Here is a 230686-nt window from a genome sequence, read left to right as displayed (position 1 = left end):
TCCCCTGGATGCCCCTGTTACTAAGATTATTTTTCCTGTGAGCGTTTTCATATTTCCTTTGTTTTATGTTGATAAAGCAAAGGTCATACTTACGCACATAGAAAAATTGCAAATATTAAAGGAAGGGATGTAAAATTCTAAGAATGCCTATTTCAGAACTCCCTGCTCCGTCACCATCTCAAATACCTCATCCAGCTTATCATTAAACCACTCCTGCTCATCCTCCGTAAATGCCCTGCAATACAGCATCTCTTCCTGCAGCGCCTGCAACTTCTCATCTACCTGTCTATGCCCGAAATAAGCCGATTTTCCTAACTTCAGTTTATCCAGCCACTGCTTAACAGTGCTTGTCTTATTGACCGTTTTCATCACCGACTCTTCAAATTCAAACCTCAGCATCTCACAGACACCGGGCTGCATGACCAGGGCATACTCGTCAGTATTCAGCTGCAAAATATCATAGCCCCCCGGTTGCAGCAATAATGGCTTCTGTCCCTTGAACAGCAGCTCCATCTGCCCGCTCAGGATCTCCTGGATGACCGTCCTGGGAGAATCCTCTGTCACTATTACCAATACAGGCTGTTTTATAAAGAATAACACTCTCAACATGGCGAATCCATCCATGTTCCGCTCCTGGTAGAGCATATTCACATAATTGGACTTATGTAAATAGGGCTTGGCAAACCGTTTTACAAACGGGCAATATTTAATAGGGATTACCTCTCTGATTCTGAAATTTTCGACCGGGGTTACGGCTAGTCTATAATGCATGGGGTAAGGTTTAACTGATCTGTTATAAAGTTCTCCTTATTTGCTGAATTGATACGACAGTATGATAAAATCGCTATTTTCCGATACCTTTGCAGTATGGAACACGTGGAAGTATTCAAAGCATTATCCAACAAAGCAAGGCTTCAGATATTACAATGGCTGAAAGACCCGACTAAGAATTTTCCGGCAGAGGGTTGCTGCGAAAATGGCGTATGTGTAGGACAAATCCAACTTAAAATGGGGGTTACGCAATCGACTGCCTCTGAGTATTTGTCGCTTTTACAACGAACAGGACTGCTGACGGTGACCAGACAGGGACAGTGGACATATTACAAAAGAAATGAAGATGCTATCAGGGAATTGGGAAAACTGATCCTGGAGGACCTGTAATGATATTAAAAAGGCCATCCCTGGGGGATGGCCTTTTTAAAACAGCTATTCTGCTGATTTATAATTAATTGAAGAAGGCGGCGCTGCCTGCTCACCACTTCCCCACTGCTTATTCGGTGCCGCTCCCAGATCCAGCTCCAATACGCCCCCTTTCAACAACTCCTGATGCGTAAACCAGGGCTTATTCAACACCTTCCCATCCAACTTCGCCCCCTGAATATACTTATTCTCCCCTGAACTCTTAGGCGCATTCACCGTAAATACCTTTCCATTCTCCAGCTGAATGGTCACCTGCGTAAATACCGGGCTACCAATATTATACTGAGGAATACCCGGCGTAACAGGACAGAATCCCATCATGGAAAACACCACAAACGCCGTCATACCACCCCCGTCTTCATCGCCCGGAATCCCAAACAGGTTATCCGTATACCAGGTATCCAGCAGCATCCGGATGCGCTTCTGCGTCTTCCAGGGTGCCCCCAGGTAATTGTACAGGTAAGGAATATGGAAACTAGGCTCATTGCCCATCACAAACTGTCCTACCAGGCCCGTAGCATCCGGGAAAGTATACCAGAGCTGGTATTTACTCCTGCCGAGCCCTTCACGGAACAGCTCATCCAGCTTCGCCTCTGCTGCCGCAGGACCGCCCATCAGACCGAATAAGCCTGACAGGTCATGCTTTACATCCCAGTTATAGGTATAAGCATTGTTCTCTGTGAAATAATCACGACCGCCCTGACCACCGGAAAATTTAGGATCAAATGGCTCGATCCAGTTACCCGCAGAATCCTTTGGCCACATAAAGCCCTTGTCTGCACGGAATACGTTCTTATAGTTAGCCGCACGCTTCAGGAACAGGGGTACGTCCTCTTTTTTACCTGCCGGTACTGCCAATTGTGCAATACACCAGTCGTCAAAGCTATTCTCCAGGGTTACCGCTACGGATTGCCTGCGCTCAAAATCATGCACTTCATTTACCCACTCTTTCTCTCCAGGTCTCAGGGCCGGCATATATCCATGGGTATTATAAAATGCGTCCAGCACGGTAGCAGGACCATTCCTCCAGGGTAGCAGGGTTGCTTCCAGGGCATTCTTTTTCAAGCCCTCATAAGCCTTGGCTACATCGAAATTATGTACCCCTTTGAACCAGGCATCCGCCATCCATGCCGCCGCATGATTGCCCGTCATACATGGCATATCGCCGGTTACAACTGCAAATGAAGGTATCCAGCCTCCCTGCTCATACATCTGGATATAAGAACTGATCTTATCTGCCTCCACCGAAGGGTGTAAGAGGGTCTGTAATGGCTCCAGGGCTATGTAGGTATCCCAGAGCCAGTTATCCGCATAAAAAGGCTTATCAGAATTATGTACCTGGTGATCGTAAGCACTGTAATACTTACCGTACTCGTTGATATTGATCATACGCTCATAAGTCCGGTACAGGGAAGTATAAAATACTCTCTTCTGTGCAGGCGTACCACCTTTTACATTGATCTGGCCCAGGACCTTATCCCATGCCTTAAAAGCCTTGTCCTTCAGGGCATCAAAGTTCCAGTCAGGGATTTCTTTTTGCAGGTTGATTTTCGCCTGCTCAATACTTACAAAAGACACTCCATACTTCACCGCTGTTTCTGCCGGCACTTCTGCCAGTAATATCTTTTGACCTTCTTTATCTAAAGTTTGCACACCCACTATTGGTGTGCTCAGCTCTGCATAAAAGTAAGCTGCCATGCCGTGGAATTGCTCGGTACCGGTGATCACCTGTTTGCCGGTAGCTTCGATAGTGCCTTTACCATTCAAAGGCTGGAAACGGAGGTAATGCTTCTCCTTTCCCTGAAAATGAAATTTGAAATAACCGCTGCGTGCTGCAGGTGTAAATTCTACCTGGTCTGCATCGTCCAGGAAAGTGCTGTAGTAGTAAGGCGTAGTACGCTCCCGGTCCCATACACGGGGTGCAAAATAATCGTTGCCGGAAACCGGCATCATGCCAAAGAGACTTTCCTGCCTGTGCGAAGCAATCGTGAGCGGGAAGTTATGAATGCGGTCATCCAGCTGATCCTTGCGGATGGGGAATACCCTTACCATACTGTTAGGCAGATGAACGGTAGGGCGGGTGGGCTCCAGTATGATGCCCACACTGCCGATGGTGGGATCTACATAGTTGACATTGCTGTTTGTACTTTGTCCTCGTGCAAATGGGGAGGCGAATAGCGCCATACCCAGTAGCAGCCTGTTTAGTTGCATATCGTTCTATTTTTGAGAGGACTAAAAATATAAAAAATATCCGGTCACCCTCATTAAATGAGGATGACCGGGAAAAGGGAAACCGGCAGGCATTATTCGTAGTCTTTGGGAGGCGGATTAGTCGTTCGGATGAAGATTTTTTTTGAAGGTTAATCTTTGGAGTGAAGGCTGCCGGACTGGTAAAAGTAGCCATGCAGACCGGATTGGTCCGATCCTCAGAAAATTATCGTAGTATCGTAGTATGAGATTGCTACCGATATTACTGCTTATTAATCTGCCTGTGATGGCCCAGACACCTGAGGTGTTAGGAAAAGTGAAATCAGACAAAGTAGATGAAGCCTCTGGGCTGGCAGCCAGCGCAACCTTGCCTGGCTACTACTGGACGCACAATGACAGTGGAGGAAAGAATGAAGTATACCTGTTGGATAGCAAGGGGAAACTGGTAAGCAGTGTGAAACTGAAAGGTGCTGTAAACAGGGACTGGGAGGACATTGCGGAGAACATCGGCCCAGGAGCTAAGCATTATGTATATGTGGGGGATATTGGGAATAACCTGAAATTGAAAATAGCCATGCAAATTTACCGGTTTGCTGCCCCATTGAAAGTGCCCGATGAAAAAGCGACCGTGCATGCTGATGCGCTATTTATCAAATTCCCTGATGGACCGAGAGATGCAGAGTCGCTCATGGTTGATCCGATTGGCAAGTGTTTTTATGTGGTAAGTAAAAGAGAGAAACAGGTGAGCCTGTATAAGGTGCCTGCGCAATATTTCAACTTTACGGACCAGCAGCAGGTGACGATGGAAAAGGTACTGACTTTGCCCTATACCTGGATCACTGCAGGAGATATTTCACAGAATGGAGAGCACATTGTGATTAAAGACAAAACACATATTTACTACTGGCGGCGGAAAGGGAATGAGGCGATTGAGGTGACGATGGCAAGGCCGGCAACCTTGTTGCCATATGTACCGGAGAAACAGGGAGAAGGATTGACGATCAGTGTGGATAATAAGGGGTATCTGACGATTAGTGAGGGGAAGAAGCCTGATTTATTTTTCTATCCGCATATATTTAAATAAACGTCATTTTGTGCTGATGCCGTAAGCATCAGCACAAAATGTTCTGCTCTTTTTAGATCGTCAATTTATGTTTGCCAGCTTGTAAGAGTTGGTCTTCCTTACCTTGTAAGCGTAAGGTGGCTGTTGTATTAGCAGGTACTTCCACTTCGAGAACGACCTGTTTTCCTACACGCTTCCAGGCAGAAACAATCTTGCCATACCTGCACTGGTAGTCGGCTTTCGCAAATGTAAGCTGAGATACAAATAAAGGTTGTATAAAGAAATGCTTAAACCCGGGTGCTGCTTCGTCCGGGCGGATGCCTGCCAATGTTTTATAGAACCATGCACAATAATCACCAAAGAAGATATGATTGTGGGTGTATTGCCCCGGCCAGTCTTCAAAGAGCGTAGTGGCCCCATGTGCGATCCAATGTGCCCAGCCTGCATATCCTGTATCTGTCAGCATTTTCATGGCCAGTTCTACATGCCCGTTGTCACTCAGTGAAGGCAATACGTATTTGGTTCCTAATACACCGAAATCAGCATGATAATGATTGTCGCTAATCTTCTTTGCCAGTTGCGCTACAGTCTTATTCAGTGCGGGTTCCGGCACCAGCTTGTGGTAGATGGTTGTACTGAGTGCTGTAGCTGTTGTGACGTTGTACTGCATGGTTTGCGGATCATAATACTCCTTGTTAAAGGCAGTACTGATCTTTTCGGCTAATGCAGCATAAGCAACAGCATCTTCGTTTTTACCTAATATACGCGCCATTTTTGATACCAGTACCGCATCTGTATAGTAACAAGCGGTAGATGTAAATGGTACGGGAGTTTCTACGATTGACATCCAGTCGCCCAGCCCCTTTTTGAAGATGTAATTCTCTGCTCCGCTGGTGAGCAAATCCGTATATTTTTTTATAGCATCATAGTTCTCCCTCATCGTGGCAGTGTCACCTTCATAGAGGTACAAATACCAGGTGATGATAGGCAGTGCACTTCCCCATGCAGGTCCAAAGGTGTAATCCCTGCTATCGGAGCCCCAGCCATTGGATGGCACGATACCCGGTATAGCACCATTGGGGGCCTGTGCATCGCGGATGTCATTCAGCCATTTGCGATAGCCTGATGCAGATTTGTAATTCCACAGGCCGATCTCTGCAGAGATATGTGCATCTGCCGTCCAGCCGTTCTTTTCACGCTGCGGACAGTCGGTAGGTATGCTGAGGAAATTGCTCCTGTAAGACTGGCGTGCAGCTTCATACAGTTTATTGATCATCGGGTCGGAGCTGGTGAAATGACCGGCTTCTTCAAAGCCGGTGCTGTAAAATAAGCCTTCCAGTGAGGTTTTATCCAGCTTCACATCGGCAGTAGTTTTTACTGACACATACTGGAATCCGTGGTAGGTAAACTGTGGTGTGAATGTTTCGGTTCCTGCACCGCCTTTCAGGATATAAATATCCGTCTGGAAAGGTAGTTCACCCGGCCAGCTTCGCATGTGCTCTGTATTATGCGCGAGGTCGATCTTACCGTCTTTCAGCACTTCCCTGTAGGAAAGAGTCACTTTCGTACCTGCGGCTCCTTTTACTTTTAAGGTGACTACGCCGGCAAAGTTCTGCCCCATATCAAAGAGATATTCATCTTTACTCACCTGTTTTACACTGACTGGTTTGATGCGGCGGATAATCTTAATAGAAGGCATTTCCTGTGGTACCAGGATGCCTCCGGGAGAATTGGTTTCAAGGGCTGGCTGCCAGCTGGCATCATTATAAGCCAGCTTATTCCAACCCGGCAGTTCTGCCCGTGCATCATAGATCTCGCCGGTATACAGGTTATTGTATTGGCTGGGACCTGTCGTACATTTCCAGCTGCGATCAGTGACGATTGTTTCCTTGCTGCCATCTTTGTAAGTCAACAGGATGTTGATGAGCATGCGGGGTGTATTGCGCCAGGGTGCTTTGTGAAATTCCCATACCGCATGGGATTGAACATTATACCAACCATTGCCCAGTTCGGCCGCCACTACGTTGTCACCACTGGCCAGCAGGGCGGTAATGTCGTAGGTGTTGTACAGTAGTCTTTTGTCATAGCGGGTATAGCCCTGTTCCAACACCGCATCGGTAACAGGCTTTCCGTTTACATACAATATGTGATACCCTACGCCCGAAACGTAAGCCACTGCTCTTTGCAATGGCTTACCCGTGTGAAACACTTTCCTGAAGAAAGGTGCTTTTGTGGCAGTGGTATCTGTGGTATTCGTGATCCAGCTACCTGACCAGTTGACCTGAGCATACAGGAAACCGGGCAGACAGCAGAGCAGGCAAAATAAAATACGTTGCAAGGTGTCTATTTTAAGGTGAATTTATGGTACTACAGGAAAAGCTACGATGCGCACTTTCGTGCAACCATAGGGCACGAGCGTGATTTCCTGTATAGTGTTGTCTACTTTTCCTTTGTAAATTCCTTCCCTGTCCGTAGGCGGCTGGTATGCCACACCATTCAGTTCTTTCCAGGAAGGAATTGATTTGGCCGGTACGGTGATGGTTACAGGAGCATGGGCCAGGTTCCACACGAACTGGTCATCCACCTGTTTTACCACTGCAGCTTTGAAATGAGCGGCAGGCTTTTCCACATTATCCCGGATCAGTGCATAGTTCCATTTACCTTCAGGATATACGCTGAAGTATTCGCCTTCTACTTCGTCTGTCGCTTTCTCCCATTTCTCATTCAGCTTCAGGGCGTAGACCAGCGGGCCTCTTTCCACTGCACGGGAATGTCTGCCCCATACGGTGGTGGTGATGTCCATTGGTAACTTCAGTACCAGTTTATCATTGTTTTTCCAGCTACGGTCGATGGTGATCACCTGGTTGCCGGTATCCTTGCGGAGTGGCTGTCCGTTCAGGAGAATGGTAGCTTCCTTACACCAGGCAGGGATGCGTAATTGTAATGGGAAGCTGGCTGCTTTTTTTGAAGATAACGTGAATGTGATCTCATCATTGAAAGGGTAGGTAGTGGCTTCATGAATGCTTACTTCTGTCTGGTCTTTGCCGACTTTTGCAGTCAGGTCATTTGGTGCGTAAGACAAGGCAGCCAGGCCTTTGCCAGGCGTGGCATACCAGAGTTGGGACGTGAATTTCGTCCAGCCCTGGTGCATGTTTGCCAGGCAACAGGTATAGCCGCTTCTGGCTCCCAGCACATTACACATTTCCCTGTTAAAAGGCAGGGAGAAGTCGAATACGCCTTTGCTGATCTGGATCTGGTTGGCTACCTGGAAATATTGTTTGTTGTTATAATCATCCGTTGTCTGTGTAGGCAGGGCGTTGAAAGTCATTTTTTCCAGCGCATCCATGTAGTGTACATCGCCGGTGATGGCAATGATGTTTTCCAGTGAATACATGGCTTCTACGATGCCGCAAAGTTCAATACCCTGGGTAGGTTCATTGCCATTCAGGTCTTCGTCGCCGCTGAAGATGCCCATAGGCAGACCATGAACGGTCATAAGGTCATGCCAGCCGCTTTGTAATGCCTTCAGGTCCTGCGGATCGCCGGTACGCTGGTAGTTGATAGCGGGCGATTTCAGGGCCATGGCTACATTTACACCGTGGCGGTTCATCCAGTTGCCCATGTGGGCGTAGGTAGTGGTGCTGATGACCCATTCATGGCCACCCATCCAGCGGGTCCAGGGGAAGGATTGCTGTTCGATCTTGTCTGCCAGCTGTAAGAGGGAAGGATCTTTCGTAATGCTGTAGAGCCATTGGGCCATCATTACATTGTCCGCCCCCCGGGAGGCTGCCCAGTCCGTCCACTTGCCGATAGGAGCAATATCGAGCGCTTTCTGCTGGTATTGGAAGTATTTAGTCATGAAGGTGATGACACGCTGATCACCGGTGGCGGAATAGTATTGCTGCAGTACTTTGAGCATGACCATCTTAGGCCACCAGTCATCGCCATCGGCAGCGGTGGAGACTTCTACGCTGCTGTGCTTCTCTCTTTCAGCACCGGTAATGGGGCCGAAGTAGCCGCTGGGACGCTGGTGGTCCAGGGTCCAGTTCACATAGCGGAGAACCTTTTCTTTCAGGGCTTTGTCATCGAGCAGGTAAGCGAGCGGGAGGGCACCATCCAGCCAGTAGGGCGTTTCTTCCCAGCCGTCGCCTTTGCCACCCAGCCAGCCGTTATCGTTCTTTATTTTAGCATAGTATTCGTCGAGGTGACCTGTGGAGCCGTCCCGCATGATGAGGAGCTGGTGCCTGAGCCAGCCGGCAGGCTTAATGCTACCGAGGGGCAGGTTGGTGTAGACGGGGGCCTGATAGGAAACCTGTTGTGGAGCGGAGTGACCGGATGCCGGGAGTAATGATAATACGGCAAGGGTACAACCCGCGAGCAAATTGATTTTCATTCGTTGAGACTTGAGTATATACAATAATAACGTGAGGGAGTAAGGTAGAAAAAATAAGCGAAAAAAATGCTGACACCTTCGGCATCAGCATTTTTTTCGTGGGAGTTCGGTTCGCAACCGGCTTTGAAATCCAGATGTTTGCTGATGCCTAGTAATCGGGATTTTGCGAGATATTTGGATTACCATTTATCACTGATTGGGGAATAGGGAATACGATCCTGTAGGCACCATTTGGTTTGTGAGAGAGCCAGCTTCTGGTAGTATAGGTGCCAAAGCGGATCATATCCCTCCTTCTGCATCCTTCCCAGGCAAATTCCCATCCCAGTTCATCATACATTCCACCGTATTGCAAGGTGCTAACATCTCCCTGGTCTACGATTGTATACTTTTCCACATATCCCCATTGATATTTTGTATTTCCATTCAGGCGCTCAGCAGTGACTGTGGCCAATGAAGGGTTGGATATGAATGCGCGGGTTCTGACCTGGGTGACCAGTGCTGCCGCAGCGTCACCATCACCGGTACGCAGCAAACATTCTGCTTTCATCAGCAATACCTGTGCATAGCGAAAGAATGGGAAATCATTATCCAGGTCACGCTTTGCATTCAGCTTCACTTCGAATTTATTCATGCGGTAACCCTCTGCTTCACCTGTGTATAAGCCATCAGGCAATTCCTTTGTAAATATGAGGGGCTGACCGCTCAGTTCATAGGAGCCCATCAATGCTGTTACGCCGTCAGATGCATACTGCGGTCCCATGAGCCAGCTGCCTGATAAACGGCTGTCATTGCTATCGTAGGTATCTATAAACTGTGGTACAGCCTTGCTACAACCGGCCCCATATGGCGTAGTCTGCATTTCATATTTTGCTTTCAGGGCTGCATGCCATGAATACATATGTACATAGAAGTTAGTACCCAGGTTTTCATCGAAAGGGATTGAAAATATGATCTCTGGAGAGTTTTCATTTTCTGTTTTGAAGATATCTTTCGAATTTGCTTCCAGTGTATATTTTCCACTATTGATGATATCATTGCACTGCGCCAGGCAATCCATCCAGTGGTCCTCACCTACATAGACCTTTGCATTCAGGTAGATATTGGCCAGCAGCGCTTTTGCAGCCCATTTGTTGAAGCGGCCATAATACAATTTGCCTTTTTCTTCACTGAGCAAAGGAATAGATTCAGTCAGTTCTGTAACGAGGAATTCGTAGATCTCTTTCCTTGGATGCCTGGATGGTAATGAAGTCTCTGCCCAATCGGTCACCAGGGGGGCATCTCCAAAATTATCCATGATCAGCCAGTAATACAGGGCACGCGCCACACGCATCTCGGCAATAGCAGCCTCCGCTCCAACCTCCGCAGGTACTGGTGCTATGCTATCCTGTAACTGGTAGATGATACGATTGGTGTTGATAACACCTGCGTATAGTTTGTTCCATGTATTGTTAATATGACTCTGGTCGGCATTCCAGTTGTGCAAATGGAGTTTCTTATAAATGCCGCCATCATCCCAGCCAGATGCATTGGCCGGCATCACAATTTCATCAGTACTCGCTTCCTGCAGCATATAATAATCCTGCTCTCCCCAGAGGGTACGCAGGTTAGCGTAAGCCTTTCCGATTACACTATAAAAATCTTTTTCTGTATACTGGTAGTTTTCAGACGTGGTTGTACTATATGCTTTTTCTTCCAGTTGCTTGCTACATGCGGTGAGCAGGCAAGCGCTCAGTAGCAGGTATGTAATCCATCTCATAAAGTCCTGTTTCAAAATGTAAAGAATGCACCAAAGGTGTATGTACGGGTAGCAGGATAGCGGTTGCGATCATCTACACCCGGAGCCAGGCCACCGATGCTGACTTCCGGATCTATGCCTGCATATCCCGTAATGGTAGCCAGGTTGGATACCGCGGCATAAATACGCATGTTTTGAAAATTCTTATACGGTAAGGCGAGGTTATAGCCTACTGTTACATTGTCTATCTTCCAGTAATTTCCTTTCTGGACATAATAACTTACATACTGCAGGGATTGATCGTCTGCCAGTGGTCGCTTACCATACAGGTTATCATAAGTAGACTGCATCACATTGCCCCTGGCCAGCATGACCGGTGCGCTGTAAAACATTTGCGCCATGTTCAGGATCTGAAATCCAAAGGCTCCGCGCATGGTCATACTCAGATCGAATTTCTTATAGCTGATAGTATTGTTAAAGTTCAGGTAATGCCGGGGCAATCCGTTTCCAATCACCCGCTTATCAGTAGGCTGTTGTTGTGCTATGGGTTTGGCATTCCCATCACTCCCCCTGATCATCCAGTGTCCATTGTCGTCAATACCTACAGATTGATAGCCGTAGAAGTTGCCTACCGGCTGACCTACCTGTATACGATGGGTCGTGCTCTGGATAGGCTCCCCGGTAGATCCCTGATCACTATAGCCACTGGCCAGCTGAAAGGCATCGTTAGAAAGTGAAACAATCCTGTTGGTATTATGTGAATAGTTTACAGAGCTGACCCACTGAAACTTATTATTGCGGATAGGTGAAGCAGAAAGAGCAGCTTCTATACCGCTGTTCTCCATCGTAGCACCGTTGGCGGTAATGGTAGAAAAGAGGTAGGGAGGAGAAGGAACAGGATAGTCAAAGATGAGATCTCTGGTAGTACGTTTATAGATGTCCACTGAACCGGATACACGGTCATTCAAAAAGCCGAAATCTATGCCGGCATTAAATTCACGCTTCGTTTCCCAGCGCAGATCAGGATTAGGATTATTACCGGGGCTGATGACCTGGATCCATTCTCCATTGATGTAGGTGTAACTATCGAAGTTGATTTTATTTAAAGAGATATAGGAGGAGCCTGGCTCTGTACCTGTGATACCGTAGCCGGCCCTTACTTTCAGGGTACTGAGTAATTTACTGTCTGTCAGGAATTCTTCATTTTTGATATTCCAGCCGACGGAGATAGCGGGAAAACTACCCCATTTATGATCGGCACCAAAGCGGGTACTGCCCTCCCTGCGCATACTTGCCATGAGCAGGTACTTTTCCCTGAAATTATAATTGACACGGGCAAAGAAACCAATGAGCCGGGATTCCGAGGCATTACTGCCTTCGGTGGCTTCACCCCTGCTCAGTGCCTTGCCAGTGCTCATGTTATTGTAAGAGAAGAAGTCTGTAGGAAAGTCCCAGTTATTCATATAATAACTTTCGCTGAATGCTTTCCGCCAGCTAAAACCACCCAGTACGGTAAAATGATGATCTTTCAGGTCTTTATTATACTGGCTGGTGAAGTCCACCTGGTCTTCCCGGGTTTGCAATGTACCACGGGAAGCATAGCCATTTTTACCATCGCGGATAGTGGAAATATGATGTTTGGTTTCGTAATAGCCCCTTAAGCTGTTGTACACATCATGACTACCCAGCAGCTTAAATTCCAGGCCGGACAAGGGAGTGAATGTGATGGTACCATAAGTACGGAAATCACTGTTTTTGTTCAGGCCCACAGTTTCATACAGCAGGGAGAGCGGGTTTACATAATCCGTCTTATCTGTATGCTGTGTCCAGCTACCATCTGCCGCCTTTACGGGATCGGTAGGATTGTAGGTGAGGGCATTGCGGTATACATCGCCCCGGTAGCTGTTAGGTATGAGGGAAGCATTATCTTCGGTGCCTGCAAAGTATTTCTGCTGGTAGCCGAGTATACTGGCATCGATCTTCAGCATCCCGTTGAACATGGTATGATTGACAGCCAGGCGGGGATAAAAGGTCTTGTTATTGCTGTTCTGCACTATCCCGTTCATATCCCTGTATTCCATACTGGCAATGTAGCCGGTGTTCTTACTTCCGCCTCTCAGGGTCACGCTATGCACCTGGGAGAGTGGTGTTTGGGTGATTTCGTTCAGCCAGTTAGTGCTGGCACCGAAGTCCTGTGCGCCGGGTTTGCCGGCGGCCACCAGTTCCCGGTATTGAGATGGTGTCATGAACTTCAGTCTGCGTGAGATAGACTGGGTGGTGACATAAGTGTTGATGTCAATGGTAGGCGGCAGATCTTTGACCGCTTTTTTGGTAGTGATCAGGATGACACCATTGGTGCCGCGGGTACCATAGATAGCAGCGGCGGAACCGTCTTTGAGCACGTCTATCTGCTCAATGTCTTCGGGGGCTACCATTGTCAGATTGCCGGGGATCCCATCGATCAGGATGAGGGGATTGCTACCAGAGTTGATGGTGTTCACTCCTCTGAGTGACAACTGTGAGGTAGTGGTTGGGTTGCCATCCGGCGTGATGACACTGAGGCCTGCTACTTTGCCCCGTATCAGCTGGGCGGCATCAGTTACGGCACCTTTTACGAAGTCTTTGGCTTTGACAGAGCCGATGGCACTGGTGAGTAATTCCCTTTTTTGCGAGCCATAACCTATTACCACCACTTCGTCCATAGTTTTGGTATCGGTTTTCATTTTCACCACCAGGGTGAAGGCGGCATCGGGCTTCAGGGTGTAGCCGCTCAGTGTTTGTGTCTCAAAACCAACATATGAAAAGGTAAAGCTGTAATTGGTGCCGGCGGGTAGCTGGGCGAAGCGGAATACGCCGGTGCTGTCCGTCTGGGTACCGGCGGTAAAGCCGGTAGCATTGTTTTTTGCAGCTACATTTACATAACCCAGGGCGAGTCCTTTTTCATCACGAACGATACCCCGTACAGTGGCCCGCTGTTCCTGTGCCAGTAAAGCATAGGGACAACACAGGACAAAGAGGAGCAACCAGATCATGGTCATTCGGCTTTGCTTGGTCATAAGGTTTTCGAAGTGTTTATGAAAATGGGCTGATCACAGGTTCCCTCCCTCCTACGTCGCCGTAGCTTGCGCTACAGCGATATAGGAGGATAAATAGGATAACCTTATTTGGATTGACTCATTCTCGGTTTTAATTGGATTTGCGCACGGTGTATTTTCCCTCTTTGTGTAGGATTGTCAGGTTGTTTAAGAGTGCAATATCCTCCATGATCTTATCCAATGCATCGTTTTTGTCAAATTTTGCCGCAAAGTACATATTCTGGAGGTCTGCTGGTTTATAATCGATTTCGACGTGGTAATATTCACTTAACTGATCGAATACCTGGCAAAGGGACTGGCCGCTGAAGAGGTACCAATCCGGCCGGGTATCGGCTGCTGTATGTTTTTTAGAAGGGAGGGTAATCAGGTCAACACTCCCTCCCTCTTTATAATACGTTAATTCCTGTCCGGGCTGCAGGGTGAATCGTTGCTTTCCTGCCGTGACAGCAACTTTTCCTGTGTAGAGCCTTACCCGGATGGTTGTGCTGCTATCGAAAGCGCTCACATTAAAGGATGTCCCCAATACGGTGGTGTATATGCCACCGCTATATACCATAAATGGCCGTTGTTCATTTTTGGCTACCTTGAACAGGCCCTGGCCTGTGAGGTAGATTTTCCCATCGAAGGGTTCCTGGTAGCGGATACCGCTTTGTGGTTGTAACTCCACCACCGAAGCATCCGGCAAACTCAGCGCTAACACTCCTTTTGCGGAATTAAAGCGCTGTTGCCATGATGGGGTTTGATGCATTACAGTAATAATATCTTTATTAAGGACCGGAGGGGTATGTTGTACCCAGCTCCGGCCGGTTATTAACAACAATGTGATGGCGGCCGCTATGCTTCCCCATATGATCATGCGTTTTCTAACCGGTGTCTTACCCTTCTGCACGTTCTGCCACATTCTGTCAGATACGGCAGGGTGCAGGCGAAAGGCATCTGGCTCTTCTACTTCTGTTTCCGGCATGAGCTCATCCAGCTTTTCGGGATGTTCCTGCAGGTAGTCATTCACCAGTCTTCTCTCCCGGGCTGAACAATCGTTCCTAAGATACCGGTCAAATAACTCTTTTGTGATCATGGTTGCTATAGTATACGTTTGAAAAAAGGCAAACCCTTGGTTCCGGGAAAGAATTTTTAAAATAAATGCAGGATCAGGAAAACGATCAGCACCTCACGGAGTTGTTTCAATGCCTGGGTGATGTGGCCTTCTACCGTTTTGACAGATAAACCGAGTGTATCAGCAATCTCTTTGGTGCTCATGTGCTGCATTCGACTCATGGTAAAGACTTGTTTCCTGACAGGGGGCATGGTATCAATGGCATGATTTAGCTTTTTCTGCAATTCCTCGGCAGCCATTTTGTCCAGCACGGAGGCATGCTCCATCAATGTAGTCTTGTCCGGGGATTTGGTTTGCAGAGACTGGCGCTTATCCTGCTTTCGTAACAGGTCGATCAGGGTGGTCCGCGCCATGCGGAAAATCTGGGTAAAGAGGGTATAATCTTCTGTGAGGGAACTACGGTATTGCCACAACTTGATAAAAGTGAGCTGGGTGGTTTCTTCTGCCAGGTAAGGGGACTGTGTCTTGTTGAGTATATATAAATAGATCTTCTCGTGGTATTCATGAAATACCGACTCAAATACGGATTCGTCCCCCTCTTTTAAAGCAGCGATCATTATATATTTCTAAAGGTTTGAACGTGGTGGGGGTAAAAATAAAGTTTTTACTGAAAGTATTAAATTTTGACAGGCAATAATAGGGGTATTCACCTCCTTCCCATTGGAGGGGGAGCGCAATTCAAAAAGGCATCTCAGCCTTGTTTGCCGTAATCGCTATCAGGAAATTTCGCTGGATGGTGAAATAAACAATGGCAATACATCCATGATCTGTTCCACCTGCCTGAAGTTGGGATTGTCAATATGCACATCTACATGTTCATGCGCCCAGGTGGTATGAAAAGGGATGTGGATAGCATGGCCGCCCAGGTCCAGCACCGGCAGTACATCCGACTTAAGGCTATTCCCAATCATGAGGAATTGTTCCGGCTGGATGTCGAGGTGCTTTAAGAGCTTCTTATAATCTTTCGGCTGCTTGTCGGACATAACTTCTACATGGTGGAAATAATGATCCAGGCCGGAATTACGCAATTTCCGCTCCTGGTCCAGCAGGTCCCCTTTGGTAGCTACGACCAGCCTGTAGTGTCCTTTCAGTGATTGCAATACTTCCTCTACCCCTTCCAGTACGACAATGGGCCGGGCCAGCAGTGCCTTGCCATAGGTAATAATTTTGTCTACGGCCGAGATGTCGATGGTATTATTGCTGACGGTGAGCGCAGTCTCTATCATAGAGAGCATAAATCCTTTGATACCATAGCCATAAAGGGTAAGGTTTTTGATCTCTGTGTGTAACAGTTCCCTTGCAACGGTATGTTGGGGCAGGTAGGCTTCCATTAGCTGGCAGAACTCGTTTTCTGTTTCACGGAAATAGGGTTCATTGACCCAGAGTGTATCGTCTGCATCGAACGCAATTACTTTTATACTCATATATTAAATTAACGACGGGTTACGATACTAAAGTTATTCTTTTTGCCGGAGAACCGGGTGCAGTGAATAGAATCTTCGATGCAGCTGTGTGTGCAGCGGTATCGTAGATTGAGAATTCTGGCATATCTTGCCACCGCGAACTAAACAAAACCTATTGTCATGGAAAATCTATTTACTGTTGATGCTCTTATCAGCCTGTTGACCCTAAGTGTATTGGAAATTGTACTGGGTATAGACAACATCGTATTTGTCTCTATCCTCGCCGGTAAACTGCCGGCGGATAAACAAAAGAAAGCCCGCAGACTGGGGATGACCCTGGCCATGTTTATCAGGATTGGCTTACTGATGTCTATCAGCTGGATCATGTCACTGACTACACCGCTCTTCAACCCGGGTAGCTGGATTGGCATGCAAAACCCGAAATGGCTACAAATGGCGGAAATCTCCGGCAGGGATCTGATCCTTTTGATTGGAGGTCTCTTTTTGATTTATAAAAGCACCTCAGAAATTCACGAAAAACTGGAAGGTGGTGAGCATACTACAGACACGCCTAAAGTAGCCGGGTTTGCCCACACTATTATCCAGATCCTGCTGCTGGATATCGTCTTTTCCCTGGATTCTGTGATTACTGCCGTGGGCATGGCCGATCATATAGAAATTATGATTGCTGCTGTGATCATTGCTGTGGGTATTATGCTACTGGCCTCAGAAGGGATCAGTAAGTTTGTGGACACACATCCTACTGTGAAAATGCTGGCGCTATCCTTCCTCTTACTCATTGGAGTGTCATTACTGGCAGAAGCATTTGATCAGCACATTCCAAAGGGGTATATTTACTTTGCGATGGCGTTCTCCGTATTTATAGAATTATTAAATCTGAAAATGCGTGCAAAGAGCGCTCATCCGGTAAAGCTCAAACAGACGAAAGTATAATAGAACAGTGCATCCGAAATCATTTATTAAAATGGCAGCATTGCTGCCATTTTTGCCTTACTCTTCACAGTTAGAAAAGGCGCTGAACCTGCCAGGGATCTTCCAGCCCACGGAGAAAATGCCTGTGCTTTTTGTAGGACATGGCGATCCGGAAAATGCTTTCCGGGATAATCCATTTACCCAGGCCCTTGCCAAAATGGGCAGGGAACTACCCCGCAAACCCACAGCCATCATGGTCATTTCGGCACATTACCTTACTGCCGAAGCATCTTACCTGAAAGTACCCGGGCATTTCAATTGCCCTTATTATAGCGTATACGGCGCTACCGCCTTTAAAGACAAGGTGCCGCAGGTGACCGTAGATGAAAGCACGGATATGGACCACGGAGCATTTTCCGTATTAAGACACCTGGCTCCCGATATGGATGTGCCGGTGATGGAGCTCAGTATTCCCATGTCACAGCGGCTGGATTACCACTGGAAACTGGCGCAATACCTAAAGCCACTACGAGAAAAAGGTGTGCTGATCATTGGGAGTGGCAATATTGTGCATAACCTGGAAAAAGGCTTCTTTAAAGGGGCATTTTCGACCAATAAGCCTTATTCATGGGCCGTCGAGTTCGACGAGTGGGTAAAGGCAAGGATTGATGAACGGGATTTTGGCAGCCTGTTTTACTACAATAACCTGGGTAAGATTGCTTTGAAAGCGGTACCCACCACAGATCACTATATTCCTATGCTATATGCCATTGCGATGGCAGATAAACATGAGCCTATTAAGTATACTTATGAAGAAGTGTTTTCGGCGTTTAGCATGCGCTGTTTCAGAGTAGGATAAGCAGCAGGCTCCTCCATCCTGCAGAGGTACAGGATACTACAGACCATGGAATTGTAAATGCTCAGATAACTACTCGCGCAGCCGCTCGTCAGTATAAGTGATCTCTGTCTTACCGTGTGCCCATGGTTTACCATTTTCATCCACACTTACAAATACCATCTTATCGATGGTGAGGATGCTCTTTTTGGTAATCTTGTTACGTGCTTCGCAGGTAAGGGTGAGCGAGGTAGTACCAAAGTGAATAGCCTTGATACCTAATTCCAGGATGTCTCCCTGCTTTGCAGAGCTGATGAAATTGATCTCGGACATGTACTTGGTCACACAACGGTTGGTACCTAACTGGATGATGGCATATATGGCGGCTTCTTCATCGATCCAGGATAATAAACTTCCGCCGAACAAGGAACCGTGAGCATTTAAATCCTCCGGTTTTACCCATTTTCTAGTATAAAAATTCATTGCACATTCTATTGCCACGCAAAATTAAAACTTTCACAGGATAAAACCCTGTATGATTAATTCCTCTTTCCGCTTGCTGAAAAGGCCGGCACTCTGAGCAGACATTGCCTTGCTTCCATTGAAAAAGGAAAGCAATGAGGTTGTAAATGCAACCTCATTGCTATTCAAATTAATACACGTGACGTTTCTCATCCAGTCGTTTGGCCAGGTCTTCTTTGGTGATATCTACCTGAGCGCCTACCGGCTTGCCATTGCGATAAGTAATCACTTTCAATATATTAGCACCGACAGGCCACTGGAGTGGCTGGCCAGTATATTTTGGATAATGTGCATCAGGGTTGGTATTATCGAAGCTGTAATACAAATCCAGTCCTTTGATCTCTGTGGTCAGGTTGATCTCATAATCGTAACGATTAATTCTGACCGGCTTGAAAATCACATTGTATACGCTACGGGCATACTTGATATCCGCAGCATCCAGTCTTTTGAAGTTCTCTTCCAGCCTTGGGATAAAGTCATCCCAGTTTCTCTTTGCCCTGGGACTCCAATATACTTCAGAAAGCGCAATAGAACGTGGCCATACCATGTATTCTACGTGACGGAATACAGGTACTGACTCAGTCCAGAGGTTGCCCTGACCACCGAGAATGTATTTTTCATCTACGCTATCAGGTACCGGATCGTAGTTGTAGGAATCAGACAGGCGGCACATACCATAGGTAGGAGGTTCAGCAGTCTGCTCTCCCTGATAAAGATCCAGGTATACAAAGTCCCATGGTGTCATTACAACGTGATGATTCATTCTGGCAGCAGTGATACCACCAATCATACCTCTCCAGCTCATTACTGTTGCTTCAGGAGCAAGACCACCTTCCAGGATTTCATCCCAGCCGATCATCTTTTTACCTTTTGCTTTGAGCATAGTTTCTATTCTCTTTACAAAGTAACTCTGCAACTCGTCTACATCTTTCAGGTGCTCATGTTCCATTCTCGCCTGGCATTTAGGACATTTCTTCCAGAAGCCTTTGTAAGCTTCATCTCCGCCTACGTGGATGTATTTGGACGGGAATAATGCAGCGATTTCGGTGAACACTTTGTCGAGTACCATGAAGATGCTATCGTTGCCCACACAGAGAACGTTGTCTTCGCGGGTATAGAAATCACGGCCTGCATTGACCCTGTAAGGCAGTTGAGTGCAGGAGAGATTAGGATAAGAAGCAATCATGGCAAGGCTATGCGCCGGTACATCTATTTCAGGTAAGATAGTAACACCTCTGGCAGCTGCATATTTCAGCAGTTCCTTAATGTCCTCCTGCGTGTAAAAACCGCCATCGGTTGTTTTCTCATTTGCCAGGTCTGCTGGTAACTTACCCCAGCGACCCGTGCGTGGTACTCTCCAGGCACCTACCTTCGTCAGTTCAGGCAGGCTCTTGATTTCAATACGCCATCCTTCATCGTCAGCGAGGTGCAGATGCAGGGTATTGTATTTATAGCGGATCATTTCATCGATGAACTGCTTTACTTCTTCTTTGGTAAAAAAGTGACGGGATACGTCGAGCATTAAACCTCGCCATCCGAAACGGGGATAGTCCATGATCTCTGCGCAGGGCATGGTCCAGGCTACATGCTTTACGGACTGGCTTTCGATATCCGGCGGCAACAGTTGCAGTATAGTCTGTAAACCGTAGAAGATACCTGAAGTGGTATTGGCTTTCAGCACTACTCCGCCAGGTGTTACCTTCAGGGTATAACCTTCCTCTCCTATCGAAGCATCTGCCTTTGTATTCAGTTCAAGACTAATGCGTTTTTTACCACTATTGCTGCGTTTCAGATCATAGCCGGTACTGGATTTCAGTTTGGTGGTAAACCAGTCTGCTGTTTCCTTTAATTTGTTATCAGAAAGAGATAAGACAGTCGTATTATCCAGCGTAAATTCTCCGCTTTGCTCTGTCACCTTTACAGGCTCCGGAATGATTTTGATTCTGCCATCATTGGCATAGCTGCGAACCACCATCAAAATAAAGAAAAGAATTAGTCCGCTCCCTGACAAGAGCAATCTTAACCTAAAATCTAACAATCGTGCTGTAGTCATAATTTAAATTGAATTGCTTAACAAATTAACGATAGGCTATAAGTATAATACTTTTTCTCTACTATTCGTAATCTGTATGATGTGTGGTAAAATGGCTTACAGTACTGCATCCCGGCACATTCCGCGGGGTCATATCGCTTAATTAATACAAAAAAAAGGTCTGCCTTACGGCAGACCTTTTTTATCATTTTATATACGGACTCTCGAAGCCCAATTTCTTTAACCCTGCCTGCACTTCCGGACAACTCATGAACAACTTCCACAACAAGGCACTTCTATAATTCTCCATCATCACTACCTCCGGTCCCTGATCTATAGCAAGGTATTTTTGCGGATACCAGTTATCTGTCTCGCTGAATGCATCATAAAAACCATACTTACCAAACAGCTTCCCCTCATAGTGCTTATACCAATGTACCATCGCCTGTTTTGAATACTCCGGTGTATAGGGCATAGAGGACAATGCCGCCGTAGGTGATATTACTCCCAGATCAGTTTCCTTACCCGGTGCATGCGCTGCATAACCACCCACAGAATAGCTGGCAGTCAACCCCCAGCTATCAGCACCATAGCCCTTGAAGTGTTTAGGGTTTTCTATACACCAGGCCCTGTCTATCAATACGTGGTTCACATTGTGCTCCCAGTAATCAGCATACTTATCTTTCAGACCATGCGGATCCAGACCCAGGTATGAATAATGTGACCAGAACAATGGCCCACCTAATTCACGTGCAAAGTTATGATGCAGTTTCAACGTATAGCCATATGCATTTACACTATCCCTGATCTTTCCTCCCTTTGCCCAACCTTCGTGATATACTTCAGCAGGAATACCATAGGTAGGTGAAGACGCTGCCAGTACATACATGATCAGGCACTCATTATACCCTGTTACCGCAAAGTTCATCTGCCACTCATAGGTGGGTGACCAGTGCCAGTATAATACATTCTTACCATTGCGATACCAGCTCCATTCTACTTCTTCCCACATCTTATTAATCCTGGCAGCCAGTGCTTTTTCCTGCTCATTGCCGTTCGCAAAATACTGCCTTACACACAACAGCCCCTGCATCATAAATGCTGTTTCTACCAGGTCGCCACCATTATCTTTCTGTCCGAAAGGTTTTACCTTACCGGTTTCGCCATAGATCCAGTGAGGCCATGCACCATGAAAACGGTCGGCCTTTTCCAGGAAATCAGCGATGTGCACCAAACGTTCGAAACCCTGCTGGCGGGTGATATACCCTCTTTCGATACCTACCAGGATAGACATGATACCAAACCCTGAACCACCTGTGGTCACCACGTTCTGATCATGTTCCGGATAATCGCCATCTACATGATAGCGTTCTCTGGCCAGTCCGCTATGCGGCTCTGCACCATCCCAAAAGTACTCGAATGTTTGCTTCTGTACTAAGTTGAAAATAGAATCGGTAGTCAATGTTGTATCTACCAATGTGTCTTTTGAAGCGGATTTGTTTGCCTGATGACAGCCTGTATTTGCCATTATGGCCAGCAATCCTCCAAATAATAATGTTCTCATGTTAGTGAAGTTGAACTACCTGTGTTATATTATCTGAACTACCTTTTAACCGTGCTGTATATTTTCCCACGGAAGTATTGAATGTCACCTGCGTACTACCTGCATTTACCGATGTGGTGCTCACTATGGTACCATCTGTTTTCTCGAGCGTAAAGGTCCCGGCAGTGCTCATATATACATCCAGCTGATAAGTATCGGCATCCGGATGCCTGATCAAATCTACCACTTTGTTCTCAACCTCGGGAACAGACAGGTAAAACCCAGTACTGCGCACCGGTGCATGAAATCCTAATTGTGTCAGCGCGGTCTTCACACCGGAAATATTCATGAACAGGTTCCACAACAGACCACTGCGATAGTTTTCTATCATGGCTACTATCGGTCCCTGATCGATGGCGAGGTATTCATTGTCCATCCAGTTTCTGCTTACATTCAGCGCATCGTAAAAACCATACTTCCCGTATAGAGCTTTTTTGTTTTCATACAGATTACGCATCACCTGCATTGAATAATACGGTGTGTAAGCAATGGAAGATAATGCCGCTGTAGGCGCTATTGTACCATTGTCGCTGGTGGGCTGAAACGCATTGTAGCCATCAGGACCATCACTGGCTGTCAATCCCCAGAGAGAAGCGCTATAACCATAATTAGAAGGCGCACCGTATAAGCAATAAGACCTGTTAATCAGTACATGCTTTACAGCCTGCTGCCAGTAATTGGTGTAGTTATCTTCCAGCTGACGGGGATCTAAACCGATGAAGGAATAATGAGAGAAAAACAATGGCCCTATATAATTATTACTTGAAATTGAGACGGTGTAACCCTGATAAGTATTTTGTACTCCAAAGCCGGCAGTAATCCAGGTGTTATTATAAACGCTTACATCAATTGGGTGGGTGGGAGATGCGGCGGCCAGCACATAAGTGATGAGTGCTTCATTCCAACCTGAGATCGGCAGGTTCATTGTCCAGTCGTAATCTGGGCTCCAGTGCCAGTAAAGTTTATTATCTCCTTTGCTGGCATACCAGTCCCACTCCACTCCTTCATAAAGCGTCGTGATTTTGTTCCGGAGATTGGTTTCTGCCGTATCCGAACCGGTGAAGTAAGCGCGGGCAATGAGGAGCCCGTTTATCAGGAATGCTGTTTCTACCAGGTCGCCTCCGTTATCATACGTACTAAAGGGCACCACTTTCCCGGTAGCACCATTGAGCCAGTGTGGCCATGCGCCGTGGAAACGGTTGGCATCCTGCAGGAAGTAACAGATGGTACGTAAGCGGTTGACTGCATCCGTGCGGGAGATCCATCCCCTGGAAGTAGCTGCTACGATACCTGCGATTCCGAAACCGGTACCCCCGGTAGTGACAACATCTCCGCTGCTGCTGCGCTCTAAAGCCATTCCGGAGCTGGCATGGGCTCCGTTCCAAAAGTATCCAAAGCTGGCCTTCTGTACATCATTGATGATGGTGAGGTCTGGTATAGAAGTAGTTACGGAGTCCTGGGGGGACTCCGTAACGTTTTGCTCTTTTTTACAACCAGCAGCCGTCCAGAGCAGGAATAAGCTGTAGGTGACCACTAATAAATTCTTCATTAGTATCCTGGATTCTGTTTCAATGCATTACCACTGGCATTAATTTCACCCTGAGGAATCGGGAAGACCTCGTTCTTACCGTCTACAAAGTTCTTACCCAGTGCACGGAGTACCGTACCTGCACGGCCTTGTCTGATCAGATCGAAGAAGCGGTCATGTTCCATAGCCAGTTCCCATCTTCTTTCATTCCAGATGGCAGTACGCAGATCGGTTTGTGTAGATGCAGTGGTGTTGCCCAGACCTGCACGGTTACGGATCTTATTCACATCGGTAATTGCAGTAGCGGTATTACCCAGTTCATTGGCAGCTTCTGCATTGATCAGGTAAATTTCACCCATACGCAGGATACGTACGTTTTTGTTAGTCAGATCCGCATCGCCGCTATATGTTTCCTGTGTAGCGCTTACATAAGCTTTATAGTTATAACGCTGGTTTACTGCGCTTTTCAGAATTACGCCATCAAACAGGGTATCACCTACGTGGATGATGGTTGCTTTTTTGCGCAGGTCACCTGCTTCGTAGCTATTATCCAGGTCTTCGCTAGGCGTATTGAAACCCCAGCCTGTTACAGCGGTAGTCACCCCGGCAAAAGTAGCACCACGGATAGCCTGTGTTACAGAATATTGCTGTACGCCTGAGGTAGGGCTACCGGATTTAGCCTGTACTTCGAACAGTGACTCAGAACTGTTTTCGCCTACTTCGCGCCAGATTTTGCTATAGTCGCTTACCAGTGCATAAGAACCTACAGCACCGTTGATAATCTGGGTAGTGAGGTCATATGCCTGTTGGTATTTCTTTTCATACAGGCTCACTTTGGCCAGCAGTGCAGTAGCAGCACCTTTGTTTGCACGGCCTATATCTTTTGAAGCCTGGTTATCAACTGTAGGCAGCACACTGATAGCATAGTTCAGGTCAGCTTCAATAAATGCGTAAACTTCTGCAGAAGATACCTGTGTATTACCTTTTGCCAGAGATGCTGCATCATCCGCATTCAGGACAGTATCTACCAATGGAATGTTACCAAACATTCTCACCAGGTTGAAATAATAGTAAGCTCTCAGGAAACGTGCTTCACCCTTCAATTGGGTAGCAGTACTGGCATCCAGTGTGGTGAACAGCGGAATTTGCTGCAGTGCTACGTTACAGTTGGATACACCCTGGTAGTTACCTTTCCATCCATCGCTCACACTACCTGAAGTAGCAGTGTAAGTGATCGCATCCATCTGGTCCTTGTCGGAACCATTATCACCTGAAGAGCTACCTTTATCCGCATCATCAGAGGTAATGCTGCTGGTACCTAACCATGCAAAGCTGGTTTCGGCCCAGGTAAGCAGGTTAGTATAACATGCATTTGTGAATTTAGTAGCGTTGCTATTATCGTTATAAATAGAATCACTGGTAGCTAACTGGTTTTCAGCATCAACATTTAACCAGTCTTTTTTACAGGCACTCAGAGAGATCGCCGCAGCCCCTACCGTTATGATGAATAAACTAAACTTTTTCATATATCACACATTTAGACGATTAGAAAGTAAGATTAAAACCTGCCATGTAAGTAGAGCTCACCGGATAGATGTCCAGTTCTATACCGGAAGCGATTGCTGTACCAGGCAACTCAGGCGTATAACCGCTATACTTTTTGAAGATGATAGGGTTTTGTGCAGTAGCAAATACGCGCAGTTTGCTGATACCAGCCCAGCTGTTTACAGGCACACTATAACCGAGGGTGATATTGTTAATACGGAAGAATGAACCTGATTCTACAAAGTAATCAGATGGAGTTGGAATCGCGTTGGAAGCTCTTGGCACATTTGTGTTTGTGTTGGTAGCGGTCCAGCGGTTTGCAGCTACGCTCGCTTCTACGTTATCGTTACCCAGGCGAACTGCTTTCTTACCGTTGAATACCTTGTTACCTGCATTACCATACATATCCACGGAGAAATCAAACGCTTTGTAGTTGAAACCTGCGTTGATACCATAGAATACTTTTGGCTGGTAAGAACCTTTGAACACACGGTCATTATCATCGATAGTACCGTCTTTGTTATTGTCTTTGTATTTGAAGTCACCAACAGTAGCACCGGTGATGTGTGCGGAGTTGTCAATTTCGGACTGTGTCTGGTAGATACCATCTGTTTCATATACCCAGAAGCTACCGATTTCTTTACCTACTACTGTATATGTTACGATATTACCATTGTTAAGGCTACCACCTTTCAGCTGCAGGTTACCTTTTACTTTTTCAACATTGTTTTTGTTGAAAGTAATGTTACCACCAATGAAGTAGGAGAAGTCTTTATTCACTTCCTTGTTCCAGTTCAGGGTTACTTCCACACCTTTGTTTCTTACATCAGCAGCTCTGGAATAAACAGTCTGGTCAGCATCACCCAAAGTAGCAGGAACAGTAACATTGATGTAAGCATTGGTCAGCTTGTTGTAGTAGCTCACACTACCGCTCAGTTGTTTTTTCAGCACTGCGAACTCAAGACCCGCATCCACACCAGTGGTTGGTTCCCAGGTAGCACGCGCATCCCTGATTTGGTTGATAGTGATGGCTTGTTGTGGGGAATAAGCATTACCGCCAAAGTTGTAGTAATAGTTATCGACAGTTACGCTATTCAGGGTAGCCAGACCGCTCACGTTATCATTACCTACACGACCATAACCAACACGCAGTTTCAGGTCGTCGAAGATAGTCTGATCCTTCATGAAGCCTTCCTGTGTCACGATCCAGGAAGCACCTGCAGAGTAGAAGGTACCCCATTTCTGACCGGTTGGGAAGTTGCTGGAACCATCTCTTCTGATGCTACCGCTCAGGTTATACTTACGTTTGTAGGTGTAAGTCAGACGGCCATAAGCAGAAGCTCTTTGTACCAGTATACCATCGTTGTAGATGGTTACGTTTGTCAGGTCGCCCTGGCCCAGGTACCACAGGTTTTTCCTGTTAGGCACACCTTTTACAGAACCGTTCAGGGTATCACCTTTGGTACGTTCTGCAGAGTAACCTACGGTTGCAGTAATTTCATGCTCATTGTTGAACACCTTGTTATATGTCAGGTTGTTATCAATGATGTAATAGAAGTTCTTAGCACGACCTATTTTCAGAATAGAAGTATCATTCTTCTGACCACTCCATACCTGGTAAGCTGGTGTATAATTAGTGGCATTATTGTTACGGTTATCAAAGTTGAAGCTGCTATGCAGGTTCAGGCCTCTGATTGGAGAGATGTCCAGGTAAGCATTACCCTGCATTCTCAGTGTATTCAGGTAATCGTTGGTATAAGCGAGATCAGCTACAGGGTTAGCTACGCTCAGGTTCTTTTCAAAACCCCATGAGCCGTCAGCATACTTAACCGGTGTAGATGGTGCCATGCGGTAAGCATTAGCAAACTCGTTGTTTTTGAAATCGGTATGGGCAATGCTCAGGTTCAGGTTGTGACCGAATTTCAACCAGGCTGCTGGTCTGTATTCGTTATTGATCCTGATTACACCACGTTTGTAACCCGTACCTTTCTGAATACCGTTATCATTGAAATAACCGGCACTGAAGAAGTATGTGGTTTTTTCAGAGCCACCGCTGATGTTGATATTATAGTTCTGTACGATACCGTTGCGGGTAATCTGGTCAAACCAGTCAGTGCTGGTATTGATAGTGTCCAGGTCATAAATTGCACTGGCACCACCACGAATATTTGCCTCGTTGGAGTACTGTGCGTATGCTTTACCACTTGCCATCTTCACCTTGGAAGTAGGTGTTCTGAAACCGGAATAAGCATCCAGGCTGATTTTCATTCCACCTAATTTACCTTTCTTGGTAGTTACCAGTACCACCCCATTACCGGCGCGGCTACCGTAGATAGCTTGAGAAGAAGCGTCTTTCAGTACAGAGATAGATTCGATATCGGAGTTGTTGATGTTTGTGATATCAGTAGTGATTACACCGTCTACCACGTAGATAGGGTTAGCATCACCAGATACGGAGCTTACACCACGGATACGCAGCTGAGGTTGTGCACCTGGCGTACCGGAAGCTGTTACCTGCACACCTGGAGTTTTAGCCTGAAGACCCTGTGCAGCTGTCAATACAGGTTGTTTGGTTACTTCAGCACCTTTTACAGCACTTACAGAACCAACTACCTGGCTTTTACGCTGGGTACCATAACCTACTACAACCACCTGGTCGAGTTGGCTGGCGTTCTTTTTCAAGGTAATATTCAGGGTAGCCTGTCCGCCTACAGGAACTTCCTGATTGGCATAACCAATAAAGGAGAAAACCAGTGTAGCATTTTCATCTGCTGTGATGGTGAAAGAACCATCCTGTTGTGTAGTTGTACCTCTTGATGTCCCTTTAATTGCGACTGAAACAGCCTGCATAGGTTCGCCTGTTTCGTCGATTACTTTCCCTTTAATAACGATATCAGCATAGGTAGCAGCAAACATTGTTGCTGGAAATAAGAGAGTTAGGAAAAGCGCTACAAACAACCATCCAGCCGTCCACTTTTTGTGAACAGCCATAACTGTAGAATTCATAATTTTATGTATTGAGATGATGAATCCAGCCCGCCAAGACTGGGTTTATTTCGATTTAAACAGGGGGGAATGCGCCAACATTCTCCCTATTTATTTAAAGGAAATTAAGGTGATAGTTCTGTGTTAATACTACTCATGAGTGGAATTTTACAGTCAAAAAATCAAATATCCTGTCTATAGATGATGGCCCACCTAAGGTCAAAATCAATGGAACACACGTCCCCGTTTATTTTTTCATTACGTTCATGGATTTCACTGTTGTTTTAAAGTATCAGTTCAAATAGTTTACTTCGCTCTATAATGGTTTCCGAATTTTAACATTTACATAACAATACGGCCGTAAGATATGAAGATTATTGTATTTAGCAAAAGTATTAGTTGATTGATGGTAAGGGAAAATGTATTTCGATGATAATGAATGTTTATTTATCGATATATAGGGGAAATACATAGATAAATGTTGTGACATATAAGTCGATAAGGGGAAAAATAAAGGGGAAAAGGGTTGTGTTAAGAAAAAGAATAATTGAAAAGGCTTGTAGTACACTACAAGCCTTTTCAATTATTCTTTTTTAATAGCAACGCAAAAGCACAGCGTTTGCCAAACTATTCTTTATCTAAACTATTGAAATTATAAACAGGTACATAGTTCACCGACTTTTTAGCCGTAACGGTGCTATTTAATATATGAAAGTTCGCCGCGCTATGAGTTTTTTCTGAACGGAATACACCTGTACTACCGGAAATTGGTAAGAAGCCATTAGTTTTACCAACATTTGCTGTTTCACCCTTTGCCACATTTTCTCCTACAGAAAAAGTTCCAACGTGACCATGCTTACCAGCCCCTGCATCATAGCTATAAAGTGCCAACCTATCCTTTGATCCTGCCTCAACAGCCCCTGCCTCGTCTGTTGATGTCAATAACGAAGAATTGGCAAATTTTTGTGTCATATCATTTGCCATTCCCGTCATCAGTAATCCATCCGAATTGTCAGTTGCAGATTCAACGGCCTTTAGAACATTTTGGGTTGCATAATTACAATAGGTATTTCCGTCCCGGGGAACCAGTGACGGATTATCAAGGTTAAGCTTCTGTGTTTCCTGGATAACTGTTGTTAAATTGACAACATTGTTCCCTTTCTGGCTTTCATCAAACCCTACAAAAACATAAGTTTTTCCCTCTTTTGCGCCTGTTTGTTGATACATAGCATTAGAACCATCTTCCACGTGTTTGGTAAACAAACCCGCCTTATCATAGAAATCTGATGCCGGACCTGCCGCCCTTCCATCAGGGTCGATAAATCTTACCGGGTTGTCCAATGCGTAATTATACGGGGAAAATCTTCTTAAGGAATCACTTAAGGGATCCATCTCAAACCACCGTCCAACCTGCTGATCATACATCCTCGCCCCATAATCATACCACTCCAACCCACTCGCATCTCCAAACTCCTTATTCTGCTTCTCCTTCCCGTTATACCCAAACTTATTCTCCAGGCTATTCACCGCCTTCGCAGATATCCCCTCCATCGTCAACCCATACGGATAATAATGGGTCTCCTCCAACAATGCCCCCTTCGTATGCAACACCGTCAAATTGTCAAAATATACCGGCTCATTACTCTCATTCAATGTATAAATATAAATAAACCCTGTCTTCTCTACCCGCATAGCCGCCACATTCAACTTATTAATCACTCCCGGTCCATCCTGCGGCTGGCGAATACCACTATTCCCACTCACCATATTAAACTGATCATCAAACATCACATAGTTAAGATATGCTTTGGGTTTACCTGACGCATTATTACCTGCATCACTATTCTTCAATGTATTATAAGTCGCATCCGTAAATTGAGTCTGAATAGGTGAACCTGCCCCAATACCAGCATGTATCCCATCACTTACCGCATTCCCGGTAAACGCCTGTAATACGGCTGCCGCTATCTGTTGCGCAGTTGAATTACTCGTATTAGCCGCTGTACTATTATAAGCAGCTGTAGTATAAATTTGAATAGTATCACCAGCCATTACGCGCAATACAAGTGACGGGCCTATTTTTTGACCAGTAGCACTCAGTTTCGCTACATAGTTATTCGGACTGGTCGTAGCATCAGCAGGATAACCACTTGTAATACCTGAAATTGCAGTACGGGTATTATCAATATTACTGAATAATGCATTCTCCTTTGCACTCACCGCAGTTTCCATCGTTGCAGTGTAAACAGCAGTATCACGTTGTGTGCCCAATACGACCCTTATATTTCCCAAATGATCTTTTTCAAAGTAATCATAGGTATATGTAGTCGCTTTCCCTGAATCATAAACAGGACGAATCCGCCCCTCTTCATGTGCTATATACTGCAAAGTATCCTGTTGGTATAAAAACCCGCCAATGTAATCATTAACTGTAGTTTTAACCGGTGAAACTGTACTATCAACAACGGTCTTTTTTAACTTTGTACCAACTGCATCATATTGATAAGTAATTGTTCCTTTGGTTTTAATGGAGATCTTCTCAGGACGTGCCAGGAAATTATAACTAATCGAAGTTATGCCCTTATTCAAGTCACTGGTCAGGTTACCATTAGCATCATAAGCATAATCGTTTACCATAGCTGCATTTGCCCCATCATTGAAATCGCCCAGTTTAGCAGAAACGGTATTGCTACTATCCGTAACTGACAACAGCTTATTACTTCCTGACTGATAAGTATACTTCAATCTATCTATAGCACTAATCGTAGTTCCTACCAGTCCCTGCTGCTTCATGGACCCAATATTTCCATTCGCATCATACGTAAGGTTAGCAACAGAAAAATCAACTGTACTATTAGCCCATGCACCTGCGCTATTCTGAGTAAAGTCAGCACCTGTCAAACGATTATTCAAATCATAAGAATACCCGAAGGCCCTGGCAATACCATCATTAGCACCCTTCCATTTTGCGCCAGCTATATTACCGTTGTATTGATTACGGGTAAATCCATAGTCATAACTCAGTTCCTCTCCAAAATAGTTAGTCGTACCTGTAGCATTTACATATGCTTTATTGATACCTTGTAACCATCCACGGATATTATAAGTATAGGTTATCGTATCCAATTGTGTTGATGTTCCTGTCACATTGAGCCTTTTTCGCTGCAATTGTCCAAGTTCATCATATGTACTGGCCGCAAGAGTTTGATCCTGTGTAGTATTGTCATTCAAACGCTTGGTTATGCTTAACAACCTTCCCGCTGCATCATATGTATTCATCGTCAGCAATGTAGTTTGGGGTGTCAATGAACTCCTGGAATTTGAATGACGAAGATAAGTGCTGAGAACTTTCCCGTTAAAATCATAAAGGCTTGTACTGACATCCTTTCCCCCGGAATGATTATCTCCTATTGTTTGAATAGTTCTACCCTTATCATCATAATAAGTAGTTGCTGTAAGCCACTGATCAGTGCCCAGTACCCTCACCTTCGCTCCTGTTGCCATCCCCTGCGTCAACGAGCTTGCAACGGAAGGCAATGCTTCGGAATATGAATTAGATCCGGCCTGAGGCTTTGCAATATCCGCTGCCACGTAACCGAATGCACCAGTATAACTATAATTATCATAATAAGCGTATGTCAGTGGAGTCAGACTACTGCCACTTATAGACGGCAAAGCATTAGCAGCGGTAACAGTAGTCGTACCGGTATTACCCGTCGTGATTTCTGCTGTAATTGTCATGCCATTTGTAGACTCAAACTCTGGCAGTATTGTTATACTATTACTGGCAATATAAGATGTCGTTGTTCCATCATAACTGTTCAATACCAGGTCAGCCTGAACGGGGAAACTATAGGTAATACTCTGTGATCCTGAGGTTGCTGCATTCATACCTGCCTGCAAGGCCTGCCTCGTAGTATTAGCCTTATAAATAGCCGTCATCGAAACACGGTTCAGATTATCATAAAAATTCGCCAGCCATTCCTGAGGCGATGCCGCCCTTTGCACTGAATCCTGTGTAAAGGCCACCCTGTCTCGTACGTCATATACCACATATACCGCTCCCGCACCTGGCATTTTTTTAACTACTACCCGGTCACGTTCATCAAACTGGTATTGAAAACATAACTCATTTGCAATACTGCTACTGATAGTCCAGCTATTGGCTATAACAGCATTGGTAGCAAGCGGAGGCATTACAAATGCAAGGTGCCCCAGATCATCATACATGTAATATGTACACAACCAGCCATCGTGGGAACCATATACGGATGAAATCAACTTTTTGACAAGAATCACACGATTATTTTTATCTGTAAATTCAACTGTCTGCTGTCCGTTTTCATCAATACTAATATTCTTACGTAAGGAACCATGTGGATAAACTCCTCCACTAACAGGCAGCCCGGTAGTTAAATTCCAAATCCTCACTTCATCACTGGCACTATTAACCAGGTATTGCTTCTGAGCAGGATTTGCAGCCCAACTATTTCCGGGAGCCGCCACCTTCAATATCCTGTTTAATGGAGATGCCTCATAAGTATTCTGACTATAATAAATACTCTCTCCTGCAACGCCAGGGTTCAGAGTACTACTCTGATAAAACGTCTTCTGACTATTGAATGGATCTGCCTTAAAACTACCATCGCTTGTATTCCCACTTTGCTGTGTATAAGGAAGATACTGGTACTGTTCCCTTCCATATGGATCATAAAGCACTGGCTGTACCAGATCATTCCCGGCAGGACTGATTCCTTTTGATACAGTCTGGATAGTTCTGCCCAATCCGTCAGCATATTCTGTATTCATCTTAACTTCTGCTACGGTACGGGAAGTTGAACTAACAGCAGCTGTATCGGAAGTAGGCATTGAGGGTGACCAGGTACGTACATAGTTAATCACACCTGATGAATAGGCGGCCGGAACTGCGACGGGTGTGGCCGTCGGCCGTGTAGAAGTGGCCAGGGGTATATTCTGGGCATACAATGCATTACCTATCAGCAATGATGCCCCAATGAATATTTTTTTCATAAGTAACCGGGTTATTGGGTGATAGGTTGTGCATATTGATAACTCATCTGCTTGAGGATCTTACCATTCTGATCCTTAATCACTTTCAACCTTCCAAACAGATCATATTCATAATAAGTTGTTCTGCCAGCAGGGTCAGTTTCACTGGTCACACCTATTATTGGTTTAAACGTATAACTACTAACAAGGACATTTGTCAAGCCAGTTCTGAGCTTATTTAATTCTGTTCTCAACACATCATCACCTGACGGGTTCCTGATTACACTGGTATTTACCTGCGCAATCGCATTTGCATAAGTAGTACCCGTTATCTTCGCCACAGGGTAACAATTATTATATCCCCATATATACGCCTCAGTTACATCATTTACCTTATTCTGCTCGATAATATTTCCTACACTGTCATACCTGCTAAAGCTGATCTTCGCTTCATAATTGGCATTCTTCACCAGATCACCGCCACTAATAGCCGCCGCTGAAAAAGATGTGAGAGACACACTTCTTTTTATTGCAAACGCCGTATCCATCTGTACCTGGATTCCTGATACCGCAGGTACAGTCTTATATTTAATGTATTTCGCGCCCAATGTCGTCGTCACCCCACTCTTCACCTGCTGCATATACTGCTCTATCACCAGGTTATGAATACTGCTATCCTGCATCGTCTTAATCGCCGCCAATCCCGCACTCAATGACCCGGAAGGAATCGTATAATCTGTCGGATACTTCGTATACGTCCACACATCATCCCCTTTCGAATTCGTTGTATGCAACCTTGTAGGCTGAATATGATCCATATTGTCATAATAAGTATCCACCACTGTGACCATTGAATCAGTTCCTGCGTACTCAGTTGTCGTTGTCTTTGTAAGCAATGCCCCATCACTACGATAATTATAATAATTAGAGGTGAAATGCTCCCATGGATAACCGATATAGTAGTACCTCTTCACTCTATAGGCAGGTTTCCAGCCGGTAATATATCTCTTCAGGAAATCAGTATACACATTCTCCTGCTTAACCAGTAATTTCCCCGTATTATCATAAGTATATTGGGCTTTCAGCATCCCCTTCTCAGGATCTACATTTGTTGAGGGGCCAAAAGGATAAATATTCAGACCTGATGAATTATCAGTTAACGCATAAAAATACCTGATACTTCCATTCTGGTTATCTGTCTCCAATACCTCCTTATAAACAACACCACCGCCCCCAGCTTCTATTTCATTATTAGCGGCAGAAGTCCTATAAGTCATATCACATGCTAACTCCTGTAAGGAACCGTCATAGGTATTGGCACCCGGAGCAGGTTTCCAAACCGTCATCTTATACTTATACACCGGTTTATTTGTCAGGTATCCTGAAGACAACCCAGTCTGGCCTGCCAGATTATAAGTATAAGTTTTAATGATATCGTTACTATGATTAATGCCATCATAAGTCGTCATAGACTTTAACCGAAGGCCACCACCCGTTGCAATAGCCGTAACACCTGTGATGGCCCTGTAAGTAAGATCAAGTGTTGCCTTTTCATAAGACACCGTCGGCTCAGAATGTTCTGCATGTAATACAAAATGATACTCGCCAGAATCAAGAGGAATATAACTGGTACCGTTGGCTACTGGTGAAACCGCCCCGGTTTGCATATTCCGTAATTTAAGATTGGCAATATTCCCATTGCCTGCCTGCGCGGAGGCTATAGATTTAACATACTGGAAGTAAGGTATATTTACTATAACGCTATCTTCCTTATAATCAGGGTAAGTTGTATTACCATTCACGCCTGTTGTCACTGACTTTGATGCATTAAGTGTCTGATAAACAGCATCATTCACTGCTATCGAATTGCTATAGTGGCTATAAGTATTGCTTTCATAGGTAAAAGTGGTACTTCCTCCTGTCGGATAGGTAATACTCTCTAAGATGTCTGCCTTTGTATAGGTAAAATAAGGTTCCCGGTCACCACCAGAAGTAACACTATCCGAAGGTAAAAGGGAATAATTTCTCACACCGTTATAATATCCCCAGTGATCCTGTGAAAAGGAGTTGATAGCCGGCAAATGAGTGCTATTATAGCTAAGGGAATAAGCGCCTATCACATTATTACTGGCATCCGCCTGACTCACCTTTGCCAACAGCAGTCTTGAAGGAGTCGTATAAGAGAACAGGTACTTATTCAGGTCAGTATATACACCATTAAATCCGGAAGAGAATGTAATATCACTCAGGGCATAAAACGGATCGTTGCTGGAGTTAGCAATATCTGTTCTTACTGTATTATAGTTAAAAGTGACTTTGCCCCCGGGGAAAGTAATACTCTTTAAAATCTGCTGCTGGCTCACGCGGTTGTTATAGCAGGTAGAAACAGTCGGGGTAGCACCTGGACAACCCTGAATGGAAATACCCGAAACCAGCACTGATGGGGAACTGGTTTCTGTTTGTGTAACAGATGGTGCAGGCAGTCCCTTCTCTAAATCATAGGTAAAGTCTATCGTACGTTTACTTTTTGGCAAAATGATCTGGGTAAGATACCAGGAAGAAGGATAAGTTTCATCGGAACCACCACATGAAGAAGTTGATATTGTCCAATCCTTGTTTCCAAAGATATACTGCGTGCCATCAGGTGTAACCATTTTAAAATACATGTCAGTTCCGGTCTGGTTCACCCATGTAATCTTTATATCTCTGTAAGGCAGTAATACGATCTGTTGATTTGTATCAACGACAAATTTACCACTGATGCCCCCTACATTATAGCTAAACTCATCAGGTTGGGTATCCAGCTGATTTGTAGCTGCTTTGCTGAAAATCTGGTAGTCATCAGCACTGGTTATATCTCCGGCTCCCGTCATTAAAATGCTTTTTCCACCACTACCACCCACATAGCCTACTCCTGATGTCTCATCAGGCAACCCTCTCATTGTCCGGGTAATAACTCCTCCCGCAATCAAAGACCATCCCAATCCCACATTGGAAGCAATATCATTCACCCTGTTACCACCCGCATGATAAGACAAACTCAAATCCGTACTAAACTCACTACCCACAGTAATCTTCCCCAAAGGAATGGATACTGAAGGCAACCCATTGAACAAATTCACAGGGACATCCCCGTATTTTCCCAAAGCAGCGGCATTAGGGGCCGGAGGAGATACACTAAAAATGGTCGGGTTAAGGTCGCTCTGCTCCTGGGCCCAAAGCTTACCTGTAAGCAGCAACAATAGGGTAGTACATAGAAACCGCCATTGCTTAAAGGAATTGTATTTCATTGTTTAGATTATATGTATAGGAACTAATAAAGCCTTATCCAGGCTATTGCATTCTTTAGATCACTGCATTCTTACGAACAATATACCGGATTACAAACCGAATATTTCATAGCATATGACTTCAATTTGAAAGATTTGGGCTATTATGCTCTCCCCTCCGATTAGGTAAATTTTACACCAAAGTAGTAAAGTGTTGCAGTATTTCAAATTCTATTCTTAATGGTTAACTAACACCCCCTATAACGATATGTAACACTATGCATACAACCACTTCTTAAACCGCTTTGCCAGCAATCCTGTAGCCAGCGATGTATCTATCTCTGCTACCACCACCCCAGGCTTTCCATATTCCCCATGCACCACACACCTGCCATCCGGCGCTATCAACGAAGACGCTGCCTCCGGATACCTGGATGCATAATTAGAACTCCCTACATAGATGGTATTCTCCATTGCTCTCATCATCACTGCTTTCTCATAATAAGGGCTCTGCGGACTCCCCCACTCCACCGGCAACACGCCTTCCGTATTACTCCCTACAAAGTGTGGGAAGAATACAATCTTCGCATCCTGCTGCGCAGCCCATCTCACAGATTCCGGATACCTGAATCCTTCATGACAGATTGTAATACCAATCTTCACCCCATCTACCTCAAAAATACTACGCGTAGTACCCGGTACCCACAACACATCTTCCGTAGGATCCAGCTGGTTTTTAGTCTGGTACCCCAATACTTTTCCTCCAGCATCTATTACAAACGCTACATTCAATAATTCCTGTGATGCACCATACCAATCCATAGGCATTACTATCGCCATCTTATTTTCTGCAGCAATTGCACATACCTGGTTTAAAGCATTTTGTAAATTCTCAGGATTACGTTCTTCAGGAGCATATCCCATACCCGGATAACCAGGAATAAAAGACTCAGGGAAACAAATAATGGCAGCCTGCTTGTCAGCAGCTTCTTTTACTAACTTTTCGGTCCAGGTTAATCCGTCTTGTATGGACGATGGAAAGGGCGGGGAGGCTAAGGCGATTTTCATGGATCAAATTTACTAAACCCAATAGAAAAAGCCCGCTCAATGAGCGGGCTTCAACTTCTTTGTTGTCCTACCAGGATTCGAACCTAGACAAACTGAACCAAAATCAGTTGTACTACCATTATACTATAGGACAATACCTCCCTTATTTCAACAACTCGCTGTCGTTATTTGGGATGGCGAAATTAGTAAAATTTTCTATTCCGCAAAAAAAACTTTTAAATCTTCTCAATTATTTCTGAAACCGGTAGCTGCTCCATACACGCATGATCCCCCCTGAAACACGGCTTGTTCCCAAAGATACTACAAGGCCTGCAATATAAATCTATCTGCGCCGCCTGCTCCATTTTCTGGCCATATCCCATAAATCCTGCGTAAGGATGCGTGGCTCCCCACACCGATACCACCGGAACACCAAAGAGTGAAGCCAGGTGCATATTTGCCGAATCCATGCTGATCATTAGATCCATCTGGCTAATAATAGCCAGCTCTTCCGGCAACTTAAATCTTCCCGCCACCACTATCGCCTGTGGATAACGCTCAGCCAGCTCCTGCAATTTAGCTACCTCAGCTGCACCACCCCCCATCAATAATACTTTCGTATTCGCATGCTGCACCAACTGCCCCAACAGGGTCGCTATTTTATCAAAAGGGTATGTCTTTTCTTTATAAGTTGCAAACGGTGCCAGTCCAATCCATTTATTTCCACCTTTCGCCTCCATCCCTGCCGGTAACTCACGGCGACCAAATACCGGAGCCGTACTACTCATATCTACCTCATATCCTAATGAACGGAACACATCCGCATACCGCTCTATCGTACTTCTCAAAGGCCGTAAAACCTTGTTTTCTTTAGCCGCCAATGCCTTTTTTTCAGCCCTCCCCTTATCAATCACCGCCACTTTACGCCCCGTGAGCCTGAAAAAAGTCCTTACGATCTGTGAACGCAATACCTGGTGTAAATCTGCTACCGCAGCTATGCGATATTGAGACCTTAGCGCTTTAAAGAGCCGGTACAGGCCTCTCACGCCTTTATGGGCCCCTTTCAGGTCAGCAGGAAAAAAATGTAATCCTGGAATACCTTCACACAAAGCACCCCAGTTCTTGTTTGACACAAAAACGATTTCCACTTCCGGATGGGTCTGCAATACCCGCTGCATAACAGGAATCGTCATTGCCACATCTCCCATGGCCGAAAAACGGATGGCCAGTAATGTCCTCATATCTTAATTGGAAGCGCTCTTGTAGAGAACAGGGTTCAGAGAAGGATCGTTGTACATCTTCATCTGCTTGTACACTTTCATATACTTATTGCCGGCAGCGATATCTTCCAGCAGCTGGTTGATCGCAGTACCCAGATCTTTCCTTTGCTCCAGCAATACATCCAGCTTACGCTGACATGCTTCGCGGTGCGCCGGAGTCGCATCAGTACGGGTAGCCTCTTCCCGCATATGGTAAATCTTCAGCGCCAGGATAGACAAACGGTCTACTGCCCAGGCCGGACTTTCTGTGTTGATGGATGCACCCGCACCTGGGGTTACATCATTATATTTTTCGAGGAAATAACTATCGATATATTCTACTACATCTGTGCGCTCCTGGTTTGACTTATCAATCCAACGCTTAATCTCTAAAGCTTTCACCGGATCGATCAATGGATCACGGATGATGTCTTCCAAATGCCATTGTACTGTGTCAATCCAGTTTTTGAGGTATAACAGGTGCTCTATCGCGGTTTTCTCATAAGGATTCTGGATAGGTTGATACACGCTGTTATGTACATGATAATCAGCGATGCTCTGATCAAATATTTGATTGCAAAGTTCTGTAAACATGAAGCAAATGTATACAAAATGGTTAAATAGGAAGAAGGAGATTTTAATCCTCTGAACTTTAACATTCAAGTAACAAATGCTGCTTACATTTATTTCGCATTTTAGCCTTATATCAACACTATATGTCTGATAACCCATCCAGAATTCTCTTTGGTCAGCTGTTTGAAGCTAACAGGGAAAAAGTGTACAGGTTTGCATACAAGCTTACTGACGACCGGCTGCGGGCGCAGGAAGTAACACAACAATGTTTTATTAAGTTATGGGAAAACATACATAAAGTACAGGTAGGACAGGACGTATTTCCGCTCCTCTTCGTATTTGTCAAACACATCGTCATCGATGAAACCCGGAAGCTCTACCGGGAACGGAAATCGCTTGCCCAGCTGTCTTCCGGCCAGGGCCCGGTCGCCGACCACAGAGATGACCAGACTTTATTGCACAAAGAATTCCGCGAACAGATCCAGAAAGTAATTGAAAGAATGCCGGCACAACGCCGGAATATCTACCTGCTCAGCAGGGACAAAGGCAAGAGCTACAAAGAAATAGCCGATCAGCTCAGCCTCTCTCCTGCCACTGTAAGAAACCACCTGAATCTCGCCCTGCAATATATCAGGCGCGAAATGATGGCCCACTATGACATGTGATCTCACCCAATGAACCTTTTTTTTTATGCTCCGCACAACGACCATTGCCCTGGTGGCATTACTGTTTTTTGCTGCCTGCCACAAAGATGATGCACCCGATGTGACACCCACCGGTCCTGTCACTCAGCAGGAAACCAACAAGTGGATATTGGATAGCATGCGCTACTTCTATCTCTGGAATAGTACACTGCCTTCCACCGTAGATACGACCCTGAGCGCCACTGATTACTTTGCCAGTCTGAAAAACGCCGAAGACCGTTTTTCTTTCCTGTACAAACCCAGTGATAACTCCACGTATCCTAAATATATGCTGTCCCGGTACGGCATCTTATTTTCAGTTATTGAGCAGGATGGCCCCAAAGGTGTTATCCAACTCGTTATTCCCGGTTCTGTTGCAGCCCTGAACGGCATCAAAAGAGGCGACTATTTCACTGCCATCAATGGTACCCCACTTACCAGCAGCAATGCCGGTGAGTTGACCGCCGCCATGCTGGCCGGTAGTTTTTCTACCCTCACCATCAACGATGCTGTCATTACCCTGCCCGCCCAAAGCCTGGGGGAAAATCCCATTTACCAGCAGGACACTTTTATGGTGAAAGATAAAATAGTTGCCTACCTGTTTTACAATTACTTCAACGATACTTTTAACACTGCTTTGCAACAAATCTTTCAGTCCTTCAAAACCGCTGGTGCATCAGAATTAATTCTTGACCTGCGCTATAATCCCGGAGGCAGTGTTGCTGCTGCTGCTTTGGTGAATGCCATGATCGCCCCGGGCATTACAGAGCAAAGTGTCTTCGCTAAATATTCAGGGAACAATCACCTGGGCAACAGAGACGTTACCTACAAATCTGCACTCTCCGTGCCCGAAAGCGGCAACCCCATTTCTTTTTCCGCACTGGCCGATAAACGCCTCTCCCTCTCCCGGGTATTCATAATTACCGGCGAAGCAACTGCCTCCGCAGCGGAGCTCACCATCAACTCGCTGAAACCTTATATGCAGGTAATTCAGATCGGCGAAAAAACGTTTGGAAAGGATAAAGGAGCTGTCATCATCAGTGACACCCGGATTCCCTGGACACTTATGCCCATTACTTACAATCTGTTCAATGCTAAAGGTACCGGCGGATACACCAATGGTATTTCTCCCGATTATACCATCGATGAAATGTCTGCACTTCCATTGAAAACGGTCGGCGATCACACTGATCCCCTCATCGCTAAGGCCATCTCCATTATCGATGGCAATGCAAAAATCAGTACCCATTCAGGCATGGTCAAACATTATTATAATTCACAAATACCGGCTGCGCAAAAGGAGATAATCATATGCAGGTAATAAAAGTCTGCTGTAGATACAGCGGACTTTTTTGTTCCTAAATGGGGATTGTTTTAATGCTAACTTCAAATATTATATTGAGAGACATAAAGTGTATACTGTAGAAACAGTATACCAGCATCAAACATTTATCAAAGATCATTATAACCTTCAGTATTGATAGAAACTCCTGTATCCATGGTAACATGGTCAATGCAGGTTTTGCTACCCACCCCCAGGAATAAAATACCTGGTGAGATCATGTGATGAAATTTCAGCTCCACATAATCAATGACCCCTGAACTATCTTCAGGCAAATCGCCACCGTAAGACAGCTCTTTACCCTCCGGCAATACAAATGATTTCCGCTGAAATGCGTTTCCCATTAGCATCACCCCGTTCAATCTGGCATGAACAGTGTCTGTAAACTGAAATCTGATTGGTAAACCGGCAGTACCCTGTGCCACCAGTTTTGAGTCACGAACAATGATAATCCCGCCGCCGCTTTTGGCAGCAGGATCTGGTAATACCTTAATTTTCGTTCCGGGTTCTATGCGCAGTGAAGACCTATTGATTATATATACCCAACCCTTCACACACCAATTGCGGTCATTCGTCAATAGTGTATTGGCACTAAATACGCCCCGCAATGTATCATCGACGGGCACGATTTCCTCCTTCGTGTGCTGAAGAGGTACATCCTCCTTATCGCAGGATGCCAGCAGGAGCAGGATAGCGATATATAAAACCAGGGTTTTCATAATAGTAACTGCTGTAACAGCTCGCTAATAACTAATAGATAGCGTAATCAGGTAAGTACATATACAAACCTCCCAAATCAAGCGCGTTCAAGGTGATAATCTCACGCTTACCGGCCTCAAAATAGGGGGACAGATACTCTGAGCCAATACCATCCATGATAAATTCTCCGGTAGTTTGACTCTTTATTTTAATAGCATATGAGATAGATGAACCATCATCGTCGGTCACCCTGATTGTTGTCAGATTTGGATGAAGTTTTCCTCTTTCTACATCTTTCCACACGATATCCGTTGCTTCATAATTTCCATCTGTTTTATTGAATTTAAACAGATAAGCATCTACCTTTTCATCGGCCACAGCACCTTCAGGCAGGCCATTGAAAAGGAAAAATGCAGTAGAATCAGCACCTACAACCGCATCACTTGCGTTGGTAAATGCGTTAATTCCCAATGCCTGGCTATATGCGATTTTTAAACCCACCCTTTCTCCTGCACCAACAGATATGATGGTATCAAGTACCAACGAATCCTTATCCGCTGTCTTAAATGAAATAGTTGTTGATTTTCCGGCTGTCAGCATCAGCGGAGAAGCAATTCCGATAGCAGTTCCGCCAGATAAGGAACCTACTTTACCATCCCCGATATAAACATCTAATGTACCTGAACTCGGCAATGCCAGCATTTCAGCTGAAAAAGAACCAAAAGCATATTCTTTAACAGGATCCCCCTTTTTACAAGACGTCATCAATGTCAGTGCGGCCAATGAAAAAAACAAAGTAAACTTGAGCATTTGTTGATTATTTTTTAAAAGCAAGTGTGGAGAAAAAACTCTCCACACTTGAATGATAGAAACAGAAAGATATTAGTACCTGGACCAACCGGCAGTCCAGTCTGTACCACCGAAACTGAATGCACCTGAACCCTTCACCTGTGCAGGGCTCGAAGTAGAAGCAGGGAACCAGTTAGCAGCAGAAGAAGTAGTAGGTCTTGAGAACGGAGCTACCAGCTGAATAGCTGCGTTAGCATTGGTTGCATTGGTAATAGCTACGTTGCCGCTGGTCAGGGTTACAGAGCAAGGGCTAGAACCTTCTGTACCGAATGGAGTAACATATGCATGCACAATGTTGTTAGTCAGAGCAGACAAACCTCTGAAGTAAGCACATGGTGTATTACCCAGTGTACCATCCAGAGAGAATCCTTTGTTGAAGCCCATGAATACTGAGTTCTGGATGTTGAAACGAGAACTTCTTCTCAGGTGAGCAGCACGACCATAGCTACCGGTACCAGATGGCTGACCATTGGTGATAGAAGCACGGGTTGGAGTTACACCTACGATAGTCATGTGGTTAACTACTGGCAGGGTTACAGGAGATGCAGTAGAATCACCAGTGGCATTGTTATCGCTTTCGATACCGTTAGACTGGCTCTTATCTGCACGGGTAGTATCAGACAGACCTAAAGCATAGCTAATTGAACCAGAGAAACCATTGTCGAAATCGAACATATCGTCCAGCGCATCAACAGAAATCAGATAAGAAGGGCTAACGCAACCACCGAAGAATTCGAATGCGTCATCTTTAGATTTGTAAACCTCTACGTGGTTAATGGTAGTACCGGAACCAACACCAGCTAATGTCAGACCGTTAATTTCGTTATCAGTTGACAGTTCATAACCAGCATACTCGATACGAACATAAGTCAGAATACCAGAGTTGTCAGAACAGCTTGTACCAACATTACCACCGAAAGTAGCATTAGCTGGAGGATTTGTTGGGATACCTTCTACCTGTACACGGCCACTGTGGTTAGTTGGCGCATTACCTAAGATAACAACACCAGACCAGTCACCTGAAACAGGAGTAGTAGCTGCAGATGTGAATACGATTGGGCTTGCAGCTGTACCCTGAGCAAGCAGCTTTGCACCACGGGTGATAACCAGACCACCACCAGGTACTGAAGAACTTGTGCTCAGATCACCTCTGATAGTAGTACCAGCATCAATGATCAGCACGTCTGCTGAATCTACGTATACCAGACCACTGAGGTGCCAGGCTACGCTGCTGGTCAGGTGAATGCTATCAACTACAGTATGACCGGTACCTAAAACACCGGACAGTGTGGAACTGGTAGGAACTACCTGGGTTGCGGACAATGCACGATCACCTGCTACACTTGCATCCTTCTTACAAGAGCTTACCAGAGCTGCGCTGATTATTGCAGCTGAGGCCAGAGCGGCGAAAATTACGGGTTTTCTTTTCATCTTGTTGATGTTTTCTTAAAGGTTAAAAATTGCATACCTGATCAGGATATATATGTGTGAAACGCGTTTACTAGAACTTGTAACTGATTGTAATACTATAAGTACGGCCTGGCTTTGCTTCATAATTGATCAGATCTTTCCCGTTCTGATACAGCAATTCTTTGGTAGATGGAGTCTTTTTCCCGTTGGTAATGTCAGCATCACTATAACTGTTACGATATACAAGCGATGAACTGTTCAGCAGGTTGGCAATATTCAGTTTTACCTCTCCCTTCTGCTTCATAAACCTTACTGCCAGCTGTGCATCCAGCGATTCCAGCGGACGCTCATACAGTGAATAGATAAAAGCTACATCCGGACGGAACATGCGGTTTGATATATAATTGTACACCAGGCTGAATGAAGCAGGTTTTACATCGTAGAAGATACCTGCATTCAACATGTAATTACTGGCACCAGTCTGGGGTCTCTTTTCTTCTTTTCCTATCGTTTCGAGCGGAGTTACTTTCAATGGGTTATTTGGGTCTACAGCATTGTAATTCACAGTCATCGGTGTTACGTATGCCCTCAGTGCCGTGAAGTTTCCATACAAAATAATGTTACGCAATACAGGTACTTTCGTGAAGCCGAGCGACTTGCGCACCTCCAGTTCCAATCCGTAATTCTTTGCATTTTTATTATTCTTAAGGTTATAGATACCACCACTCTGCTCGTCGTTGTAAATCTCCATAGAGTAACCAAAATTCTTGTAGAACAGGGACATAGACAGCACCTCTCCTGCTCCAGGATACCATTCATAACGGAAATCATAGTGGTGAGCAATCGTTGACCTCACCAGTTCACTCTGGTAAATACCACCTAATTCAAAATCGTATTCCCTGAAGAACGACATCTCACGCAGGTCAGGCCGAATAATACTCTTGGAGTATGCAAGACGCAGGTTCATCATGGGAGTCAGACTATAAGTCAGGTTTACGGAAGGGAAGAAATTCCAGTTAGGCTCCCTGTTGAGTAACTCACTATAATCAAACTGCTCATCAGTGCCACGGGTACTGTTGATATAATGGAATAATGAATCCAGCGCATCATTCGCTTTGTTCAGGTTGTAGTATTCGGCTCTTACACCCCATACCAGGCGCCACTTGTCGCCGATTTTATCATCCAGCATCAGGTACATACCGTGCAATGCTGCAGTTTTATGAAAATCGTCAGAGAAATCACTGATGTAAATACTGCCTCCTCTTTCGGGTGTGAATGCGTGCGCCAATGCGGGATAGTCAGCCGTATTGTAGTTTTTAGAACCGGTATTCAGTACATAGAATAGTCTGTCTTTTCTCCAGCCGGCATAACCTGCTTTGAATATATTCTGAGAAATAAAATTGCCCGGACTAAAATTAAACGGTACTGTCACACCTGCATCCCAATTGTAGTTCTTCTCATAAGCACGGCTCCACCAGCGTAAAACCCCTTCACTGATACCACTGCTAAATGGGTTGCTGATATTGAATTCATTGGATTCCAGTTTGCCATCAGTAATCACATCTGCCAGCATCTGGTGATTGTCCGGCTTCTGTTTGTCCATGACTAAATAACTCCCCATCCACTTGAATTTCACACCCTTGGTACCTATGGAATGTTCACCTTTTAACTGATGTTGCCAAAGGTCTGTTTGTGTAGTCAGGTCATAAAAACCCAGCAGCATACCACTTGGATCAGAGTGCTGTCCTTTACCAACAATCAGCTGCTGATCGTAGGTTCGCAGGAACAAGGCCTGGTATCCTATACGTGTATGAGGTGTTCTTAACCCGATACCTGCCAGTCCGCCCAGATTAGTAGTGAGCCCAAAACGCTGCCCGCTGAAACCTGCACGATCAGGATCATCAGCATTCACTTTACCATCAAAGTTGTCACGACTCATCCTGATATCCTGTGTCTGAAAAGTATTGCGATAACTGGCAGATACTACTATCCCAACCTGGTCCTTTGCCGATACATTGAATACCTTACCGGCAGAGAGCTGATAGTTCTGAGACACTGGTGCTTTCATTTCATATACACCCCAGTTATTACTAAATGCAGTGGCTGCATTGTCTTTTGCAGCATAAGCCGCTTTAATTTCTGTTGTATTATTCCAATCCAGCTTCCCCAGCAGATTGCGATGCGGTGCCGCTTTGCCCCAGTATTCACTACCATCTAATTTGAGAGAACGAAAATTCTTGCCGGTAGTCATTGAATTATAACTACCGCCTGCTGCTACATTCAAAAAATTCTGAGTAGGAATATCCAGTGTATTTACTTCTACCAGGCCACCACCAAATTCAGCGCTGCGGTCAGGTGTCAGCGTCTTTACCACAGTTACGTTTTCTACAATATTGGAAGGGATAATGTCGAAGCTGAAATTCTTTCTGTTCAGTTCTGTACTGGGCATCACCTGTCCATTCAATACAGCCTGGTTGTATCGCTCACTCAGACCACGTACTACTACATATTTATTTTCCATCGTAGACAATCCACTTACACGTTTCAATACTTCACCAATATTTTTATCAGGTGTACGGCTGATCTGTTCAGCACTGATGCCATCCGTAATACCTGCGTTATTCTTTTGAATAGCATACAATCCTTCAACAGATGCACGCTTGTAATTACCGGTTACTGTCACCTCTTTCAAACGGGAACCACTGCTTTTCATCACTACGTTCAGTGGTGTTACGCCTTTCGCTGTCACATTTACATCAGTCACCTGGCGTGTATCAAAAGATACATAGCTGAATGTAAGAGTATACACACCCGGATTCAATGCCAGCTCATAGGTACCATCTACACTGGTGACCGCGCCCTGTCCGTTGTTGACCTGAATAGTCACACCAGGTAAAGCTTCGTTTTTAGCATCCACGATCTTACCACTTACACGACCTTTTTCAAGCGAAGCATTGCGGAGCTGTTTTCCTTGTTTCAACGCCACCGTATTGTTTGCGTACGTAATGTCAATCGGCGCATACTCATCCAGGTAATGTAATACGGAGGATAAGGCCTGTGCCTTGAATTTCACTTCTTCAAGTGCACAATGTTGCAGGTACTCGGGATCGTAAGCGAAAGTGTACTTCGTTTGTTGTTCAAGCGATTTTACAACAGCTGCTGCATTCGTGTTCGCAAGGTTTACAGATACCTTGTCGTTCAGAGATTGGTAGGATTGCGCTGACAGCGCCACGGTAGTTCCTGTGAGTAAAAAACACAACAGGAAAGCCTTCCAGGAGTGCATAAGTTCCCCATTACAAAATCTCTTTGTAGATTTTTGCATACTTCAGAATTGCGTTTATGTTAAAAATGATAGGTGCGGGTTGTCCCCTTCATGGCACAATCAGGTGCCAGTACAGTTAATATTGTCGTGTCTTCTTAAATTAATTATTTTAAGGTGTTACGATCGCATACGTATTTGTTCCGCTTTTCTCAATCCTAAACCCATGAACATATTGCATTGCTTCCAGTATATTCTCAACCGGCGTGGAGGCCGGGAATGTCCCTGAGACCTTTCTCTTTCCTTTAAATGCAGGATCTACGATTATCTTACAACCTTTGCGCGCCTGAATCCTTGCAAATGCATCTTCCAGTGGTGTCTGATCAAAGACCATTTTTCCCTGTCTCCAATCGCTTACTTCCTGCCTGTTCAATGCCGCCGGTACAAAGGCGCCTGTATCATCATTGAATGCCACCTGCTGGCCGGGATGCAGGATGCACGAGAACGTGGAGGTAGCTACTGATACTTTTCCTTCCAGTAAACTAACTTCTATTGTGCCATCAGCTTTGTTATTTGTCGCAATATTAAATGCAGTACCAAGTGCGGTGGTCTTCAGCTGCCGGGTGTGTACACTGAACGGACGGGCAGGATCATGTTTTACATTGAAGTAACCTTCACCTTCCAGCCACAACTCACGACTTGTATCATTATATTGCTGGTTGTAAACCAGGGATGAATGGGGTGATAACCATACGGCTGATCCGTCTGTCATAGTCATGAGTTTGATATCATTGCCAGCGTTTGCAATGGTATCCCACTTTATGGCCGTGATGTGTCTGCCCGGGCGCTGCTGCTGCCATTGCAACATCCAGGTGCCGAAGCTGATCAATACCGCTACTGTAGCAGCTACGCCATACCAGCGACGATATGGTGTCTGCTTTATACTTACAATCGGGGTGGCTGCACTCTCTTCATACATCTGTTCAAACCACACATCTGCTTCCGGTGTTGCAGGCTGACCGAGATAAGCTTCTACCAGCTTCACCTCCTCATCCGTGCAGTTTCCCTTAAAATATTTTTCCAGTAGAGAATTATCAATCTTCATTTCCTTTTTTGGTAAATCAACATAGAGAGTACGTTGTAAAAGTGAGGGAGTACTAATCAATAAATGGAGTTAATAATTGCTTAACATTGAGGCGCAAACAGCAGGAATGCCCAATCAGGTTTTGTTGCCGGCTGCAGGCAACTCCCCCATTTTCAGGAAAGAATAAATACACTCACTGTCAGGCAAAAAAAAAGCGTAGGGTAGATACCTTACGCTTGTTGTTAAGATTGTCATGTGAATGTTCGAGAATGCAAATCGTGTAGGCTTTTAATGGTTTACCATGGGGCTTAAGATCTTAACATATCTATAAGCCCCCACCCAATGAGAAAAATATCTTGAATGATTTATAAAATCAGTAAATGTTTTTTTTGAATTTAAGTACAGTTTGCTGAGTCTTCCGGTTAATTCGTTACACCTAATCAGGAAACAACGTTCCTCCTGATCCGGCTACAAGGCTACACCCAGCCGGGAAACAATAACAAGGTTATCCTATGCAACAATACTTGTTTACACACAATCCTAAAGTCGTTGACACTCATCCATCCTTATCGATCAGTAATACCGCGGGCCTTCGCGTCTGTAGTTGTGATGACTATGATAAGATACCCCACAAGGTACACACAGTGTTGACAAAGGGTTTTCTATTCATACGTGTTCGTCAAGGGTTACACACAAACCAATTCGTCGGGTCCGTCCGGAAGTCTCTATGCAAATTACATTAATTCACTGAAATTTCCACAACAGTCACATAAATTTCCAACCATTTTACATACAACTTTTGTGTCACATTATATTTTTTCTTGTCTTCTTTAGTTATTTTGACCGCGCCATAGCTATATAGTAAACCGGGATGCCTAACAGGATAATACCCAATCCGGATATAGCATAGTTGAACTCAAATTTCAGTAATAACAACGCTAATGATGCCGCAACTATTATATACAACAAAGGTAATACAGGATAACCAAATGCTTTATATGGACGAGGCATATCCGGCTGCTTGCGGCGAAGGATAAAAATACCAAGGATAGTGATCACATAAAAGATCAGTACGCCAAATATTACCATGGTCAACAAATCTCCATATTTCCCCGTCAAACATAATAAAGAAGCCCACAGGCATTGAATCCATAATCCGTTGGCGGGAACATTATACTTGTTAAGTTCTCCTGCCTTTTTGAAGAACAATTTGTCCTGCGCCATGGTGTAGTAGATACGGGCGCCGGCCAGGGTTAATCCATTATTACAACCAAAGGTCGATACCATGATCATTATAGCGATCACTATCGCACCTCCGTTACCAAAGATATGTGTCGCCGCTGCAACAGCGACGCGGTCCTTTGGTACAAATGCAATTTCCTGTAAAGGTAATACTGCTATGTACATCAGGTTCGCACTTACATACACTATCGTCACCAGGAAAGTGCCCAAAAACAAAGCCCGGCCTATATTCCGCTGCGGATTTTTGATCTCCGCCGCAATAAATGTAATGTTGTTCCAGGCATCACTGCTGAACAAGGATCCCTTCATAGATATGGCCACTGCACCAAACAATGCCAGTCCGGATAAAGCAGTCGTCACAATCTGCCCGTTGGCATCCTTTGTCACACTCATCGCATCCCAGGCATGCTCCCAGTTAGCCGACCACACTTCCGCCTTCGCCCCCAGGAAAAACCCGAATACAATCAGACCAAACAGCGATACCAGCTTGGCCAGCGTAAACACCGTCTGAATAATCTTTCCGTTCCTGATCCCCCTGGTATTGATCCAGGTAAGTACAACTATAGAAATGATCGCCAGGACCTGCGCAGCAGACACTGTGAACAAGCCCAGGTCCAACAGAATATGATCCTCACTGAAGAATGGAATGATAAACGCTGAGTATTTTGCAAATGCTACTGCTACTGCCGCTATTGTACCGGCCTGGATCACACCAAACTGTGTCCAGCCAAATAAAAACGCTATAAAGGGATTATAAGCCTCTCTGAGGTACACATACTGACCGCCGGCACGAGGGTACATACCTGACAGTTCACCGTAACTAACAGCGGCTATAATGGTCACAATACCACCTAATACCCACATCAGGGTAAGCCATCCGGCACTTCCGATAGACCTGGTGATCTCCGCTGATACGAGAAATACCCCTGATCCGATCATCGATCCGGCTACGATCATAGTTGCATCCAGCAAACTAAGGCTGGGACGGAATGCCGTCTGATGGTTATTTGTGTCCAGGTTACTCATAAAAGATTTTAGTTGATTCGTTGTACTACAGCCAGCAGCCAGGTGGAATTACTCAATATTATGCTGACTTGTAACTACCAAAAATCCCGTTCCGTAAATGCTTCAGCCTCTCTGAAACTTCACGGAACGGGATTCCAAGTTAAAAACTTTTTTATATGTTTTTGCTATAGCAACTATTTATTTTTTCTCTTCGGTTGCATTTGCCTCATTCAGCCCCTTAATCACCTCTGGAGTAATGTCATACTTTTTGTCTTTATACAGGATATTGCTTGCACCTGTACGGTAAGACATAATGTATGCATAACGCTTGTCGCTGTTGAATTTCTCCAGGAAATCATTCAGACGCTTCTGCAGTTCTTCGTTAAACTTGTTCTCCTGTTCAGCATACTTGGCACGCATGTTCTGCGCTTTGCCTTCCAGCTGTTGCTGTTTCTGATACAGGGTACGCTGCGCAGCTTCACCTTCCGACTGGGTCATCGTATTCGCTTTACGCTGGAAATCAGCAGCTTCGTTCTGCAATGCACGTACGTTTGCCTGCAGTTCGTTTTCTATAGCCTGTTGATTCGTCTCCAGCTCAGTTTTCTTTTGCTTGAAGTAGTTGTAATAGGCTTCTACAGTATCAATATCCACATAAGCAATAACGAGACCGTTTGATGCGGCCGACGCGCTGGTACCTGCTGCAGGTGCTGATGATTCGGTATTCTGTTTAGCAGGTTGTTGACAAGCCATAAAAGTCCCGGCTGCAAATGCTGCCAATAATCCGCTTTTCACAATTTGTTTAGTGCGCATGTTGTTAGGTGGATTTTTTAATCTCCTTAAATACATTTTAAAAATTAAACGGCTAAAATAAGGTTTTTACGTTATAATACTAATGTCTATAGTTTCTTAACAACTCTTTCACATTTTAATTATGTTGAAAGGTCGCAATGGTGAAACTATCCGGCTTTAGCGCATTCCCATATGCAATGAAACTATAAGTCTTTCCTGCCTCTATCACAAAATCTTCCGGGTTCGTATACAGGCGGCTCACTGAATCAGACACACTCCGTATATCCAGTTTATGCGCACCCGGTGTGAGCTCCCTGAATACACTTACACCCAGGTAACCAATGTTCGTATACGTTCTTGTACTATCCACATCAAAATCCAGGACCATAGCCGCTCCTGTAGAAAGATATGTATCGCTCAGGTTCACTACACGCAGGTAACCCGACGTTTTGCTGTCCGCCCCGATCTTATCATCTGTAGCCAGCAACTGCAACACACCATTGTGGTTCTTCTCGAAGAAAACTGTATAATGATGATTATTGCGCAGGCTGATCTGCCCCTGAATCAGCGTGTCTGTCCTGTTTCCCGTAGCAAAGATGTATAAATTATAACGCTTCGCAGTAAATGATTTATAACCACTATATTCTCCCAGGCTCAGGCCAGTGCCCAAAGTAGCTGTATCCAACACCGCATCGTAGCTGGCCTCCGGATTGGCGATATACACATTTATATAAGAAGCAGTATCCGGGATAGAACTATCACTATCCTTGTTGCAAGCCCAGATCCCCGCTATTACGACCAGTAATACAATGAGTTTTTTCACAGTCAAACTTGTTTATAAAATCGGTATCCACAATAAGTCAATACCTGAAATTTGCCCGAAAGTTACACGTAAAAAAAATGTCCCGGCACTACGCACGGGACATTTTTTTATAGTTTGAGCGTTTCGCTTATTCTTCTTCGTCGAACTGGAACACTTCTTTGGAAGATGCCAGGATATCGTATTCTTCTTTGGAACCTACGATCATGTTTTCGAACTCGCGTAAACCTGTACCTGCAGGGATCAGGTGACCTGTGATCACATTCTCCTTCAGACCCAGCATGTCATCTATCTTACCGTTGATGGCAGCAGAAGACAGTACCTTGGTGGTTTCCTGGAAGGACGCAGCAGAGATCCAGCTATGTGTACCCAGAGACGCTTTGGTAATACCTTGCAGCAGCGGGCTGGAAGTAGCTGGTTTCGCATCGCGGAACTCAACCAGTTTCCTGTCCGAACGGCGCAGCAGAGAGTTTTCTTCTCTTACCTGGCGCAGGGTAACAATCTGACCAGCTTTCAGAATACTTGATTCACCAGCTTCTGTTACTACCTTCTTATCGAATATATGGTCGTTTTCTTCAAAGAATTCAAACTTATCTACGGTATCTCCTTCGAGGAAGCGGGTATCACCCGGATCTTCGATGTTCACCTTACGCATCATCTGGCGCACGATCACCTCAATATGCTTGTCGTTGATCTTCACACCCTGTAAGCGGTAAACCTCCTGAATCTCATTTACCAGGTATTCCTGTACGGCAAACGGACCCTTGATTGAGAGGATATCTGCAGGCGTGATTGAACCATCAGACAGCGCAGTACCTGCTTTCACGAAGTCACCATCCTGTACCAGGATATGACGGGTCAATGGCACCAGGTATTTCTTGATCTGACCTTCACGGCTTTCGATGATGATCTCACGGTTACCACGTTTGATGTTACCGAAGGCAACTACACCATCGATCTCAGATACGATAGCAGGGTTGCTTGGGTTACGTGCTTCAAACAGTTCAGTTACACGTGGCAGACCACCCGTGATATCTCTCAGTTTACCGAGGATACGTGGGATCTTCACGATTACCTGACCAGCTCTTACGCTTTCACCTTCTTCGATTACGATGTGGGAACCTACTGGTAAGTTGTATGATTTCACTTCCTTGTTACCATCTACGAACAGGGAAGGGATCTTGTTCTTATCCTTGGTTTCAATAACCACTTTCTCACGGTGACCAGTCTGCTCATCAGCCTCTTCACGGAAGGTGATACCTTCAATGATGCTATCAAAACGGATGTTACCAGCGATTTCAGATACGATAACGGCGTTGTATGGATCCCATGTACAGATCATATCACCTTTCGCTACCTTCTGGCCATCTTTCACCAGCAGTGTAGAACCGTAAGGGATGTTGTTGGTGATCAGCAGACGATCGTTTTTCACGTCTACGATACGTAATTCACCTGTACGGCCAATTACCACCTGTACTTTGTCTCCTTCGTTGTTTTCGTATGTAGTGGTACGCAGACCATCGAACTGTACGGTACCTTCGAACTTAGCTTGTAAGCCGGTATCCACAGATGTAGAACCAGCCACACCACCCACGTGGAAGGTACGCAGTGTCAGCTGAGTACCAGGCTCACCGATGGACTGTGCTGCGATGATACCTACTGCATCACCACGCTGAGTCATATAACCGGTTGCCAGGTTCTTACCATAACACTTCACACACACACCTCTGCGGCTTTCGCAAGTCAGTACAGAGCGGATCTCAACAGTGTCAATTGCACTTGCTTCGATACGGTGAGCGATATCTTCGTCGATCAGGCCACCTGATTCAACGATGAGCTCTTCAGTGTGCGGATCAAATACATCCTGCAGGGATGTACGACCCAGGATACGATCGTATAATGGTTCTACGATTTCTTCATTGTCCTTCAGCGCCGAAGTAGCGATACCACGCAGTGTACCACAGTCTTCTTCGTTGATTACCACGTCCTGTGCAACGTCTACGAGACGACGGGTCAGATAACCAGCATCCGCTGTTTTCAACGCCGTATCCGCAAGACCTTTACGCGCACCGTGCGTAGAGATGAAGTACTCCAATACGTTCAGACCATCCTTGAAGTTGGACAGGATCGGGTTTTCGATGATCTCTGAACCAGTAGAACCACTCTTACGTGGCTTGGCCATCAATCCTCTCAGACCTGCCAGCTGCTTGATCTGCTGTTTGGAACCACGCGCACCGGAATCAAGCATCATGTACACAGAGTTGAAGCCCTGCTTGTCATTTGCCAGCTCACGGATCAGCGTTTCAGTTACTTTGGTATCTGCACGGGACCAGATATCGATAATCTGGTTATAACGCTCGTTATTCGTGATCAGACCCATGTTATAGTTATCCCATACTTCGTCTACCTCGCTGGTTGCACTATCAATCATCACTTGCTTCACCTCAGGGATGATCAGGTCATTGATGTTGAAGGACAGACCACCACGGAACGCCGTACGGAAACCTAATTGCTTGATATCATCCAGGAACTTCGCAGTTTTCGGGATGTCGGTGTATTTGATAATGTCACCGATGATCTCACGCAGTGATTTCTTGGTCAGCAGTGCGTTTACATACCCAGCTTCTTTTGGAACGTGCTGGTTGAAAATCACACGACCTACAGTAGTTTCGATCAGCTTGTTTACGATCTCACCCTTATCGTTACGAACGTTTGCCTTTACGCGGATATTCGCATGCAGGTTCACTTTCTGTTCGTTGTAAGCGATGATCACCTCTTCTGCAGAATAGAAGGCCATACCTTCACCCTCTACTTTTTCAGTAGGAGTAGATTTCTTGCCTTTACTGATATAATACAGACCCAAGACCATGTCCTGTGAAGGCAGGGTGATTGGTGTACCATTCTGTGGGTTGAGGATGTTGTGTGAAGACAGCATCAGCAGCTGTGCTTCCAGGATCGCAGCATTGCTCAACGGTACGTGTACCGCCATCTGGTCACCATCGAAATCCGCGTTGAACGCAGAACACACGAGCGGGTGCAACTGGATCGCTTTACCTTCTACCAGTTTAGGCTGGAATGCCTGGATGGAGAGACGGTGCAGCGTAGGAGCACGGTTCAGCATTACCGGGTGTCCTTTCAGTACGTTCTCAAGGATATCCCAAACTACTGCTTCCTTCCTGTCTACCAGTTTCTTCGCAGATTTAACTGTCTTAACGATACCTCTTTCGATCAGCTTACGAATGATAAATGGTTTGAACAGCTCTGCCGCCATATCTTTTGGCAGACCACATTCATGCAGTTTCAGTTCAGGACCTACCACGATTACGGAACGACCGGAATAGTCAACACGTTTACCGAGGAGGTTCTGACGGAAACGACCTTGTTTACCTTTCAGTACATCGGAGAGGGATTTCAGTGCACGACCACCTTCCGCTTTCACCGCATTTGATTTACGGCTGTTATCGAAGAGGGAGTCAACCGCTTCCTGCAGCATACGTTTTTCGTTACGCAGGATCACCTCTGGTGCCTTGATTTCAATCAGGCGTTTCAGACGGTTGTTACGGATAATTACCCTGCGGTACAGATCGTTCAGGTCAGAAGACGCGAAACGACCACCATCCAATGGAACTAACGGACGCAGTTCTGGCGGAACAACAGGGATATATTGCATCACCATCCATTCAGGACGGTTTTCAACACGACCATTTGCTTCACGGAAAGCTTCTACTACGCTCAGGCGTTTCAGGGCTTCCGCTTTACGTTGCTGGCTGGTTTCAGTAGCAGCCTGGTTACGCAGCTGGTAAGAAAGGCTATCCAGATCGATTCTGGCCAGCATCATTTCTACCGCTTCAGCACCCATCTTAGCGATGAACTTGTTAGGATCATCATCACTCAGCAGCTGGTTATCCTTTGGCAGGGTATCCAGGATGTCGAGATATTCTTCTTCGGTCAGGAGATCGCCATAGTTCAGGCCTTTCTCCTGCTTAGCACCAGCCTGGATAATCACGTATCTTTCATAATACACGATAGTCTCCAGTTTCTTGGAGCTCATACCCAGCAGGTAACCGATCTTATTTGGAAGAGATTTAAAATACCAGATATGAACAACAGGTACAACCAGGCGGATGTGGCCCATTCTTTCGCGACGTACTTTCTTTTCAGTCACTTCCACACCACAACGGTCACACACGATACCCTTATAACGGATACGTTTGTATTTACCGCAGTAGCACTCATAGTCCTTTACAGGGCCGAATATCCTTTCGCAGAACAAACCATCACGCTCCGGCTTATAAGTACGGTAGTTGATGGTTTCCGGCTTCAGCACTTCGCCATAGGAACGCTCCAGGATGCTATCCGGAGACGCCAGACTGATGGTAATGCTATTAAAGTTTGATTTAGGACGATTTTCTTTCTTGATGGCCATTGTATGTTGTTTAAAGAAAATTCACATGGAAAAAGAGTTCCGGCTTTATAAGCTGCAAGCCACAGGCCGCCCGCCCCTTTTTCGGGACTGCTTCCTGCAGCTTGTAGCTATTTATAGCTTAAACTACTATTCAAATTTCAGATCCAGACCCAGACCGCGTAACTCATGAATCAATACGTTGAATGATTCCGGTACGCCGGCTTTAGGAATGTTATCGCCTTTCACGATAGACTCATAAGCTTTGGCACGGCCTACAATGTCATCAGATTTAATGGTTAACAGCTCCTGCAGAATGTTGGATGCACCATATGCTTCCAGTGCCCACACCTCCATTTCACCAAAACGCTGACCACCGAACTGCGCCTTACCACCCAACGGTTGCTGGGTAATGAGAGAGTATGGTCCGATAGAACGGGCGTGCATCTTATCATCCACCATGTGGCTCAGCTTAAGCATGTAGATAACACCCACGGTAGCTTTCTGGTGGAAACGCTCACCGGTTTCGCCATCATACAGGTAAGTATGGCCAAAGCTTGGCAGACCTGCATTATTGATATAATCTGCGATCTCCTCTGTAGTAGCACCATCAAAGATTGGTGTAGCGAACTTAACACCCATCTTCAGACCAGCCCAACCAAGTACAGTTTCGTAAATCTGACCCAGGTTCATACGGGAAGGTACCCCGAGTGGGTTCAGTACGATATCTACCGGTGTACCGTCTTCCAGGAATGGCATGTCTTCATCACGTACAATCTTGGCAACGATACCCTTGTTACCGTGACGACCCGCCATCTTATCACCCACTTTCAGCTTACGTTTGCTAGCCAGGTAAACCTTAGCCAGTTTCAGTACGCCGGCTGGCAACTCATCACCAATGCTGATGTTGAACTTCTCACGTTTGTAACGTCCCAGTTCTTCATTGTACTTGATGTTATAGTTGTGCAGCAGTGTGTTGATCTGATCATTGGTTACATCGTCTGTAGTCCAGCCCAGTGGGTTCACGTTCTGGAAGTCGATGTTAGCCAGGTTCTTGGAAGAGAACTTAGAGCCTTTGGAAATCAATACTTCACCGTAAGTGTTGGTAATACCCTGGGAAGTTTTATCCTTCAGCAGTGTCAACAGCTTACTCATCAGCACTTCCAGCAGGTCTTCTTCATTCTTCTGGTGTACTTTTTCCAGTTTCTCCAATGCCGCTTTTTCACGGGTCTTGGAGTTCTTATCTTTCTTAGCGCGGCTGAACAATTTCTTGTCGATTACCACACCTTCTGTGCTTGGAGGTGCCTTCAGGGAAGCATCTTTCGCATCGGAAGCCTTGTCACCGAAGATCGCACGGAGCAGTTTTTCTTCAGGAGAAGGATCAGATTCACCACGGGGAGTGATCTTACCGATCAGGATGTCACCTTCCTTGATGTGCGCACCTACACGGATAATACCGTTCTGATCCAGATCTTTGGTTGCTTCCTCACTTACGTTTGGAATATCTGGTGTCAGTTCTTCTTCACCCAGTTTGGTGTCACGTACTTCCAGCTCATATTCATCGATGTGTATGGAAGTGAAGAGGTCTTCACGGCCTACACGCTCAGAGATTACAATCGCATCCTCAAAGTTGTAACCTTTCCATGGCATGAACGCCACTTTCATGTTACGACCCAGGGCCAACTCACCACCGCGGGTTGCATAACCCTCAGTCAGGAAGTCACCGAATTCCAGCTGTTGTCCTTTCTTAACGGCAGGACGCAGGTTGATACAGGTGCTCTGGTTGGTTTTTACGAATTTAGTCAGGTGGTAGATCTTCAGATCATCTTCGAAGGATACCAGTTTCTGCATTTCGTCACGCTCGTAACGAACATGAATTTCATTGGCATCTACGAATTCTACCACACCACGACCTTCAGCAGTGATCTGCAGACGGGAGTCGCGGGCTGCCTTTCCTTCCAGACCGGTACCTACGATAGGCACCTGTGGATTGATCAGCGGTACTGCCTGACGTTGCATGTTTGATCCCATCAACGCACGGTTGGCATCATCATGCTCGAGGAACGGAATCAGGGAAGCACTCAGACCCACGATCTGGTTCGGAGCCACGTCCATGTATTCTACCTCACTTCTATCCAGGATTGGGAAGTCACCGGTTTCACGGGATTTCACCTTATCATTTACGAAGTTACCCACTTCATCCAGCGGAGCGTTTGCCTGCGCGATCTTCACACTATCCTCTTCTTCAGCGCTCAGGAACTTCACAGCCTCCATATCAACTTTACCATCCTGTACCTTACGGTATGGCGTTTCGATAAAGCCCATATCATTCACCTTAGCGTGTACGCAAAGGGTGGAGATCAGACCGATGTTTGGACCTTCCGGGGTTTCAATGGTACAGAGACGGCCGTAGTGGCTATAGTGTACGTCACGTACCTCGAAACCTGCTCTTTCACGACTCAGACCACCGGGGCCCAGCGCGGAGATACGACGCTTGTGCGTGATCTCAGACAGCGGGTTGGTTTGATCCAGGAACTGGCTCAACTGGCTGGTACCGAAGAAAGAATTGATTACGGAAGACAGTGTCCTCGCATTGATCAGGTCTACTGGTGTAAATACTTCATTATCACGAACGTTCATTCTTTCACGGATGGTACGTGCCATACGCGCCAGACCAACACCAAATTGAGCATATAACTGCTCTCCTACGGTACGTACACGACGGTTAGACAGGTGATCGATATCATCGATTTCCGCCTTGCTGTTTGTCAGCTGAACCAGGTACTTGATGATCGCAATAATGTCTTCTTTGGTCAGCACCTTCATGTCCAGTGGTGTAGGCAGACCCAGTTTCCTGTTGATCTTATAACGGCCTACATCTCCGAGATCATAACGCTTGTCAGAGAAGAATAATTTATCAATGATACCCCTTGCTGTTTCATCATCCGGCGCATCGGCACCGCGCAATTGACGGTAGATGTGCTGAACGGCTTCCAGCTCGGAGTTGGATGTATCTTTATTTAAAGTATTGTAGATGATGGAGAAGTCGCCGCTCACCTCTTCTTTCTGCACAAATACGCTCTTCACACCCATGTCAACGATAGTCTCAATGTTTGCTTCATCGAGGATGCTATCACGCTCCAGAACGATTTCGTTACGTTCGATGCTCACTACCTCACCGGTATCTTCATCTACGAAATCTTCTACCCAGCTTCTCAGTACACGGGCACCCAGTTTCTTACCTGCGTATTTATCAAGGCTCTTCTTGTCTGCTTTTACTTCATCAGCCATCCCGAACAGCTGCAGGATGTCCTTATCTGTTTCGTACCCGATAGCACGTAACAGCGTAGTTACGGGGAATTTCTTCTTACGGTCGATGTATGCATACATCACATTGTTGATGTCAGTTGCAAACTCCATCCACGCGCCCTTGAACGGAATCACCCTTGCAGAGTAGATTTTAGTACCGTTCGGGTGGATAGACTGACCAAAGAATACACCAGGAGAACGATGCAGCTGAGATACAACTACACGTTCGGCTCCGTTGATCACGAAAGTACCTCTCGGAGTCATGTAGGGTATGTTCCCAAGGAACACGTCCTGCACAATCGTCTGGAAGTCTACGTGCTCCTCATCGTTACAGCTCAGGCGCAGTTTAGCCTTCAGCGGTACAGAATAGGTAAGCCCACGCTCAATACATTCCTCTATGGTATAACGCGGAGGGTCTACAAAGTAGTCCAGAAACTCCAGATTGAAGATATTGCGGGTATCTGTGATCGGGAAGTTCTCCTTGAATACTTTAAAAAGGCCTTCATTGTTACGCTTGTCTGGTGTGGTTTCTAACTGGAAGAAATCCTTGAAAGATTGAATTTGGATAGCCAACAGATCCGGTGTCTCAGTTACTTGTTTGATCTTTCCAAAGTTTATTCTTTCACTTGTTTGGGCTTTTTTTAGAGACATATTCGAAGTTAGCAGTTATATTAACTTATATAATATTGTGAGGTGTAGATCACAACATGAATCGGGGAAATTAAGGATTCTTTGCCAATTACCCTCAAAAATTTCTGTCTTCTCCTAATTGTCAAATCCACCGACCCGGTGATTTTCCCCTTTTGACGCTCCGAAAAAGACACTTTCCCAAAGGGAAGAAGGCCAAAAGTGCCAAAAAGCACTTTTGACCTTTATAAAGAGGTATTCTTAAGCAAAGAATTACTGAATTTCAACTTCAGCGCCAGCTTCAGTCAGCTTAGCTTTCAGGTCTTCTGCTTCAGCCTTGCTAACACCAGCTTTCAGTTCCTTTGGAGCACCGTCTACCAGTTCCTTAGCTTCTTTCAGACCAAGACCAGTCAGATCCTTAACGATCTTAACTACGTTCAGTTTGCTAGCACCTGCAGATTTCAGGATAACGTTGAAGGCAGTTTTTTCTTCTGCAGCAGCAGCTCCACCGCCGTCAGCAGCTACAACAACTGCAGCAGCAGCTGGTTCGATACCATATTCGCTCTTCAGAACGTCTGCCAGTTCTTGTACTTCCTTAACAGTTAAACCTACTAATTGTTCGGCTAATGCTTTAACGTCTGCCATTGTATAATGTTTTTAAGAATTTGAATGTTAAATTGATAATTTATATTGTGACTTGGAAGCCATAATTTATTGGTCGTGAGCTTGTTACACTCACTATCAGCTTATTCAGCTGCTGGAGCAACAGCTTCACCTGCGCCCTCTTTCTTTGCTTTCTCAAGCAAACCAGCGATAACACGCTTAGCAGGAGATTGCAACAGACCGATAACGTCTCCAATGAGTTCGTTCTTGGTCTTGATCTTAACCAGGTTAGCCAGTTGCGCATCACCAGTGTAGATTTCATCACCTACAAAAGCAGCTTTCAGCTCAGGCTTTTCAGTTTTCTTGTTGTCCTTACGGAAAGAAGAGATGATTACAGCTGGTTCCTTTGGAGAATCAGAGAACATCAGGGCAGTTACACCATTCAGTGCATCAAATACACCTGCATATTTCTCAGCATCCAGAGATTCCAGTGCTTTCCTGATGAGGGTGTTCTTAGCCACCTTCATTTCCACGTTCTTGTCAAAACAAACACGACGCAGATTGTTAACCTGCTCAACAGTCAGAGACTCAGTATTTGTGATGTAGAAGTTGTTATATTGAGAGAACTTACCTTTCAGCAGTTCAATCACTTCATTTTTTTGATCTTTGTTCATAGCTTTTCTCAGTTTGTCGATCTGCCAGCCGGCGAATCAGTTAGTTTTGAACAGATTTAGTGTCAACCGTGATGGCAGGGCTCATTGTGCTCGCCATAGCCAGGCCTTTCAGGTAAGTACCCTTAGCAGTAGCTGGTTTCAGCTTGATAATAGCGTTGATCAGTTCCTGGGAGTTCTGCTCGATCTTTTCAGGTGCAAATGATACACGACCAATAGAAGCGTGAATGATACCAGCCTTATCTACCTTGAAGGTAATCTTACCACCTTTCACCTCGTTTACTGCAGCCGCTACATCGTTTGTAACAGTACCAGTCTTAGGGTTAGGCATCAGGTTACGGGGACCCAGGATCTTACCCAGCTTACCAATCTTAGGCATCACAGCAGGAGTTGCTACGATTACATCGATATCGGTCCAGCCAGCTTCAATCTTCTGGATATACTCGTCCAAACCAACGTGATCAGCTCCGGCTTCTTTCGCAGCAGCCTCTTTGTCAGGCGTGCAAAGTACCAGAACGCGTTTAGTTTTACCAGTACCGTGGGGAAGCGTTACGGAACCACGGATAGCCTGGTCTGCTTTCTTGGGATCAACGCCCAGACGGATATGTAAATCGACAGAGCTGTCGAACTTAGTGCAGTTAATGTCTTTTACAATTGTGGACGCCTCTTTCAGAGAGTAGATCTTGTTCTTGTCCACTTTTGTATCAGCTACTTTTCTTTTCTTAGTTGCCATTGCAAAATGTTTTAAAAAGTTAACCCGTTATACACAGGTGAAACAATTAGTTGCTCCACGGAGCGTTACCATCCACAGTAATACCCATAGAACGGGCAGTACCAGCTACCATCTTCATGGCGCTTTCCTTTGTGAAACAGTTCAGGTCAGCCATCTTATCAGTCGCGATAGCTTCTACCTGAGCCCAGGTAACTTTACCAACCTTGTTACGGTTTGGCTCTTTGGAACCACTCTGCAATTTGGCTGCTTCCAGCAACTGTACAGCTGCAGGAGGAGTCTTAATTACGAAATCAAAAGACTTGTCTGTGTAAACTGTCAGCAATACAGGCAATACCTTACCAGCCTTATCCTGGGTACGGGCATTGAACTGCTTACAGAACTCCATGATGTTCACACCCTTGGAACCCAAGGCAGGACCAATCGGAGGTGCAGGGTTGGCCGCGCCGCCTTTAACCTGCAATTTCACGTACGTAGCGATCTCTTTTGCCATGTTTAAATAATTTATTTGGTGAAACGTCTCGTCTCTTGCGAGACTCCCAAAGCTAAAAGGAGAAAAAAAATTTACCTTTTGAAGGGGATGCAAAGGTATATAATAATATAATAAATCACAAAAAGAATTTGCTTTCGGGCATCCTTTTTGCTATTATCATCTATTTGGGGTTAAAATTTTACAATTCTATTGCAAAACTATACCGGTATATATTTTATATAGGGAAGGTTAACAATGAGTTCCGGCACCCTCTATGGCAAATCTAATGGAATTTACCGGAATTCCTAGCCCTCCCCACATAAATTTATTGTTGCCCCCGCCTTCAACCTTCTCCTTCCCTACCTTGTTATTTATATACTTAAACTCCACCAAATCATGAAACGTCTCTTGCTACTATGCATCCCCATCCTCGCCGCTATCCCCATCTTCGCACAAGATCAGGAAGCACAGAAAGCCTGGATGGACTATATGACCCCAGGAAAAATCCACCAGATGCTTGCCCACTCCAACGGTACCTGGACTTACGAATCCACCTTCTGGATGGCCCCCGGCGCTCCCCCCTCCAAATCCACCGGCATCACCGAAAATAAAATGATCCTCGGCGGCCGATACCAGGAATCCATTCACAAAGGCAAAATGGAAGGCATGGATTTCGAAGGCCATAGCCTCCTCGCCTACGACAACGCCAAGAAAATCTTCCAAAATGCATGGGTAGACAACATGGGCACCGGCATCATGATGCTCGAAGGCACCTGGGACGATGCCTCCCACTCCCTCACCCTCACCGGCAAAACCTATGACCCCATGGCAGGAAAAGATATAGAAATGAAAGAAGTCATCACCATCCAGGACGACGACCACCACCTGATGGAAATGTACTACACCGGCAAAGACGGAAAAGAAGTCAAAAGCATGGAAATTCACCTCACAAGGAAAAAATAACTGCATTTTGCCGGCCACACGCCAGCCCCAAAGGGAAAAACACTTTTGCCGGAGCCAAAAGTGTTTTTCCCTTTCCTGTTTTTCCTACTTCTTCCTGTACGCCCAATAAAAAAACTGCGGCAATACCATCAGACTCAATAACATACATACTACCAATCCCCCCACAATCATGATCGCCAAGGGCTTCTGGATTTCCGACCCCATACCATGACTCAACGCCGCCGGCAACAAACCCAAAGACCCCATCACCGCAATCATAAACACTGGCCTGATCCTATCCCTCACCCCACTCTCTATCGCCTCCTTCAATGGCATCCCCTTCTCCCAATAACTCTTCATCACCGAAATCAATATGATCCCGTCTATCGTTCCTACCCCAAACAAAATGATAAATCCTATCCCCGCCGATATACCGAATATCGTATTCGTCACCCACAAGGAAAAAAATCCCCCCATAAAGGCAAAAGGCACCGTGATCAGCGACAACAACGTATCCTTCAGGTTATTGAAATTGATATACAACAGGAACCCTATCAGCAACAACGAAATCGGTACTATATATGCCAGCCTGCCCGTAGCCCGCTGCTGACTCTCAAACTCCCCTGCCCATTCCAGCTTATATGCCTCCGGCAACTTCACCCTTTTCCCCACCTTCTCCTGCGCCTCCGCTATCGTACTTCCCAGATCCCTGCCCCTCACTGAAAAACCAACCGCTATATACCGGCTGCTCCCCTGCCTGTAGATAAATGCAGGCCCCGTAAAAAACCCAATATCCGCTATCTCCGACAATGGCACCTTCGCATCGCCCGCCGCCGGTACCAATATATTCCTGATCTCCTGCTCCGATTGCCTGAAATGCTCATCGTACCGCACCCTGATCTCAAACATCCTTTCTCCCTCATAAAAGGTAGATGCCGCCTTCCCGCCTATCGCCATCTCTACCACCGCCTGCGCATCTTCCATACTTATTCCATATCTCGCCATCCTCGCCTCACTCAACTTAATCCTTAACTCCGGTGCACCTATATTCCTGAACACATTCACATCCTCTATCCCCCTGATCCCCTTAATCACAGCCGCTATACTATCCGCCGCACGCTCCAGCGAGGGCAGATCATTGCCATAGACCTTCGCCACCAATGCACTCTTTACACCCGCTACATATTCTTCCACATTATCCATGATCGGTTGACTAAACCCAAACACTATCCCGGGATATACCCCCAGTTTCGCCTCCATCTGATCCAACAACTGCTCCTTCGTGATATGATGCTTCCACTGCCCCTCGTCCTTCAGCTGCACATGGAACTCGATGTTGAAAAAACCCGTAGGATCCGTTCCATCATTCGGTCTCCCCGTTTGTGTCAGCACAAACTGTACCTCGTCAAAACTTCGCAACTGTGCCTTCATCTCCTTCGTCAATCTCACAGATTCATCCAGGTTCACGCTACTCGGCAATGTCGCCCTGATATAAATTGCCCCCTCATTCAACTTGGGAATAAACTCCGTACCCATACTGCCAAAACCAAGGATACAAGCACCCAGCAGTACAAAGAACCCAATGATCGTCCCCCTCCTGTACCTCGTAGCAAACCGGAACAAACGGAAGATAATCTTCCTGAAAAACTCCGTTACCGCACTATGCCTGTCTACCACATTCCTGCTCAATAGCAGCTTACACATCACCGGCACATAAGTCAGACTCAGTAAAAGAGACCCCAACAGGGCATAACCCAATGTAAATGCCAGGGGAGAAAACATCTTTCCCTCCACTTTCTGAAAAGTAAAAATAGGCATCAACGCTACGATCAGGATCACCTGTGCAAACAGGATCGACTTTCCCACACTTCTCGCTTTATCCCGAATGAAACCATCCTTCGGCATAGCGTTGAATGCCTCCATGCCCATCTCACGGGCACGCCTGTCCATACTGGCAAATACATGCTCCACTATCACCATCGTTCCCTCCAGCAATAAACCAAAATCCACTGCACCAATGGAGATCAGGTTTGCCGACAAGCCCTGGATCCGCAACATCAGCAAGGCAAATAAAAATGCCAGCGGGATCACAGATGCCACAATCACTGTAGTTCGCCAGTTATACAGAAACACAAACACAACAATGGAGACCAGCAAAATCCCTTCTATGAGATTATGTGTAACAGTTGTAATGGTCTTATCTACCAGCTCCGTCCTGTCAAGGAAGGGCTCTATCTTAACATCTTTCGGCAGGATCCGGTTGTTCAGATCTGCAATCCGCTCCCGCAGCTTCTCAATCACCTTACCAGGATTCTCCCCTCTCAGCATGATCACAATCCCTTCTACCAGGTCATCATCTCCATTCAAACCCACTCTGCCCAATCTTGGTTTGCCCGTCACAACTACACTCGCCACATTCTTCACCAACACCGGGGTACCCTTCACATTTGTGATGAGAATATTCTCAATATCAGCCGTCTTCTCCAGCAAACCCACACCACGCACTACATAGGCCTGGCTCCCCTTCTGAATCACATCGCCACCCACGTTGATATTACTTTTACTGATGGCCTGAAATACATCCAGTGCCGTCAATCCATAATTCGATAATTCTGTAGGATTCACCCTGATTTCATAACTCTTTTCCTCCCCGCCAAAACTATTCACATCTGCCACCCCAGGTACCGACAAAAGCTCCCTGCTGATCACCCATTCCTGCAAGGCACTCAATTCACGGATAGGCCTGTCCTTACTCCTGATCACATACCGGAAGATCTCTCCCGTTGCTCCATAAGGTGGCTCTATTTCTGCATCTGCACCCGCAGGTAAATCCACATTCCGCATCCGGTTACTGGCATACTGCTGTGCATAAAAATCTTCTACATGATCTTCAAAATTCACAGTGACGACCGATAATCCAAAGAGTGATATAGAACGCACATCCGTCTTACCCGGAATAGTGCTCATCTCTTTGGTAATTGGCAAAGTCACAAACTTCTCTATCTCTTCCGCACTCCTGCCCGGCCATTGTGTTATAATTCGTGCACGGGTATTCGTTACATCCGGATAGGCTTCTATCAATGTATTCTTAATGGCGACTATACCAGCTACAATCAGGAGGAATGTAAAGAACAATACCAGGGTATGGTTCTTCAGTGCGAAGCCAACTATCTTTTCTACTAGCTTATTCATACTATCTTCCTTTCAGCTGGTTATAGATCAGTAACTGGTTGCGGCTGATGATCGTATCACCTTTGTGCAATACATCTTCATTCACATAATAAAACTGCTTATCGTGCGATAAGGGTGATATAGTTAATTCACGTACATCACAATCACCATGATAAGCCACTACATGGTAGGTATCATCATCAAAGATCACGGCATTCAGTGGTACCGCCAGTGCCTTTTCCTCCATGTTCATATGCACATTCACACTCACCATCATGTCCGGTTTTAATTCAAGGCCTGCGTTGTCTATTTCCACAACTGCCTTCATCACTTTTTCCTCCGGATCAAAAATGTTGGAGAGCCGTGCAATCTTACCTGCAAATACTTTCCCCGGGTAAGCAGTCGTACTGATCGCCACTTCCTGCCCCACCTTCACCATACCTAACTGTGCCGCATACACATTTGCCATCACCCACACCTTCTTCAGATCAGAAATGATAAACAGATCATCATCGCCTGCATTCACCTGGTAACCCGTTGTCATTTTCTTCCCCACGATATAACCACTCATCGGCGCATGGATCAGTAATACCCCTTTATCCACACTACCTCCCTGAATAGTGAGCGTCTCTTTAATCCTGTTTATTTCCAGTTTATCGGCTGCCACTTCATTCTGTGCTTCCAGCAATTCTTTGTCAGATGCGATCCCGTCATCGTGCAGACTGCCAGTCGCTCTCAATTGTCTTTCTGACAATGTCAGTGCTGCTTCTGCTTTCCGTAGTCCGGCTGACTGGTCACTCAGTTCCGTTGTCCTTATTTCTGCCAATACCTGTCCTTTGATCACATAATCCCCCAGGTTAAAACGCACATCTTTCACTACACCACTGGCAAGTGATTGATAGCGGTACAGGTGGTCCTGGTCATAACTTACACTCCCCGTCAGTTCCAGCTCCCCATGTACAGGAGCTTCTGACAATGGTGTCAGCTGAATCAGCGGTTTCAGACCGGTAGAAATAATGCAGGTACTGGTATCCTGGCTGTTAGTGGTTGTGGCAGTAGAATTATGGCAGGCAGATAGCAGGATTATTGCCAGCCCTATGTAAAATATACGGTACATCATGCGTTGTTTAGAGCTCTGTTCCGGTTAAGTAATTAAGCGTAGCTTTTTTCATACTGATATTCTTAATAGCAGCATAGTATTGCTGCTTGCTGTCACGGAAAGAGCTGAAGAAATCTAAGAATTCCAGCAGACTGATATTCCGGTTCACGAAGTTGCGGCTGATGCCTTCTACCATCGTATCGAGTTTGTCCAGGTAGTCGGTATCAATGCTTTCATACAATCCAATGGCCTTGTGCAGATCCGTCCATTCTTTTACCACCGCATTATTCACCTCGTTGATCTTATTTTTTTCCAGCAGATCACTTTGTTGTACGGCCAACTGTGCAGCCCTGATATTGCCCTTATTCCTGTTGAAAAATGGCAGGTCCATGCTTACCCCTACTCCCATAAAGTTGTTCTGCACATTTCCTGCCCTTTCATAATTAGCATTCAGGGTCACATCAGGTACGGCATTCGCTTTTTCAACACTCAATGCTGCCACACTCACATCTTTTTGCCGCTGTGCAGCCATAATACCCGCATTATGTTGTGCAGCCTGTGTAAGCAATTCCTGCAAAGGATGTTGTTGCAGTTCACTAACCATATCGGCAGTAGCTGTCGGATCTTCCAGTACCAGGTAGACATTCGCATTCAATGCCAGCAAATTTTTCAGGTGCTCCTGCTGAGCAGTCAGGTCTTCGTGAGTTGCATTGATATCAGATTGGAGGGAGATCTGTAATGCTTTGATGCGGTACATTTCTGTCTGTGAAATATTCCCCTGCTTTAGCATCGCCTGTTGTGCTTTCAGCAAAGTATTCACTACGCCCAGTTGAAATAACTGATCACCCCGGATCTGCTGTAGATATAATAAAGATGCTTCCGTTTGCCTGAAATCGGCTTTGAGGGCCTGTAATACATCCAGGAAATTGCTGGCAGCGAGGTCTTTATTGCTTGTTTCCAGGTCAATGTTTTTCTTTCGCTTCCGGGCCGTATAAATCAGCTGTTCCAGTTGTGCACTAAAAGTTCTGTCTCTCCAGAAATTACCAAATAATGGGGGTGTAGCTTCAGTAGTTCTATTGGTATACAGCTGTATGTTATCAACCGTGAGCGTAGGATTTGGCCATGCCTTCGCCTGCAGGATCTTTGCGGCTGCAATGGGGATGTCCAGTTTCCCTGCCAGCAATGACAAATTATTTTCAAGAAAAACCTTTTCAGCATCCGGCAATGCATAACGTACAGTATCAGTCTGTGCTGCTGCTACAGGTCTTATAACCGCGAGATATAGGAAAAGGAATAATATACGTTTCAGATACATGATCGTTTCGGATATTTTAACGCATGTAAAATTGCAACGCTGGTATTAGGGCCTTGTTAGAGGTAAATTAAAACCCGGTTAGATTTAATCTTTTGTCGTGAAGGAAACGTTAAATGTGCTGTGGAGCAGGAAATGAAATGCTGAACGTACTGCCCTGACCGGGTTCACTGCTCACAGCAATCTGTCCCTTGTGTGCCTGAACGATCTTTTGAGCCATAGATAAACCAATACCAAATCCGGGATAAATTCGTGCATTATTGGCACGGAACAATGGCAGGAAAATGCGCGCCGCATCTTCAGGAGAAATACCAATGCCATGGTCTGTAATAGTAATTAACAATTGCTCCTGCTGGCAATCCAGCGCCACGTCCACAGCCTGATTATTGGAGAACTTAAACGCGTTCTTGATGATATTTTTAATCGCCAGGATCAGCAATTCCCGGTGACCTGTTATTTCAAGCCGGGTAGCATCTTCGGGCAATTGCAGCATCTGTACATTCAGTAATTGCTCCGGATGTTTATTCGCCCATTCTTCCCGCAGATCCCAGAGTAGTTCATCCAGCCTGATATGTTCTTTGCCTGCTTGAGTATCGGTATCTGCCTGTGTGAGTTCCAGCAGCCCATTGGTAATGGTTTTCAGCTTGGCCGATTCATCCAGTACAGAGCGAAGCGTTTTGATATAATCTTCCTGGTTGCGTTGTTTTTGAAGAATGACTTCCAGTTCGGTGATGATAGCTGTCAGGGGTGTACGCAGTTCATGCGATGCATTGGAGACAAAGGATTGCTGCATGTGAAATGCTTTCTCCAGGTGTTCCAGCAGGTCGTTGAAATTGCTGGCCAGTTCATCGATTTCATCATCGTTCCGGCTCTTTTTCACACGGGCGTGCAGGTTAGAGGCACGAATATTTTTCACCTGACTGTTAATGTAATTAATGGGGCGCAGTGCTCGGAAAGAGAACCATTGTCCCAGCAGGAATACCATGAGCATCCCAAGTGCAAAGGTGCCTCCCAGGATCCAGAGATTATGCATCAATTGTGCTTGCCCGGCTTCATTACCAGCGGTAACGAAGATGACGAAGTTCCCCTGGTTGTCAGTATAATACAGGCCTACAGCAGGATTGCCTTTATAATGAAAGCGGTATTTTTTATGGTAGCGTACTGCCTGGATAATGGCGGGTGCTATGTTTACGGCGCCGGGTTCAATAAAAACGGGCTGGTTAGCTTCATCGTAAATCATGCCATCTTCGCCGGGAATGGCCTGGATGTATTTCTTTTCAACATCTTTCCATTTCTTCCTGGCCAGTTCATCTTTCTCGAGAAATACCTGGGCGGTAATGAGTGCACGGTCTTCCAGCTGGCTAAAGAAGGTATTGTTCACATAGCTCTGCAGCAGCAGGTATACGAGAATAAAGATGACCAACAGGATGCACCCTGATAGGACGGTAAACTGCAATGCCAGGCGGTGACGGATCTTCATAACCTGTTATTTCGTCTTCATTACATATCCCATGCCGACTACCGTATGTATGAGGCGGTCGCCAGAGAATCCTTTTTCAATCTTATTACGGAGGTAGTTGATGTATACATCGATGGTGTTGGTACCGCTGTCGAAGTCCAGTCCCCATACGGTTTGGGCGATATATGCACGGGAGAGGACTTTATTACAGTTTTTCATGAACAGTTCGAGCAGGGCATATTCCTTGGCGGTGAGAATGATTTCTCTGTTTTCCCGGGAGGCTGTTTTGGTATCCAGGTCCAGGGTGAGGTCCATGAAGTTAAGTTTGGAGGCGGAGGCTTTAAATTCGGCAGTGCGGCGGTGCAGGGCGTTTGTTCTGGCCAGGAGTTCACTGAAGTGAAATGGTTTGGCGAGGTAGTCGTCTGCGCCGGCATTGAGGCCGTCTACGATGTCGGGAGTGGTATTGAGGGCGGTGAGCATGAGGACGGGGGTACGGATCCCCTGGTCGCGGATGCTTTTGCTTAGTTGCAGGCCGTTCATGTATGGGAGCATCACATCCATGATGATCACATCGTAATCGTGCTGCATGATTGCTTTATGCCCGATTTCACCGTCGTAAGCTACTTCCACCTGGTGTTGTTCTTCTTCCAGTCCTTTTTTGATGAAAGCGGCGACTTTGGGCTCGTCTTCTATCAGTAGTATCTTCACCTTGCAAAGGTATCGATAAGAGGAAGGATCTGGAATTAGAATACTATTAAAAGATGGTGGTCTGGCGGATGGCAGTAAGGGCAGCCGGGGAGCGTTTTCTATGGCGGGCCACAACTTTAAGAATTATAGGGCACAAAAAAAGCCGCCCCTTTCGGAACGGCTCCTATTAAAAAACCTAAAATCTTTAGCTTATTTTTTCTACCTGCATGAAGTTCAGTTCTACCGGAGTAGCGCGACCGAAGATCTTCACAGTTACTTTCAGCTTCTTCTTGTCTTCAATTACTTCTTCGATAATACCGTTAAAGTCATTGAATGGACCATCGATGATCTTGATAGTTTCTCCGACGATGAAAGGTTCGCTCATGGTCAGTCCTGAATCGGACAGTTCATCAACTTTACCTAACATTTTATTTACTTCAGCTTTACGCAGGGCGATTGGCTTTTCCTTACCGAGGAAGTGAATAACACCGGAAACGTTGCGGATGGATTGGATAACCTCGTCGGTCATTTTACCATCGATCGCTTCGATCATTACATAACCAGGATAAAAGTTCTTTTCGCGCATCACTTTCTTACCGGCCTGAACTTTGTATACTTTTTCAACGGGTAAGAAGATCTGTGTGATTACATTTCCCCAATCGGAACGACGCACCTCAATATCCAGGTATTCTTTTACCTTCTTTTCTTTTCCACTTACCACTCTCAGTACATACCATTTGGTATCCTGAGTCGGAACATTTGTTTCTTCTGCAGGGTTATTGGATGCTTCAATCATTATTAGAACATTTTATAGTACTGTGTTAACACCACGTTTGACAGGGCATCCATACCCCAAACAATGAGGGTAATCACCACAGTAGCGATCAGAACAATCATTGTTGAGGATTGCAGTTCCTGCCAGGTAGGCCAGGATACTTTATGCACCAGTTCATGATAGGATTCCCGGAAGTAATTTCTGAGCTTGTTCATTGGTTTAAAATTAACCGTTTGAAAACATGAAAGGTGAAAAGTGAATGGCGAATGAAATTCACAATTCACCTTTCACTTTTCACCAATTTTACACTGCACGGGCACAAGGATTCGAACCCTGATCAAAGGTTTTGGAGACCTCTATTCTACCATTGAACTATGCCCGTGTATAAAGCCATTAGCAGTTTGCTTATTTCAGACCGAAACCGAATTTACTAAAAAATCTGATTAGCGGCTAGCAATTTGCGAATTGCTAATGGCTTTTATGCTGAAAAAAGTGATTACTTAACGATTTCAGTAACCTGACCAGCACCTACGGTACGTCCACCTTCGCGGATAGCGAATTTCAGACCTTTTTCCATAGCGATTGGAGCGATCAGTTTAACAGTCAGACCGATGTTATCACCAGGCATAACCATTTCAACACCAGCTGGCAGTTCAACCTCACCAGTTACGTCCGTAGTACGGAAGTAGAACTGAGGGCGATACTTCTGGAAGAATGGAGTGTGACGACCACCTTCTTCTTTGCTCAGTACGTATACTTCACATTTGAATTCGGTGTGCGGAGTGATAGTACCTGGTTTAGTGATAACCATACCACGACGGATATCTTTCTTTTCAATACCACGCAGCAGCAGACCAGCGTTGTCACCAGCTTCACCTTCGTCGAGCAGTTTCTTGAACATTTCAACACCGGTACAAGTAGAAGTCAGTGGCTTTTCGATCAGACCAACGATTTCAACTGGTTCACCAACTTTGATTTTACCACGTTCGATACGACCGGTAGCAACGGTACCACGACCTGTGATAGAGAATACGTCTTCTACAGACATCAGGAACGGCAGATCAACCGGACGAGGAGGCAGAGGAATGTATTCATCTACAGCAGCCATCAGCTCATCTACAGCAGCAACCCATTTCTCTTCACCAGCCAGAGCGCCTGTAGCGGAACCCTTGATGATTGGAGTGTTGTCACCATCGTAGTTATATTTGCTCAGCAGCTCGCGGATTTCCAGTTCTACCAGTTCCAGCAGTTCAGGATCGTCTACCAGGTCAACTTTGTTCATGAAAACAACGATACGAGGTACACCTACCTGACGAGCGAGCAGGATGTGTTCTTTAGTTTGTGGCATCGGACCATCTGTAGCAGCAACCACCAGGATAGCACCGTCCATCTGCGCAGCACCAGTGATCATGTTCTTCACATAGTCAGCGTGACCTGGACAGTCAACGTGAGCATAGTGACGATTAGCAGTCTGGTATTCTACGTGTGCAGTGTTGATGGTAATACCTCTTTCTTTTTCTTCAGGTGCAGCATCAATCTCATCATATCCTTTCTTCTCAGCCAGACCCTTGCTTGCCAAAATATTTGTAATGGCAGCAGTTAAGGTAGTTTTACCGTGGTCAACGTGGCCGATGGTACCAATGTTTACGTGGGGTTTATCCCGCTTAAAGGTTTCTTTTGCCATTGTATTTTTTTTAGATGGTTTGTAAAGATTGTATTGATTGTGTTTTGTTAAAACGGTTTTACAAACTTGTACCGTTGATGAGAATTGAACTCATGACCATTACCGGCACAGTTACCGGAAACCGCTCTTCCACTGAGCTACAACGAAATGTTGGATTCCGGACTTTCGAATGAATCCGTTTGAGCTGTTGAAGAGAATTGAACTCTCGACCTCTTCCTTACCAAGGAAGTGCTCTACCCCTGAGCTACAACAGCATACTAATTACTTTTAAAGAACTTATATCGCCCACCAATCCTCCGGTTCCCTGCGAAACCAGTTTGAACGACGAACAATATTCATAAAGCTTTGGAGATTTTTCACCTGAACGGAACCAGTGTAATACTTCTGCAAAACTTTCCGCCCAAGGTTATCACGAAGCAAATCGTAATTAACTATGAGCGGGAGACGAGGTTCGAACCCGCGACCTACAGCTTGGAAGGCTGTCGCTCTACCAACTGAGCTACTCCCGCATTTGTTAAAATAATATCAGAAAGAACTCTTTAATTGTTATGGCGCTCTCACACTTCAGCTCTTCTTCTTAACAAAACTGTTCCGCCATTGCTATTAGGCAAAGGCGGAACATTTGCACTTTGTGGGCAGGACAGGATTCGAACCTGTGAAGACGTAGTCAGCGGATTTACAGTCCGCCCCATTTGGCCGCTCTGGAACCTGCCCATTCTTTACTCCTGAAAAACTTCCACAAACCTCTTCATCCGTTGCGGGACTTACTTTGTTTTTGTTTGCTTCGGATTTCCTCCGGAGCCAGCAGAGGGATTCGAACCCCCGACCCACTGATTACAAATCAGTAGCTCTGGCCAACTGAGCTATGCTGGCATACCAAGTATTATATCTGGTGTACTTATCTTAAGTGCTTCTTTCGTTGCTTTGTGAGCTGCTTAGTCGCTGTCTTAAGAGGGTGCAAAAATAATAGTATTTTGTAACTTTCAAAATCTTTTTTTTCAGCACTCGTACTTTTTTTAGTACCTGATCGTTTAGGCTTAAATGCCCTACAGTAAAGAACTTTACTACCTTTGCCCGATCCCTTTTTTGTTTCGGGATGGCAAAGGTAGTAAACAGATTATTAATTCCAAAATATTTTTAAGGTTTTACTGAAATTTTTTCTCCTTAGTACGTTTGATCTGGTTAACGACGGAGTCAAAGGCGAGGTCAAAGGATTCTTCGAAGGATTTGCTTTCGTGCTTTACAAATAAGTCCTGGCGCGGAATGTGCACTTTTATTTCGGCTACTTTATCCTTGATTTGATGGGCTATTCCATCCAACTTTAAGAAAACTTCCACACTGATGATCCGATCGTAAAAAGTGTTGAGCTTTGCGATTTTTTTGCTCACATGATCAATCAATTTGGAATCCGCATCAAAATGCACAGTTTGAATTTGAACGTTCATAGCACTAAATTTTTTTTAGTTATAACAATCTTGTACATGCTCGTAACATTACGTCATAGGCTTTCAATCAATTTTTTTTAATGGCATGAGAGTGTACTGACTAATGAAAAACAACATACAAAGAACTCATTACTAATTTAGTGAATTAAGTGGTTATTATCATAACCATTTAGTAATATTTTGTTAATATATAAATGCAGGAAAATTTCTTATAAAAAGAAATGAATTTGCCTTTGCCCAAAGATGCAGGCCCGCATAAGATCCGGAAAGCGACAAACAACCTACCCCTTCGGGTGCGCCTTCTTGTACGCTTCCTTCAATTTCTCTATCGTATTATGCGTATACACCTGCGTAGAAGCCAGGCTTGCATGGCCCAGCAACTCCTTCACCGCATTCAGGTCCGCCCCGTTATTCATTAAATGTGTTGCAAACGTGTGCCGCAGCGTATGCGGACTTTTCTGACTGATCGTGGTAATCTGGTGAGCTGAGAGATAATGCCGCACCACATTGTATACATACTTTGGATATAATTTACGACCGGATTCCGGATTTACGAGTAACACTTCCATATCAAATTCCGCCAGCTCCCGCCTCTTATATTCCCTGTATTCCCTGATTTGAGCCGCCAAAAGCGGACTTATCGGTATAACACGCTCCTTATTACCCTTCCCCAATACTTTGATGCTCAATCGCCCTAAATCAACATAGGTCTCCTTCAATGTTATCAGTTCCGACAAACGAATGCCTGTATGATACAACAACTCAAAAATCATCCTGTGCGTAAACCCCTTCAGCGTATCCGAAAATATAGGTACCCCACCGGCCCGCAAACTCCTGTTGTCCTCCACCGCCTGCATTCCCTTTTCATCTATAAAACCAGGTAAGCGGCTACCCACCTTAGGCGCCGTCACTTTTGTCATAGGGGTATGTGTCACTTCCCCCTGCCGCAATGCATATTTGAAAAACGATTTGAGCGTGGAAACTTTCCGGTTAACAGTCTTCGCTATCATCCCCTCCTCCATAAGGCCTGCCAGCCAGGTACGGACATGCGAATGCGATATGCCTGATAAGGACACATCGCCATATTGTGTATATAAAAAGGTGAAAAACTGGATAAGATCCTGCTGGTAAGCAGCAAATGTATGCGCTGAATAGCGCTTTTCAAGCTGTATATAAGCCAGGAAACGGTCTACTACCGGGGGTAATACTTCGCTCAACACAAAAAAATTGATGATTGTAAAGTTACGAAAACCTTACAATCATCACATATTTTGCGTTGGAATTATCCGTAAATCAGATATTAAGCATCCAGCTTACCAGAAGCCAACTGCTGTTTGTAAACAGCTTTCAGTACTTCAGTACGACGCTTAACAGAAGGTTTTGTGAAAGATTGACGACTTCTCAGCTGTAACAGGATACGCGCTTTCTCAAATTTCTTTTTGTACTTCTTGAGCGCCTTGTCAATATTTTCGCAATCTTTAGAATCGATAATTAACATAATAAATACCTCTTTTTTTCAGGAAGGCAAAGATAAACCATTTAATTCAAAAAAAACAAACTAAACTTTGAATTTTATGAGTGCCCTGCGTCAGCTCCCACCTCCCTTTTTTTCCATAATTTCGTTCCATGTTTACAGGAATAATAGAATCACTAGGCGAAGTTATTACTACCAGGCAGGAAGGCAGCAACATGGTTATCACCGTTCGCTCCTCCCTCACTCCGGAATTGAAAGTAGACCAAAGCATCGCCCACAATGGGGTTTGCCTCACAGTTACCCACATTGACAACGATCAATACCAGATCGTAGCCGTTGCAGAAACCCTCCAAAAGAGCAATATCGGCCTCCTGACCCCTGGTCAGCTGGTAAACCTGGAAAGAGCCATGCTCTTCAATGGCCGCATTGACGGACACATCGTACAGGGACACGTAGACGCTACCGGCGAATGCCTTTCCTGCACCCCGCAAAATGGTAGCTGGGAATACCGCTTCCGCTTCCCTGAACAGTTCGCCGGCCTCATCGTGGAAAAAGGGTCCATCTGCCTCAATGGTATCAGCCTCACTGTTTTCAACGTGACCAACACCGAATTCAGCATCGCTGTCATTCCATATACCTACGAACATACCAATATATCAGCTGTCCATGCCGGCAGTATCATCAACCTGGAATTCGATATCCTGGGTAAATACGTCGCACGGCAGAAAACAGTCGGTTAAGCCAATAAAATCGCACGTATGAAATTAACCTCAACCCTGGCCATCCGATACCCGGTGATCATGGCCCCCATGTTTCTGGTAAGTAACGAAGCTATGGTCAGATCCGCTATGCAGCAGGGTATCGCCGGCACCTTTCCCTCCCTCAATTACCGCCGCGAAGGTGAACTGAAAGACGTGCTCGACCGCCTGAACCTGCACCGCCAGCAATGCCCCCAGGGTACCTATGGCGTGAACCTCATCGTTCAAAAGACAAACCCACTATACTCCAAACACCTCCAGGTCTGCGCCGATGCCAAAGTGCCCCTCTACATTACCTCCCTGGGCAGCCCTAAAGAAGTCATTGCCGCCGCCCACAGCTACGGCGCTACTGTACTCTGCGATGTGACCAACCTGGCCCATGCCGAAAAAGCCGCCCAGGCAGGCTGCGATGGCTTTATCGCCGTTACCGCCGGTGCCGGTGGCCATGCAGGCCCCTATCCCATGCACGTACTCGTACCCTCCCTGCAGGAACACTTCCCCGGCAAAATTCTCGTAGCCGCCGGTGGCATCGCCCACGGTAAGCAGATAGCCAGCGCCCTCCTGCTCGGTGCCGACGGCGTATCCATCGGTACCCGCTTCATCGCCAGCCAGGAAGCCTCCGTGAGCGATGAATACAAAAACGCCATCCTCCAATATGGCATGGACGATATCGTCCTCACCGAACGCCTCTCCGGTACCCCCTGCAATATCATCAATACCCCTACCGCCCGGAAAATCGGTTACAAACAAAACTGGTTCGAGAAACTCCTCAACAACAACACCCGTACCCGCAAATACTTCAAAATGCTCGTGCAGCTCAGAGGCATGAAAAAACTGGAACAAGCCGTAAAACCCGGTAACTATCAACAATTATGGTCCGCCGGCCAAAGCGTAGAACTCGTAAAAGAAATCAGCCCTATTGAAGAAATTATACATAAATTGATCACCGAAACCCAACTCACCCTGGATGCCGGAAAAGCGATTCGGGCAAACCTCTGATAATCAATTCATTTATTTCCTGAGCCTAGCTTAAGTCCACCTCAAGTCCACCTTGACAAGGAAGCTTATTCAATTAAGCTTCGGTACTTCTTCGTATCTAATAGATCACTATAAGGTCACTATAAGGTCACTTCATTATCCCTGGGATATTGAGGTGACCTTATAGTAACCTTTTGATGTTAGGTTGGTATACAAGATTCACCATCGAAAGACTATCGCCCCCCAGCGATTTGGAACGATTTTTTATACCTTTCTCCCATGAAATCACTCCTCAGCATCTTATTTACCTGTATCAGCACCCTGGCCGCCGGCCAGCAAAAGGAAGTCAAATCCATCAAAGCCGTTTACGACTCCAATGCCCTGCCCGAACTCTATAACAAAATTCCCATCGGCATCCAGTTCGCCTACGCCAACGGCGAAGTAAGAAGTACCTCCGGTTTCCTCCGTGGCAATTACAACTGGAACCGCATCAAAGTAGTACCCAGTAGCGGCAGCTTCCAGAATGGATACCTCTTACTGGACAGGAAAGCCCTGATCAGCCAGCACTACACCGTCCAGCTGACCATCACCACCGCCGACATCCCCCAGTCTATGACTGCAGACATATCGCTCCCAAAACTGGACAGCATTAGATTTCATCATTATGCCGACAGCCTGAAACGGGGTTTCCACTATTATCTGAATGTAGAAGGAATCTATAGCTCAGGGAAGATCTTCCCGCTGGACACCAGCACCGTGAGCTTCGAAGTAAGTGAGGGTAAATTATTAGGGCAGGACCTGCTGATTAACAACAACGAAACCAACATACAATCCATCAATGCAACTGCTACATACAAAAATGATGAGCGCCTGAAGGCACTCACCACCATTCCGGTAAAAAAATTAAATGAGTGAGCGTGATTTCAGCTCCAGGTATTTGTTGATCAGGTGCAGACTTAACTGCTGCGGCGTAGTCAACAGGGATAGGATCCCAAACTGCGCCAGTTCACGCACCATCTGCTTCTTCTCATATGCAAATTTCTGTGCAATCACCTGCCTGTAAATGTCTTCGACTGTGGTAGCCGTATCCTGGGTAATCTTCTTTAATTCCGTATTCTCAAAAAACACCACCAGCAGCAAATGATACTTTGAGAGGCGGCGTAAGTAAGGCAGCTGTCTATGCAGGGCCGACAATGACTCAAAATTTGTAAACAACACGAGCAGGGAACGCTGGTTGAAATGACTGCGCAGGGTAATGACCAGTTTCTCATAATCACTCTCCTGCCACTGCGTTTCCTGGGCATACAGGGTATCAAGAATTTTATTCAGCTGCACTTTCTTACTGCTGGCAGGCAATACATCCACCTGCTGTTCCATCAACGTCACCAGGCCGGCCTTATCACCTTTCTGCAAGGCAATATTGCTGAACACCAATGAGGAATTCACCGCGTAATCCAGCAATGTCATGCCATCAAAAGGCATCTTCATCGCCCTGCCCTTATCAATCACACAATAAATCTGCTGCGATTTCTCTTCCACATAATTATTCGTCATTAGTGCACCCCTGCGGGCAGTGGCCTTCCAGTTTACCCTTCTCACATCATCCCCGCGCACATATTCCTTGATATGATCAAACTCCATACTCTGGCCGATCATCTTCTTCCTATGTACCCCCATTTCACCCGCACGGTCTTCGAATGTATACAACTCATAATTGCGTAACTGCAAAAAGGAAGGATATACTTTTACGGCTTCTTCATTCTCTTTCACTATACGCCGCTGTACCAAACCAATGGGACTCTTAACAAAGACATTGGTATAACCAAACTGGTACTCCCCCCGTTCTACCGGGCGTAGTGTATATTCCACCACCTTCGCTTCTCCCGGTTTCACGACCGTTTTCAACCTGAAATCTCTCAGCTGAAACTGAAAAGGTAACTCATCCAGCAGGGTCACGAATACGGGAAAACGAAAATTGTTCTTCACGTGCAGACTCACCGTATTATCATCTCCATTACTGAAACGCTGCGACATGACCCTCGTGACAGGAAAAGGATCTTTGCCTGCTGTAAACAGGAAAAACAGATCCACGAGCAACAATAATCCCAGCCCCGCTACGAGGAACAAGGCGATCGGATAGAGCAGCGGGAAAAAATAAGCCAGTATAAAAAACAGTGCCAGTGCACCGATCATCGTATACAGGCGGGTAGTAAAGAATAATGCCAGATATGTTTTCTTCATATTACCTCGGTACTTCTACAGCTTTGATGATCTGGGCGATCACTTCATCGGTAGTGATGCCTTCCATTTCCCGCTCAGGAGTCAGCATGATACGGTGACGCAATACATGTGGCAGCATGTTCACAATATCATCCGGCGTCACAAAATCACGGTTGTTGATGGCCGCAGTAGCTTTTGCACAATTCATGACTGCAATAGAAGCACGTGGAGATGCACCCAGGTAGAGAGAAGCATTCACACGGGTTTCCTGTGTCAGGGCAGCAATGTAATGCAAGAGCTTATCTTCGATATGTACTCTTCTTACCAGTGCCTGGAATTCGATGATCTGGCTCGCAGTCACCACCTTATCCACCATCTTTGTAAGATCAGTCAGCCCGTTGAACTGGTGCATGGCATGCAGCATGGTGATCTCCTCATTCAATGAAGGATACTTCACTTCGATCTTAAAGAGGAAACGGTCCAGCTGTGCTTCCGGCAGGCGATAAGTACCTTCCTGCTCAATCGGGTTCTGGGTAGCGACTACCATGAATGGTGCCGGCAGGGGATGCGTGATGCCATCGTTGGTAATCTGCCTTTCTTCCATCACTTCGAACAGGCCTGCCTGCGTCTTTGCAGGGGCACGGTTGATTTCATCAATCAGTACCAGGTTGCTGAAAACCGGGCCACGCTTATATTCAAAATTTCTTGTTTCCGGGTTGAATACGGAGGTACCCAACACGTCTGCAGGCATAATATCGGGCGTAAACTGTAACCTGGAAAAATCCGCATCGATACACCTGGCCAGCAGCTTTGCTGTCAGTGTCTTTGCTACACCCGGTACACCTTCGATCAATACATGTCCCTGTGTCAACAAACCAGTGATGAGCAGGTCCACCATTTCATGCTGACCGATAATTACTTTTGCTATCTGTTCCCGTATAGCAGCTACACCCTGGTGCAATGCAAAAAAATCTGTACGGGGATGAAATGTAGTTTCCTCCATTATTTAGTATTTAAATAAAACGCCTGTATTTTACTGTAAAAATCCTTCAGGGATGCATCTGAAATTTTATCCGCCACCAGTATAAAGTGTATACTGTCAATAATCGCTTCTACATCTTTCAGCGGCACCCCTGCCTTATGTGATAAACGATGTATAAACTCATCGTCCATGTTATTTGTATTCAGGTAATATTTTGTGCGGATAAACTCCTGCCATTGCAGCGTGATCTTCCTGGCCAGGTTAACGTTGTCATGCTGCTGATAATACAACTGCCCCAACGCTTCTACGAACTCCAGTGAGTTATTCGTCAACACTACTTTGTCAGGAACAATCCTTTGTCTTCTTTTACTTTCGAACAGCGCATAGAGCAACAATAACAAGACCATCAGCCACAATGCCCAGCGCAATGCAGGATAGCGCATCAGCACACTCCATTCACTGAATTCCCCCTTCCGCGGACGCTGGTTATACTTATAAAATTCATCCCAGTATACAGAAGAATATCCGTAGGTATAACCCGCTGCTTTCTCCAGGAAGCTGAGGTTTTTTTTATACATCAGGAAGTAGTTCGTCAACACGGAAGGTTGCAGTAACAAAAAGACCTGTCCCTTACCTACATTGATTCTTATAAAGTTTGCCCTGTGCCTGCTGTCTGTACCCAGGATCGTTGTTCTTACCGTATCGAGGAGTGTGAAGTAACGACCGTCTGCTATTGAGTCTCTTGCATACACGGTATCAGGTGCCAGTGCAGGGTTTACAAAATGTTCTTCCGCGCGTGTCTTTGCAAAGATGTTGGAAGAATATTCATCAGACACCTTTGTATATAAACGGCTGATGAGAATACTGTCCATGTCAACCGCTGCGACAAATAACTGGTTGCCCCTGTTTACAAATTCGATCATAGCATCCACATCTTCCACAGTAGTAAACAACCTTCTTGTGATCAGGTAATAAATAATACCCTCACCACTACGCAGGTTCACATCTTTTTTTGTACTGGCAGCAAATGGTTTGGATACAACACTGGGATGACCGCCATCATACAAGGATGGCAGTGACTCGAACATAACATAACATCCGCCCGGATCTTTATCCTTATAAGAGAATGTTTGTATATCCAGACGCAGGTCTTCAGACATTGAAAGCGACTGCAAATTGGTAGCTATTATTATTGTGAGAAATAATAGTATGAACACTGCAGCGATGATTATTCCAATCGTTCTTTTCACCGGATATAGCCTAATTCGTTCAGAAATTGTTTGAACTGCCCCTGAATTGTACTGAATTGTTCACCATTCACGGGCACTTCACCGTACCATATATATTCGTAATCTACAGTCAGCCTTGCAAAGGGTTTATGCCATTGGGTCTGCGACAAACTGCGCAGGTAAGCAGCATTTGTTTTCTCTTTACTGTATTCAATGATTTCCTTATCAGCCAGTACCCTTATCACCTGCAGGTACATGAGGCGCACAGCCAGCCTGAGCTTACCTTCTGCAATAGCCTGCTGGATCGCGGATTCATATGCAATGGCATCATGATCCACATCTGCCAGCTGCACCTCTTCTTTTACAGTCTCTGATGTACCTCTCTTAAACACATAACCGTTTCTGCGGAGGTACACAAAAACAGCCACTCCCATCACTGCCAGGATCAGGAGCACAATCAACCACCAGAAGAATTTGAAGAAATACATAATCCCCACAATAATCAGATTTAACCATTTATAATCGATTTCTTCAGTTTTTTTATGAGGACGCTGGTGATATACCAGCTTTTTGTCTTTACTGAACTTATCTCTTACATCCGCAGGTACTTTCCTGATCAGTAATGCAGAAGCCTCGTCATAGTCATCTACAGTATCTGCATCCATTGGAACCGCCTCGTCGTAGAGGTAAGGTGCTGCGGAGAGTTCTACCGCGGTATCAATATCCGCTGTTACAGTTGGAATAACGGCTTCTTCCAGACTTGTTGAATCCAGGTCTATTTCCTGTGCATACAAGCTACAGGGCAAGAGCAGGAGTACGATTAATAATGCTTTCAATCCTTCCCTCATTTCACGGGTTTTATAACTTTGCCGGCTTCATCCAGTCTGAATCCACTGCGGTATACAATGATAGGGTATACCACGAAATAACCTACTATAAATGCCAATGACAATGCCAGGATACTGATGCTCGCAGCCATGGGCATTTTGGTATGTCTTGTTACAAACCCTTCCAGGAATGCGGCAGTGAGAAATACCGGGATCAGGCAGATTAACATTTTGACTGCATCTCTGGCTGTTTTTTTCAGTGCATCCAGGCGCTTCCGGGTACCCGGAAAGATCAGGCCACTGATCATTACAAGGCCAGCAGTACCAGCAATGACAATCGCAGAAATTTCCAGTGTACCGTGAATCCAGATCACCAGCACTGATTTTAGTCCCAACCCTTTGGCAAAAAAGTAATATTGAAAAGCACCCAGCATCACCCCATTTTTCATCAGGAGATATAAGGTACCGATCCCCATAAAGGCACCGCCCACAAAACACAGAAAGGCAACATAAATATTGTTGTAAGCAATCTCAAGGAACATAACCAACTCATTCCCATTACCATACACACCAAAGGGGTCGCCGTTACTGATATTTCTTTCTGTCATGCTCACATATTCATCGCCCAGTACGCCTCTTACAAAAGTTTCGTCACGGGCAGCTGAAAATGCACTCATGATACAGAATAACAGAAAAAATATAGCGGTGAATAATAATAATCGATGATATTTACGAAAGATCAGGGGCAACTCATAAGCAAAGAATTTCAGGAAACGGGCATCTTTTTCCTGGCGGTTCCCATAGATCCGCTGGTAAATGTCCGCCGCCATACTATTGATATACCCTGTGACCTTGCTGAAACTGTAGAATGTTTTGGCATATGCCAGGTCATCCAGCAAACTGGTAAACCTTGCAGCCATTTCATCCGGATCCTCGGTTGGTTCCTCCTGGTATTGTTTCCAGCGGGGTAAATTTTTCTTTATAAAAGTAGTTTCACGCATGGGTTATCCATTATAACAAACATATACATTAATTAGTAAATTTGTACATGGCTAATGTAAAAATACCTACATCCTTCAATATAGAGCTGGAATTTGAAACTGCCAACATCCTGGTGCGGTTTCTCGCCTGGATCATTGATCTCCTGATCAGGATAGCATTCGGCATTGCCATCTATGTGACGTTCAGCAGGATGCATCTTGCCGGCAATACAGCAACTGTGATGTACATTCTCTTTTGTGCCCTCCCCATTTCTTTGTATTATTTATTGTTCGAAATTACGATGAATGGGCAATCTCCCGGCAAAATGATGCTCGGCATCAAAGTCAGGAGTCTGAATGGTAGTAAGCCAAGCATCAGTCAGCACCTGATCCGCTGGTTGTTTCGATTGCTGGAAGCACCATGGGGAATATTCTTTCTGAATGGTGCTGTGCCTATCATTACCATGATCCGTTCCCGTTATGACCAGCGCCTGGGCGATGTGGTGGCCGGCACTATTGTAGTCAATACCAAAAACAAAACCAGTATCCAGGATACCATTTACAGGGATATGTCTTCCCTGAATTACGAACCTCATTTCCCCCAGATCCTTCGCCTCTCTGACAGAGATATGAACAAGATCAAAACCTTAATGGACCAGGCCATCAAATCCGGCAACCAGGACCTGATAGCCCGGGTTGCTGAAAGGGTGAAAGAAGTATTGGGAATCGAGACAGAAATGGGCCACTTCCAGTTCCTGGAGACCGTACTCAACGATTACAATTACTATACTACCCGGTAAAATTACAAAGTCATTAAATCAGCCTTATAAACAACAGTGGTATTTGACCACTGATCATGCCATGGTGCCTGGCCCAAACCAGAAAATGTTTCAAAAGGTACGATGCGGGAATAGGCTCTGGCAAAAACATTTCCCCATTCCAGCGGCTTCCCGTCAGTACGGATCGCCACTGTAGCGGTGACCAGTTTTCCGACAGTACGTCCCTTGGTCAAACCCTCCAGCAATACATAATAAAGCGGTCTGATGCCTAAAAAGAACAGGTAGCCCAGGAGATTCAGCGTCCCTTCATCGTCCAGCAACCTGGTACCGAAGTATGGATTAATAGCAGAGACAGACAGCACCAGGCAAAGGGCTACGAGGAACCCGAAAAGATAGGAGAGAATATAGTCAATTAAATAATTTGCAAGTCTGACCCCCTTGTCTACGGATGGAGGAACAACCACTTCATCGAACTCTTTCAGAAAATCCCCCTTAGTCGTATTATACATAACAATGTTGATTTAAAAAGAAACTGCCGGTCCTGTGAGCAACCGGCAGCAGATCAATATGGCAAAAAAACAACAAAAAACGATTAGAATGCAGGCTTACCGATGCTTTCAATCTGGGTGTCCAGCGTTTGATCATCGCCGTTAGGTCCCCTGTAACGGATGGTTTTGTCAAATGCAATGATCGCATAGAAAATGATCGGGAGGAACATGAGGCCGACTGCAAAACCGGAACTCTTTCCAAAATTCCGGGCCAGTGCCAGAGAGCCACTGATCCAGACAATGAAAATACCAACGATAGCAGCTGGTGTATAAACAAGGAATATCCAGGTCCATGGTTTACCCATGATTTTGAAGAGCACCAGTAAGTTATAAATAGGTACGAGTACTGCCCAACCTGGTTGTCCTGCTTTTTCATAGACTTTCCATTGGCAAATGATTGCAAAAACGCCAAATGCTAACATGGTTATGAAAAAACCAATGCCAAACATAGCAAATATGGCACCTGGGCCATCGCTGTAAACTGGATCCATGAGGTTAAATTAATTTTTAGGTGAAAGGTTAATTTTTAACAAAATAAATATTCTTTTTAAAAAATATATAAATATGTGTAATATTTTTTTAAAAAATACCGGATAGGGATACTCATAAACGTTTACTGGATTCAAATGCTGAATAGGTGAGTCTCAAACATAATGCTACATCGACAATTTCGTCCCGAACCTTAATTTTATATTCTCCAAAATACTGCATTTTTTAAGATTTTCATAGAAACTTTTAAAATATGTTTGGAAGTTCATGCAATTGTCCTACATTTGCAGCCGGCAAGGCTTATACGACCAGCTCCTGCTGAACTCCCCCAGGACAGGAATGTAGCAAGGGTAGGCGGTTGTAGCGGTGCGATGTAAGTACCTTGCCTTTTTTTTTTATCTTTTATTCCAGGTCATCAGGCGCTCGTCAATAGCTGATTGCACTATTCTCTTCATACGAATGGCCTGTGTGGTATGACCCAATTAATCTTCAGCTTTTTATTTATTGATTTCAAATTTCAGATTCATATATACCTGTATGGGTCTATATTTGCAATACTTTATGCTTGACAATGTGTTAATTGTTGCATAACTTACTTCGTTGAATTAATTACAAAATCATACTAAATACATTTCACCATGAAATTCTTCATAGATACAGCGAATCTGGCACAGATCAAAGAAGCGCACGACCTGGGTGTACTCGACGGCGTAACCACCAACCCTTCCCTGATGGCAAAAGAAGGTATCAAAGGTGAAGCTAATATCCTGAAACATTACGCAGACATCTGCGAACTCGTAGACGGCCCTATCAGTGCGGAAGTACTTTCCACTGATTTCAAATCCATTATCGAAGAAGGTAAGAAACTGGCCGCTATCCACCCCAACATCGTGGTGAAAGTGCCAATGATCAAAGACGGTGTGAAAGCACTGAAATATTTTACTGACAACGGTATTAAAACTAACTGTACACTGGTATTCTCCGCAGGTCAGGCTATCCTGGCAGCTAAAGCCGGTGCTACTTTCGTATCCCCATTCATCGGTCGTATCGATGATTCCGCATGGGATGGTGTAGAACTGATCGCTCAGATCGCTCAGATCTATAGCATTCAGGGTTTCAAAACCGAAATCCTCGCTGCAAGTATCCGCAACGCCCTCCACATCGTAAAATGTGCTGAAGCCGGTGCTGATATCTGTACCTGCCCGCTCGATTCAATCCTGGGCCTGCTGAAGCACCCACTCACTGACATCGGCCTGGCTAAGTTCCTGGAGGACGCTAAGAAAATGTAGTATACTTTTAGATGGTATATATTCCCCGGTGTAGCAATACATCGGGGATTTTTTTTGCAACCAGCTGTAAGGCCTTTTGCCAATAATAAATCCCTTTTCCCGCCCGCTTAAGTGTGCTGCCAGGCCCACAAATCAATTTTATAATCTATCTCCAAATTCCTCTCCTAAACTTTCATTTTTTTCTGAAAGTTTTATAACTTTGATATGCATTTATAAACTCCGGCGTTTAAAAACACTTGCCAACCCAATTGGCATGCTATTTCTCTTCTATAATTCATTGATCGCTAAATGATGTTTTTATGATTCAGCCGAATGTTCCGGAAATAGGATTACCCCGTGTTGTGATTGTTGGAGGAGGTTTTGGAGGTATTAATCTAGCTAAACAGTTGAAAGGAGCCCCTGTACAGGTAGTGCTACTCGACAGAAACAATTATCACTTATTTCAGCCTTTACTATACCAGGTATCTACTGCCGGCCTGGAAACTGATAGCATTGCCTTCCCACTACGCGGCATCTTCAAGCACCAGAAAAACTTCTACTTCCGGATGGCGGAAGTAACAGGCGTACGCCCCGCCGAAAATATCCTGGAAACCGGTATTGGCGAACTGCACTACGATTACCTGATCTTCGCTACCGGAAGTACCACCAATTACTTTGGCAACAAAGCCGTTGAGGAACATGCTATTGGCATGAAATCCCTCATCGAAGCAGTACAGATCCGTAATTATGTTATCAAACAATTTGAGGAAAGTCTGCTGCTGAATGATGCTGAAGAAATTCAGGCTAAACTGAACTTCGTAATGGTAGGCGGAGGTCCTACAGGCGTAGAACTGGCTGGCGCTTTCGCGGAATTGCGCAAGTACATTATGCCGAAAGATTACCCCGAACTGCCGGTATCACTGATGAAAATATACCTGATAGAAGGTAGCCCACGCGTGCTGAACGGCTTTAGTGAACAGTCTTCTCAAAAAGCGTTGGACGGATTACACAAACTGGGTGTGAATGTCATCCTCAATACCTTCGTAAAAGAGTATGACGGTGAAACCCTCACCCTCAGCAATGGAGAAAAATTAAAGAGTAAATCACTGCTCTGGGCAGCAGGTGTAAAAGGTGTGCCTGTGAACGGTATTCCAACAGATATCATTGCTCCCGGAAGCCGTATCATAGTGAATGAATACAACCAGGTGAAAGGTTATGAAAATATCTATGCCGTAGGTGATATCGCTCAGATGATAAACGATCCGGAACGCTTTCCTAAAGGCTATCCAATGGTAGCACAGGTAGCGATTCAGCAGGGTGTGAATGTGGCACACAATATCCGTTTAATTGCGAAAGGACAACCATCTGCGATCAAGCCGTTTAAGTATAAGGACCTCGGCAGTATGGCGACCATTGGCCGGAACAAAGCGATTGCAGAATTCTTCGGAATGAAGATCAGCGGATACTTTGCATGGATCGTATGGATGCTGGTGCACCTGATGAGCTTATTGGGATTCAGGAACAAGCTGGTGGTATTTACAAACTGGTTTTACCGGTATTTTACTTATGATAGAGGTACGAGAATTATTATAAAGAGAGGGGCCGCGAATATTGTGAAACTAAGACAGACCGTGCAGTAAACGCCCTAAACAAAAACGCTTACACCTTAGGTGTAAGCGTTTTTGTTTATCTGTTAAGCTTCGAATTCAATGTAACAGTAGACACCAGCTCATCATACCTCCCTCCCAGATCTCTATAATACAACAGGATCGTATAACTATTTTCCGTTTCCCACCAATCCCCTTCTGTCTCCGTCGTAACCGGCACCGCATCCGGATCCCTCGTATCTAACAACGCATATTCATAATTATAAAATCCCTGCTTCAAAAACATCGTCCCTTCATAAGCCCTCGTCTGCGGATTATACACCATCTTACTCCCATCATTATACTCATAATTCGTCATCTCTCCTATCAGGTACAAATCATACCCCGCATACGGCTCCGGTGCAGGATAATTAAAATGCACCGTGGCATAATCCCCCTCATAAAATGGATCATAATTATCAATCGTTGCTAAAAAGTACATCCCGTTATAATCCTTCACATAAGAATACATCGTATTACCCCTCGGATAATCAGGCAGCACATATACATCCGTTCCATCCTTATGATATTCTGAACGCTTTACCCGCTCCGTCTGCAGGCGGAAACTCCTCAGATCAATCCATCTCCACTCCTTCCCTGCCGGAAACTGGCAATCCATTTCTGCATTATATTCAATCGTATTTCCCTTTATAAACATCGGCTTAGGATTGATGATAGGGAAATCCCACCTGTAGTTCTGCAGGATCACCACCTTCAGCTGATCAAAAGGATTTACCACATTTAGCCCACCAGTACTTACTACAAAATTTACCTTCTGATTTGTCTTGAACACCTTCGGCGATACCGGTTGCTGGATCACCCCACTCAATCCCCCCTTATTACTCACCACCAGCAATCGCTTTGTAAATGCCAGCTGCGAGGTATCGCTGTCCAGGTACACCTTCAACAGGTAATTACCTGCCTTGATCGGCATACAGTTGGCATTGGGAAAAGAAGCCGTATAATGTGTATATCTCACCAGTGCTACACTGGAAAATTTATAACTCGTAATCCTGTTCTCGGAAAATCCTCTCAGGTACTCCAGCTGATTGATATTCACCGGTGTCCAGTCATAATTACACAATTGCAATGTATAATAGTAGTCTTTTACATCCGCATCCAGGTCATCAAATGACAGATCCACAGCATCACCTCCATTCAGGGAGATAACAGGAAAGGCTGTCTGGTCTCCGGACTGATTCAGCTTTACAGATCTGATATTGTTGTAGTAAATGTGACCAGGTCCGTAGGTGTTGTCCTGTGCTACTGCCGGTAAAAAGAATAACAGCAGCCCGATTACAGGTATACAGAAGTAGGGCTTTATCATCATAACTTATCTAATATGGTATTGTTAAGGTACGACCTTTTCCCCGGCTAGCGGCAAATCCCCCTTTCCCCCATCCAAAAAATTGATACATTTGTCTCATGCGTTTATCTTCATTCATTGCGAAAAGGATCGCTTTCAACCGGTCCGGCTCTTTTTCCAGGTTCATCATCAACATTGCCGTGGTAGCTACCGCTATCAGCGTAGCTGTTATGATCCTGGCCATCGCATTGGTAAACGGTTTTCAACAGACTATCCAGCAGAAGATCTTTAGTTTCTGGGGACATATGCACATCAACCAATACCAGCCGAATGCTGGTCCCCTCACGGAACAAATTCCTTTCGATTCAGACTCCAACATCGTCAAATACCTGAAACATGTAGAAGGCATCAATACCGTCAATGCCTACGCTACTAAATCAGCAATTATCAAGGGCGAGAAAGATCTCTCAGGCGTGATCTTCAAGGGAGTAGACAGGCATTATAACTGGTCGCACCTGCAGCAATTCATGCAATCCGGCAATATCATTCACTTCAACGACAGCAGTTATGCGCCGGAAATCATTATTTCCACTACCATGGCAAAGGAATTGCAACTGAAAGTGAATGATCCCCTGATCATCTATTTTATCCAGGGCGCTGGTCTCCCTCCCAGGGCCAGGAAACTCAAGGTGACGGGGATCTATAAAACTGCGGTGGAGGAATATGATAAAACTTATGTGATTGGTGACCTGGAACTGATCCGCAAACTGAATAACTGGCCTGCCGGCAGTATTGGCGGTTATGAAGTATTTATTGACGACTACCACAAGATGGACAGGATTGCAGAGGCATCGCTGAACGGTATTCCTGACAAGCTCTTTCTGCGCACGATCAAGGACATCTATCCCAATATCTTCGACTGGCTGGCATTGCAAAATCAGAGTGAAGCCATCATCCTCATCATCATGACCATAGTGGCAGTTATCAACATGATCACGGCCATCCTGATCCTCATTCTCGAACGTACGAATATGGTGGGCGTGCTCAAAGCCCTGGGGATGCGCAATAGCAGGATCCAAAACATCTTTATCTACCAGGCAGCTTATATCGTGCTCGCCGGATTGATCATCGGTGATATACTGGGGGTAGGTGTCGCGATACTACAAAAAACAACAGGCTTTATAAAGCTGGACGAAGAGAGTTATTATATGTCCGCTGCCGCCATCGACCTGCATTGGTGGCAGGTACTCCTCATCAATATGGGTACATTTGCGGTGTGCCTCCTGATCCTTTCTATACCGGCGATGGTTACACGGAAGATCACACCAGTCAAGGCATTACAATTTAAATAAGCAATCTCCCACAGATTATTCCTGCTGCCACACCGGCATTCAGCGATTCAGCGCCGCCCAGCCTTGGAATAGTGAGCTTGTGCGTGGAAGCAGCAATCACTGCATCACTCAGTCCCTTCGACTCATTGCCAATCAAAATAATACCTTCTGCCAGTTTGGAAAATGTGGTAATATCCGTTCCTTGCAGGGTAGCAGCATAAGAAGGCACTTCTTCTTTTTGCAATAAGGATAAGAGATCCGTTTCAATGATATTGACCCGGGCTATGCTACCCATGGTGGCCTGGATGGTTTTAGGGTTATACACATCTACACAATCAGGTGTGCAGATCAGCTGTTTGATGCCGAACCAGTCGGCTATACGGATCAGGGTACCCATATTGCCAGGGTCCTGAATGGTTTCCAGTGCAAGAGATACCCTGCCTTTCAGTACCAGGGGTGCTGCCGGCGGAATATCCACCAGGGCCAGGGCCTGATTGGGAGTAGTGAGTGCAGAAAGCTGTTTTAAAACATGGGCCTCTACCCCGATGACAGGTACCCTGCCGCTCAAAACCTGTTCATGCCCGCTGATCCACTCCTTCGTAGCATATACTTCTCTCACCACCATGCCCCCTGATATCAGTTCAGGAACGATCTTATCACCTTCAGCAATGAACTGGCCAGATTTTTGACGGTATTTTTTATGCTGTAATGATTGAATATACTTAATTTGCGCCTTTGACAACATAGGGCCAAACCTACATGAATTCTTTTAATCGGCAAAGCCACACAGGTAAAGGTTCTATGTACGTCATGGAATTCTTGCTATAAACAATAAACATTGTATTGACTTGATGCAGCGGCCACCCTTTCTGAATCTTCTTCTTTCAACGATAACCATACTGGTGCTGGCTGCCTGTTCCAATACTAAATACCTGCAAAAAAACCAGCAACTCTACATCCAGAGCAATGTAAATGTAAAAGGAGATGCAACATCCATGGAAAAACAGGATCTCCGCGTCTCCCTTACTTCCAAACAGCTCATGATGCAGCAGGCCAATACTTCCTTCCTCGGTACCCGCATCAAAGTATGGCTCTACAACCAGAAAAATAAAGAGAAAAAATCCAACTGGTTCTGGAACCTCATGCTCTCCAAGCGCAACCTGGAGGAACCTGTCGTTTACGATTCTGTAAAAACCAGGGAATCGGTAAAAAGGATGTTGAGCTACCTGAATAACCAGGGTTACTTCTACGCCACCGTTGACTACAAAGAAACTACCAAACGCCAGAAGACTAGCGTAACCTACGATGTCAATACCGGCAAGAACTTCGTGATCAACCGCATTACCTACGAGGTACCGGATACCAATATCCTGAAAGTGGTCATGGACAACGAAAAGCTCTCCCTCATCAAAACCGGCATGTCTTACAAACAGGAGCTGCTGGGCAGTGAAAGGGAAAGACTTATGCGCATTGTGCGAAATGCCGGTTACTACAAATTTGACAGGGATGCGATCGAATTTGAGATTGATACCCTGCACAAGACCCTCTTCCGCAACCTCATGAACCCTTTTGAAGGGATCATCAATGTATACAACGAAAAGAAAGGACAGGATAACCCGAAAATGGATATCGCTGTGAAAATCAGGAACCCGGACGATTCCAGTTCTCACTACCAGCAATATCACCTGGATAGCGTGTATGTATATCCTGATTATCCAAGTTACGGTAACACTAACGATACTTTGTTCAAGCGCCTGGTACGCAATGACCTCATCATCCGCTACCGCCAGAATATGTTCAAACCCAGTGTGATCCAGCGCTCCATCAGCCTGCACAATGGAGAACTCTACTCCCAGCAGAAAACCAATGATGCCATCAGCCACCTTTATGACCTGGGTGCATGGCAGTTCGTAACCCTGCAGTTCAGGGAAAGCAAGACGAAACCTAATACACTGGAGACCTACCTCTTCCTGGCACCTAAGCGCAGACAGGAGTTGGGAGCCAACTTTGAGGTGAGTACATCGTCTGACTACCTGCTGGGTAGCGGTATCAGCCTGAACTATAAACACCTGAACGTAGGCCGCTCTGCCACTCAGCTGAACGTCAGCCTCAATGGCGGTCTGGAACTGATTCGTAATCTGGGGAGCTGGGTACTGCAATCGCAGGAAATCGGTGGACAGGTGAGCTTGATCTTCCCCCGCTTTATCACGCCTTTCCACATCGCTTCGAACCGTACAGGGGTTAAAACCCGCCTCACCGCGGGTATCGACTACCTGACACGTACTGATAAATTCTATATTTCCAATATCAATGCATCTTTCGGTTATGAGTGGAAAGAGTCCGCTTACAAGGCCTGGAAAGTGAATCCTATAGCCCTGAACTATGTAGGGGTAAACCTGAATCCTACCTTCAGGGCAACGACCGTGGAAAACAACCCGTACCTGAAAAGAAGCTTTGAGCCGGCATTCATAGGCGGGGAAAACGTGACTTACATTTATAGCAACAATGACCTGCTGCACAAACGGCATAACTCTTATTTCAGGGCGAACATCGAAGAATCCGGTGCATGGCTGAATGGCATCAATAGTTTGATGAGCACAGCATTTGGGACTAAAAATGACCTGGAATCGCTGACAAATATGGAGATTGCCAACTTCATAAAAATCGAAGCCGACTACCGTCATTACTGGAACCTGACTCCGCATACCACGCTGGCAACACGTATTTATGGCGGGGTGGGTATTCCTTACAGTAAGTCAGATGTAATGCCTTATATCCGCCAGTTTACAGCAGGTGGCCCTAACAGTATCCGTGCATGGAGACTGCGTACATTAGGCCCCGGTACATTTAAAGATACTTCCGCAACTGCAAATACCTTCCCGGATCAAACGGGGGATATGAAGCTGGAAGGGAACATTGAATATCGTTTTGACTTATTACGTCTTTTCAACGGAAGTGTGAATCTGAAAGGCGCGACTTTCCTGGATATGGGGAATATCTGGATGATGAAAAAAGATACCCTGAGAGCTGGTTCTGAATTCAGGCTGAGTAAGCTTTATCATGACCTGGCGATTGGTACGGGAGCTGGTTTGCGCTTAGATTTTTCATTCTTCCTGATTCGTCTGGATTGGGGTGTGCCGGTGAAAGTGCCTTATTTTACAGGGAATAAGGATGGATGGTATTTGAGCGAGTGGGATCTGGGAAGTTCATCCTGGAGAAGGAATAATATTATCTGGAATGTGGCGATCGGGTATCCGTTCTAAAGCAATAAAACAGCAGGAAAAAAACGCTTACACCTCAGGTGCAAGCGTTTTTTTCCTGTTTTATAATGTCTCATTCTTTACTTTCTCAATAAAATCCTCCATTATATAAGCATCTTCCAGCTTAAACTCCCCTATCCTCGTTCTGCACAGGCTACTCATATACCCACCTACGCCTAAGGCCGCGCCAAAATCGTTCGCCAGTGAACGGATATAGGTCCCTGTACTACATTCTACCCTGAAATGCACCACCGGCAACTCTATCGAAGTAATCTCAAAAGTTTTGATAAAGATTTTTCTAGGTTCCACCTTTACTTCCACCCCTTTGCGAGCCAGCTCATAAATAGGTTTGCCATTCTGCTTAATGGCTGAGTGAATAGGCGGCAACTGCTGCAATTCCCCGACGAACTGCCGGGTAGCTGCATGAATAATTTCCGGAGTCAGTGCATCCAGTGGTTTAAAATCTGTCGGCTCCGATTCCAGGTCATAGGTAGGTGTCACAGCACCCAGGGTAAATGTACCTGTATATTCTTTTTCCTGTGCCTGCACCTCATTGATCTTCTTTGTCATCTTGCCGGTACAGCAAATGAGCAGACCGGTAGCGAGCGGATCCAGCGTGCCGGCATGACCAGTTTTAGCTTTCGTTGTATTCCTGATTTTACGCACCACATCAAAAGAAGTCCAGGTCAAAGGCTTGTTGATCAGTATAACCTGTCCTTCTTCATATTTATTTTTTACTTGTTGGTTCATGCCGCAAAGATATTTTACTATTTTCACACAATTTTCAAAACATATGTCGTTAATACAACACGGTAATGCAGACGTTAGGTATCAGCAGCAAGTTGATAACTCCGTAAACTACGTACTGCCTTTCATAGAGACTGCGATGCCCATCACGCCGGATCTCCGGATCATGGAAATCGGCTGTGGTGAAGGCGGCGTACTAATTCCTTTCCTGGAAAGAGGATGTCATTGTGTGGGTGTAGACCTCTCCGACGACAAAATTGCGCTGGGACATCAATACCTGAAGCAATATGTAGATGCAGGTCAAATGCAGCTGATCAACAAGAATATTTATGACGTTGATTTCCTGGGAGAGTTTAAACACTCTTTCGACCTCATCATCCTCAAAGATGCCATAGAGCACATTCCGGATCAGTCGAAAATCATCGGCTACCTGAAGAACCTGCTCACCCCACGGGGACAGGTATACTTTGGCTTTCCACCCTGGTACATGCCGCATGGCGGCCACCAGCAGACCTGCCAAAACAAGGTGCTGAATATGATGCCATATATTCACCTGCTGCCAAACTTCCTCTACAAAGGTTTGCTGCGTGCTTTTGGTGAGCCTCAGGGTATCATTGATGAACTGATGGAAATAAAGGATACAGGGATCTCGATCGAAAGATTTGAGAAGATTGTGAAGAAACAGGGCTACCAGATTTCTAAGAAGCAGTTTTACCTGATCAATCCAATTTACAAATACAAATTCGGGCTTAAGCCCAGGAAACAATTTGGCGCTGTTGCGGCAGTGCCTTTTGTGCGCAATTTCTTTACGACCTGCGTATACTACACCATTAAGGCTGCATAATTCCAATATGCATAAAAAAAGCCGGCAATCAGATGATTGCCGGCTTTTTTCTTTTAAAGAAGTATCTAAATTTTTTCATTCCAGATTTCCCAACTAGCCTCTGCCTGTAAAATCAGCATTTCATGTCCGTTTTTGATAGTAGCCCCACGGTCGGCACCTTTCTGTAGGAAGGCGGTGATGGCAGGGTTATAAATCAGGTCGTACAACAGGTGTTGCTCATTCAACCCTTCATACGGCAATGCCGGTGCTGCATCTACATTGGGATACATGCCCAGCGGCGTTGTATTGATGATCAGGGTATGTGTCGCGATTATACCGGCAGTAACAGCTTCGTAAGGAATAGTGCCTGCGCCTGCCTGCCGGCTTACTAACTGATAAGGGATGTGCAGCGCTTCCAGCACGAATTGTACAGCTTTGGCCGCGCCACCGGTACCCAATACCAGTGCTTTGTTGTGATGTGGTTGCAGCAAGGGTTCCAGGGAGCGCCTGAAGCCGATGGCATCGGTATTATGACCAATCTTACGGCCATTGATGAAACGGATACAATTGACCGCTTTCATTTTGGCTGCAGCAGGACTCAGCTCATCCAGGTAGGGAATCACTGCTTCCTTATAAGGAATGGTGACATTCAGGCCCTGCAGCTCTTCGCCATACTGTGCCATCAGTGGCTCCAGTTCAGTAATCGCCGGCAGGGAAAAACTGTCATACACACATCCCTGGATACCTTCTCTGGCAAACTTTTCCGCAAAGAAACCTTTTGAAAAAGAATGACTCAGGGGATATCCTATCAGACCATATACCTTCATCACTAATTATGCTTTATCTAAGTACAGGTGGAAAGTATCACCTCTCAGACCTACTCTCATTGCTTCGAGTGCAATTACTTCGGAAGGAGCCAGGTTACCCAGGTTCACGTTGCAACCGATCAGTTCCAGGAAGTACAGCTGTTGCGCTTTCTGAGGAGCTTCCCAGATGATTTTTTCAGATGGTACCTGGGTCAGGATTTCCTGTACCAGACCTTCTCTTACTTCGCCGGATCCGCGGTAGATGCCCACGTTGCCGCTTTCTCTTGCTTCAGCAATCACGTAGCTGGCACCAGCGCCCAGCTCAGCGTTCATGAGCTCGATCCATTTATAAGGAGGAATAATGTGCTCAGCGTCTTTGGAACCAACTTCGCTCAGTACAGTTGCGATTTTGGACAGCTTTTCAATATAACCACACTTTTCAGCATGAGGAATAGTGATAGAACCGTCGGATACCTCAACATGCTTGATACCATAATCCTTGATCACGCTGATAAAATCGTCGATCTGGTTACGGATAAGGAATGCTTCAAATAAAGTACCCCCGAAATAAACCGGGATACCAGCTGCCTGGTACACCTCAATTTTTTCACGCAGGTTCGGTGTCACGAATGATGTACCAAATCCCAGCTTTAAGATATCAACGTGCGGAGCCGAAATTGATAAGAAATTCTTCGCTTCCTGCACGCTCAGACCTTTGTCCATTACCATGGTCAGGCCATAATTACGCGGTTTCGCCGTACGCTCTGGAATTTGTGTCAGATTAAAATTCATTTGAAACATTTTTATCGTCTTCTTGGTTGGCATTCCAGCATACAGTCTTGCCCGACAGCCGGAACGCACGTTGGTCAGTTTTTGTTGCGGTATGGAATAGTAACTTACCCAAGATAAATATTATCTATATATAAAACCGGCGCGAAATTAACACATTCCCGGCAAACAGGCCCCAAATAAGTAATTTCTATTGAAAAACGCAAGCCCTTATCTGCTAAGTGGTTAATTATGAGTACAATTTACGTATAAAAAAAGCGCTTATACCAGCTGGTATAAGCGCTTTTTGTCCTATTTGAGAAGATTATTTATTTCTTTTCCGCACGGGTTTGTACCGGGTCACCAGTTCGAGCACACCTGGGTGTTGCAACAGGGTCGGATCGATTTCCAGCATCTTTTTCAGGTGCTTGGGTGAGTCCTGCAGGGCGTTTTCGAGCAGTAACAGGCCCTCTTTATACTGACCGGTAGCGATGCTGATGGCGGCCTTGCAATATAAGAACGCCGGCTTCTGCCCTACCTTACGGGTAGCAGCTTCGAGCTGGGAAAGGGCTTCTTCATAAAAACCTGAACGGTACAGACCGGCTATGAACTCCAGCCAGGTATTGACACTGGATGGGCGAAGGCGTACGGCTGCCAGCAGGTGTATCAGGCCCTCTTTGTTACGGTCCAGTTCCATGTAGCAGTTACCCAGCGCCATCAGGTACTCGGCATTGTTCTTATTGATTTTGATAGCACTCAGGATGGATTTAATGGCGTTTTCCCAGTTATTCTCCATCATGTAGGCCGCCCCGATCTTAAAGTACAGCTTATCGTTGCCGGGGCTCAGGTGCGATGCCTTGCGGTAGTAATACCTGGCCTGTGTATACTTCTTCTGGCGATCGTAGCAGTGACCAATGGCTTCATAGATCACATCCTCAGGCTTGGCGATCTCCAGGTGCTTTTTCAGCACATCGATGGCATCGGCATACTTGCGCAGGCGGATGTAGGCATCGCCCATATTGCGGTAAGCATAGTCGAATTTCTCATCAATGACGATGGCGTACTGATAGGCATCGATGGCCTTTTCGTATAATTTGAGACCCTGGAAAGCGGTACCCAGGTTGAACCAGGCCAGCTGATTGTAGGGGTGCTCATTGATAATGGCGGTATGCAGCCGGATACTTTCTTCGTTGCGACCGGTGAACTCTGTCCAGAAGCAGATCTTGTGAAGCGCTTCTTCGTTGTTTGGCGCATGCTCCAGCGTCATTTTCAGGCATTCGAACACTTTGTCAAACTCCTCACAGTCATCATACACATCAGCCAGTTCCAGTAGAAGTTCCGTTTTATCATCGCCGTCAAACACGCTGATCTGTTCTTCCAGGAGGGCAGCAGCCTTTTGGTGCTGGTTCATGGCCAGGTAAACGTCGGTCTGAAGGATGTAAAGATTGATATCAGTACTGTCGAGGATGGCTGCTTTTTCCAGCAAGTCCATGGCATCCTGGTATTTCTTGGACTCTATGAGTAGGTTGGCTTTTTTGAGTAGTAATGTCGAAGAGTAGGGGAACTGTTCAATAGCGATTTCGGCCGCTTGCATGGCATTGGGGAGTTCATCATGCTCATCATAGTAATCTATGATCAGTTCGAAGGAATCCTCATCAAGGAAACTGTGAGACTGTCCGGATTTCAGGTTTTCAAACTGCTGTAACAAGTCTCTTATCTCCTCAAAATCATCGTTTAAAAATGGGAAGTCTTGATTCATTAATGTAAATATAAGTATTTTTTGGTTCCTCAGGTTCGCGCCTGACAAGCATTCGCTATCCCTGAATTTTTTCCTTTGTCAGCATTAATCTTTTAACAAAATGTACAGTCAAAAGAATGTTAAAACTATCCCTACCGATGTCAGCTATTGCTACCTTTAAACGGTCAAAAATCTTGCCGTAGAATTAAGCTACAGGAATAAAGGTAAGTCTTACCTGATTATCAGCATATTTAACATAGTTTAACATAACTTTAAGAAATTTTTACTAACTTCGTTAAGGAAGTGTTATAAAATATATAAAAAAGTTTGTACATTTGTGATACAATGAAACAGATTACTACCATATTTAAGACCTTTTCATTGTCTTTTTTGTTGGCCGGTGTTATGGCTCTCGCAGCCCTAAGCGCACAAGCCAGTGATAACCTTACAAACGACAATAATAAAGACAAAGGAAAGAAGGCTGAAGAAAAGCTTTCCCTTAGCGCTATGCCTAAGGCGAACCTGAGCCTGGATGCGGGGTATCGCTTCAACGCGATCAACGCAGGCTTTAAATTGTCTGACGATAATAGTTCATGGAATTTTAAATCTACTATGACTATTAAGCAGGGTAATGTGACTTATGTATTACCTTATGCGGCTCAGATACAACAACCCTCCAACATGGGCTTCCATCATTTGCAGATTATTCTGCCGCTCCGAAAGAACTAATCACACTTGCATATAGCGCATGAAGAGCTCCGGTAGTAACCGGGGCTTTTTTATTTTAGGGCAGTTCCGGCATTGAGGCATAGGGCATCCTTTATGCCAGCCATCCCTTCCCCCCCTCTCCACCTGTGAGTTCATTAAAAAAGGCCGCGGGTGAACCACGGCCTTTTCAAATATTTCAGATATGATCAACTTCCCATCTTCGCCAGTTCTTCCCTGCTTATCTCCTTATACCCCGCCTTTGGTACATCAAAATAAGACCCGGGCACCGCATTCAAATCCACTGACACCGCCACCATCGTCATTTTTCCACCATTCTTATTCAAAATTTCAAACTGTAAGGGAATTCCCTTCAGATTCACAAACCGCCTGTTATACTGTTTATTCTCCGGAATCAGGTCCGTCGTATAGTACACCTCGAAAGTAGTACCGTCTGACAACTTAGCCGTCGCCTTCCGGCAATTATACCCTGCAATCTTCTTCGTTTCATTCCCGTCTTTGAACTGGGCGGTGGCGTACAATTTTAATTCCTTCTCATATTCTTCTTTACCCGCCCGCGTCAGGTACTTATCCCCGTGACTATTAATCAACGTCACCACCGATTCATCCTTGCTGTTAATCAGGTAGCTGATATGTACTTCTGTGAAATCTATATCAACACGGCTCTGATGGCCTTTCATGTACTGGGTAAGGGTGCCGGCTGGTATACCGGATTCTGTGCCCGTTTGACCGGCGGACTGCATGTTGTAAACGATTTTTGCATCGGACACCAGTCGCTGAGCATACGACTGGCTGGTGATGACCACCACGAATAACAAAAACGTGAAAAGAGCTTTTTGCATGACAGTAAAGTGTTTCGTATAAAAAGTTTTATCGGTTTCATACCGGAGGCCTGCACGCATTTGTCCTATTGGGATAGGGATCATTTCCATGCTCGGATTCATAGGTAATATTGAAAAAATCATACCGGATTACCATGTCAATTTCTGCCTGTCCAGGAAAGCCTGTATACCTCTCTGACAATCAGCATGTTCGCGGGTTACAGCGTTTTCTGCGGCGGCATGTTCCAGTGCTTCATCCAGTGGCAGGTCGTACACCCGGGTGATTAAGCGTTTCGTTACTTTTAACGAATTGCCCGAAGCATTGTTACAAAGATCCTCCGCTACCCTGGCAACATGGGCATCAATCTCCCCCGCAGGCACCGCCTGGGTAATTAACCCATATGTAGCAGCTTCGCCCGCGGTGATCAACCTGCCTGTTAAAAGCAGTTCCCGGGCCCTTCCCTCCCCTATCTTCCTGACAAGGAACACTGATACCAATGCAGGGATAAAGCCGATTTTAACCTCTGTATAGCCTAATTTTGCTTCAGGTACGGCATAACTCAGGTCGCAGAGTGTAACTAAGCCACAACCACCCGCAATCGCATGCCCTTCTACCTGGGCTATAATGATTTTATCATGGTAATAGATCTTTTTCATCAGCGCCATCAAAGCACGGGAATCGGCCAGATTTTCTTCTCTTGTATTCTTCTGTAATTGTTGCAGGGATTCCAGGTCCGCACCAGCGCAAAACGCCTCTCCGGAACCTTTTAATACGATCACTTTTACAGCAGGATCTTTCGCTGCTGCATCCAATGCTGCCTGCAATTCTGTTACCATTGCGGCGTTCAACGCATTGCGCTTTTCCGGACGGTGAAGTGTGAGTATCGCCACCCGGCCAGATACATCATATAGGATATGTTCGTAAGTCATTTCGATGTGATTCGCGAAGCTGGTTTCGCTGAATGAATATACTACTTTCTGCAAACTTACTTCAATCTATACCCCACACCCGCATATATACCTGTTGAACGAGGTAATCATGCACATAATCAGTGGTATTAACCCCCTTGTCAATTTTTAAAATTAGCTGCGAAAAAACGGTGTGGGTTAGCAGGCACAAAATCAGGTTAACAATTAACGTCTTCATAAGTAGAAATGGTATGTGCCTGTTTCAAATTTAAAAGAAAAACCGCTGCTGCTTTTCCGGCAGCAACGGTTTTAACATTTTCAATGGAGTTGTAACATTTAATGCACTATTGCATCTATGGCAAGGCCCACATTGCCACTCGGCATTTGTATTCTCAACAGGGCAGCAATGGTAGGTGCAATATCCGTCATGCCAGTCAGTTGATTACTTTTTCCGGGATGAATACCCCATCCCATCCAAACTAATGGAATATGTGCATCGTAAGGATACCATAAACCATGGGTTGTGCCGGTTTTTCCACCTTCTATATAACCGGGGCGAACAATGTATTGGATATCACCGCTTCTTTTGGCATTGTACCCGTTTATGAGCATATTTCTCAATGGTGCAGGAATAATAGTGGTCATCAGGTCAGACAATGGAAATGCATTTGCAATTGCGGTATCTTTCAATAATTCCTTTGCTGCTGCTTCGGCAATTTCCTTTACAGATTTACCTGCTTTTTCAATGCCTTCATGATCGAGGTAGAGCTGATAGTTGCTGGCACCAATCACTGCTTTTGCCACACCGAAACGTTCTTTTACCAAAGCATTGATTTGTTTGATAGCTGGCCCTAAGCTCCAGCTGCCACCAGGTAATTTATTTTCTCTTGAAAACCCTGGTACATGTGCTACACCATGATCTGCAGTCAGGAACACCAGGTACTGGCCTTTGCCCACAGTTGCATCCAGGAATTTGAAAAAGGCAGCGAGGTCCTTATCCAGTCGAAGGTAGGTATCTTCTGCCTCAACAGAATTAGGGCCATACTGGTGACCTACATAATCAGTGGAGGAAAGGCTCACCGTAAGCATATCGGTGACCCCGTTATTTCCTAAACGGTAAGCATTCACCGCTTTCTGGGCAAAAGCCAGGGTCATGGTATTGCCATAGGGCGTACCGGCGATTCCCTTGTTGGCATTTGCGCTCAAATCATGCGGGAATACAGGATTTGCACCTTCATAAGCTTTATCATCCCCGGCACTCTGTGCATAAGTTTCGATGGGGAACAAGGTATTCCATGGCTGCGCCAGATATTGTGCCGGCCATTTTTCTCTGTTATAATTTTCTACCCAGTCAGGCAGGCGGTTCATGTAGTAAGAACTGGTGATCCAGTTGCCGGTACCCCCATCATACCAATAAGCGGCAGTAGCGCTATGCCCTGCAGGCAGAATGGAGCCCCTGTCTTTGATGGCCACCCCTACCACTTTACTTTTGAAATTGGTAGCGAGTTGCAGTTCATCGCCGATGGTCGTCACCTGCATATTCTCCGGACTCATTTTTCCGGCGCTGGAAGTACTGCCTACTGTGTTCACCGTGCTATCTTCCGCACAATAAACATCCCTGTTCAGGGCCGGGCTAAACCATTCATTGCCTACAATACCATGCACGGCAGGTACGGATCCGGTATAAACACAGGTATGACCAGCAGCCGTAACTGTTGGAGTATAATTAATTAACGTATTTTCGCAGGAGAATCCTTCCCGCAACAGCCGTTTAAAGCCACCATCACTATAACGGTTGTTAAAGCGATACAGGTAATCCCAGCGCATTTGATCTACCACAATGCCAACTACGAGTCTGGGACGACCTGAAAGCGGCGTGGCCGGTTTATCCCAGATACTTGTCTGGCCAGGTTTGGGAGAAGTGGCTTTTTGGCCGCTTACCTGGTTAAAAAAGACACAATTAACCGTAACCAATGCTATCGTTAAAATCTTCGGGCTGAGAATTCTTTTATACATTATTATTTTTTAACATTTTAAAATGTAACCCAAGTTTACAAAAACTAATATTTTAATACCTTTGTGGCAAATTTAAAACAAGCACTATTAATCATTATTTAACATATGGATATATTCGAGAAACTGCTGAAACACATGGGCCCTATCGGGGAGCACTCAGACAGAGCCCACGGTTATTTCGCATTCCCTAAGCTGGAAGGCGAAATTGGTCCCCGTATGAAGTTCCGGGGCAATGAAAAAATCGTTTGGAGCCTGAACAACTACCTCGGTCTGGCTAACCACCCCGAGGTACGTGCTACAGATGCCAAAGCAGCAGCGGATTTCGGTCTTGCCATGCCAATGGGAGCCCGTATGATGAGTGGTAACACCAACTATCACGAGAAGCTGGAAAAAGAATTATCCGATTTCATGGGCAAGGAAGACACAACGCTCCTTAACTATGGTTACCAGGGTATTATGAGTGCCATCGATGCAGTATGCGGTCGCCGTGACGTGATCGTATACGATGCTGAGTGCCACGCCAGTATCATCGACGGTCTGCGTTTACACCAGGGTCACCGTTATGTGTTCAAGCACAACGACATCGAAGACCTGGAAAAACAACTGAAACGTGCTGAAGACCTGATCAAAGGTACCTCTGGTGGTATCCTCGTGATCACTGAAGGTGTATTCGGTATGGCCGGTGACCAGGGTAAACTGAAAGAAATCGCTGCCCTGAAAGACAAGTATGAGTTCCGCTTCCTGGTAGATGATGCTCACGGTTTTGGTACAATGGGTAAAACCGGTGCCGGTACTGGTGAAGAACAGGGTGTTCAGGACAAAATTGACCTGCTGTTCAATACCTTCGCTAAATCCGGTGCTTCTATCGGTGCTTTCATCAGCGGCGAAAAGCAGATCATCAACTACCTGCGTTACAACATGCGCTCCCAGATCTTCGCAAAATCAGTTCCATTGCCACTGGTAATTGGTCACCTGAAGCGCGTAGAACTGATGCGTCAGCATCCTGAACTGAAAGCTAAGCTTTGGTCTAATGTAAACAAATTACAGTCTGGCCTGAAAGAGCGTGGCTTCGACATCGGTAGCACTAACTCTCCGGTTACGCCTATCTACCTGCAGGGTGATATTCCTGAAGCAACTGCAATGTGCCTGGACCTGCGTGAGAATTACAATGTATTCTGCTCCATCGTGGTGTACCCTGTAATTCCTAAAGGCCAGATCATCTACCGCCTGATTCCAACTGCAGCTCATAACGATGAAGATATCGAGCTGACACTGAAAGCATTCAGCGAAACGAAAGAAAAGCTGGATAAGAAGGTGTATAAAGTAGCTGAAATCCCAATGGTATAAGCTATTAGCATATAATTTAAAAGGCCGGATCACTACGTGATCCGGCCTTTTTTAATGCTTTAAAAACAAGGGAGCCCTCCGTTGTAACACGGAGGGCTCCTCTACAAATCTTTCTTTCTCACTAGGTGTAAATCACTTAGCTTTCATTAGGACATGGTAAGTAGAACAATTGGTTTTCATAGAATGGGAATCAATAAGACTCCTGGATATTTTTATACTAAAAAGCCCCTGACAACCGGACTTGTATTTTGCATCTCTCTAAATCAAAAATAGTCTACATATGGTAATATAAATTCACACGAAGATGCTATTTTGTTAATGAGTTGTTAAAGTAAATACAACGTACAATAAAACGCCTTTTTTCGGCAAACGGGCCACCAGCAAGGATTTAGTAATTCAACTACTTTTTATAAGTGTATGATGAACAGCTTAAAAAGAGAAAAGGTGTAACATAACACCCATGTGGGATATATGTTACACCTCATATGCTTTAAAAGCTGCTTACTTATGCTAAATTAGCTTCGATAGCAGCATCATACTGCTGTTTCCACTGGCTTACTTTACCCCAGTCGTCGCCATCTACCACTACATGCTCACCTTTCACAGTACCGATCTTCTCGTACCTTACAGAGTATTCGGTCGCATCCACCAGTCCATGGAGCAAGGCTTCGAATTTCTCTTTATCCTCAGGTCTTACTGTGACTACGGCACGGCTCTGGCTCTCACCGAACAGGTAGGCATCTTTACGGAAGTTTGCATTGGTGTGAACGTCGAAACCTAATCCGCTGCTCATAGCACTTTCCAGCAGGGTAATGAACAGACCACCTTCGCTCACATCGTGTGCGGACTGAATCAGGCCCGCTTTATTCAGTTTGGAGATAGCTGTCTGCAGCTGTGCTTCTTCTTCCAGGTTGAAGTGAGGAACAGGACTGAATTCGATGCCGATCAGTTTATGCAGGTATTCGGAGCTATTGATATCATTACGGCTACGGCCCAGCAGGTACACCAGGTGACCCGCTTCTTTGAAGTTGAGGGTCAGACGGTCTTCGATGCTATCCAGGATGCCCAGCATACCGATGGTAGGCGTAGGATATACAGCGCCTTCCGGAGACTGGTTATAGAAGCTCACATTTCCACCTGTAACAGGGGTGTTGAACTTACGGCAGGCTTCACCCATACCTTTAATAGCGTGTACGAACTGGTAGTATACTTCAGGATCGTAAGGGTTACCGAAATTCAGGCAGTTTGTAATGGCTACCGGCTCACCACCACTACAAACGATGTTGCGGGCAGCTTCGGCTACAGCGATCTGACCACCGATATGAGGGTCAGCATATACAAAACGGCTGTTACAGTCGGTAGTTAGCGCCAGCACTTTCTTCGTGCCCTTTACGGTTACGATAGCGGCATCACTTGGCGCATTGGTACTGGCGTTAGCAGCACCTACCATGCTGTCATACTGGGTATAGATCCAGCGTTTGGAAGCGATGTTAGGCAGCTTTACCAGCCTTTCTGCAGCAAATTGTGCATGCAGGGTATCCGGAATATTCTGGATATTGAAGGCTTTGATTTTTTCGAAGTAAACAGGCTCAGTATAAGCACGGTGATATTGAGGAGCACCACCACCCAGCACCAGGCTTTCCGCAGGTACATCAGCTTCCAGCACGTCGTTCATATAGAACTTCAGTGATTTGTCGGTAGTCACTTCACCAATCTGCACGCAATGCAGGTCCCATTTCTCAAATATTTCCAGCACTTTGGCCTCCTGGCCTTTGTGCAATACGATCAGCATTCTTTCCTGGCTTTCGCTCAGCAGCATTTCCCATGCTTTCATGTTCTGCTGGCGGGTAGGTACCTTATCCAGGTGGATAATCATACCATGTTCTCCCTTCGCACTCATTTCTGCGGTAGAACAGGTGATACCGGCAGCACCCATGTCCTGCATACCTACCAGCGCACCGGTTGGAATGATCTCGAGACATGCTTCCAGCAGTTTCTTTTCCTGGAACGGATCACCTACCTGTACGGAAGGCAGATCTTCCACGCTGTCTTCAGTGATGTTCGCACTGGCAAAAGATGCGCCACCTATTCCATCTTTCCCTGTTGCAGAACCTACGATGAATACAGGATTGCCGGCACCATATGAAGTAGCGGAAACAGTCTGGCCCACTTTTACAACCCCTACGCTCATCGCGTTTACAAGAGGGTTAGTATTATAGCAATCTTCGAAGTAGGTTTCACCAGCCACGGTAGGCACACCGAAACAGTTGCCATAATGGCCTATACCGTGCACAATACCTTTCAGGAGGTGTTGTGTCTTCTTATCATTCAGGTTGCCAAAACGCAGGGAGTTCAGCGCAGCAATAGGACGGGCTCCCATTGTAAAGATATCACGGTGAATACCACCTACACCGGTAGCAGCACCCTGGAATGGTTCGATGGCGGAAGGGTGGTTATGTGATTCGATTTTGAATACACAGGCATAACCATCACCAATGTCCACAAGACCTGCATTCTCTTCACCTGCTTTTACCAGCAGGCGTTCACCTTCGCGGGGCAGTGTTTTTAACCACACGATGGAGTTTTTGTAGCTGCAATGTTCACTCCACATTACAGAATACATACTCAGTTCAGTGAAGTTTGGAGTACGGCCAAGGATGTTCTTTATGCGCTCAAATTCGTCTGCTGTAAGGCCCAGCTGTTCTGCTGTTTCAACGGTTGTCTGGGAGAACTTATCTGGAGTTTCTACGGAAGTTTGCATGTAACAAGATGTATGAGTACGACATTAAAATAGAAGATACAAACCTACAGGTTTTCCATCAATTGACAAGGAATACCGAGGTTGGCAGCTAGCAATTTTAACTGCAAATTACATACCGTGGTAAAAATACTACGTAAGTAATACCGGTTTAAAACATCCCTTTTTCGCCTCACTACTGAAGTAAAAAAGCCTATTTAAAACATTATCATTTTTTAAATATATCAGTTTCACGTAAGCTCGCCCCCTTTTTTTTGACCAAAAATCAAAATAATTAACCTTTATGGGCTAAAAATGTAATTTTTTAGTTAAAATCAATTTAATTCTTGCTTATGTAAGCTCAACTGCGTTCTTTTGTGTAAAATTATTTACAGCATGCAATCGTTACGCTTCACCGCGCTGGAAAACCTTTCTGGCGTTGATCTAAAAATCACTTCCGAAGCACTTACCGGTAACAAGATCACCGAAGTGTTCGGCAGCAATGTATTCGCAGGAAAAGCAATGAGGGAAAGCCTGAGTGATGAGGCTTACAAGAGCCTGATGAACTCTATCAAGGCTGGCACCAAAATCGAACGTAAAATGGCTGAGCAGATCGCATCTGGTCTGAAAGCCTGGGCTATGAAAAAAGGAGTTACCCACTACACACACTGGTTCCAACCATTAACTGGTACTACTGCTGAAAAACATGACTCTTTCTTCACCCTGAAGAGTGATGGTACCCCCCTGGAAACATTTGACGGCGATGCCCTGGTACAACAGGAGCCTGATGCTTCTTCTTTCCCTAATGGTGGTCTGCGTGCTACTTTCGAAGCTCGCGGTTATACTGCATGGGATCCTTCCTCTCCTCCATTCATCCTGGAACAGGGATTTGGTAAGACACTTTGCATTCCTACTATATTCGTTTCATACACCGGTGAATCACTGGACTACAAAGCTCCTTTGCTGAAAGCATTATCTGCTATCGACAAAGCTGCCGTAGACGTATGTAACTATTTCGATAAAAACGTTACCAAAGTTACTCCTACCCTGGGTTGGGAACAGGAATACTTCCTGGTTGACGAAAACCTGGCAAACGCTCGTCCTGACCTGGTTATGACTGGTCGTACCGTAGTTGGTCACGCACCTTCCAAAGGTCAGCAGCTGGAAGACCATTACTTTGGTTCTATCCCTGAGCGTGCTTACGCTTTCATGCGTGATTTCGAACTGGAATCATACAAACTGGGTATTCCGCTGAGAACCCGTCACAACGAGGTAGCTCCTTCTCAGTTTGAGTGTGCTCCAATCTTCGAAGAAGTAAACATCGCAGTTGACCACAACTCCCTGCTGATGGACGTGATGAACAAGGTTGCTAAACGTCACAAACTGAAATGCCTGCTGCACGAGAAACCATTCGCTGGTATCAACGGTTCAGGTAAGCACAATAACTGGTCTATGGCTACCGATACCGGCGTTAACCTGCTGGCTCCTGGTAAGACTCCAAAGACTAACCTGATGTTCCTGACTTTCTTCGTTAACACGATCAAAGCGGTTCATGACTATGCTGACCTGATGAGAGCTTCCATTGCTTCTCCAAGCAATGACTTCCGTCTGGGCGCAAATGAGGCACCTCCTGCTATTATCTCCGTATTCTCAGGTAAATACCTGTACGATGTACTGCAGGAAGTTAAAACCCGTGTGAACAACAAGTTCGATGAGCAGGATGAAGCTATCCTGAAACTCGACCTGCACCGTCACATTCCAGAACTGATGCTGGACAACACTGACCGTAACCGTACTTCTCCGTTTGCCTTCACTGGTAACAAGTTCGAGTTCCGCGCTGTAGGTTCTTCTGCTAACTGTGCTTCTGCAATGACTGTGTTGAACACAATCGTGGCTAAAACACTGGCTAACTTCAAGGTTGAAGTAGATGCCCTGATCGAGAAAGGCGAGAAAAAAGAGATTGCGATTATGCAAACTCTTAGAAAATATATTGTAGATTCGGAGAAAGTTTTATTCGAAGGCGACGGTTATAGCGAAGAGTGGGAAAAAGAAGCTGAAAGAAGAGGTCTCGCAAACGTGAAGACAACTCCTCAGGCACTGGATGCTTTCGTAACTGAGAAATCTACTAAACTGTTCACAGAAGTAGGTATCTACACAGAGAAGGAACTGCATGCACGTCATGAAATCCTCCTCGAAGACTACGTGAAGAAGGTACAGATCGAAGCCCGTGTTATAGGCGACCTGGCTACCAACACGATCCTGCCTTCAGCAATCTCCTATATGAATAGTCTGATCACGAACATCCGTGGTCTGAAAGAAATAGGTTTAGGCGATGCAGCTGTTAAAGCGCAAACCCAGATTGCTAACAAAATAGCTGAACATGTTAACGTCATCAGTGAGAATGTACAGGCTATGATTGAAGCGCGCAAAGTAGCTAACAAGGTTACTGACAGCCGCCAGAAAGCTATAGATTATTGTGATAAAATTAAGCCGTACTTTGATGTGATCAGATACCACTCCGACAAACTGGAGTTCCTGGTAGATGACAAACAATGGGCACTGCCTAAGTACAGAGAGCTGCTTTTCTTGCGATAAAACCGTAAGATTGTTTTGGTGTATGATTAGCCCCGGGTATTTACCCGGGGCTTTGTGTTTTTAGGGGGATTTTTAAACCTGGCAGATTGGATTACAGGGAATAAAAAAATCCCGGCAGTTTGCACCACCGGGATCACTATCTAAGATTATTATTTTAAACCAGTTTGAACGTCTCCGTGAACTTGGTTGTAAAATTACCTTTTCTGAAATCTTCATTTCTCATCAGCTGCTGATGGAAAGGAATAGTCGTCTTCACACCTTCAATTACAAACTCGCTCAGTGCTCTTTCCATAGTGTTGATCGCTTCTTCTCTCGTCTGTGCGATAGTGATCAGCTTAGCCACCATAGAATCGTAATAAGGAGGAATTACATAACCGGCATAGATATGAGAATCCACTCTCACCCCATGACCACCCGGAATATGCAGGGTTGTAATCTTACCCGGAGAAGGACGGAAATCGTTGTATGGATCTTCCGCGTTGATACGACACTCAATTACGTGCATCTCAGGCATGTAGTTCTTTCCTGAAATAGGAATACCAGCTGCAATCTTGATCTGCTCCTTGATAAGGTCGAAATTGATTACTTCTTCCGTCACACCATGTTCTACCTGGATACGAGTGTTCATCTCCATGAAGTAGAAATTCCTGTGCTTATCCACGAGGAACTCAATGGTACCTACGCTTTCGTAGTTGATAGCTGCCGCAGCTTTGATAGCCGCTTCACCCATCTTCTCACGCAGCTCAGGTGTCATGAACGGAGAAGGAGACTCTTCAACAAGCTTCTGGTGACGACGCTGGATAGAACAGTCACGCTCACTCAGGTGACATACTTTACCATACTGGTCACCAGCTACCTGGATTTCAATATGCCTTGGCTCTTCCACGAATTTCTCCATGTAGATACCATCGTTATTGAATGCCGCGCGGGCTTCATTTTTTGCCATGTTGTATGCGTTCTCGAGCTCCTCATCTTTCCATACCACACGCATACCTTTACCACCACCACCAGCAGTTGCTTTCAGGATGATAGGCAGGCCCATTTCTTTTGCCAGGGTCCTTGCTTCTTCCAGGCTTTGTAATAAACCGCCGGATCCAGGAATAACCGGCACACCCGCTGCGATCATGGTTTCTTTAGCTGTCATCTTATCCCCCATCTTACGGATCATCTCCGGAGTGGGACCGATAAATTTAATACCGTGTTCTCCACAGATCTCCGCAAAACGCGCGTTTTCAGCCAGGAATCCATAACCCGGATGGATTGCATCCGCATTCGTGATTTCAGCTGCCGCCATTAAGTGGGGAATATTCAGATATGATTCACTGCTCTGCGGCTTGCCTATACATACCGCCTCATCAGCGAACTTCACATGAAGGCTGTCCTTGTCAGCAGTAGAATAAACAGCCACCGTTTTGATGCCCATTTCTTTACAGGTACGTATGATACGTAAGGCAATCTCTCCACGGTTGGCAATCAATATTTTCTTAAACATGTTTTTTCGATAGGTTAAAGAAAAAAGTTAATAAGCCTAAAAGGTTGGAACATTATGAAGCAGGGGGTACCCTACAGTAGCTCATAATATTCCAACCTTTTAACTAAACAATTTTATGGTTCTACCAGGTACAGTGGCTGATCATATTCTACAGGAGATGCGTCATCTACCAGTATTTTTACGATTTTACCACTTACCTCACTTTCAATCTCGTTGAAAAGTTTCATCGCCTCAATAATACATACCACTTTGCCTGGAGACACCTCGTCACCTACATTCACAAAGGAAGGTTTGTCAGGACCAGGGCTGCGGTAAAATGTACCGATCATAGGAGATTTGATGGTTACCAGGTTGTCTGCTTTTACATCAGCAGCTGGTTTTTGTGCTTCAGCAGCCGGAGCTGATACAGGTGCCTGCACGGCAGCAACTGCCTGAGGAACTGCCTGTACAGGCGCTGCCATAGTTGGAACGGCAATAACCTGCTGAGTTTCGTTATCCTTTTGCTTTATTGTAATCTTAAACTTGTCCTGCTCAATGCTCAGTTCGCTGATGTTGGATTTGTTGACCATCTTGACCAGCTCCTGAATCTGTTTAAAATCCATGTAGACAGTTTTTGGTTTAGAAATGCTTGAAGTAGATATATAATTGGATGGACTAAAACTATTCTTTTACGCGCTCAATGTACTCACCAGTTTTGGTGTTTACTCTGATCAGTTCTCCTTCATTTACGAACAGAGGAACATTCACTGTTGCGCCACCTTCTACAGTAGCAGGTTTCAGCGTACGGGTAGCTGTATCACCCTTTAAACCTGGCTCAGAATACGTTACTTTCACCACGATTTTATCCGGTAATTCCACGCTCATTGGCTGCTCGGTTTCCGTATTAATGCTCACTTGAACCTCCTGGCCTTCTTTCAGGAACTGAGGTGCATCGATCAGGTTTTCGCCAAGGGCGATCTGCTCGAATGTCTCGTTGTCCATGAAGTTGTAACCACTATCGTCCTGATATAAGTATTGGAATGTTTTCTTCTCAACACGCACAGGGAAGATGTTATCACCGGAGTTCCAGGTATGCTCGATGGAACGGGTGTTGTCAACACCTTTCAGCTTCGCCCATACTTTAGCAGCAGCACGGGCTGTTTTATTCTGACCAAACTCTACAACAGAATAAAGGCTGTTATCCAGCTTTATAATCAATCCTGTTCTGATATCTGCAGTGGTTGCCATAAAAAGGACACTTAATTTAAAGTTAAAAATTTACGTTAAGGATTGCAAAAGTAATCATTCTGGTAAAACCCAAAACCCATTGCTTCCTAATTTGTTTTAGTGTATTTAGAGACCTAACGTTACCTATTATTTTTTTTAGGAATGCAAACATAATGTAAGGGAAGGTAATCTAGTAATTTTTTTATAAAAAATTGGAAAAGTAAGCGTTTTGAGCCCATTTTAAGCCTTTTTAAGGCCAGAAAAACATCATTTTTAATGTATGAGGCCGGTTTTCCCGGTCATGTAAATGGGCCTTTGCCATATGCTTAAATTCGATACCTTTAGCGGTAATATTATTTTCAAATCAAAGAGTTATATGAAGCACTATCTGATTGTACTATTGTTATGTCTGCCAGCCTTGATGAATGCACAATCCAACAAAACTACCCAGGCACCCGCCGCAGCCGCCAAGGATCAACCTCCTTACCTGCAGTTTCCCACACCACCCGCCTTTCAGTATACCCTGCCCGATGGAAAAGTAATTACCAAGAAGGACCTGAAAAAGAACGTAAAAACCCTGGTTTTCGTTTTTAGCGTGGATTGTGACCATTGCAAACACCTGACAGAAGAAATGCTCAAAAACATCGACAAGTTCAAAAAAGCCCAGATCCTGATGGTAACCCCGTTCAAACGGGAATTGATGAAAGAATATTATGACCACTATAATATTAAGAACTACCCGAACATCACCATGGGCAGTGAACCTACCCGCCAGATCATGTATTTCTACAACCTCCACTACTTCCCCGGCCTCTTTATCTACGACAGGAAAGGTCAGTTTGTGAAAGGTTTTGAAGGTACTGCGAAGATCGAAGATCTGGTTGAACTCCTGAAGTAGTGCAAAACTGCTTCAGCGGGCAGTGATACATTTGTTCATCCTCATATTCTTCACCTTTAAATAAAAAACATACGATGAAAGTTACTGTTGTAGGAGCTGGCAATGTAGGCGCAACCTGTGCTAATGTGCTGGCCCACAGAGATTTTTTACAGGAAGTCGTGTTATTGGACATTAAGGAGGGAACAGCTGAAGGGAAAGCGCTGGATTCATGGCAACAAGCACCGATTGACTATTACAGCACAAGAATATCGGGGGTGACGAATGACTATGAGCGAACAGCCGGTAGCGATGTGGTTGTGATTACGTCGGGACTCCCCCGCAAACCAGGTATGAGCCGCGATGACCTGATCAACACCAATGCCAATATCGTAAAGTCTGTAACAGAGAATATCTCACAATATTCCCCTGATGCAATCATCATCGTAGTTAGTAACCCACTCGATGTAATGACGTATTGCGCTTACCTCACCGCCGGCAAAGACAGCAGCAAAGTGTTCGGTATGGCCGGTATCCTCGATACCGCCCGCTACCGCGCCTTCCTCGCTGAAGAAATTGGCTGCTCGCCCAAAGACATTCAGGCCATCCTCATGGGAGGTCATGGCGATACCATGGTCCCCCTCCCCCGCTACACCACCGTATCAGGTATTCCTGTTACCGAACTGGTTGCTCCCGACAAACTCGAAGCCATCATCCAGCGCACCAAAGTAGGTGGCGGCGAAATTGTAAACCTCCTGGGCACCTCCGCATGGTACGCACCCGGCGCTGCTGCCGCCCAGATGGTAGAAGCTATCCTGAAAGACGAAAAACGCATCTTCCCCTGCTGCGCATGGCTCTCCGGACAATATGGCCTCAAAGACATCTACCTCGGTGTACCAGTGATACTGGGTAAAAACGGTATCGAAAAAATTATAGAACTACAATTAAACCAAAACGAAACTGAACTGCTCAAATCTTCCGCCGATCACGTAAAAGAAGTGATGGACGTACTTGACAATATGAAAGTTGTAGCCTGATTCCACTTATTAACAATCTTTAAATTGGCCTTCCGCCAGACCCACACATCAAAAAATCGCTTCTGTCCCAGACAAAAGCGATTTTTTTTATTTACCACTCAATTAAGTGCCTGCGTTTATTTTCCCTTTCCTATACATAATTGAATTATCGTATTTTTAAGCCGATATACGCGCACTTATGTCAAATATAGAAAAACTGATCTCGCAAAAAAGTTGGACCAGCGAGTATAACAAAGGGTTAATAGGTCTCATCTTCGTAGGCAACTGGCTGGTTTCCCGTCACCAGCATTTCTTTAAAAAGTTTGACATCACCATGCAGCAGTATAACATCCTTCGCATCCTGCGGGGACAGCATCCTAAAGCAGCTAATATCAACACTTTGAAAGAAAGGATGCTGGACAAAATGAGCGACGTTTCCCGCCTCGTGGAACGCCTCAGGAAAGCTGGTCTGGTAGAAAGAAAAGCAAGTGAAATTGACCGTCGTGCGGTAGATGTCATGATCACTCCCAAAGGCCTCGCACTCCTCGAAGAAGTCGATGTCGACCTTCCTGCACTGGAAGATTCTCTGAACCTGTCGCTTACGGAAGACGAAGCGAAACAACTGAATGTACTGTTGGATAAAATCCTAATGAGGTATTAATCCACAAAAAAGCCCGGATGAGTGAGTATTGATACTCATTACATCCGGACTTTTTTTTATTATCTATTCAAGTATTAAATCGTCTCCATATAATTCAGATCCTTCCCAAAGGTCTCCGGCACCAGGTAAGATGCCAGTAACCCCAACCCAATCGTCACCACACCTACTATCCCCGCACTGGTCAGGTAACTGAATGAATGCTGTAACCAGCCAAACAACATCGTGATCAACACCAGCATGCCCCTCGCAAAGTTAGGTACCGTAATCGCCACCGTAGCCCGCAGGTTCGTACCAAAACTCTCCGCCGCAATCGTAACGAAAATTGCCCAGAACCCTACACTGAAACCTAACAGGAAACATATGGTGAAGAAGAATGCCTTGCCGGTACCCGATTGGTGCAGGTAAACTGCCGTACAAACAGTCGTAAGCAGGAGGAATAAAATCATGACCTTTCGCCTGCTTTTCCACAACTGGCTCACCCAGCCCGTGACAAAGTCGCCCAGTACCAGCCCCGCATAGCAAAATGCAATCGCATCGCCCGGAGCTATCGGGTCCTTAACCCCCATTTCAACTGCAAACTTATTGGAAAATGCTACCAGGATGCCTACCACAAACCAGGTCGGCGTACCCAGCATAATACATTTCAGGTATTTTATAAAGCGCTCCCGGTTATTGAGCAGGGCAAAGATATTCCCCCGCTTTACCGCATTGTCCGTAGCTGCCGCATGGAACATACCGGATTCCATTACACTGATTCTCAATAATAACAACACTAATCCCAGACCTCCACCAATGAAGTAACAATAGCGCCAGTCAGGCACCAGCTTCGCAATCAGGTTCGCCGCTATCGCGCCGGATACCCCCACAGTAGCTACGATCATGGTACCATATCCCCTCTTTTCTTTTGGCAGGATCTCCGCCACCAGGGTAATACCAGCACCGAGTTCACCAGCCAGACCTACCCCGGCTACAAAGCGCCAGAAAGAATAAGCGGCTGTCGTCTGCACAAAACCATTGGCAATGTTGGCCACCGAATACAATAGAATGGAACCGAACAAAACCCGGAGCCTTCCCTTCTTATCAGCGATGATTCCCCACATGATACCGCCCAACAGCAGGCCTATCATCTGGATGTTCATCAGCCAGACCCCTATCCCCTTGTCAATCTCATCCTGTGATATACCCAGAGATTTCAGGCTGGGCACCCGTACTATGGTAAATAGTAATAAGTCGTAGATATCTACGAAATAGCCCAATGATGCCACCAATACGGCAACATTGAAAATTGTGGAACTTTTCGAGTCTGGTTTCATGAGGATTTTAAAGATAATTATTCATTCACATGTTAGTCAACATGCGGTGGCGAAGCATGCTTTGGTTTACTGAAAAACAGTTTGATGATCACTGGTAAGGTAGTAATAAGAATCAATATAATCACAATCAGTTCCAGGTGTTCTTTCAAAGATGGGAAAGCCTTGTCCAGATAATGACCGGCCAGCATCATTGAAAATACCCAGGTAAAAGAGCTGATAATATTAAAGAACATAAATTTCTTCCTGTCCATTCCCACAATACCTGCTACGATAGGGGCAAATGTACGGATGATAGGCAGGAACCTTGCCAGGAAGATGGCACCACCGCCATGCTTGTCATAAAACTCCTTCGCCTGGTACAGGTGCTTTTTCTTGAAGAGTAAGGTGTCTTTCCGGCTAAATAAAAGCGGCCCGGACTTACGCCCAAACCAAAAACCTACAAAATTGCCCAGCACACCGGCAACGGCAATCATCACCATTATAAAAAAGAATGGAACATCATAAAAAGCATTACTCAACAATCCACCATAAATACCCGCTACAAATAACAGGGAATCACCAGGTAAAAAGAACCCTACAAATAAACCTGTCTCCGCGAAAATTATAATCAGTAACAAATACAATCCCCCATGGTTAATAATCCATTCCGGGTTAATGAGGTGCTTAAATAGTTCTATAAACTGGTCCATATGCTTTGAATAATCTCCACTAATTTAAGGTCTTGCCCTGCGGAATCGCCGCGGAAGCAAAATAAGGATTTAAACGTTATATCAATGTTATAGTTCTGGATTGGTCCGTGGTGCTGCCAGTGCCCCCTCCCATTTGGACACTACCCCGGTTGCCATGGCATTCCCAATCACGTTGGTGGCAGAACGGCCCATATCCAACAAGTGGTCTACCCCCAGCAATAACAATAAACCTTCGTCAGGAATCTTAAACATTGACAGGGTACCGGCTATCACTACCAGCGATGCCCTTGGTACACCTGCAATTCCCTTACTGGTAATCATCAATACCAGCAACATGGAAAACTGCTGCTCAATACCCAGGTGCATATCATATGCCTGGGCTATAAAGAGGCTGGCAAACGTCATATACATCATAGAACCATCCAGGTTGAAGGAATAACCCAGTGGCAATACAAAGCTCACTATACGGTTATCAGCTCCGAATCCTTCCAGTTCTTCCATCACCTTCGGATAGGCAGCCTCGCTACTTGCAGTGCTAAATGCCAGCAATACCGGATCTTTTATTCTTTTCAGCAGGTCCAGTCCACGCTTTCCCAATATCAGGCAACCTACCCCTGCCAGTACAATCCACAGGCAGGCAAGACCTGCGTAAAACTCACTGATAAATATGCCATAAGTTCTCAGGATTCCCGCTCCCTTCTCAGCTATCGTAGCAGCCATAGCACCAAATACTGCAAAAGGGGCAAAGTTCATCACATAGCCCGTTACTTTCAGCATGATGTGCGCTACACTATCCAGGAACTTAATTACTATCTGGCCCATTTCTCCTATTGCAGCTGTTGCCACACCAAAGAACAGGGCGAATATTACAATCTGCAGGATCTCGTTGTGTGCCATCGCATTTACAACACTATCCGGAAATACATGCTCGAAAAAACCTCTCAGGGTCATGTCTGCTGCCTTGATACCAGATTCCGCATGCTTATCTACCAGGTGCATATCAGCCCCAGGTTTCAGTATGTTGACGAGAATCAGCCCCAGGAACAGGGAAACAAAAGTAGCCGAAATGAACCATAACATGGTCTTACCCCCAATACGGCCTACAGCCTTGATATCACCCAGCTTGGCGATACCTACTACGAGCGTGGTAAATACCAGCGGAGCAATAATCATTTTTACAAGGCGAAGAAAAACACTGGTCAGTATCGATATATTTTCCACGAACTTTCCAATAGTAACTTGCCCACCATCTTTACCCGAATAAGCAATATTCACCAAATAACCTGTCAATATCCCCAATACCATTGCTAAAAATATGTAGAAGGTAAGGCGGTTGGATTTCTTCATGCAGCGGCACTTTTTATATTAAGAAATTGTATAAACTGACTAAAATCCCCCAAAAATAATGCTGTTGAGCTAAAGTTGTGTGTCATTTTATAAAATTGATGCCTATATTTGGCGATCTGTAATGAATTGAAACAACAAATTACTAAACCATTCAAACGTCAACCACAATAGACATACAGTATGGGCAAACTTTTTGTAAAAAAGCCTCTCTCCATTTTATTATCAGAAGCATCTGAATCGGACAAAGGACTTAAACGCACGCTGGGCGCAGGTTCCCTGATTGCATTGGGCATTGGTGCCATCATTGGTGCAGGCCTCTTCGTAAGAACAGCAGCTGCTGCCGGACAACACGCCGGACCCGCAGTTGTCTTCTCATTTATCATTGCAGCTGCAGGTTGTGCTTTAGCAGGTTTATGCTACGCAGAATTTGCCTCTATGATCCCTATCGCTGGTAGTGCTTATACCTACTCTTATGCCACTATGGGTGAATTTATTGCCTGGATCATCGGCTGGGATCTCGTGCTGGAATATGCACTGGGTGCCGCTACTGTGGCCATAGGCTGGGCGCAGTATCTGAATAAACTATTGGAAAAAACAGTCGGATGGACCGTCCCCTACCAATGGTGTCACAGTCCTTTCGAAACATCTGATGCAGGTGTACATGGTATCATGAACATCCCTGCTATCTTCATTCTGCTGTTGCTGAGTTTACTGCTCATACGCGGTATCGAAGGTTCTGCAATTGTGAATAACATCATCGTTATCGCTAAAGTAGCTATCGTAATCCTGATCATCCTCCTTGGCTGGCAGTTCATCAATCCGGTGAACCATACTCCATTCATGATCCCTGAAAATGCGGGTACTGTAACTATGCACAATGGTACGGTCGTCGATTATTCGAAGTACGGGTTCCATGGTATATCAGGGGTCTTGCGGGGAGCAGGTGTAGTATTCTTTGCATTTATTGGTTTTGATGCAGTATCTACCGCTGCACAGGAAACTGTAAATCCTAAGCGCAATATGCCTATAGGTATCCTGGTTTCCCTGTTCGTATGTACTGCTTTATATATCCTCTTCTCCTACGTGCTGACAGGTATCGCTCCCTACCAGGACTTCCTGAAAGAAGGTGGTGAGGCTTCCGTAGCATATGTAATTGACAAATACATGGTAGGATATGGCTGGCTGTCTACATTCGTAACTGTCGCTATCCTGGCTGGTTTCTCGTCAGTAATCCTGGTGATGCTGCTGGGCCAGACCCGCGTATTCTACTCCATGGCCAACGATGGTCTGGTTCCAAAAGTATTTGCTGATCTGCATCCTAAATACCGTACTCCTTACAGGTCACAGGCTATGTTCTTCATATTCGTATCCCTGTTTGCTGCTTTCGTTCCTGATAGCGTGGTAGGTGATATGACAAGTATCGGTACCCTGTTCGCCTTCGTACTTGTATGTTTGGGCGTAATCGTAATGCGTAAGACAGATCCTGATCTGCCACGTGAATTCAAAACACCATGGGTACCGGTAGTACCTATCGTAGGTACCCTGTTCTGCGTAACCATGATATTCAGCCTTGGCTGGGAAAACTGGACAAGACTGATCATCTGGCTGCTGATTGGTTTCGTGATCTACTTCGGTTATAGCGTAAAACACAGTAAAACCAGAAAGCTGGTTAAATAAAATATTCAACAGTATACAACAGGAATGGGCCGGGAAATTCAGTTTTTCCGGCCCTTTTCCATAAATTTGCACCTCTATTCTTAATAATTAATCACATTACCCACTATGGGAAGGATATTTGAAGTAAGAAAACACACCATGTTTGCCCGCTGGGACAGGATGGCAAAGCAGTTTACCAGGATAGGCAAGGAAATCGCGATAGCTGTAAAAGCGGGAGGTCCTGATCCTGATAATAATCCTGCCCTCCGCAGATGCGTATTGAATGCGAAAGGTGTGAACATGCCCAAAGACCGCGTTGAAGCTGCGATCAAGCGCGCGATGGGAAAGGATAAAACTGACTATGAAGAAGTTGTATACGAAGGATATGCACCGCACGGCGTGGCTGTAATAGTAGAAACTGCTACAGACAACCCTACCCGTACCGTTGCCAACGTACGTATGCACTTTAACAAAACAGGTGGTAGCCTTGGCAACAGTGGTTCGGTTGGTTTCCTCTTCAACCGTATGGGTGAATTCAAAATCAAGAATGAAGGCCAGAACCTGGAAGACCTGGAGCTGGAACTGATTGATGCAGGGCTGGAAGAAATCGGTGAAGACAGCGAAGGCAATATCATTATCCGTACTCCTTTCACTGAGTTTGGTAATATGTCCAAAGCACTGGAAGATAGAAATATCCAGGTAGTCAGCGCTGAATTAAAGCGTATTCCTACCACTACCACGGAGCTGAATGAAGAGCAGGCGAAGGAAGTGCTGGAACTGATTGACAGACTGGAGCAGGACGATGACGTACAGCAGGTGTTCCACACGCTGAGATAATCATAAAAACATTCAAGAAATCAGGAGCTCAGCTACAGGCATGAAACCTGGCTTCAAAGAAAAAGGGTCTGCAATCGCAGACCCTTTTTTAATTTATAACTTTTCCGCAACCTTCTCTGTTTCTGTTACCAGGCGTAAGCCCTTGCCATGAATGGTTTCCAGCTTAATGGTGCCATCCAGCCTGAAATGCTTCCTGATACGCGTCAGGTATACATCCATACTTCTGCCGGTGAAGAAATCGTCATTTCCCCATACACTGAGCAGGATACCTTCTCTCTTCAGCTTCTTATTTGCATTTTCACAGAGATACTTGAGCAGCTCAGCCTCCTTGGGCGGTAAATTGATATCAGTATTGGATGGTTGATGATATATTTTGAATTCGCTGTAATTAAATACGAGTGTACCCAAGGTGAACACCACCTGCTTGTCATGCTGCAAGAGACGACTCCGCTTCATGAACACTTCCATACGGCAGAGTAACTCTTCCATATTAAAAGGTTTTACGAGATAGTCATCGCCGCCGGCTTCAAAGCCGTTCAGCTTATCCTGCTCCATATACCGGGAAGAAGCAAAGATAATTGGTACATTTTCATCCTTGTCGCGAATCTCCCGGCACAGGGTAAACCCATCCATACCAGGCATAATCACATCCAACAGACAAATGTCGAAGGGCTTGTCCTGAAAAGTTGCCCAGCCCTCTTCACCGTTAGCACAATGAGTTACATCGTACCCGGCCTTTTCTAAATGGCTTTTTACCACTTTGGCAAAAAACAAATCGTCTTCAACTAACAGTACTCCTGCTTTCATAAATGGATTTGGGTTGATAATTAAATAATTTAATTACTATTAACCTATCGTAACGTGGTGCTTGTTCAATTCTCCCTCTAAAAAAATTCTACAATACAATTTATATCCTGCGTTTTAATTTTCAAACATTCATTTTATTCATTCCTGATGACGAATAAAAAAAGAATGTCTAATATATTAAGTATCACTCACTACAGAATAATAACATACTTTGAGAAAAAATTGTTTAAACATTAGCAATCCTAACTTAATTTATCAGCTCCCTCCAAAAATGGAATTTCTTTTAGGCGAATAATAAATATTATAAAACAATTTATCATATTTGTACCTGTACTACTTGTCATTTCTTAAACCTACAACTATACAAAACAAAAACGCAAGGCCTTTGAAAGCCTTGCGTTCGTATTTTAAGCTGATTTGATCTGCTCTTTCGATTATTCTGCTACCATTTCCAGCACTACCCTGATCACATCTTCCACATTTGGCTTGGAGAAGTAGTCTCCATCTGAACCATATGCAGGACGATGCGCCTGGGCACTCAATGTACGCGGAGCTACATCCAGCCAGCGGTACGCACCCTGGCCTTCAATCACCTGCTGGAACATATATGCTGTACCACCACCTGGTACGTCTTCATCCACAAACAGGATCCTGTTCGTCTTCTTCAGTGATTCCAGGATTTTATGATTGATATCAAAAGGCAAGAGTGTCTGTACATCCACCAGTTCAACGGATACTTCCAGCTCTTCCAGTGTCTGGATCGCTTCTTCAACTATACGCAGGGTAGAGCCGTAAGACACGATCGTGATATCAGTACCTTCCTTCATCACCTCAGGCACACCCAATGGTACGGTAAACGTTGCCAGGTTATTAGGCAGCTTTTCCTTCAGGCGGTAGCCATTCAGCGACTCAATCATCAGGGCTGGCTCATTTGCCTGAAGCAGGGTATTGTACATACCAGCTGCCTGCACCATATTGCGTGGCACACACATATGCATACCTCTCAGCGCGCCCATAATCATACTCATTGGTGAACCGGAGTGCCAGATGCCCTCCAGCCTGTGACCACGGGTACGAACGATAATCGGGCAGGACTGAATACCTTTTGTACGATATTGCAGGCTCGCTACATCGTCGCTCAGTGGCTGCAGACCATAAATCAGGTAATCCAGGTACTGGATTTCAGCAATGGGCCTTAAACCACGTAATGCCATCCCAATACCCTGTCCCATGATGGTTAACTCACGGATACCGGTATCGAATATGCGCTTGTTGCCATGTTTTGCCTGTAAACCGGCAAAACCCTGATTCACGTCACCGATTTTACCTACGTCTTCACCAAAGGCAAAAACCTTAGGATTATTGCTGATCAGCTGATCGAAATATTTGTTCAGGATCTCGTATCCGTTGATGCTTACAGTATCCGCATCATATGCAGCCGGTACTACCGGTACATTCAGCGCAGAGTTAACACCCGTAGCATGCAGGAAGGAGTTGTAATTTTCTTTTTCGCGGGCCAGCAGGTCCTCATAGTATGTTTTCAGGGCAGCAATAGCCGGAGACTGAATGTTTCTATGACGGAACAGGATGTTGGCGGCAGTTTTCAGGATGTCCTTTCTCCAGGGCTCCCTGTTGTTCTGCAGTTCCTGCAGCAGGTTGTTCACCAGTGCAGTATCTGCCTGTGGCAATGCGGCTACTGCCTGACCAAATCCCAGCATGGTCTGTACCTCTTTGCGGATAGGCGCAATGTACTTTTCCCATGCACTCTTACGGGATTCCTGTGCAAAAGATTTAGCTTTCGCCTCTATCTCAGCCAGGGTAGCTTCGTCAGAAAGTGCGTTTTCCAGAATCCACTGACGCATCTGGTGATTGCAGTCGAATTCTTTTTCCCAGGTCAGTCGCTCCTTACTCTTATAACGCTCGTGGGAACCACTGGTAGAGTGGCCCTGTGGCTGCGTCAGCTCCTCCACATGGAATAAGGCAGGAATATGGGTTTCCCTGATCTTACGGATGCCCGCTTCAAATACCTCACACATGCCGGCATAATCCCAGCCTTTTACATTATATATATCAAAACCGTTGGAGTCTTCCGTTTTACGGAATCCTTCCAGTGCGGCGCTGATGGAGTCCTTTGTCGTTTGGTACTTACGTGGTACAGAAATACCATACCCATCGTCCCATACAAATACCGCTAGTGGTACCTGCAATACACCCGCTGCATTCATGGTCTCCCAGAAATGACCTTCGGAGGTCGACGCATCACCAATAGTAGCAAAACATACTTCGTTACCGTTCTTTGACAGGCCTTCCAGGTCCTTCAGGCTTTCTACATCCCTGAATAATTTGGAGGCAAACGCCAAACCAAGGGCACGTGGCATCTGGGCTGCGGTAGGCGACATGTCTGTAGCAGTGTTCTTCGATTCTGTCAGGTTCAACCAATTGCCATCCTTACCAAGGTTAGGAGTAGCAAAATGCGAGTTCATCTGTCGGCCTCCCGAAAATGGCTCATTGGCAAGGTCTGGGTCTGCATACATCTGCGAGAAAAACTGCTCAGGAGTGGCAATACCACTGGCAAAAGCAAATGTCTGATCACGATAGTACCCGGAGCGGAAATCTCCCGGCTGGAAATACTTAGCCATGGCTACCTGAGCCACTTCCTTTCCATCCCCGAATATACCGAACTTGGCCTTACCTGTAAGGACTTCCTTACGGGCCAGCAGACTAACTTCCCTGCTTTCGCAGGCCAGGCGATAATCTTCAAGTACTTCTTTCCGAAATTCCTCGAATGACAGCCGGCTTTCCGTATTCATAGTTAGTTCATTGTTTTCTATCATGCCTCGTTGTATATGTCACAAAAGTAAGGTATAAAATACAAGTGAGAAATGATTGTAAATGTATCAGGTAAAATAATTAGAATTTTTTTAATAAGATTTTAATAAATTCCCTATTGATGCGTTAATTTTGGCTGTAAATTTGTTACTTACGAAACGGTGATCATATTTTTAACCAATCGTCAAAACCAGATTATAAAATGAAAAAGTTTATCTTATCCCTATTTGCGAGCATGTTGTTAACTACTGCTCTTTGGGCTCAGTCTCAGACTACAACACCAGCGAACCCTGTTGATGGTAAAGTGAAATTCGCTAAAGAAACTATCGACTTCGGTAAAACCAAATTCAACAAACCTGTTTCTGTTGATTTCGAATTCACTAACGTTAGCAAAGAACCGGTAATCATCGAAACAGCACGCGCAAGTTGTGGTTGTACTACTCCTACCTGGACCAAAGAACCAATCCTGCCTGGTAAAAAAGGTAAGATCACTGCAGGTTACAGCGCAAATAGTGTAGGAACACAGAACAAAACTATTTGGGTTAAAGTTAAAGGCGTAGATCAGGATAAAGAACTGCACCTGACAGGTCAGGTTGAAAACTAATTTGTACTGCCATTGCAACGGCTCCCGTTGTACAAACTTATTAAGCCTTACAGTTTTATAATTGTAAGGCTTTTTTTTATTTCAACCAGCCCCAACCTGCTTACCATATTTTTACCCAACCATAATCAACTACCTTTGTATCGCAAATCAAACACAATATATGCCTACCATTAGTAAGAGAGGTGAGCAAATGCCAGCTTCTCCCATCCGAAAACTTGTTCCTTACGCAGAAGCTGCCAAGAAAAAAGGAACCAAAGTATTCCACCTGAATATCGGCCAACCCGATATTGAAACACCAAAACAGGTCCTGGATGCGGTACGCCATTCAGACTTTAAAATTCTTGAATATAGTCACTCCGCCGGAAATGAAAGCTACCGTCGCAAACTGGTGACTTATTATGAACGATTTGGTATTGAGCTGAACCATCAGCAGATTATTGTCACCACAGGTGGATCCGAAGCCATTATGTTCGCATTCATGGCCTGCCTGGACGCGGGCGATGAAGTACTGGTACCCGAGCCTTTCTATGCAAACTACAATGGTTTTGCAACAGAAGCCGGCGTAACGGTGACAACCATCACCTCTTCTATCGAAACCGGTTTCGCACTGCCGGCCATGGAAGAATTCGAAAAAGCCATCACGCCACGCACCAAAGCGCTGATGATCTGTAATCCCAACAATCCTACCGGTTATCTCTACAGCCGGGAAGAACTGGACGTACTGAAACAACTCTGTCTCAAGTACAACCTCTACCTTTTCTCTGATGAGGCATACAGAGAGTTCTGTTATGTTGGGGACCATTTCTCCGCCATGAAGCTGGACGGCCTGGAACAACACGTGATCCTGATGGACACCATCTCCAAGCGCTATAGCGCCTGCGGAGGCCGTATAGGTGCCCTGGTGACCAAAAACCAACAGGTACTGGATGCGGTGATGAAATTTGCCCAGGCAAGACTGAGCCCCCCTTCCTTTGCCCAGATTGCCGGTGAAGCTGCTGTAGACCTGCCACTCAACTACTTCTGGGAAATCAAGGCTGAATACCTGAATCGAAGAGACCTGCTGGTAAGCATGCTCAATCAGATTCCAGGCGTGTTCTGCCCTAACCCGGGTGGAGCCTTCTATGCCATCGCCCGCCTGCCAATTGATAATAGCGATAAATTCTGCCAGTGGCTGCTGGAAAGCTTCGAATACGAAGGCAAAACACTGATGCTGGCACCCGCTACCGGTTTTTATGCAACCCCGGGCCTGGGCCTTAATGAAGTAAGACTCGCTTATGTCATCAATACCGATGATATTCGTCAGGCTTTAATCTGTTTAGAAAAAGCACTCGAAATCTACCCGGGTCGAACAGAAGTAGCCATGGAAGCATTAGCCAGCGCAAAACAATAAATACATTATATAAAATTCTATATAATTGATTTCTCTGTTGAGAATAGAAAAAAGGGCCTAAAAGGCCCTTTTTTTACATTAAGAAAAAATATATGTACGATTTTCTGAACAGAATCTACAATATTTTATGAAAAAGTGTTGGATTCTTCAATTTTGTTCGTATATTTGAATTGTGAACGACGGGATAGTGACAGAGAAAAGAGATCAGTGAGTTTCGTTGTTTAGCATAAATTTAACCTTAGAAATTTTTCCAAACGTTTTTATCAACCGAACTTTACTCCGTCAACACATAGGTGTTGCGACTACAGAAAAAAGAATTTTTCAGATTTCTGTAAAAAAGTTTGAAGAAAACTAAAACGTTTTAGCAAAATACCGTATTTTTGTATCAGTTTTTCATAACGTGGAATTTATAAAGGCAAACGGCTCCGATCACGGAGCCGTATTTTTTTGCCCTATACCGAACAAGATAATTGATAATCAATATATTAAGGATGACATTCATAAAAAGAGGCTTTTGCATGTTGCAAAAGCCTCTTTTTATACAAGCAGTATTTTAGCATTTAAACGGGAACATTCCGCCCCAAAATGAAAACGGCCCGGACATAGCCGGACCGCCTTTTGGTCATATTCTACATACAAACTAATCTTACATGTGCTTCTTAATCATGGTAAAGAAGTCATCAAACAGGTAACGGCTGTCATACGGACCGGGAGTTGACTCCGGATGGTACTGTACTGAGAATGCAGGTTTGTTCTTAATCCTGATACCTTCAATTGACTGATCGTTCAGGTTTACGTGTGTCACCTCTACATGCTCGCTGGCCGCTATTGCCTTTGGATCTACTGCAAAACCGTGGTTCTGGGTAGTGATTTCGCAACGACCGGTAGCCAGGTTCTTTACCGGATGGTTCAGACCGCGGTGACCGTGGTGCATTTTATAAGTAGGGATGTCGTTGGCCAGTGCCAGCAACTGATGTCCCAGGCAGATGCCAAACATCGGCTTATCTGCTGCCAGGATCTTCTTCACTGTATCCACAGCGTATTTCAGCGGAGCAGGGTCACCAGGACCATTGGATACGAAGTAAGCATTCGGCTTGAATTTCTCACACTCTTCAAATGGCGTATCCGTAGGGAATACCTGCAGGTAAGCACCTTTTTCTGAGAGGCATTTCAACATGTTACGCTTCACACCATTGTCCAATACTGCAATACGGATGTCTGCATTAGGATCACCTACATTGTAAGGTTCCTTCGTAGTCACTTCCTTGCAAAGTGCCTGACCTTCCATTGAAGGTACTTCTTTCAGTTTAGCTTTCAGCTGATCTACGTCAAGGATTTCAGAAGAGATGATGCAGTTCATCGCACCCTGGCTACGAATATGTGATACCAGCGCACGGGTATCTACATCGTAAATTGCTACCAGGTTGTTCTCATCCAGGAATTTCTCCAGGGAGCCATCCGCCATTGGACGAGAATAGTTGTACGCAATATTCTTAGCGATCAATCCATTAATCTTCACACTTTCGCTTTCCACGTCATCCTTTTTCACTCCATAATTGCCGATATAGCAATTATTCATGATCAGGACCTGCCCTTTATAGGAAGGATCGGTAAATACTTCCTGGTATCCTGTCATACCAGTATTAAAACACAGTTCACCGGAAGCGGTGCCTATTTTACCAAAAGCTTTTCCCTGAAATACTGTTCCATCTTCTAACAGTAATATCGCAGGCTGGATTGATCTCGTCTGAGGCATGCTTATTATTCTTTTTTGAAAAATCGTGCAAAGTTATTGAATAATAGCTTAAGAATTGATAAAAACACAGATTAATTCTTCGCCTGCCTCAGCTGTTACTTGATATGTATCGATTTTATGATGCGTAAAGCGGCTGTAGATGCGTTTTTATCATCTTCACGGTACCTGATCGCTACTTCCCAGCGATGTTGCCCGCGGGTGACCAGGAGGTCATAAAATGAAAGATGAAGCGAGCCCTTGTAGTTGAAAGTACCCTGCAGGAGCAGCGCATCCATTCCACTCTGGGTAATATGACTGGTGGTATACTTCAGGTCGGAGATATCGTCTTCTTTCTGCATTCCGTTCGCAGCGGTAGTAGCTGCCAGTTCCAGGTCATTGGAGATATTGGTGCGGAAACTGAACATGTTTACCATCACCTGCATCCCTTCTTCTGAACGGTTGCGGTAGCTTTTAGTATACTCTACCAATGGAGCCAGTTCCGGTGCCAATGGCTGATCATTCACCCCCAGGTGCATGGGCGTACTGATTTCCACCGCCTGGCGACCGATTACTACGGTTTCCCAGGTCGAGTATAGCCAGGATTTATTGATTTTAGGATAAATGATGTTGATAACCATTTTCTTACCGAAATAGCCCCCGGCTACTGCCGCAAGACCAATCACAAGGATCAGGGATAGCAGTGCCCCTCTCCTGCCCGCATATTTGATGTATCGTTCTTTCAGACTTTCCCTAGGTTCTTCGTCCTTCACATAGATGCCAACCTCCTGCTGGAATTCCTCGAAATTCCCCTCCGGACGTTTTTGTTTCCAGTTAGAGAAGCAACTCTCTATCTTTTTACCACATTTCTCGCAAAATGTAAGGAACTCAGAACGTGACGGGTTGTGGTGGGCACAGGCGTTGCACTTTAAATAAATCATAGGTTTTAGAGATTATGGTTAGTTGTCCTGTTAGCAATATTACAAAATAATTTAATTAATTAATTGAATAATACGAGACGTACAAGCACAGGTAGAAGCTCCTGAATTAATTAATCAAAACCGGCTGCAGGAGCAGTCCTCCTTTCTAACAAAGGATCATGCTTCATACCATAAATAAAAAAATCCCGGGATTACTCCCGGGACTCTTTCATTATCTTCGGATACTATCTTCTGATTACTCAGCAGCTTTCTCTTCAGTTGCATTTGCAGCAGCATCATCTGCTTTCTTTTTGGCACCGCCAGCACGACGGGTTTTCTTCGCTGGAGCAGCTTTTTCTTCCACTTTACCACCGTAGATTTCATTGAAATCAACCAGTTCGATCAGTGCAGTTTCAGCGTTATCACCCATACGTTTGCCAAGCTTGATGATACGGGTATAACCACCTGGACGGTTAGCAATCTTCTCACTTACAGCACCGAACAATTCCTTGATCGCTTCCTTGTTCTGCAGGTAGCTGAACGCAATTCTACGATTGTGGGTAGAATCAGCTTTAGCTCTTGTCAGGATAGGCTCAACATAAACACGCAGCGCCTTAGCTTTAGCCAGGGTGGTGGTGATACGCTTGTGAGCGATCAGTTCGATAGCCAGGTTAGATAACAGGGCTGAGCGGTGTGCAGCAGTTCTGCTGAGGTGGTTCACTTTATTACCGTGACGCATGACATTGTGATTTTTGGTTTCCCCTGTACCGTGTCAGGAATTACAGAGTACTTATGTTATAAAGTAGTTAAAGACTATTCTTCGTCCAGTTTCAGTTTGGAAAGATCCATACCGAAATGCAGACCTCTTTCGTTCAGTACCTGCTCGATTTCGCTCAGGGATTTCTGACCGAAGTTTCTGAACTTCATCAGTTCTTCCTGCTCGTACTGTACCAGTTCGCTCAGGGAGTTGATTTTAGCAGCTTTCAGACAGTTGAAAGCACGTACGCTCAGATCCAGGTCTTCCAGCGGAGTCTTCAGGATCTTACGCAGTTGCAGTGTCTGTTCGTCAACTACATCTTCTTTTTCAGTATCCTTGGTATCAAAGCTGATGTTTTCGTCAGTGATGATCATCAGGTGCTGAATCAGGATGCGTGAAGCTTGCTTTACAGCTTCTTCCGGGTGGATGGTACCGTCGGTAACCACTTCCATGATCAACTTCTCGTAGTCGGTCTTCTGCTCCACACGGGTATTTTCAATGCTATACTTTACATTCTTGATTGGTGTAAAGATAGAGTCGATTGCGATGTAGCCGAATACTGCATCCTTTGGTTTGTTCTCATCAGCAGGAACATAACCACGGCCTTTACCGATAGTCAGTTCGATATCCAGCTTTGCAGATGGATCGAGTGTGCAGATGAGTAATTCAGGATTCATGATCTGGAAAGCACTGGTAGCTTTTTCGATCATATCAGCACGGAACTCGGTCTTACCTTTGATAGAGATCTGGATCTTCTCATTGCTCACTTCATTCTCCACGATCCTTTTGAAACGAACCTGTTTCAGGTTCAGGATGATCTCAGTTACGTCTTCGGTAATTCCTTTTAAAGTTGCAAACTCGTGGTCTGCTCCTTCTATCTTTATTCCCACAATGGCATAACCCTCAAGTGATGACAACAGTACACGACGAAGCGCGTTACCTACAGTCACCCCATAACCCGGTTCTAACGGCCGGAATTCGAATTGAGCTTCAAAGTCTGTTGACTTTTGCAAAACGATCTTATCAGGCTTTTGGAAATTCAGAATTGCCATTGATATGTTAAGTTTAAATGTTTATGTAAAACTGCCAATAGCCGTCAGCAGGCAATCATTAGATACCAATATAAGAAACTTATATCGATAACCGATGATCCTTCGCTAACGGCTAAAGTATTATTATTATTTAGAGTACAATTCTACGATCAGCTGTTCCTTGATGTTTTCAGGAACTGCTTCCCTTTCAGGGTAAGCGATGAAAGTACCTTTCAGTTCTTTCTCGTTCCAATCTAACCAGCTAAACTTAGGGTTTTTACCACGAATGTTGCTGGTGATTGCAGTGTTGGATGCAGCAGATTCTTTCAGTCCGATGATATCACCTGGTTGCAGCTGATAAGAAGGGATGTTCATTACCTGACCGTTTACAGTGATGTGCTTGTGAGACACCAGCTGACGTGCAGCAGGACGGCTTGCAGCAATACCCATACGGAATACTGTGTTATCCAGACGAGCTTCCAGTAATTTGATCAATACTTCACCGGTAACGCCTTTACGACGGTTTGCCTCTACGAACAGGTTTGCGAACTGACGCTCCAATACACCATAAGTGTACTTAGCTTTCTGTTTTTCACGCAGCTGCAGTGCGTATTCACCCAGCTGTTTACGCTTACGGGTTGCACCGTGCTGACCCGGAGGGTTGCTGTTCTTACCTAAATACTTACCGTTACCTAAAATCGGTTCTCCGAAAATTCTGGAGATCTTGGTCTTTGGTCCTGTGTACCTTGCCATTTTGTTACTAGATTTTTTAGTTGCGATATATGATCCTTAAAAAATCTTAAACACGATCATATACCCACTTGTTTGTTTAATTACTTAATGTAGAAAATCGAAAGCAGCCAGTGAGAGTTACCCCCCATCTATCCACTTTCGAAAATCTTCAGTATATATAGATACTATACTCTTCTCTTCTTAGGAGGACGGCAACCATTGTGTGGCAGCGGAGTCACATCCTTGATCATAGTCACTTCGATACCGGAGTTAGCGATCGCACGGATAGCGCTCTCACGTCCTGCTCCAGGACCTTTTACAAAAACATCTGCTCTTTTCAGACCAGCATCCAGTGCTACTTTAGCAGCATCGGAAGCAGCCAGCTGGGCAGCATATGGAGTGTTCTTCTTAGAACCCTTGAAGCCCATCTTACCAGCAGTAGACCAGGAGATTACCTGTCCTTGCTTGTTGGTAATGCTGATGATAATGTTGTTGAAACTAGCAGAAATGTGAACATCACCGTAGTTATCTACTTTAACTACCCTTTTTTTGCTAGCTGCAGCTTTTGTATTTTGTGCTTTTGCCATAATTATATAAAATTCCAGGTTCCAGGTTCCAGATACCCCACGTCATCTTTACGATCATTGGAAGCTGGAACTTGTTATTTGTATTATCAAGATTATTTCTTAGGCGCTTTTTTCTTACCTGCAACCGTCTTACGTTTACCTTTACGGGTACGGCTGTTAGTACGAGTACGCTGGCCTCTGAGCGGTAAGCCCTTTCTGTGGCGGAGACCACGGTAACAAGCGATATCCAGCAGACGCTTGATATTCATTTGTACTTCAGAACGCAGCTGACCTTCTACCTTAAACTCACCATTGATGATGTTACGGATAGCAGTCTGCTCATCATCGTTCCAATCTTTTACTTTCTTGTTAAAGTCAATTCCTGACTTCTCCAGAATGTACTGAGCGGTAGAACGGCCAATACCATAGATATAGGTCAGACCAATTTCTCCTCTTTTATTCTTAGGTAGATCGATACCGGCTATACGTGCCATATTTGAATTAAATTTTCTAGTTTATTTAATATGATTAACCCTGACGTTGTTTAAAACGAGGATTCTTCTTGTTGATTACCAACAATTTTCCCTTCCTGCGCACGATCTTACAATCTGCACTTCTTTTTTTTATGGAAGCTCTTACCTTCATAAGTTATGAGTTATAAGTCTATGTGTTTATTTATATCTGAATATGATCCTTCCTCTGCTCAAATCATATGGGCTCATCTCTACCCCAACCTTGTCTCCAGGAAGGATGCGGATATAGTGCATTCTCATTTTGCCAGAAATGGTGGCCAAAATCTCATGCCCATTTTCCAATTTCACCCGGAACATAGCGTTAGACAAGGCTTCTAGTATTATTCCATCCTGTTTAATGAGTGCCTGTTTTGCCATAAAAATTTTTAGGACTGCAAAGATAGCGAAATCTTAGTAAAAAATAAAATTCTAAAAATAAACCTAAATAATTATCCGGGAAAAATGATTTTCATCAGCCTTATCCCTTGATTATTAATAGTTTGCGGTTAATGCAGGATTTTCAGCTTCTGCCTTTTCAATACCGGCAAAAGATGATAAAAGGTCTGCTTTCCCCTTCATGACAGCTACATTGTGCTCAAAGTGAACGGAAGGCTTTTCGTCGCGGGTGATCACTGTCCACCCGTCTTCCATATACTCCACGTCCTTTGTGCCCAGGTTGATCATTGGTTCGATCGCGATCACCAGTCCTTCCTTCATGATCGGACCACTGCCTCTTTTGCCGTAATTAGGCACCTGAGGATCTTCGTGCAGGTGACGACCCAGACCATGACCTACCAGCTCACGTACCACGCCATAACCCCTTTCTTTCTCGGTATATTCCTGGATAGCATGGGCGATGTCACCGATACGGTTGCCTGCCACTGCTTTCTCAATACCTTTATATAAAGCGGCCTTGGTTGCTTTCATTAACTGCAGTACTTCCGGCTTTACATTACCTACTGCAAATGTATAGGCACTGTCTCCATGGAAGCCGTTCAGCAATACCCCTACGTCTACGCTTACGATGTCTCCATCCTGTACTACGTATGAATTAGGAATACCGTGTACCACTTCTGCATTTACAGAGATGCAGCAGCTCTTAGGGAAGCCTTTATAGTTTTTGAATGATGGTACAGCACCGTTGGCTACGATGAAGTCTTCAACAATCTTGTCGATATCATCAGTAGTCATACCCGGTTTCAGCTTTTTAGCCACCTCTTCTAATGTTGCGCTCACCAGTAATGCGCTTTTGCGCATCAATTCTATTTCTTCTTTACTCTTATAATGCACCATAGTAAAAACGGGTTGGACTTGTGTCTTTTAAACAGTGAAGCCACCAAGCATAAAGCCTGCAGCAGTACTACCTGCTGTCTGCTTTATGCTTCTGTGGCTACTTACGACCCAGCTGTCTAATAAGAATTAAACATTAGCCGGAGCAGTTCTGCCTTTGATACGGCCAGTACTCATCAGGCCATCGTAATGGCGCATCAGGAGCTGGCTTTCGATCTGCTGCAGCGTATCCAGGATTACACCCACCATGATCAGCAGTGAAGTACCACCGAAGAAGGATGCAAAGTTACTGTTGATATGCACGGCAGCAGCTACACCAGGCAGGATACCGACCATTGCCAGGAAGAAAGCGCCGGGCAGGGTGATACGGTCCATGACTGCACCAATATAATCTGCAGTTGCAGTACCAGGTTTAACACCTGGGATGAAACCATTGTTACGTTTCATTTCATCGGCCATCTGGGTTGGGTTGAAGATCAACGCGGTGTAGAAGTAAGTGAATACAATTACCAATACTGCATAGATCACATTGTACCAACCATTGGTGTGGTCGCTGAAGATACGGATGAATCCGGAAGCGCTGTCGGTAGCAAAACCGATAGCAGTAGCCGGGATAAACATGATAGCCTGGGCAAAGATGATTGGCATTACACCTGCAGCATTCACTTTCAGTGGAATGAACTGGCGTACACCACCATATTGTTTGTTGCCCACTATACGTTTAGCATAGTTCACCGGTACCTTACGGGTACCTTGTACCAGCAGGATCAGACCGATAGTAATGAATATAAATACTGCCAGTTCTATCAGGAACACCAGCAATCCGCCGCCGGCTTCCGCAGTTCTGGAGGTAAATTCCTGAATCAGCGCCTGAGGAAGGCGGGCAAGGATCCCCACCATGATGATGATGGATGTACCGTTACCGATACCTTTATCAGTGATTTTTTCACCCAGCCACATCACGAAGAGGGTACCTGCAGTCAGTACGATGGTGGTAGTCAGCCAGAAGAAGAAAGTACCATATTCAGGGATAATAGCTCCGCTGGATTGGCCTCTCAGGAAGGCAACATACGCACTCGCCTGAAAACCGGTCACCACTACAGTCAGGATACGGGTGAACTGATTGATTTTCTTTCTGCCACTCTCCCCTTCTTTCTGGAGTTTCTGGAAATAAGGTACAGCTATGGTCAACAGTTGTATGGCGATAGAGGCAGAGATAAATGGCATGATTCCCAGCGCAAAGATGGATGCTCTTGAGAAAGAACCTCCGGCAAACATATTAAACAGGCCCAGGATACCCTGATTGGATTTCTCTGAAAACTGCTTCAACAGGTTGGCATCGATACCGGGTAACACGATATAGGATCCTACACGATAAATGAGGACAAGAAGCAGGGTTGTCAGGATTCTGCTACGCAGATCCTCGATGCTCCAGATATTCTTAATCGTTTCGATAAATTTCTTCACAGGAAGATGAATGTTTAATATTCAAAATTTCATCCCGGTTGTGGCGGGACCAAATTCCAAACCTGCAATTAGCTGCTCTTCAGTAACTCTGGCCGGGATTTGTGATGTATTTCGCTGGCTGAATAAAAAGATGAAAAGACGCACTACTCCGTAGGCGTCTCTCCGATCGTGTAACTTACACCAGTTCAACTGAACCACCAGCTGCTTCAATCAGCTGCTTGGCTTTTTCACTGATGGCGTTCACTCTTACAGTAACTTTAGCCTTCAGTTCACCCTGACCCAGTACTTTTACTTTCGCAGTGCGGCTGATCAGACCGTTCATGTACAGGTTTTCCAGAGAGAAATCCTGCAGGCCATATTTTTCCACCAGGGTGTCAAGCTGACCGATGTTGAACACTACATATGTAGTAGGAGACAGGCTCTTGAAACCACGTTTTGGCATACGACGCTGAATTGGCATCTGACCACCTTCGTGACCTCTTTTGCTAGCGTAACCAGCACGGGACTGACCACCTTTATTACCTTTTGTAGCTGTTCCACCTTTACCGGAAGCTTCACCACGACCGAGGCGTTTTTCTTTATGTACGGAACCTTGTGCAGGCTGTAACGTGTGCAGATTCATTGAGTTAATTTTTTTTACTTACGCGGAAATTAACCGCTCGCATTAAATGTATAATGTTATTCGCAAATAATCCACTATAAATGTAGGATTTTTTTCCAGAGGAACGGCAAAGCCTTAGCCCTGTACTTGTTCTACCTTTACCAGATGATTTACTTTACGCACCATCCCAAGGATCTGGGGAGTGGCTTCCACCTCAACGGTGTTGTGCATTTTGTTCAGACCCAGGGCCTTCAGCGTCAGTTTCTGACGTTCCGGACGGTCTATACCACTTTTTACCTGAGTGACTTTAATCTTTGCCATTGTTATTTTGAATTAGCACCTTACAATTACAGGAGCTGCTGCGGAGCAGCAGTCCTTTCACCACAGGGTGATATTATCCATTAAATACTTTCTTCAGAGATACGCTTCTGGTTTTTGCGATCTGTACCGGCTCACGCAGCAGGCCTAAAGCTTTGAATGTAGCTTTTACCACGTTGTGAGGGTTTGCAGAACCCAGAGATTTAGCCAGAACGTCAGTGATACCTGCGCTTTCCAGAACGGCACGCATAGAACCACCAGCGATCACACCGGTACCATGAGCGGCTGGTTTGATCAGTACTTTAGCAGCACCTTCTTTAGCCAGCTGATCGTGAGGAATAGTACCGTGCATCACAGGAACCTTGATCAGGTTCTTCTTGGCATCATCGATACCTTTAGTGATTGCTTCCTGTACTTCTTTGGCTTTACCCAGACCATGACCTACTACACCGTGTTCGTTACCTACAACAACCAGGGCGGAAAAACTGAAAGTACGACCGCCTTTGGTGGTTTTGGTAACACGGTTGATCGCTACCACTTTTTCTTTCAGCTCCAGGTCACCAGCCTTAACTTTATTAAATGTATTCTTTGCCATTTTATTATTTGCGAATTACGATTTAATCAATTTCGATTATTAGAATTGGAGACCAGCTTCTCTTGCACCATCAGCTACACTCTTCACACGACCATGGTACAGATAACCACCACGATCGAATGTTACTGTGGTAATACCCAGTGCGGTTGCCTTTGCAGCCAGAGCAGCGCCTACCAATTTAGATTTCTCGGATTTGGTACCTTTTTGTGCTTTGATATCCTTATCGCGGGAAGATGCAGAAGCCAGTGTAGTACCGTTTGCATCATCGATCAATTGCACGTAAATGTCGCTATTACTGCGGAAAACAGACAATCTTGGTCTCTGAGCGCTACCTACGATTTTCTTACGAATGCGGTAACGGATCTTTTGTCTGCTATTAACTGCTTTTGTGCTCATTTCTTTGTTTAATTTATATATTCCGATGCTGCCGGAATATTGTTGAATTAGCTAACCAGTAAAGGATACCGGTTAGCCAATTAAAATTATTTACCTGCAGATTTACCTGCTTTCTTACGAACCACTTCATCGCTGTAGCGAACACCTTTACCTTTATAAGGCTCTGGTTTACGCAGGCTACGGATTTTAGCAGCTACCTGTCCTAACAGTTGGTTGTCGATACCTTCCAGGGTGATCTTTGGGTTCGCACCTTTTTCAGTCAGGGTAGTTACTTTCAGTTCTTTAGGAATCTCAATAACGATGTTGTGAGAATAACCCAGAGACAGGTCCAGCAGCTGACCAGCGTTGGCAGCTTTGTAACCCACACCCACCAGCTCCAGCTGTTTGGTGAAACCTGAAGTTACACCGATCACCATGTTGTTGATCAGCGCACGGTACAGACCGTGCAGTGCGCGGTGACGGATCTGATCAGTAGGACGAACTACTGTCAAAGTACCATCCGCTACTTCTATTTTGATATCCCTGTCGATGTTCTTTTTCAGTTCACCTTTAGGGCCTTTTACTGTCAGTTCATTAGAAGCGGATACAGTTGCTGTAACACCTGCTGCTAATTTGATAGGAGCTTTACCTATACGAGACATAATTGCAGTTTTTTACTGTTATGTGTTTTCGATCCCCCAGTGTTCAGCCACCGTATAGAAAGGCTTAATTCTGAACCGGATCATTTATTGGTGAGATCTGCACAAGCCACTGGCAAACACCAGAAGGTCCTGTGCGGACCTTAATATATTAGTAAACGTAGCAAACAACTTCGCCACCCACGTTCTGTGTTTTCGCTTCTTTATCAGTCATTACACCTTTAGATGTAGACACGATAGCGATACCCAGACCATTCTTGATACGTTTGAAGTCAGCAGGTTTGGAATATTGACGAAGACCTGGACGGCTGATACGCTGCAGATCAGTGATTGCAGGTACTTTAGTCTGAGGATCATACTTCAGAGCGATTTTGATTACACCCTGTTTGTTGTCTTCTTCAAATTTGTACTTCAGGATATAACCTTTGTCGTACAGTATCTCAGTGATACGTTTTTTCAGCTTAGAGGCAGGAATTTCCACAATCCTGTGGTTGGCCATTTGCGCATTCCGGATTCTGGTCAGGAAGTCTGCTATTGGATCAGTAACCATTGTTCTTAATAATTTAACAACTTTTACAATGCGATATCCAATCAGTAATAGATAGGAAAATCAAGATCTTTAACGAATATAAAAAGGGAAAAAAGGACAATTACTATTCGTCGGGGGATAATTGTCCGGTCCCGTGTGCTGTAATTACCAGCTAGCTTTTCTTACGCCAGGGATTTTACCAGCCAGTGCCAGGTCACGGAACATATTACGGCAAAGGCCGAAATGACGCATGTAACCTTTTGGACGACCGGAAAGCTGACATCTGTTGTGCAGGCGAACAGGTGAAGCGTTTCTAGGCAGCTGATCCAGTGCTTCGTAGTTACCTTCAGCTTTGAGGGCAGCACGTTTTTCTGCGAACTTAGCAACCAGCGCTTCTCTCTTCCTCTGTCTAGCCTTAATGGATTCTCTTGCCATTAGTTAGTGTTTAAAATTCCAGTTTATAAATGTCAAATTCCAAAACCCAAAGGGATTTGGAATTTGAGATCAAATATTATTGTTGATCTTTTCTGATGTTCTTGAACGGCATACCCAGTTCTTTCAGGAGCTCGTAAGCTTCTTCGTTGGTTGTAGCCGTAGTAACGAAAGTGATATCCATACCGGAGATCTTTGTTACTTTATCGATGTCGATCTCAGGGAAGATGATCTGCTCGTTGATACCCAGGGTATAGTTACCGCGGCCATCGAAAGCTTTTTCATTGATACCCTTGAAGTCACGTACGCGAGGCAGTGATACGGAGATCAGACGATCCAGGAACTCATACATGTTATAACCACGCAGTGTCACACGGGCACCGATTGGCATATTCTTTCTGAGTTTGAAATTGGAAATATCCTTCTTAGATAAAGTAGCGATCGCTTTCTGACCGGAGATACGGGTCATTTCATCTACAGCAATATCTACCAGTTTCTTATCACCTACAGCGCCGTTGATACCCTGGTTCAGACAGATCTTTACCAGGCGAGGTACCTGCATTACGCTTTTGTAGTTGAATTTCTTTTGCAGCGCACTAATAACTTCAGTGCGATATTTAGTCTGCAGTCTGGGTGTATATGTAGTGTTTGCCATTATTTAATTACCTCCCCTGATTTTTTAGCGATACGAACTAATTTACCGTTTTCACGCTGTCTGTTTACCTTGGTAGGTTTACCAGCCTTAGCATCCCACAACATTACATTAGAAATGGCGATAGGAGCTTCCTGCTTAACGATACCACCTTTGGTGTTCTGAGCAGTTGGTTTGGTATGTTTGGTGATGATGTTCACACCTTCTACCAGTACGCGCGCCTTGTCAGGGATCACTTCCAGCACCTTGCGGGGCTTGGTCCTGTCCTTATCATCGCCGGCAATCACTACTACGGTGTCGCCTTTCTTAATGTTGAACTTAGGCTTGAATCTCGTTTTCATTATTTGTTTATTTATAAACGCCAAGCGAAACACCGGTTTCGCTTGATTAATATTCGTTTTAGAAACGGGCTGCAAAGATATGCATATAAGTTGAAAGCACAAAGCAATAAGGTTTTTTTACTTTTTGCTTTATGCTTTCAGCGGACGCATCAATATCTTTACAATACTTCGGGAGCCAGAGAGATAATCTTCATGTATCCCTTATCGCGCAGCTCACGGGCAACTGGTCCGAAGATACGGGTACCGCGTGGCTCGTCAGAGTTGTTCAGTAATACAACGGCATTATCGTCGAAACGGATATAAGATCCGTCTTTACGGCGCAGCTTGTTTTTAGTTCTTACGATAACTGCTTTGTGCACAGTACCTTTTTTCACACCACCGCCAGCGATCGCGTCTTTTACGGTTACGACGATCTTATCGCCTACTTTTGCGTAGTCCTGGCCGGAGTTGCCTAACACTCTAATACACAGTACTTCTTTGGCACCACTGTTATCAGCTACATTCAGCCTTGATTCTTGTTGTATCATCTTTTTATAAGATTTGTATTTGTTTAGTCAGCGGCTGCACCCAGGGTCGCTGCATGCAGCTTGAAACAATAATAGATTATTTTACTTTTTCGATCACCTCTACCAATCTCCAGCACTTGTTCTTGCTCAGCGGGCGGGTTTCCATTATTCTAACGGTATCGCCGATGCTGCACTGGTTCTGCTCATCATGAGCCATGAACTTGGTGGTCTTTTTTACGAATTTACCATAGATTGGGTGCTTTACTTTACGCTCAACGCTAACGCTGATTGTTTTTTCCATCTTGTTGCTGGAAACGACACCAATTCTGGTTTTTCTTAATTTTCTTTCGCTCATTGTTGAAAGTATTTATTATCCAGACCGTTCCTTTCGGACCGATGAATGAATTTATTTTTAAGGCTTAGAAGCCCAGTTCTCTTTTGCGCAGCTCAGTTTTCAGCTGTGCGATCTGACGCCTGAGAGAGCGGATGCTCATTGGATTCTCAATTGGCGTAATTGCGTGACTGAATGTAATTTTCTTCAGGCGTAATTGCTCTTCGGAGATTTTCTCTTTCAGCTCCTGTTCGCTTAAACCTTTCAGATCCAGCTTTTCGTTTGCCATTGTATTTATTATTTCTGGTTTATCGTTTATAGTTTATCCCGTTTGCTTTGGCTATTAAGCTTCAGCGTAATCGCGACGTACTACAAATTTCACTTTAATAGGCAGTTTCTGTGCAGCCAGCTCCATTGCAGCTTTAGCTACTTCCAGAGGTACGCCGTCCGCTTCGAACAACATACGACCTGGCTTAACTACAGCAGCCCAATGGTCAGGAGCACCTTTACCTTTACCCATTCTCACTTCCAAAGGTTTGGCAGTAATGGATTTGTCTGGGAATATACGGATCCACACGTTACCCTCACGTTTCATTGCTCTTGTCAGAGCCACACGGGCAGCTTCGATCTGCCTGTCTGTGATCCACTTAGGTTCTAATGCTTTCAAGCCGAAACTACCAAAGGAGATTTCCGCACCACGTTTTGCGTTCCCCTTGATGCGGCCTTTATGCATCTTCCTGTGTTTCGTTCTCTTGGGCTGTAACATCTTATTTTATGTTAAATGTTAATGTTAATTGTTAAAAAGATTATCTACGGCCACCTCCACGGTTATCTCCACCTCTTCTGTCGCCGCCGCGGTTATCGCCACCTCTTCTGTCGCCACCACCTCTTCTCTCACCACCACGATGACCATGACCTTCACCACCAGTGCGGCCTTCGCCATCCTTACCGGAAATAGCATTAGGATTCAGATCGCGCTCACCCAGTACTTCACCTTTACAGATCCATACTTTGATACCGATCTTACCGTATACTGTCTGTGCGTACAGAGAAGAATAGTCGATATCCATACGGAAGGTGTGCAAAGGTACACGACCTTGCTTCATCTCTTCTGAACGTGCGATTTCAGCACCACCCAGACGACCACCTACTTTAATCTTGATACCTTCAGCACCCATTCTCATTGCAGTAGCAATCGCCATCTTGATAGCACGTTTGTAGTTGATACGGCTTTCAATCTGCTTAGCGATGGTTTCAGCTACGATATTGGCATCTATTTCAGGACGACGGATCTCCAGGATGTTGATCTGTACGTCTTCTTTAGAAGTCAGTTTCTTAATTTCTTCTTTGATGCGGTCTACCTCTCCACCACCTTTACCTATGATGATACCAGGTTTAGATGTATGGATGGTGATGATCAGTTTACCTAAAGTTCTCTCGATCACTACCCTGGAAATGCCACCTTTATTGATACGGGCATTCAGGTAAGTTCTGATCTTGTTATCTTCGATCAGTTTGGTAGCAAAATCTTTCTTGCCGCCATACCAATTAGAGTCCCAACCTCTGATGATACCTAACCTGTTACCAATAGGATTTGTTTTCTGACCCATGTTCTGGTTTATTTGTCTATTAGATAAATAGTTTAAGTTTCAATTATTTCGCTTCCGCTACTTTGCTGTCTACTGCAATGGTTACGTGGTTGCTTCTTTTACGAACACGGTAACCTCTACCCTGCGGAGCTGGACGCATTCTTTTCAGGATACGACCGCCATCAACGAAGATGGTTTTAACGATCAGATTCGCATCTTCAACGCGTACACCTTCATTCTTCACTTTCCAGTTAGCAACAGCTGATAACAGCAGTTTTTCCAGAGGTACACTTGGGTGCTTAGGATGGAACTTTAAAACATTCAGCGCTTTCTCAACTTCCATACCACGGATCAGGTCTGCGAGCAGACGCATTTTGCGGGTAGATGTTGGATTATTATTAAGCTTAGCTACTGCTTCCATTGTTATTATAAATTTGAGTGTTTGAGGTCCGAAGTCCGGGGTTCGAGGTGTTTCACGCAGCAAACCTCGAGCTTAAAACTTCAAACGAATGACTACATTTTCTTGTTAGCGTGTCCTTTAAAGTTGCGGGTTGGTGCAAATTCGCCCAGTTTATGACCTACCATAAACTCGGTAACGTATACCGGGATGAACTTGTTACCATTGTGTACCGCAAATGTATGGCCCACAAAATCAGGTGTGATGGTAGAACGACGGCTCCAGGTCTTAATTACTGTACGTTTGGTGCCTTCATTCATTTTATCTACTTTCTTTCCTAATTTCTGGTCAACGTAAGGACCTTTTCTAATGGAACGACCCATGTCTGTTTATTTTTATTCTACTTTAACCGTTCCGCTTCTGGCTATCCGCCCGAAGCGGAACTGGTTCAAGCTTTATGAATTATAATTTTTTGCCGTTTTTCCTGCTGATGATCAGTTTATCGGAGCTCTTCAGCTTACGAGTCTTCAGACCTTTCGCATATTTACCTGTTCTGGATCTTGGGTGACCTCCGGAAGATCTACCTTCACCACCACCCATTGGGTGATCTACAGGGTTCATGGCCACACCACGGTTACGAGGCTTGATACCTCTCCAACGGTTAGCACCTGCTTTACCAATTGATTGCAGTGCGTGGTCAGAGTTAGAAACTGTACCTACAGTTGCAGCACAAGTGATCAGCACTTTACGCAGCTCACCGGAAGGCATTTTCAGTACGGCATATTTTTCTTCCTTGTTGCTCAGCTGTGCATAAGTACCCGCACTTCTAGCGATTGCACCACCTTTACCAGGCTGCAGTTCGATATTGTGGATAACGGTACCCAGTGGCATGTTTTTCAGAATCAGTGCGTTACCAACTTCCGGAGCTGCATCAGGGCCGCTCAGAACGGTTGCACCAACCTGTAAACCCTGTGGAGCCAGGATGTAACGTTTTTCACCATCTGCATAGCTCAGCAGGGCGATGAATGCGCTACGGTTTGGATCGTACTCGATGCTCTTTACAGTAGCAGGAATACTATGTTTATCACGTTTGAAGTCTATGATACGGTAATGTTGCTTGTGTCCACCACCGATGTAGCGCATAGATCTTCTACCCTGTACGTTTCTACCGCCGGTTTTGGACTTAGCCTCCAGCAGGCTCTTCTCAGGAGTATCCGTGGTCAGCTCAGCGAACGCGTTGCCAATTTTCCAACGGGTACCGGCTGTCATCGGTTTAAATTTCTTCAGTGCCATGATCTAGTAATTGTTTAACTAGTTGCTTTATTTATAAATGTGATCTGCATATACATCCATCATGCTGCGTTTCCACAGCAATGAGCACTATATGTTAGCATACAGATCTATAGATTCTCCTGCAGCCAGGGTTACAATTGCTTTCTTGTAAGAAGGTTTCTTACCAGCAATGAAACCAGCTTTGGTAAAGCGGAATTTGCTTTTACCAGGCATAACGGCAGTATTCACTTCTGCTACTGCAACGCCATAGAATTCTTCAACTGCCTTCTTGATTTCCAGTTTATTGGATTTCTTGTCTACGATGAAGTAGTAACGGTTGAATTTATCAGTGGCTTTGTTCACTTTTTCACTTACTACCGGTCTGATTAAAACGTCTGAAAGTTTCATCTTTTATCGCTTTGAGTGACAGGCGGGCCTGCCAGCTGTGTGATTTAAATTTGACAATTAAGCTTCTACCGGCTCTTCAGTGAAGATTTTAGCAGCACTCTCAGTGATGATCAGGGTATTGCTGTTCATGATATCATAAGTATTGATATCGCTCAGCATTACGCTATCTACTGTAGGAATGTTACGCAGAGACAGGTATACATTATCATTGTATTCTGGCAGTACAACCAAAGTCTTACGGCCATTTACATTTACGTTCAGTTTCTCCAGGATACCAGCAAACTGTGAAGTTTTAGGAGTAGCCAGGTTCAGATCTTCCAGAACGATGATGCTGTTTTCTTTCGCTTTTACAGACAGTGCAGAAATCTTAGCGAGATCCTTTACTTTTCTGTTCAGCTTAATGTCATACTTGTGTGGTTTTGGACCGAAGATGGTACCACCACCTTTATACAGTGGGTTACGGATGTTACCTTTACGGGAACCACCAGTACCTTTTTGTTTGTGAAGTTTACGGGAAGCACCTTTTACTTCAGCACGGGTCTTTACCTTGTGGGTACCCTGACGCTGAGCAGCGAGGTATTGTTTAACAGCCAGGTAGATCACGTGGTTGTTAGGCTCCACTCCGAAAATCTCTTCAGGAAGCTCAATTGTTCTTCCGGTTTTCTTACCTTCTATATTTAAAATATCAAGTTGCATATTACTTCTGGATTAAAACGATTGAACCAATGTGGCCGGGAACGGAACCACTTACCAGGATATAATTTTTCTCAGCGAAAATTTTAACGATTTTCAGGCCTTTTACTTTCACCTGCTCGTTACCAGTCTGACCAGCCATACGCATACCCTTGAATACGCGGGAAGGATAAGATGATCCACCCACGGAACCAGGAGCCCTGCTTCTGTCGTGCTGACCGTGTGTAGCTTCGCCCACACCGCTGAATCCATGGCGTTTAACAACACCCTGGAAGCCTTTACCTTTGGAGGTACCGACTACGTCAATTGTTTCTCCTTCTGCAAATATTTCGGTGGTAATGGTTTCACCAAGAGCTTTTTGTATATCCGGGTTGCGGAACTCTTTTACAAATCGTTTGGGGGAGGTGCTTGCTTTCGCGAAGTGATTGATTTGTGCTTTGGTAGCGTTCTTTTCTTTTTTCTCGCCAAATGCTACCTGAATTGCGTTGTAACCGTCAGTTTCCTGAGTTTTCACCTGAGTTACTACGCACGGACCGGCTTCGATGATGGTCACAGCAGTCTGCTTACCATTCGGTTCGAAGATGCTGGTCATGCCGATCTTTTTGCCAATAATACCTTTCATGTTATTATATATTATACCCAGCGCCTGGGGGTGGATCTAGCTATCCCCAGGATAGGCGGTTTAAATGCTTTATTGGGCGGCCACCCAGAAGGCGTGACCTATATTTTAATTGTGGCGTTTACACTCTGACAAACGGAGATATCTTTCCCCTGTGAGATCCTATGAAAAAACCTCACTGCCAGCAAAACAGCAGTCATAAGATTAAATCGAAACAGGGAGGCCTTTTGCCTTCCTGCTGATGTCCTACGCTTTGATTTCTACTTCTACCCCAGAAGGCAGATCTAACTTACTCAGCGCGTCTACAGTCCTGGAAGAACTAGTGTAGATATCCAGTAAGCGCTTGTGTGTGCACAACTGGAACTGCTCACGAGCTTTCTTGTTAACGTGTGGTGAACGCAGCACCGTAAAAATTTTCTTTTCAGTTGGTAAAGGAATTGGACCTGTTACCACGGCACCAGTGTTACGCACTGTTTTAACGATCTTCTCAGCAGATTTATCTACCAGATTATGATCGTAGGACTTCAGCTTGATTCTAATTCTCTGAGACATATGCAATGAACTTCTACTTTTTACCCTTACAATTTGGGAGGGCAAAGGTAATCAGTATTTTTGTATTCCCCAACAAAATCGGGGAAAAATAATGGGAAATTTTACCGAAATGTAGAATGAAGGCGGGTTTGAGGCAAATGTTAATTTGTGTAAAACTATAGGAAAGGGCGGTAATCGGCTGTAATATAGTTATTTAAATGAAAATTGGCACAGCACCAGCCTCAGCTCCCCCAATACACATTCCCCCTAAAAAAAAACAAGCCGCCGGGAAACCGGCAGCAAGTCCTGTCTGGGAATGCAATAAGCAATATTTCTTAACCTGTCAGCTTCAGAGAGGTAACTTACCCAACAAACGCTGAATCAGACCAAGAACTAAAGCCAATACCTGGTTCAATAAATCCATAGATGTTTTTGAAGGCTTTTCATAAGGTTATGCCTACTCTGTTACTTGGTTTTCGGCAATCCCAAATGCCCCTCACACAAGGAACATTGAGCTAAAATTAGCCGCAGAGGATCAATTTGTAATGGTTCATTTCATTCATTTTCAGGCATCTGTTCATTTCGTTCAGTGAGCAAAAATCGACCGTTCATTTTTTTCGCCCCACTACTCCTGAACCCGCCCCATTCCCCCGCAAACACACGCCCACACCGATGAGACAGCCCGTTCATTATCAAAAAAGCCTCCCCGGCTCTCACCAGGAAGGCAATAAGTTGGAAAATGCCTTTTGTTGCGTTGTACATTTTCCGTGGAATCAGGTGCCCGATAAATTACAGACCACCCAGCAGAGAATTCAACAATGCTACGATTGTTGCCAATAATTGGTTCAGCAGATCCATGGCTTTGATTTTTCACTGGTTACACCTACTCTGTTAATGGTTTTCGGCAATCCCATATCCTAAAATTAATGAGTAGAAATAAAAACACAATCGTTCATTTCATTCATTTTCAATTAGTTCAGTGCATTCTATTCAGTAAATTTCGTTCAGTATTTCCCCCACATCTTCCCCACATAAAAAAAGGCCCCGGTTACAACCGGGACCCTACAGCTTGTAATATTGTTTCGGGGAATTACAGGCTACCGAACAACGTATACAAAAACTTAGTCAGCGCTGCAAGAATAGTTGCGGTCATAATCTTAGTTTTTCAGAGGGTAAACGCCTACTCTATTTTCAAACTGGTTTTCGGCAATCCCAGCAAACGCGCCCATGGCGACATCTTCTTATATAAAGATAATAGTCACCCCTCTTATTTCATCCATTCATTCTATTCATTATCAAGCAGTTCATTCAAACCGTTCAAAACATAAAAGGGCCACCCACAGACCCATCTGATCCGCAAGCAGCCCTCCTTTTATTGTTCAAATGTCTATTTCATGTTAGCCTTCTCCTCCCTGTAAATCTCCTTCGCCCTCGATCCCGGCAGGAAAATCTGGAACCCTACTCCCAGATTCAATTGCTGCGCCGTGGTAGAATTACCACCACCTATTATGATGTTGTACTTCAACAATGTCTCCAACGCTACATTTGGCGTTAAAAAGTAAGAAATACCAGGACCAACACCCAGCTCTACCCCATTCGTAGAAGCACCACTCGCCGGATTAGTACCACCAAAACCCGCATTCCCCTCTACAAAGAACCTCGCACGTTTGGAAAACTCCAGCTTCTGCACATTCTTGTCCGTAGGGTAATAACGCGCCAATGCACCAATACCATAACTGACATCTGAACCAGCCCCATTACTGGTAGCCAGCCCGAAATTTAAATAACCACCCACTGCCAGCCCATCACTGATAAACCAGGCAGCCTTGGGATTGAGATTAAAATTAAACTGGGTACTCTCCTTCTGAAAATTCAAGCCAAGATCCGTAATGTCAGATCCAATTAAAATGTTCCCTTTCTGGGTCTGCGCGATTGCCGTGGTGCTAAAAAACAATACCGTCATTAGGGCCAGGGTTAATCCTTGGAGTTTTTTCATGTTCAGTTTTTTGATTTTTATGATTAATACTTGCCATCGGAGCACCTGGGCGGTGCCCTATCGAACAAAAAAATACATGTAATCTGATCTGCGTCTCGCTTTTGCTAATGGAACTTGAGCCTATTGATGCAGTAAGAGGATAAATAAGCCTGGGATGGGACAAATGGGGTATTTCAAATTCAGTGCCAGAGATCAACAATAAAGTTGCGAATATACTGTAAATGAACAAAATAAGTATAAAGAAAATGATAGTAAACTGGGCTATAACTGCAATCGATAACAACTATTCATCACTGAGTTGTTCCTGCAACCACTCAATATGAGGCATAAACTGCCCCTTGCGTTGCAGATATTCCAATACTTTGCTTAAACGTAAAGGAAACTTAGCACCTCCAAATTCCTGCACAGAAAAACGCAGGGAAATAACAGCCTGCCGCCCTGAAAAGAGCTTCGTATGCCACAAAGAGTGGATCCGCCCTGCATAAATTTCATAAATCCCCCCTTCTATGGTCATAGGCCTCAGCTGCTGCCCACCAGCATGATACAGGTACCCTGCAGCCTTCAGCGCCCCGTAATCAGGCCTTATGCCAGCCGGCATACGACAACCATATATACGGCTGCCAGTGACCTGCTCCAGGACCCTCTTTTCCATGAATCCATATGCAGCCACTTCATGCCTGCGGGATAACTGACGCACAAAGTCGGGAAAAGCCTGTGCCCAGGTGGCTGTAACAAAAAAGGTAGCCCTTACCTGGTACCTGTCCAGTATAGTGAATGTATTGTCCAATTCCTTTCGGAACATCTGAAGCCTTTCTTCCAGGCCCAGTTCCCTACCTTTTCCTGTGTGCAGATGCAGTTCTTCCAGATCAATACTGATCAGTATGCGGGGCGTATTCATTCGGTTAAATCAGCTTTTGTATAGAGACAGTTTTGGATGTATGCTACCCTCTGATAATGTATATTAGATAGCCACTCATTTTGTCGTTAGTTCCCCCAAATAAATCTGCTGGTGGCAGGAATAGCCAACGGCTACCCTTTCCCCAAAATGAGTCATAGCAATATTATAAAAAACGGAATTTAAGAGGCCTAACCCCTATCAGGCAAGACAAGAATAGAACGCAGTGTAGGTATAGAAGTTACAAACGGCAACAAACAAAAGTCCCGTTCCGGAGAAACCGGAACGGGACCATATTTCAATCAGATACTAATCATTGATGATTAAGCATTCACTTTACCTTTAGCCTTTGCCATTTCTTCTTCAGCAACAGCATTTGGAGCAGGTGAATAGTGAGAGAACTCCATGATGGAAGTAGCACGACCGGAAGACAGGGAGCGCAGCTGAGTTACGTATCCGAACATTTCTTTCAGAGGTACTTTAGCTTTGATTACCTGTACACCGTTTCTCATTTCCATACCTTCCAGCATACCACGACGACGGTTCAGGTCACCTGTTACGTCACCCATGTATTGGTCTGGGGTCTGAACTTCTACTTTCATGATTGGTTCCAGCAGCACTGGTTTAGCTTTACGACCAGCTTCACGGAAAGCTTGTCTTGCAGCCAACTCGAAGGATACTGCATCGGAGTCAACCTGGTGGAATGAACCATCAAACAGGCGAACTCTCAGGTTATCCAGCGGGTAGCCAGCCAGTACACCCTGGTTCATAGCAGACTCGAAGCCTTTCTGTACCGGAGGAACGAATTCTTTAGGGATGGAACCACCGAAGATATCGTTGATGAACTGGAAGGATTTACCTTCATTTTCTTTCAGCCATTGCTCATCAGCAGGGCCGAGTTCGATCTGGATGTCTGCGAATTTACCGCGACCACCAGTTTGTTTCTTATAAACCTCACGGTGTTCTACCTTCAGTGTGAATGCTTCCTTGAAAGCAACCTGAGGTGCACCCTGGTTAACTTCTACCTTGAACTCGCGACGCATACGGTCAACGATGATTTCCAGGTGAAGCTCACCCATACCGCTCAATACGGTCTGGCCGGTTTCTTCATCAGTTTTAGCTTTCAGGGTAGGATCTTCTTCTACCAGTTTAGCGATAGCCAGACCCATTTTGTCCATATCCGCCTGAGTTTTAGGCTCGATAGCGATGTGGATAACTGGTTCAGGGAAGGTCATAGATTCCAGTACGATAGGATTCTTCTCATCGCACAGGGTATCACCTGTTTTGATATCTTTAAAACCTACAGCAGCACCGATATCACCAGCTTCGATGAAGTCGATTGGGTTCTGCTTGTTGGCGTGCATCTGCATGATACGGCTGATACGCTCGTTCTTACCGGTACGGGTGTTCAGTACATAAGAACCTGCATCCAGGTGACCGGAATAAGCCCGGAAGAATGCCAGACGACCTACGAAAGGATCGGTCATGATCTTGAACGCCAGGGCAGCAAATGGTTCTTTTGGATCTGGCTTACGCTCGATCTCGTTACCATTGTCAGGATCAGTACCTTTTACCGCTTCGATATCTACTGGTGAAGGCAGGTAACGACATACGGCATCCAGCATTTTCTGTACACCTTTATTCTTGAATGAAGAACCGCAGAGCATTGGGATGATAGCGATATCGATCGTTGCTTTACGGATAGCTTCGTGAATTTCAGCTTCAGAAATAGTGTTAGGATCATCGAAGAATTTCTCCATGAGTTTGTCATCGTATTCAGCTACAGCTTCTACGAGTTTAGCTCTCCATTCTTCAGCCTCATCCTTCATATCAGCAGGGATTTCGATTTCCTGGTAAGTAGCACCCTTACCTTCTTCGTCCCAGATGATACCCTTCATGGTGATCAGGTCAACTACGCCTTTGAAAGTATCTTCAGCACCGATAGGCAGCATCAAAGGAACCGGATTAGCACCCAGCATTTCCTTTACCTGTTTTACCACGTTCAGGAAGTCAGCACCGGCACGGTCCATTTTGTTTACGAAACCTACACGTGGTACACGGTAACGGTTAGCCTGGCGCCAAACGGTTTCAGACTGTGGTTCAACGCCGGATACAGCGCAGAACAGTGCTACCAGACCATCCAGTACACGCAGGGAACGCTCTACCTCAACGGTGAAGTCCACGTGACCTGGAGTATCGATGATGTTAAATTTATATTCTTTTGTATCTGGCTGGAGCTTTCCCTGAGTAGTTGGGAATTTCCAGAAACAGGTAGTAGCAGCAGATGTGATGGTAATACCTCTTTCCTGCTCCTGCGCCATCCAGTCCATGGTGGCTGCACCTTCGTGCACTTCCCCTATCTTGTGGGATTTACCTGTATAGTACAGGATACGCTCTGTGGTAGTGGTTTTACCCGCATCGATGTGCGCCGCAATACCAAAGTTTCTCTGAAATCTTAAGTCTGCCATAATATTAAAATGACTGTATAATAATGCAATTTGGGGGGCAAAGGTAATTCATTTTTGCTAATAAATAAAACAGGCAACTTTGCCAAATTGTTATTTCAGCAGCGGAATACTTTTGGGACCCTTTGGTTACAAGGTTTAAAAATTGGGTATATATGAGAAAAGGAAAAACATCCCCCAGTATAGCCCAGAGGATGTTTCCCTTATATCTTTATAAACCATCTACCGTAAAACGGCAGTAGATTTAGATCCTGAAGTGGGAGAATGCCTTGTTAGCTTCAGCCATACGGTGAGTATCTTCTTTCTTTTTGAAAGCAGCACCTTCACCTTTAGCAGCAGCTACGATTTCAGCAGCCAGCTTTTCAGCCATGCTCTTACCATTCCTTTCACCTGCATAACGGATCAACCATTTCATAGACAGGGAGATCTTTCTGTCAGGACGAACCTCAGAAGGGATCTGGAAGGTAGCACCACCAATACGACGGCTTCTAACTTCTACGGCAGGAGTTACGTTAGCGATCGCTTTCTTCCACACTTCGTAACCATTATCATTAGTGATAGTGCTCACTCTGTCGATCGCATCGTAAAATATCCTAAAGGCAATGCTCTTTTTGCCCTGCTCCATCACGTTGTTAACAAACCGGGTAACCTGTTTGTCGTTAAAGCGAGGATCCGGAGCCAAAGGCATCTTTTTCGCGGCTTGCTTTCTCATTTATTTGGAAAATTTCAAATAGTTATAATAAATTATTTCTTAGCCTTTTCCTTTTTGGTACCATACTTGGAACGGCTCTGCTTTCTGTCTTTCACACCAGCAGTATCGAGGCTACCACGAACGATGTGGTAACGTACACCCGGTAAATCTTTTACCCTACCACCACGGATCAGTACGATAGAGTGTTCCTGCAGGTTGTGTCCTTCACCAGGGATATAAGCAATCACCTCTACCTTGTTGGTCAAACGCACCTTTGCAACCTTACGCAGTGCAGAGTTTGGCTTCTTAGGGGTGGTTGTGTACACACGGGTACAAACACCACGACGCTGTGGACAGCTATCTAAAGCCCTGGACTTGGACTTAGCCCGGATAATTTCTCTTCCTTTTCTTACTAATTGTTGTATAGTAGGCATTCTACCTAGATTTTTTTTTCTGTCGGTTTACAATGACATCCAAATCACCCAGAATGGGAATTTGGGAGGGCAAAGGTAACACGCTCCTTGTTAATAACAAAATGTTTTGAACATTTTTTTGAGGAAATCCTTGTCAGCTCCCGCTAAGTTCCCTGACAATTTCGCTCCATTCCATGTCCAGCGTAGATTCCGGCATACTCCGACCCGCTCTGCTGTACCAGTACCGGGCGTTTCCCCGGTCACCTTCTTTCCTGTGGAGGTAGGCATGTACCCAGGCAGCAGTATCATCTCCCATATGTTCGATAATGTCATGTGCCCTTTGCCAGTTACCTTTTCTATCCCACCACAAAGCCTTTAAATAAGGAGAAATCCCCTCAGGAGGGGCGGCCTGATCCAGCGACGCGATAAAAGTAGCCTTGGTCATAGGGCGCAAAGGTACAAAATTGACCGGGGATTCCATCGCAAATAACAGTGAAAAATATAGGCGACCCGTAGCTGTCTCATACCTATCCCGCAGATAAGCCGCCTATAACCCGCCTCTTTTAGAATGCAGGTCATTGGCGGGATATATGCGGGTTATCTGCGGGTTATCTGCGGAATATCTCCCTTAGAAGGTAGTTCTGTCCTAGTACAGAACAGAGGTTCCAGCCATAAAAAAAGCCGTCATTTCAATAATGACGGCTGGTACCTATATAAAAGAGAAAGACCATCTACTCGCGCAGATGGCCTTCCAATTCAACACAACTAAGACTATTTTGAGTAAGTTCCTACTTTGTAATTCCAGTGACGGGTATCTTCCGCTTTACCGGTACGGATCGCATCCAGCCTCTCCAGCAACTCATTTCCTACCTCGTATTTTGAAGGATCCAGCCTGATCTGATGCTCCTTGTAATCCAGCTCCTGTACATATGCCACGCTGGCAGCCGTACCCGTACCAAATACCTCACGGAGCGTGCCCGCTTCATACGCCTTTACCAGCTCCTCAATGCTTACCGGCCTCTCCTCTACTGTCAGCCCCATATCTTCCAATACAGACATCACAGCAGCGCGGGTTACACCTGCCAGAATCGTGCCTTGATTCAAATCCGGCGTTATGGCAGTGTTACCAATTATGGCAAACACATTCATCGTACCACATTCCTGCAGGTATTTGAATTCCAGGCCATCTACCCACAAAATCTGATCGTATCCCTGCTTACGCGCCTGCATGGTAGGATACATCGCCCCACCATAGTTACCTGCTGCTTTGGCAGCACCTACACCACCAGGAAAAGCACGAATATATTTATCCTGTACCAGCAATTTAATAGGTTTATTAAAATACGGACCGGATGGCGAGTTAATAATAACAAATTTATACGTATCTGAAGGCCTTACACCAATAAATTCATCAGCGGCAATCATAAAAGGACGCAAATACAAAGAACAACCATCATTTGTAGGTACCCAATCCCTGTCCAGATCAATCAAAAGTTCCATTCCGCCTATAAAAAGCCATTCCGGCACCTCAGGCATCCCCATACGCTCCGCAGAACTGTTAAAACGTGCGTAATTGTCGTATGGACGGAAAATCATCGGATTGCCCTCCTGGTCTTTGTAAGCTTTGATACCTTCAAAAATAGCCTGCCCATAATGCCAGGCAGCGTTGGAAGGACTCACCGACAAGTGGCCGAACGGCAGGATCTCTGCATTCTTCCACTCTTTCCCATCAAATTCTGCCACCAACATATGGTCGGCATATTGCTTCCCGAAGATAAGGTTATTGAAGTCTATTTCCCCAATCCTTGACTTCTTTGTTCGGGTCACCTTAATTTTTTTTAAGGCTTCTTCCCCTACTTTGTTTTCTATTAGTTTATCTACTCCCATCATAATAAAGTGCTGTTAAATTGTTTTGGATGTATGAAGAGGTTGGCGAAATCTAAAGTCGGAAATCGCGCATCTAAAATTGAATACACTTAAATTTGCTCTCGCCGTCAGATGCAAATAAAGCAAATTTTTCCCCAAAGGGGGCCATTACATTCAATTTAAACTATATATGCATGTCTTTTGATCAAGTACAGCTGGACCCGTACTTTCTGGCCAGGATCTACACCCAGCCTATCATACCGGGGAAAAAAGCACCTGTTGCCGCTACTCCCGCTGCTGTTCCGGACGTGAAATTTTTAGGCGAAAATCAAAAAAACATTGCCCTGTTCATAAAAAATGAAGGAGGTGCTTACCTGAATGAAGAATTATTCAACCTCCTCACCAATATATTAAATGCCTGTAAACTGGGTATGCAGGATATCGCACTGATAAATATAGCCCATTACCCTGCCATGGACTTTACATCCTGGCAGTCAGCAGTAAAAATGAAGCAGGCTGTACTTTTTGGCATTCCGCCCGCCAGCATGGGACTGGAAGATTTTCCCGTCTACCAGGTCATCAGCGCCAACGGTTGCCAGCTGCTGCACTCCGACGACCTCTACCCTATTTCGCAGGATAAGGTAATGAAGGGAAGATTGTGGCAGGGACTGAAACAACTGCTGGGTATTTAAATCTGTAACTTGCATTCATGAAGCTAGTATTCGCTACCAACAACGAAAATAAAATAAAGGAAATCCGCTCCATGCTGGGCGACACGTTCGAGATCATCACCCTCCAGGAAGCCGGTATCGACATCGATATCCCGGAACCACACGACACCCTGGAAGAAAATGCCCGGGAAAAATCTGTGACCATTCACAACATGACACAGCAAAACTGCTTCTCTGAAGATTCAGGACTGGAAATTCTGGCCCTGAACGGTGCACCCGGTGTATACTCCGCCCGGTATGCAGGCGAACATAAATCCTCAGAAGATAATATTGATAAAGCCCTTTCAGAAATGAAGGGCAAAACCGATCGCCGGGCACAATTCAGAACCGTCATCTCCCTGATCCTGGAAAATAAAGAATACCAGTTCGAAGGCATCTGCACCGGCACTCTCCTGACCGAACGCAGGGGCGGCAAAGGTTTTGGCTACGATCCCATCTTCGTGCCCGATGGCTCAGATCTCACATTCGCAGAGATGGACATGGCCGGCAAAAATGTATTCAGCCACAGGGCCAAAGCATTCCAGCAACTAATTGCCTTCCTCAAGACTCACTGATAATATAAATAAATGGCTAGAGTAAAAATTGAGCTTCCCGAACAACTGGATTTTCACACCCAACTCCCTGTAAGGATTGGGGATATCAACTATGGCGGTCACGTAGGTAACGATGCCATTCTCTCTATCATTCACGAAGCACGTCTTCGATTCCTTGCCAATTTCGGGTTTGGTGAACTGGACAAAGATGGTCAGGCAGGCCTTATCATGGCCGACGCTGCCCTCGTATACAAAGGAGAAGGCTTCCACGGCGATATCTTTGACATCGCTGTAGGTGCAGATGATTTTACACCTTTTGGCTTTGACCTTTATTACCGCATTACCACTGTCCGCGGGGACAAAACCATCCTGATCGCAGAAGCGAAATCCGGTATGATTTACTTTGATTACCAGACCAGAAAAGTAGCCCGCCTGCCCGAAGAGTGGAAACAAACTCTTTCACCTGTTAAATAAATATCGCGCATGGACTTTGAGCAATTGAAGAGCATTATCACCGGGCGCCGGAATATCAAGCCATTTGCTATGAATGGCAAACGCATTCCGGACGAACAAATTCAGGCTCTCCTTGAACTGGCTGACTGGGCCCCTACTCATGGTTATACTGAACCATGGTACTTCCCGGTATTTGGCGGCGATGCCGTTAAAACCTTTTGTGCAGCTCACGCCGAGATGTACAAAGCCAACACTGCCCCTGAAAAATTTATACCGGGCAATTACGAAAAACTGAAAACTCAAGGCGACCTGGCCTCTCATGTAATCGTACTGTGTATGAAAAGAGGTAACAAACCAGGTATTCCTGAAATTGAAGAGATTGCTGCAGTATCCTGCGCAGTACAGAACCTGTGGTTGGGTGCTACCGCCCTTGGACTTGCCGGCTACTGGGGTTCCGGAGGTATGACCTTCTCTCCTGCCATGAAAGACTATCTTTCACTGGGCGAAGAAGATAAAGTGCTGGGTATTTTTTACCTGGGTTATACCGATGAACCTATGCCCGAAGGCAGGCGCTTAAAACCATTGTCTGAAAAGATAAAATGGGAGAAATAAAAAAGCCTGGCCTGCGGACCACTAAAAAAATCCCGGGAAAATAAAATCCGGTATTCTTATTGATGGCTTTGGGTGATCACAACTCACTCAAAGCCATATTCTTTTAATCTGCTAATACATGAAGGCCAGATTAACGCTACTCCTGCTCATCTTGTGTCATGTGGCTTTGCTACACGCACAAACCCCTGCGACCAAACCCCTGGACAGCGCTACCCTCAGCAAGATCATTTCACAACAGGTGAAAGACAGCGCCTCCGGCAAATCCAAACTCCATCTTTCTGATACCTCGGTAGCTGTGCTGATAACACGGCTGGAAAACTATACCCTCATGCTCAATGAGGTAATGAGTATCCTGAAACGCGGACTGGATACTACTGAAATAAGTGAACGGCTCCCCCTCATTGATTCGTCGCTCAACGTGGTGAAACGGGATATTACTGCACTTGGGAGTACCCCAAATGTCATGGACCTGTATACCAACAGGGTCCTGCTCGTACAGCTGGAATGGCGGCTGGATAACTGGCAAAGTCAGTTATTCAGATACTATGATAAACTGGTGAACATCACAGATACCCTGCAGCAATTGCGAAGGGATACCACCATGCGGGATATACCGGCCGAAGATGAATTGCGGGATATTTATGTAGGACAAATGGCTACTCTGATCACCAAATGGAGACAGGTAGATAGCGCGAATAAACGGAACCTGCTCTACCTGGGATTATTGCAGAATAAAGTGGCAAAGCGTTACCTGGAATCGACAAACCTGCTGGAAGATATGGACTTCCAGTTGTCAAAGTATAGTACCCGGATGTTCACGAAAGACTTTAGTTATCTCTGGGAACCGCCCCTGCCGGGAAAAAAGGGACCGAAGTTCCCCTATGTGTTAAAGCGGTCTTTAGCGAAGAACCTGCATGTGTTGCAGATCTTTTTTATGATCCGAAGACCCATGATCATATTCTGGCTGCTGGCGGCAGCAGGCTTCGCGTGGTGGGTGATGGCGAACATCAGGAGAATCAGGAGAGATCATGTGGGACAGGAAGCGGAAACCATCCTGCAGCAAACCAGGTATGTGATTGTGCATCCGGTAGTAGGGACCATGTTACTGATCTCAACCTTGTCATCCATGTTAAATATCCAGTATCCGATCTTATTTACGGAAATTACATGGGGGATTGCGGTGATTTGTGCGTCTGTTATTATCAAGAAATACCTTCCGGGACATTTGTTTAGAAGATGGTTCCTGCTGGTATTGCTGTTAGCCTTGTATGGTGTGAATAACCTGTTGATCCAGGTCACCTTTACGGAGCAATGGGGCATTTTCACAGGGGCAATCCTGGGGGTGATATTAGGATACTACCTCCTGCATAGTATAGAGCAGACCAGGTTGCCCTTGCCAAAATATGCGAAGCATGCGGTGTGGATCTTTATAATGATGAGTGCCTTGTCATTGTTACTCGTGATCCTGGCCAGGGTGACGGCGGCTAAGATATTTGGTGCAGCAGGTGTAGTGAGTATTACAATGTCACTGGCGATTGTGCTTACCGTAGAAATCCTGATGGAGGCGATTTACCTGCATGTCGAGGCAAATAAGCATTCGAGCACTTTTGTGTCCTTCCTGGATTACCAGCATATCAAAGCCAGGTTGAAGTCCATCCTGTATGTGATTGCAACAGTGGGATACCTGATGCTGATAGCCAGGAACCTGTATGTCTATGATGCCCTGTATGAGATAGTGACAGATATGCTGGTAGCCGAAAGAAAGATAGGCAGCTTCACCTTTACTTTTGGAGGGGTGATTGTATTCCTGTTGATCATATGGATCTCCTCAGTAGTAAGCCAGTTATTAACATTTCTCCTTGGATATACAGGGAATAATGTGCCGACCCGGAAAGGATGGGGATCTTACATGTTGCTGTTAAGACTGGCAGTGCTGGGAGCAGGCGTATTGCTGGCTTTTGCGGCATCAGGGATTCCGCTGGATAAACTGGCGATCGTAGTGGGAGCGCTGGGTGTAGGTATTGGATTCGGCTTGCAGAATATTGTGAATAACCTGGTGTCGGGGATTATACTGGCTTTTGAGAAACCGATAGAAGTGGGTGATACGATTGAATTGGGTACCCGCACAGGGGTCGTGAAGGAGATAGGCATCCGGTCCAGCAGGATTTCGGCGGGAGACGGATCGGAGGTAATTGTACCGAATGGAGAGTTGATTGCGCAGCAGTTGGTGAACTGGACATTGAGTAACCGGTCGAGAAGGGTAGATATCAGTGTAGGCGTAACGTATGGTGCGGATATTAATAAGGTGATACAGGTAATGAAGCAGTGTTTGCAACAGCATGAAGGCGTGATGACTGCTCCGGAGCCGACGGTATTGCTGAGTAATTTCAGGGATGGAGCGATGGATTTTCAGGCGTTCTTTTGGATTAATGATCTGGGCCAGGCAGGGAGTATGAAGAGTGCAGTGCTGACGGCGATCTATGCTTCGCTGCAGCAGGCGGGGATTACGATAGCACATCCTACGCCGCAACAGGTGCAGATTAATATGGATCCGATGTTTTGGAAGCAGCAACCGGCTCAGACTCCAGGACAGGTTCCGGGTCAGCCACCAAAGCCACCGGAACCCTAAATACTTCTGCGTTTTGTGAGCGACAGCCTTACTGCCGCTCACCAATTGGCTGGCATGAGCAAATCCGCCGGAAGCGCCAAATTCCCCGGGATAAGTTAAATTTGCAATAACCTATATTTTAAGAATGAAACTCCTCCTATTCCTGCTTATCTGTACATTCTCCGCTAAAGGACAGGTATTGCAAAACCCTGACAAGGCCTTTGCGCAAGCCGCGCAATCAGGTCGTAACATCATGCTGGTGTTCTCCGGTTCCGACTGGTGCATCCCCTGTATTCAATTTGAAAAAAACATTCTTTCAGACAGCAGCTTCCTGCGCTTTGCGCAAGACAAACTCGTACTCCTCGAAGCGGACTTCCCACAAAGAAAAAAGATCGCCCAACCTCTTCGCGACCAATACGATTCCCTGGCTGCTGCCTTCAACCCCAAAGGAAGTTTTCCACAGGTAGTACTCCTCAGCCCCGGGAAGAAACTCATGGCCAATGTACCTGTCAAACAGGAAACTCCCGAAAGATTCATCAACACACTTAAACAGCTCATGCAATAGCCATGCAAAGCAAATTGCAGATCCGCCTCATGGGCTCTGAATTTGAGCTGATCGCCAATACAACAGAAGCTCTGCTACACAACGCTGTACAGGAAATACAACGCATCGAAACCCTGCTCACTGAATTTAATGATACTTCCATCACAGCGCAGATCAATACTAACGCCGGCGTATATCCTGTGAAGGTGCCCCCCGAAGTATTCCAACTCATTCAGCGTTGCCAGCATCTCAGCAAAATTACACAGGGTGCTTTTGATATCAGCTCCGGCGCTTTAAAACAATTGTGGAAATTTAAAGAACGGGGCTTTCACTGGCCGGCAGCTTCACAAATAGCCACTGCCCTTGCAAACACGGGCTATCAACATATCCAGCTACAGGATGAACAGGTATTCCTTTCAAAACAAGGCATGGCCATCGGCTTTGGTGCCATTGGCAAAGGTTACGCAGCTGATAAGGCCAAAGCCCTGCTGCAGGCACAGGGAGTGAGCAGTGGGGTTATCAATGCCAGCGGTGATCTCAGTACCTGGGGACCCGAACCCTGGAAAGTAGGCATTGCCAACCCTGACAACAGCAGGGAAATGCTTTTCTGGCTGCCTGTGAAAAATGCCGCTGTCGCCACCTCCGGCAATTATGAACAATATGTAGAAAAGGATGGAATCAGGTACTCGCACAATATTGATCCCCGCAAAGGGCTACCGGTACCTTATATAAAAAGCGTCACCGTAATCAGTCCCAGCGCAGAACTTTCTGATGCCCTGGCTACAGCCGTTACCGTAATGGGCACAAAAGCGGGTATGGACCTCGTGAACCAGTTGCCAGACGTGCATTGCATACTCATAGATGAAGACAATAAGATTTATAGATCGGCAAATATTAAAATGAATTAATCATGCTCAAGTATTGCATACTTCTGCTGTTTCTTACAGCTTGTACTACGGTAAAACCTTACCAGCGGATGTACCTGAATGATCAGAACATGCAGTTAGGGAAATCGACGCTGGAAAAATTCGATGAGAATGTACACACATATCGCGAAGGGAGTAGTGGAGGTGGAACCGGGCAAGGGAGCGGGGGTTGTGGATGTAATTGATCGAAGAGATTTGATTGAAGGGATTTGATTGAAGGGATTTGATTGAAAGGATTTGATTGAAAGGATTTGATCGAAGAGATTTGATTGAAGAGATTTGATTGAAAGGATTTGATCGAAGGAATTTAATTGTCTCGTTCAAATTGATTGACCTGATCCGATTGCAGAACTCCTATTGACTCAAGCAACCTGAATTCACCTGATAGACCAACACGAATGGATTTAATTCTTAGAATGTATGAAAAGAATTTTCATTGCCGCCGCCCTGCTAATGAGTTACATCACAGGGTTAGCGCAACAAAACGATAGCACGGCATATCACCCGAAGCGCATTTCCAAAACCGACATTCAGTTGCTGCAATCCTACTACACACAGGATGGCAATCACTCCGCCGTCACCGGCGGAACCGGTACCGAAGCACTCACTGTCTACGCCACCGATGTCTCCATCAATCACCAGCGTGATTCAGCCAATACCTTCCAGCTTGATTTCGGCATCGATGTCATCACCTCCGCCTCTACTGACCGGATCGACTTCGTCATGAGCTCCGCCTCTTACCACGATAACCGCTTTCACCTCAGCACCGGCTACACACGCAACTTCAACAAGCACCATGTAAGTGCAGGCATCAATGCCGGCTTATCATTGGAATCAGACTACCTCTCCATACCTGTTGGCGTAAATTTCAGCAAGGAAAGCACGGACCAGACCCGCCGTTTTACTGTGGGGGTCCAGGCCTACTTCGACGACCTCCGCTGGGGCCGTTTTGACCCCGATCATTACAGCCCCGAAACCCTGGTCTACCCCGAAGAGCTTCGTTATAAACAATGGTTCGACATTTACAGGCGTACCTCGTACAACTTCAGCTTTGCTTATTACCAGGTGATCAACCAGCGCATGCAATTTGCCGTCTTCCCTGAATTTGTATACCAGGAAGGCCTCTTATCCACGCCTTTTCACAGGATCTACTTCAACAATGATACCCTAAGAGTGGAAAACCTGCCACGGGAACGATGGAAAATACCTCTTGGTGTACAGCTGAACGTCTTCACAGGAAATAATGTGATTATCCGCTCCTACTACCGGTATTACAAGGACAATTTCGGTATCAGCAGTCATACCTTCCAGCTGGAAATGCCTGTAAAATTAAGTCCTGCCTTTACCCTGTCGCCACTGGTACGGGTTTATACCCAGACAAAAGCAAAATACTTCAGGCCCTATAAAGCGCATACGCTGGATGAAACCTACTATACATCCGACTATGACCTTAGCCGGTTTAGCAGTTACAAAGCGGGCATAGGGGTACGTTATACCCCATTCAGGCAATTATCCCATCACTATACATTTAAGGAAATCGGGCTGCGGTATGCTTTCTACAAACGTTCGGATCAACTGTCTGCCCACATGATCTCACTCCTGGTGGACCTTTACCATAGTAAGGGTTAAGGCATGGTTACATCTGGCACACTGTATGATGTACCAGTTGGTAAAGCGAAGATTATGAAAAACTTACAACTTGCATTACTGGGTTTTGCCATCATGCTGTTAAGCAGCTGTGAAGTAGTAGGCGGCATTTTTAAAGCCGGTGTATGGACAGGAATTATAGCTGTAGCTGTTGTGGTATTCCTGATCATATTTCTGATATCCCGTGGACGGAAGTAACTGATCCGCTGATATATCCATTGGCATAGAACTCCTCCTTGATACGTGACCAGATCCATGCACGGCCCTTGCCTGATTTGAGCAGCCATTCATGTTTCATAGCAGAGATCTTATCGTCGAAATTTTGCAGGTAGATCACTTCCCATGGTCTGTACTGCAGGGTCCCCTTCTGGCGGCCATGCACATTGTGAAAGTGAAATCTCTTAACAAGATCAGTCGTGTGTCCGGTATAGATTTTCTGGTACCTACGGGAAAAAAGGATATAAACGGTGTACATATTAATGGTTATGCCATGAAACACAAAAGGTTACCCTGTTTCGGAGGTAACCTTTTGTATTCCTGTATTTCATAGAGCAGCAAAGATACTCATTTTATCCGGGCAAGGCGGGCATAAATTTCCATCATACCAGTTTGACCTAATAAATCTTTGTCCGTCTTACGGCCTACCAGTCCGCTTTGATCGCTTTCGCTAGCCCATACTTTGTCGGCATCTTCCTGCATTGCATTGATATACTGTCGGTTACCATCCACAGCGTACAATGCTTCGTATCCTCTGAGCAGAACAGCGTTGAACCAATAGGAATATGGGAACCTGCCCTGACGGAAGAAGTGAGCATAACTGCCTGCTGCTATATGCTGTGCAGCTTCCAGGTAATGCTTATCTTTTGTAATGTGATATAGTTTGACATTGGCCTCCAGCATCGTACCCGCATTGTAGGTATAGGTAGCGGAGTCGATCCTGAGTGACGGCACATGAATCATATCGTAGTAGAAGCCTTCCGGTGCCTGCAGGTATTTGTTGACCCAATTGTACAACAACAAAGCCGTGTCGAGGTAGCTTTTCTGTTTGGTAGCATCGTATAACTGTAAGGCTACCAATATGCCCGGGCCATTAGAACAGGTGTTCTTACCACCCTTATCGCCCTCTTTCCAGTATAAACCACCACCGGATACGGTATCAAAGCCCGTCATCATAAATTTATAGATTTCCGTGGCTTTTTCAAGGTACCATTTTTTCTTTGTGCGCTTGTACGCATCCAGGTAGGCAATGGCGATCCACTGATTGTCGTCATAGAACCTGTCGCCACCCTTTTCTTTCACGACATAGGAGTCGTAGCCCGGGGCCGGCGCTTTCTTGTCGTAATAAGCATTAATAGCGGTAATAACGGTGGGCATGTAATGCTTGCCCGGGTGGATGGCTTCCATCTCGTTGGCAGCCTGAATGAGACCACACAATGGCCAGAGGTAGGAATGAGGATTTTCATTCTTCTCTTTGTTGGTAGTTTCATAATAGAGTTTGTTCTGCGCGTCATAAAGGTTCCTGCTAACTGATGACCAGAGTGTGTCTGCGTGGGTTTTGTTGGCAGATGACTGCGCGAAAATGCTGCTATGAAGGCATAGCAGCATCATGAGACCTGAGTATTTAAGCATGCTTGTGGATTTTTAGATCTCCGGCTTCGGCCGGAGATCTAAAATTAATCAATCAATTCCAGTTCTTTTAGTCTGGCGACAGCTTCAATCAACATTGACCCGCTGAGCTGGGTGGTCAGATCTGTTGTAGTAGCCGTAGTCGTCCAGCTGGTATTAAATATGACCTGTGGGCGGGAAGTACCCTTCAGCCACATTGTTTGAGCATTTAATAAAAGTGAATTGGCAAACTTTGCCTGATCGGTGCTGGAGATGCTGCCATCTGTAATAAGCAGCATTAAGTAGCGTACCAGGATCCCTTTGAAGAGACCACCATCTCCCCCACCCTCATCTTTAAAGATGTTGTTGCTGGTGAATTCACTGCCCAGGGCGTTATTCGCTGTTCTCAGTGCATCGGCAATGTAGGTATTATCGCCGGTGAGCTTGTATAACTCTACTGCGGCACCGATGAACACTCCCTGGTTGTAGGTAAACTTCCAGGCTTTGTTCGTACCACTGACATCCAGGCCATCCCATACCAGGCCCGTGGTTGGATCTACCAGGTTATCTTTTTGCCACTGATAGATTTTTTTGGCCCAGGCCAGGTCATCGCCTTTATGATCCAGCTGGTAAAAGCGGGAAGCGATGATGCTGGCGGGCGCATTGGCGGGCGTATTTTTGTTTTGACGGTCCTTATTCCAATAAATACCACCACCAAAATTTTCATCCCATCCTCCTTTGATATCATTCCACAGGGTGGTAGCAGCAGTTTTGTACTTTGCATCGCTGGTCGCCTCATATGCACGCAGGCAGGCCAGGGTCATCCATTCCATATCATCATAGAAGTGATTGATGATCGTATTGCCATTCTTTGCCTGTGCACCATCCAGCAGCTTATCCATACGGGCTTTGATGGCAGGATCACCTGTACGAAGGTACGCATCTACCAGCAGGTCCAGCGCATGGGCATTGGGCCAGTAGTTGAACGTCTGATCACTGCTATTATTCTTGTTAAAGTAATTGCCACTCTGGTTGTACCAGCCACTGATCAGCGATTTTTCAGTAGAATCAGCGATAGCAGGCCAGTTATATACATAACTCACCGCGCCTGCGCCAGGCCCGGGACCATCGTCCACGGGCTCTTTCAGGCAGGAAGTAAATCCTGTGATGAGTAAGGTGCCAACAATTATCAATTTGCGCATAATTCAATAATTTATTTAATGATCACTTCGTGGGTATAGGTCTTCTCTGGTGAGAAGTATACATTCACATCACAGTTTTTAGTGTCTACATCACTGCTAAACTTGAAACAGTAGTTGTACTGATCAGAATTGGTGATCAGGTGCAGTTCCCAGAATGACAGTGGTGTTGCGGAAGTAGGGCGACTGTTGTCCGCATTGGAAGAACCCCACCATTCGTAGCCCGTGGTACCATCAGCAGCAGTTACACTCAGGCGGAATTTATAACGTTCATCACGGCCCCATGATTCCTGGTGGAAGTTGATCAGCTGATTTTTGAATGACCATACACCATTGCTCACATAATCCAGTGGATACATGATTTTGTTTTCTGGCGCAAACCACAGGCCCATACCAGTGATTTCGGTCACGGTAGCCGCAGCATTGTTAAAGTCCAGTTGCAGGCGGTATACCTTGGTACCAGCAGTTTGTGTACCTTCTCCATCCTGTTTTACAGCCCCCCCGTCAATATAGAAAGTAGTAGGCGTACCGGTATTTCTGTCTGTGAAATGGTAAGTACCATTTTTCAGGGAAGTATAGATTTCAAATACACCTGCTGATGTAGATTTCAATTTCATGGCAGCTGCCAGGTTATCGCCGGCTTCGGTAGCAGAACCGGTCAGGTATACATCTACAGGAATTTCTGCAAAGCCATTGGGTCTTTCCACCTCGATGGTACGGGTTTCAGCAGCCTTCTGGATATTGTATCCTTTGGATGCGTTGACAGTCCATTTCAGTTTGCCTGTAGCGAGAGAGGCGATACCAGCTTTGGCGGCAATAGTGTTCAGGTCTTTGTGAGACAGGGTCAGTTTGTTATTCACCCCACCACCATCAGAAGAAATGGTAGCCAGTGGTGCGGAGAAGTCACCGCTTTCCTTGTCGAACACTACTTCGTACAATACCAGTGAGCCATCTTCGGCACGAGCCTGCTCCCATTCGAAGGCTACAGAAGCACTGGTCGTTGGTTGCAGTTTGATATACTTATCGTCTACCGGTGCGCTCAGGGCAGGTACCGGCTTCATGTTCGTGTTGAGTTTATAATCGTCCTTTTTACAGCTTGCAGCCAACAGGGACATGATGGCTAATATATGCAGGAAGTATGTTTTCATGTTTTGCAGCATTTTTAAAATAAGTGGAAATTCTACCAACCCTGGTTTTGTCCAAGGTTACTGTTTTGGTCACGTTCGAATGTAGGCACCGGCCAGAGGTAATGCTTGGGATTATTGAAAATCCTGTTTTCAACAATGATATATCCATTTGCATCTTTGTTGAAAGCACCACCGGATACCTTGATACCTCTTACTGGTCTGGCCATTACCTGGTCAGCAATTTTCCAGCGGCGGATGTCGAACGGACGGATGCCTTCGAATGCCAGTTCTGCACGTCTTTCGCGGCGTACGATAGTTCTGAGCTGATCGCTGGTAGTGGAAGGATATACTGTAGCACCTGCATCGTTGAAGCCAGCACGTACACGCAATGCACGGATCGTGGTGTTCCATACATTTGCATCCAGTTGTCCCAGTTCATTTTTAGCTTCTGCATACATCAGCAATACTTCTGCATAGCGAATCATGATCAGATTCAGGCTGGAATTGTAATTGCTGGCTGTAGGATCGTAATATTTATAGAAGTAATAACCGGTAGGAGAAGCACCCTGGTCATCCACGCTGTTGGTAGCAGGATTGGAACCCGGCTGCGTAAGAATCGTTTGTACAGTACCGTTAAAGTCTGTGATAGTAGAACCATCATGCAGAATGGTAGCTTCGAAACGGGGATCCCTGTTGATGTAAGGATTATTCTCATTGTAACCGGAACCTGATTCAGTAATTCCTTTACCATTCAGCATTACATAGTCATCCACCAGGTCCTGTGTAGGTACCAGTACACTTCTGAGCAGTGCAACGGTCTGTGGCAGGAAGCTGCGTTGTGTGGAGAAGGTACGGCCACCACCATATTGCAGGTCGAGTATTACTTCGCTGTTGTATTCATTGTTGATGCTGAATACATTCTTATAGCTGGATTGCAGGCTATAAGTACCATTATCAGTTCTGCCGATGAGTTGTTCACAATCATCTACCACAGCCTGCCATTCTCCTTTATATAAGTGAACGCGTGCACTGAAGGCGATAGCAGCACCACGGGTAATGCGGCCCCTGTCCTGGTCAGCGTAAGCGGTATTCACAGGCAGGTCTGCACGGATGGCAGCCAGTTCTGACTGTACAAAATTGAGGATGTCTGCCTTAGGTGTACGGCTGATGTTCTTAGCTTCATTGATGGTGATCAGGTTGGTATAGAAAGGAACATCTCCATACCAGTCTGCCAGCTGGAAGTAAGAATAGGCACGGATAAAACGTGCTTCTGCCAGGATTCTCTTTTTCAGGGTAGAATCGAGGTTTGGCACTTTATCAATGTTGGTAGTAACCGTGTTACACTTGCGGATGCAGGTATAGCGGTAGGACCATTCGTTTGTCACCCTTGCATTGGATGGATCATAAGCACCATCGGCAATAGCGGTTACATTGTCAAAGCCGATACCATTTACATAAGCGTTGTCGCTCAGGGCTTCGTTACCAAAGAAGTAGCCATCGTTCGACATGTTTTCATAACAGCTATTCACAGCTGCGATGGCATCATCGGCATCCCGCCAGTAGGCCTCCTCCGTATATTCGCGTGTGATAGGCTGATCCAGCTTGCGGCAGGAATACAGCGTAGTCGCACTTATGAGTATTATCAGTAGTCTCTTCATACGTTTAAAATTTCAGGTCTATACCGAAAGAGAAGGTAGCTGCATTCGGATAGCTACGTCCTGCAATAGCATTGTAATTGGAAAAAGACAGCTTGTCGTCGAACTGTGTGAATTCAGGATCTACACCCAGGTCATGGAAGCGACGAGGCGTAAATGTGATCAGGTTCTGGCTGGTAAAGTAGATTCTTGCTCCCTGCACTTTTACGCGATCGGTAAAGCGCTTAGGCAGGTTATAGCCGAATTGCAGGTTCTTCAGACGCAGGTATCGGGTGTCGAACAGCCAGTAGTCTGAATAAGCGAAGTTATTAGCATCAGCCGCACCAATGGTGAGACGTGGATATGTTGCATCAGGATTGGTAGGAGTCCAGCGATCCAGGTGTTGTACGAAGGCATGGTCTTCATTGTTATGGAATGCCTCTACGATATCACCACGCAGGAACTGGGTACGCTTGCCAACTCCCTGCCAGAACATGGAGAAGTCAAAGTTGCGCCAGCTTGCACTATAGTTAAATCCGAATGTATAGCGGGGGAATGGGTTACCGAATACATAACGGTCGTTTGCATCGATCACACCATCGCCATTGCGGTCTATGTATTTGATATCGCCCGGCATTACCTGTTGATTGTAGGCGAATGGCACTTTTGGTGCATTCTTGATATCGTCCAGGTTCTGGTAGAGACCATTGGATTTGTAACCATAGTAAGAAGCGATCGGGAATCCTTCTTTGATGATATAGGTGAAGTCAGATCCCTGGATAGATTGTTCACCGTATTTGATCACCTTGTTCAGGTTGTCGGACAGGTTCGCACCGAAGGTGTGTTTTACCGCGCCTGTTTTCAGGTGGTAGTTCACAGCTATTTCCCATCCGCGGTTTTGCACCTTACCTACGTTCTGCAGGGAGGAACCGATACCGGCAGTACCTGGTACAACCTGGAAGAGATAGATGCCAGTAGTTGTTTTATTGAAGTAATCGAAGCTTGCGGAGATCTTGTTATTGAAGAGATCCATATCCACACCATAGTTACTCATGGTAGAGATTTCCCATTGCAGGGTCTCATTGTATGCGGAGAAGTCGGCACCGGGAGCTGGTGCGTTGTTGAACGCGTACTTACCGGAATTAAGTGTTACGCGGGCCAGGTAGTTGAAACCTCCGATGTTGGAGTTACCCACCTGTCCCCATGAGTAGCGCAGCTTGATATTGCCGTATTTGTCTCTGAAGTCCTGGAAGATTTTTTCATCTGTCACTCTCCAACCCAGGGAGAATGCAGGGAAGAACTGCCAGCGGTGACCGGGAGCCAGTTTGGAAGAGCCATCATAGCGCCAGGTGAACTCAGCGAGATACTTATCATCGTATACATAGTTTACTCTGCCGAAGAGGGAGTTCAGTGCATAGAGATTCGGATTGCTGATATCATTGTAAGTACCGATAGTAGAGTAATCGTAGCTACCATCAGGTTTTGGAATATAGCCGCCGCCGATAGCCCATTGGTCATCGAGATTGGTCGTACCATAACGGTTCGCTTTGATACCGTAGAATTCGTTCACAGCATCGCTGCGTGCCCCTACCTGTGCTTTTACGTAATGCTTATCGAAAGTGTTTTCGTATTCGGCAGTAGCGTATACGTTGGTATTGTTATCCTTGTATTCAGATTCAGAATACTGGTTGTAAGTAGGAGGATTGGCAGTAGTATAATAAGGAGCATAGCTGTACTTATTTACCCTGTTGATATCGTTGGTGATGGTGTAGTTGCCGGAAGCGTTGAAGTTCAGCTTCAGGTGTTTCACCGGCGTGATTGTTACATCCAGACCACCGAGCAGGTTATCTTTCTCTACCAGGTCAAAGCCCTGGAGTGCCAGTTGAGCGAAGACGTTGTTACTGTTCAGTGCAGGCACCACGAAGTTGCCCAGGGAGTCCTTTACGGGATAGATCCGTGGTGTACGCATGGCATCGCGCATGAGGATACCGATATCCGCTGATTGACGGCGGAAGAAGGACTTCGTGTAGGCAATGTTTGCATTCACTTTTACGTATTTGCTTACATCTACGCCGAGGTTAGCTCTTGCGTTGTAGCGTTTGTAGTAGAAGTCCTGATCTACGTATTTGTTCTGCAGCATGTTGCCCTGGTTCACGTAGCCGAGGGAGATGAGGTAGCTGCTGCTTTTGCCGCCACCGGTCAGGCTTAAGCTGTGGTTTTGCTGTGGAGTATAGTTACGGATCATTTCATCCATGTAGGACGGATATGAGCCTTTACGTTTCCAGTAGGCAATTTCTTCAGGCGTGTATTGAGGAGTCTTACCGGAGTTCACCAGGGCTTCGTCCTTCATGGTCATATATTCCCATGCTTCAACGTTGCGGGGCAGGGTGGTAGGCGTTTGCCAGCCGTACATACCGTTGTAGGTTACGGATGGTTTATCGTCTTTAGCCCCTCTTTTGGTAGTGATATAAATAACACCGTTTGCCGCCTGGGAACCGTAGATAGCGGAGGATGCGGCATCTTTCAATACAGAGATGCTTTCCACATCGTAAGGGTTCAGGTTCTGGAGGCCATCGCCGCCGGTCTGCACCCCATCGATAATGATGAGTGGGGAGTTGCCGGTGAGACTACCTACACCACGGATGTTAAGGGTCAGTTTAGCACCCGGTTCTGCATTTTGTTGTTGCAGAATGAGGTTAGGGGCAGTACCCTGGAGGGCCTGGAACATATTTGTTACAGGGCGGCCTTCAATATCCTTGGTCGAAATGGTATTGATCGCCGCAGTTACCTGGGTTTTCTTTTGTGAGCCGTAAGCTGTGATCACTATCTCTCCCAGGTCCTTGGAATCGGCAGTGAGCATTACGGTAATATTAGTTCTGCCATTGATACCCACCTCCGATGGGATGTAGCCAACGGAAGAGCAAACTAAGGTACCATTGGCTTGCCCAGCTGGGATCTTTAGCGTAAAAAAACCATCATCATTTGTAGTGGTGCCGAGACTGGTACCTTGCAGCCGTACGTTGACGTTAGGGATACCTACGCCTTTTGCATCTACCACTTTGCCGCTGACAGAGATGTCATTGGCCTGGATGGTGGTAGCAGACTGGCGGTTCTGACGGAGGATGATTTTGTTATTGATTTTTTCGAAGCGGATGTCCAGCGGAGAGAGGATGAGTTTCAGTACATCATCGAGCTGTTGATCTTTGACGGTAAGGGTGACTCTTTGTCCTGCTTTAACTTCATCGTTGGAGTAGACGAAGACGAAGGGAGTCTGCGCTTCAATTTTTTCGAGCACCTGTCCCAGTCCTTCATTGTTTACCTGGAGGGTGATGCGGTTGTCTGACGGCTTTTCGGCTGCATTGACCTGCTGTGCGGCTGAGTAGCGGCCAGTATTGGAGGCAAAAGCCATCTGGGCGCGCAGATCGAGTATGTTCATAACGATCATACAGACGAACATAGGCAGGAAAAGGGAGCGGAAAGTAGCCGGAATAGTGAAACGTAGCGGTCTTTCTTTCATAACGCTATTTTGGTTTATTGTGTGTATCAGTAAATTTTACAGATGTAGGGGGCGGCTAAAAAGGGCTGACGTGGGTGCCCTTTTTTAGCAAGCCTGTACCTTAACGTGAATTATGAATTGTTTTATGATTTCTTCTTGTCAGTGACCCGTTTTTACGCCTTAAGGTGTCCTGTTTTTTAACAGGTGAGTCATTCCTTTTGATGAGTAGTTTTTTTGAACAATGATTGATTGCATTTGCTATTCACTTATCAGCAGTGTACTATCAGTTATATTATAGTGGAATGCTCTTGACCTTGCGAGGTAATACATGATGTCCTGCAGGTTATTGTTCTGGAATGAGCCGGTGAGCCTGTAATGGCGTGGTGCATCATCGATAAAGGAGATCTTTTTGCCAAAGGTCCTTTCCAGTTCAATGCCTATTTCTTCCAATGTTTTATCTCTGAATACGAGGCGGCCTTCAGTCCAGGCTTTATCGTCTTCGGCAGCTGTTGGTTCTTTAATTATTGTTTGCGCAGCGGCAGGCTGATAGATTACTTTTTCATCTGGTGTGATGAAGATGGTATCCTTATTATCAGCAGGGATAAATGCTACTTTACCGGTTTGTACGGATGTCTGCACGGCTTCATCATCATAGGCACGGATATTAAAAGAGGTACCGAGTACATGTACGCTTCCTTTAGCGAGGTGAATAATGAAAGGCCGGCCCGGATTGGGAGCGATATCAAAGAATGCTTCGCCGGTGAGGTATACCTCTCTTGAGTTGCTGTTGAACACCTCCGGATAGGTCAATTTACTGTCTACGTTGAGCCAGATTTTACTACCATCAGCGAGTTCGATAGATGCGCGGGTTGCTTTGCCATTCTGGCGATGCAGCCATTGCATGGTATCGTTGAGGGCGAGATGGGTAACCGGTGTATGTGCTTTATCTACATACAACAATCCTGCACCAAGTATCAGCATAGCGGCGGCGGCTACACTGAGCCATTTCCATACATTCTTTTTTGGCTGAAGTGCGGGTGTGGCATGTATGCGTGCCATGGTTTTTTGCAGGGCCAGCTCAGTATCTGCAGCAGCATGGTAAGGAGCTTCGGTGAAATAAGATTGCAACAGGTTGAATTGTTCCCGTAGCTCATCGTGGTCCTGCAATAGGATCTCCAACTCCTGCAGCTCTTCGGCGGTAGCTTCTCCAGCCAGTTTCCTGGCGGCTAGTGTGTTAAAATGTTCATCGTTAATCATAAATTGAGAAGCCGTTGTATGAGAAGGACAGAGATTATTTAAAAACTACTTACAGCGTAATAGAATTTTATTTCTTTTTCATCTTTAGCGAGACGAATGGCCCTATCACCTCATTCAATCTTTTCATTGCCCTGAATAACTGTGTTTCCACAGTGCGTGGTGAAATATTCAGGATCTCGGCAACATCTTTATATTTAAACCCTTCTTCTTTGATCAGTTTAAATACCCGCCGGCATTGGTCCGGGAGGCGGTTTACTTCCTGATCCATTTTAAAGAGGATTTCTTTCCACTCCATATTTTTAGCCGGATCTGTGGTGGTCAGACCGGCTAATCCCGAATCATCATTTAAAGGAGTGATCCGGAGATTAGAATATTGCTCGAGATAATTGAGTGAGTGATTTTTGACAGCTACGAACAGGTAAACTTCCAGGTTGGAGATATCGTCCAGCCCGGTGCGTCGGTTCCAGATCTTTACGAATACGTCGGAGACTATTTCTTCGGCTGCTTCGCGCGTGGATACGTATTGCATGCAAAAGTGCAGCAGGCGTTCGTAATAGTGACGGAATAGTGCGGCGAAAGCTTTTTCATCGCCATCAACAGCTATTTGCTGTTGCCATAAACGGATGTTCTCATTGTTACTCATACCCTGCTGACAGTACCGTAAGCGAAAAAGATGATTTTTGCCCCTTTCATAATGTGGAAAAATGACGAGTTAAGCCATTTTATATAGGACAGATAAATTAGACAAAATACTTACAGGGAAGAGAAATATTTTTTCAGGCGGGAAATGGCTTCCTTTGGAAGCTATAGTACTCAGTGCCAAAATGAGTATTCCGGTGACCAGTAAATAATCTTCAAACCAGCCATCAGTATAGACTGCGGGGGAAATATCAGTCATTAATTGAAATGTTAATATAGCAAGAATTATATGTGTGAATCGGGGGAAAAAGCTTAACTTAGTATTGTTACCCAAAATTATCAAACTTCAAATGATTAATGTCGGCGATATTTAATACCATATTAGTGATTATAGCTGTTTTCAGCTTGCTGTCTACCTTAGCATTACCAATTATCAGTGCCTGGAGGGAATCAGCCAGGCTGAAGAAGTATAATACGCATCCTCCGAAGGCTTTAGTATTGGAGGACAGAAGAGGAAAGGTAGTAGTACTTGAACTGGAAAAACAGAATGATGCACAAGAGATTCTTCGCACGATGGATGTACTACTAGGGAAGTGACCCGAATACCATAAATTCAATTCAATCCTATAAAACCATTTTCATTCCTTGGATCAAGCAAACTCATTGGTTGCTAACCCATCCACAGAGGCTCTCAATAACCAGAACCAGCAACCAAGCACTACATCTGCCAGTATAGCTGGCGCAAGCAGTGGTACCCTGCTCGTACTGCTAGCTAGCAATCTCCCTGACAATTATCCACTAAAGTCCTGGCTTGTTATTATTGCTCCCAGTGTTTCAATAGCCTTCTCTTTAATCTGGAAGTTCCTTATACGGGAGAAGAACGCGTATTACAAACGGAAACGGGTAGTGAAATTTAAAAAATTACTACTTAAGAAAATTGAAGCTGCATTAAGTGATGGGCTTATCTCTACTGAAGAAGCAGCAGCACTGAAAAGGAAAATGATAGAGATCGAGCTGCAAAGTATAGACAACCTTGCTAACAAGATCAAAACCATTGAATTTGAAGAGTAAACTATTCCGTTTGGATACTTTTGACCGGATTGGTCAGCGCGGCAGTCATTGCTTTGTGACTTACGGTGAGCAAAGCTATGGCTACCGATGCTATCATCGCGGTCAGGAATACTGTTGCACCCACTTCCGTACGCAAGGCGAAGTGCTGCAGCCAGTTGTTCATGAGCCACCAGCCAGCTGGTGCAGCTATCAGGAAAGCTATGCCCACTAATACCAGGAACTCTTTCCAGAAGAGATAGAGTATATGCATAACCGATGCACCTAATACTTTGCGGATACCAATTTCCTTTTGCTTTTGTACTGCCATAAATGAGACCATTCCATACAAGCCTAAACAGGAAATGAAAATTGCGATACCGGCAAAGAGCCTGTACAGCAGGGAAAGCTGTTGCTCCTGCTGGTAGAAGCTTTGCATTTGCTGTGTGAGGAAACTACCATTGAATACATAGCCGGGGAAGGCTTTCATCCATTCATCTTTCAGCACTTCTACCATTTTAAAATCATTGAGTCTTACGCAGGTGAGCCAGCAGGCTTCCCGCCATGGCATGACTACGGAAGGGCGTATATGTTCCCGCAGCGTGTTGTTGGTAAAATCCTTTATCACACCTACGATCTGGTGCCACTCACCGGTATTACCTATTTTTAGCGTGTGACCAATTGCGTTTGCAGGGTCGTTGTAGCCTAACTCTCTTGCAAAAGTCTGGTTGATGAGCAGCTCGCGGATATTCTTTCCATCCCGGTAGTTGCGGCCGGCTATGAGTTGCAGGCCGAAGGTGCGGACATAATCAGCATCGCCCACACGGATGTCGATATTGTAACTGCTGGCTATAGCCCCCTGGTCAAAATAAAAGACATCCATCCAGTTGCTGTTGGCTGCAGGTGGCATATTGGCCAGGGTGATGCTGGTAAAACCTGCGTATTGTTTTAAGCGGGTTTTGAGGGCATCGGCGGCGTTGAGGTCGTAATTACCAAACCCGGGAACGGTGTAAACTGCATCTTTATTAAAGCCCAGGTCAGCAGATTGCAGGAGGTGTACCTGTGCCATGGCAACGATGACACAGATGATCATGATCTGGGAGATGGCAAATTGAGTGATGATCAAGCCACGACGAACAGAGAATGCACCGGGTTGGGGTTTGAATGCCCTGAGGGGTTGATAACCGGAAAGGATGAAAGCGGGGTATATACCGGCAAACAGCGTTACGACGATTACCACTGTGCATAAGAAAACTGCATTTTCTATACTCCAAATGGATACAGGCAGGTGGGCGAACTGCTTGCTAACGGCAGGGAGGGATAACTGAGCAATGCCGGCACCTAATACCATGGCCATGCTGACGAGGATAGCGGTTTCCAGGAGCAGGTCTTTGATGAGTTGTATTCTCAGGCTGCCTAATACTTTGCGGATACCGATTTCCTTGGCGCGGATAGCACTTTGGGCGGTGCTGAGGTTGATGAAGTTGATGATAGCCATGAGCAGGATGAGCATACCGATGAATGAAAGGGTGAGTAAGCTGGTATGGCTGGAGACGTGGGGTACGATGTAGCTGAAACGGTTGTCGAAGTGATTTTCTTTTAAGGGGAGTAAGAGAAGGGTTCTTACTTTGATGATTTGATTGGCGAAGTGGTCTTTGCTGAAGGATTTAAGACGGGTGCTGATAGCTTCAGGGGGTGTATTTAGTGCGAGTTGGACGAAGACCTGGTGCTGGCCGGTCATGCCGCTCCAGTCGTTTTTTACATAGCTGTAATCGTCAGGGTGCTGGCGAAGGGTTTCGAAAGAGACGACGATGCGGAGGGGAAAGTCAGTATTAGCAGGGGCGTTGTCTAAGATGCCGATTATTTTGAGTGGGTATTTGTTATCTAAGGTGAGGATCTGGCCAAGGGCGTGCTGCCAGGTACCGAAGTATTTTTCGGCAGTAGATTTGTCTAAGGCGGCTACGTCGGGTGCTGCTAATTGGGATGGGGAGCCGGAGAGCCATTTTTGGTGGAATAGGTCGAACCAGGAAGGTTCGATGAAGTAGGTGCCGGCATCTTCGCGGAAGGTGTTTGGGGAGGGGTCTTCCTTTATGTTGGGGGAAGGATTTTGCTTTATGCTTTGAGAGAGATCTTGCTTTATATTATCATCTTTTGCCTGGCTGTTTCGGCTGGCGGAGAATTGGGAACCCTGGATTGCCTGGAGCGCTGCAACCTTTTCCATTTGGGGGAATTCTGTTCTGAGTGCATCAGGTACACCAGTGGATACACCGGAGTTGTATTGGACACCGGTGGAATAATCTGTTTGGGTAACGATGCGGTAGATGTTTTTATAATTGGGTTGCTGGGTGTCGAAGCTGGTTTCAAAGCGGATGATCATGAATATGATCAGTGCCGCTGCAATGCCGATGGCAAGGCCGGCGATGTTGAGTGCGGCAGTTTTCTTGAAACGGAGGATGTGGCGGATGGCGATTTTCAGCATAGCGGAGGGGCAGCGAGAATGGTGCCAGGAGGAAGGTAGTTGATAGTCAGGGAGTTGTGGGGAGGGGGTGTTCGGTTTTGGGTGGAGTGGTGTCCGCAAGCGGACGAGAAGTGCTAGGATTGTTTCCTTACAATATCTAATAATTCCCTGGCTGGTACTTTTTTGAATTTCCCATTATTATCGGAAACAATCATCGTTTCATTATTAGCAGCACGGGCCTCCACCAGCTTTTTCAAAGCCAATGCAGTGCCTTTAAGCATCTTCTCTGAGAACTCCCTAATTTCCTTTTCTTTACTACTCATGGTGATTACCTTGATGTAAAATTTCATCCCAAATATCGGGATTTATAATTATAGTTTCAACATCCGCATATCCACTAGCTATTTCTTCAGGTACTGCAGACATATTATTTAAAACTGTCCAAATATTGCAAATAGGGATATACAACTTAAGCAGATTATAAATACCTCTATAGTATCTTCTTTTTATAATATCTTCAGGAATGTTGTGCCCTCCCCTTTCTACGCGTTCAGCCACTCTGGACATAGCAAACTCAGGAGAATTTAGCCAAAAGTATAATAAGGTCACTGTGTAGCCTACTGTTCTGGCTTTCTTTATGAAGGAAGCATAGCTTCTTGTAGATAAAGTTGTCTCAAAAGCAAAATCCACATTCTCTTCCAATAAGGTATTTATTCTTTGCAGCATTAATCTACCAGCTTCAAGCGCCACACTTTCCGGATTAAATGGAGATAACCCTGCTGCAATACTGTCTGCATTTACAAACTCCTTACATTCCAATATCTCAGGCAGTACGGTATAACTGGCCGTCGTCTTACCAGCGCCATTGCAACCTGCTATTATATAAAGGTTCGGCATTATTAAATTTAATGAATAATCAGCTTTTACTGGCAAACTTCTCGCGCTGCCCTAAATAGAGCCCTCCAATTACTAAAATCGTCCCAACCCATGTAAACCATGTAATCGCTTCATGCAATAAAATCGCGGCATAAATAAACCCAAACACCGGACACAGAAAAAGCCATAATGATGCCCGCACTGCATCCCGTTTTACCAGGTAAAAAAAGAGTTGTAAAGCGGTCACCGATACCGGCAGCACCAGCCATAATAGTCCGCCCCAGAAATTGAGATCGTATTTTGTAGCAGAAAAATCTGAAGTGAAGCAGGTAAAAGGCAATAGCAGCAAACCTCCCAAAAAGACCTGCCAGCCATTGATCACAAGATTTGATAACTCCCATTGGATACGTGAATAATAGACTGTAGCTGCAGAGACGGATAGCATACCTGTCAATAATATAATCAGTCCTGCGAGGGAGCCATGACTTTGGGCCAGTGATGGATAAGTAGCAATGGCAACACCCGATAAGCCCAGGAACATCCCGGTGACCTCATACCATTTTAATGGTCGCTTGAGCCATAAAGCTGATATCGCCATAATGAATAAAGGATTGGTTGCCGTAGCCAGGGTACCGATACCGGCCGAGACAGATTTCATGGCTATGACATATAGACTCAGGTATAAGGTGGTATTCAGCAGGCCAAATATGAGCAGCTGCTTCCATTCATTGCCCTTAGGCATTCTATGTTTCCCTTTCTGGACAAGATAAGCGAATAGCAACATACCACCTCCTGCGAGGAAAAACCGAAAGTTGGCTAATATTAATGGTTCTGCGGACCTGATCCCAATCTTTGTAGCCACGCTGGCCGAAGCCCATAGCATGGCGAATAATACACCGAATACAACTTGACGCATTTGATACACCCTGGTTACTTGTCCAAAGGTAAAAAAATCGCCGATCACTGATGCCTATGGTATCAGTGATCGGCGTTGGAAAAAAACGGCCTGCGGCCAGCTTAAAAATTCAACCTTACTTCCCGAAGGTCAGCCCCGGCCAGTCATCTGTCCTGAAGGGGCTTGCGGGCAATCCGGCACCATTATATAAATTTCCCTGTGGATTATTGGCCCAATTATACCTCACCGCCACAGGATGTGGCACTTCTTCACTCCACACTACTACCTGATTTCCTTTAATTGTGGCCTGCGCCCAATGGAATTGCTTATCCTCACCGGCAACAGCGAAACCTTTTAAGGTTCCCCCCTGCTTTGCCTGCAAGCCTTCATTGGTATTCCTGAAGTTGAGCGTGACTTTATTTCCTGCCACCTGTTTAGACACGTAGACAGGGCCGGAATAAGCAATCTTCTCTCCATACACCTGTGCCCTTGCGATGAGAGCCAGCCGATGGCCTACCTCCTGCTTGTTTTTAGGATGAATATCCTTTGCATCTCCGATATCAATCGCCGAAGCCATACCTGTGGCTGGCAATGACAATGTTTTTAACTGCGCTTCACGCAATTCTGCCCAGTCAGACTCCACCGGCTGCGCATCCACATCCTTGAAATTAGCCAGCTGCACGAAATAAAAAGGAAAGTCCCCCTGCTTCCATTGCCTGCGCCAGTCCTTTATCATGAGTGGGAATAATTCCCGGTATTGGTAGGCCCTGCCCGCATTGCTCTCTCCCTGGTACCAGATCACTCCACGGATTGTATAAGGTATTACCGGATGAATCATTGCATTATATAAAAGTGTGACTTTATTTGGATTAGATGGAGACTCCGGTGTGGACAGTTGTTCATACTTCTTCACAGAGTCCGCAAACGCAGGCATTTTCTTCAAAGATTCCCCACTCGTCCACGCTTCTGCTACAGTGCCTCCCCACGATGTGAGGATGATTCCCACCGGTACCTGCTCATAACCATTTATTTCGCGGGCAAAAAAGTAGGCCACGGCAGAAAATTCAGGAATACTTTGCGGCGTACAGGCCTGCCAGGCACCGTCCCAGACAGCTGCTGTATCCAGCGCCACGGTACTGGTTGTACGTTTTATCATGAGCAAACGGATATCAGGATAGTTGGCGGCTTTGACTTCCTGCTCATAGTTGCGGATCTTGCCCCAGCCCTGTAGCGGCATTTCCATATTGGACTGGCCGGAAGCTACCCACACTTCCCCTAATAATATATTATCGAGGTGGATAGTGTTCTTTCCTTTTAACGTCATTTCGTAAGGGCCACCAGCAGGCATTGCGGGTAATGTGATTTGCCATTTACCTTTTTCTGTTGCAACAGTTTTAACTGTTTTTCCTTTAAAAGTAACAGCTACAGCCTCGCCTTTATCGGCCCATCCCCATATGTGTAATGGTTTATTACGCTGCAACACCATATTGCTTCCAACTAAAGCAGGCAATTTAATATCAGCATAACAAAAAGTAGTAAATAATGATAACACAGTGGTACTGAGGATCGTGGATAATCGCATGGAATGTGTTTTTAAATGATCTGTACAAGTTACAAAAGTTTGGCACGAATTTTTTATAACAGTTTTTATTAAAATGAAACTATCATGGCAAACGGTATCATCACTTTCGATTTTGACATTAAGGCGCTTCACTATTTGAATTCAAATAGCCGCTTTATCAGAGCAACTGCAGATGCCAATGGTAATATCGACATTGCAGCGGCAGCGTTACAATATTATAATACGACCAATACTCATTTCGATATGGAACTGGAAAGCGAAGAAGACGTGAATAGATTTAAACATGTAGCTCGTCGGTTTTTCAGCTGTTTCAGTGAGAATTAAATATTCTTCAATGGCTCCTGTAAGAGCCGGGTTCCTGTAAGAACCATTTGATATGATACTTATTCGTTTAGTGCAAGCAGTTTTCATCTAATTGTAAACTCCCAAAAGTTTCACCCATTGTAACTCTAAAATAGCTTCATCCATTTGTAAGCTCCCAAAAATTTCATCCATTTTACCCCCGATCTTTCATCCATTTCACCCTGAATCTTTCATCCATTTTGCCCAAACTTTTTCGTCCAATTGTAAGCTCCAAACTTTTCGTCCAATTGTGACCATTGCATTTCATCCAATTGCTGCCCCCGATCTTTCATCCCATTAACGACCCCCGATTTTTCATCCACAGTGCCGGCCCCAAATATTCATTGTTTCCCCGTTTCGTTCATTGTTCCCCAAACCCCAAACATTCATTGTTTCCTTATTACATCCATTTTATTTCCTCAATAGGCATCCATTTCCCAAAAAAGTGAGCAGCCTGCGAAACAAGTATTCGCAGGCGCTTTTTTTATAAACGCATAAGGCCTGGCAGTTGCCAGGCCTTATGCGTTCAACAATGTAATGTAGGTAAAGGAATAAATAAGATTTAAAAGGAAAGGTCGCCAGGAATGACAACCTTTTTCTACCATATCCTAATAAAAACCAAGCTCTTAACAGTATATGACCATGCTCATATACATATATATTGAATAAATTATTTCAGATTGTTAATTACCAATAGTGAAGTCTCAGGATAGTATGACATAGTGCATCACAAATATAAACAAGCCTGTTTTCGTGACGTGTAGTACAATTACTACACCCTCAAAACAAAGATGGGGAAGCCCGTAGAAAGGCCTCCCCATCCTATTCCGGCTGATTGCAGCCAATTATTTACCCAGCTTCTTTGATAACATTTCCATAAAATAACCACCTACCACACTTCTCGCCTGGAAGCCTACCATCTTACCATCGGTCGTCTCATGCCAGTCAGAAATAGGTACACGGCTGCTGGTCTCCAGTGCATATTTATACACCGGTGTGATCAGCGCTTCAAAATCAGATTGGTTATCGGTCAATGTAGCCGTCCACACAATCCAGTCAGATTTAGTGTAAGTCTTACGGCTATCCAGCGGCAAACCATATTTCTGTTGTTGTGTCAGGTAGTACTTAATTTCCTTGTCATATACTGCCTTAGGAAACAGGTCCAAACCCAGTACCTTGTCCCAAACCAGGTTGTACTTCTGGCTCCAGGTACCCTTGCGTTCAAAAGCCAGTGTAAAGTGGTCTCCATCATCAGCCAGTTTGATCCAGTTAGCCACCATGTTCCTGGCAGCTGTTCTGAATTTTTCTGCTGTCGCTTTCTCTCCCAGCTGATCAGCCAGACTTGCATAACAGCCCAGGCCTACGATTGCCTTTACTGACAGGTTTGCATTACGTGCCAGGTGGCCGGCAAAGTCGTCCGTACACAGTTGGTTAGCAGGATCGAAACCTTCTTTCAACAGGTACTCTGCCCAGGTAGTAAGCGTCTTCCAGTGCTTCTTCGCATAGTCTGCATTACCTTCTGCTTTAGCAATAGCAGCTGTCAGAATGATCATATTTCCTGATTCTTCTACAGGCATACCTTCGCCATATACCTGGCCATTTGCCAGCGGATATGTACCCAGGTCATGTGCTGCATAAGGCTCAGTATATTTACCGCTTTCGCTGAAGTAGAAGATACCGTTTGTCATACCCTTCATCAGATCAGGATTGTAGATCAGGAACAAAGGAGCGGAAGGATAAGTGACATCTACCGTATTGATACAGCCATTGCTGAAATTCTCTTTGGAAAGGAACAGGATTTCACCGGTAGGGCTCTTCACCAACTTGTGTGCAGCGATGCTCTGACGATACCCGAGTACGCACAATTTTGCATAAGTATCGCCACCTGCTTTGGTAGCATCGGCATACATCTGTTTGTCGAAGGTGTTACAACGTGCCAGGATAGCACCATAATCTTTATTTGCTGCAGCCAGTTCTTTTTCGATGGTGAAACTATCATCCTTCTTCCACCATGGACGGAGATTAGTACCGAAGTACTGAATGCTATAGATGTCATCGTAACCAATCAGCACTACCTGCTCTTTGGATGTTGCGCCTACTTTACCCAGTTTTACCACTGTGTTCAGCATCAGTTGTTTGCCACTGTTTACTGTTTTTGGTTTACCTACGAAGGCAGCAATGGCATCACCATCTGTAGTTATTGTCTGGGTAGCATTTGCTTCTTTCGGTACTGCTACATATACATATCCCCAGTCGATGCGAAGGTCATCGCCCTTCTTCGCCAGGATGGCCTGCTCTTTCGTACCTGCTTTCAGGATGGACAAACCATTGCTGTTAAGCTGTTGTGCTGTTACTTCCTGAGCAGCAGTATTGGTAGCGAGAGTGGAACTTGCACCGAAGTACACCTGTACATCGTGCTGTGCGCCATCGTTTGATTGCACCTTGTAGCTGATATAAGATACCGGACGAGACATCAGGTCCAGGTCATTCAATAATAAAGGAGAGAGGAAATTCAGTGTCAGATCAACCTTACCACAGGTGAAGGTGTATGTAGTTTGTGTTGCTGTCAGCTGCACGTTTTTTTGCACGGCAGGCTGAATAGCATCTGCCATTGCATTCTTTGGTTTTACTGAGATTCCCGCATCGAGGTAAGCACCCCCCTGGTTGTTGGTAACATGTATGGCCAGTACATTTTTACCTTTCTTCAGGAGTTTCTTTACATCGTCGCTGATAGGGAAATATTGAATGTGATTCAACCAGCCATCGTAGCTGTAAGCTTTCGTACCATTAATATATACTTCAGCGTTATCATCGTGGTTAACCTTCAGGAACAGTGGTTCTGAAGGAACACTATTCAGGTTGAAAGAGCGGCGTACCCAAATGTCGCGGGTGTTCCATTGTGTACCAGACATGTGTTTGTCGTTGGTAAAAGGAGCTTCGCCGGTCTGCCATCCTTTTTCAACGAAGGCAGGAGACATCCAGTCAGCAGCAGGTGCTGTTTCTGTATAAGATACAGTGTATTTCTTTTCGTCGGCAGCAGGTACGATACCATCAAAGTGTTCGCCCTGGCGGCCGAGTACACGGTAAGTGATGCCATCCACTTTCAGCATACCTACAATAGGCTGTTCGGCACCGGTCCAGTGACGGGTAGCTGAAGCAGTCAGATCGTCTGTAGCAGACCAGATGCTGAAATAAGGATCGTGAGTGACCAGTGGATAGGCAGGAGCCAGTTGCTGCTGCGCATGCAGTTGCTGAGCGAGCAACAGCGCGGCAATACCCAAAAATTTGTTCATGGTTTTGTGGAGCTTTATATTGATTAAAATATACGTGAACGTGGACGCAAAGCCATTGCTGGCAGCGAAAGTGTTGAGACGCATAGACCTTATTTGTTGAGTAATGACGTGGTTTCTTACTGCTCGTTTTTCATTCACACAGGGTGAAAAATAGGGATTTTATTCTAAATAAAGGTAGTTGGTACGCTTAATTTTTCAGGAAAAGGCAGGACCCAATTCTCTTTTACCTTCGGCAAATGAGAATTGGGTCTGGGTTGGAACCGGGGGCCGGAAGGGAAAAGAGGAATCCGGCAAAAACAAATGCAATAAATGCAACCGATTGAAAAAAAGGAATTATTTTAATTTATAAATCTCGCTACCTGCAAGCAGGAAACATCCCAGGCCATAATCTTCAAAATCAGGGATCTTATCAAATGTAACAGGCTGACCGTCTGAGGGCTGCTTCCCGGTACTCTGCACAAAACCCAGCATGCCATTGTCATGCACACAATCTTTTACCAGTGCGTTCCAGGCTTTTACCACTACCGGGTAATAAGTTTTCTTATCCAGGTAACCTTTACGAATACCCCAGGTAATACCATATACAAATAATGAAGTACCTGTCAGCTCCTTCCCGCCATAATTCCCCGGATCACGGAGACTTGCATTCCAGAAGCCATCCTCTCTTTGTAAAGGCAACAAGGCTGCGGACATTTCCTTAAAATCGTCCAGTAAGATCTTATAATAACGAGCACTTTCAGGCAGCTGTTCCATCGTCCTTACCAGGGCTGCTAATACCCAGCCATTACCGCGGCTCCAATAGCAGTTCTGACCATTAGGTTCTTTGTATGGAGGAATGAAATCCTTATCTCTCCACCATAAATGTTCTTCTTTATTGTACAAGCCATTTTTCGTCCACTCATACATCTCGTACATGCGATGGTAGTAGGCTGTGTCTTTATATATTTTACCCAAACGGGCCATTACGGGCATGGCCATCTGAATTGCATCAATCCAATGCCAGTCGTCGATCTTTGATGTTTTCAACATGGTATCTATAGAGGCCTTGATATTGGCAATGCGCTCAGCCTGCTTATCTATCAGGTACAAATCAATGTACGTCTGCCCGCAATCCTGGTCATCCGCATTGCGGGTTTTAATTCCATTCCGCAGGTTCCAGTTGTGTTTTTCACCCCATTGTACTGCGTAATCGTAATAGGACTTTTTAGGGTCAACGCTATACAAAGCCATGAGACCTTCGTAATACACACCACGGGTCCAGATATTAGAAGGCCATGTTTTATTCAGCACGATCTCCTTCCCTGTATCCGGCCATTTCTCCATAAAATACTGGTTCGTCTTCGTCATTGCAGCCAGTGTGGTCTTCTTTGGAATGAGCGTGTGCTGTGCCTGGGTGCCGAGGGCTAAAAGCATGCTAACGAACAGGAAATACTTTTTCATTGTGGATTTATTTTTATTTTATCAGGGCATAGGCTGCAGGCCTTCCCATTTAACTTTCCATTTGCCATTTTTAGGAATTCCCGGTTCTTTGACGGTACAACCATCATAACCTGCACACATCAGGGCGACAGCTGTCAATAGCCCGCCATTCCCGGGCAGGTATAAACGTAACCTGTCATCCTGGTAATTGTGCCCGTTTGGCAACCAGGTATTTGTCCTGATCTTCATGAACAGGGCATCTATCGCTTTCTCCGGTTCTCCCAGTCTTACGGCTGTCATGCAGGTAAGCGGGAAATCCCATCCCCAGGTATCTTTCCAATCCCAGCTGGTCCAGATTTTATTGAGTGTATGGTGCATGATCCCCGTATCCAGTGCAGGGCTGGCGGGTAACATTCCCAGGGTACCCAGTACTGCCGGATGGTCTGTCATATAATACGGGCGGGTATAACTATCAGGTGCGCTTTCAGCAGCGAGGTATATACCATCCTGCTGAGGAAGGGGTGATAGTCCCTGCAATACCTTGTCCCATTCCGGGTTCCGGGGCAGGCCAGCCCTTTCTCTCCATAGCTGGGCAGTTTGTAATCCCCAGTGCCAGTAAGCCAGTTCGAATGTAGGATTGAAAGTATCCTCCGGTTTAAACCTTTCCTGGGCAGGGATCAGTCCTTTGCCAAGGATGTAATGATGAGTAGTGCTGTCATACCATGCATAGGAAGCCATGAAATCGGCTGTAGCGGCAACGAGTGACTGGTATTTAGCCAACACTTCCGGGTGCTGGCGATACAGCAACTCTGCCATGTAAATAAAATGAGGTTGTTGCCAGATCAGGAAAGCACCGACAGAAGAAGGGCTTTCATTTCCCCAGGGATCCGTCATTTTTTGCCAGCGCATGCCTTGGTAGCCCTGTCTTTGCGCGATGGCGCGGGCCTTATCCGCCACTGTTTCATACCATTGCAGGCTTTTTTGCATCAGGTCCGCCCTTCCCCAAAGCGCAAAATGAACGGCATGCCACCAATACATTTCCAGGTGCGGCTTACCATACCAGCTATTGTAGGTGAGCCCGGTTTCCTGTGGTGGCATATAGCCGGCACATTGCACAGCCATGAGGTATTGTGAAAGGACTACTCTCCTTTCCAGTTCAAAAGCGCGGGGGTCAGTACTACCGCTGAAATCAACGGCAGCTCCCCTTTTCCAGAATGCCTGCCAGTATCGGCGGCTGTCATTTTCCGTTTGCGCAAAGGAAGGAAGGTCCTGCGCTTCGTGAGGAGAGAACTCAATGGTAATCTCCTCGTCGAGGGTAAGCAGGAACTCATGAAGATGAGGACTGCTGGTATTTATAGGGGAGTAATTTAAAAAGTAACGGGTTGTATCTAACTGGTGGATGATAAGACCGGGTTTTAGGACAGACGATTGGTGCCTGTCAGGATCCTGGTAATTTGCCCCCGCATCTGCAAATTCGCCTGTAGGATAAGGAAGGCGAATACGGATTTTCAATCGCCCCTGCTTAACAAGGGGGGAAATGACTTTGATGGATACGAGGTCTTTATGCGGATGTACGACAGTACGGACTTTTACGGGAATACCTTCTATAATGAAGGAACTGCGGATCTCTCCATTCCAGAGGTCCAGCACCTGGTCTACCTGTTTCAGATCAGTGAGGGCAGCGGCCTGGCCATTCTTTTTCAGGATCAGGAAACCAACAGTTCCGAGTTGCAGGCGGTGCACATTTTGCCGGAAATATTCGACAGCGGGGGCGTTTTTCTTTTGTACGGCATAGGTAATATCACGGCCCTGCAGGTGGTAGGGCTGGTAAGTATCCGCTATATTGTACCCTGCTGTATTCGGGAAACTATGCCATCCCCAGCCGGACTGGGTACCCAGGGGAATGCCTTTGCTATAAGCTTCCGGAAATGTTTGTAAACCGGTGACATCAACTGTAAAAGCAAAATTGCCATTGCCCAGGGTCAATGCAGCAAGCGTATCTGCCTGGTGCAGTGTCACATTATGCCGCTCCACCAGCGCCTGACGGTTGATAGGCGTTTGTCCACATACAATAGCATATGTGCAGGTCAACAGGAAAGTAAGATAGTTTTTCATTCGTGGAATACTTAAAAATACGTTTTTATGGAAACGTTTGCATAAAAAGTTGACATTTCAAATATGCGAAATGAGGAGAGGAAAGGTATCCTATGCTGTCTTTTTACTATTTTAGCTTATATGAAAAAGTTACTTTTTTGCTGCCTTATGCTTAGTCTGAAGGCGATTTGCTATGCCGAGGAAGGTACCCCACCCCAGGAAAGATACATTCTGGTAATTCATGGCGGTGCTGGTACTATCACCAAACAAAACATGACACCTGAAAAGGAAGCGGCTTACACAGCAGTGCTGAAGGAAGCCCTGATTACGGGTTTTAAAATGCTGAAAGCGGGTAAAAGCAGCACTGAAGCGGTAGAAGCTACCATTAAAGTGATGGAAGACTCTCCCCTCTTCAATGCCGGGAAAGGCGCTGTATTCACCCATGATGGTAAAAATGAGATGGATGCTGCCATTATGAATGGTAAGACCCTGCAGGCAGGTGCTGTAGCGGGGGTAACTACAGTCAAAAACCCGATCTCTGCTGCGAAAGCTGTGATGGAAAAATCTGAACACGTCATGCTGGCGGGTCGTGGAGCTGAACAGTTTGCCAAAGATGCCGGTCTGGAAATCGTGGATCCTAAATATTTCTGGACACAGGAGCGCTGGGATGCCCTGCAAAAAACACTGAAAACAGATTCTTCCAAAACAAAATTAGATCATAGCTATACACCGGCAGGTAAACTGGGTATTGAAAATGTAGACAATAAATTCGGTACTGTAGGTGCTGTTGCGCTGGACAGAAATGGCAACCTGGCAGCAGGAACTTCTACCGGTGGCATGACTAACAAAAAATATGGCCGTATCGGTGACTCTCCGATCATTGGTGCAGGTACTTATGCCAATAATAAAACTGCTGCCGTATCCTGTACCGGGTGGGGTGAATTTTACATCAGGGATGTAGCTGCCTATGATCTTTCCGCGATGATGGAATACAAAGGGATTAACCTGGATCAGGCAGCGAAAGCTGTGATTGAGAAAATCGGTATCCTGGGAGGAAGCGGTGGTTTGATCGCCCTGGACCAGGCAGGTCATGCGGTAATGCCTTTCAATACAGAAGGTATGTATAGGGGAACTATTACTGAAGACGGTCAGATTGATATTGAGATCTACAAACAGCAATAAATGCAGAAAGACTGACTAACAGGCAACCATCTTTGTAGGGGGAATGGTAATTAAAACCTTATTAGTCAGTCTTTTTATGCTTTCAAAAGGATAGTTAATCCGGGTTTTTCAACAATGATTGGGATTAATATTTTTCTGAAAACATGTTAGTTCAGAAAGCTGAATTTGTTTTCGAACGCTTTACCTATTACAGGTACAGGTCTCTGAGCTTCATTCGAAGCGGTTATTATTCCAAATATCAGCAGAATCAATGGAAGAAGGCCGGCTACACTCAAGAGAGATCCCAGGGTAGGGATAATTCTTGCGACGATGGAAACAATAATTGAAATTGCAATGCCCGCGATAAATACGCCTAAGGCTTGTGCAAGATGATAACGTACCAGTGGTGAACGCTCAGGTGTTTCCTTATACTTTACATAGGCAATTATCCAACCAATTATTGTACAGTAGGCGACGATAGCTAATGTTTTGTCCTTCATGATATGATCATTTTTTTGTGATTGATGATGTCACAAAAGTATTTCCCCCAAAGATGTCCAGCTATTTTTGACCTACTACCGAAGTACTACAGGTGGAAAAAACAGCGTCTACGAAACAACTACAAACGATACAATCAATTCAGAATCAAAATATTAAAACTACGTTTAATTATTAATATTAATACTTTCCGGCTTTGCGCCATGGCTATTGCGTATACTTTTTTGTACAGCGGCAACTGCTATCGATGTTTTTTGTTTCATTGTATCTGAAATATTTCTATATAAGATACAAATTAACCCCAATTATCAGGTGCCTGAAATAGCTGAATTCAGGGATAAAATATTAAAAGTTTATAATATTATGGAAATCAGTCCTCTTTAAAGAGGGGGTTTTAATTACTCATTCTATTTTGATAATTTTATATCAATACAAATACCCATGCATCAGGAAACACACATCAATAGCTCCAATTTTGTCAGAGATGTCATCATCGGCATGTCCGATGGACTGACTGTACCCTTTGCCCTTACTGCCGGTTTGAGTGGCGTATTGGATACGAACCATCTTATCATTGTATCCGGACTTTCTGAAATTGCAGCAGGTTGTATTTCAATGGGATTGGGGGGATTTCTGGCAGGACAAACAGAAGTGGAGCACTATGACTCCGAACTGAAACGGGAGTATGAGGAAGTGGAAAAGGTGCCGGAGACAGAAAGGCAGGAAGTGGAAGCTATCTTTATTGACATGGGTGTGGATAAGGAACTGAGTAAGCAGGTGACTTTACAGATCAGCCAGGATAAACATAAATGGGTAGACTTTATGATGCGCTTTGAACTGGGGCTGGATAAACCTGATAAGGACAGGGCTATTAAATCTGCATTGACAATTGCGTTCTCTTACCTGGCAGGCGGGTTCATACCTTTGTTCCCTTATCTCGTCACTTCGAATAACCAACAGGGATTTTATTTCTCCTGCATTATTACTGTTATAGCACTGCTAATTTTTGGATATTTTAAATCGAAAGTAACCGGACAACCTTTGTTGAAAGGCACGTTAAAAGTAGCCCTGACAGGCATTGCAGCGGCTGTGGCAGCTTATGCACTGGCCAAAATGGTAAGCTGATTTGGCTTCATTTCTGCATCTATAAAACTAAACGGAATTGTGAATGTTTATCCTTTAAACTACTAAGTCATGAGAAGTTTAGTTTTAGCCCTGATACCCGCTTTATTCTTATTGAATAGTTGCACCACCACTACAGGTGTACAGGGTTCAACTGGTCCGGACGGCAGTATTACATACCAGACCTTCTACGATGATCTTTCCCCGTATGGCAGCTGGATAGACTACCCGGGGTATGGAAATGTATGGAGTCCGGCTATAGACGGGGATTTCCGTCCTTATGCCACCAATGGGCACTGGGTATACAGCAATGAAGGCTGGATGTGGGCATCTGATTTTAACTGGGGCTGGGCTCCCTTTCATTATGGCAGATGGTTTTATGACGATGGCTATGGCTGGCTGTGGATACCGGGATACGACTGGTCTCCGGCCTGGGTCACCTGGGGAGCAGTGGATAACTATTATTGCTGGGCACCACTGGGACCTGGTGTAGGTGTTGGCTCAGCATATGGCGGCTGGCGACCACACGATTACTATTGGAACCAGGTACCGAGGGATCACATTTATGACCGTGATCTTTCACGACAGGTCACACGCCCCAATAGTGCCGATAGAATTGCTGTAATCAACAATTTTGCTACTACACATGGTCACAATCTCTATTATTCACAGGGGCCAAATATAGCTGATGTACAGCGTTATACTAACAGGACCATCACACCGATGAATATACAGGAAAGCAGGGTCAGAACAAATACTACACCCAGCGGTAACACCATGCGGGTGTACAGGCCCCAGGTGCAGACTCCGCAACCCAGACAATTCAGAAGCTTTAATAATAACAATACTACCCGGCCTATTATGCAAACGCAGGACAGGCCTACTATACAGAGATCAGAACAGATCAGGAATGTTAATAGTCTGCCAATGCGTACAGCGCCGATGATGTCGTCACCGTCTCCATCGGGTAGCAGAGTCAGAAGGTAAAAAGAAATGCCGGTGAGATTTCACCGGCATTTCTTTTATCGTAATAACTTCCTGTCTTCATCCGTGAGTGGTACTATATGACTGACCAATTCTACTACCTCCTCTTTCATCCCTGCCTCAAGCAGTAAACCCAGCAAGCCTACATTGATGCGCTGTTGCTCCCTGTTTAATCCCTGGAACAAGCGGGGCTCTATACAGTACAGGTTCTTCACGACTTTCAGCAGTGCTTTCTTTTTCCTGCCATCCTGCAGTTTTGGAATGATGCCATTCTTCTCATAGTTATCCACCAGCCTCTCGGCCGCTTCTCCATCTACAAACGCCTTCTGCCGTAGTCTTACCAGTTCATGCAGATGATTCATCAGTGTTTTGAATACCCCATGCTGGCGGGTACGTTCAAACAGGTTTTGAGACAACTCATTATCCTGGGGATTGAAGGCATCGAAATAGCGGGACTCAATGTACACACTATGGTAGAAACCAATCGCATTATTATTGAATGAGGTAAGATCCTTGAACAGTTCTTTCTGTTGGGAGTTGAGGAAGTAAAAGAAGAATTTGTCGCCAATCCGCTCAGACCACCTGACGAAAGTGATCTTAAAAAAGTGGTCTTTCCCTTCTGCGTCTTTCAGGGGTAAGGTACCGATATCCGTTTCAGCGATCAGCTGCTGGTAAGGTAATACAGCACCATTGATGCGGATCTGGTATTCCTTTTCCCGGTTCAGCATCAGGAACCAGCCGAACTCTCTTTCCAGGAAGGTTTTGAATTCATCGGACTGAAAGGAAAAACCGGTTACATCAAAGAGGTCAGTAAAAGTAACCATCGTACCGGTAGTGCCCTTGGCTAACTCCCGCTTATTGTGTGGATCGAAATAATCTTTAGAGTTCTTTGTGATCGTAATCTCATAAGCATGCAGCTTACCTGTGGTCTGGTCTTTATAGACGGTTTTCCACAATGCTTTTCCACTAAAGGCAGAAAAAGAGAAACGTCCGCGGCCTTTATTTCCTTTGATGACAGAAGATGTCTTCTGGAAAGTAGCTTTTTTAATTGAGTCGTTGAAGTTGCCAAAGGTCTCCTTTAGCTGCTCATAGTCGATACCAGTGCCATTGTCTGTAATTGACAGGCTATGGATGGTATCTATTTCATTTGTTTCAAAAGTGATATCGATGATGGATGCCGCTGCGTCAAAACCATTCCAGATATATTCTGCCACCGCTTCCATATAGTCCCGGGGAAGCCCGGAAGACTGAATACCGGTATCTGTAACAGACACTTTTTCTTTCATATTACGTGCGCATTTAAGTGGGCAAAAGTAATATAAAAGGCTTATTCATTCACTAATATAATCTTCCCGATATGTTGGCTGCTTTCCATGAGGGCATGGGCTTCAGGCGCTTTGTCATATGTAAATGTTGCATATATGACAGGCTTATATTTCCCATTGTGAATAAGTGGCCAGACTTTCTCCAGCAGTTCCTGTGACAGCGCTTTCCTGAAGGTATAATCGCGGGGGCGCAATGTTGTACCTGTGATGGTAAGGCGCTTCTGCATCATCCTGGAAATATTCAATTGCGCCATGTTTCCACCCATGGCATTGATGTAGACCAGGCGGCCTTCGGTATTGAGCAGCTGAACGTTTTTATCCAGGTAGTCTCCTCCCACCATATCCAGTATTACATCCATACCGGTGCCGGCATAGGCTTGCATGAAATCCTGTTCTTTATAATTGACATAACCGGCGGCTCCGAGCTCCAGGCAGGCCTTGCCTTTCTCTTCGGAACCGACGGTTACGTATACATTTGCGTCAAAGGCATGGCCCAGCTGAATAGCTGCAATACCAATACCGCTACTTCCGCCATGTACCAGGAGGTTTTCTCCTGCCTGTAAGTGCGCCCGCTGAAAGACGTTCGTCCATACAGTGGCTATTACTTCGGGCAGACTGGCTGCTTCGGCAAAGGAGAGCTTTTCAGGAACAGGCAGACATTGTCCTTCTTTGGCGGTGACATGGGTAGCATACCCGCCGCCTGCAATGAGTGCGCATACTTTATCGCCCGGTTTCCACATAGTTACACCGGGGCCACATTCGATTACGATACCAGCCACTTCCATACCCAGAATATCCTGTACTACGCCGGGAGGAGCCGGATACTTCCCCCTACGCTGAGAGACATCTGCCCTGTTAAGGCCAGCCGCCTTGATTTCAATCAGCACTTCCTCTGCACCTGGTGTAGGTGTAGGATATTCCTGTAACTGCAGTACTTCCGGACCTCCGGGTTGGGTAATGACAATAGCTTTCATAACTTATGCGTTTAATACGGGTGCGTCTTTCAGTTTTTCCTTAATTGCTTCAGGCAGGAATGGTCTGCCACCGGTTGCAGGTACACAGGTGCCGGTGAATACTGCCTTGGTTACAACTTTGTTATTGAGCATGATCTTCTGTTCAAAATGGATCTGCGGTTTTCCACTTCCGTCTGCCATTAGCTGACAGGTAACGGTGAATTTATCGTCTCTTTTCAGGGAACGAACAAACTGGATGGTATATTGAGAAAGGACCATATTGATACCTTTCTGTGCTTCTTCTTCCAGGCTGAAGCCCAGTACGTCTTTAATAAAGTCGTGCCTGCAATATTCCATATAAAAGGGGTAATATAATCCGTCCATGATGTTCTGAACGTCAATATGTTCTGGTTTTACAGTGTACTCTTTTACGTATTCCATTGTGTTGGTCCTTTTTCAGTTAGGGGCAAAGCTACATGAAGGATTCTATCAATATTTGTTTTTGTAGAATTTTTACTAAACTTTTATTCAACCGGTTTTGTTAACTTTAATTCACTTACTATACCTATCTCTTCCCTGGTAATTTTTTCCTATACGTACCACAGTGACACCACAATGAGAATGTTATGAGAATGGCCAACATTATCGTGTTGCATCAATATCCTGCTATGGCAGAGAGGCTGATTAGAACACTTTACCACCGGCAATTTGACTTTTATGTTCACCTTGACAAAAAGGTAGACATAACCCCGTTTAGTAATCTAGCGCGCCTACCGAATACATTTCCTGTGCAGGAACGCAAAACGGTACATTGGGCCGGGTTTAGCCAGCTTGAAGCCATAGGTGCCTCCCTGCGGGCGATCTTTTCAAGCGGGCGATCGTATGACTACGTCAACCTGCTGAGCGGGCAGGATTATCCCATAAAGCCAGCCGGATATATTTATGATTTTCTCAATGCTTATGTCAATCATTCGTTCCTTAGCTCAGAAACGCCCCCTACAGCCTGGTGGAATGATGCCCACCAGCGGTATACCAGGTACCACCTGATAGATTATGGATTCAGGGGAAAACATAGATTGGAAAATTTACTCTCCAATCTATTGCCCGAAAGGGAGTTCCCACTACCCTACCAGTTGTACGGCGGGCCAGCGGCTGCTTACTGGACCCTTAGCGGCGAGGCGGCATTCTACCTTAGTCATTTCCTGTCAGAGAAGAAATATTATTCATTTTTCAAGCATACCTGGGCTCCGGATGAATTCCTGGTCAATACCATAGTGATGAACAGCCCCTTCAGTCATATGGTTATTAATGACAATTACCGGCATATAGATCGCACTAATGGTGGCTCACACCCCAGGGTATTGACCATGGCAGACCTGGATTGTTTGCAGCATAGCAGCCGGCTGTTTGCCAGGAAATTTGACCCAAATATTGACAACCAGATCCAGAATCAAATCGATGAAACAATCCTTTATTCTAAAAACCGGGTGTAAGCGATGAAAAATAACGAAAGCTGGGACTGGGAAATTAATGCCAGCACGAAATGGTTTGACTGGCACCTGCGCGAAATAATCAGTTACAAGGACCTCCTGTTCCGGTTTGTAAGGCGTAACCTGATCGCCAGTTATCAACAGACGATATTAGGTCCTTTCTGGGTATTTATTCAGCCGGCATTGACAACTTTGGTTTACTACCTCATTTTTGGAAAGGTGGTAAAGATTTCAACAGGGGGTATTCCTCCTGTATTATTTTATTTGTCAGGGATTTTGTTCTGGAGTTTCTTTTCTGATTGCCTGAATGGAACGATGTATACCTTTCTGCAAAATGCCAATATTTTCAACAAGGTATATTTCCCGCGCCTGGTAGTACCTGTCAGCAACGTGATTTCGCATAGCGTCAGGATCAGTATTCAATTGCTGCTGTTCATCCTGATCTACGTTTATAATTTGGTAACAGTGGGCTTGTATGGGAATTACTACATACTACTTACACCATTGCTGTTGTTGCTGACGGCAGGATTTGGGTTGGGAGCAGGTCTTATCATCAGCGTATTTACTGCGAAATATCGGGACCTGGATTATGCGCTTCAGTTTATACTCCGGCTCTTTATGTTTGCCACACCGGTAGTATATCCGGCATCAATTGTTCCGGCCCGGTACCAGTTATTATTCTGGTTGAATCCTCTCACGGTTGTTACTGAAACATTCAGGGCAGCCTATTTCACGCATGAACCTGTGCACTATCTAAGACTTGCTTTTTGTGTAATAGAAGTACTGTTTTTATTGGTAGTCGGCATTACACTGTTTAAGAAAAAGGAACTCAAAATAATGGATGTTGTATGATAGCTATTAAGGTTGAAAACATCTCGAAAGTATATCGTATAGGCAAGTCCGGCTCCGGCCGACTGCGGGAAGATATCCGCTTCTGGCTAAGGCGGCAGCATGCTGACAAACACTTACTGTGGGCGCTGAAAGATATCAATTTTGAAATCAACCAGGGCGAAGTCATGGGATTTATCGGGAATAATGGTGCCGGGAAATCCACTTTACTGAAAATCATTTCTTCTATTACCACTCCTACTACAGGAAGAATAAAAGGCAGGGGCAGTATTGCGAGTTTGCTGGAAGTAGGATCCGGATTTCATGGAGACCTGACGGGGCGTGAAAATATCTTTTTGAACGGGAATATACTTGGGATGAAAAACCAGGAAATAAAAAACTGTTTTGATGAGATCATTGCATTCTCTGGTGTAGAGGAATTAATTGATACACCTGTCAAGCATTATTCGAGTGGCATGTATATGCGCCTGGCTTTTGCCGTAGCCGCACATCTCAATCCTGAAATACTGATTGTAGATGAAGTACTGGCGGTGGGCGATGTAGAATTCCAGCGCAAATGCCTGGGAAAAATGAAAGAGATCTCTGACAGAAAGGGAAAGACTGTGCTGTTTGTAAGTCACAATACACAGGCTTTGCAAAATTTGTGTGACCGCGTCATCACCTTGCATAGGGGACATATCATCGATGCAGGCAAACCGGCAGAGGTGATTACCAATTATCTGAAAAGTACTGACAACAACTACCTGGCGCAAAGCTACGAGGCTCCTGAATCGGCACCGGGCAATGATTACATCAGGATTAAAAAAATAGAGATTCAATATGACACGGAGATCTTCGATATCCGTACGCCATTCTCAACAAAATTCGAATTCTGGTATAACGATCCGGAACCGGGCAGTTTGATAGTAGGTATTCATTTATTCAACATGGCAGGAGAATGCATTTTTGATGTAGCATCCAAAGGTGCACAGCTGCGTGCGGGCCTGATAACGGGAGAATGCCAGATACCGGGGAATTTCTTAAACAATGGGGCTTACTATATATCCATCGTTTTTGTGAAAGACACAACACAACGACTTTTTTATTTTGAAGGGTGTTTGTCATTTAGTGTGGAAGATTTCAGGGAAAATACCGCCTGGTTTGGGAAATGGATGGGGTATGTTCGTCCGGCGTTTCCAATAGTTTTAAATCAGCAGCATGTATTATAAGATACACCATATTGCATTATCGGAAGTAGACAGTTTCTCTGTCGGGGCAGGCCGGCATTACATTGTTGTATGGTCAGGGCAGATTCCATTAGGGCATATCTGGATCACTTCGCCAACGAAGCTTGCTGACAAAATCCGGGCTGCGATCCAACCCGCACTTAGCTATTACGATACACATGGTTCTTCACTGGTGGCACCTGGAAAAGCTGTGAGTTTATCAGTCGTTATTTGTACCCGTCACCGGCCCCAGTCATTGCATACATGCCTGCAATCATTATTGTCTGGTCCGGATACTGACTTTGAGTTAATTGTGGTAGATAATGCGCCGGGAAATGATGAAACGCTGCAGGTGGCCACACAGTTTCCCCAGGTGCGATATGTGCGGGAAGACCGAAAAGGGCTTGACATAGCCCGTAATACGGGCGCAAGAACGGCGACGGGCAATATTGTAGCATATACAGATGATGATGTCAGTATTCCGCATAACTGGATTACAAATCTGAAGGCCTGTTTTGCAGATCCCCTGATTATGGCGGTGACGGGACTGGTGATTCCTCTTTCCCTGGATACCCGGGCACAGTATATTTTTGAGAAAAAGTGGGGATTTAATAAGGGCTATCTTCCCAGGCGGTTTAATCACCGGTATTTTCTTGATAATCTTGAATATGGGGTGCCTGCCTGGGATATTGGTGCGGGGGCTAATATGGCATTTCGGAAAGAAGCGTTCCAGGTAGCAGGCATCTTTGATGAAAGACTGGATGTAGGTGCTTCCGGCTGTAGTGGTGATTCGGAAATGTGGCACCGCATCCTGGCAGAGGGATGGGATTGCCATTATGTACCGGAACTGTATGTATTTCACGAACATCGGGCTACTAACGCAGGGTTACGGAAGCAGCTCTTCGGCTATATGCGGGGGCATGTGAGTGCACTGCTGGTACAACATGAAAACTACCAGCATCCGGGCGAATTAAAACGGATAGAACAGGGGTTGCCTCATTACTACAGGCAGCGATTGTTGTCATGGATAAAAGGGAACGGGGAAGAGTATATCAGGCATATTGTCACGGAGATCAGGGGTTGCAGGTCAGGCGTTCGCTTTTACAGAGATCATCAACACCTGCGCCGGCAGGATATCCATACATTTCCTTCCTGCTTATTCCAGCCTGTGGTTGCGTCGGCAGAGAGTCTTGTATCAGTGGTGATTCCCTGTTACAACCATGGACATTATCTCAGGCAGGCTATTGATAGTGTACTTGGACAAAGTCATCCTCATATGGAGGTGATAGTAGTAGATGATGGTTCCAGTGATGATACGGCCGCTGTCTGCAAAGAATATGGAGACAGGGTGCAATACATCTATGTTTCAAGGGTGGGCTTATCAGCGGCCAGGAATATTGGGATACAGCATAGTCATGGGGAGTTTCTGATTTTCCTGGATGCAGATGATTATTTGTACCCTGGCGCAGCTGAGCTGAACCTGTTTTATTTCAGGGATTGTCCACACCTGGCATTTGTATCCGGTGCACATGACAGAGTGGATGCCAATGGTGATTACATAACAGGGGTATATCATAGCGGAGCAGGCTATCTCTCATTATTACAGGGCAATTTTATCGGGATGGAAGGATGTATTTTATACAGGAGGGATCTATTCTTTCACTTTCATTTTGACACGAAGCTACAAGCTTGTGAGGATTATGACCTCAACCTGAAAATAGCACGGCTGTTGCCCACTTTTCATCATAAAGAGAAAATAGCTGCTTACCGGATTCATGGCAGGAATATGTCGGACAACAGGAACATGATGTTGCAGTTGGTAATGGAAGTATTAAACAGGCAGGTACCCTTATTATCAAATGATGCAGAGCGCCTGGCTTTGCAGGCAGGGCGACAAAACTGGGGAGATTATTATGAAACAGCTTAACAGAATTCCGGATGAGCCTCCGGTAATCAAACCGCTTAAAGGGGAGGAACCAAGGCCGGTCTGGTCGGTGATGATACCCACTTACAATTGCAGCCGGTACCTGGAGGCAACACTGAAAAGTGTGCTGGCACAGGATCCGGGACCAACGCTGATGCAGATTGAAGTAGTGGATGATTGTAGTACGGATGAGGATATAGCTGCATTGGTAGCTACTATTGGGAAAGGCAGGGTATCGTTTTACCAGCAGCCCGAGAACAGGGGCAGTCTGCGTAATTTTGAGACGTGTCTCAACAGGGCGAAGGGGCAATTTGTGCACTTATTGCATGGAGATGATCTATCCGGTCAGGGTATTTACGAGGAAGCCACCCGGTTGTTTGCAGCTTACCCTGATGCGGGGGCAATTTGCACGGGGTTCTCCTATATTAATGAGCAGGGAGTTGAAATAAATAAAAGTCAGGCCTTACAGACTGAAACAGGGATTATAAAGAATTGGCTGGCACAGATAGCTACAGGGCAAAAAATGCAGCCACCAGCAGTGCTTGTCAGAAGAAGTGTCTATGAAAAATTAGGTGGGTTCTTTGGCATTCATTATGGGGAAGACTGGGAGATGTGGGTGCGGATTGCGGCCAGTTTCCCGGTGGTATATACCCCTGATAAACTTGCCTATTACAGGGTACATACCACCAATATCACCAGCAGGTATTTCCTGTCCTGCCAGCATATCCAGGATATTGCAAAAGTGATCGAGCTGATACAACCTTATTTGCCTGCACAGGAACGGTCAAAATTAAAACGGCAGGCACGTTATAACTGGTCCCTGTATTTTGCCCGCACTTCTGATATGACATATCATAAATACAATGCGCCGGCACAGGCACTTAACCAGGCTGGCAAGGCATTCAGGATGCACCAGAACAAGGTGACATTCTTCTTTTTGTGTAAGAATTTATTGAAGATAATGCTTCGGTATAAGCAGTGATTATTTCTTGAATCCCAATACGATCCTGATCTTCTCTCCTACATCGGCGTAAGTTTTCTTTACAACAAAATACCATTTTTTATCAGGTACATCAACGGTAAAGATCTCTCCCTGCTTATGTTTTGCCACTGCGTTTTCAAAGGGTTGAACCATCATACCGGCGGTGAAAGGTCCTGTATCCCCATCCTTTTGATTGGGATCCATATTGTACTTACTGTTCAGCTCTTCGAATGATTTACCGGCTGCATACTGCTGCTGGATAAGGGTACGGAGGCTATCTATGTGGGCATGTGTCAAAACAGCCGCATCAAGAAGGATGTATTGCGCCCTGTAAGTATAGTTGCCCGTATCTGCTATTATCTTGTAGTAATTGCCTTCGATAGTAGCTGTATCGCCGATATTCAGGCTAAACAGTTTTTTATCCACAGCAGTGGTATCCTTTTCAGAGCTTAATGGATATAGTTTGATAAAGGGATATTTCTGTACCACCTTGTAAGCTTCCTCAATATTATCACCTGCACGGTCAATGATAATTTCCATTGAACGGGTATCAGCCTTTTGGCTGCAGGCAGCAAGGATCAGAAAAAACAGACCAGCGTTTATGTATTTCATGGTGCTGAAGGTAAAAAATAATTATTATGTATTCGCCACGGGTTTAAGTTCGGCATTTGATAAGGTGAGACCGTCCTTTGTTTTGTTGAAATTACTTCCTTTCAAGAAAAGAAAAGGCAAATATTATCCTATTGATTTGGTAGACTATTTAATTTTATGTTACTTTTGCCCTGCCTATATTCTTTTAGCATGTTCCACCAACGTGCACAGAAGAACCATTGATAACCTTATAGCTTAAGAGTAATGTTATAATAATCCAAACCCATGTTCAAACAAAATCTAATCCTGGTGCTCGCACTTTTTGCAGGCACGGGGCTCTTTGCGCAGCAAAGACATGTAGAGGGTCAGGTCCTCTCTGCCGAAAACAAACAACCATTGCCCGGTGTCACTGTTAAAATTAACCGTACATCTATTGGTACCACGACAGATCCGGAGGGACATTTTCAACTGAATCTTCCGGCAAGTAAATCAGTAATAACTGTTTCCTATCTGGGTCGGGAAACTTTGGAGACAGAAGTACATGAAGGGGATGCAAACGTGCAGATCCTGCTAAAGCCAAGCAACACCACACTGGATGAAGTAGTGGCAGTGGCTTACACCAATGTGAAACGTTCCGGATACCCGGGGGCGGTATCTACTGTGAATGCTGAAAAAATTAACAGCCGGCTTACACCTAATGTCACCAATGCTTTGCAGGGGCTGGTAACCGGTTTACAATCTTCATTATCCAATGGTCAGCCCGGCAACAGCTCTACCATCAGGATCCGTGGGGTAGGCTCCATCAACGCATCAAGTGCGCCGCTGTTCGTCGTTGACAATGCTCCTTATGACGGAGATATCAATGCGATCAATGCTACCGACATCGCGTCCATCAGCGTTTTGAAAGATGCGACTGCTGCTAACCTGTATGGTTCCCGTGCTGCAAATGGTGTGATCATCATCACCACTAAACAGGGACTAAAAGGCACTTCTCATATAGATGCAGTTTTCAATCAGGGATGGAGCAGCAGGGCTGTAAAAGACTATGACAAGCTGAATACGGACCAGTATTTTGAGTTGTACTGGGAAGCCCTGAGAAACAAGCAGTTGACCAATGGCCAGACAGCAGAGCAGGCAGCAGCCACCGCCAGTTCAAGAGTAGTATCTGATCTGGGGATCAATCCATATGGCACTTCTTATCCACAACCGGTTGGTACCGATGGGAAGATAGTAGCAGGTGCACGTCCTTTGTGGAATGATGACTGGGAAAAAGGCATTCAGCAATCAGGCGCTTATACACAGGCACAGCTGAACTTTAGCGGCGGTAGCGACAAATCTACTTACTATGTAGGTGGTGGATACCTTAATAATGAAGGCGCTTATATAGCCTCTGGATTTAAGCGATATACTTTTAGAAGCAATATTACATTGCAGGCAAAACCATGGCTGAAGACAGGATTTAACCTGACCGGGGCAAACACAGTACAGGATTATCCGCGCTCTTCTGACTCACAGACGGATAACGTAGTATTGGTAGGCAGAACTATTCCCAGCTTCTACCCTATTTATCAACGCAATCCTGATGGTAGTTTTCTTTTGGATGCAAATGGCAACAAGCAGTTTGATTACGGTGCCTATCGCCCATCTGCCGCACTGGCCCGGGAAAACCTGATTGGTTCCCTGCCACTGGATAAGAACAGGTATACCAAAGAAATAGTTTCTGCAAGAACTTATATTGAAGCATCTATCACGAAAGCGCTACACTTCAAGACAAGTTACAATGTCGATTATCAGACTGAAAATTCTTTGTTTTACACCAATCCATTATTTGGTGGCGATGCAGAAATTGGCGGACAGGTATCCAAATCCAGCGAAAGACAATTGAGTTATACCTGGAATAACATATTCACGTATGATGCTGATCTGCTGGGAGGCCATCACCTGAATCTGCTGGCAGGACAGGAATATTACTACTATAATTCTACGGGTTTGGGTGGTAACAGGCAGAAATTTGCTTTGCCTGATCTATATGAACCGGCAGCGGCATCCCAGTTAAATGATTTCACAGGTACTACTGATAATTATACAAAGCTGAGTTTCTTTGGACAAGGTCAGTATAATTACCTGAACAGGTATTTCTTCACTGCCTCTGCCAGAAGAGACGGTTCTTCCCGCTTCTCACCGGATTCCAGATGGGGTACATTCTGGTCAGCAGGTGCATCCTGGCGTATTTCGGAAGAAGCATTTCTGCTTAATGAAAGCTGGTTGAATGCACTGACATTGAAGGCTAGTTATGGTTCTTCAGGCAATGACAATCTTACATCTTACTATTCTTATCTGGCACTGTATGCCATCCAGAATAACCTCGGCAATGGTGGTGTGATTACTTCAAGGCTGGCCACTCCAGGACTGAAATGGGAAAGCAATCTCAACCTGAATATTGGTCTGGATTATGGCATCCTTGACAACCGTGTATATGGTAGCTTCAACTATTATAACAGGGTAAGTAAAGACCTATTGTATGCTAAACCCATGGCAGCTTCTACAGGCTTCAGTTCTATCAGTGCCAATATTGGTGCATTGAAAAACACAGGTGTGGAGCTGGAACTGAATGTAGTACCGATCAGTACCAGGAATTTTAAATGGACGGTAGGATTGAATGCTGCAAAGAATACAAATAAAATAACAGAGCTGCCACAGAAAGAAATTATCAGTGGTACAAAGAAGCTGATGGTAGGTACCTCTATTTACGATTTCTTTCTGCGTGAGTGGGCTGGTGTAGATCCGGCAACAGGTAATCCACTTTGGTACCAGACAAATGCGGAGGGAAAAAAGGTAACGACTACCAACTATGCAAATGCCACACAGTATTATGCCGGTACTGCATTGCCTGATGTAACGGGTGGTTTCAGCAATACTTTCAATTACCACAATTTTGAGCTCTCCTTCCTACTGGCTTATAGTATTGGTGGTAAAGTACTGGATCTGGATTATGTATCCCTGCTGAGTGGTGGTACCAGCCCGGGCCGCAACTGGTCTACAGAACTGGCAGGCCGCTGGACACCAGAGCATACAACAACTGATGTACCTAAACTGACGACTGATAACCTGAACTGGACATCTACGTCAACCCGCTTTTTGTATAGTGCAACCTATGCACGCCTGAAGACCTTATCATTGGGCTACTCACTGCCATCAAAGGTATTATCAAGAGTAGGGATCAGAAATGCGAAAGTATATGCACTGGGAGAAAACCTGCTCACCTTCTATGGTCACAAAGGTATGGATCCGGAGCAGTCTATTGATGGTACTACTTACTATCAGTACCCTGCTATGAAAACTTTCTCATTTGGTATACAGGTAGGACTGTAATTCTTTAACGGCTTTTAATTCTTAGAAATGAAACTATCTAAATATTTTATTGTGGCGGTGCTTGCGCTTTCTGCCTGCAATAAGCAACTGGATACAGCGCCATCTGATGCAGTGTCAGAAGATATCGTGCTTAAAAATATTTCAAATTTATCTACCATCGCCGAAGGTACATGGGCATCTATGATGGATGACTTTTACGGTGGTACTTATAGTAATCCTGGCTTTAAATCCATTTCACTGACCAGTGATGCAATGGCGGATGATGTGGCGCTGATTACGACTAAATACGGGTTTCCGACTGCCTACCGGTTTACGCAGATGAATGATAAGACACAGTCACGTGTGACAGCCTTCTGGGGACAACTATACAAGATCATCAATAACAGTAATATCATTATTGCCAATGTGGATAAAGTAGAAGGTGATGCCACTGAGAAGAAATTCCTGAAAGGACAGGCGCTTGGACTGAGGGCACATAGTTATCTTACCCTTGCTTCCTTCTATCAGTATTCTTACCTGAAAGATTCTCTGGCTAAGACAGCCCCTATTTATACAACGCCTACTACGGCTTCTACACAGGGAAATCCAAGAGCTACACTGAAAGAAATCTATGAGCTCATCTTCGCAGATTTGCTGGAAGCAAAGGATTTGCTGGCAGGCTATGACCGTCCTGCTAAATACAAGATCAATGCAGATGTTGCAAACGGCTTGCTGGCCCGTGCTTTCCTAAATACAGGCCGCTGGGACCTGGCTGCGGCAGCCGCTGCCGAAGCACAACAGGATTATCCCCTGATGGCACAGACAGAATACAGCAAAGGATTCAATGATGTGAATAACACTGAGTGGATCTGGGGACATCCGGAGATTCCGAGCCAGAGTGATGGTAGTTATAGTTTTCACTTCCTTGATGTATCTTCTTCCACTTCTTATTACTACAGCTTCATGGCGGATCCTTTCTTTAAGGACCTATTTGATGACGGTGATATTCGTAAGACGCTCTTTTCATGGGATGGATCAGCAGCTGCAAGAGAAGGTTATTTGCAGTATAAGAAGTTTAAATTCAGGTCGGACCAGACAGCTGACCTGGTGTTGATGAGAAGTGCGGAAGCTGTGCTGATTAAGGCAGAAGGATATGCCAGGTCAGGTAAATTAGCGCAGGGTATCGATGCGCTGAATGAGCTGCGTGGAGCAAGAGGTGCTGTTTTGTTTACCAGTGGCACACAGCAGGAGCTGATCGATGCTATCCTGGTTGAAAGAAGGAAAGAGCTGTGGGGAGAGGGATTTGGTTTATCTGATATTATCCGTAATCAACTGGCAGTGGTGCGTAAGCCTTATGTGGATGACAGCGGAAATGATATTAAGGTAACGATTACGAGACCTGATGGCAGTACGGCACAGGTACCGGCAAAGTATCATACGGCGCTGAAATTTTCGGATGGGAGTGCTTTTGTTCCGAATAGTCCTTATTACATTTTTGTGATACCGCAGACAGAGGAGCAGAATAATCCTAATTTATAAATGAAAAGGGCCGGACAATGTCTGGCCCTTTTTATGTAAACGCACTACTATTGATCCGATTTATTCAGAAAGGAAATTATTTTCTTTCCAGATAGCGAGGGTTTCTTTTTCCACCCCACATTCCAGCAGAATTTCTTCTAAGTCTTCGTTACTATGGCCTTCGATAGACCAGTCTATAGCGTATGCCGCAAAATCGGCAGTGGTATTTATTTTTCCGAATAGTTTGGTTTTAGTGAGGATGGCTGCAGTTTTTCTCAGGGCTGTCCGGCCAATATTCATATCATCGTGTTCTTCCATCAGTTGTTCCATTTGTGCGAAAAGGTCTTCGAATGGTGCGATGTCTATAAGGGAGTCAAGGTAGTTGTCAGTGAAGAAGACTAATTCTTTGTTTTTCAGTCTTTGCTCTACCTGTTGCCGGGATTGAATGCCCAGGAGTGGCAGGTAGTTATCAGCATAATGGTATCCTAATTCCAGGAATGCAAGCGGGAGCTCTAATTCACTGCCCTGTAGGGTACGAACGATTTGCTCCGCCATTGCTGTTGCGAGCTTTTCAACCAGCGCTTGTGGAGACAGGTTAGCGCTGTTACGGCTAAAAGTCAGGCGGCTATTGCCCTCGGCATCGAAAGTCCTGATTTTATCAAGTTGATTATCAAGGTAAGTGTATTCGTCATGTGAATTGTATGTTCCTACTCCAGGTGTGACGTGGGTGCTGGTGGAGCGAATAATATTCCCGTCCTGGTTGTATTCGAAGCTGGTGGCGGTAAGGAAGAGGGCATGGGTGTCTTCCTTTATTTTCTCAATTAATGCTGCCCTGTCATCTTTGAGGTGGGCATAAATGGTTCCTCTGCCGTTCACGACTAAGCGCTGAGTGGCAGTTTTACGACCATTTTCAAATAGCACTCTTGTGATGGCGGAGGGTGTACCTGTATTGGTATTGAATTCAATATATTCAGCAAGGTTATCGGTGTATTGATAATATCCTTCCCAATAAAGTTTGTTGTACTCATGGCTGAAAGCGACGTAACAGGGCAGGCCCTGGTCGTTAAAGCCGTATTCGTGATTTTGTTTTTCCTGTGATAAGGGACCATCGGCCGGGAAGGAATGCTGGTCAAATTTTTCAAGATTATAACGGGAGCCTTCGGCATATTTGATGGTCTTTATGGCTGCTTTGAAGGCAGGAAGTTTTTGGATGTCTTCAAAGGCTTGTTCCCAACGGATGATGAGCTGATCTATTAAATTGTCCATAAAATAAAAATAAAGAATATCAGTCAATTCTTAGGGAAAATGCATTTATTATGAAAACAGTCCATTTCCCTACTCTTATTGGCCTAAGATTTTAGGGGTAATTATTATTTGTTGCGGCACATGAGTTTGTGACGATTAGCCGGGGCCTTGTTTTTATTTTCTTTTCGGCTGTAAGGTGGATGAGATTTTTGAATTGGAAGAGGGGGATTGGGAGTAATTCAATCCCCGATGTTGATGTTGATTCAGGGCTGTATGGAATCTCTTTTTGCTGATATTCTATAATCATCGCTTGTAATTCCTTTTACCCCTTTAGGTCTTTTTTGCACCGGAGGGTTGATATGTTGAACAGAATCAATCTTTTCCCGGACTGCAGCCACTGTATCCACCATTAGGGGTACTTCGGCCTTTCCTTCCTCTTCTTCAGGCACAGGAGTGATACTCATCACTGTATCTATTTTAATTACCGGGGGTAGTTGCCTGGGGACTTTTTTTATAAGCACAGGACTGTCTTTGGGTGTTTGTATTATCTCTGTGGGTGGAATTATTTCTTTTTGCGGTACAGGTTTTTTATTGTTATAAAAAAACCAGCACAAGGTTACAACTACTATTAAGGACGCTACTCCATACCAGGCATTACCTGTCTTGCCACCTGAAGATTTATCTTTAGGTGTGGCAGGTATTTCATCTAACTGCATTTCAATGCTGGCCCAGATGCTGTCGGACATATCCGGCACAGGTATTTGATCCAGCTTTGCTGCCATTAAATCTTCGTATGGAGTAGTTTTATTCACTAAATATTAATAGCGGTTAATTTTTTCTGAAGAATTTTTCTTGCCTCACTTAAATGCCATTTACTGGTACCTTCGCTGATATTTAACTGTGTTGAAATTTCTTTGTGTGTATAGCCATCGATGGCGTACAGGACAAAGACAGCATGTGTAGCAGGCGGCAATTGTCTTACCAGCTGTAAAATGGCTGCTGCATTTGATTTTTCTATAATACTGTTATTTACGAATGGTTCTTCTACGGTATCTACTTCAAGACTAACAAAACGACTCCGAAGTTTAATCTGGTCTAATGATTCATTGATAACTATTTTTTTAACCCAGCCATGGAAATTGCCTTTAGCAGGATCAAATGCATGAATGCTTCTGAACATTTTCACGAAGGCATGGCCTAGTATATCGGCAGCTTCGTGTTCGTCAGTAGCATAGCGCATAGCAATAGTCATTGCAAAGCCGTAAAGCAGCTTATAAAGCTGGGCTTGTGCTTTTCTATTGCCAGTACGGCATTCGAGGATGATATTATCTAATTCCTGTTCCAGTGCTTATTCCTGATTACTACCAATTTACATTGTGGATCCTTCTTGCGAACAGGGCAGTACCGATGGCGCTGATCTGCATACGTTCTGTTTCGTCCAGTTCATTGTAGAACCAGATATTCTTATCGATCATATCTACTACAGCAATTACGCCACCACTGGTACTTAGTTCATATCCAGACATGATGGTAAATGGTAGTTTGCCTGGTTTACCATCTGCCGATTCTGTTTTTTGAATGCTGAGTGGTTTTACAAAAATCGTATCGGTGCCGTTAGTGGCCATTCCGTGGTCTGAACGTTTGATGATCGTAAACGGATTGGTATCATGTTCTTTAAACCTATCATAATTGTTGGTCATCATCAGCTCCCAGTTCGGGGTAGTATCGGATTTGATAACTGCTGAAAAGAGATAGGCGTACTGTTGTACCTGTTCAAAACTGTTAAAGATGCTTTTACTGTTATAAGCTTCGTAGTCGACCTTTCTGACCATCTTCTTCTCGTTAGCAAATACTTCCATGTGTTTTTTTCCATCCGAGAGTGTATAGCGGAATTTACTTTTTTCGCTTTCTATTGTTTCTGACTTCTGGATGCCGATCTGGTTCAACAGGAAATTTTCCGGGAAGTAATAAGCGTCTTTCCATCCGGGATTTGAGATCTGTAAACCTCTTTTAATCCGGGAAGTACTTACATTTCCAAATGACATTCTATTCGCCCCGGTACCTTTTACATGCTGCATAGTAGCTTGTTCCTTAAACACTTCGGGTATAGACATCTTTATAGAAGTCCGGCAGCTCAGTAAGAAGATGGTTCCGGTTATTAATACTACATTTTTCATTTGCCAGTAATTTCTATCATCAATACCCTTCATTTTATACTAAGGTTGGGTATATGTAAAAAAATATATTTTCCTGTTTTTACCCAACCGTTCTTATTCAGGGAGTGGTATTACTATCAAACAAAAGATGAAAAACATGAGAACAAAACAGATTTTAATGATGATGGTATGCTGCTTTATTCTTTTCTCCTGCAAAAAAGATAAGGATAATAGTCCTGCCTGTGGGATTAGTATGGATGGTATTGCAGGTTCGTATAAGGTTACAAAAATACAATATAAGGCACCTGATAGTGACGATGTTTTAGATTTTATGGAATTTATGGATGAATGTCAGAAGGATGATATCACCACTTTATATAGCAATGGTAAATATAAACTTGATGATGGTGGTTTGGTTTGCGAACCGGATGAAACGGATGAAGGATTTTGGGTTATTAAGGATCAAACGATTTTGAGTGATGGAAGAATTAATGGGACGATAGAGAATTATAACTGCAAGACTTTGGTTTATTATATGAAAGATGTGTTAGTAGACGGGGATAAAATGACATTTACTGCTGAGCGGCAATGATAATTTTTTGTTACAGACGGTGCCTATTTTTCCATGTGGCACCGTCTGGATCATTGATTATTTGTATATTAGACAGATCAAAATAACCCCTATATGTTACAACGTTCCATTGGCAATCGGGCATTGCAAAATGACTCTAATAGCGTAGCCCATAATAGCAACAAAACGGGTATTTCAAGGGAAGCGGTGTCTCCTGATATAAAAAACCCTGGGGTGGGTATAATACAGGGTAAATGGAGGTTTATACCTGATACTAAGAGACTTGACCGTAATAATGATAAGTATTACTGGGATACCAGGTATCACACGCCCGAGCCAGTTCTGGCTCCCGGGATAGCGAGGAGATTACGGCTGGAAAAACTTGATGCCCGGGCGGGGAGTGACCATGATATGATAGAGGAGCAATATACCCTTTATACCGGCAGTAGTAGTTCAGGGAGTTCAAGAAGTAACAAGTATAATCCTTTCGGCAGGTTCAACGATAATATTACTATGTCTGCTTATATTCCCAGGGACGGAGCAACGATGGATTTTTCAAAAATTGTAGATGAAGACAGTAGTATCATCAGCTGGGGTGGCGATACAGGTACTTCAGCGCCTGCCTATGTGGTGACTAAGGAGAGTGATCCACAAAAGCTGAACCTGATCGCTGCAGATCCATATGGACTTACCTATGGGGATGGGCCTCTTTTACACATCAATGCGTTTCCCACCGCACAAAAGATCAGGGTACCTAACGGGCTTCCGCCTAAACTGAAATTCAATCCGGACGAATTAATGCATGCTTCGGTAGAAGCTAACAGAATAGATAACAGTGTAATTTCCGGCTTTAAGGGTGGACGACAGGATGAGGATGGGCAGATTAAAATTATGGGCGTGTCCGCAGCAGAAATGGCCCGGGCGGCAGGGTATGATAATGCGGTAGATCCGGAGTTTGAACATGATAAGAGTCCAACAGGTACGAAGAAACATGGATGGGAATGGTTGCATTTGATTTCTTATGCGCTGGGTGGACCAACACAGTTAGGGCCACAGACGGCAGAGAATCTGGTAGTTGGTACAACGGCGGCAAATACAACCATGATCATGTTTGAGGATGCTATCAATAGCCTGATTACAGAAAAAGTGATCAAGGCGGCGATGATTAATGTGTTGGCAATAATGGCGGATGAGCAATACAGAGTGGCTGGGCAAATAGTTTATTCTATCAGGATACTATTGAATGATGATAGAGAAGTTCCATTGGATCCGATACATTTTAGTGCGTTGACGAAGTCGACACCTTTCGTGGTAACGAATAAGTATATCAGGGCGATGCTACGGGCGAAGTTGAAAGGGATAACGACGAGTGTACCGGATAATACGAAATATGATTTTTACTCTTGAAAATGGCAGAGACTAGTTCCTGCCATTTTTTATAGAATATCAGGTTCATTATAGCTGAGCTTGCGGCTTTTGTATTTGCCATATTTTAGAATGGTAAATACCATCCAGATAACCAGGAAGGGTGAAAGGATCAGACTGATGAGCATGATGGGAACGGTGAGGCCGGTGCTTAATAAGGCTAGGTGGACAAGGAGGTAGATGGATACTAACCAGATGGAAAAAGTTGGATTCTTAAGCATAAAATAAGTTTTAAGAGTTTAAAAATATGGTCCGTCTTTGTTGAGCATAGTTTCATCTTATTTAAATATGTGGGTGCAATTAGCAGGCCATGGGTTATGTTATTGATTATCAATAAGCTGGTGAAAGGTAGATTGTAGATTTTTACAGAATGGGAAGCTGAGCTGTTAGATATCTGTTCATCACTTAAGGCTACTAATTTTCTCTAGAAGTCTTTCCGCCAGCTTTTCATTACTTCCCGGTTTAGATGAATAATCTTTGCAATGATTAATAAGGCGATGCAGTTCAGCATCAAACGCAGGATTTTTTAGATAATGACTTAAACTATTAATATTTTCCAGGAGCCAGCTAAGGATCCGTTTCGGAGTACCGATATCATAAGCTGGAAGTAACTCAAAAATATACTTCAGACCAATTTGAATATCAATTTCAAATATTGTACTGATTGCCCGACGGATTGTTCCGGTTTCCTGTGAATCTTTGATAATTTGAATCAGGCTTTTTACAATAAACTCTTTGTTATTGTTATCAGTTAATAATCGGGGGGCCTGATCTACTGCCATTCGGGATATACCTTGTTCTGAATCCTCAAAAAGTTCTATAATTTTTTCATCAGTAAGGCCTTTATAAATTGTAAAAAAATAAAGAATTCGTTTCCTTAACTCCTTATGCTCAAATGGGTCGAATAGAAGCTTTTTGAAGAATTCAAGTTTATCTGCAGTTATGCTTTCGGCAAAAAATGACTTGTAATTTTCACTTCTTATTTTTTCTAAAACAGTTCGGTTTCTATAATACAATTGTAACTGTGAAGCTGCTCTTTCCAATTCACAATTTATCTGACGTGACAGCACTTTATTAAAATCACCTTTGTTTAGATCAAATCGAATGATTGTTCTTTTTTGAGCGACAAGCAAATCAAGAATCGGCTTTGCGTTAAAAAACTTATGATTTTTATGAACCTTAATTCCTTTTTCAGGAAGTTTTTTAAAGTAGTGGTCTGCCAGTTCTTCTTCACACAATAAGATGTACGGTTTTCCCAGGTTAACAGCAGTAATGTATTCCGTGTTCCAGGTGATATCCCCTACATCCTGAATAAGAACAAATACAATCAGGTGGGCATTTTCTACGGCTTCCCTGGAATTTTCACCCCAATCATTAGCATTTGTACCACCTAATGTGCCATCAATATAAGTATTAGAATCAAAGTTCATTTTGTCCATTAGTGCTGTAAAATGTGATTGGACTTTGACTACATCGGCAGCGCCGCAAAGAAGAATTCTCATGATTGGAGGGTGGTTTTATTGGAAATAAGGACCGGAAGCACAATTCAAGTGATAAATTGCGAAGAAAAGAATAGGGTAACACAAACACCTATCGGATTTGTATTTAAAGGATGGGGGTTAAAACTGTATATTTCTGAATGCGGAAATTTTGATTCGTTCCGGATTAGTTTTTCTTTTATTTAAGGATTGTAGTAAGAAAGCGTTGTTTTCTGTAATAATAGTAATTTGACGATGGTTCTTATCTTTTAGGCAAATCATCCACGACAAATTCGATCCACCTGTTTTCGGGAAGCTTGATAGGTACATCGGGGGCAAAGCCAGTTTGATCAATAGGCTTAGTGTCGGTCCAATTAGATTTTGTAATGGGGATGGTCAAAATAAATTTTTCATAAGGTAATGGTGTTGGATTAGACATTCCTTCATAATCCATCATTCCGATGGTATTTGATCCGTAAGTAATCACTTTTTTACATTGATCGGTGAGGGAGATGAAGTATTCAGTTGAGCTTCCACAGAAGTTATTAACGATCACTGCTACTTTTTCGGGTTGTTTTGTTATAGAGTCGAGCGGGAAAGTAACAGCGGGGATTGGATAGAAATTTTCTTTTGTTGTGGGTAATTCGGCGTAAGCTTTTTTATATGCGTTCAACACCTGTTCAGGGAAATACTTTTTGTATTCAGCTTCGATGGGATTTTTAACAAAGTATTCCAATTCGGGTAACTTGCGTTTAATATTGTCGGGAGTAACGCGGATCAATGCGGGTTGCTGAATGATTGGATTGGTCATAAGATATGGCAGAAAATATACCCAACCGGTATTTCCGCCACCGTTGTCTCTCAGGTCTACGATAAGATACCTGGTGTTCCTGATGGTAGAATCACTTGCAGCTACTAATTGTTGGATCCTGGAGTCGTTGTTATAGAAACTCGGGATCTTCAAGTAACTTATTTCGCTGTTTATTTTTTTAAATGCGAGACCATTGTTATTATTTCTCCAGGTGGAAAGTTCTTCGTTTTCTGCTTTTGTCATTTGTTGAGGAAATACTTTACCCCAGACAGTATGATTCCAGATATGTAATAGATTCCCGGTTTGTTTGGCGGGGAAATCAGTACTGACAAATGCATCATATTTTTTTACAAAGTATTCATTTCCTTTAGGCGTAAGCGTGAAATAAACAAATCCTTTAGGGAAGCTATCGGTCGATGATTCGTATTTGATTGCATTGAAAGTACCGTTGGCGGATTTTTGGATGGCGATTTTGGTGGTGCTATCTGGACTTATCCAGATTCCCTCAATTGGTAAAACTGTTTTGCGGGAATAGGAGAGAATTGTACTGTCAAAATCCCTGGGGTTGGTATAAGATATGATAAAGTGTTTGTCCTTGAAAAATCTTACGTACTCACGAATTAGGTAGTAGCATTGTTTAGGTGCTGTTAATGTTGCGGCTTTTGACTGGAGATTTGAAACCAGTTTTTTATAATTGGTATTCACTTTTGCAGGATAGCCAGCGTAGTTAAGTTCGGTTTCATGGATAGTTTTGTTTAAGTTGTCAAGGCAATTACATGTTTCGGTTTGTGCTTTTAGGTTGGGGGTGATTAGCAGGAAGGCGGATATGAAGGCCAGGTGTGGAATTATTAGATTTTTCATGGTTTGGTAGAATGTGTTATAGGTTGGTAGTGTTCGTTGGGTGTGGGAGTAAAATAAGGGAATTATTGTAGAGATGCAAGTTGGGTGATGGGTCATGGAGGGGAATTGATGCTGTGGAGGGGGGATGTATTGTATAGAAAAAGGGCCGCATGAAATGCGACCCTTTTGTGTAGCGAGAAAGGGAGAGATGTTGAACCTTTTGGCTGAAGGTTTAATAAAATTCAATTATATATTCAAAACCGGCAATTAGTATTCTCTAGACAATAATTAGTATATTCATGATAAATACACTATTACATAACACTCATCCGTAAGCGACTAATTCAAGATGCAACCCCCACCAGGTACTCATGTATTTTATCATGCCGATAGAAGCGCTACGCTAAAAGAGGGACAAAGAATAGAACTCAACGAATATAATCTTTCAAAATTTGGAATGATCTATTGGCCAATAATCAATCAAAAATCTGTAGATGAAATGGAAGATAGCTGTAAAAGAGAATACCTTTTAGAACTTGTAAGACAGCATCCTGATTATAGTTTATATACCTCAAGGCTACAATCAATATTTGCGGCCAATAGCCTAACGGACGCAATTTCTTTTGCGAAAGAAATATCTCCTCGACCACTACACCCCATTCCTATAATAGAAATATATGCGAATAGATTTTGGAACTTAGATTCAAATTGGTTAGATTTTGACAATGAAGTAAAACAGATTGAGAACTTTCATAATTACTGGAATGGCAGAATAAGCAATCACCGACCAGAAGTTGGTTTAAGGCGACCTCCTCGCATAGAAGTAATGAACTATATTACCTGCAATTGCAGGTAATATAGTTCATGTAGTCAAATAAGATCGTTGTGGTATGCTCCTCATTTAGCCCCAAAACCTACGACTGCAAATTCTATTCTGAATCAAACCAAAATTAAACTGATATAAAATTCTTTACAGCGGGAATGATCGGAATATTGACTTTAAATCATAAAAGCTACTTATACAAGTTATATTAGGGATTTAATTGCGACAACAATTCTTCCGCTAGTTGATGAGTTTCAGTATATCGAGATGGATGCGTTTGAGTACTAGGGCTCACAAGAATATGCTTTCCTCGTATTGCTCGAGTTTTATTATAGTAAAGAGGCCATTCTGCTACAGGAATGTTATAATATCTTAACCAAGTAGACAGAAAATCTAAGTGAAGAGGATCAACATTCGGCCAACTGTCCCAATCTATTAATTGAAAATCATATGTATTAAGTAGGGCGATGACAAATACACCACAGTTTACAAACTTTTCAGGCCACGTTTTACCGGTGTAAGCGCCATCACTAAATGTAAATTTTCCCCCATCATACATACCTCCTGCTCTATTGAACTGAAAGCCATTTATTTTATTCTGCGAAATAAGCTCAGCGAAAGCAGATATACTAGGTAAAAGGAACTCTGGAAAATTAGTTATAGTATTAAATAAATATGCTGCAAAATCAGGTGCTTCCACAGGTTGAACTGGTATGTTATTCCCATTTAAAAAATGGATAACCATTTTTTCCCCGCCATAATTCCAGTAAAGTCCAACATGTATAGAATCATTCTGACAATAAACCCCACAAACTGCAATACCTTCCGCCTTATTATTAGCAAGATAAGTGTCCCGATATGGTAACAATGATTGGAATTTTGAATCAATAATTCTTAATTATTTCGTGATACACCCCTTGCAATTTCGAAAATGCCTCTTCAATTTCTGACAGCCCATCAGTCATAATCAGGGCACTTTTAATTAAAGAAGGATGTAAATCAGCCATAGCAGGTTCTTCAAGAATCCTAGCAAGTATGTCTGTTTTTTTTTGGGCAATACAAGTCTGAAGAAAAAGGAATACAAATTTGTTTTTATTTTTTAGTGAATCTTCTTGATTGAAAAGACATTCAAAAAAGATACGAACTTCATCAATATTCCTTATACCTGAATCTTGAATTGGATTTTCAAAATTTACAGCTGTTCCCGTTGATATATTTATTTGACTACTAAACATTTGCTTCTAACATTTTTTTCAGAAATTCGTAAATATCTACAGCCGTTTGTCTATTGATGTAAACGCTGATTTCTATTTCCCGCATAATGCCTACTTTTGAATCCTTGCTTGGTACTCCATGAGGACTGAGCATATTATCCTCTTGAATTACATGGGAGGTGCTTTTAGGTATCGTATTACGAGTAGCATAGAAGCTTAAGCAAAATGCATTAGTAGGAGTTCTACTTCCAACTAACCCATCACTGTAAATTGTTCTATACAGTGGATTTTTCTCATAATGTATTTGTACCTGCGGAGGTTTAGTATCATCTTCCATTCGTATCGAAATTATTAAACTTCAAAAGATAGCCAATAATCAGCTGATTGGTACGACAAATTACTTTAATTTCCTCTCATAGCCAATATTCAAATTAGCCACTGCCAAATCGACATAAATTCATAGAAGTAAAAAAGGCTTCCAGCAATGCTGAAAGCCTTTTTACTAGTGTAGCGAGAAAGGGAGTTGAACCCTTGACCTCAGGGTTATGAATCCTGCGCTCTAACCGCCTGAGCTACCTCGCCAAGTCCCCGTCTTGTTCAAAACGGGAGTGCAAAGATAATAGGGAAATTGATAAAAGCCAAGAGGTATTTACATTTTTTTTTAATAAGCCAATAATTCCCTGATCGCCGCCTTCACTTTTTGTGGATTTGGCAGCATTTCATTTTCCAAAGCCATGTTTATTGGCACTGCTGGCAAATCAAGCGCACCAATCATAAAAACAGGGGCATCCAGCGAACGGAAGCAATGTTGTTGAATCCGGCCAGCTAATGCCTGTGCGAAGGAATTGTTCAACTGCTCTTCTGTAAGGACCAGGCATTTTCCATGACGCGAAACCGTAGAAAAGACGAGCTGCTCATCCAGCGGGAACAAGGTACGCAGGTCTATCACCTCCACCTGACCAGGGAAAGCCGCAGCGACCGCCGTTGCCCAGTATACCCCCATCCCGTAGGTGATAATACAACAGGTATCCCCCTTCTTCACATCCCTTGGATGCGCTGTCACCACTACCCTTCCCTTCCCCAAAGGCAATTGATAGTCTGTATCAGGTTCTACCATGATAGCTCCTTGGGTACCAGGAACCTTACTCCAGTATAATCCTTTATGCTCCAACATGACCACTGGGTTAGGATCCAGAAAAGCTGCCTTCATCAATCCTTTCATATCCGCCGCATTAGATGGATACACCACTTTGATACCTTTGATCGTTAATAAAGTGGATTCGATACTACCTGAATGATAAGGCCCTCCTCCTCCATAAGCACCTATAGGAATACGGATCAGGGTCTGCACAGGAAATTTACCATAACTGAGATAACAGGATTTGGAAATCTCCGTCACCAGCTGGTTAAATCCCGGATAGATGTAATCGGCAAACTGGATTTCTACAATAGGTTTGACACCCACCGCTGATAAACCGGCTGTAGCACCAACAATGTAAGCCTCCTGAATGGCAGTGTTGTACACCCGGTGATCACCGAACTTCTCAGCAAGGGTAGCCGCTTCACGAAATACACCACCCAGACGGCGACCTACATCCTGCCCAAAGAAGATAGCTTCAGGATAGTCCCGCAGAATTTCTTCTACCGCATGAAGTGCCGCATCCACCATCATCACTTTTGCACCATTTTCAGGGGTACGGTTCCCTTTCTCCACAGTTACAGCAGCAGGCGCAAATACATGGTCTCTTACGGTACGGGGATCCGGATCCTGAGAGATCCGTGCCTTATCAAATTCGGCTTCTATATACTCTTGTGCGTCCTTTTCAATGGCTATCAGGTCTTTTTCAGGGATTCCAGCGGAGAGTAGCAGTGCTTTTAATTTGGGCAAAGGATCCTTATCTCCATGAAGAGCGAGATCTCCTGCTGTCCTGTACCATTCTTTACGAACCCCGGAGGTATGATGCCCCAACAGGGGTACGCATGCATGTACCAATACGGGCTTCCTTTCTTTACGCACATAGCTGATAGCAGCCTCCATGCCGTGATAACTATCTTCAAAATCACTTCCATCCACCCGCATCCTTTTCATGCCTTTAAAGCCCGCAGCATACTCATATGCATCCATAACACGGGTTTCTGCTGATGATGCTGAAATCCCCCATTCATTGTCCTGTACAAGGTAAATAACAGGCAGCTCCCAAAGAACAGCACTCTGCCAGGCCTCGCTGACTTCCCCCTCTGTCACACTACCATCGCCCAGCGAGCATAGTACAACCGGTAGTTCACCATGCGGACCGGTAGGCAGCGCATCAGCCAGGTTTCTTTCCAGGTAACGAACGCCCTGCGCCATACCTGTAGCAGGAATGACCTGCATGCCCGTAGCACTGCTTTGGTGGGGAATTAAAGGCTTATTGGGTACTCTGCTGCCCGGGTGACTATAATACGATCGCCCACCCGAGAAGGGGTCTTCACTTTTAGCCAGCAATTGGAGCATCAGTTCCAGGGGCGTAAAACCCATTGCCAACAGCATACTGTCATCCCGGTAATAAGGGCTGGCATAATCCCAGGGTTGTAACTGCAAGCCTGCTGCTATCTGAATAGCTTCATGCCCCCTGGATGTGGAATGTACATATTTGCAAATGGAACGATTCGCTTCATACGTGGCAGCCATATAGTTTGCCTGGCACATCAGGCGAAAGGCTTTCAGCCATAGGCTTTGCTTATTAGCAATGCCAGCTTTTATAGTTGGGGTGATTGTATTATCTTTAAACACTTTATATCTAATTTCGATGTTTATAAGAATACATAGTTGCTAATACAACTATTGCTAATGCAATTTAAACTATATGCCTAATACTTTCGTAACTAATCCATCTTTTTTTAAGTTGGATGCCACCCTTAAAAGAATCCGTAACTACTGGCAAAAGACCTTTGACCTTCATAAAATGGACATTACTGTGGACCAGTGGCTACTGATAGAGAACCTGTACAAACACAAGAAGATTACGCATAATGAACTTGCTAAACTGACCTCAAAGGATATCACCACCGTTTCGCGTATAATTGAATTACTGGTTAAAAAAGAACTGGTGCTCAGGGAAGGATCTCCCCAGGACCGCAGAAAGGTATTTTTACAGCTCACAGTCAAAGGCGCGGAGAAATATAAGGAGGCCAGGCCTTTGGTACTTGAAATGCGTAAAACGGGCTGGAATCACCTCTCTGAAGAGGATTTTCAGGAATTAACGAGGATTCTGGATGTGATTTATAACAATGTGCCGGATGAAGTGACTTTGACGAAGCAGGTACCAGAAGAAAAGTAATTTAAAGAGGCTCGCCATTCATGATGGTTGACATAAATTTTGTCTAAATAAAAACCGGCCTGCTCAGTAGATGAGCAGGCCGGTTCATTTATAATCAGGTTTATTATTTCACCATAAATTCCAGCAGACTATCATTCTCAATAAATGCCTCGAGTGTATCCCCTATTTCCACAGGACCTACACCAGCCGGGGTGCCCGTAAATACCAGATCACCGATATTCAGGGTAAAGAATTTAGAAATATAGGCTATCAGGAAATCGAAAGAAAACAACAGGTCCTTGGTATTCCCTTGCTGCATCAGTTCTTTATTTTTATACAGACAGAAGTTAATATCCTTCTTATCCAGTTCGGGAGTAATGGGTATAAACTGACCTACCACGGCCGAGTTATCAAATGCTTTGGCAATTTCCCAGGGTAAGCCTTTCTGCTTTTGTTTATCCTGCAGATCACGGGCGGTGAAGTCAATACCAATACCTATCTGGTCATAATATTTATCTGCGAATTTTTCCTGAATATGCTTTCCGTTTTTGCATATTCTCAGTACCAATTCACATTCATAGTGGAGGTTGTCGGTAAACTCTGGATAGTAGAATGGGTGATTGTTCTGCAACAATGCATTCTTAGGCTTCATGAAAATCACAGGTTCTGTCGGTACCTCATTTTTCAATTCTTTTGCATGATCGGCATAGTTTCTTCCAACGCATATAATTTTCATGACGGTTATTCTTTATTAAGGTTAAATGAAATGGATTAATAAATTTAGTTTCCGGGTGAATATTTAAGGTTATTATACTTGTTCATGGTCCGTTCCAATCCGATAGATACAAATGCTTCGATGATTTCAACGCATTTTTCCAGTTTCCACTGCACGATTCCCAGTTCTTCCTTAGGCCATTTGCCCAATACAAAATCTACCTGTCTGCCTTTAGGATAGTTATTACCAATACCGAATCTCAGGCGTGGATATTGGTTTGTACCCAGGAGTTCCTGAATGTTTTTAAGACCATTTTGCCCTGCGTCACTGCCACCGGGGCGGATCCGCAGTACTTCTACCGGTAGTGCAAGGTCATCTACCAATACGAAAATATTTTCCAATGGCACTTTCTCCTTGTCCATCCAGTACTTTACAGCTTTGCCGCTCAGGTTCATGTAAGTGGTCGGCTTAATCACAATGAGGGTACGCCCCTTCCATTTTATTTCTGCCACGTCTGCCAGGCGTTCGTTTTTGTAGGTACCTCCATGCTTAGCAACAAAGGTATCAGCGATATCGAATCCAATATTATGGCGGGTATGCTCATATTCTGCGCCTATATTCCCAAGCCCTACTATCAGGTATTTCATCTGTCGACTAATTTAATAAACACGAACTCGTGGCGCTTTTCACCATATATACGGAAGATTTGCAAACCACGGTAAAAATAGAAAAAGTCCCATCCCGGACGAGCCAGGACGGGACTTTTTGGAAAAATATCGATAAGAATATTATTTCTTCTTGGCGTCTTTTTCGTTAGCAGCCTCTTCCTGACGTAACTGACGGGTCATTACTACGGAAGCGATAGGAATACGAGGAGAGTTAGTGATCTCGATGTTTTCAGCTACTACGTCTTCTACGCGGATGTTACCGTTCAGTTCCAGCTTATCGATGTTAACTTCGATATTCTCACGCAGGTACTTAGGCAAAGCCTTAACTTTCAGCGCTTTGATCTTAACAACCAGTTTACCACCGGCTTTAACACCTTCGGACTGACCAACGATCTTGATTGGCAGGCTTACGCTTACTGGCTTGTCTTCAACCAGTTCCAGGAAGTCGATGTGTGCCAGCTCGTCAGTTACAGTATCGAACTGAAGGTCTTTCAGTACGCATTTGTAAGTTTTAGTACCTAATTTGATTTCAGCCAGCTGAAATTCAGCAGTGTAAACCAGATTTTTGAAAGCAACAGCTGGAGCAGAGAAGCTCACAGTTTCAGCACCACCGTAAATAACACAAGGCACTTGTCCCTCAGAACGTACCTGGCGGGTGGCTTTTTTGCCATATTCGCTCCTGAGTTGTCCTTCGATTGTTATCGTTTTCATTGATTAAACATTTATAATTGTTACAAATAAGCTTGTTGCTACTAGCGGCGGTGGCTATGCACGAACAGGTTTGTGATAGACTTGTTCTCATGCATGTTCCGGATGGCTACTGCAAAGAGATCAGCAACACTGATAACCTTGATTTTTGAAGACTCCTGTTTCAATGGAATTGTGTCGCAGATAACGAACTCTTCCAATACAGAATTCTCTATGTTTTCGTAAGCCTTTCCGCTCAGCACAGGGTGTGTACAAAATGCACGAACACTCTTTGCGCCCTTTTCTCTCAGCAGGTTAGCCGCCTTGGTAAGGGTACCTGCGGTATCGCAGATGTCGTCAATCAGCACGATATCCTTGTCCTTTACATCACCTATTACAACCATGGAAGCGATCTCATTAGCACGTTTGCGGTGCTTATCGCAGATCACCATTTCCGCGTTGAAGTAGGCTGCTACTTCCCTTACCCTGTTGGTGCTACCCACATCAGGGGACGCAAAGGTAAGATTTTCCAGCTTCAAATTCTCAATGTAAGGAATGAAAATTGCCGAACTATCCAGGTGGTCTACCGGGATATCGAAGAAGCCCTGGATCTGGGGAGCGTGCAAATCCATGGTAATCACCCTGTTAGCGCCTGCCGACGTGAGCAGATTCGCTACCAGCTTAGAGGCGATGGCTACCCTTGGTTTGTCCTTTCTGTCCTGCCTGGCGAAGCCAAAATATGGAATTACTGCGGTGATATAACCGGCAGAAGCCCTTTTGGCTGCGTCGATCATCATTAATAACTCCATCAGATTGTCCGATGGAGAATTAGTGCTCTGCACGAGAAAAACATAATCACCGCGGATACTTTCCATATAAATTGGTTGGAATTCTCCGTCACTGAACTTTTGAATTGTCATTTTACCCAGACCGTTGCCGTAGCGGCTGGCGATTTTCTCTGCCAGCGCTGGGTTGCTGTTCCCTGTGAATATTTTTACTGATGGTTGCATGAACTATGAAAAAGAGGTTGCAAAACTATGATTTTTGGAGTATGAATTTTTTTATTTTTTGTTGATACAGGGCCAGACACACGACTTCGCTTTATTTCGAATAAGTAAGGCTCTTATTACTAGGAGGTTACCTAATCTATGTTGTGGATTGAGGTGTAAATTTAAAAAAAATTGAAAGACCAAAAGGAAAGATGTAAATTACTAATAAAGTTAGTAAAAGATGGGGACCATTGATTCGTTAGCCGGGCATTTGCCAATCAAGGATTGGCAAACAGATGACCAACCAAGACAAAAGTTAATTATTAAAGGGACAGAAATATTGAGCGATGCAGAGCTGCTCGCTTTATTGTTGAATACGGGCCATAAGCACAAATCCGCACTGTTGCTGGCGCAGGAGATCCTCTCCAAATCATCTAATAATTTACAGGAGTTAGGAAAGGTAAATGTTAATCAGCTTAAAAAGCTGAGAGGCATTGGTGAAGCCAAGGCTGCCCGGATTGTTGCTGCGTTGGAGCTGGGGCGCAGGAGGCAGGCTGGATTTATCCTGTCAAAAACTAAAATCAGAAACGGGCAGGAAGCTGCATTATATTTTAAGCCAATTTTGGGAGATTGCTCCCATGAGCAGGTGCATGTACTGTATTTAAATTTCGCAAATACTGTGATTAAGGATGCCTGCGTGAGTAAAGGCGGAATTTCATCGGCTCCTGCTGATGTGCGGGTAATTCTCAGAGAGGCACTGGAGCTGGGTGCTACCTCAATTATTCTTTGCCACAACCATCCCTCTGGTAATCTGAGTCCTAGTCAGGCTGATATCCTTTTTACCCGAAAGGTTGTACAAGCCGCCAGTATCCTGGATATACTGGTACTGGATCATATCATTGTGTCTCAGGCAGGCTACTATAGCATGAATGAAGAAGGAATCATGAACGAAGAAAAACCCGCGAGCAGGCTTATCAGAGAAAATAACTCCCCAGTGGGTTTCCCGGTATTAAGGATGGCAATAGCATAAGCCTATATATTATAACATTTGGATATAATACCGTCTTTTCCTTACATTCGCAATTATTTTATTTTCAAAGAATAATATGCTCAAAATAGGAATCTTCGGTGTGGGGCACCTGGGCAAGATTCATCTTTCCCAATGGGCCACCATAAAGGATGTAGAAGTAGTCGGCTTTTTTGATCCAAGTGATAGCAATGCCGCCAGTGTAGCACAGCAATACCAGATTCCGAGATTCTCGACCGCGGAAGAACTGATACTCGCTTCTGATGCCATCGATATCATCGCTCCCACCACTCAGCACTTCAAGTTATGTGAAATGGCTATCCGCAACGGAAAGCACATTTTCGTCGAGAAGCCTATGACCAATACCATGGAAGAAGCTAAAACACTGGTAAAACTGGTGGAAGAAGCTAACATCAAATTCCAGGTAGGTCATGTTGAACGTTTCAATCCGGCTTTCCTTGCATTGAAAGGACATACGCTCAACCCTATGTTCATAGAAGTGCATCGCCTGGCTGAATTCAATCCACGTGGTACAGACGTGAGCGTGATCCTGGATCTCATGATTCATGATATTGACATCGTGCTTAGCATCGTTCAATCTACTGTGAACCGTATCTCTGCAAGTGGTGTCGCTGTTATGAGCGATACACCTGATATCGCCAACGTGCGCATTGAATTCCATAACGGCTGTGTAGCCAACCTGACTTCCAGCCGTATCTCCCTGAAAAAGATGCGCAAAATGCGTCTCTTCCAGAAAGATGCTTACATCGGCATCGATTTCCTGGATAAAAAGACTGAAATCATCAAGCTAAAGACACCGGAAGATGAAGGGTTATTCACATTGGATATAGATACCAACAGCGGTAAGAAAACCATTGCTATCGATAATCCTGAAATCAAACAGGTGAATGCCATCAGAATGGAGCTTGAACTGTTCAGAGATGCTATTCTCCAGAATAAGCCGGTTCCGGTGAATGCAATTGATGGTCTGCAGGCTATGGAAGTAGCACATCAGATTCTTGCTAAAATTAATAAGGGACTGTCTTCAGAAGCATAGTTGCTGAAAGAAAGAGGATCTATTTATGATTGCTCCCGAAAGCTTCATAAAAGAATAAGGACCTTTTTGAATTCGCTTTCAAAAGCTTAATTGCCGAAAGGAAAACCTTTCAATAGGAGTTGATTCCCTGGGTATCTAATCTCTCGCTCCCAATAAAGCCTCCGCAATCGTCAAATCCAGCGGACGTGTTATCTTAATATTCGCCTCGTCGCCGGGTACCAACTGTACCTGGCGGCCCTGGCGCTCCACTACTGAGGCTTCGTCTGTAAATAAGGGATCAAAAGGCTGCTCAAAAGCCGGCAGAATCCACTCTGACAAAAATGTCTGTGGGGTCTGGATAATCTTAAACTGCTCCCTGTCTACCGCTCTGTTACCACCCGGTACCAACTCACGGATACTATCTTTCATATCTATCACAGGAATTGCACTTCCCTGGGCAATTGCTCCTTCATAACAACGGTGGATCAACGCTGTGCTCACCATTGGCCTTACCCCATCATGTACAAAGATCACCGCCGGCTCCTGTACCGTATTCAACCCGTTGAGTACAGAATTGAAGCGGGTTTCACCACCTTTCACCAACATTACCTGCTTAAAATCACCTATCCAGTCAGCTACATAACTGAAATGGGCCTCCGGCAATACCAATACGATTTCCATATCAATATATGCCTGTACAAAAGCATTGACAGTATGCCACAATACCGGTTTTCCGGCCAGTTGCAGAAACTGTTTGGGAACGGCACTTCCCATACGGGTACCGGAACCTCCGGCTACAATGATGGCTACTTTCTTACGTTGTTCCACGAGCGTAAATTAAATTGCGAATGATCCTGCCTGAGCAGCACCATTCGCAATAAATAATTGAGAATCTGTTTCGTTTATTAGAGAATCAGCATAGCATCGCCATAGCTGAAGAAACGGTATTTCTCCTTGATAGCCTGTTGATAAGCTTCCATCACCAGATCATAACCAGCAAACGCACATACCATGATGAGCAGACTTGTCTTAGGCAGGTGGAAATTAGTTACCAAAGCATTAGGGATAGCAAAATCATAAGGAGGATGAATAAATGTGTTCGTCCATCCTTCTGCTGCTTTCAGCATGTTCTGTGCAGTTACGGAAGATTCTACAGCTCTTACTGTTGTAGTACCGATCGCACATACTTTACGATTTTCTTCTTTCGCCTTGTTCACAATCTTCACAGCGTATTCATCAATGTTGAAATACTCTGCATCCATCTTATGCTTGCTCAGATCTTCTACTTCGATAGGACGAAAAGTACCTAAACCAGTGTGAAGAGTAACCTCTGCAAACTTAATACCCTTGATTTCAAGACGCTTAATCAGCTCACGGCTGAAGTGCAGACCAGCAGTTGGCGCAGCTACTGCACCTTCATACTTGGCATACACCGTCTGATAACGCTCTTTGTCTTCGTCTTCCGGCTTACGCTTAATGTACTTAGGCAGTGGCGTTTCACCCAGGGTGTCCAGCACCTGCTTAAATTCGTCATCATTACCTTCAAACAGGAAACGAATGGTACGACCGCGGGAAGTAGTGTTGTCAATTACTTCTGCTACCAGCGATTCGTCATCTCCAAAATACAATTTGTTACCCACCCTGATCTTACGGGCAGGATCCACAATCACATCCCACAAACGATTCTGCTTGTTCAGTTCGCGCAACAGGAATACTTCAATCTTGGCACCTGTTTTCTCTTTACGGCCATAAAGACGGGCAGGGAATACTTTCGTATTGTTCACCATCATTACATCCTTGTCATTGAAATAATTCAGGATATCCTTGAATACCTTGTGCTCGATTTTGCCGGTGGCACGGTTTACCACCATCAAACGTGCTTCATCTCTTGTCTTGGAAGGGTGCTGTGCGATCAGATTTAAAGGAAGATCAAACCTAAACTGTGATAGTTTCATATTACGGTATGAATGAATTTAAAGGTTGCAAAGGTATTGATAATATACCATCTGTCAAAAATGATTTATTTACTATTTATAAAACAATTAATTATGCATAAATGTTTTTAGGAATAGAACTGATAAGCTGCCTTGTATAGGCGCTCTGAGGATGTTCATAGACCTGATCGGCCAGTCCCTCCTCTTCTATTCTCCCCTTATTCATGACCATCATCCTGTCACTTATAAAACGCACTACCGATAAATCGTGCGATATAAATATATAAGTAAACCCAAACTCCTCCCGTAAGCGCATCAGCAGATTTAATACCTGTGCCTGAATGCTTACGTCCAGCGCCGCTACCGACTCATCACAGATAATAAACGAGGGCTGCAATGCCAAAGCCCTGGCGATTACTATCCGCTGCCGCTGCCCACCCGAAAACTCATGTGGATAACGGTAATAATGCTCCGGCAACAGATTTACTTTATCCAGCAATTCCTGTACCTTTTCTTTACGCTGACGGTCATTGGCATATAATCCGTGTACCTGTAAAGGTTCGAGAATAGCCTGACCTACTGTCAGACGTGGATTCAGGGATGAGTAAGGGTCCTGAAATATGATTTGCAGCTCTTTACGAAGGTCACGCATCTCCGAAGCCGGCAATTGGCAAAGGTCTTTCCCTTTGTATAAAATACTTCCGCTGGTTGGTGGCGTAAGTCGCAGCAAAGTACGGCCAAGGGTCGTCTTTCCACATCCTGACTCCCCTACCAATCCCATGGTCTCGCCTTCCTTTACGGTAAAGCTGACTCCATTCACGGCTTTTGTCCAGCTCTGTACCTTCCCAAAAATATTGCGGGAAGCGGGAAACCAGGTATGTAAATCTCTTACTTCTAATAACGCAGGTTGCTGCGCTATATGCTGCTCTCTCAGGATTATTTTATCAGGAGGAATCTCGAGGTGCTGCACCAGTGAGTGTAAAGCCTGACCTTTCTCGTGAATCAGGCCTGCAGCATCTACTTCCATAAAGTCGCGGGTCACCGGCAGGCGGTACAATCTTTTGTCCAGCGGAGGACGGCAGGCCAGCAGGCCCTTGGTATAAGAATGTTGAGGATGTGTAAAGATCTCCCGCACACTGCCCTGTTCTACAATCTGTCCCTTGTACATTACTGCTACCCTATCGGCAATTTCTGCAATTACTCCCAGGTCATGGGTGATAAATACCACACTCATGCCTGTTTGCTGCTGCAGCTCTTTCAATAAAGCAAGGATCGCCTTTTGTACGGTAACGTCCAAAGCCGTCGTTGGCTCGTCAGCAATCAGCAGGCGGGGTTGACAGCTGATGGCCATAGCAATCATAACACGTTGTTTCTGACCGCCGGACAACTGATGTGGATAACGGTGCAAGATCTTCTCCGGATCCGGTAGGCGCACCTGCCTGAATAAAGCTAAAGTCTGCTCTCTCGCCTCACTGGCGGAGACTTTCTTATGTAGGCGGATGGCTTCCATCACCTGTGCGCCACAGGTATGCAGCGGGTTCAGGGCCGTCATCGGCTCCTGAAATATCATCGCTATTTCATTCCCTCTCCAGTTGCGCATCTCACTTTCGGAGAGATCAGGAAGATTAACAGGAGATTTTTCCGGGTCAACCTGGTACAATAAACTACCAGCTGAAATGAGACCAGGGGACTGAATCAGCCGCATCAATGCCAATGAAGTCACAGACTTTCCCGAGCCGGATTCTCCGACTATTCCTATAATCTCCCCTTTTCTGATGTCCAGAGAAATATCCTTCACCGCCTGATGGCCAGCGAAGGAAACGGTTAGATTCCGGATGGAAAGTAGTGTGGATGATGTGAGCATGA

General features: G+C 45.0%; 204 protein-coding genes, 7 tRNA genes, 1 other RNA gene and 1 pseudogene (1 of these 213 only partly in view). 56 read left to right on the top strand and 157 right to left on the bottom strand.

Going from position 1 to position 230686, the window contains the following annotated elements:
- Both DXN04_RS01540 and DXN04_RS01535 read right to left on the bottom strand, forming a co-directional pair.
- Positions 1-51: the 5' end (the start) of an SDR family oxidoreductase gene (locus DXN04_RS01540; RefSeq protein ID WP_116851545.1), read on the bottom strand. It extends 690 nt beyond the left edge of the window; 51 of the gene's 741 nt are visible here — the first part of the coding sequence; it begins with the start codon at positions 49-51; its stop codon lies beyond the left edge, outside the window.
- A gap of 96 nt (positions 52-147) precedes the next feature.
- Entirely contained in the window at positions 148-771 is a 624-nt protein-coding gene (locus DXN04_RS01535; protein WP_116851544.1) for a hypothetical protein, read from the bottom strand.
- Positions 772-867: 96 nt separating this feature from the next.
- Here DXN04_RS01535 and DXN04_RS01530 point away from each other — a divergent pair, with 96 nt between their 5' ends.
- Positions 868-1161: an ArsR/SmtB family transcription factor gene (locus DXN04_RS01530; RefSeq protein WP_116851543.1), complete on the top strand. Its 294-nt coding sequence runs from the start codon at positions 868-870 to the stop codon at positions 1159-1161.
- Positions 1162-1206: 45 nt separating this feature from the next.
- On the opposite strand, the gene DXN04_RS01525 is transcribed toward DXN04_RS01530, so the two are convergent.
- Positions 1207-3411 (bottom strand): GH92 family glycosyl hydrolase, encoded by a 2205-nt coding sequence (locus tag DXN04_RS01525; protein ID WP_116851542.1) that lies wholly within the window; start codon positions 3409-3411, stop codon positions 1207-1209.
- A gap of 241 nt (positions 3412-3652) precedes the next feature.
- Between DXN04_RS01525 and DXN04_RS01520 the strand changes: the two genes are divergently transcribed.
- A complete protein-coding gene (locus DXN04_RS01520; RefSeq protein ID WP_147319810.1) occupies positions 3653-4492 on the top strand; it encodes a hypothetical protein in 840 nt (279 codons plus the stop codon).
- Between the two features lie 52 nt (positions 4493-4544).
- Here DXN04_RS01520 and DXN04_RS01515 read toward each other — a convergent pair whose 3' ends face one another.
- From DXN04_RS01515 to DXN04_RS01485, 7 genes are all read right to left on the bottom strand, one after another.
- The gene (locus DXN04_RS01515; protein ID WP_116851540.1) at positions 4545-6809 is read right to left on the bottom strand and encodes a glycoside hydrolase family 78 protein; all 2265 of its coding nucleotides are present in this window, start codon (positions 6807-6809) and stop codon (positions 4545-4547) included.
- 21 nt (positions 6810-6830) lie between these two features.
- Positions 6831-8864: a beta-L-arabinofuranosidase domain-containing protein gene (locus tag DXN04_RS01510; RefSeq protein ID WP_116851539.1), complete on the bottom strand. Its 2034-nt coding sequence runs from the start codon at positions 8862-8864 to the stop codon at positions 6831-6833.
- A 148-nt stretch (positions 8865-9012) separates the two neighbouring features.
- Entirely contained in the window at positions 9013-10620 is a 1608-nt protein-coding gene (locus tag DXN04_RS01505; RefSeq protein ID WP_116852393.1) for a RagB/SusD family nutrient uptake outer membrane protein, read from the bottom strand.
- 11 nt (positions 10621-10631) lie between these two features.
- Positions 10632-13655, bottom strand: coding sequence for a SusC/RagA family TonB-linked outer membrane protein (locus DXN04_RS01500; RefSeq protein ID WP_116851538.1), 3024 nt, complete (start codon positions 13653-13655; stop codon positions 10632-10634).
- Positions 13656-13785: 130 nt separating this feature from the next.
- Entirely contained in the window at positions 13786-14769 is a 984-nt protein-coding gene (locus DXN04_RS01495) for a FecR family protein (protein WP_116851537.1), read from the bottom strand.
- A 56-nt stretch (positions 14770-14825) separates the two neighbouring features.
- A complete protein-coding gene (locus tag DXN04_RS01490) occupies positions 14826-15365 on the bottom strand; it encodes an RNA polymerase sigma-70 factor (protein WP_116851536.1) in 540 nt (179 codons plus the stop codon).
- 159 nt (positions 15366-15524) lie between these two features.
- Positions 15525-16232 carry an HAD family hydrolase gene (locus tag DXN04_RS01485; protein WP_116851535.1) on the bottom strand — a complete coding sequence of 236 codons (708 nt, stop codon included), beginning with the start codon at positions 16230-16232 and terminating at the stop codon, positions 15525-15527.
- Positions 16233-16391: 159 nt separating this feature from the next.
- On the opposite strand from DXN04_RS01485, the gene DXN04_RS01480 reads away from it, so the two are divergent.
- Together DXN04_RS01480 and DXN04_RS01475 are read left to right on the top strand one after the other, a co-directional pair.
- Complete coding sequence (locus DXN04_RS01480; RefSeq protein ID WP_116851534.1) at positions 16392-17165, top strand: TerC family protein; 774 nt, start codon at positions 16392-16394, stop codon at positions 17163-17165.
- A gap of 31 nt (positions 17166-17196) precedes the next feature.
- The gene (locus DXN04_RS01475; protein ID WP_116851533.1) at positions 17197-18003 is read left to right on the top strand and encodes a dioxygenase family protein; all 807 of its coding nucleotides are present in this window, start codon (positions 17197-17199) and stop codon (positions 18001-18003) included.
- 69 nt (positions 18004-18072) lie between these two features.
- Here DXN04_RS01475 and DXN04_RS01470 read toward each other — a convergent pair whose 3' ends face one another.
- The 12 genes from DXN04_RS01470 to DXN04_RS01415 all read right to left on the bottom strand — a co-directional run bounded on the left by DXN04_RS01470 (position 18073) and on the right by DXN04_RS01415 (position 39373).
- On the bottom strand, positions 18073-18462 hold the full coding sequence (locus DXN04_RS01470; protein WP_116851532.1) for an acyl-CoA thioesterase: 390 nt from the start codon (positions 18460-18462) through the stop codon (positions 18073-18075).
- 169 nt (positions 18463-18631) lie between these two features.
- Positions 18632-20554, bottom strand: a complete 1923-nt coding sequence (locus DXN04_RS01465; protein WP_233525498.1) for a beta-N-acetylhexosaminidase — start codon at positions 20552-20554, stop codon at positions 18632-18634.
- Positions 20555-20738: 184 nt separating this feature from the next.
- The gene (locus tag DXN04_RS01460) at positions 20739-22097 is read right to left on the bottom strand and encodes a glucoamylase family protein (protein WP_116851530.1); all 1359 of its coding nucleotides are present in this window, start codon (positions 22095-22097) and stop codon (positions 20739-20741) included.
- Between the two features lies 1 nt (position 22098).
- Positions 22099-23685, bottom strand: coding sequence for a glucoamylase family protein (locus tag DXN04_RS01455; RefSeq protein WP_116851529.1), 1587 nt, complete (start codon positions 23683-23685; stop codon positions 22099-22101).
- Positions 23685-25190, bottom strand: coding sequence for a RagB/SusD family nutrient uptake outer membrane protein (locus DXN04_RS01450; RefSeq protein WP_116851528.1), 1506 nt, complete (start codon positions 25188-25190; stop codon positions 23685-23687). Before DXN04_RS01450 ends, DXN04_RS01455 begins: the two co-directional genes overlap by 1 nt.
- Positions 25191-25209: 19 nt before the next feature.
- A complete protein-coding gene (locus DXN04_RS01445; RefSeq protein ID WP_199414966.1) occupies positions 25210-28215 on the bottom strand; it encodes a SusC/RagA family TonB-linked outer membrane protein in 3006 nt (1001 codons plus the stop codon).
- A 606-nt stretch (positions 28216-28821) separates the two neighbouring features.
- The gene (locus tag DXN04_RS01440) at positions 28822-33225 is read right to left on the bottom strand and encodes a DUF6443 domain-containing protein (RefSeq protein ID WP_199414965.1); all 4404 of its coding nucleotides are present in this window, start codon (positions 33223-33225) and stop codon (positions 28822-28824) included.
- 11 nt (positions 33226-33236) lie between these two features.
- Positions 33237-36494: a SpvB/TcaC N-terminal domain-containing protein gene (locus tag DXN04_RS01435; protein WP_116851526.1), complete on the bottom strand. Its 3258-nt coding sequence runs from the start codon at positions 36492-36494 to the stop codon at positions 33237-33239.
- Between the two features lie 255 nt (positions 36495-36749).
- Positions 36750-37541, bottom strand: a complete 792-nt coding sequence (locus DXN04_RS01430; RefSeq protein WP_116851525.1) for a carbon-nitrogen hydrolase family protein — start codon at positions 37539-37541, stop codon at positions 36750-36752.
- Positions 37542-37603: 62 nt separating this feature from the next.
- Positions 37604-37674: transfer RNA gene (locus DXN04_RS01425), tRNA-Gln, on the bottom strand.
- An 82-nt stretch (positions 37675-37756) separates the two neighbouring features.
- Positions 37757-38761 carry a glycosyltransferase family 9 protein gene (locus DXN04_RS01420; protein ID WP_116851524.1) on the bottom strand — a complete coding sequence of 335 codons (1005 nt, stop codon included), beginning with the start codon at positions 38759-38761 and terminating at the stop codon, positions 37757-37759.
- Positions 38762-38764: 3 nt separating this feature from the next.
- A complete protein-coding gene (locus DXN04_RS01415; protein WP_116851523.1) occupies positions 38765-39373 on the bottom strand; it encodes a DUF4254 domain-containing protein in 609 nt (202 codons plus the stop codon).
- Positions 39374-39495: 122 nt separating this feature from the next.
- On the opposite strand from DXN04_RS01415, the gene DXN04_RS01410 reads away from it, so the two are divergent.
- Positions 39496-40017 (top strand): RNA polymerase sigma-70 factor, encoded by a 522-nt coding sequence (locus DXN04_RS01410; RefSeq protein WP_116851522.1) that lies wholly within the window; start codon positions 39496-39498, stop codon positions 40015-40017.
- A gap of 25 nt (positions 40018-40042) precedes the next feature.
- The gene (locus DXN04_RS01405) at positions 40043-41356 is read left to right on the top strand and encodes a S41 family peptidase (RefSeq protein ID WP_116851521.1); all 1314 of its coding nucleotides are present in this window, start codon (positions 40043-40045) and stop codon (positions 41354-41356) included.
- A gap of 131 nt (positions 41357-41487) precedes the next feature.
- On the opposite strand, the gene DXN04_RS01400 is transcribed toward DXN04_RS01405, so the two are convergent.
- The 14 genes from DXN04_RS01400 to rplK all read right to left on the bottom strand — a co-directional run bounded on the left by DXN04_RS01400 (position 41488) and on the right by rplK (position 63369).
- Positions 41488-42096 (bottom strand): hypothetical protein, encoded by a 609-nt coding sequence (locus tag DXN04_RS01400; protein ID WP_116851520.1) that lies wholly within the window; start codon positions 42094-42096, stop codon positions 41488-41490.
- Positions 42097-42127: 31 nt separating this feature from the next.
- The gene (locus DXN04_RS01395; RefSeq protein WP_116851519.1) at positions 42128-42886 is read right to left on the bottom strand and encodes a hypothetical protein; all 759 of its coding nucleotides are present in this window, start codon (positions 42884-42886) and stop codon (positions 42128-42130) included.
- A gap of 72 nt (positions 42887-42958) precedes the next feature.
- Positions 42959-44356: a hypothetical protein gene (locus DXN04_RS01390; protein ID WP_116851518.1), complete on the bottom strand. Its 1398-nt coding sequence runs from the start codon at positions 44354-44356 to the stop codon at positions 42959-42961.
- Positions 44357-44426: 70 nt separating this feature from the next.
- Entirely contained in the window at positions 44427-47657 is a 3231-nt protein-coding gene (locus tag DXN04_RS01385) for a TonB-dependent receptor (protein ID WP_233525497.1), read from the bottom strand.
- A gap of 109 nt (positions 47658-47766) precedes the next feature.
- Positions 47767-48699 carry a FecR family protein gene (locus tag DXN04_RS01380; protein ID WP_116851516.1) on the bottom strand — a complete coding sequence of 311 codons (933 nt, stop codon included), beginning with the start codon at positions 48697-48699 and terminating at the stop codon, positions 47767-47769.
- Positions 48700-49512: 813 nt separating this feature from the next.
- Positions 49513-50946 (bottom strand): APC family permease, encoded by a 1434-nt coding sequence (locus tag DXN04_RS01375; protein ID WP_116851515.1) that lies wholly within the window; start codon positions 50944-50946, stop codon positions 49513-49515.
- 177 nt (positions 50947-51123) lie between these two features.
- Positions 51124-51735, bottom strand: coding sequence for an OmpH family outer membrane protein (locus DXN04_RS01370; RefSeq protein ID WP_158568797.1), 612 nt, complete (start codon positions 51733-51735; stop codon positions 51124-51126).
- A gap of 115 nt (positions 51736-51850) precedes the next feature.
- Positions 51851-52537 (bottom strand): DUF4397 domain-containing protein, encoded by a 687-nt coding sequence (locus DXN04_RS01365; RefSeq protein ID WP_158568795.1) that lies wholly within the window; start codon positions 52535-52537, stop codon positions 51851-51853.
- A gap of 127 nt (positions 52538-52664) precedes the next feature.
- Positions 52665-56960 carry a DNA-directed RNA polymerase subunit beta' gene (rpoC, locus tag DXN04_RS01360; protein ID WP_116851512.1) on the bottom strand — a complete coding sequence of 1432 codons (4296 nt, stop codon included), beginning with the start codon at positions 56958-56960 and terminating at the stop codon, positions 52665-52667.
- Positions 56961-57086: 126 nt separating this feature from the next.
- The gene (rpoB, locus tag DXN04_RS01355; RefSeq protein ID WP_116851511.1) at positions 57087-60896 is read right to left on the bottom strand and encodes a DNA-directed RNA polymerase subunit beta; all 3810 of its coding nucleotides are present in this window, start codon (positions 60894-60896) and stop codon (positions 57087-57089) included.
- A 249-nt stretch (positions 60897-61145) separates the two neighbouring features.
- Positions 61146-61517: a 50S ribosomal protein L7/L12 gene (rplL, locus tag DXN04_RS01350; protein WP_116851510.1), complete on the bottom strand. Its 372-nt coding sequence runs from the start codon at positions 61515-61517 to the stop codon at positions 61146-61148.
- Positions 61518-61618: 101 nt separating this feature from the next.
- Positions 61619-62149: a 50S ribosomal protein L10 gene (rplJ, locus tag DXN04_RS01345; RefSeq protein ID WP_116851509.1), complete on the bottom strand. Its 531-nt coding sequence runs from the start codon at positions 62147-62149 to the stop codon at positions 61619-61621.
- Positions 62150-62189: 40 nt separating this feature from the next.
- Positions 62190-62879, bottom strand: coding sequence for a 50S ribosomal protein L1 (rplA, locus tag DXN04_RS01340; protein ID WP_072360742.1), 690 nt, complete (start codon positions 62877-62879; stop codon positions 62190-62192).
- Between the two features lie 46 nt (positions 62880-62925).
- Complete coding sequence (rplK, locus tag DXN04_RS01335; protein WP_072360740.1) at positions 62926-63369, bottom strand: 50S ribosomal protein L11; 444 nt, start codon at positions 63367-63369, stop codon at positions 62926-62928.
- 375 nt (positions 63370-63744) lie between these two features.
- Here rplK and DXN04_RS01330 point away from each other — a divergent pair, with 375 nt between their 5' ends.
- A complete protein-coding gene (locus tag DXN04_RS01330) occupies positions 63745-64311 on the top strand; it encodes a DUF1579 domain-containing protein (protein ID WP_116851508.1) in 567 nt (188 codons plus the stop codon).
- Positions 64312-64395: 84 nt separating this feature from the next.
- Here the strand turns inward: DXN04_RS01330 and DXN04_RS01325 are convergent, their stop codons facing one another.
- The 17 genes and pseudogenes from DXN04_RS01325 to rpsU form a co-directional block, all read right to left on the bottom strand.
- Positions 64396-67482 (bottom strand): efflux RND transporter permease subunit, encoded by a 3087-nt coding sequence (locus DXN04_RS01325; protein WP_116851507.1) that lies wholly within the window; start codon positions 67480-67482, stop codon positions 64396-64398.
- Between the two features lies 1 nt (position 67483).
- Entirely contained in the window at positions 67484-68581 is a 1098-nt protein-coding gene (locus DXN04_RS01320) for an efflux RND transporter periplasmic adaptor subunit (protein ID WP_116851506.1), read from the bottom strand.
- A gap of 7 nt (positions 68582-68588) precedes the next feature.
- Positions 68589-69875 carry a TolC family protein gene (locus DXN04_RS01315; protein ID WP_116851505.1) on the bottom strand — a complete coding sequence of 429 codons (1287 nt, stop codon included), beginning with the start codon at positions 69873-69875 and terminating at the stop codon, positions 68589-68591.
- A 109-nt stretch (positions 69876-69984) separates the two neighbouring features.
- Positions 69985-71352: a HAMP domain-containing sensor histidine kinase gene (locus tag DXN04_RS01310; RefSeq protein WP_116851504.1), complete on the bottom strand. Its 1368-nt coding sequence runs from the start codon at positions 71350-71352 to the stop codon at positions 69985-69987.
- Between the two features lie 6 nt (positions 71353-71358).
- Entirely contained in the window at positions 71359-72039 is a 681-nt protein-coding gene (locus DXN04_RS01305) for a response regulator transcription factor (protein WP_116851503.1), read from the bottom strand.
- A 184-nt stretch (positions 72040-72223) separates the two neighbouring features.
- Entirely contained in the window at positions 72224-72814 is a 591-nt protein-coding gene (gene nusG / locus DXN04_RS01300; protein WP_072360736.1) for a transcription termination/antitermination protein NusG, read from the bottom strand.
- Between the two features lie 2 nt (positions 72815-72816).
- Entirely contained in the window at positions 72817-73008 is a 192-nt protein-coding gene (gene secE / locus DXN04_RS01295; RefSeq protein ID WP_116851502.1) for a preprotein translocase subunit SecE, read from the bottom strand.
- 96 nt (positions 73009-73104) lie between these two features.
- Positions 73105-73175: transfer RNA gene (locus DXN04_RS01290), tRNA-Trp, on the bottom strand.
- Positions 73176-73289: 114 nt separating this feature from the next.
- Positions 73290-74477, bottom strand: coding sequence for an elongation factor Tu (gene tuf / locus DXN04_RS01285; RefSeq protein ID WP_116851501.1), 1188 nt, complete (start codon positions 74475-74477; stop codon positions 73290-73292).
- 69 nt (positions 74478-74546) lie between these two features.
- Positions 74547-74622, bottom strand: a pseudogene (locus DXN04_RS01280).
- Positions 74623-74659: 37 nt separating this feature from the next.
- Positions 74660-74731 (bottom strand) — tRNA-Thr (locus tag DXN04_RS01275).
- A 182-nt stretch (positions 74732-74913) separates the two neighbouring features.
- Positions 74914-74986, bottom strand: a tRNA-Gly gene (locus tag DXN04_RS01270).
- Between the two features lie 123 nt (positions 74987-75109).
- Positions 75110-75191 (bottom strand) — tRNA-Tyr (locus tag DXN04_RS01265).
- Between the two features lie 85 nt (positions 75192-75276).
- Positions 75277-75350, bottom strand: a tRNA-Thr gene (locus DXN04_RS01260).
- A 272-nt stretch (positions 75351-75622) separates the two neighbouring features.
- The gene (gene hpf, locus DXN04_RS01255; RefSeq protein ID WP_116851500.1) at positions 75623-75922 is read right to left on the bottom strand and encodes a ribosome hibernation-promoting factor, HPF/YfiA family; all 300 of its coding nucleotides are present in this window, start codon (positions 75920-75922) and stop codon (positions 75623-75625) included.
- Between the two features lie 281 nt (positions 75923-76203).
- Entirely contained in the window at positions 76204-77142 is a 939-nt protein-coding gene (locus DXN04_RS01250; RefSeq protein ID WP_394337833.1) for a tyrosine-type recombinase/integrase, read from the bottom strand.
- A gap of 80 nt (positions 77143-77222) precedes the next feature.
- On the bottom strand, positions 77223-77420 hold the full coding sequence (rpsU, locus tag DXN04_RS01245; protein WP_116851498.1) for a 30S ribosomal protein S21: 198 nt from the start codon (positions 77418-77420) through the stop codon (positions 77223-77225).
- Between the two features lie 128 nt (positions 77421-77548).
- Here rpsU and DXN04_RS01240 point away from each other — a divergent pair, with 128 nt between their 5' ends.
- The 3 genes from DXN04_RS01240 to DXN04_RS01230 all read left to right on the top strand — a co-directional run bounded on the left by DXN04_RS01240 (position 77549) and on the right by DXN04_RS01230 (position 80047).
- Positions 77549-78136 carry a riboflavin synthase gene (locus DXN04_RS01240; RefSeq protein WP_116851497.1) on the top strand — a complete coding sequence of 196 codons (588 nt, stop codon included), beginning with the start codon at positions 77549-77551 and terminating at the stop codon, positions 78134-78136.
- Between the two features lie 18 nt (positions 78137-78154).
- Positions 78155-79153 carry an NAD(P)H-dependent flavin oxidoreductase gene (locus DXN04_RS01235; RefSeq protein ID WP_116851496.1) on the top strand — a complete coding sequence of 333 codons (999 nt, stop codon included), beginning with the start codon at positions 78155-78157 and terminating at the stop codon, positions 79151-79153.
- Positions 79154-79411: 258 nt separating this feature from the next.
- Positions 79412-80047 (top strand): hypothetical protein, encoded by a 636-nt coding sequence (locus DXN04_RS01230; RefSeq protein WP_116851495.1) that lies wholly within the window; start codon positions 79412-79414, stop codon positions 80045-80047.
- On the opposite strand, the gene DXN04_RS01225 is transcribed toward DXN04_RS01230, so the two are convergent.
- The 5 genes from DXN04_RS01225 to DXN04_RS01205 all read right to left on the bottom strand — a co-directional run bounded on the left by DXN04_RS01225 (position 80036) and on the right by DXN04_RS01205 (position 85391).
- Positions 80036-81373: a DUF58 domain-containing protein gene (locus DXN04_RS01225; protein WP_116851494.1), complete on the bottom strand. Its 1338-nt coding sequence runs from the start codon at positions 81371-81373 to the stop codon at positions 80036-80038. The genes DXN04_RS01230 and DXN04_RS01225 overlap by 12 nt on opposite strands.
- A gap of 1 nt (position 81374) precedes the next feature.
- On the bottom strand, positions 81375-82355 hold the full coding sequence (locus tag DXN04_RS01220; RefSeq protein ID WP_116851493.1) for an AAA family ATPase: 981 nt from the start codon (positions 82353-82355) through the stop codon (positions 81375-81377).
- Positions 82355-83494 (bottom strand): DUF4350 domain-containing protein, encoded by a 1140-nt coding sequence (locus tag DXN04_RS01215; protein WP_116851492.1) that lies wholly within the window; start codon positions 83492-83494, stop codon positions 82355-82357. The genes DXN04_RS01220 and DXN04_RS01215 overlap by 1 nt, the downstream gene beginning before the upstream one ends.
- A gap of 86 nt (positions 83495-83580) precedes the next feature.
- Complete coding sequence (locus DXN04_RS01210) at positions 83581-84411, bottom strand: DUF4129 domain-containing protein (RefSeq protein ID WP_116851491.1); 831 nt, start codon at positions 84409-84411, stop codon at positions 83581-83583.
- Positions 84408-85391, bottom strand: coding sequence for a stage II sporulation protein M (locus DXN04_RS01205; RefSeq protein ID WP_116851490.1), 984 nt, complete (start codon positions 85389-85391; stop codon positions 84408-84410). The genes DXN04_RS01210 and DXN04_RS01205 overlap by 4 nt, the downstream gene beginning before the upstream one ends.
- A gap of 47 nt (positions 85392-85438) precedes the next feature.
- On the opposite strand from DXN04_RS01205, the gene DXN04_RS01200 reads away from it, so the two are divergent.
- Entirely contained in the window at positions 85439-86170 is a 732-nt protein-coding gene (locus tag DXN04_RS01200) for an RDD family protein (RefSeq protein ID WP_116851489.1), read from the top strand.
- A 2-nt stretch (positions 86171-86172) separates the two neighbouring features.
- Here DXN04_RS01200 and DXN04_RS01195 read toward each other — a convergent pair whose 3' ends face one another.
- Together DXN04_RS01195 and DXN04_RS01190 are read right to left on the bottom strand one after the other, a co-directional pair.
- Positions 86173-86658, bottom strand: coding sequence for an RDD family protein (locus tag DXN04_RS01195; protein ID WP_116851488.1), 486 nt, complete (start codon positions 86656-86658; stop codon positions 86173-86175).
- 83 nt (positions 86659-86741) lie between these two features.
- Entirely contained in the window at positions 86742-87188 is a 447-nt protein-coding gene (locus tag DXN04_RS01190) for a DUF5684 domain-containing protein (protein WP_116851487.1), read from the bottom strand.
- Between the two features lie 289 nt (positions 87189-87477).
- Here DXN04_RS01190 and ffs point away from each other — a divergent pair.
- From ffs to DXN04_RS01175, 3 genes are all read left to right on the top strand, one after another.
- Positions 87478-87577: signal recognition particle sRNA small type (gene ffs, locus DXN04_RS01185), an RNA gene on the top strand.
- Between the two features lie 247 nt (positions 87578-87824).
- Positions 87825-88475 carry a fructose-6-phosphate aldolase gene (gene fsa / locus DXN04_RS01180; RefSeq protein WP_116851486.1) on the top strand — a complete coding sequence of 217 codons (651 nt, stop codon included), beginning with the start codon at positions 87825-87827 and terminating at the stop codon, positions 88473-88475.
- Positions 88476-88774: 299 nt separating this feature from the next.
- Positions 88775-90094: an NAD(P)/FAD-dependent oxidoreductase gene (locus tag DXN04_RS01175; protein ID WP_116851485.1), complete on the top strand. Its 1320-nt coding sequence runs from the start codon at positions 88775-88777 to the stop codon at positions 90092-90094.
- Between the two features lie 46 nt (positions 90095-90140).
- Here the strand turns inward: DXN04_RS01175 and DXN04_RS01170 are convergent, their stop codons facing one another.
- Positions 90141-91430, bottom strand: coding sequence for a type IX secretion system plug protein (locus DXN04_RS01170; protein ID WP_116851484.1), 1290 nt, complete (start codon positions 91428-91430; stop codon positions 90141-90143).
- Positions 91431-91525: 95 nt separating this feature from the next.
- Between DXN04_RS01170 and DXN04_RS01165 the strand changes: the two genes are divergently transcribed.
- Positions 91526-92758: an ABC transporter permease gene (locus tag DXN04_RS01165; protein WP_116851483.1), complete on the top strand. Its 1233-nt coding sequence runs from the start codon at positions 91526-91528 to the stop codon at positions 92756-92758.
- On the opposite strand, the gene DXN04_RS01160 is transcribed toward DXN04_RS01165, so the two are convergent.
- On the bottom strand, positions 92751-93482 hold the full coding sequence (locus DXN04_RS01160; protein ID WP_116851482.1) for a TrmH family RNA methyltransferase: 732 nt from the start codon (positions 93480-93482) through the stop codon (positions 92751-92753). The genes DXN04_RS01165 and DXN04_RS01160 overlap by 8 nt on opposite strands.
- A gap of 106 nt (positions 93483-93588) precedes the next feature.
- Here DXN04_RS01160 and tamL point away from each other — a divergent pair, with 106 nt between their 5' ends.
- Complete coding sequence (gene tamL, locus DXN04_RS01155) at positions 93589-96000, top strand: translocation and assembly module lipoprotein TamL (RefSeq protein WP_116851481.1); 2412 nt, start codon at positions 93589-93591, stop codon at positions 95998-96000.
- 60 nt (positions 96001-96060) lie between these two features.
- Here tamL and truB read toward each other — a convergent pair whose 3' ends face one another.
- Positions 96061-96747, bottom strand: a complete 687-nt coding sequence (gene truB / locus DXN04_RS01150; RefSeq protein WP_116851480.1) for a tRNA pseudouridine(55) synthase TruB — start codon at positions 96745-96747, stop codon at positions 96061-96063.
- A 43-nt stretch (positions 96748-96790) separates the two neighbouring features.
- Here truB and DXN04_RS01145 point away from each other — a divergent pair, with 43 nt between their 5' ends.
- A complete protein-coding gene (locus tag DXN04_RS01145; protein WP_116852391.1) occupies positions 96791-97588 on the top strand; it encodes a class I SAM-dependent methyltransferase in 798 nt (265 codons plus the stop codon).
- Positions 97589-97653: 65 nt separating this feature from the next.
- Here the strand turns inward: DXN04_RS01145 and DXN04_RS01140 are convergent, their stop codons facing one another.
- From DXN04_RS01140 to DXN04_RS01130, 3 genes are all read right to left on the bottom strand, one after another.
- A complete protein-coding gene (locus tag DXN04_RS01140; RefSeq protein WP_116851479.1) occupies positions 97654-98394 on the bottom strand; it encodes a shikimate dehydrogenase family protein in 741 nt (246 codons plus the stop codon).
- Between the two features lie 6 nt (positions 98395-98400).
- On the bottom strand, positions 98401-99165 hold the full coding sequence (locus DXN04_RS01135; protein ID WP_116851478.1) for a phosphosulfolactate synthase: 765 nt from the start codon (positions 99163-99165) through the stop codon (positions 98401-98403).
- Positions 99166-99466: 301 nt separating this feature from the next.
- Positions 99467-100900, bottom strand: a complete 1434-nt coding sequence (locus tag DXN04_RS01130; protein ID WP_116851477.1) for a tetratricopeptide repeat protein — start codon at positions 100898-100900, stop codon at positions 99467-99469.
- A gap of 324 nt (positions 100901-101224) precedes the next feature.
- On the opposite strand from DXN04_RS01130, the gene DXN04_RS01125 reads away from it, so the two are divergent.
- Positions 101225-101608 carry a hypothetical protein gene (locus DXN04_RS01125; RefSeq protein WP_116851476.1) on the top strand — a complete coding sequence of 128 codons (384 nt, stop codon included), beginning with the start codon at positions 101225-101227 and terminating at the stop codon, positions 101606-101608.
- Between the two features lie 185 nt (positions 101609-101793).
- On the opposite strand, the gene DXN04_RS01120 is transcribed toward DXN04_RS01125, so the two are convergent.
- The 3 genes from DXN04_RS01120 to pafA all read right to left on the bottom strand — a co-directional run bounded on the left by DXN04_RS01120 (position 101794) and on the right by pafA (position 105351).
- Complete coding sequence (locus DXN04_RS01120) at positions 101794-102447, bottom strand: hypothetical protein (RefSeq protein ID WP_147319808.1); 654 nt, start codon at positions 102445-102447, stop codon at positions 101794-101796.
- Between the two features lie 129 nt (positions 102448-102576).
- Complete coding sequence (locus DXN04_RS01115; RefSeq protein ID WP_233525496.1) at positions 102577-103410, bottom strand: enoyl-CoA hydratase/isomerase family protein; 834 nt, start codon at positions 103408-103410, stop codon at positions 102577-102579.
- A 261-nt stretch (positions 103411-103671) separates the two neighbouring features.
- On the bottom strand, positions 103672-105351 hold the full coding sequence (pafA, locus tag DXN04_RS01110) for an alkaline phosphatase PafA (protein ID WP_116851474.1): 1680 nt from the start codon (positions 105349-105351) through the stop codon (positions 103672-103674).
- A 105-nt stretch (positions 105352-105456) separates the two neighbouring features.
- Between pafA and DXN04_RS01105 the strand changes: the two genes are divergently transcribed.
- Positions 105457-106698 carry an aminotransferase class I/II-fold pyridoxal phosphate-dependent enzyme gene (locus DXN04_RS01105; RefSeq protein WP_116851473.1) on the top strand — a complete coding sequence of 414 codons (1242 nt, stop codon included), beginning with the start codon at positions 105457-105459 and terminating at the stop codon, positions 106696-106698.
- 505 nt (positions 106699-107203) lie between these two features.
- Here DXN04_RS01105 and purL read toward each other — a convergent pair.
- Positions 107204-109459, bottom strand: a complete 2256-nt coding sequence (gene purL, locus DXN04_RS01100) for a phosphoribosylformylglycinamidine synthase subunit PurL (protein WP_116851472.1) — start codon at positions 109457-109459, stop codon at positions 107204-107206.
- A 372-nt stretch (positions 109460-109831) separates the two neighbouring features.
- On the opposite strand from purL, the gene DXN04_RS01095 reads away from it, so the two are divergent.
- Entirely contained in the window at positions 109832-112030 is a 2199-nt protein-coding gene (locus DXN04_RS01095; RefSeq protein WP_116851471.1) for a glutamine synthetase III family protein, read from the top strand.
- A gap of 154 nt (positions 112031-112184) precedes the next feature.
- Here DXN04_RS01095 and accC read toward each other — a convergent pair whose 3' ends face one another.
- From accC to efp, 3 genes are all read right to left on the bottom strand, one after another.
- Entirely contained in the window at positions 112185-113522 is a 1338-nt protein-coding gene (gene accC, locus DXN04_RS01090; RefSeq protein WP_116851470.1) for an acetyl-CoA carboxylase biotin carboxylase subunit, read from the bottom strand.
- Between the two features lie 113 nt (positions 113523-113635).
- Positions 113636-114124, bottom strand: coding sequence for an acetyl-CoA carboxylase biotin carboxyl carrier protein (accB, locus tag DXN04_RS01085; RefSeq protein ID WP_116851469.1), 489 nt, complete (start codon positions 114122-114124; stop codon positions 113636-113638).
- A gap of 58 nt (positions 114125-114182) precedes the next feature.
- Positions 114183-114749, bottom strand: coding sequence for an elongation factor P (efp, locus tag DXN04_RS01080; RefSeq protein ID WP_116851468.1), 567 nt, complete (start codon positions 114747-114749; stop codon positions 114183-114185).
- A 355-nt stretch (positions 114750-115104) separates the two neighbouring features.
- Here efp and DXN04_RS01075 point away from each other — a divergent pair, with 355 nt between their 5' ends.
- From DXN04_RS01075 to DXN04_RS01065, 3 genes are all read left to right on the top strand, one after another.
- Positions 115105-115626 carry a redoxin domain-containing protein gene (locus DXN04_RS01075; RefSeq protein WP_158568793.1) on the top strand — a complete coding sequence of 174 codons (522 nt, stop codon included), beginning with the start codon at positions 115105-115107 and terminating at the stop codon, positions 115624-115626.
- 74 nt (positions 115627-115700) lie between these two features.
- Positions 115701-116639, top strand: coding sequence for a malate dehydrogenase (mdh, locus tag DXN04_RS01070; RefSeq protein ID WP_116851466.1), 939 nt, complete (start codon positions 115701-115703; stop codon positions 116637-116639).
- A 178-nt stretch (positions 116640-116817) separates the two neighbouring features.
- Positions 116818-117279, top strand: coding sequence for a MarR family winged helix-turn-helix transcriptional regulator (locus DXN04_RS01065; protein WP_116851465.1), 462 nt, complete (start codon positions 116818-116820; stop codon positions 117277-117279).
- Between the two features lie 74 nt (positions 117280-117353).
- On the opposite strand, the gene DXN04_RS01060 is transcribed toward DXN04_RS01065, so the two are convergent.
- The 3 genes from DXN04_RS01060 to DXN04_RS01050 form a co-directional block, all read right to left on the bottom strand.
- Positions 117354-118592 (bottom strand): MFS transporter, encoded by a 1239-nt coding sequence (locus DXN04_RS01060; RefSeq protein ID WP_116851464.1) that lies wholly within the window; start codon positions 118590-118592, stop codon positions 117354-117356.
- A gap of 32 nt (positions 118593-118624) precedes the next feature.
- Positions 118625-119281, bottom strand: coding sequence for a DedA family protein (locus DXN04_RS01055; protein WP_116851463.1), 657 nt, complete (start codon positions 119279-119281; stop codon positions 118625-118627).
- 87 nt (positions 119282-119368) lie between these two features.
- Positions 119369-120628 carry a dicarboxylate/amino acid:cation symporter gene (locus tag DXN04_RS01050; RefSeq protein ID WP_116851462.1) on the bottom strand — a complete coding sequence of 420 codons (1260 nt, stop codon included), beginning with the start codon at positions 120626-120628 and terminating at the stop codon, positions 119369-119371.
- 180 nt (positions 120629-120808) lie between these two features.
- Between DXN04_RS01050 and DXN04_RS01045 the strand changes: the two genes are divergently transcribed.
- Positions 120809-122305 carry an amino acid permease gene (locus DXN04_RS01045; protein ID WP_116851461.1) on the top strand — a complete coding sequence of 499 codons (1497 nt, stop codon included), beginning with the start codon at positions 120809-120811 and terminating at the stop codon, positions 122303-122305.
- A gap of 105 nt (positions 122306-122410) precedes the next feature.
- Positions 122411-123121, top strand: coding sequence for a YebC/PmpR family DNA-binding transcriptional regulator (locus tag DXN04_RS01040; protein WP_116851460.1), 711 nt, complete (start codon positions 122411-122413; stop codon positions 123119-123121).
- A gap of 93 nt (positions 123122-123214) precedes the next feature.
- Here DXN04_RS01040 and DXN04_RS01035 read toward each other — a convergent pair whose 3' ends face one another.
- A complete protein-coding gene (locus tag DXN04_RS01035; protein ID WP_116851459.1) occupies positions 123215-123928 on the bottom strand; it encodes a response regulator transcription factor in 714 nt (237 codons plus the stop codon).
- A 434-nt stretch (positions 123929-124362) separates the two neighbouring features.
- Positions 124363-126762, bottom strand: coding sequence for an alpha-ketoacid dehydrogenase subunit alpha/beta (locus DXN04_RS01030; RefSeq protein ID WP_116851458.1), 2400 nt, complete (start codon positions 126760-126762; stop codon positions 124363-124365).
- Positions 126763-126959: 197 nt separating this feature from the next.
- On the opposite strand from DXN04_RS01030, the gene DXN04_RS01025 reads away from it, so the two are divergent.
- Positions 126960-127361 carry a DUF1573 domain-containing protein gene (locus tag DXN04_RS01025; protein WP_083720988.1) on the top strand — a complete coding sequence of 134 codons (402 nt, stop codon included), beginning with the start codon at positions 126960-126962 and terminating at the stop codon, positions 127359-127361.
- Positions 127362-127521: 160 nt separating this feature from the next.
- On the top strand, positions 127522-128751 hold the full coding sequence (locus tag DXN04_RS01020; RefSeq protein ID WP_116851457.1) for a pyridoxal phosphate-dependent aminotransferase: 1230 nt from the start codon (positions 127522-127524) through the stop codon (positions 128749-128751).
- Between the two features lie 646 nt (positions 128752-129397).
- On the opposite strand, the gene carA is transcribed toward DXN04_RS01020, so the two are convergent.
- The 39 genes from carA to DXN04_RS00820 form a co-directional block, all read right to left on the bottom strand.
- Positions 129398-130507 carry a glutamine-hydrolyzing carbamoyl-phosphate synthase small subunit gene (gene carA, locus DXN04_RS01015; protein ID WP_116851456.1) on the bottom strand — a complete coding sequence of 370 codons (1110 nt, stop codon included), beginning with the start codon at positions 130505-130507 and terminating at the stop codon, positions 129398-129400.
- 95 nt (positions 130508-130602) lie between these two features.
- Positions 130603-131424, bottom strand: coding sequence for a hypothetical protein (locus DXN04_RS01010; protein ID WP_116851455.1), 822 nt, complete (start codon positions 131422-131424; stop codon positions 130603-130605).
- 235 nt (positions 131425-131659) lie between these two features.
- Positions 131660-132142 (bottom strand): 50S ribosomal protein L17, encoded by a 483-nt coding sequence (rplQ, locus tag DXN04_RS01005; protein ID WP_116851454.1) that lies wholly within the window; start codon positions 132140-132142, stop codon positions 131660-131662.
- A gap of 74 nt (positions 132143-132216) precedes the next feature.
- Entirely contained in the window at positions 132217-133212 is a 996-nt protein-coding gene (locus DXN04_RS01000) for a DNA-directed RNA polymerase subunit alpha (RefSeq protein ID WP_072360634.1), read from the bottom strand.
- 126 nt (positions 133213-133338) lie between these two features.
- Positions 133339-133944, bottom strand: a complete 606-nt coding sequence (gene rpsD / locus DXN04_RS00995) for a 30S ribosomal protein S4 (protein WP_072360632.1) — start codon at positions 133942-133944, stop codon at positions 133339-133341.
- A 164-nt stretch (positions 133945-134108) separates the two neighbouring features.
- Positions 134109-134510 carry a 30S ribosomal protein S11 gene (gene rpsK / locus DXN04_RS00990; protein ID WP_072360630.1) on the bottom strand — a complete coding sequence of 134 codons (402 nt, stop codon included), beginning with the start codon at positions 134508-134510 and terminating at the stop codon, positions 134109-134111.
- Between the two features lie 92 nt (positions 134511-134602).
- On the bottom strand, positions 134603-134983 hold the full coding sequence (gene rpsM / locus DXN04_RS00985; protein ID WP_116851453.1) for a 30S ribosomal protein S13: 381 nt from the start codon (positions 134981-134983) through the stop codon (positions 134603-134605).
- A gap of 34 nt (positions 134984-135017) precedes the next feature.
- Positions 135018-135134 (bottom strand): 50S ribosomal protein L36, encoded by a 117-nt coding sequence (rpmJ, locus tag DXN04_RS00980; RefSeq protein ID WP_072360626.1) that lies wholly within the window; start codon positions 135132-135134, stop codon positions 135018-135020.
- A gap of 26 nt (positions 135135-135160) precedes the next feature.
- Entirely contained in the window at positions 135161-135379 is a 219-nt protein-coding gene (gene infA, locus DXN04_RS00975) for a translation initiation factor IF-1 (protein WP_012789309.1), read from the bottom strand.
- Positions 135380-135493: 114 nt separating this feature from the next.
- Positions 135494-136294 (bottom strand): type I methionyl aminopeptidase, encoded by an 801-nt coding sequence (gene map / locus DXN04_RS00970; RefSeq protein WP_116851452.1) that lies wholly within the window; start codon positions 136292-136294, stop codon positions 135494-135496.
- Between the two features lie 126 nt (positions 136295-136420).
- Positions 136421-137758 carry a preprotein translocase subunit SecY gene (gene secY, locus DXN04_RS00965; RefSeq protein ID WP_116851451.1) on the bottom strand — a complete coding sequence of 446 codons (1338 nt, stop codon included), beginning with the start codon at positions 137756-137758 and terminating at the stop codon, positions 136421-136423.
- A gap of 175 nt (positions 137759-137933) precedes the next feature.
- On the bottom strand, positions 137934-138380 hold the full coding sequence (rplO, locus tag DXN04_RS00960) for a 50S ribosomal protein L15 (protein WP_116851450.1): 447 nt from the start codon (positions 138378-138380) through the stop codon (positions 137934-137936).
- A gap of 114 nt (positions 138381-138494) precedes the next feature.
- Positions 138495-138680: a 50S ribosomal protein L30 gene (rpmD, locus tag DXN04_RS00955; protein ID WP_072360617.1), complete on the bottom strand. Its 186-nt coding sequence runs from the start codon at positions 138678-138680 to the stop codon at positions 138495-138497.
- A 73-nt stretch (positions 138681-138753) separates the two neighbouring features.
- Positions 138754-139272, bottom strand: a complete 519-nt coding sequence (gene rpsE, locus DXN04_RS00950) for a 30S ribosomal protein S5 (protein WP_012789304.1) — start codon at positions 139270-139272, stop codon at positions 138754-138756.
- A gap of 39 nt (positions 139273-139311) precedes the next feature.
- Positions 139312-139668, bottom strand: a complete 357-nt coding sequence (gene rplR, locus DXN04_RS00945; protein WP_116851449.1) for a 50S ribosomal protein L18 — start codon at positions 139666-139668, stop codon at positions 139312-139314.
- 86 nt (positions 139669-139754) lie between these two features.
- Complete coding sequence (rplF, locus tag DXN04_RS00940; protein ID WP_116851448.1) at positions 139755-140309, bottom strand: 50S ribosomal protein L6; 555 nt, start codon at positions 140307-140309, stop codon at positions 139755-139757.
- A 148-nt stretch (positions 140310-140457) separates the two neighbouring features.
- Complete coding sequence (rpsH, locus tag DXN04_RS00935) at positions 140458-140856, bottom strand: 30S ribosomal protein S8 (RefSeq protein ID WP_116851447.1); 399 nt, start codon at positions 140854-140856, stop codon at positions 140458-140460.
- A 144-nt stretch (positions 140857-141000) separates the two neighbouring features.
- The gene (rpsN, locus tag DXN04_RS00930) at positions 141001-141270 is read right to left on the bottom strand and encodes a 30S ribosomal protein S14 (protein ID WP_072360607.1); all 270 of its coding nucleotides are present in this window, start codon (positions 141268-141270) and stop codon (positions 141001-141003) included.
- 76 nt (positions 141271-141346) lie between these two features.
- Complete coding sequence (gene rplE / locus DXN04_RS00925; RefSeq protein WP_116851446.1) at positions 141347-141922, bottom strand: 50S ribosomal protein L5; 576 nt, start codon at positions 141920-141922, stop codon at positions 141347-141349.
- On the bottom strand, positions 141922-142260 hold the full coding sequence (gene rplX / locus DXN04_RS00920) for a 50S ribosomal protein L24 (protein WP_116851445.1): 339 nt from the start codon (positions 142258-142260) through the stop codon (positions 141922-141924). Before rplX ends, rplE begins: the two co-directional genes overlap by 1 nt.
- Positions 142261-142418: 158 nt before the next feature.
- Complete coding sequence (rplN, locus tag DXN04_RS00915) at positions 142419-142787, bottom strand: 50S ribosomal protein L14 (protein WP_072360601.1); 369 nt, start codon at positions 142785-142787, stop codon at positions 142419-142421.
- 76 nt (positions 142788-142863) lie between these two features.
- Positions 142864-143121, bottom strand: coding sequence for a 30S ribosomal protein S17 (gene rpsQ / locus DXN04_RS00910; RefSeq protein ID WP_072360599.1), 258 nt, complete (start codon positions 143119-143121; stop codon positions 142864-142866).
- Positions 143122-143185: 64 nt separating this feature from the next.
- Positions 143186-143386: a 50S ribosomal protein L29 gene (gene rpmC / locus DXN04_RS00905; protein WP_072360597.1), complete on the bottom strand. Its 201-nt coding sequence runs from the start codon at positions 143384-143386 to the stop codon at positions 143186-143188.
- 54 nt (positions 143387-143440) lie between these two features.
- Positions 143441-143863 (bottom strand): 50S ribosomal protein L16, encoded by a 423-nt coding sequence (rplP, locus tag DXN04_RS00900; RefSeq protein WP_116851444.1) that lies wholly within the window; start codon positions 143861-143863, stop codon positions 143441-143443.
- Positions 143864-143903: 40 nt separating this feature from the next.
- Complete coding sequence (gene rpsC / locus DXN04_RS00895; protein WP_116851443.1) at positions 143904-144707, bottom strand: 30S ribosomal protein S3; 804 nt, start codon at positions 144705-144707, stop codon at positions 143904-143906.
- 43 nt (positions 144708-144750) lie between these two features.
- Positions 144751-145107: a 50S ribosomal protein L22 gene (gene rplV, locus DXN04_RS00890; RefSeq protein WP_116851442.1), complete on the bottom strand. Its 357-nt coding sequence runs from the start codon at positions 145105-145107 to the stop codon at positions 144751-144753.
- A 92-nt stretch (positions 145108-145199) separates the two neighbouring features.
- The gene (gene rpsS / locus DXN04_RS00885; RefSeq protein WP_072360589.1) at positions 145200-145466 is read right to left on the bottom strand and encodes a 30S ribosomal protein S19; all 267 of its coding nucleotides are present in this window, start codon (positions 145464-145466) and stop codon (positions 145200-145202) included.
- Positions 145467-145545: 79 nt separating this feature from the next.
- A complete protein-coding gene (rplB, locus tag DXN04_RS00880; protein ID WP_116851441.1) occupies positions 145546-146376 on the bottom strand; it encodes a 50S ribosomal protein L2 in 831 nt (276 codons plus the stop codon).
- Positions 146377-146463: 87 nt separating this feature from the next.
- A complete protein-coding gene (gene rplW, locus DXN04_RS00875; protein ID WP_116851440.1) occupies positions 146464-146763 on the bottom strand; it encodes a 50S ribosomal protein L23 in 300 nt (99 codons plus the stop codon).
- Positions 146764-146820: 57 nt separating this feature from the next.
- On the bottom strand, positions 146821-147459 hold the full coding sequence (gene rplD, locus DXN04_RS00870; protein ID WP_116851439.1) for a 50S ribosomal protein L4: 639 nt from the start codon (positions 147457-147459) through the stop codon (positions 146821-146823).
- Between the two features lies 1 nt (position 147460).
- A complete protein-coding gene (gene rplC / locus DXN04_RS00865; protein WP_116851438.1) occupies positions 147461-148078 on the bottom strand; it encodes a 50S ribosomal protein L3 in 618 nt (205 codons plus the stop codon).
- Positions 148079-148321: 243 nt separating this feature from the next.
- Entirely contained in the window at positions 148322-148627 is a 306-nt protein-coding gene (rpsJ, locus tag DXN04_RS00860; RefSeq protein WP_012789286.1) for a 30S ribosomal protein S10, read from the bottom strand.
- A gap of 1366 nt (positions 148628-149993) precedes the next feature.
- The gene (locus DXN04_RS00850) at positions 149994-150602 is read right to left on the bottom strand and encodes a porin family protein (protein ID WP_116852389.1); all 609 of its coding nucleotides are present in this window, start codon (positions 150600-150602) and stop codon (positions 149994-149996) included.
- Positions 150603-150885: 283 nt separating this feature from the next.
- Positions 150886-151500, bottom strand: a complete 615-nt coding sequence (locus tag DXN04_RS00845; protein ID WP_116851436.1) for a polysaccharide deacetylase family protein — start codon at positions 151498-151500, stop codon at positions 150886-150888.
- A 320-nt stretch (positions 151501-151820) separates the two neighbouring features.
- A complete protein-coding gene (gene fusA / locus DXN04_RS00840) occupies positions 151821-153965 on the bottom strand; it encodes an elongation factor G (protein ID WP_199414964.1) in 2145 nt (714 codons plus the stop codon).
- A gap of 241 nt (positions 153966-154206) precedes the next feature.
- A complete protein-coding gene (gene rpsG, locus DXN04_RS00835; protein ID WP_116851434.1) occupies positions 154207-154674 on the bottom strand; it encodes a 30S ribosomal protein S7 in 468 nt (155 codons plus the stop codon).
- 32 nt (positions 154675-154706) lie between these two features.
- Positions 154707-155087, bottom strand: a complete 381-nt coding sequence (gene rpsL / locus DXN04_RS00830; RefSeq protein WP_012789278.1) for a 30S ribosomal protein S12 — start codon at positions 155085-155087, stop codon at positions 154707-154709.
- A 133-nt stretch (positions 155088-155220) separates the two neighbouring features.
- Positions 155221-155511, bottom strand: a complete 291-nt coding sequence (locus DXN04_RS00825; RefSeq protein ID WP_116852388.1) for a hypothetical protein — start codon at positions 155509-155511, stop codon at positions 155221-155223.
- A 326-nt stretch (positions 155512-155837) separates the two neighbouring features.
- Positions 155838-156956, bottom strand: a complete 1119-nt coding sequence (locus tag DXN04_RS00820; RefSeq protein ID WP_233525495.1) for a branched-chain amino acid aminotransferase — start codon at positions 156954-156956, stop codon at positions 155838-155840.
- A gap of 170 nt (positions 156957-157126) precedes the next feature.
- Between DXN04_RS00820 and DXN04_RS00815 the strand changes: the two genes are divergently transcribed.
- From DXN04_RS00815 to DXN04_RS00770, 10 genes are all read left to right on the top strand, one after another.
- On the top strand, positions 157127-157624 hold the full coding sequence (locus tag DXN04_RS00815) for a hypothetical protein (protein WP_116851432.1): 498 nt from the start codon (positions 157127-157129) through the stop codon (positions 157622-157624).
- Between the two features lie 17 nt (positions 157625-157641).
- Complete coding sequence (gene rdgB, locus DXN04_RS00810) at positions 157642-158217, top strand: RdgB/HAM1 family non-canonical purine NTP pyrophosphatase (protein WP_116851431.1); 576 nt, start codon at positions 157642-157644, stop codon at positions 158215-158217.
- Between the two features lie 12 nt (positions 158218-158229).
- On the top strand, positions 158230-158670 hold the full coding sequence (locus tag DXN04_RS00805) for a thioesterase family protein (protein WP_116851430.1): 441 nt from the start codon (positions 158230-158232) through the stop codon (positions 158668-158670).
- 9 nt (positions 158671-158679) lie between these two features.
- On the top strand, positions 158680-159261 hold the full coding sequence (locus DXN04_RS00800) for a nitroreductase family protein (protein WP_116851429.1): 582 nt from the start codon (positions 158680-158682) through the stop codon (positions 159259-159261).
- 118 nt (positions 159262-159379) lie between these two features.
- Positions 159380-161890, top strand: coding sequence for a mechanosensitive ion channel family protein (locus tag DXN04_RS00795; protein WP_116851428.1), 2511 nt, complete (start codon positions 159380-159382; stop codon positions 161888-161890).
- A gap of 124 nt (positions 161891-162014) precedes the next feature.
- Positions 162015-162434, top strand: coding sequence for a thioredoxin family protein (locus tag DXN04_RS00790; RefSeq protein WP_116851427.1), 420 nt, complete (start codon positions 162015-162017; stop codon positions 162432-162434).
- 2 nt (positions 162435-162436) lie between these two features.
- Positions 162437-163321 carry an FAD:protein FMN transferase gene (locus DXN04_RS00785; protein WP_199414963.1) on the top strand — a complete coding sequence of 295 codons (885 nt, stop codon included), beginning with the start codon at positions 162437-162439 and terminating at the stop codon, positions 163319-163321.
- 2 nt (positions 163322-163323) lie between these two features.
- On the top strand, positions 163324-163524 hold the full coding sequence (locus DXN04_RS00780) for a DUF4266 domain-containing protein (RefSeq protein WP_116851426.1): 201 nt from the start codon (positions 163324-163326) through the stop codon (positions 163522-163524).
- Positions 163525-163759: 235 nt separating this feature from the next.
- The gene (locus DXN04_RS00775; RefSeq protein ID WP_116851425.1) at positions 163760-164968 is read left to right on the top strand and encodes a DUF3570 domain-containing protein; all 1209 of its coding nucleotides are present in this window, start codon (positions 163760-163762) and stop codon (positions 164966-164968) included.
- Between the two features lie 54 nt (positions 164969-165022).
- Complete coding sequence (locus tag DXN04_RS00770; RefSeq protein ID WP_083721056.1) at positions 165023-165184, top strand: phosphatidate cytidylyltransferase; 162 nt, start codon at positions 165023-165025, stop codon at positions 165182-165184.
- Here DXN04_RS00770 and DXN04_RS00765 read toward each other — a convergent pair.
- From DXN04_RS00765 to DXN04_RS00730, 8 genes are all read right to left on the bottom strand, one after another.
- Complete coding sequence (locus tag DXN04_RS00765; protein WP_116851424.1) at positions 165153-165461, bottom strand: GIY-YIG nuclease family protein; 309 nt, start codon at positions 165459-165461, stop codon at positions 165153-165155. The genes DXN04_RS00770 and DXN04_RS00765 overlap by 32 nt on opposite strands.
- A gap of 89 nt (positions 165462-165550) precedes the next feature.
- A complete protein-coding gene (locus tag DXN04_RS00760) occupies positions 165551-166615 on the bottom strand; it encodes a glycoside hydrolase family 76 protein (protein ID WP_199414962.1) in 1065 nt (354 codons plus the stop codon).
- A gap of 44 nt (positions 166616-166659) precedes the next feature.
- The gene (locus DXN04_RS00755) at positions 166660-167793 is read right to left on the bottom strand and encodes a glycoside hydrolase family 76 protein (protein WP_116851422.1); all 1134 of its coding nucleotides are present in this window, start codon (positions 167791-167793) and stop codon (positions 166660-166662) included.
- 11 nt (positions 167794-167804) lie between these two features.
- Positions 167805-168938, bottom strand: a complete 1134-nt coding sequence (locus DXN04_RS00750) for a SusE domain-containing protein (protein WP_116852386.1) — start codon at positions 168936-168938, stop codon at positions 167805-167807.
- A gap of 32 nt (positions 168939-168970) precedes the next feature.
- Positions 168971-170575: a RagB/SusD family nutrient uptake outer membrane protein gene (locus DXN04_RS00745; protein WP_116851421.1), complete on the bottom strand. Its 1605-nt coding sequence runs from the start codon at positions 170573-170575 to the stop codon at positions 168971-168973.
- Positions 170576-170579: 4 nt separating this feature from the next.
- The gene (locus DXN04_RS00740) at positions 170580-174068 is read right to left on the bottom strand and encodes a TonB-dependent receptor (protein ID WP_116851420.1); all 3489 of its coding nucleotides are present in this window, start codon (positions 174066-174068) and stop codon (positions 170580-170582) included.
- A gap of 237 nt (positions 174069-174305) precedes the next feature.
- A complete protein-coding gene (locus DXN04_RS00735) occupies positions 174306-175304 on the bottom strand; it encodes a FecR family protein (RefSeq protein ID WP_116851419.1) in 999 nt (332 codons plus the stop codon).
- Positions 175305-175371: 67 nt separating this feature from the next.
- Positions 175372-175947, bottom strand: a complete 576-nt coding sequence (locus DXN04_RS00730; protein WP_116851418.1) for an RNA polymerase sigma-70 factor — start codon at positions 175945-175947, stop codon at positions 175372-175374.
- A 353-nt stretch (positions 175948-176300) separates the two neighbouring features.
- On the opposite strand from DXN04_RS00730, the gene DXN04_RS00720 reads away from it, so the two are divergent.
- The gene (locus DXN04_RS00720; RefSeq protein WP_116851416.1) at positions 176301-176540 is read left to right on the top strand and encodes a hypothetical protein; all 240 of its coding nucleotides are present in this window, start codon (positions 176301-176303) and stop codon (positions 176538-176540) included.
- A 48-nt stretch (positions 176541-176588) separates the two neighbouring features.
- Positions 176589-177014 carry a hypothetical protein gene (locus DXN04_RS00715; protein WP_116851415.1) on the top strand — a complete coding sequence of 142 codons (426 nt, stop codon included), beginning with the start codon at positions 176589-176591 and terminating at the stop codon, positions 177012-177014.
- A gap of 1 nt (position 177015) precedes the next feature.
- Here DXN04_RS00715 and DXN04_RS00710 read toward each other — a convergent pair whose 3' ends face one another.
- The 5 genes from DXN04_RS00710 to DXN04_RS00690 all read right to left on the bottom strand — a co-directional run bounded on the left by DXN04_RS00710 (position 177016) and on the right by DXN04_RS00690 (position 182801).
- Entirely contained in the window at positions 177016-179469 is a 2454-nt protein-coding gene (locus DXN04_RS00710) for an ABC transporter permease (RefSeq protein ID WP_116851414.1), read from the bottom strand.
- A 113-nt stretch (positions 179470-179582) separates the two neighbouring features.
- On the bottom strand, positions 179583-179798 hold the full coding sequence (locus tag DXN04_RS00705; protein WP_147319807.1) for a hypothetical protein: 216 nt from the start codon (positions 179796-179798) through the stop codon (positions 179583-179585).
- Positions 179764-180345 carry a zeta toxin family protein gene (locus DXN04_RS00700; RefSeq protein ID WP_116851412.1) on the bottom strand — a complete coding sequence of 194 codons (582 nt, stop codon included), beginning with the start codon at positions 180343-180345 and terminating at the stop codon, positions 179764-179766. Before DXN04_RS00700 ends, DXN04_RS00705 begins: the two co-directional genes overlap by 35 nt.
- Before the next feature lie 19 nt (positions 180346-180364).
- On the bottom strand, positions 180365-181240 hold the full coding sequence (locus DXN04_RS00695; protein ID WP_116852385.1) for a DMT family transporter: 876 nt from the start codon (positions 181238-181240) through the stop codon (positions 180365-180367).
- A 115-nt stretch (positions 181241-181355) separates the two neighbouring features.
- On the bottom strand, positions 181356-182801 hold the full coding sequence (locus tag DXN04_RS00690; RefSeq protein WP_116851411.1) for a sialate O-acetylesterase: 1446 nt from the start codon (positions 182799-182801) through the stop codon (positions 181356-181358).
- 84 nt (positions 182802-182885) lie between these two features.
- On the opposite strand from DXN04_RS00690, the gene DXN04_RS00685 reads away from it, so the two are divergent.
- Positions 182886-183125, top strand: coding sequence for a hypothetical protein (locus tag DXN04_RS00685; protein ID WP_116851410.1), 240 nt, complete (start codon positions 182886-182888; stop codon positions 183123-183125).
- An 863-nt stretch (positions 183126-183988) separates the two neighbouring features.
- Here the strand turns inward: DXN04_RS00685 and DXN04_RS00680 are convergent.
- The 3 genes from DXN04_RS00680 to DXN04_RS00670 form a co-directional block, all read right to left on the bottom strand.
- Complete coding sequence (locus DXN04_RS00680; protein WP_116852384.1) at positions 183989-186436, bottom strand: glutaminase family protein; 2448 nt, start codon at positions 186434-186436, stop codon at positions 183989-183991.
- A gap of 333 nt (positions 186437-186769) precedes the next feature.
- Positions 186770-187876 (bottom strand): glycoside hydrolase family 88/105 protein, encoded by a 1107-nt coding sequence (locus DXN04_RS00675; RefSeq protein ID WP_116851409.1) that lies wholly within the window; start codon positions 187874-187876, stop codon positions 186770-186772.
- 21 nt (positions 187877-187897) lie between these two features.
- Positions 187898-189970, bottom strand: a complete 2073-nt coding sequence (locus DXN04_RS00670) for a hypothetical protein (protein WP_199414961.1) — start codon at positions 189968-189970, stop codon at positions 187898-187900.
- A gap of 120 nt (positions 189971-190090) precedes the next feature.
- Here DXN04_RS00670 and DXN04_RS00665 point away from each other — a divergent pair, with 120 nt between their 5' ends.
- A complete protein-coding gene (locus tag DXN04_RS00665) occupies positions 190091-191131 on the top strand; it encodes an isoaspartyl peptidase/L-asparaginase family protein (protein ID WP_116851408.1) in 1041 nt (346 codons plus the stop codon).
- A 146-nt stretch (positions 191132-191277) separates the two neighbouring features.
- Here DXN04_RS00665 and DXN04_RS00660 read toward each other — a convergent pair whose 3' ends face one another.
- Positions 191278-191610: a DUF4870 domain-containing protein gene (locus tag DXN04_RS00660; protein ID WP_116851407.1), complete on the bottom strand. Its 333-nt coding sequence runs from the start codon at positions 191608-191610 to the stop codon at positions 191278-191280.
- A gap of 439 nt (positions 191611-192049) precedes the next feature.
- On the opposite strand from DXN04_RS00660, the gene DXN04_RS00655 reads away from it, so the two are divergent.
- Both DXN04_RS00655 and DXN04_RS00650 read left to right on the top strand, forming a co-directional pair.
- Positions 192050-192733 (top strand): VIT1/CCC1 transporter family protein, encoded by a 684-nt coding sequence (locus DXN04_RS00655; protein ID WP_116851406.1) that lies wholly within the window; start codon positions 192050-192052, stop codon positions 192731-192733.
- Between the two features lie 69 nt (positions 192734-192802).
- Positions 192803-193717, top strand: coding sequence for a DUF6600 domain-containing protein (locus tag DXN04_RS00650; RefSeq protein ID WP_116851405.1), 915 nt, complete (start codon positions 192803-192805; stop codon positions 193715-193717).
- A gap of 35 nt (positions 193718-193752) precedes the next feature.
- Here the strand turns inward: DXN04_RS00650 and DXN04_RS00645 are convergent, their stop codons facing one another.
- The 3 genes from DXN04_RS00645 to DXN04_RS00635 are packed head-to-tail and all read right to left on the bottom strand — an operon-like array spanning position 193753 to position 196433.
- Positions 193753-195000 (bottom strand): ATP-binding protein, encoded by a 1248-nt coding sequence (locus DXN04_RS00645; protein ID WP_116851404.1) that lies wholly within the window; start codon positions 194998-195000, stop codon positions 193753-193755.
- A 41-nt stretch (positions 195001-195041) separates the two neighbouring features.
- The gene (locus DXN04_RS00640) at positions 195042-196013 is read right to left on the bottom strand and encodes an NAD(P)H-quinone oxidoreductase (RefSeq protein ID WP_116851403.1); all 972 of its coding nucleotides are present in this window, start codon (positions 196011-196013) and stop codon (positions 195042-195044) included.
- 3 nt (positions 196014-196016) lie between these two features.
- Positions 196017-196433, bottom strand: coding sequence for an acyl-CoA thioesterase (locus tag DXN04_RS00635; RefSeq protein ID WP_116851402.1), 417 nt, complete (start codon positions 196431-196433; stop codon positions 196017-196019).
- Between the two features lie 185 nt (positions 196434-196618).
- Here DXN04_RS00635 and DXN04_RS00630 point away from each other — a divergent pair, with 185 nt between their 5' ends.
- The 5 genes from DXN04_RS00630 to DXN04_RS00610 are packed head-to-tail and all read left to right on the top strand — an operon-like array spanning position 196619 to position 202442.
- Positions 196619-197485, top strand: coding sequence for a beta-1,6-N-acetylglucosaminyltransferase (locus tag DXN04_RS00630; RefSeq protein ID WP_116851401.1), 867 nt, complete (start codon positions 196619-196621; stop codon positions 197483-197485).
- A 3-nt stretch (positions 197486-197488) separates the two neighbouring features.
- Positions 197489-198334, top strand: coding sequence for an ABC transporter permease (locus tag DXN04_RS00625; RefSeq protein ID WP_116851400.1), 846 nt, complete (start codon positions 197489-197491; stop codon positions 198332-198334).
- Positions 198331-199539, top strand: a complete 1209-nt coding sequence (locus DXN04_RS00620) for an ABC transporter ATP-binding protein (protein WP_116851399.1) — start codon at positions 198331-198333, stop codon at positions 199537-199539. The genes DXN04_RS00625 and DXN04_RS00620 overlap by 4 nt, the downstream gene beginning before the upstream one ends.
- The gene (locus tag DXN04_RS00615) at positions 199529-201463 is read left to right on the top strand and encodes a glycosyltransferase family 2 protein (protein WP_116851398.1); all 1935 of its coding nucleotides are present in this window, start codon (positions 199529-199531) and stop codon (positions 201461-201463) included. Before DXN04_RS00620 ends, DXN04_RS00615 begins: the two co-directional genes overlap by 11 nt.
- Positions 201450-202442 (top strand): glycosyltransferase family 2 protein, encoded by a 993-nt coding sequence (locus DXN04_RS00610; protein ID WP_116851397.1) that lies wholly within the window; start codon positions 201450-201452, stop codon positions 202440-202442. The genes DXN04_RS00615 and DXN04_RS00610 overlap by 14 nt, the downstream gene beginning before the upstream one ends.
- Here the strand turns inward: DXN04_RS00610 and DXN04_RS00605 are convergent, their stop codons facing one another.
- Complete coding sequence (locus tag DXN04_RS00605; protein WP_116851396.1) at positions 202443-203054, bottom strand: peptidylprolyl isomerase; 612 nt, start codon at positions 203052-203054, stop codon at positions 202443-202445. It lies immediately after the preceding gene.
- A gap of 264 nt (positions 203055-203318) precedes the next feature.
- On the opposite strand from DXN04_RS00605, the gene DXN04_RS00595 reads away from it, so the two are divergent.
- Both DXN04_RS00595 and DXN04_RS00590 read left to right on the top strand, forming a co-directional pair.
- Positions 203319-206405, top strand: coding sequence for a SusC/RagA family TonB-linked outer membrane protein (locus DXN04_RS00595; protein WP_116851394.1), 3087 nt, complete (start codon positions 203319-203321; stop codon positions 206403-206405).
- 27 nt (positions 206406-206432) lie between these two features.
- The gene (locus tag DXN04_RS00590; protein ID WP_116851393.1) at positions 206433-207923 is read left to right on the top strand and encodes a RagB/SusD family nutrient uptake outer membrane protein; all 1491 of its coding nucleotides are present in this window, start codon (positions 206433-206435) and stop codon (positions 207921-207923) included.
- Between the two features lie 60 nt (positions 207924-207983).
- Here the strand turns inward: DXN04_RS00590 and DXN04_RS00585 are convergent, their stop codons facing one another.
- The 4 genes from DXN04_RS00585 to DXN04_RS00570 all read right to left on the bottom strand — a co-directional run bounded on the left by DXN04_RS00585 (position 207984) and on the right by DXN04_RS00570 (position 211324).
- Entirely contained in the window at positions 207984-209168 is a 1185-nt protein-coding gene (locus tag DXN04_RS00585; RefSeq protein ID WP_116851392.1) for a hypothetical protein, read from the bottom strand.
- 242 nt (positions 209169-209410) lie between these two features.
- On the bottom strand, positions 209411-209929 hold the full coding sequence (locus tag DXN04_RS00580) for a hypothetical protein (protein WP_116851391.1): 519 nt from the start codon (positions 209927-209929) through the stop codon (positions 209411-209413).
- A gap of 29 nt (positions 209930-209958) precedes the next feature.
- The gene (locus DXN04_RS00575) at positions 209959-210492 is read right to left on the bottom strand and encodes an RNA polymerase sigma factor (protein WP_116851390.1); all 534 of its coding nucleotides are present in this window, start codon (positions 210490-210492) and stop codon (positions 209959-209961) included.
- 16 nt (positions 210493-210508) lie between these two features.
- Positions 210509-211324, bottom strand: a complete 816-nt coding sequence (locus DXN04_RS00570) for a hypothetical protein (protein WP_147319806.1) — start codon at positions 211322-211324, stop codon at positions 210509-210511.
- Between the two features lie 136 nt (positions 211325-211460).
- On the opposite strand from DXN04_RS00570, the gene DXN04_RS00565 reads away from it, so the two are divergent.
- Positions 211461-211895, top strand: coding sequence for a hypothetical protein (locus DXN04_RS00565; protein ID WP_147319805.1), 435 nt, complete (start codon positions 211461-211463; stop codon positions 211893-211895).
- 93 nt (positions 211896-211988) lie between these two features.
- Positions 211989-213281, top strand: a complete 1293-nt coding sequence (locus DXN04_RS00560; protein ID WP_116851387.1) for a hypothetical protein — start codon at positions 211989-211991, stop codon at positions 213279-213281.
- 29 nt (positions 213282-213310) lie between these two features.
- On the opposite strand, the gene DXN04_RS00555 is transcribed toward DXN04_RS00560, so the two are convergent.
- The 3 genes from DXN04_RS00555 to DXN04_RS00545 all read right to left on the bottom strand — a co-directional run bounded on the left by DXN04_RS00555 (position 213311) and on the right by DXN04_RS00545 (position 216449).
- Positions 213311-213520 carry a hypothetical protein gene (locus DXN04_RS00555; RefSeq protein ID WP_116851386.1) on the bottom strand — a complete coding sequence of 70 codons (210 nt, stop codon included), beginning with the start codon at positions 213518-213520 and terminating at the stop codon, positions 213311-213313.
- 180 nt (positions 213521-213700) lie between these two features.
- On the bottom strand, positions 213701-214801 hold the full coding sequence (locus DXN04_RS00550; RefSeq protein WP_116851385.1) for a hypothetical protein: 1101 nt from the start codon (positions 214799-214801) through the stop codon (positions 213701-213703).
- Positions 214802-215039: 238 nt separating this feature from the next.
- Positions 215040-216449 (bottom strand): S41 family peptidase, encoded by a 1410-nt coding sequence (locus DXN04_RS00545; protein ID WP_158568791.1) that lies wholly within the window; start codon positions 216447-216449, stop codon positions 215040-215042.
- 328 nt (positions 216450-216777) lie between these two features.
- Between DXN04_RS00545 and DXN04_RS00540 the strand changes: the two genes are divergently transcribed.
- Positions 216778-217284, top strand: a complete 507-nt coding sequence (locus DXN04_RS00540; protein WP_116851383.1) for a hypothetical protein — start codon at positions 216778-216780, stop codon at positions 217282-217284.
- Positions 217285-217459: 175 nt separating this feature from the next.
- On the opposite strand, the gene DXN04_RS00535 is transcribed toward DXN04_RS00540, so the two are convergent.
- The 5 genes from DXN04_RS00535 to DXN04_RS00515 all read right to left on the bottom strand — a co-directional run bounded on the left by DXN04_RS00535 (position 217460) and on the right by DXN04_RS00515 (position 221238).
- Positions 217460-218119: a hypothetical protein gene (locus tag DXN04_RS00535; protein WP_116851382.1), complete on the bottom strand. Its 660-nt coding sequence runs from the start codon at positions 218117-218119 to the stop codon at positions 217460-217462.
- Positions 218120-218135: 16 nt separating this feature from the next.
- Positions 218136-218486 (bottom strand): hypothetical protein, encoded by a 351-nt coding sequence (locus DXN04_RS00530; protein WP_116851381.1) that lies wholly within the window; start codon positions 218484-218486, stop codon positions 218136-218138.
- A complete protein-coding gene (locus DXN04_RS00525) occupies positions 218479-218802 on the bottom strand; it encodes a hypothetical protein (RefSeq protein ID WP_116851380.1) in 324 nt (107 codons plus the stop codon). The genes DXN04_RS00530 and DXN04_RS00525 overlap by 8 nt, the downstream gene beginning before the upstream one ends.
- A gap of 171 nt (positions 218803-218973) precedes the next feature.
- Positions 218974-219047, bottom strand: a tRNA-Met gene (locus DXN04_RS00520).
- 79 nt (positions 219048-219126) lie between these two features.
- Entirely contained in the window at positions 219127-221238 is a 2112-nt protein-coding gene (locus DXN04_RS00515) for an alpha-ketoacid dehydrogenase subunit alpha/beta (protein WP_233525494.1), read from the bottom strand.
- Positions 221239-221311: 73 nt separating this feature from the next.
- Between DXN04_RS00515 and DXN04_RS00510 the strand changes: the two genes are divergently transcribed.
- Complete coding sequence (locus DXN04_RS00510) at positions 221312-221785, top strand: MarR family winged helix-turn-helix transcriptional regulator (RefSeq protein WP_116851379.1); 474 nt, start codon at positions 221312-221314, stop codon at positions 221783-221785.
- Positions 221786-221888: 103 nt separating this feature from the next.
- Here DXN04_RS00510 and DXN04_RS00505 read toward each other — a convergent pair whose 3' ends face one another.
- The 4 genes from DXN04_RS00505 to DXN04_RS00490 form a co-directional block, all read right to left on the bottom strand.
- Positions 221889-222500: a fumarylacetoacetate hydrolase family protein gene (locus DXN04_RS00505; protein ID WP_116851378.1), complete on the bottom strand. Its 612-nt coding sequence runs from the start codon at positions 222498-222500 to the stop codon at positions 221889-221891.
- Positions 222501-222544: 44 nt separating this feature from the next.
- Positions 222545-223126: an aminoacyl-tRNA hydrolase gene (gene pth, locus DXN04_RS00500; protein WP_116851377.1), complete on the bottom strand. Its 582-nt coding sequence runs from the start codon at positions 223124-223126 to the stop codon at positions 222545-222547.
- Between the two features lie 141 nt (positions 223127-223267).
- Complete coding sequence (locus DXN04_RS00495; RefSeq protein WP_116851376.1) at positions 223268-223858, bottom strand: 50S ribosomal protein L25; 591 nt, start codon at positions 223856-223858, stop codon at positions 223268-223270.
- Positions 223859-223899: 41 nt separating this feature from the next.
- Positions 223900-224844 (bottom strand): ribose-phosphate pyrophosphokinase, encoded by a 945-nt coding sequence (locus DXN04_RS00490; protein ID WP_116851375.1) that lies wholly within the window; start codon positions 224842-224844, stop codon positions 223900-223902.
- A gap of 220 nt (positions 224845-225064) precedes the next feature.
- Here DXN04_RS00490 and radC point away from each other — a divergent pair, with 220 nt between their 5' ends.
- Both radC and DXN04_RS00480 read left to right on the top strand, forming a co-directional pair.
- Positions 225065-225853, top strand: a complete 789-nt coding sequence (radC, locus tag DXN04_RS00485; protein ID WP_116851374.1) for a RadC family protein — start codon at positions 225065-225067, stop codon at positions 225851-225853.
- 76 nt (positions 225854-225929) lie between these two features.
- A complete protein-coding gene (locus DXN04_RS00480) occupies positions 225930-226907 on the top strand; it encodes a Gfo/Idh/MocA family protein (RefSeq protein WP_116851373.1) in 978 nt (325 codons plus the stop codon).
- A 135-nt stretch (positions 226908-227042) separates the two neighbouring features.
- Here DXN04_RS00480 and DXN04_RS00475 read toward each other — a convergent pair whose 3' ends face one another.
- The 3 genes from DXN04_RS00475 to DXN04_RS00465 form a co-directional block, all read right to left on the bottom strand.
- Positions 227043-227714 (bottom strand): 2-C-methyl-D-erythritol 4-phosphate cytidylyltransferase, encoded by a 672-nt coding sequence (locus DXN04_RS00475; protein WP_116851372.1) that lies wholly within the window; start codon positions 227712-227714, stop codon positions 227043-227045.
- Between the two features lie 77 nt (positions 227715-227791).
- Complete coding sequence (gene queA / locus DXN04_RS00470; protein WP_072360469.1) at positions 227792-228841, bottom strand: tRNA preQ1(34) S-adenosylmethionine ribosyltransferase-isomerase QueA; 1050 nt, start codon at positions 228839-228841, stop codon at positions 227792-227794.
- A gap of 91 nt (positions 228842-228932) precedes the next feature.
- Positions 228933-230684, bottom strand: coding sequence for an ABC transporter ATP-binding protein (locus DXN04_RS00465; RefSeq protein ID WP_116851371.1), 1752 nt, complete (start codon positions 230682-230684; stop codon positions 228933-228935).
- Positions 230685-230686: the final 2 nt, after the last annotated feature.

It is taken from the genome of Chitinophaga silvisoli (assembly GCF_003412465.1).
Taxonomy (GTDB): domain Bacteria; phylum Bacteroidota; class Bacteroidia; order Chitinophagales; family Chitinophagaceae; genus Chitinophaga; species Chitinophaga silvisoli.
This window is presented reverse-complemented; position numbering and strand designations above follow the sequence as displayed.

Coding starts and splice junctions, on each gene's coding strand:
- DXN04_RS01160 (WP_116851482.1), bottom strand. CDS start 93,482: ATGTTGTCAAAGGCGCAAATTAAGTATATTCAATCATTACAGCATAAA.
- DXN04_RS00645 (WP_116851404.1), bottom strand. CDS start 195,000: ATGAAAGAAAAAGTGTCTGTTACAGATACCGGTATTCAGTCTTCCGGG.
- rplC (WP_116851438.1), bottom strand. CDS start 148,078: ATGAAAGGTATTATTGGCAAAAAGATCGGCATGACCAGCATCTTCGAA.
- rpsD (WP_072360632.1), bottom strand. CDS start 133,944: ATGGCAAGGTACACAGGACCAAAGACCAAGATCTCCAGAATTTTCGGA.
- DXN04_RS00795 (WP_116851428.1), top strand. CDS start 159,380: ATGAAGGCCAGATTAACGCTACTCCTGCTCATCTTGTGTCATGTGGCT.
- DXN04_RS01470 (WP_116851532.1), bottom strand. CDS start 18,462: ATGAATTTTTATACTAGAAAATGGGTAAAACCGGAGGATTTAAATGCT.
- DXN04_RS01210 (WP_116851491.1), bottom strand. CDS start 84,411: ATGAGGGAAGGATTGAAAGCATTATTAATCGTACTCCTGCTCTTGCCC.
- DXN04_RS01170 (WP_116851484.1), bottom strand. CDS start 91,430: ATGATGATAAAGCCCTACTTCTGTATACCTGTAATCGGGCTGCTGTTA.
- DXN04_RS01395 (WP_116851519.1), bottom strand. CDS start 42,886: ATGCTCAAGTTTACTTTGTTTTTTTCATTGGCCGCACTGACATTGATG.
- DXN04_RS00480 (WP_116851373.1), top strand. CDS start 225,930: ATGCTCAAAATAGGAATCTTCGGTGTGGGGCACCTGGGCAAGATTCAT.
- DXN04_RS01220 (WP_116851493.1), bottom strand. CDS start 82,355: ATGGAGGAAACTACATTTCATCCCCGTACAGATTTTTTTGCATTGCAC.
- DXN04_RS00545 (WP_158568791.1), bottom strand. CDS start 216,449: ATGAAAAATCTAATAATTCCACACCTGGCCTTCATATCCGCCTTCCTG.
- DXN04_RS01420 (WP_116851524.1), bottom strand. CDS start 38,761: ATGAGGACATTACTGGCCATCCGTTTTTCGGCCATGGGAGATGTGGCA.
- DXN04_RS00775 (WP_116851425.1), top strand. CDS start 163,760: ATGAAAAGAATTTTCATTGCCGCCGCCCTGCTAATGAGTTACATCACA.
- DXN04_RS00615 (WP_116851398.1), top strand. CDS start 199,529: ATGTATTATAAGATACACCATATTGCATTATCGGAAGTAGACAGTTTC.
- DXN04_RS01375 (WP_116851515.1), bottom strand. CDS start 50,946: ATGAGTAACCTGGACACAAATAACCATCAGACGGCATTCCGTCCCAGC.
- DXN04_RS00570 (WP_147319806.1), bottom strand. CDS start 211,324: ATGAAAAATGTAGTATTAATAACCGGAACCATCTTCTTACTGAGCTGC.
- rplF (WP_116851448.1), bottom strand. CDS start 140,309: ATGTCTCGTATAGGTAAAGCTCCTATCAAATTAGCAGCAGGTGTTACA.
- DXN04_RS01415 (WP_116851523.1), bottom strand. CDS start 39,373: ATGTTTACAGAACTTTGCAATCAAATATTTGATCAGAGCATCGCTGAT.
- mdh (WP_116851466.1), top strand. CDS start 115,701: ATGAAAGTTACTGTTGTAGGAGCTGGCAATGTAGGCGCAACCTGTGCT.
- DXN04_RS00660 (WP_116851407.1), bottom strand. CDS start 191,610: ATGAAGGACAAAACATTAGCTATCGTCGCCTACTGTACAATAATTGGT.
- DXN04_RS00560 (WP_116851387.1), top strand. CDS start 211,989: ATGTTACAACGTTCCATTGGCAATCGGGCATTGCAAAATGACTCTAAT.
- DXN04_RS01530 (WP_116851543.1), top strand. CDS start 868: ATGGAACACGTGGAAGTATTCAAAGCATTATCCAACAAAGCAAGGCTT.
- DXN04_RS00630 (WP_116851401.1), top strand. CDS start 196,619: ATGAGAATGGCCAACATTATCGTGTTGCATCAATATCCTGCTATGGCA.
- DXN04_RS01500 (WP_116851538.1), bottom strand. CDS start 13,655: ATGACCAAGCAAAGCCGAATGACCATGATCTGGTTGCTCCTCTTTGTC.
- DXN04_RS00525 (WP_116851380.1), bottom strand. CDS start 218,802: ATGGAAGATGATACTAAACCTCCGCAGGTACAAATACATTATGAGAAA.
- DXN04_RS01075 (WP_158568793.1), top strand. CDS start 115,105: ATGAAGCACTATCTGATTGTACTATTGTTATGTCTGCCAGCCTTGATG.
- DXN04_RS01050 (WP_116851462.1), bottom strand. CDS start 120,628: ATGAAGAAATCCAACCGCCTTACCTTCTACATATTTTTAGCAATGGTA.
- DXN04_RS01000 (WP_072360634.1), bottom strand. CDS start 133,212: ATGGCAATTCTGAATTTCCAAAAGCCTGATAAGATCGTTTTGCAAAAG.
- DXN04_RS01325 (WP_116851507.1), bottom strand. CDS start 67,482: ATGAATAAGCTAGTAGAAAAGATAGTTGGCTTCGCACTGAAGAACCAT.
- rpsG (WP_116851434.1), bottom strand. CDS start 154,674: ATGAGAAAGCAAGCCGCGAAAAAGATGCCTTTGGCTCCGGATCCTCGC.
- DXN04_RS00785 (WP_199414963.1), top strand. CDS start 162,437: ATGCAAAGCAAATTGCAGATCCGCCTCATGGGCTCTGAATTTGAGCTG.
- DXN04_RS00590 (WP_116851393.1), top strand. CDS start 206,433: ATGAAACTATCTAAATATTTTATTGTGGCGGTGCTTGCGCTTTCTGCC.
- DXN04_RS00815 (WP_116851432.1), top strand. CDS start 157,127: ATGTCTTTTGATCAAGTACAGCTGGACCCGTACTTTCTGGCCAGGATC.
- carA (WP_116851456.1), bottom strand. CDS start 130,507: ATGCCTCAGACGAGATCAATCCAGCCTGCGATATTACTGTTAGAAGAT.
- rpsH (WP_116851447.1), bottom strand. CDS start 140,856: ATGGTTACTGATCCAATAGCAGACTTCCTGACCAGAATCCGGAATGCG.
- tamL (WP_116851481.1), top strand. CDS start 93,589: ATGCAGCGGCCACCCTTTCTGAATCTTCTTCTTTCAACGATAACCATA.
- DXN04_RS00510 (WP_116851379.1), top strand. CDS start 221,312: ATGCCTAATACTTTCGTAACTAATCCATCTTTTTTTAAGTTGGATGCC.
- DXN04_RS00605 (WP_116851396.1), bottom strand. CDS start 203,054: ATGAAATACATAAACGCTGGTCTGTTTTTTCTGATCCTTGCTGCCTGC.
- DXN04_RS00670 (WP_199414961.1), bottom strand. CDS start 189,970: ATGAAAAACTATCTTACTTTCCTGTTGACCTGCACATATGCTATTGTA.
- DXN04_RS00530 (WP_116851381.1), bottom strand. CDS start 218,486: ATGTTTAGTAGTCAAATAAATATATCAACGGGAACAGCTGTAAATTTT.
- DXN04_RS00710 (WP_116851414.1), bottom strand. CDS start 179,469: ATGCTGAAAATCGCCATCCGCCACATCCTCCGTTTCAAGAAAACTGCC.
- DXN04_RS01140 (WP_116851479.1), bottom strand. CDS start 98,394: ATGAAGGTATATGGTCTGATAGGATATCCCCTGAGTCATTCTTTTTCA.
- DXN04_RS01055 (WP_116851463.1), bottom strand. CDS start 119,281: ATGGACCAGTTTATAGAACTATTTAAGCACCTCATTAACCCGGAATGG.
- DXN04_RS01240 (WP_116851497.1), top strand. CDS start 77,549: ATGTTTACAGGAATAATAGAATCACTAGGCGAAGTTATTACTACCAGG.
- DXN04_RS00740 (WP_116851420.1), bottom strand. CDS start 174,068: ATGAAAGAAAGACCGCTACGTTTCACTATTCCGGCTACTTTCCGCTCC.
- DXN04_RS01235 (WP_116851496.1), top strand. CDS start 78,155: ATGAAATTAACCTCAACCCTGGCCATCCGATACCCGGTGATCATGGCC.
- DXN04_RS00790 (WP_116851427.1), top strand. CDS start 162,015: ATGAAACTCCTCCTATTCCTGCTTATCTGTACATTCTCCGCTAAAGGA.
- DXN04_RS01165 (WP_116851483.1), top strand. CDS start 91,526: ATGCGTTTATCTTCATTCATTGCGAAAAGGATCGCTTTCAACCGGTCC.
- DXN04_RS01410 (WP_116851522.1), top strand. CDS start 39,496: ATGTCTGATAACCCATCCAGAATTCTCTTTGGTCAGCTGTTTGAAGCT.
- DXN04_RS00580 (WP_116851391.1), bottom strand. CDS start 209,929: ATGGCAGCAAAGCTGGATCAAATACCTGTGCCGGATATGTCCGACAGC.
- DXN04_RS00820 (WP_233525495.1), bottom strand. CDS start 156,956: ATGATGGGAGTAGATAAACTAATAGAAAACAAAGTAGGGGAAGAAGCC.
- radC (WP_116851374.1), top strand. CDS start 225,065: ATGGGGACCATTGATTCGTTAGCCGGGCATTTGCCAATCAAGGATTGG.
- DXN04_RS00585 (WP_116851392.1), bottom strand. CDS start 209,168: ATGGACAATTTAATAGATCAGCTCATCATCCGTTGGGAACAAGCCTTT.
- DXN04_RS00845 (WP_116851436.1), bottom strand. CDS start 151,500: ATGAATACGCCCCGCATACTGATCAGTATTGATCTGGAAGAACTGCAT.
- DXN04_RS01465 (WP_233525498.1), bottom strand. CDS start 20,554: ATGACTACAGCACGATTGTTAGATTTTAGGTTAAGATTGCTCTTGTCA.
- DXN04_RS01190 (WP_116851487.1), bottom strand. CDS start 87,188: ATGGATCCAGTTTACAGCGATGGCCCAGGTGCCATATTTGCTATGTTT.
- pafA (WP_116851474.1), bottom strand. CDS start 105,351: ATGTATAAAAGAATTCTCAGCCCGAAGATTTTAACGATAGCATTGGTT.
- DXN04_RS00695 (WP_116852385.1), bottom strand. CDS start 181,240: ATGCGTCAAGTTGTATTCGGTGTATTATTCGCCATGCTATGGGCTTCG.
- DXN04_RS00625 (WP_116851400.1), top strand. CDS start 197,489: ATGAAAAATAACGAAAGCTGGGACTGGGAAATTAATGCCAGCACGAAA.
- DXN04_RS00540 (WP_116851383.1), top strand. CDS start 216,778: ATGCAACCCCCACCAGGTACTCATGTATTTTATCATGCCGATAGAAGC.
- hpf (WP_116851500.1), bottom strand. CDS start 75,922: ATGAACGTTCAAATTCAAACTGTGCATTTTGATGCGGATTCCAAATTG.
- rplB (WP_116851441.1), bottom strand. CDS start 146,376: ATGGCACTGAAGAAATTTAAACCGATGACAGCCGGTACCCGTTGGAAA.
- DXN04_RS01120 (WP_147319808.1), bottom strand. CDS start 102,447: ATGCAAAAAGCTCTTTTCACGTTTTTGTTATTCGTGGTGGTCATCACC.
- queA (WP_072360469.1), bottom strand. CDS start 228,841: ATGAAACTATCACAGTTTAGGTTTGATCTTCCTTTAAATCTGATCGCA.
- DXN04_RS00490 (WP_116851375.1), bottom strand. CDS start 224,844: ATGCAACCATCAGTAAAAATATTCACAGGGAACAGCAACCCAGCGCTG.
- rplO (WP_116851450.1), bottom strand. CDS start 138,380: ATGAATCTGCACACGTTACAGCCTGCACAAGGTTCCGTACATAAAGAA.
- DXN04_RS01315 (WP_116851505.1), bottom strand. CDS start 69,875: ATGTATCTGAAACGTATATTATTCCTTTTCCTATATCTCGCGGTTATA.
- rplW (WP_116851440.1), bottom strand. CDS start 146,763: ATGAAACTTTCAGACGTTTTAATCAGACCGGTAGTAAGTGAAAAAGTG.
- secE (WP_116851502.1), bottom strand. CDS start 73,008: ATGAACAAGCTCAGAAATTACTTCCGGGAATCCTATCATGAACTGGTG.
- rplE (WP_116851446.1), bottom strand. CDS start 141,922: ATGGCAAACACTACATATACACCCAGACTGCAGACTAAATATCGCACT.
- rdgB (WP_116851431.1), top strand. CDS start 157,642: ATGAAGCTAGTATTCGCTACCAACAACGAAAATAAAATAAAGGAAATC.
- rplX (WP_116851445.1), bottom strand. CDS start 142,260: ATGAAAACGAGATTCAAGCCTAAGTTCAACATTAAGAAAGGCGACACC.
- DXN04_RS01095 (WP_116851471.1), top strand. CDS start 109,832: ATGCAATCGTTACGCTTCACCGCGCTGGAAAACCTTTCTGGCGTTGAT.
- DXN04_RS00780 (WP_116851426.1), top strand. CDS start 163,324: ATGCTCAAGTATTGCATACTTCTGCTGTTTCTTACAGCTTGTACTACG.
- DXN04_RS01040 (WP_116851460.1), top strand. CDS start 122,411: ATGGGAAGGATATTTGAAGTAAGAAAACACACCATGTTTGCCCGCTGG.
- DXN04_RS01025 (WP_083720988.1), top strand. CDS start 126,960: ATGAAAAAGTTTATCTTATCCCTATTTGCGAGCATGTTGTTAACTACT.
- DXN04_RS01535 (WP_116851544.1), bottom strand. CDS start 771: ATGCATTATAGACTAGCCGTAACCCCGGTCGAAAATTTCAGAATCAGA.
- rpsC (WP_116851443.1), bottom strand. CDS start 144,707: ATGGGTCAGAAAACAAATCCTATTGGTAACAGGTTAGGTATCATCAGA.
- DXN04_RS00690 (WP_116851411.1), bottom strand. CDS start 182,801: ATGCGATTATCCACGATCCTCAGTACCACTGTGTTATCATTATTTACT.
- DXN04_RS01225 (WP_116851494.1), bottom strand. CDS start 81,373: ATGAAGAAAACATATCTGGCATTATTCTTTACTACCCGCCTGTATACG.
- DXN04_RS01030 (WP_116851458.1), bottom strand. CDS start 126,762: ATGATAGAAAACAATGAACTAACTATGAATACGGAAAGCCGGCTGTCA.
- DXN04_RS01380 (WP_116851516.1), bottom strand. CDS start 48,699: ATGAAGATTGATAATTCTCTACTGGAAAAATATTTTAAGGGAAACTGC.
- DXN04_RS00495 (WP_116851376.1), bottom strand. CDS start 223,858: ATGAAAACGATAACAATCGAAGGACAACTCAGGAGCGAATATGGCAAA.
- DXN04_RS01065 (WP_116851465.1), top strand. CDS start 116,818: ATGTCAAATATAGAAAAACTGATCTCGCAAAAAAGTTGGACCAGCGAG.
- rpsU (WP_116851498.1), bottom strand. CDS start 77,420: ATGTTAATTATCGATTCTAAAGATTGCGAAAATATTGACAAGGCGCTC.
- DXN04_RS01035 (WP_116851459.1), bottom strand. CDS start 123,928: ATGAAAGCAGGAGTACTGTTAGTTGAAGACGATTTGTTTTTTGCCAAA.
- efp (WP_116851468.1), bottom strand. CDS start 114,749: ATGGCAACCACTGCAGATATCAGAACAGGATTGATTATAAAGCTGGAT.
- rpoB (WP_116851511.1), bottom strand. CDS start 60,896: ATGTCTCTAAAAAAAGCCCAAACAAGTGAAAGAATAAACTTTGGAAAG.
- map (WP_116851452.1), bottom strand. CDS start 136,294: ATGGTGCATTATAAGAGTAAAGAAGAAATAGAATTGATGCGCAAAAGC.
- DXN04_RS01400 (WP_116851520.1), bottom strand. CDS start 42,096: ATGAAAACCCTGGTTTTATATATCGCTATCCTGCTCCTGCTGGCATCC.
- DXN04_RS01310 (WP_116851504.1), bottom strand. CDS start 71,352: ATGAAGATCCGTCACCGCCTGGCATTGCAGTTTACCGTCCTATCAGGG.
- DXN04_RS00565 (WP_147319805.1), top strand. CDS start 211,461: ATGAGAACAAAACAGATTTTAATGATGATGGTATGCTGCTTTATTCTT.
- rpmD (WP_072360617.1), bottom strand. CDS start 138,680: ATGGCAAAGATTAAAGTCACTCAGGTAAAAAGTGGTATAGACCGTCCG.
- DXN04_RS01130 (WP_116851477.1), bottom strand. CDS start 100,900: ATGAATCAAGACTTCCCATTTTTAAACGATGATTTTGAGGAGATAAGA.
- DXN04_RS01370 (WP_158568797.1), bottom strand. CDS start 51,735: ATGCGCACTAAACAAATTGTGAAAAGCGGATTATTGGCAGCATTTGCA.
- rpsK (WP_072360630.1), bottom strand. CDS start 134,510: ATGGCAAAAGCACAAAATACAAAAGCTGCAGCTAGCAAAAAAAGGGTA.
- DXN04_RS00700 (WP_116851412.1), bottom strand. CDS start 180,345: ATGCCGAACCTTTATATAATAGCAGGTTGCAATGGCGCTGGTAAGACG.
- DXN04_RS00730 (WP_116851418.1), bottom strand. CDS start 175,947: ATGAGTAACAATGAGAACATCCGTTTATGGCAACAGCAAATAGCTGTT.
- DXN04_RS00720 (WP_116851416.1), top strand. CDS start 176,301: ATGTCGGCGATATTTAATACCATATTAGTGATTATAGCTGTTTTCAGC.
- DXN04_RS01105 (WP_116851473.1), top strand. CDS start 105,457: ATGGATATATTCGAGAAACTGCTGAAACACATGGGCCCTATCGGGGAG.
- DXN04_RS01330 (WP_116851508.1), top strand. CDS start 63,745: ATGAAACGTCTCTTGCTACTATGCATCCCCATCCTCGCCGCTATCCCC.
- rpsM (WP_116851453.1), bottom strand. CDS start 134,983: ATGGCACGTATAGCCGGTATCGATCTACCTAAGAATAAAAGAGGAGAA.
- DXN04_RS00650 (WP_116851405.1), top strand. CDS start 192,803: ATGAGAAGTTTAGTTTTAGCCCTGATACCCGCTTTATTCTTATTGAAT.
- DXN04_RS00665 (WP_116851408.1), top strand. CDS start 190,091: ATGAAAAAGTTACTTTTTTGCTGCCTTATGCTTAGTCTGAAGGCGATT.
- DXN04_RS01460 (WP_116851530.1), bottom strand. CDS start 22,097: ATGAGAACATTATTATTTGGAGGATTGCTGGCCATAATGGCAAATACA.
- DXN04_RS00640 (WP_116851403.1), bottom strand. CDS start 196,013: ATGAAAGCTATTGTCATTACCCAACCCGGAGGTCCGGAAGTACTGCAG.
- DXN04_RS00680 (WP_116852384.1), bottom strand. CDS start 186,436: ATGAACAAATTTTTGGGTATTGCCGCGCTGTTGCTCGCTCAGCAACTG.
- rpmC (WP_072360597.1), bottom strand. CDS start 143,386: ATGGCAAACGAAAAGCTGGATCTGAAAGGTTTAAGCGAACAGGAGCTG.
- DXN04_RS01450 (WP_116851528.1), bottom strand. CDS start 25,190: ATGAAAAAGTTTAGTTTATTCATCATAACGGTAGGGGCTGCGGCGATC.
- DXN04_RS01320 (WP_116851506.1), bottom strand. CDS start 68,581: ATGATGTACCGTATATTTTACATAGGGCTGGCAATAATCCTGCTATCT.
- nusG (WP_072360736.1), bottom strand. CDS start 72,814: ATGATTGAAGCATCCAATAACCCTGCAGAAGAAACAAATGTTCCGACT.
- DXN04_RS01060 (WP_116851464.1), bottom strand. CDS start 118,592: ATGAAACCAGACTCGAAAAGTTCCACAATTTTCAATGTTGCCGTATTG.
- DXN04_RS01125 (WP_116851476.1), top strand. CDS start 101,225: ATGAAACAGATTACTACCATATTTAAGACCTTTTCATTGTCTTTTTTG.
- DXN04_RS00555 (WP_116851386.1), bottom strand. CDS start 213,520: ATGCTTAAGAATCCAACTTTTTCCATCTGGTTAGTATCCATCTACCTC.
- DXN04_RS00550 (WP_116851385.1), bottom strand. CDS start 214,801: ATGAGAATTCTTCTTTGCGGCGCTGCCGATGTAGTCAAAGTCCAATCA.
- DXN04_RS00675 (WP_116851409.1), bottom strand. CDS start 187,876: ATGAAAAAGTATTTCCTGTTCGTTAGCATGCTTTTAGCCCTCGGCACC.
- DXN04_RS01445 (WP_199414966.1), bottom strand. CDS start 28,215: ATGAATTCTACAGTTATGGCTGTTCACAAAAAGTGGACGGCTGGATGG.
- DXN04_RS00610 (WP_116851397.1), top strand. CDS start 201,450: ATGAAACAGCTTAACAGAATTCCGGATGAGCCTCCGGTAATCAAACCG.
- DXN04_RS00655 (WP_116851406.1), top strand. CDS start 192,050: ATGCATCAGGAAACACACATCAATAGCTCCAATTTTGTCAGAGATGTC.
- DXN04_RS00705 (WP_147319807.1), bottom strand. CDS start 179,798: ATGAAATTTTACATCAAGGTAATCACCATGAGTAGTAAAGAAAAGGAA.
- rplP (WP_116851444.1), bottom strand. CDS start 143,863: ATGTTACAGCCCAAGAGAACGAAACACAGGAAGATGCATAAAGGCCGC.
- DXN04_RS00735 (WP_116851419.1), bottom strand. CDS start 175,304: ATGATTAACGATGAACATTTTAACACACTAGCCGCCAGGAAACTGGCT.
- DXN04_RS00755 (WP_116851422.1), bottom strand. CDS start 167,793: ATGCGCAAATTGATAATTGTTGGCACCTTACTCATCACAGGATTTACT.
- DXN04_RS01215 (WP_116851492.1), bottom strand. CDS start 83,494: ATGTCTGAAGACCTGCGTCTGGATATACAAACATTCTCTTATAAGGAT.
- DXN04_RS00465 (WP_116851371.1), bottom strand. CDS start 230,684: ATGCTCACATCATCCACACTACTTTCCATCCGGAATCTAACCGTTTCC.
- DXN04_RS01430 (WP_116851525.1), bottom strand. CDS start 37,541: ATGAAAATCGCCTTAGCCTCCCCGCCCTTTCCATCGTCCATACAAGAC.
- infA (WP_012789309.1), bottom strand. CDS start 135,379: ATGGCAAAACAGGCACTCATTAAACAGGATGGAATAATACTAGAAGCC.
- DXN04_RS00765 (WP_116851424.1), bottom strand. CDS start 165,461: ATGTACACCGTTTATATCCTTTTTTCCCGTAGGTACCAGAAAATCTAT.
- rplK (WP_072360740.1), bottom strand. CDS start 63,369: ATGGCAAAAGAGATCGCTACGTACGTGAAATTGCAGGTTAAAGGCGGC.
- DXN04_RS00505 (WP_116851378.1), bottom strand. CDS start 222,500: ATGAAAATTATATGCGTTGGAAGAAACTATGCCGATCATGCAAAAGAA.
- DXN04_RS01495 (WP_116851537.1), bottom strand. CDS start 14,769: ATGATCACAAAAGAGTTATTTGACCGGTATCTTAGGAACGATTGTTCA.
- DXN04_RS01020 (WP_116851457.1), top strand. CDS start 127,522: ATGCCTACCATTAGTAAGAGAGGTGAGCAAATGCCAGCTTCTCCCATC.
- fusA (WP_199414964.1), bottom strand. CDS start 153,965: ATGGCAGACTTAAGATTTCAGAGAAACTTTGGTATTGCGGCGCACATC.
- DXN04_RS01435 (WP_116851526.1), bottom strand. CDS start 36,494: ATGAAATACAATTCCTTTAAGCAATGGCGGTTTCTATGTACTACCCTA.
- rplA (WP_072360742.1), bottom strand. CDS start 62,879: ATGGCAACTAAGAAAAGAAAAGTAGCTGATACAAAAGTGGACAAGAAC.
- DXN04_RS00760 (WP_199414962.1), bottom strand. CDS start 166,615: ATGCTTAAATACTCAGGTCTCATGATGCTGCTATGCCTTCATAGCAGC.
- DXN04_RS01135 (WP_116851478.1), bottom strand. CDS start 99,165: ATGAATTTTAATCTGACACAAATTCCAGAGCGTACGGCGAAACCGCGT.
- DXN04_RS00620 (WP_116851399.1), top strand. CDS start 198,331: ATGATAGCTATTAAGGTTGAAAACATCTCGAAAGTATATCGTATAGGC.
- truB (WP_116851480.1), bottom strand. CDS start 96,747: ATGAACCAACAAGTAAAAAATAAATATGAAGAAGGACAGGTTATACTG.
- DXN04_RS01385 (WP_233525497.1), bottom strand. CDS start 47,657: ATGCAAAAATCTACAAAGAGATTTTGTAATGGGGAACTTATGCACTCC.
- DXN04_RS00745 (WP_116851421.1), bottom strand. CDS start 170,575: ATGAAGAGACTACTGATAATACTCATAAGTGCGACTACGCTGTATTCC.
- DXN04_RS01195 (WP_116851488.1), bottom strand. CDS start 86,658: ATGTATAATACGACTAAGGGGGATTTTCTGAAAGAGTTCGATGAAGTG.
- rplD (WP_116851439.1), bottom strand. CDS start 147,459: ATGCAACTTGATATTTTAAATATAGAAGGTAAGAAAACCGGAAGAACA.
- purL (WP_116851472.1), bottom strand. CDS start 109,459: ATGCAAACTTCCGTAGAAACTCCAGATAAGTTCTCCCAGACAACCGTT.
- rplL (WP_116851510.1), bottom strand. CDS start 61,517: ATGGCAGACGTTAAAGCATTAGCCGAACAATTAGTAGGTTTAACTGTT.
- DXN04_RS01525 (WP_116851542.1), bottom strand. CDS start 3,411: ATGCAACTAAACAGGCTGCTACTGGGTATGGCGCTATTCGCCTCCCCA.
- DXN04_RS01475 (WP_116851533.1), top strand. CDS start 17,197: ATGGCAGCATTGCTGCCATTTTTGCCTTACTCTTCACAGTTAGAAAAG.
- DXN04_RS01145 (WP_116852391.1), top strand. CDS start 96,791: ATGTCGTTAATACAACACGGTAATGCAGACGTTAGGTATCAGCAGCAA.
- DXN04_RS01390 (WP_116851518.1), bottom strand. CDS start 44,356: ATGAAAAGAAAACCCGTAATTTTCGCCGCTCTGGCCTCAGCTGCAATA.
- DXN04_RS01455 (WP_116851529.1), bottom strand. CDS start 23,685: ATGAAGAATTTATTAGTGGTCACCTACAGCTTATTCCTGCTCTGGACG.
- rplV (WP_116851442.1), bottom strand. CDS start 145,107: ATGGAAGCAGTAGCTAAGCTTAATAATAATCCAACATCTACCCGCAAA.
- DXN04_RS01010 (WP_116851455.1), bottom strand. CDS start 131,424: ATGATTTATTTAAAGTGCAACGCCTGTGCCCACCACAACCCGTCACGT.
- DXN04_RS00595 (WP_116851394.1), top strand. CDS start 203,319: ATGTTCAAACAAAATCTAATCCTGGTGCTCGCACTTTTTGCAGGCACG.
- rpsN (WP_072360607.1), bottom strand. CDS start 141,270: ATGGCAAGAGAATCCATTAAGGCTAGACAGAGGAAGAGAGAAGCGCTG.
- DXN04_RS01520 (WP_147319810.1), top strand. CDS start 3,653: ATGAGATTGCTACCGATATTACTGCTTATTAATCTGCCTGTGATGGCC.
- DXN04_RS01230 (WP_116851495.1), top strand. CDS start 79,412: ATGAAATCACTCCTCAGCATCTTATTTACCTGTATCAGCACCCTGGCC.
- rpoC (WP_116851512.1), bottom strand. CDS start 56,960: ATGGCCATCAAGAAAGAAAATCGTCCTAAATCAAACTTTAATAGCATT.
- DXN04_RS01205 (WP_116851490.1), bottom strand. CDS start 85,391: ATGCGTGAAACTACTTTTATAAAGAAAAATTTACCCCGCTGGAAACAA.
- rpmJ (WP_072360626.1), bottom strand. CDS start 135,134: ATGAAGGTAAGAGCTTCCATAAAAAAAAGAAGTGCAGATTGTAAGATC.
- DXN04_RS01200 (WP_116851489.1), top strand. CDS start 85,439: ATGGCTAATGTAAAAATACCTACATCCTTCAATATAGAGCTGGAATTT.
- rplJ (WP_116851509.1), bottom strand. CDS start 62,149: ATGAACAAAGATCAAAAAAATGAAGTGATTGAACTGCTGAAAGGTAAG.
- fsa (WP_116851486.1), top strand. CDS start 87,825: ATGAAATTCTTCATAGATACAGCGAATCTGGCACAGATCAAAGAAGCG.
- DXN04_RS01440 (WP_199414965.1), bottom strand. CDS start 33,225: ATGAAAAAAATATTCATTGGGGCATCATTGCTGATAGGTAATGCATTG.
- DXN04_RS01510 (WP_116851539.1), bottom strand. CDS start 8,864: ATGAAAATCAATTTGCTCGCGGGTTGTACCCTTGCCGTATTATCATTA.
- DXN04_RS01480 (WP_116851534.1), top strand. CDS start 16,392: ATGGAAAATCTATTTACTGTTGATGCTCTTATCAGCCTGTTGACCCTA.
- rpsS (WP_072360589.1), bottom strand. CDS start 145,466: ATGGGTCGTTCCATTAGAAAAGGTCCTTACGTTGACCAGAAATTAGGA.
- rplQ (WP_116851454.1), bottom strand. CDS start 132,142: ATGCGTCACGGTAATAAAGTGAACCACCTCAGCAGAACTGCTGCACAC.
- DXN04_RS00825 (WP_116852388.1), bottom strand. CDS start 155,511: ATGACCAAGGCTACTTTTATCGCGTCGCTGGATCAGGCCGCCCCTCCT.
- accB (WP_116851469.1), bottom strand. CDS start 114,124: ATGGATTTTAAACAGATTCAGGAGCTGGTCAAGATGGTCAACAAATCC.
- DXN04_RS01175 (WP_116851485.1), top strand. CDS start 88,775: ATGATTCAGCCGAATGTTCCGGAAATAGGATTACCCCGTGTTGTGATT.
- DXN04_RS00850 (WP_116852389.1), bottom strand. CDS start 150,602: ATGAAAAAACTCCAAGGATTAACCCTGGCCCTAATGACGGTATTGTTT.
- DXN04_RS00635 (WP_116851402.1), bottom strand. CDS start 196,433: ATGGAATACGTAAAAGAGTACACTGTAAAACCAGAACATATTGACGTT.
- rpsJ (WP_012789286.1), bottom strand. CDS start 148,627: ATGTCTCAGAGAATTAGAATCAAGCTGAAGTCCTACGATCATAATCTG.
- DXN04_RS00800 (WP_116851429.1), top strand. CDS start 158,680: ATGGACTTTGAGCAATTGAAGAGCATTATCACCGGGCGCCGGAATATC.
- DXN04_RS01505 (WP_116852393.1), bottom strand. CDS start 10,620: ATGAGATGGATTACATACCTGCTACTGAGCGCTTGCCTGCTCACCGCA.
- rplR (WP_116851449.1), bottom strand. CDS start 139,668: ATGAGCACAAAAGCAGTTAATAGCAGACAAAAGATCCGTTACCGCATT.
- rpsE (WP_012789304.1), bottom strand. CDS start 139,272: ATGGCAAAGAATACATTTAATAAAGTTAAGGCTGGTGACCTGGAGCTG.
- rpsQ (WP_072360599.1), bottom strand. CDS start 143,121: ATGAGCGAAAGAAAATTAAGAAAAACCAGAATTGGTGTCGTTTCCAGC.
- DXN04_RS01485 (WP_116851535.1), bottom strand. CDS start 16,232: ATGAGTATAAAAGTAATTGCGTTCGATGCAGACGATACACTCTGGGTC.
- tuf (WP_116851501.1), bottom strand. CDS start 74,477: ATGGCAAAAGAAACCTTTAAGCGGGATAAACCCCACGTAAACATTGGT.
- DXN04_RS00805 (WP_116851430.1), top strand. CDS start 158,230: ATGGCTAGAGTAAAAATTGAGCTTCCCGAACAACTGGATTTTCACACC.
- DXN04_RS01045 (WP_116851461.1), top strand. CDS start 120,809: ATGGGCAAACTTTTTGTAAAAAAGCCTCTCTCCATTTTATTATCAGAA.
- DXN04_RS00770 (WP_083721056.1), top strand. CDS start 165,023: ATGAAAAACTTACAACTTGCATTACTGGGTTTTGCCATCATGCTGTTA.
- DXN04_RS01405 (WP_116851521.1), top strand. CDS start 40,043: ATGCTCCGCACAACGACCATTGCCCTGGTGGCATTACTGTTTTTTGCT.
- DXN04_RS00750 (WP_116852386.1), bottom strand. CDS start 168,938: ATGAAAACATACTTCCTGCATATATTAGCCATCATGTCCCTGTTGGCT.
- rpsL (WP_012789278.1), bottom strand. CDS start 155,087: ATGCCTACTATACAACAATTAGTAAGAAAAGGAAGAGAAATTATCCGG.
- pth (WP_116851377.1), bottom strand. CDS start 223,126: ATGAAATACCTGATAGTAGGGCTTGGGAATATAGGCGCAGAATATGAG.
- DXN04_RS01490 (WP_116851536.1), bottom strand. CDS start 15,365: ATGATCGCTGCTTTAAAAGAGGGGGACGAATCCGTATTTGAGTCGGTA.
- accC (WP_116851470.1), bottom strand. CDS start 113,522: ATGTTTAAGAAAATATTGATTGCCAACCGTGGAGAGATTGCCTTACGT.
- DXN04_RS00685 (WP_116851410.1), top strand. CDS start 182,886: ATGGCAAACGGTATCATCACTTTCGATTTTGACATTAAGGCGCTTCAC.
- rplN (WP_072360601.1), bottom strand. CDS start 142,787: ATGATACAACAAGAATCAAGGCTGAATGTAGCTGATAACAGTGGTGCC.